Below are 202,087 nucleotides of genomic sequence, written 5' to 3'. Positions count from 1 at the left end.
TTCAGAACGTCGCAAGACAGTTCGGTCCCTATCTGTGATGGGCGTTAGAAAATTGAGTGGACATGACCTTAGTACGAGAGGACCGGGTCGTACGTACCGCTGGTGTATCTGTTGTGCCGCCAGGTGCAATGCAGAGTAGCTATGTACGGATAGGATAAACGCTGAAAGCATCTAAGCGTGAAACCAACCACAAGATGAGTTTTCTTTTAAGGGTCGTCAAAGACTATGACGTTGATAGGCTACAGGTATAAAGGCAGTAATGCCAAAGCCGAGTAGTACTAATTGCCCGTAAGCTTTATTTTTTTATTTTAATTTACAATCTTGTAAACGGTATTACAACTTTCCCTTTATGTTAATTTATTAAGCGGTTAGCCGGTAACGTTAGTTATTAGCTTATTGCCATCTTTTTATGGTGGTTTTGCCGAGGGTGTTCACCTCTTCCCATACCGAACAGAGAAGTTAAGCCCCTCATGGCCGATGGTACTACACAACAATGTGGGAGAGTAGGTAGCTGCCATATTTATTTAAGCCCCCCGATTTATCGGGGGGCTTTTTTTGTTTAAAAAATTTTGACAATAAAGTTTTGAATCAGTTTTTATAGCTAAATTGAAGTTTTTTCCTAAATCATAAATAATGAATAAATTCTTTAAGATGTGCACGAAAAAAATATATTTAGGCTTTCTCATACTTCCTTTTTTGATAATAAATTCATTAGGTTCTCCTTTGGAAGCTTATACTTCCTTTATAAGAGAAGATACGACAACCATTGAAGGACGTTGGGATATTACTATTAATATGGATGGGAAAAAATTGCCTTCATGGTTAGAGGTTCATCGTTCGGGACTTCGTACACTCGTTGGTGAATTCGTAGGAACAGGGGGAAGTGCACGTCCTATTTCAAAAATAAATTTTAGCAATGGCAACTTTAGTTTTTCTATTCCGCCGCAATGGGAAAGGGAAGATAATGACCTTATTGTAAAAGGAATACTTAGGGGTGATAGTCTTTCGGGCAATATGACATTTAGTAATGGAAAAACGTATAACTATGTTGCTTATAGAGCCCCGACGTTAAGACGCAAATCAGCACCAGTTTGGGGCAAGCCAATTACTCTTTTTAACGGCAAAAATCTTAATGGCTGGCACGCTTTAGGAAATAACCAATGGATAGTTGATTCAGGTCTTTTGAGAAGCCCTCACTCAGGTGCAAATCTTGTAACTGATAATACTTTTACTGATTTTAAATTACATATTGAATTTCGATATCCCAAGGAAAGTAATAGCGGTGTATATCTTAGGGGGCGTTATGAAGTTCAGATTGAAGATACCGGAGGCCAGGAGCCGGTAAAAAATGAGTTGGGTTCAATTTATGGATTTCTTGCTCCTACTGAACTCGTTGCAAAAGGTGCAGGGCAATGGCAATCTTATGATGTAACCTTGGTTGGCAGAATGGTAACAGTTGTTGCTAACGGTATTACAATTATTTGTAATCGCGAAATTCCTGGTATTACCGGCGGCGCAATTAACAGTAATGAAGGTGAGCCGGGGCCTTTAGTCATACAGGGGGATCATGGCCCAATTGATTACAGAAATATTATATTAACTCCAGCGAAGTAATTACTAGTGATTTAGAAAATTAAATTTTAGATTAGTAGAAGTTTTTTATCTAGTGATGTGAAGGGTAAATGATGACATCATTTACATACATGGGAAGATTTTTTTTAGCGATATCCAGAGCACTTACTTCGTGTTGATTGAAAATTTTCAGATCATCACAATTTTCGCAGTTGAGAACCACAGCAGTTTTCTTAAAATCAATTTTACCATTTACTCCTGGTTTTACCATAAATGCCAGCTCTGAGGCATTGCCGTAAATATTAAAATCCATTTCATTAAGCCTTAACAGTTCTTTTAAATCCATTCCGGGGTAAATGCCATTTCGAAATTGCCATTCATTATTTCCGGTAACAGAATTTTTGTTCTCGGCTCCTGCAGTAGGAAGAGAATGAGGTACTAGAATGTACAAAAGGTCCTTAAGGTTTTTTTCATCCCCCCAAACAAAAACAACCTGATATCTTGTACCACTAAATAATACTGAACATTTTTTTAACTCTTTCTCAGAAAAATAATACATGTCCTTTTTTATATTTTGTTCTCCAAAAAAGCTCGCCAGCAGTTCATTGGAGTCAAACTGCAGAAGATCCTCTGCATACTTTACCGTTGTTGGAATTTTCCTTTCTATTAACCTAAACTGATATCGGAGCGTTCCGCTGTCTGCTGTTTGTGTTGACTGAATCGAAATGTTTCCCTTTTGGAATAAAATTGACGTGTCTTTTGATACATCTTTTTCCGTGTCGTAAAAGAAACCTGATTTTATTAAAAAACGCCGGCCATTTAAAAATTCAGTTAAAGAGGATGTTGTTAAATTGAAATATTTTAATTCATCACTTAATTGAATATTCATTATCCTTTTTGGACCATTGTATGCTTTATTCTTTTTAATTCTTATACTGTAATTCGCTTCAAGTATTTCATGCTCTGATTTACTGCTTATCAGCTCATAGCCATTTTTATTCATGAAATGATCGATATTTTTTATAGGTAGAGAAGCTACTTTAACAAGGTCATCTACTGTAAATGACTGGCCAAATATTGCTGAAGCAAAATTTTGAAGAATAAGAATAAGTAAAAGTCTCTTCATGAGTTATCTTGTTGGTAATCGAATTCGGTAGCGGTTTTAAATGGAATTTGGGGAAATATAAAGCTGAAGATAAATCAGTTATTAAAATAAGAGGCCTAAAATAACCGATTTTTTCAGAAATTCAAAATAACCCGATAATGTATTATTACTTACTTCTCGCGCGGGCAGCAGAAAGGGCTTGAGATTTTAAAACTATTACACTTGTATGGCACAGAAAATCGCCATCCACCACTGCAGGCAAGGTTGCCAAAAGTTAAACCACATTGCGGCTTCGTTTAAACTCTACCGTTATACTTCTATTTTAGATGCGTAATCAATAGGGCGAATATTTTATTACTTGCTATTTGCCATAAATTAGAAACAACCATAGACCTACATTAGCAACAAATTCACTGGGATTTTCAAACAAAATATATTTTGTATGGTGAGCGGGCGCTGAAGGCCTATTTTCAAATACCCTATACCGTTAGTTTATTTTCCTGGTTTTGACGGACGCACTTCTATTTTGCTGGGAAGTGTGCGTGGATGCATATTTAAAAGGTCAGTAACTAACTTTCCAATATCTTCAGGTTGAATCTTCCATGCATCAGCATCATTGGGTACATGATTGTTAAAATGAGTTGCAACTGAACCGGGCATAATGGTTGTTACTTTAATATCGTATTTCCGGAGGTCGAGCATAATAGCTTGTGAAAAACCGACCAGCCCAAATTTACTGGCATTGTAAGCGGCGCCGTTTTCAAAGAAGTTAGTACCGGCAAGACTGGCAATAGTTATTATATATCCTTTGGAATTTTTTAATGCATCCATACTTGCTTTTACGCTGTTAAAAACTCCAGTAAGATTAGTGTCAATAGTGTTTTTCCAATCTTCTTCCGATAAAGTATCAATAGGCGCAAAATGCCCAACCCCTGCATTAGCTACTAAAACATCAAGTTGCCCAAAATGATTAATGATCTCTTTAACTGTTTTTATTTCATCATCAAGAGAACTAACATTTGATGCTAATCCTAATATCATTGACGGATCCTTACTTAGTGACGTTGCCGCTTGTGTGGCTGCAGCTGCATCGCGGCTTGTAATCGCTACCCTCATGCCAATACTTAATAATTCTTTTGCTATGCCATAACCAATTCCTTTGCTTCCGCCTGTTACGTAGGCTACTTTATTACTGAGTGTATTCATAAAACGTTTATTTAAATTTTTTGAATTTATTTATGTATATGTCAATTCTAAAATAACACTTTAAATTATATTAAGTTCATTGCTAATTCCAGCTTCGACAACTTTTAAAGGTTTTAGTATTTGAATGTATCTTTCAAACACCTTAAGCAAACTTCAGATTTTCTTCATAATTAATTTTTATTTTCATCTTCAAATAAAATTTTCTTCCATGAAAAAAATCTCTATTATTTGTTTACTCTTTTTTATTGGAAAAACAAATTTATTTGCCCAATCTTCCGGCTATCGCCTTACCGATAGTTTTCACATTGCGGGCCCTGGCGGATGGGATTACATCGCCGTTAATAAAAATAAATTATATGTGTCGCACGGCACACTGGTAAACATTATCGACAAGAATAATGGTGATTCGCTTGGCGAGGTTCCTAATACAACAGGCGTACATGGCATTGCTTTCGATAATGAATTAAATAAAGGATATACCAGTAATGGCAGGCTGAACAATGTAACTGTATTTGATCTCAACACAAATAAAATATTAGCTCAAATTCCGACGGGTATAAATCCGGACGCAATTTTTTATGAAGATTATTCAAAAAAAATTATTACATGCAATGGAAGAAGTAATAGTCTTTCTATAATTGATCCCGTAACTGATAGGGTGGTAGATACTATTGCTTTGAGTGGCAAACCAGAAACCGCGGTTAGTGATGGAGCCGGAAAAGTATTTGTAAATATTGAAAATAGAAGTGCTATCAGCGAAATTGATATGAAGAGTTTAAAAGTAGAGAACACATGGTCCATCGCGCCTGGAAAATCTCCTTCTGGTTTATCGATTGATCGAAAAACAAAAAGATTGTTTGCAGGATGTGAAAACAAAATGCTAGTGGTGTTGAATGCAGAAAATGGCTCTGTGGTGAGCACCCCGGCAATTGGAGAGGGATGCGACGGTACTGCTTTTGATCCGGCATTAAATTATGTGTATTCGTCAAATGGAGAGGGAACACTTACAATAATTAAAGAAATTTCAAAAGATAAGTATGATGTTATAGAAAATGTACCGACAAAAAGAGGTGCAAGAACTTTAGCAGTTGATCCACTAACGCATATAGTCTATTTACCTACAGCAAACTTTAAACCTGCAGTAAGCGGAGAACGGCGGCCACCAATGGTTCCAGGCAGCTTCCAGGTTTTAGTGGTGAAAAAGAAATAAGATTTGGTTTAATTTTCAACCGCTTTACTTTTACATATTTGTTTTGTTGTAATTAGAATAGCCTAAGCTAGATTTTACTTAAATAATTTTACCGGCCAGGGCAGCCTGTTTAAAGTCAAATGATAATAATGTATCGGGACAGGATTGAACTGCATATTGAAAAAAGCAATTCCTTTCTTATCGGATCCCTCAAATCGAAATGTGCGATTAGTGCCTGAGTGATCTTTAATTGCTGAATCGGTTAGTAAATAAAATGCGCCACAATCTTTGCCCATTTTGTTGCTGCCTCCAATTAATGAATAAATAAATTTTTCGTCTTTTAATACCAGGTAAACTGCTATAACCTGCCCGTTACTTTCCGCAACGTAAGTTGCTGTTTGCTTTTTTTTTGAAGCAATATTACATGCATCTTTCAATCTTTTATAATCATCTAACCCAATTTCAGGATGTTCAGTTGCATAATATTTGCGATAGAAATCTATCACTTCATTTACATTGCGGTTTCTTAAAACTTCAACGTTATGTGCAGCAGCTTTTTTTAACATACGTACGGTAAGTCTTTTATATTCGCTATAAATCTTTTCGTATTTTTTGTTTAGATCCAATAAAAAATTATCTCTTTTTTTTAATTGGAGATCTTGTAATGTAACCTTGTAAGGGTTTATTATATTTTCTTTAAAATCTATATCAAGGTATTTGAAATGTTTAGGAATAGCATGTAAAAACAAGTTTACTATTTCGTCTGAAATATTACCAAAAATTCCTAAAGTCTTTGTAAAAAAAGGCTGGTATAAATAATGCACACCATACTTTTTATTCCAGGTTAAAGGCATTACTATTTCATAGTCATTTAGTATTAATGCATCCCAGTTTTTACTCATTGCATCAAGATAAAATGAATAAGCATAAATTAATCCGTTAGGCGCAGTATCAATACAGCGATCCCATTTTTGCTTATCAATATTTGCCTGCGGCAGATATGAGACTTTCAATTCAAATTTTTTTTAATGAGCCTTATAATTGAGGAAGATCGAAAAATTTATAAAACCTGAAATTTTGTATATCAATACTGAATGAAATATTTTTCCAAAAGCGTTTATCCGTAATAGTTGATTTAAAATAGTCAGCATATATTTTACTGTAAATAACAGGAACATAAATGTTGATTAAATTTTTTACGATCGATACCTGAAACCCTGCATCATAAATAAACTTACCGGAAGGAGCATTCGTTTTCCAGGCTTCGGCATACGTTCCTGCATCAAAAAATAGTTTCAAAGGAATTTTAAAAGGAAGAACTTGTAATGGATTAAATTTCTTAGGGAAATCAGTTTCAAAATTTGCCGCGGCGAGCCAGTCATCAGTTTTACCAATTTTATTTGCAAGTAAATCTGACCGAACTTTAAATCCTCCATCCCTTATCATTATTTGTTGAGAACGGAATCCCTGGAATTCATTTCTGCCTGCGAAATAATTGCTGTAAGTATAATCCTCATAACCATTGGCGCCCGTCATGTTTAAATGATACCTGTCAGTTTCAAATTCTTTAAGAATGGTTTTATCGCCGAGGTAAATAAATTTTCCTCCGAATAGTCTTACGTTCATTCCACCGCCTTTTGCATAATTGAAAAAATATTTTCCTTCAAAAGCAAGGCGAACAAAATCTTTTGCCTGTTCCGCCTGCAGCAATCCTGAATAAGGGTATAATACCCGGTTGTTTTCAATCTTCAATTGTAATTGATTAAGATAACGGTTAAGCTTAGGGTAAGAAATGACGTCCGTTTGGTTGATGGTATCTCTTGAAAATAATAAACCTGTTTCTTTAATAAAATATGTTTTCCATTGAATACTTTTTGTAATGTTGCTGGTTGCATTTTTGTTTTTGAAAATTATTTTTAATGAGGGGACAATTTTTGAAAATCCAAGATAGTTTTTTGTTCCTGTTGAATCGGTAAAATCATCCCCGGAAAATTTTGCAGCGCTTACTGATAGCTCTGCTTTTCTTATCAATCCATAACTTAAAAAGTTATAACCAACTTTCCCGATTCCTGTAAAAGTTTTGCTGCCAGTGGCATACATTGGCGCCACAATAAAATGAAATGTTGGTTCTGGCAAAGTGTAATTATGAACCAGCGCTCCAACCATAAATTTATCGTAATAATTAAATCCTGCCGCGGGAGAAAGAAATATATAGTTATGCTTGTCAGTTTCGTTAAAATTGAACAAAGCAGAGAGTTTCAAGTCTTTCTTTTCTGCAGGTTCAATATTTCCTTTTTGATGTAACATTAAAAAAATGGAATCAACGTTTTTTTTACTAACGTCTTCAACTACCTTTTTAAAATCTTGCGGTTGAGGATGTTTAAACTTCCACCTGTTATAATATTCGTGAAGGCAACTATCGAATAAACTTTCACCTACATAATCTTCCAAAACTTTCATCCATTTTCCGGTTTTATAATACGCGGTTAATCCGTAATTCAATTCTGAAAAATTTTCTGAAGTTGTTTCTATGGGCTGGTCTTTCTTATTGGTTATTTCTGTTCTGCACTCAAGGTCTGTTTCATCATCGGGCAATTTATTATTAATGAAATCCTGTTTATTTTTTTGAATTCGATCATCACCGTATTTTATCTTTTTATAACGGTTATCAAAAAAAGTATTCATGCCTTCGTCCATCCATGGATGGTCTCTTTCATTGCTTGCCAATATCCCATAGTTCCAGTTATGTCCTACTTCATGTTCTATCGTAAGGTTAAGCGATTTTTCATCAGGCATGGGTGAAATACATGTAATCGTTGGATATTCCATTCCTCCATTAAAGCCCATTTTTGCTTCAACTGCGGATACGACGTTGTATGGATATTCGCCAAGCCATTTGCTTCGCGTTGTTACCGCATCTTTTATAAACCGGATACTATTTTTCCAGGTATTTTTTCCAGCAGGTGTGTAGTATGCATAAACATTAATAATTTTTCCTGAAGCTAACTTCAATGTATCATGATTTACGATAAAATTTTTATCAGCAAACCACGCAAAGTCGTGAACATTGTTCTGAATATAATTTATCGTTTTTGTTTCTTCTTTTTGCTTTGATGTGTAAACAGGATTTTCAATTACATGCTTAATCGGGGAATTCGATTTTGCAGGTAAATGATGATTACCTTTTTTAATTGGTGTTTTTGATTTTGTTTTCGATTGCGAATTTTTTTTCGCTTTGTTATTTTGGATTGAAATTTCTTTTACAACAGCAACTTTCTGTTTGGGTTTTGGCAGGTTCCATTCACTTTCACTTTCTCTTTCTTTTAAAAAATTTAGTTCATCTGCATTTTGTAATTCACCGGTTGCAGCCACTACATAGTCTTTTGGAATAGTAATCAGAACATCATAATTTCCAAACTCACTATAAAATTCGCCCTGGTCTAAATAAGGAATCGGGTGCCATCCTTTAGCATCATATACTGCCGGCTTGGGATACCATTGTGTTACCTGGTAGGTCTGTCCTACATATCCACCTCTCGAAAAGTTGAAAGGAATTTTTTCATGAAACGGTGTGGTAATTTTTATTGCTTGTGCTGGCGCAAGTGGCGTTGGTAAAATAAGTTTAGAAATATCAATATACTGCGGATGATCTTCAAGTTGTGCCGTTACGCCATCAACTTTAAAATCGAGCCTGTTAATGTATCCTCGTATTTCATTATCACTAAAATAAAAATCTGTTCTGCCCAACTGTAATAGTTGTTCACTAAATGCCGTGCGGTCGTTTTTATAAGCATCTGGCCAAAGATGAAACCATATAAAACGGAGAGTGTCCGGTGAATTATTGGTGTAGTTAATTGTTTCAAAGCCATCTAAAGTGTTGTCGACATCATTCAGTGAAACATCAATTTTATAATCTGTTTTTTGTTGAAAATAATTGCCAATAGCATCTTGCGTTTTTTTTAATGATTGACAATTTGCGGAAGCAAGAACTACAAAGATGAAAGAAAATATTATTAAGAATTTTTTCAAAACAGTTATTTCATCAAATATAAAAAATAAATGTACCTGTGATGTAATTAGCCAACTGACATTATTTTCCTTTTCCTAATAAAATTATTCTTATGGTATGAATTATTATTTTAAAATCGAGTGCCAGTGAAATATTTTCAATGTAAATAATATCGTACTTCATTCTTTCAATCATTTCTTCTATGTTTTCTGCATAGCCAAACTTTACCATTCCCCAACTTGTTAAACCAGGCTTCACTTTCAATAGTAATTTATATTCAGGATGTTTATCTGCAATGCAATCAATGTAATATTTCCTTTCCGGCCTGGGCCCAACCAAACTCATTTCACCCTTTAAAATATTACAGAATTGCGGGAGTTCGTCCAGCCTCCACCTGCGCATTATTTTCCCCCAGCTGGTAATTCTTTCATCATGCCTGCTACTGAGCATAGGCCCGTTTTTTTCTGCATTCGTTATCATAGAACGAAACTTGTAGATGGTAAACGGCCGGCCTTTATAGCCAATTCGCTCTTGTAGGAAAAAAATATCTCCTTTAGAAGATAACTTCGTTCTAACGGCAGCGTATAATATCAATGGTGAAAAAACGATAAGGCCAAAAACAGAAACCAATACATCGATTAGCCGTTTAATATTTTGCTGCCATACATCCATCAATCCTAAATGAATTTCAATTAATGGCGTGCCCATAACATTCGTAGTCCTTACAGCTCCGCTTAAAATATCCAGTTTATCCGGAACCATTTTTACATTTACTTCTTTCTCATTCAGCAGTTGTAAAATTTTCTCCAGGTTTACTTTCTCATTATTTTCAAGGGCAATAATTACTTCCTTTATATTATAGTCCTCTATAATTTTATGAGTAGTTTTCAATGATCCAAGCAATGGTGTATGAGCTTCTAACGCGGGGGAAATATTATTATCGAGAGCTACAAATCCACGAATTTGATAGCCCGTTTTTTCTGTGTTATCAATAACAGATTTATAAAGCTGCAATGCATTTTCATTGCTGCCAACAATAAGTGTATTGAACCATACCTGTTGCCTTTGTAATTGGCCATGGGCTTTGGATAGTAAAATTGATCTTAATAAATATGTTGTAAAAAACTGGATGGAAAGAACTATAAAAAACCCTTTGTAAAAAAGAGTGTTATCTATTTGTTTTTCATATAAAATAAAAAGAATAAGAAGAATTACACATCCTGTAAGAGTATTTACAAAAGTGTTTACCATTTCATTTATTCTTGATTTGTAATAGATATTCTTGTAAGCCCCGGATAAATGATAAAGCATAACCCACCCGCTTGCATAAAGGCCAAGCTCCAGAAAATATTTATAACTGAACCCAAAAGAACCGGCATAAAATTTTATGAAGAGGTAATAGATAATTATCCAGCAAACGGAAGCGGCAATAAAGTCGCCTAATGCATAATAAATTATCGGAAGTGGCTTCGCCAATTTTCTTTGGATTATTTAATTAAGCTGGTTGCGGTTTATCTTTTCAAGAATAAGATGCGCTACTTCCATAGCACGATAACCATCAATGTCGCTTACAACTACTTGTTTATTTTTTAAAATAGCGTCTACAAAACTTTGTAGTTCCATCTTAATAGCATTGTTTTCTTTTATGATGGGCGCTGCTATCGCAATTGTTTTTTTGCCGGTGTTGGTTTCTATATCAAAAGTGAAAACGTTTTTATCGGAAGGCGTTTTGTATTTTATAACTTCTGTCTTTTTATCAAGAAAATCGATGCTTATGTAAGAGTCTTTTTGAAAGAGGCGCATCTTTCTCATTTTTTTCATGCTTATTCTTGATGAAGTAAGATTGGCCACACATCCATTATCAAATTCAATGCGCACGTTTGCAATGTCGGGTGTATCGCTTAACACATTTACGCCATTAGCATAAACATTTTTTACGCTGCTTTTTACAATACTTAAAATAATATCAATATCATGAATCATTAAATCGAGTATCACACTTACATCCGTGCCTCGTGGATTGAACTGAGACAAACGATGTACCTCAATAAACATCGGATTAAGGTCATATTCTTTAAGCGCAAGAAACGCGGGATTATATCTTTCAACATGTCCCACCTGCAATTTTATATTAGCTTCTTTAGTAAGCTTTACTATTTCTTTTGCTTCAGCTATTGTATTGGTGAGTGGCTTTTCTACAAATACATGCCTGCTTTTTAAGATGGCCATTTTGCAAAGCTCATGGTGCATAGTTGTTGGAGCAACAATATCTGCAATGTCGCAAACGTCAATTAATGCGGCAGGTGTCTTAAATCTTTTTAAGCCGTATTGTTCCTTAACGGCTGAAGCATTTTCATCAGACGGATCATAGAACCCCACAACCTTTACAGTATCTATTTCCTTCCAGTTATTAAGATGAAATTTACCCAAATGTCCTACACCAAAAACACCAACTTTTAGCATAATGCACAATTTAATTGCGATAAAGGTAACAACTGAGAAATAATCGGAATAATAAAACTAAATTTTTACTTATCAATAATTGTAGTCTTCAAAAAGATTGCAGTTAGCGACAATATCAGGATGCATTTTTTAAAAATATTGAATGCGAAATATAATCTTGATTGGGACTGTAGAGGAAAAGACAACTACCATCTTTTATCTCATTAATAATAGGCTTGTAAACTTGCTTTGGTATTGCAGGGCAACCGAGGCTGCGGCCAATATATCCTTTACTTTCTATATATCTTTCGTTTACATAATCGGCACAATGCATTACGATGGCTCTTTTGTAGGCATTATCATTTATCCCTTTTTCTTCGCCTTCAAGATGTAGTGAATATCCGTGTTCACCATCATAGGTGTTTCCGGTAACATAGAAGCCAAGACTGCTTTTATTACTCCTTGGATTATTTGAAAATTGCTCTGCAAACTCAGCGCCGGAATTTCGGCCGTGTGCCACATAAGTATTGTATAAAACTTTATAGTTTTTAAGGTCAATAACAAATAATCTTTTTTTAGCCGAAGAAAGGCTGAAGTCAACAATTGAAATAATAGAATCATTATTTAGTTTACCCATAGCAAGAAGCGACTTAAAGCCCCTGATGGCATAATCAAACGCCTGCTTGCTCAGGCCCATTGTGTTTAATTGCAAACTATCATAAGCACTTACCTTGTTCGAGTTGGGTACTTCGCCATCATGCGTACTATAAGTCACCTTAGAAGCACCTATTGATACAGGAGACGTTAAATTTTTATGAGGTATTGTTTTTGCGAATACAAATGGTAAATGAATTAGAAAAATAAAAAATGAGGAAATGAAAACAGAGAATTTCTTTAATGACTTACTCATCAGTACTATTTATAATAATTTAAAAATCGATTTTTGAAAATGATGAACTAAAAATAGTTCACAGTTTTTCATATTATCAGTTAGCTAAAGGATAATGCTTTTAAAAAATTGGATTTTGTTTTTATAAGCGACTGTAAAAATACTACACAATGCTTATCTATCCTAATTCTTACAATAATTAATGGCCGTTTAGAACTCTATTTATAACTTTTTTAACACCGTATAAGTTGTATTAGGATATCTGTTATAACTTAATTTTTTCTTTTTTATTGCGTTAATCATCATCATTTAATACTGAACTTTTTTCTGCTCTTATATTTGTAAAAATATTTCTGATTACAAATAAGCCTTCCATATTAAGCAGCCCTGTAGAATATTTAAAAGGAGTGGGCCCGCTGAGAGCTGATCTTTTGAAAAAAGAAGCAGCCATTTTTACATTTAATGATTTGCTGGAATATTTTCCTTTTCGGCATATAGACAAAACGCAAATAACGAATGTTAATAGAATCACAACTGAAACTGAATATGTGCAGGTTGTTGGAAAAATTACTTCACTGGAAATTATTGGGGAAAAAAGAGGAAGGCGCCTTGTGGCAAGTCTACACGATGGAACCGGTGAACTTGAATTGGTTTGGTTCCAGGGCATCAACTGGCTCGAAAAATCTTTACACGTTGGACGCAGGTACAGGGTTTTTGGCAAGGCCGGATTTTTTATGAATACTCCGCAAATTTCTCACCCCGAGATGGAGGAAGTTACAGAAGGCGTCGTTGAAAAAAATTTATTTCTGGAGCCGGTCTATCCGGGTACTGAGAAATTAAAGGCAAGGAATCTTGGGGGCAGGCAGATAGCAAAACTAACGTACACGCTCCTGCAAATGCTTAGTGAAAAAGATGTTTCGGAAAACCTTCCCACATCTGTTCTGTCAACGTACCATTTAATTGGCCGGTACCAGGCTTTTAGGCAAATACATTTTCCCGTAAATAAGCAGGAGTATCTTGATGCATTAAAACGTTTGAAATTTGAAGAATTGTTTATTTCTCAACTTCGTCTAGGCTTCATCCGTTATAAAAGACATTCATTTTCCAAAGGGTTGGTGTTTAATAAGGTAGGTGACTGTTTTAATGAGTTTTACAATAATAACCTTCCTTTCGAGTTAACCGGGGCTCAAAAGCGGGTGCTTAAAGAAATAAGAAAGGATATGGGCAGCGGAAAGCAGATGAATCGCCTTTTACAGGGCGATGTAGGGAGCGGTAAAACAATAGTGGCTCTCATGAGTATGCTCATCGCGGCTGATAACGGATATCAAAGTTGTTTCATGGCGCCCACCGAAATTCTTGCCCGCCAACATTACGAAAGTTTGAGTTCACTTCTCCGGAATATTCCTGTGACGGTGCGAATACTCACTGGTTCTTCATCAGCAAAAGAAAAAAAAGAAATACTGCAGGCAACTGCCAATGGCGAAATAACGATATTAACAGGAACTCATGCGCTTATTGAAGATAATGTGTTATTCCGGAGTTTAGGTCTTGCCATTGTCGATGAGCAACATAGGTTTGGGGTAGCACAACGGGCAAAACTTTGGAAAAAGAACGAAATAAGTCCACATGTATTGGTAATGACAGCAACTCCTATTCCTCGTACACTTGCATTAACTGCCTATGGAGATCTTGATTATAGTATAATGGATGAATTGCCTCCGGGAAGAAAACCGGTAACGACTGTTCACAGGATGGAATATGCAAGACCACAGGTGATGGATTTTATTAAAAGCGAAATAAAGCTGGGAAGGCAGGCATACATTATTTATCCGTTGATTGAAGAATCAGCAAAGCTCGATTTTGAAAATTTAATGAAAGGCTATGAAGAAGTGAAGGCATTTTTTCCTGAGCCCGGGTTTTACATAAGTATGGTGCATGGCCGCCAGAAATCGGTTCAGAAGCAGGCGAACATGGAACGGTTTATAAAAGGTGATACTCAAATAATGGTTTCCACAACAGTAATTGAAGTAGGCGTGAACGTGCCTAACGCAAGCGTGATGCTGATAGAAAGTGCGGAAAAATTTGGGCTTCCACAATTGCACCAGTTAAGGGGTAGAGTAGGGCGTGGAAGTGAAAAAAGTTATTGTATTTTACTTACAAAAGTGAGGCTTTCCGCCGATGCCAAAGAGCGCCTGAAAATTATGTGCTCCACCAACAATGGATTCAAAATTGCTGAAAAAGATCTTGAAATTCGTGGGCCGGGAGACATTGAGGGAACAAGGCAAAGTGGCATTCTCAATTTTAAGCTTGCCAATATTATTGAAGACAAAAAAATGCTTGAAGCGGCCCGGTATTCGGCGCAAAAAATTATTGATGAAGATCCCAATCTTTCTATGGCCGGTAATGAATGTTTAAAAAATTTTTTGTTGCTTTACAAAGGGAAAACTGTGTGGAGTAAAATTTCCTGAACATTCCGTAAACCCGTATTGTTAATTGCATATTAAATAATAAATGAAAGCTTTTTTTTAAAACTTCTATTGCGTTTGTTTCGTAAATTTAGTTTTTAATATTTCCAATTCATTCCTGATTTCCTTGATAAACTTTATTATACCTTTTCAGTCATAAATCAAATATTTGCCTTGAGAATATTTAAGTTTCCTCAAATCTTTATTATAGCTATAATAACAACTTTTGCTGTTGGTCAAAATGCATTTTCTCAAATCGAATTTATCGAGAATAAGGGCCAATGGAACAGCCAGGTAAAATTTATGAGCCATGCTGGCAGCGGTGAATTTTATTTACAACAAAATGGATATACTGTTGCCCAAAATAATCCGGACGATGTTTTGAACTTAAAAGAAAGGAGGCACAAGGAGGCTATGGGATCTACCATAAAACAGGGGGAAGGAACTAAGATTCGTTCTTACGCTTACAATGTTCAGTTTTTAAATTCAAAAAATGCTGAAATAATCCCTGATAAACCGATACCATCAGTTAACAATTATTTTATAGGAAATGATAAAAGCAAATGGGCTTCCAATTGCAGAATTTACCAGGGTATAACTTATAAGAATGTTTATCGGGGTATTGATGTTCGCTATTATTCAGATGCAGCAAGCAATTTAAAATACGATTTTATTATACATCCCGGTGCTGATATTAATAACATAGCGATGAAGTATACCGGCGCAAATAAAATCTCTGTAAAAAATAAACAACTCGTAGTATCCACTTCACTTGGCGATAATAAAGAACTCTCGCCATATACTTACCAGGTTGTTGATAACAGCAGGCAGGAATTGGATTGCAGGTATGTAGTAGATAAGGATATTGTGAAGTTTAAAGTGAAAAATTATGATCCGTCTAAAATTCTTATAATCGATCCTACGGAAATATTTTTTAGTTATTCTGGAAGTACTGCTGATAACTGGGGATTTACTGCAACCTACGGACCTGATGGAAGTTTTTATGGAGGCGGAATTGCTTTTGATAAAGGGTTTCCAGCTTCAACAGGGGCTTATGATAACACGTTTAATGGCGACTTTGATATTGCCATTATTAAACTTAGCCCGAATGGGAAAAATAGAATTTATGCAACTTATATAGGTGGTGGCGATGCAGACCAGCCCCATAGCCTCATAGTTGATCCGCAGGGAAATTTAGTTATTGCTGGAAGATCGAAGTCATCGGATTATCCTACAACTACGGGTGTTTATGGCCCTGGGGGGGGATGGGATATTGTTGTTACCAAATTAAATGCAGCAGGCAATGCGCTAATTGGATCAATGAGAATTGGAGGACAGGGAGATGATGGCGTAAATATTAAAGATGAAACAGGTAATAGCGGAGGTTCATCCTTAAAACGAAATTATGGCGATGATGCCCGCAGTGAAGTGCTGCTGGATGGGGCTAATAACATATATTTAGCATCCTGTACCCAATCAACAAAACCAAATACTCCAACAAACTGGTTTAAAACCACCGCCGGTGCATTTCAAACTCAACCTGGTGCTAATTACAAGCAGGATGGTGTTGTTTTAAAACTTAATCCCGATTGTAATAATGTTCTCTTCAGCACTTTTTTAGGAGGAGACCAGGACGATGCGGCATATGTGTTAGTTCTTGACCCTGCCAATAACATATATGTGGCGGGCGGAACGGCAAGCGCTGATCTGCCCGGTGTTTCATCTTCCGGAGTAATAAGCTCCGCGAATGCAGGTGGCGTTTGCGATGGTTTTGTTGTTGAGCTTAATAACTCGGGAACTGCTGCTTTGCGAGGGACTTATTTAGGAACTACCGGCGCTGACCAGGTTTACGGAATTGAAACGGATAAATTCGGCAATATTTATGTTACAGGCACCACCACTGGTTCCTGGCCAATAGTAAAACCTGTTGGCTCGGCTACTTTCTTTTCAAATGCCAATGCAAAGCAATTTATTTCCAAATTAAAACCGGATTTAAGCAACTACATTTATTCCACTGTATTTGGGTCCACCGGTCCACCAAATTTGCCAAATATTTCTCCTACTGCATTCCTCGTTGACCGTTGCGAAAACGTATATGTATCAGGATGGGGAGGTAAATCAAATACCGGCTTTGGAGAAGGAAATACCCGGGGAATGCCAACGACCCCTGACGCCATAAAACCGCAAACAGATGCATCAGGCAGCGACTTTTATTTCTTTGTGTTGAAAAAAGATGCGGCCTCCCAGTTGTATGGTACTTTCTTCGGACAGGAAGACCCGCCGGAAGGTGTAAATAACCCGTTAACCTTTGGTGACCATGTTGATGGTGGTACCAGCAGGTTTGACAGGAATGGCGTTATTTATGAAGCGTTGTGCGCTAATTGCTTTCGCACTGTTTCTTTCAATGGCTCATTTGGCGTTTGGTCCAGCAGAAACCTTGCAACTGCGGGAGGAGAATGTAATCTGGGTATGCTTAAGATTGAAATGAATTTTGCAGGTGTTCAGGCTGGAGTACGGGCATCAATAGACGGCGTTGCTAATGATACAACCGGGTGTGTGCCGCTAAAGGTAGATTTTACTGATACCTTAAAGAAAGGCAAACTTTATTATTGGAATTTTGGAGATGGTTCGGGAGACACAACAACTGCTCCCGATAATTCGCATGTTTATAATGCAACTGGAAATTACCTCGTAAGGCTTATTGCCGTAGATAGCACTACCTGTAATATTTTTGATACCGCCTATACGCACATTAAAGCGGGAGATAATAAATTGCTTTTAGATTTTATCCCAAACAAACTGCCGCCTTGCACTAACCTGAGTTACAGTTTTACGAATACTTCTATACCTACCAGGGGTGCGTTTAACCCCAATACTTTCACCTGGGATTTTGGCGATAATACTCCGCCGGTAACTGCAAGTAAAACACCACCGGTAGTGCATACTTACGCAGGCCCCGGAACGTATATAGTTAAACTTTCAATTAATGATTCAACTTTTTGTAACTCCCCTGCAGACACGGTAAAAACAGTACGGCTTTCCCCGCAGGTGCAGGCTTTGTTTCAAACACCAGCTCGTGGATGTGTGCCTTATACCGCGGCTTTTACTAATAATTCGCTCGGCGGTCTTTCATTTATATGGGATTTTGGGGATGGTAGTGCTCCTTCCACAGCAGATAATCCATCTCACCTGTATGATAGAGTTGGGACTTATGTAGTTAAATTAAAAGCATTCGACTCAACATCATGTAATAAAGTGGATTCCGCCAGCTTTACAATAACAGTGAGCCCGATACCGGTGGCTTCCTTTACTTATAGTCCAAACCCGCCTTTGGAAAATACTTATACAAACTTTACAAATGAATCAACTGGCGCTACAAAATATATCTGGAATTTTGGAGATGGAGATACTTCGGCGCAGGTTAATCCGACTCATATTTTCCCTGAAACTGCTACTTATAAAGTGTGCCTGAATGCAGCTAATGACGCAGGTTGCAGCGACGATACCTGTATTGATGTTCGCTCGTTGATAAGACCACTGGTGGATGTGCCTTCGGCATTTACGCCGGGTAGGTTTGGTATCAATGGAAGAATAAGTGTTGCAGGATTTGGCATTGCTGCAATGCACTGGATTATTTATAATAGGTGGGGGCAAAAAGTTTTTGAAAGTAATAATATAAAAAGTTCGTGGGATGGAACATTTAAAGGTAAAATTCAGCCCTTGGACGTTTATGCCTATACGTTAGATGTGACTTTTTCGGATGGAACGAAGTATAGAAAAACCGGGGATATTACTTTATTAAGATAATATTACTTTTTATGAAGAATTCCTTTAAAATATTAATTGTTATATCTCTTAGCTGCATTGTATATGACGGAACAGTTGCGCAGGATCTCCATTTTTCACAATTCTTCAATAATCCCTTACTTACTAACCCGGCAAATACTGGTTTTATACCCGATGCAGATTACCGTTTAGGCGCATCCTACAGAAATCAATATTCCAATATTATGGCACAGCCATATAAAACCATGAGTATTTTTGGTGATGCCCAGGTTTTTAGAAATAAAATTGAAACAGGATGGCTTGGGTTAGGCGGAGTAATTTTGAGAGATGTTGCGGGTACAGGAAGCCTCACATCCACAAAGGTATATGCATCCATTGCCTACCATCAGGAGCTTGGGCTTAGTAGCTTACTCACTGCCGGCTTTAATGTGGGCTGGGCAAATAAGCGAATCGATCAAAGTAAGCTTACTTATCCCGACCAGTTTGATGGAAAATTTTTTGATGGAACTCAACCGACTTCTGTTGTGCTGGCAAATAATAATATTAATTACTTCGATTTGCAGGTGGGCATGAACTATGCTTATTTCCCTACAGAAGATATTTATATCAATGCCGGTTATTCAATTCACCATGTTAATCAGCCCAAAGAAACGTTCTTTGAAGACAATGGTGACAATCAAATTTCAATGCGGCATATTGCGTTCCTCAATGGATTGTTTAAAGTAGCCGATCAGGTAATTATTAATCCAAATATATATTATACCACTCAGGCTAAAGCACGTGAATTGGTTTTCGGGATGAATGCTGCATATAATTTATCGGAACATGGCGAAAAACAAATTATTGGTGGATTATATTACCGTTATGGAGATGCAGTTATTCCCATGGTAGGTCTTGAAGTAAATAATATCCGGTTCACTTTTAGTTACGATGTTACTGCTTCTTCTCTAAAAAATTTCAATCACTCATTTGGCGCAAGTGAATTTAATTTACTTAAAAAAGGTTTTTATAACGAATTCAATGGTGATAGAAAGCAGGCGTTGTGCCCCGTCTTCTGATTTTATATTTCTTTTTTTTATAAAAATGTTTACATCCTGTTTCTGCTAATGGTTACCAACAATTCAAAGTTGTTTTTAAAACAATAATCTACGCTTATAAAATATGATGTTATTTTGTAAAGCTTAAATATTTTCAAAGTGTATTTAAGATGTTTCTATCTTATAATGTTTTAATTAATAAAATCTTTTATGGGTAAAAAAATTGCCATCATCGGAGGTGGAAATTTAGGATCAGCAATAGCTGAGGGATTATTAAAAAGTAAATTCTGCAAAGCATCTGAAGTAACGATTACGAAAAGGAAGGTGCTAACGTTACAAAAATTAAAAGATAAAGGTGTGAAAATTACCACCGACAATGCCGAAGCAGTTAGTAATAGCGACCTCGTAATACTTGCTGTAAAGCCTTACCAGGTAAGTGATGTATTAAATAGTTTCAAAAAAGAATTAACAGCAAAACACATTTTGGTTTCAGTAGTTACCGGTGTACTCATTACAGAGATTGGTGAAATTGTAAACATCAAAATTCCCATTTTTAGGGCAATGCCTAATACGGCAATTGCCATCCAGGAAAGTATGACTTGCCTCAGTTTTACAAATGCTGCTCCTGCGCAAATCAATTATGTAAAAAATTTATTTTCAACACTGGGCAAAGTTGCAATGATCGACGAAAAATTAATGGAAGCGGCAACTGTATTAGGCGCCTGCGGAACGGCTTATGCCATGCGTTACATCAGGGCAAATATACAGGGCGGCATCGAAATTGGTTTTGACGCCGCCACTGCAAGTCTTATTGCAGCACAAACTGTAAAAGGAGCTGCTGAATTATTATTACAAAAGGGCTCACACCCGGAAGAAGAAATAGATAAAGTTACTACTCCTAAAGGCTGCACCATTGCAGGTTTAAATGAAATGGAACACCAGGGTTTTAGCTCATCATTGATTAAAGGAATCGCGGTTAGTTATAATAAAATTGCAAAAGACTAATTGAGGTTTTAAATCATTTTTAAATATAAACGAAACCATCTCTTTTAATACCCATTCCGAAGATAGTGGTGGCTGTATTTTTTGATTTGTTTTCTTCTTTTATTTTCTGCAATTCTTTCTGTAATTGTTCCCTGTTTTTATCTGTCTCTATTTTCACTTTATTCATTTCTTCTTTTAATTTTTTCATATCCACATCTTTAAATTTTTGCATAGACTCACGAAATTCTTTACTGTTTAATTGCTTCTTTAGTTGTTCCATGCTTTTCTCAATGTCCTTCTTCATTTTATTATAGTCTATTTTTTTCATGGAACTATCAATGTTTTTATTAACGCTGTTCCAGTCAATACTCTTTAAAGAAGCATCTATTTCTTTCTGCATTTTTTCAAAATCAATTTTCTTTAAAGACTGCTGAACTTCCAATTGTATTTTTTGCATGTCTACTTGTTTCAACGCCTGCTGTACTTCATTCATTATTTTGGTAAAATCAATTGATGCTATTGCCTTATTGGCTTCTTCTAATGCTTTTTGAACATCAACATTTATGTTCAATTGTGTGCCGGGAATTGTATCGTTTAAAAGAACTGCCTTGTTATTATTTTCTGAACCATAAGGGTTGCGAAATGACATAGCTGTAAAAATTATTGCAACAATTAGTAATGTTCCAATAAAGGGAAATGCTGATTGAATAATAGTTTTCATGATTTTAATTTTTAATTACGAACAATCTCGTACTCAAATATACGATTGATTTCGTATTTTGTTACAATTTGTAAATCTTTTTTTAAAATTTCTATAAAAAAATACTTGGGTGGTTGTGGGTAATGTTTTATAGCGAAATTTATATAATTGAAAATAAGGCGTTTAAATTTATAAATTTTATTATAGAAACAATTTCAAGGTCGTAATATTTGGTATGGCCAATTGTAGGTTAAATAAAAAATTATGAAAAAAATTATTGTGGTTCTTTTCGTAGCACTTTCGTTTCATGCGTTTGCACAACAAGATGAAGAAAGAAAAGACGAAACAAAAGGTGGCTTTAAAAAAGAAAAATTATTTACCGGTGGAAGTGCTACCGCGGGCTTTTCAAGTTATTCGACTATTTTAGGAATAACTCCTCAGTTCGGCTATAGTTTAACCAATTGGGCTGATGCAGGCATCACCTTTAATCTTAATTACACTTCGCAAAGAGATTATCAGGATTATGGAGATAAACTCAGGCAAACGGTATATGGACCCGGCGCTTTTGTAAGATTGTTTCCTGTAAATTTTTTATTTGCCTCAGCCCAATATGAATATAACATGATTCATTTAAAGTACATTCCTGCAACTAACGGTAGCTATTTACCGGCAAAAAATAATGTAAGCGCCAGCAGTCTTTTATTAGGTGCAGGTTATGCCGGCGGAAGATATAGAGGTAGTAATACTTATTACTTCCTCTCTGTTTCATGGGATGTGTTGGGCGACAAAAATTCACCATATATTGATGGGCTTGGAAGAAGCAATCCAATCATTCGTGCCGGTTACAATATTGGATTGTTCGAGGGTAGAAGAAGATAGATGGCGAATTGGTTAATAAGCAAGCTTTTTAATTGACTTGCAATTTGCAGATCGATGCATCATCTTATTAATGTAACGCTTCCTTTTTGAAAGATAATTTTGCCCTGGTAATCCAAGCCTTCAACTATCCACACGAAAACATCGGTATCCTGCGGTTTCCCTTTAAAGGTTCCATCCCATCCTTTGTTCTGAATAGAAGTTGAAAATATTAATTGGCCACCCCGGTTATATACTTTAAAATATTTCAGAGATTTCATGCCAATAGGAATTGGCCTGAAAACGTCGTTTACTCCGTCGCCGTTAGGAGTAAACGCATTTGGTACATATAATCCCGGGTCTACTTTATAAACTGTTACATTAATTGTGTCAGTGCCCGTGCAACCTGCTGCACTTTGCACCTTTAAAACATATTGCTGGCTTTCTGATAGTAAGGCGACCGGGTTGGCAATACCGGGGTTATTTAAACCCGTTGAAGGACTCCAGGTAAAAGTTTCTGCACCGGTACCATTTAGCTGCAGTGGCTGGTTCACGACAATATTTGTATCCCTTGGGCCCGCATCTGCTACAATTTTTTCAACCAAAACAAGAACACTATCAAATGAAGACTTGGGACACCCTAACACATCTGTTACCGCCACAATATATCTTATGGATTGGGAAGGAGTGGCCACCGGATCAGCAACATTTGGATTACTTAAAAATGTGGATGGAGACCATAGGTAAGAAGTGCCACCTGAAGCATGTAATTGAATACTTGCAGGAAAACAAATCGTGGTATCTACGCCCGCATTTGCATTGGGATATGGCACAACACGTATGAACACATCATCCGCTGCATTACATTTGCCTATGCTAGCCACCACATGAAAAGTAGTGTTTATTGATGGTGCTGCCGTTGGATTTTTTACTGTATTGTTGTTTAATGATACAGCGGGAGTCCATACATAATGCAATCCGTCACTCACGGGATTTAATCTTATTGAATCCGTTTGGCAAATAGTAGAATCGTTGCCCGCATTTAAAGTTACATTGTCAATAACATTTACCACAACAGATTTGGTAGCAAAACATCCTGCCGTTTCAGTTAAGGTTGCCGAATAAGTCGTAGTTGTTTTGGGGCTTACTAACGGGTTAAAACTATTCTCATTATTTATATTATAATTGGGAGTCCAAACAATACTGCCCGTACCGGTAGCAGTTAGTTGCAACGTATCTATTGAGCATATTAATGTATCATTGGTGACATCAAACGCGGGCTTATCTATTATCGCGATTGTGTCAGCGATGGTTTTAATACATCCCTTACTGTTCGAAACAGTTAATTGCACGGGATAATTACCTGTGGCGGAATAAGTGTAAGCCGGATTTTTTATTATAGATGTATCATTAGTCGCAGCAGGGTTGCCAAAATTCCAGCGCCATGCACTTACTGCCCCGTATCTTGACTTGGTAGTATCGTTAAACTGAATAGCAGTATTAACGCATCGGCCGGTCGACGTAAACCCCGGAAAAAACCCGGGATATACTGATCGTATTTGTGTAGCAGAATCCGAACACTGCTGGCCCCGGTTGATCACTAACTTATAAACATAAGCCCCCGTATCGCTATATACGTGTGTTGGAGTTTTAAGGGTTGATGTATCGGAAACTCCACTTGCCGGGTCTCCAAACTCCCAATAAAATGTTTGGTTTTGAGAAGAATTATTATCATTTGAAAAATCCACAGAAAATCCATCGCAACTTACTGGTTTGGGGTCCAGTTCAACTCCTGCAAAATCACAATTGGTAACGTTAACAATGAAATCTTTTCTATGCTCACTTACAAAAACTCCGTTTCTATAAGATCTAGCGGCAACGCATACCACATATTCTCCAACACCAGGTGCAATGCCGCTAATAATACCAGTTTGAGGATCGATGACGGCTTTGTCACCTAAAGGATCCTGGGAAGTGTAGCCATTAATATAGTTCACTGAACCATAAGCAGGGGCCGCAGGGTTTACATTTCTTGAATCTGTGATTGCACCACTGTTATAAGCCGGAGCAAAAGCATACACCAAAGAATCTCCATCTTTATCAGAAGCATTATACTGCAATGTAAAATGCTTTTTCTGGCAGATCGCATCTATACTGGTGGCAAACTGCGGAGAGCTATCATGTACCGGGGGAATAGAACAACTATAGGTTGAACCGGTTCCACCGCCTGAACCTGAATCATTAAATACATTTTCCAAAGGATGTACGCGGCAACAGGTTTGATAAGCTCCCGCATATCCTTTTACATTATCCGGCAAAGTAACTTGCAGTGTATAAATTGCAACATCATACTGAAGTACCGGTGGGTTGGAAATGCAGGGAGGAAATGGATTAACCGGCACAAGACTTTCGCTGGCTTTCACTACATCAAAATAGTTATGTCCGCTTCCAGGATCAATAATTTCAGAACCATTGTCATTATTATAGATGCCTATCCAAACATCAGCAGGCATTTGCGCACAATTTGTACAATTCTCGTCTCGGAATAATTTTAGGGTGATAGTATATTTACTGGTATTGGGAGCTGAACCCTGGCCCACATACTCATAAGTCATTTCGCCACCTACAATATGCGAAGCCATGCATGGAAATACCATGAAAAAAATTATGCATATGAGTAGGATTTTTTTCATTTAAAACTGACGTAATTTATGATATTAAATTACACAAAAAAGTCTCACCGTCTTAATTAAAGCAATTTTAGTAAATCTACGCGATGCCGGATACTATAACTGCTTCAAAGACCCGAGTAAAAAAGTATTGGCAGCTTTTCTTTCTTCCCACATGCCCATGTGTCCTGAATTGCGGAATAATTTAATGTATGCAATAGCAGGCAAATAACATTGTTCCATGGAGGCTTTGAGGGGAACGGAATTATCATTTTTACCAATAAGAAAAAGAACAGGCTTTTTAAATGACTGTAAAACGTGGGTACGATCAGGCCTCTTCATCATCGCTCTATAATATTGAATAAGCGCTTCAGAGGAAAAGTATTTAGAACTGGCGACCAGGTTTTCGATAAGCTCCGGTGAATTCTTTTTTGTTTTTTCTGAAAATAAATTAGGAGTGGTGGTTCTTAAAAATGAGGCTGCCCCGTTGTTGGTAATGAATTCTATACCTTTTTTTCTTATTTCTTTTTTTGCATCATCATCTGCATAAGCAGTTGAATGGAAAAGACCCAATGCATTTAAGCATCCGGGATATTTGTCAGCGAAGGCAAGCGCAACGTATCCGCCCATGCTATGCCCGATTAATGTAAACTGGTTTTCGTTTGTACTAACCAATTCCGCATCAGCAATCGCTTTTACCACTTCAGCACAATCCTCAATAGATATCTCTCCATCCGGCATTTCGGATGCACCGCTGCCGGGAAGATCAGGAACAATTACAAAAAATTTTTCTTTTAATTTTTTAAACTGGTATTTCCATATATTGCCATCTTCAGCAAAACCATGCAATAGCATTACCGGTTTTCCATTGCCTGCAGTGTTATAAAATATTTTTTTATTCTGAAAAATTATATGCTTCATGAATAACTTTTTCCTCTCGAAATATATAAAATACTTCTAAAGATTAAAATAGCGATCACCGGTATTAAAGACGGATTTAAATGTTGGGATAAAAAAAACCAACAGCCAAAAAGCACCAGGTTGAATATTGCATAGATCATGAAATATTTTGTGCCGGGCCTTTTTTTAGAATGAATATAAAATGCTGCTATAATATTTGTGGGCCATGCCCAAAGCAAATTAAAATTGTCCTTACACATGAGATGGTCGGTGCCAAACCACATAAAAATTAATAATATTCCAAGCAGGCCGGTAATAAAGAACATAAAGCCATCGAATGCTATCAATACTCTTTTTATAAATGTATTTTTAGAAAAACTCAGCAAAACAATCAATACAAAAATGCATGAGAATATAAAAAGCGGGTGGATGAAATAATTTACGGTAACGGGCGGAATATTTAATTCAAGTATGGGTTGCTTTTGCTTAACCAATGGCCTGGAATCGATTGTGGTACTATCAAAAGTTTCGAGAAGATAATCTGGTAAAAACATTACCTCACGTGGTTTCATTACTGCATCGGTGGGCTTTCCCAATAAAATATCAATACCCAGCTTGCTCCATTGTTTATCATTTTTATCGAGATATTTATAGATAAGATCGCGAAAAGTTTTTTTCGTATGCAGCACATTCTTGAAATGAAGAGAAGTATCCGCAGATTTTTCGATAAGATCCCGCAGCCTTGTTGTGCAGTTGTCAAATGTGAAATCGTATTTGTAAGTTCTGTTAGCAGGAAGCATATTGGCCTGGAGCAGCAATACCACATTATATTTTTCAGCACAGGTTAAATTCAAAACCTGTTCAGTTATATCTCTTTTTTCCTCGCGGTACTCTTCTATAAAAGATTCAAAGTCATCAGTAGATAAATAGAAGGAAAGCTTGCCTCGAATAAATTTTGTATAAAACCCGGGCTCATCAAAATTGAAAGTGCCGTAATTATATACTATATCATTATGACTAACGCTGTCGGTTACCCGAACGGCACTGTGTCCGAATGTGGAATATAATTCTTCTCCGGGTGCGCATGTTAAAATGCTTATGCGCAAATGGCACGAATCGTCCTGCGAAAAGGTGTTTGAAGAAAAGAAAAGTGAAAGAACAATAAGGACTAACGCAATTCTAAATTTGATAATTGTCATTAAATTTTGTTATAGGACTTAGATATAATTGACGTGTTGAACTCCTTCTCCGCGACAGCTGAAGAGGCCTACCGGCTATAATTTGGAGCTTCCCTGGTTATTTCAATATCGTGAGCATGACTTTCTCTCATGCCTGCATTGGTAATTTTTATAAATGTTGCTTTTTGAAGAGAACCAATATCCTTCGCGCCACAATAACCCATGCCTGCACGAAGGCCCCCGGTAAACTGGTGAACCACTTCACTTAAGAAACCTTTATATGCAACCCGGCCTTCAATGCCTTCAGGAACAAATTTTTTAGCCTGCTCATCTCCATTTTGAAAATACCGGTCGCTGCTGCCTTGTGCCATGGCACCCAAAGAACCCATGCCCCTGTATTGTTTAAATTTTCTTCCTTCATAAATAATTGTTTCGCCCGGGCTTTCTTCGGTTCCGGCAAAAACACCGCCCATCATTACACAATCTGCGCCTGCTGCAATGGCTTTTACCATATCACCTGTATACCTGATTCCGCCATCAGCTATTATGCCGGTTTCCTTATTTTTTAAAGCAGCAGAAACTTCCATTAAAGCAGTTATTTGGGGTACACCTGCTCCCGCTACTATACGTGTTGTGCAAATTGAACCTGGTCCTATACCCACTTTAACGGCATCTGCTCCCGCTTCGGCTAATGCTTTTGCCCCGTTGCCGGTTGCGATATTGCCGGCAATGACTTCAATATTTTTAAAATCTTTCTTTATTTTTTTCAGGGCATCTATAACTCCCTTAGTATGACCGTGTGCACTATCGAGGCATATAACGTCTACGCCTACCTGCTGTAAGGCATACACTCTGTCGCCTATATCTTTTGTAATTCCCACACCAGCTCCCACCAGTAACCTGCCGAAAGAATCTTTAGTAGCGTGCGGATGATTATGCACCTGCAAAATATCCCTGTAGGTGATAAGCCCTTTTAAAATTCCTGCCTTGTTTACGACGGGAAGTTTTTCAATTTTATACTTCCTTAAAATGGATTGCGCTTTTTTCAGATCAGTTCCTTCTGGTGCTATGATAAGATTTTCTTTGGTCATTAATTCGCTCACCTTGCGACTGAAATTATCTTCAAATCTTAAGTCGCGGTTAGTTAATATTCCCACCAGTTTTCCTGTATTATCAACAATAGGAATACCACCTATTTTATTTTCTTTCATGAGTTTTAGTGCGTCAGCAATAGTTGCGTCTATGCTCAGCGTAATTGGATCTAAAATTAAACCACTCTCACTTCGTTTCACTTTTCTCACCTGCGCAGCCTGGTTTTCGATGCTCATGTTTTTATGCAAAATACCTAATCCCCCTTCGCGGGCGAGCGCTATTGCAAGTGATGCTTCTGTAACAGTATCCATCGCGGCACTAAGCATCGGAATATTTAAAGAGAGTGTTTTTGTAAGATGTGTTTTAGTAATAACATCCCGCGGTAATACATCGCTGTAAGCAGGCATAAGCAGCACATCATCGAATGTTAGTCCTTCACCGAAAAATTTTTTGGAAGCAGCCGAAGCGTTATTTATTGTAGCCATGTGCAAAGATAAGGAAACACCCCTAACCCCTAAAGGGGAACAAAAAAATATTTTTATCCAAAGTTTTTAAAACCCTTTTTATGGATTCAGGGGGTTATTTTATAAATTTTTCCAGGCAGTGAAATAACAACTCCCTGCATTTCCAGCATTAGCAATGCAGCAGCAACAGCACTACTCGAAAGTTTACTCTTTAGGAAAAGCTCGTCAATATGAATTTGTTCCTGTTGATTTAAAATATTTACCACCGTCTTTTCATCCGGGGTAAGCTCAATAAATAGCTCTCTTTGTTTCTTCACAGAAATTTCTTTTTTCTTTTTCCAACCCATATTCTCGAGAATATCATTACCACAGGTAATTAAAGCGGCTTTATTATTTTTAATCAGGAAATTGCAGCCTTCGCTTTTACTGTCATTGATTCTTCCGGGAAAAGCGAATACATCTTTATTATAACCGTTACCTAATTCTGCAGTTATAAGTGAGCCACCTTTAACACCGGTTTCAACAACAATGATTGCATCGCTTATTCCTGCCACAATCCTGTTCCTGGAGGGAAAATTCTGGCGGTCGGGTTTAGTAAAACTTCTAAACTCAGTAAGTAACCCACCATTAGAAATCATTTGTTTTGCAAGACCGGAATTTTGAGAAGGATAAATTCTATCGAGCCCATGTGCGAGCACACCAATTGTTTTCAGGTTATTTTTAATTGATGCCTTATGTGCAATGCTGTCTATTCCAAATGCGAGACCGCTAATAACCATTACCTCTTCGCCTGCAAGATCTTCAATGAGTTTTTCACAAATTGTTTTGCCGTATTCGTTATTATTTCTTGTACCAACAACGGCAATAATTTTTGGGGAATTCAGATCTGCATTTCCTTTAAAATATAACATGGCGGGACTATCGTAGCAATTCAATAATCGTTTAGGATAATTTTTATCTGTAATGAAGAGGGGAGTAATTTTATATTTTTTTATGAAATCAATTTCCCGCTCAGCCTTTGAAAAGTCATTGAATGCCTTGATAGAATTCGCCCGTACTGTTCCGATACCTTCCAGAATTTCCAGGTTTTTTTTCCTGGCTGAAAAAATAGCTTCCGCATTACCGAAGTGATTGATTAGCGCCTTAGCGTGTATATCACCAATGTTGGGTACGAGCGTAAGCGCTATTTGATATTTAAGTTCTGCTGACAAATAAATAGATATGTCAACAATAATAAAAAAAATTATTCAACTGAAACAATACTCAATTCTGTTCGCCTGTTCAAAGCCCGTCCTTCTTCGGTTTTATTATCTGCCACAGGATTTGTTTCTCCCAATCCGCGGAAACTTAATCTTGCACTATTTACGCCTTTGCCTAAAAGATAATTTACAACTGCTACGGCACGGCCTTTTGAAAGTGAAAGATTATCCGAAGGTTTACCAACATTATCGGTATACCCGCTGATGACAATTTTTATTTTTGGATTTTCATTCATCAGCCGTACAACATTATCCAGCTCCGTAATTGATTCTGGTTTTAACTCTGTTCTTTTTGTATCGAAAAAAACATTTTTTAAAATGATGCTTGCGTTTGCTTCAATTGGCTGCAGCGGAATATCGGCCAGGAATGTAGAATCAGGCGCCGTTGAACTTATATTATAATTTTCAGAATAAAATAAATAGCCCTTACGTTGAACGTTAAACGCATAATCTTTTCCTACAGGTAACGTTACCAAATAATTTCCATCTTCATCAGTTTGTAACTTACTTATTAATTGTCGAGTATTTATATCCGTTAGTTCAACTGAAGATGGCAAACCTTGTTTTGTTTTTTTATCATAAACCTGGCCCTTAACCCATAATGTTTTAAGCGGGCGAATGTCCTGACGCAATTGAAAAGTATAAATATCAAGGCCGCCTTTCGTATCGCTGCGGTCGCTGGAATAATAAGCGGTTTTACCATCAGATGCAACAACTAAAGAGCCTTCATCGTCAATAGTATTAACCGGGTAGCCTAAGTTCTCCGGCTTACTCCATTTTCCATTGGGCAATTTTCTTGTAACAAAGATGTCGGGCTTTTCGCTGTAGCATTCGTGCCCGTTGGAGTTAAAATACAAAGTCTGGTTGTCTGCATGAATAAAAGGAGTGCTTTCATCTCCTGCCGTATTTATATCCGGACCAAGATTGAGCGGCTCTCCCCATTTTCCATTTTCATCGCGATGGCAGACCCAGATATCTTTGCCACCAAAACCTCCGGGAACATTACTGCTGAAATAAAGATCTCTTTTATCAGGAGAAAGCGATGGGGTTGATTCCCAAAATTCTGAATTTACATTAGGCCCAAGGTTTTGAGGTTCGCTCCATCCGGTTTTGGTTAAATAAGAAATATACAGGTCGCAACTGCCAAGGCCTTCAGGAAAATTGCAACCGGTAAAAATTAACCATTTGCCGTCCTGCGAAATATTTTGCGCTCCTTCGTTGAACGTTGTGGAATTGATATTTCCCGGTAATGGATAAGCTTTTCCCCACACGCCTTTATCGTTTAAATCGCTTTCATAAAAATCCTCATTGCCGTTAATTCTTTCAGTAAAAATGAGCTTCTTTCCATCAATGGTAAGGGAAGGAAAATATTCGAGGTTAGTGGTATTAATGCTGTCACCCAGATTCTTTGGGTTAAACACATAATTTTTTCCGGGATGCGTGTTAGCATAATCAATAGCAAACTGGTATGTTCCCTTCCTGAATTCACCTGCTTTCCGGCTTCTGTCATTAATAGTTGTATCTAAAAGAAATTTATTCACTGCATTCAGCGCATCATTAAAACGACCCGTGCCCGCTAATGAGATGGAATAAGGAAGCAGGTAATTGTAAGTATAAACTGAGTCTAATGAAAATGCTTTTTCAAACTGATTTACAGATTCGGTATAGTTTTTCATGTTTGCGTTTATGCCTGCCAGTGAGAGGTAAGCATCAACGAATTTCGGTTCAATCTTTATTGCTTCATTAATCATTTTTATGGCCGTAGGATAATCATCATTTTGGGCTTTATTTAAAGCTAATGAGTAAATAGTATTGGCGTTATGATCAACTTTTTCAGGGTCATACCATTGGGCACTCACAACGCACGAAGTGAAGAGTAGGATAAACGATATAATTATGATATACGAAGTACTTTGTTTGAAGCACGATGTGATTGAAAATTTATTTATCAAAATCCTTTTTTTATTATTCAGCATTAATAAAATTAATAAGAATTCTATTGGAATTATGTAATATCCTGTTAACAAAATATAAGCGTGATGTCTTTTCCAACATCGTACATCTTACATCCCACATCGTACGTTGTTATCAAGGTACATTGATGTATTTATGAATTTGCAATGAAAGTTCCCACTTGGGATTTTCTTTGATGTAATCAATAATTAAAGGAGTTACAATTGCGGCTTTATCCCATTCAGGCTGAAGATAAAGTTTGCAACCGGGAGATACCAAACCCGCATATTTTGCCGCCCAGGCAAAATCAGATTTATTAAATATGATAATCTTCAACTCATTTGCCTTCTTTAAAATAGCGGGTAACGGGGGCTTAAACTTTTTTGGCGAAAGGCAGATCCAATCCCATGTGCCACTAAGCGGGTGTGAACCGGATGTTTCAATATTCGTTAAAAACCCTTCGCGGTGCAATAATTTTGTAAGATTATTCAGTTGGTACATGGTTGGTTCGCCACCTGTAATTACCGCTAATCTGCCGGCATTTTTTTTTGCGTCTTTTACAATTTGTTCAATGCTTTGTTCAGGATATAAATTTTTATCCCAGCTTTCCTTCACATCGCACCAAACACAACCCACATCACAGCCTGCAAGCCTTATGAAATAAGCGGCTTTTCCCTGGTGAAAGCCTTCGCCTTGTAAGGTATAAAAGGATTCCATTACAGGAAGAGAAGTTGTTGTATCTAAAATTTTATCAGTAATCATTTAAATATTTAATTAAACAAAGAGCGGTTAAACAATTAATGCTTTTGTTTACAGGCGTTATAAGTATTCATCAGCAATGCCGCAATAGTCATTAGCCCAACACCGCCCGGCACCGGTGAAATATAACTGCATTTAGGCGCTACGTTTTCAAAATCTACATCTCCCGTTAACGCATACCCGCTTTTTTTTGTTTCATCTTTTATGCGGTTAATTCCAACATCTATAACCACCGCATCTTCTTTTACCATATCCGCTGTTACAAATTTTGGCTTTCCAATAGCTGCAATAACTATATCGGCCTGCAGGCATATTTCTTTCAGATTTTTTGTTCGTGAATGGCAAAGGGTAACGGTTGAATTGCCATATGCAGTATTCCTGCTTAATAAAATACTTATAGGAGTACCTACAATATTGCTTCTTCCAATAACCACAACGTATCTACCTGTAGTTTCAATTTTATAATGTTGAAGCAATAGAATAATTCCGTAAGGAGTTGCTGAAATAAATGTGGGTAGCTCCAACACCATTTTACCTACGTTAATCGGGTGAAAGCCATCCACATCTTTTTCGGATGAAATTGTATTGATAACTTTTTCTTCAGAAATACTTTTTGGTAATGGAAGCTGCACCAAAATTCCGTCTATATCATCATTATCGTTTAATTCCCGGATGCTGTGTAGAAGATCTTGTTCCGGGATAGAATCATCGAATCGTAATAATGTAGAAGTAATACCAACCTCATTGCAGCTTTTTACTTTGGATGCTACATAAGTTTCACTTGCCGGATTATTACCAATAAGAATAGCGGCAAGGTGCGGTATCTTTTTCCCGGAAATTTTTAATTCTGAGATTTTATTTTTCAGCATCTCTTTAATAGCAATTGCTGCCAGTTTTCCATCTAATATTTGCATGGCGCAAAATTAACTACATGTGTTTACTTAATATTATTTTTTGTGCGGGCAAACAGATTTTAATTTTAATTATTATATTTATTACCAGATACCAAAACTTTACTGTGAGAAAACTTTACCTACTCTTTTCGATCATCGTATTCAATTCCAGCCTTAGTGGTCAATCTCTTAGAACACCTGTAGCCGCATCTTATATAGGTTTGGGTGCCTACAGTACTCACCATGTCGATGGATTTTCGCTTACAGCAAACCAGGCCGCTCTTGCACAAATAAAAAATCCTGTTACCGGTGTTTACGGAGAAAATAGATTTTTATTGAATGCCACCAATATGTATTCAGCAGTGTTTGCGGTGCCAACTACCCAGGGAAATTTTGGGATTCAAATTGACTATTTTGGATTTAAAGACTATAATGAATCACAAATTGGCCTTGCGTATGCAAGAAGCCTCGGCAATAAACTTGATTTAGGAATAAAATTTAATTATTATTCTTTTAGGATACCCGCTTACCACGGATCTTCTGCAGTAAATTTTGAAATAGGAGCCATTGCTCATCTTGCTGATAAATTAAATGCCGGTATACATTTTTATAATCCTGTGGGAGGAAACTTATCAAAAACAAGTAATGAAAAATTAAGTTCCATTTATACGTTTGGTATAGGGTACGAGCCATCGGAAAGTTTTTTGGTAAGTGCTGAAATTGTGAAGCCGGAAGATTTGCGGGTAAGTATAAATGCAGGCGTGCAGTATAATTTCCAAAAACAATTTTTTGTGAGAGTTGGAGTAAATTCTGCGAATGAATCTCCCTATGCAGGTGCAGGTATAAGTTGGAAGGATATCAGGCTTGATGTGAGTGCAAGTTATCATCCTCAGCTTGGGTTGAGTCCCGGTTTAATGCTACTGGTAAATTTCAAATCAAAAGAAATTGAAAAGAAGTAATTGCATACAGCGCTTATTACCTGTAATAAGCTATTTGGTATTATCTCTTGCACCGGCACGCAGCTATGCGCAAATAAACCCGCCCGACCCAACGGAGCCACCTCCGTTTGTGGAACAACAGTTAGAAAATCTTACAGAAGTGAATGATGATGAAACAACGGAAGATGATGCTTATATGCAGGAATTAGTCCAATTTATTAAGGATCCTGTTAATTTAAATTATGCAGATGACGGGCAATTAAAAGAACTTAAAATACTATCACCTATCCAAATAAGTAATTTATTATTGTATAGAAAGTTGCTTGGAAATTTTTTAAGTATTTATGAACTTCAGGCTGTTCCAGGCTGGGATGTTGATTTAATCAGACGCATCAGGCCGTATGTTGCTATTAACAGTAAAGCCGATGTCTTTAATAGCATTGGTAGCCGTTTGCAGAAAGGCAGAAATACTTTTTTGATGAGGGCTATACGGGTATTGGAAAAATCCAGGGGATATTTACTGGATAATTCTACGGCAACTAATTTTTATCTAGGTAGCCCACAACGCCTTTTAGTTCGGTATAAATATTCTTTTAAAAATCTTTTGCAATATGGCGTTACGGCAGAGAAAGATGCAGGCGAACAATTTTTTAAAGGTGGGCAGAAGGCTGGGTTCGATTATTATTCCGCCCATTTTTTTATTAGAAACCTTGGAATAATAAAGTCACTCGCGCTCGGGGATTTCACAGTGAATCTTGGCCAGGGACTCACACAATGGGGCGGGTTAGCTTTTAAAAAAGGGGCTGATGTATTAAATATTAAACGCCAGTCCGATGTTTTGAGGCCTTATAATTCTGCAGGTGAAATAAATTTTAACCGGGGTATAGGTATTACCCTGCAGAAGAACAATTGGGAAGGCACTGGTTTTGCAAGTTATCGTAAAGTAGATGCCAATTTTATTCAGGACACTTTGAATTTTGAAGATTTCGTTTCTTCATTACAAACTTCAGGATATCATCGAACCGCCAGCGAAGTTTCTGATAAGAATTCGCAGGGTCAACTAACCCTCGGTGGAAACCTCGCTTACTCCACCGATCGCTTACATATAGGAGCAAATGCGGTTCACTATAATTTTGAGCATACTATTTTAAAACCACCTTATTTATATAATGCCTATGCATTGTCAGGTAAAACCGCGGGCAACTATAGCCTGGATTATAGTTATACGTATAAGAACATGCATTTTTTTGGCGAAGCCGCTACCGATGAAGGGATGGATAAGGCTTTTATCAATGGCATATTGATGAGCGTTGATCCGCATGTTGATATGAGTTTATTATATCGAAAGATTTCCCGGGGATACCAATCACTTTATACGAATGCCTTTACAGAAAGCACCTATCCTACCAATGAAAGTGGTTTCTATGCAGGTATTTCAATGGCTCCGGTATCGTATCTTCGAATCAATGCTTATGCAGATTTCTATCATTTTCCGTGGCTTAAATTCAGGGAGGATGCACCTTCTTCGGGAAGCGACTACCTTATTCAGTTGACCTATACCCCTAATAAGCAGGTGGAAATTGGTACAAGATACCGTTCCGAAAAAAAGGCAATAAATTATAACCCGGGTGGTGCCGTATTAAACCCTGTAATCGCAAAACCAAAGCGGGATGTAAGAACACAATTTTCTTATAAGTTAAATGCTGCATTTACTTTCAGGTCACGTGTTGAAGTATCATGGTTTGATAAAAAGGCTAAAGACGCAGAAAGTGGTTTTCTTGTTTATACCGACGTGTTATATAAGCCGGCATTCAAAAGGTTTTCCGGCAATATAAGGATACAATATTTTAAAACGGATGGATATAACAGCCGTTTGTACGCTTATGAAAGTGATGTCCTGTACGGTTATTCTATCCCGGTTTTTTATGATAAAGGCTACCGTTATTACCTGAATTTTAATTATGATTTGGGAAAAAAGCTAACGGTATGGGGAAGATTTGCACAGACCATTTACCCGGGCAAAACTGAGATCGGCACCGGGCTCGATCTTATTAAAGGAAACGCAAAATCCGAAATTACTTTACAGGCAATCTGGACTTTCTGAGTAGGCTATACTTCTTTAGTTCCCGCGTTGCGATATGCCCCCATTATTAATTTTAAACAAATCTCTTGTTTTTGGCAGCCGCGGCTTGCCGTATTTATTAAATAATTAAATGTTTGAGGGTTACCCACATACGCTTTCTTGAAGCTTTTGAAATATTCAAATTTCTTTCCGTTTATTAGTAGACAAATCCTTGCTTTCTTCCCATCTCGTTCATGAATGAACTGTCTCGTCCTAAAAAAACTATACACTAAAACAACAGTGTATGGAACAATTGGAAGGATTGCCTCAAGAAGGCCGTTATCATGCTAAAGGCAATTATGATCGTCGCTTTATCGTAGAAGTGACTAAGGAAATTGAAGAGGGCTTGCCGTTTCAGGCAGCATGTACAAAGTATAATTTAAACAAGCAGAGTGTAAGGCGGTGGTTAACAGATCCTGGCTTTAGGCATGTTAAGACGAAGCGCAGGAATTTTTCGGTGCAGGATAAACGCAGTATAGTCAGGGCTATCAAGTCAGAGGGCTTAAACTACAAGGAAGCGGCCATCGCCTATCAGATAAGCGTTAAAGCCATTCAGAACTGGGAAAAGGAGTTTGCCGCAGAAAATGCTGAACTTGGTAGTTGCAATCAGGAAACCTTGAATAAAAAAAAGACAGAACAACCAGCTAGTATGAACAGTGAGCAAGTGCAGCAGTTACGGCAGCAACTGGCAGAAGCGCAGTTAAAAATAGCTGCCCTCAATACCCTCATCGATGTAGCGGAGCAACAACTTAAAATTGATATCAGAAAAAAGCATGGAGCCAGGCAGTCTGGAAAATGAAGCATGACTTTCCTAAGGTAGGTCTGGAAAGATTATGTAGACTGTTTGGCAAGAGCCGGGGAGCTATTTATGACCATCAACGGCGGCGTTCGAAAGAGCGCCTGGAAGACGATATTATTTTACAGCATGTACATCAGATCAGGCAAACATTGCCTCGACTAGGAACCCGTAAATTACATTTTAAGCTGGAGCCTCTTTTGAAAGACCATGGTATTGAGATTGGCAGGGATTATCTATTTGCATTGCTGAGTGATCATAAGCTATTGATTCGTTGGCGTAAAAGGAAGGTAATTACAACCAACTCGCGTCATTGGTTGCGCAAATACACTAACCTGACCGGGGAATTAGTAGTAAATGGTCCGGAGCAGTTATGGGTCAGTGATATTACCTATATCCGTTTGGTCAACCAGTGGGGCTATTTATCGCTGATTACCGATGCTTATTCACATAAGATAATGGGGATTTTGTTTTCGCCCGGATTTATCGGCACAAGGCTGTGTAGATGCGTTGCAAATGGCATTAAGGAGTCGTCATTATCCTGGTAGTTCGCTGATCCATCATTCTGACAGGGGCACGCAATATTGCTGTAGCGCCTATGTAGAAATATTGGTAAACCATGCCATTGGTATCAGTATGACGCACAATGGAGATCCGAGAGAAAACGCCGTGGCAGAACGGGTCAATGGGATTATTAAGGAGGAATTTAGTCTCTATGAGAGTCGATTTGGCTGGGGGGCCACCTTTGAACGGATTAAATCCAGTATCCGTGCTTATAATGAAGAACGTCCTCACGATAGTTGTGACGCTTGACACCTGAGCAGGCGCACCAGCGGCAAGGAGTGTTGAAAAAGTGGTGGAAAACCTATCCCAGCAAAAGAAGTATTAAACCATCAGAGAGTAGTAAAAAAGAGGCGGGAACAGCTCCCCTCACAGAGCAAGTGACCGACTCTTTTTTACGGTAAAACTTATGAAGACTTTATCTTTTGAAAAATCGACTGTACAGGACTTTTAGGATTAATAGTAAGGCTTGTATAGTTAACTTAGGATTTATTAACTCACCTGTATAGCTATTTCAGGACGAGACAGTAGGTTTTTATTGTTACAAACGGGAGCAGGCCGAACTGGAATTAGAGTTTGCTTGTATCGACGCCCAGGTAGGTTGATAATTTCGAAAGCTCTTTAATGGCCAAACTAATTTACGGGAGGGTGGCGATCTTAAGTACCAATTCGTACTCTTCTTTCGTTCCCGCAATTCCCAGCAGCCAGATATTAGACATTTTTAATAGTCGATAATTTCTGTACCGTTCAAAAGCTTATTTAACCACAAAAAAAATTTTAGTAGAAGCAGCGGAATATATTTAATACCTGTCCTGATTTTATATAAATGTGAAATTTTCATTAATTAACATTTTTTTGATTCTTTTTATAAGAAACATATATTTGTGAATTCATAAAACTAAAAACACACATGAGAAAATTTCTAATGTTATTTGCTTTGCTTATGCTCAGCGGGGTATTGGCATTTGCCCAAACCCATACCGTATCTGGTAGTGTAAAGGACGATTCAGGAGCTCCTGTTCCTTTTGCAACAGTTACCGAAACAGGTACCCGGAATGCTACTACTGCAGACGCGAACGGTAATTTTACCATTAAAATGAGAGGTAGTGGTTCGTTAACTTTTACGGCGACCGGTTTTAATGGAGCCAAAGCAACACCCACAGGAGATGTTGCCAGTGTTACTTTGAAAAGAAACAGTACAGAATTAAGTACTGTGACTATTACAGGTTACGGTATTAGGCGTCAACCCAAATCCTTAGGTACGTCGGTCGCAAAAATCGATAATAAAGAACTTACCCAGGGGAAAGTAACCAACATTGCAACCGGGCTTTCTGGAAAGGTTTCCGGGCTGTTGATTTCTAATGTAAACAGTAGTGTTAACCAGGATACAAGAATTACCTTGAGAGGTAACAGGTCTATTCTTGGAAATAACCAGGCCCTTATTGTAATTGATAATGTCGTAATGGCCAGAGACCAAGGAGGTACCATTCTGGCTCAATTGAACCCAAATGATATTGATAATATTTCAATATTAAAAGGGGGTAGTGCTTCAGCTATTTATGGTTCCGATGGTTCAAACGGTGTTATTATTGTTACCACGAAGAAGGGAACGAGCGGAAAACCACAGATTACTTACAGTAATACAACAGAGATACAGGAAATCGCTTTTTTGCCCAAACTCCAAAATTCATTTGGACAGTTCGGCGGCGAGTATGATCCTGCTCAATACCCTGGAATTGAATATTTTCCCGAGAATCCTTTTGTTCCCTATGTACCCTACGAAAATCAAAATTATGGACCGAGGTATAATGGCGCCCCTATCACAATTGGGGCACCTGTGAGATTCTATAATGCTGATGGCACTTATTTTGATTCTTTAAAACACGGTACCTACTCTGCGGTACCGGGTGCTAAATTGGGATTTTTCAATAAGGGCATAACTGAACAAAATGAGTTGTCTATCTCAGGCGGAGATGACAAGAGTAAATTTTTCCTGAGTGTACAGGATGTTGACATTGCAGGGACTATCCCTAAAGATAAAAATCACCGGGACGCGTTTAGATTAAACGGATCGAGGGATTTTGGCAGGTTAACTATCAATTATGCGGCTGACTATACAGTTCAGCACTCAAACACAACACCTGGCGCATTTGGTGTTAATGGGGGCGGGGGAACATTCGGGGGCTCTTATTTCCAAAACAGAGCTGTTTACTGGACTATACTTAATACACCTGCCAGTATAGATTTAAGAGATTACAGGAACTGGCAAACAGATCCATTCGCTAATCCAAACGGTTATTTCAATGCTTACTACGGCAACCCATGGTGGCAAATCGATGAGTCCAGGTTTGACAGCAAAAGAAATACTTTAATTGGAAATTTAAATTTAAACTTTAAAGTTACCGATTGGTTTAACCTTTCAGCTACGGCAGCAATTACCCGTTTTGACCTTACTCAGAAATTTACAAGCAAAGCATTCAAATTTGCTGACTGGGCTAAAGCTGATGTATATGGCTCTGGAAGAAGCACAACAGATATGCCTTCTGCAGATTATGATGCCTTTGAGTATAATCAACAGTTATCTGGCCAGGTGCTGGCTAATTTCAATAAAGATTTTAAAGATTTTTCAACAAAACTAACTTTGGGTGCAACAACATTTGATAATACACAACGGGATATAAACCTTTCAGCAGTTCAACTAGGCATACCAGATTTTTTTAATATTTCCAATGTGGTAGGTACACCCGGCTATTACGAGAATTTGCAACAAGTTAGAAAGAATGGAGCATTTGCAGACCTGCTTTTAGGTTATCATGATTATCTATTTGTGCATGGGTCGTTCCGTAATGACTGGGATTCAAGATTAGCTCCTAAACTAAGAAGTTATAGTTACCCTGCGGGTGATATTTCCTTTGTGTTCACCGATGCAATACCAGGGTTAAAAAATAATAACTTTTTAAGTTATGGAAAATTAAGAGCAGCAATTGGCAAAACAGGTAACGTTAGTGTCGGTCCTTATAGTTTGGACAATGTATTTAATAGCGCTCCTAATTTTCCTTACGGAGGTACGTCTGGGTTTACTGTATCAAACGCACTTAATAACGCTTTATTAAAACCTGAATTTACTACCGAAAAGGAGATAGGCTTAGAACTCGGTTTTTTAAAAAACAGGGCAACATTAACTGCTGCGGTTTACCAAACTAATACCAACAATCAAACATTACCGGTACAGGTAAGCGCTGCAACGGGCTTTACCTCTGCTTTGCTAAATAGCGGGGAGATGCAGAATAAGGGTGTTGAGGTTGACCTTAATCTTACCCCAGTTAATACTACAGCAGGGCTTAGATGGGATATAGGCGCAAACTTCTCCTACAACGAAAATAAAATTATCTCCCTTTATCCCGGCATTGACAACTTTCCTTTACCTGGATTTGCGAACGAGTACGTAGTAAAAGGAGCCGCATTTCCCCAAATAAAAGTAACTGACTGGAAAAGAGATCCTCAGGGACGAATTATCGTAGATAAAAACTCTGGCTTTCCAACGGTTAATGACTCTTTATCCACTTTTGGAACATCAAATCCGCCTTACAGCCTGGGCGTGCATACCAGCATAAGCTATAAAGGATTAACCTTATCTGTTTTAGCTGAAGGCAGATTTGGCGCCGTAATTTATAATAGCATTGGAAATGCGTTAGATTTTACCGGGGTTTCATGGTATTCCACTCAAAGCGGCCGCCAGCCGTTTGTGGTTCCTAATTCATCTTACAATGATGGTACGGGTAAATATGTACAAAATACCGATGTCGTAACTAGGAATGGGAACAATGATTTTTGGGCGAGCTTATGGAATAATACAGGAAGCACTTATATCAATAGTGCAGACTTCTGGAAAATACGCGAAGTATCTCTTTCCTATGTAGTTCCCAAAAAGATATTGGGCAATAACTCATTTATAAAGCAACTTTCTATAGCCCTTGTTGGACGTAATCTATTTACGTTTAAGGCTAAGGAAAATGTTTGGACCGATCCTGAATTTGCCAATACTACCGGAAATGCTATTGGTACAACTGATATTAATCAGAATCCGCCGAGCCGTATTTTTGGCGCCAATGTTAATATCACATTTTAAATAAAACAGTTAATTGAAAATTAATAAAATGAAAAAAATATTTTTAATACTTACACTCGTTTCTTTAATAGCAGGAGTTGGTTGCAAGAAGGGATATCTTGATGTAAATACTAATCCTAACCAGTCTACTTCAGCGGACCCGAGCCTGGTATTACCGGCGGCACTCGCAGTTACGGTGGCAAATTATTATCCCGGTAATACAAACGTAAGTGAATGGATGGGGTATTGGGCTGTTAGCGGAAGTTATGCCATTAACGCCAGTGACGCCGGTACTACCTATAAAATGACCACTGATTTTGGTGATGGAACATGGCAATCTATCTATGATAACCTGGAAGATTATCAATATATTCAGGATAAAGCAAATGCAACCAGCCAACCATTCTTAGAAGGTGTTGCAAGAATTATGAAAGCGTTTAATTATCAGCACTTAGTTGATTTATGGAGTGATGTTCCTTATGCCGATGCCTTGAAAGGCGGCGCTTCTTTAAGACCAGCATATTCCAAAGGACCAGATATTTATGATAGCTTATTTATAGAAATTCAAAAAGGAATAGACTTGATTAAGTCTGCCGGTATAACAGTTTCATCAAACTCAGACATCATGTTTGGCGGCGACAAAAATTTGTGGTTACAATTTGCTAACACCGTTCGTTTGAATATGCTATTAAGAATGTCTGAAATGGCTACTAAACCGGCTTTTTTTCAACCGAATGTTGATTTAACTAAAAATGAAAGTGCTGGATTTTTAACCACTGACGCTTTGGTAAATCCCGGTTATGTAAATTCAACCGGTAAGGGAAATCCCTTCTGGCAACGTTTTTGGAACCTTACAGGCGGACAGGTATCAAGTTTTGGCGACTTCTGGGCTCCTAATATTTTTGCCGTTAATTATTATCAAAATAATAAAGATCCAAGATTGGGCAGAGAGTTTACACGGGTTGTTTCTGGCCCTAATAAAGGTAAATTTATTGGTAATTTGATGGGAGCTACCAGTGGTAATCCTTCCAACGGCAACTATTCATTTTTTGGTCCCGGTATCCTGAGAGGTTACAATATATTAAAAGACGTAAATGGAGTTGATTCATTTGTTGTAAACCCATCAACGGGTTCAACGGCGCCTGCTGTTATGATGCTTGCGGCCGAAAGTTATTTTTTACAGGCTGAAGCTGTAGTATTAGGTTACATTCCCGGAGATGACCAGGCGCTTTATAAACAAGGAATTATTGAATCCTTCCGTTACCTGGGTGTTCCTGATTATGCAAACGCCTTTGCTGATTATTATACCCAGGGCGCCGGCAACCCAAAAATTGATTACAGCACGGCAACATCTGTTTTAGCTAAACAAACAATTATAATTGGGCAAAAATGGGCTGCTTTAAATGGTATTAATAGTTTGGAATCATACAACGATTATAGGAAATTCGATTACTTGCATACAGGTACATGGCCTTATCCGGGTCCATTAGGCAATATCCCTCTTACAGCGTCGCCTTATTACGACGTTGACAAAATTCCTATCCGTTGGAAATATCCAACGAGTGAATATTCGAGAAATCCTGATAATGTATCAGCTGAAGGGACCATCGATCACCAAAGCACCAAAATATGGTGGATGAAATAGTGATATAAAAATTTTAAATTTAAAAAGACTAAGATGAAAATAAAATTAAATAAATGGATAGGCTTAATAACCGGAATGTTTCTATTCTTTATCGGCCTTAATTCCTGCGTTAAAAATCGTAACGCTGAAGGGACAGATTTTTCGCATCTCCAAGATCATGTATTAATATTAAATGGTGGAATCTCAGGATTTTCTGCCTCAAACGTTGCGTTTAGTAGCGACACGGCAACTCTCAAAATTACGGTTTATCTCGCTTCTGTTAATTTACCAACCAGTCCTTTAACCGTAACTATAGGAATTGATAATTCGCAGATTGCCACATATAATACTGCAAATGGTAAGAATTTCGTGGCAATACCTGATTCCGCATTTAGCTTTGCAACTACTACTTTAACCATTCCTGCTGGACAACAATATGCTACCACTACTATTAGTTTTTATAAAGCTAAAATTGATGGCGGTTTAAGCTATTTAATTCCCGTTGCGATCAAAGATGCTTCAGGTAAATCCTTATCGTCTAATGAAAACACACAACTTTTCAATATTATTGGGAATCCGTTAGCGGGCACTTACAGTGACGTTGGGTACTTCTATCATCCATCTTCGCCAAGGCCATTGGGACCAACCACAAAAAAACTTACAGCTATATCTGCAACAGTTCTTCAGGTAGATTTAGGTGACCTTGGAGGTTCGGGCTATATAGCATATTTGACGGTAGATCCTGCTACTAATAAAGTAACAGAGTTTGATCCTCCGGGCTACTATAATGCGACTGATGATTTTATAAAGGAATTAAAGTCGTTAGCCGATGCAACCCCTCCGGGTTATACTGCCGCCTGGTCCGGATCTGTAAAATGTAACAATACTTATGATCCTGCCACTAAGACATTTTATCTCCGTTATGGATATATAGGAGGAAGTGGTTATAGAGTTACAGAAGAAATACTGGTAAGACAATAGATTTTATTTTTTATAAAGAAAAAGGGGCCGCTTTGCAGGCCCTTTTTCTTTATACATTTAATAATATGTTTTTCTGTTACCTTAATAAAATAATTTAACTATTTTCATTTTAATATTTCAATGAGTTACTTTTGAAAAAATTAGGCAAATGGAATTACCAAAAGATCAACCCAACCAACTTAACATAGAAATTTCTGAAGAAGTTTCGGAAGGGGTATATGCAAATCTTGCAATTATCACCCACAGCCATGCAGAGTTTGTTGTGGACTTTGTGAATGTTATGCCGGGTACGCCAAAAAGCAAAGTGAAAAGCAGGATTATATTAACTCCCACACATGCAAAGCGTTTTATGAAGGCAATAATCGATAATGTAAAAAAATTCGAATCGGTTAATGGTCCTATCCAGGATATTGAAGCAGTGGAATTGCCTTTAAATTTTGGCGGTCCAACTGCGCAAGCGTAATTATTTTCGGCAGAGAAGATTTATAGTAAGCCCTCATCGGCAAAACTAAAATATCCCTCATCGCTTACTATAAGATGATCTATAACCTGTATATCAAGGTATTTGGCAGCTTCTTTAATTTTATGAGTCAAATCTTCGTCCTGTCGGCTCGGTTTTAAACTGCCCGACGGATGATTATGGCATAGTACAATTGATGTAGCCCCTGTTTCAAAAGCTTTTTTAAAAATAATCCTCGGGTCTACCACGGTGCTTGTCATTCCACCCTGGCTGATTATTTCAAAGTGATTAATTTTATTTGCCTTGTTCATAAATACCACGGCAAAAATTTCATAACTATAATCTTTAAATTTCGTTCGTAAAAATTCAGCAAGTTCGTTACTGGAGCGTACTAATGTTTTATTAAAAAATGAACTTGCCTGCCGCCTGCGCCCCAGTTCCAGCGCTGCACTAAGTGTGATGGCCTTAGCCTCACCAATTCCTTTTATAGTCATTAGTTCTTTAAGGGAAACTTTACCTAGTTCATTTAAATTATTTTTGCCCAATGCAAATATTTCTTTGGCAAGTTCTACTGCACTTTTATTTTTACTTCCTGTGCTTATTAAAATGGCTAAAAGTTCAGAGTCGCTTAAGGTCTCTCTGCCCTTGGCCAGCAATTTCTCCCTCGGACGGTCATCAATCGCCCAGTTTTTTATAGAAGTGGAAGACTTGTTAGAACTTTCCATAATTTTGAGTTTATTGCAAGCAATATTAATTATAAATTCGCCACACCAAATATTTGCGCTAATCAATTTTATTTAAGATGGACTCTAATGTAAAAATTTTTTCGGGTACGGGTTCCCAATACCTGGCAAAACAAATTTCTATCAAGTTTGGAGAGCCTCTTGGTAAAATCAACATTCAAAAATTCAGTGATGGAGAAATTGGGGTAGAATTCCAGGAAAGTATAAGAGGCCAGTTTGTTTTTTTAGTGCAAAGTACGTTTTCGCCCACTGATAATCTTATGGAATTACTATTAATGATTGACGCTGCAAAACGGGCCTCAGCTTATAAAGTAATTGCTGTAATTCCCTATTACGGATATGCACGACAGGATAGAAAGGATAAGCCCAGGGTTGCTATTGGCTCCAAGTTGGTGGCCAACATGCTTACAGCTGCAGGCGCAGACAGGGTAATAACTATGGACCTTCATGCTCCGCAAATCCAAGGCTATTTTGATATTCCGGTTGATCATCTCGACTCCTCCGCAATTTTTATTCCTTATATTGAAGACCTTAATCTTGAAAATCTCACTTTTGCTGCACCCGATGTTGGAAGTGCAAATCGCATTCGTGAAATAGCGAGCTATTTTGAAGCTGATATGGTTATATGTGACAAACATCGTAAAAGAGCCAACGAAATAGCCAGCATGGTGGTAATAGGAGACGTAACCGACAGGGATATAATTTTGATAGATGATATTTGTGACACAGGGGGAACACTTGCAAAGGCTGCCGGCTTGCTGAAAGAAAAAGGTGCAAGAAGCGTAAGGGCTTTTTGTACGCACCCGGTTTTAAGCGGCAATGCATATGCAAACATTGAGAATAGTGTTTTGGAAGAATTAGTAGTATGCGACACTATTCCTGTAAGCCAAAAGATCGATAAATTAAAAGTCGTGTCTGTTGCAGAATTATTTGCAATTGCTATTCGTAATGCTTTTGAAAATAAAAGTATAAACAGCCTCTTCCTGAGAAGTAAGATGCTTAAAAAGAATAAAGTGAATGTATTATAATATCGCATTATAAATGCGCATTACAGTAATTCATTACTCAGGTAATTTTCCATTCTTCATTCCCGATATATTTCTTACCTTCGCGCCTCAAAAAAAATTATAATGAAAACAATTACAATCGAAGGACAAATCAGGACCGAATTTGGCAAAGCAGCCACCCGCCAACTTCGCTCTGAGGAAAAAGTGCCAGGTGTAATTTACGGAGGTGCAAAAGAAATTAATTTTTCTGCTCCGGCAACTGCTTTTAAAAGCATTGTTTACACACCGGATTTTATGCTGGCAGAAGTTAAAGTGGATGGTGCATCTTATAAATGCGTATTAAAAGATATGCAATTCGATAAGGTAAGCGACCAGCTTATTCATGTGGATTTTTTGGAATTAGTGGGAAACAAAAAAGTTACCGTTTCTATTCCTATTAAATTTACAGGCGTGCCTGTCGGTGTAAAAGAAGGCGGCAAACTTGCAGTAAAAATGAAGGCCTTAAAAGTAAAAACTATCCCTGAACATTTGCTGGAACATATTGATGTAGATCTTACTGAGCTTAAATTAAATGAAAATATCCGTGTTCAGGATGTGAAAGCAAAAAATATGGAAATCTTAAATTCGCCCCGGATTCCTATCGCTTCTGTTGCAATGACACGCCAGTTGAAACAAGAAGAGGCTGGTGAAAAAGCGCCTGCTACAACTGTTGCGAAAGCTGCACCTGACGCTAAGGCAGAAGCAGCCCCTGCAAAAAAATAATCAAAATTTTATATTTGTAATGCCCTCCTTAAACCGGGGGCATTTTTTTTAACGAAATCAAACCTATATTCAAAAAAGGTACTGTAAACTTTGTGTACATTTGCCAACTAATTTTTAATTATGGGAATGGATAGAAATACGGTGATAGGATTTGTTTTACTGGCTCTTTTATTCTTTGGATACTTTTATTATTCGAGTCAGGGTAAACTAGCGTTGGAAAAGCAACAACAGCATATAAAGGATTCTCTTGATAAGCTAAAACCTAAAATTGATACATCATTAAATACAGGGAAAATTACAAACGGAGCGTTAAAGCCAGATTCCAGTGCCGCAAACATCAAACAAGATACTTCAGGTAAAGAAGAGTTTTTTACCCTCGAAAATAAAGTTCTTAAAATTACATTTACCAACAAGGGAGGACAACCTAAAAAAGTAGAACTTAAAAATTTTAAAACATTTGATAAAAAGGCATTGATATTACAGGATGGCAGTTTTAATAATATTTCTTATACTATAAATACCGGTAATAATCAAACCGCACAAACTTCTGACTTGCTATTTACGCCATCAGCACCCAAAACAGACAGCAATGGAAACACGATAATTAGTTACAGCCTTGAAACAAAAAGCGGACAAACCATAGAGCATCAATATATTTTGCAGCCTGATGATTATATGGTTGGATGGAATATAAAGCTAAACGGTGCGGACAAATTAATAACACAAAATGCACTTAACCTTACCTGGCAAACAAAAGCCGATAAACAAGAAAAAGATATTGAATGGGAAACACAGCAATCACATATTTCTTTCGTGGAAGGAGGTGATTATGATTTTGAACACTTGGTTGAGGGGAAAGATGACGATAAAAAATTTATAAAACCTCTTGATTGGGTAGCTTTGAATCAGCAATTTTTCGCATCATCCATTCTTGCTAAGAACAAATTTTCAAGCGGCGAAATAAAATGGCAATCACCTAAAGATACAAGCCTTCATATTATTGGTGAGGCTACCGCAAATCTTAAATTGGATGTACCTTCCGGTAATGAGGCGGTAATTCCATTACAACTTTTTTATGGACCGAGCGATTATAAAATATTAAAATCCTATGGCAATCAAATGTATAATATGGTTCCATTGGGCAGTGGCATATTTGCTTTTGTAAAATATGTGAATCGTGGATTTATTATGCCGGTTTTTAATTTTCTTTCAGGAAAAATTGCAAGCTTCGGCCTTATTATAGCTCTTCTTACGATTGTTATCAGGTTACTCATTTCTCCACTTACCTATCAAAGCTATTTAAGTGGCGCAAAAATGAAACTTCTTAAACCCGAAATTGATGCGTTGAAAGCAAAATATGGGGACGATAAACAAGGATTTGGAATGGAACAAATGAAACTCTTTCGCAGCGCCGGGGTTAATCCTTTAGGCGGGTGTATTCCTGCAATACTACAAATCCCGATATTTTTTGCCCTTTATAATTTCTTTAATTCCAATATTACTTTACGGGGCCAAAGTTTCTGGTGGGCGAAAGATCTATCTTCTTACGATTCCATCTATAATTTGCCTTTTTCCATACCATTTTATGGAAATCACGTAAGCCTGTTTACGATTTTTGCAGTGGTAACGAGCCTTCTTATATCTCTTTATGGCATGAGCAACATGCAGGACAACAGTAATCCTGTAATGAAGTATATGCCGTTTATTTTTCCTGTTATCTTATTGGGAGTTTTTAACAGGCTTCCGTCATCGCTTACGTGGTATTATACAGTTTCCAATGCAATTACCTTACTTATACAGTTCGTAATTCAGAAATACATAATTGACCATGAAAAAGTTCTTGCTAAACTGCAGGAAAACAAAAAGAAACCTGTAACACAAAATAAGTGGCAGGAGAAGATAACCGCCATGCAGGAAACTAATAAAAAGTTACAGACCATGCAGCAGAAAAAAAATACAAATAAGAAAAAGTAGGTTCCTTTTACGGCTGCAACCATTCCCATGGTAATAGAGTCTTTATGGGTGAATACTTAACTTTAATGAGTACACGAAACAATTAATGAAACTTACTTTTACGATATTATTATTCGCAGGAATTTTTACAGTCCTAAATTCTAATGCTCAGAAAAATTTGACAGAGGGTAGCCTGGTATATAATATTTCGGTGGAAACCGGAAGTACGCAACCCAAGATGGCAGACATGCTGGATGGAGCGACTACCACCGTATATTTAAAAGGCAATGAAAGCCGCACTGAGATGGTAAGCGGCCTGGGAAGTGAAGCCACTATATTCAATGCAACCACTGGTAATGGAGTTATTTTGAAGGATTACAGTTCTCAAAAATTAATGATAACGTTAACCCCCGACGAGTGGGAGACGAATAATAAAAAATACGAGGGAATAACTTTCGAAAATACCGGTGAAAACACCGTTATAGCTGGATTTAATTGTAAAAAAGCAATTGCAAAATTAAGGGATGGATCCACCTTTACCGTCTATTATACTACTGACATAAATGTTGCAAATAAAAGCTACGATTACCAATTCAAAACCTTGCCTGGATTAGCCGTACAGTACGAAATGCAGACGGGGAAAATGAAGTTTAAATTTACCTTGGCAAAAATAAATTACAGCCTGGTTCCTGCATCCAAATTCGAAATTCCAAAATCGGGTTACAGAGTTTTAACTTATGGCGAAACAAAAAAATAGCCTGAACAGTTAAAGGGATATGATGGAAGTTTCCCTATATTTTATTAAAATAAAAAAGCCTGCGAATGCAGGCCTCATAATAATTTTAAGTGATAGGTTATTTTCTTGACCTGATAATAAGTTTGTAACCATCCTTTTGAGTGTATTCAGGTATTATCACTTTTTGTTTGTATGGTAATATATAGATTGTATTTCCCTTTTTATAAGAAACAAAAGCATCTGAAATATAACTATTGCCTATTTGTTGCTTATTCAAGAAAAAACTTCCTTTATAAACAATACCAGATTTAAGGTTGAAGGCAATCGAATTCTTTAAGGTACCTGTCGTAGCAATATTAAGGCGGGTTTTATTTTTCTTCACAAAACCGCCCCTGTCTGCAAAAGTGAGGGCATAGACCCCGCAGATCAAAAATATTACAAGTGCTATTTTGGAATATTTATTCATTTTAATAATAATTAGTGCAATTTTAACAAACTTACAAAAAATTTATGAGAACGTAAAGCCTTTCATCACATTTATTAACTAAACGTCGAAAAGGGATGAATAGTGTGCTGGGAATTTAAAAAAAATCTGTAAATTGGATTAAGATCATTTATATGAAAGAGAATCCATACCGGCAAAATAGAGAAGAAATGAAAGAACTGCTTTTGCAGTATAATAATTTTAAAAACGGTAGAAAGTTCAGTTTCATAGAAGAAGAGTCTTTTGAACGGATAATTGATTACTTCGATGAAAATGATGATCTTATTTCCGCAGTAGAAGCCGTTAATTATGCGGTGGAACAATTTCCTTACTCATCAGCTCTTCATATTAAAAAGGCGGATTTACTCATTGCCACTCATCGTTACAGGGAAGCGCTTTTCCTGCTGGATAAAGCAGAACTCCTGGATAGTAATGACATTAATCTTTACATACTCAAAACCGATGCGCATCTTGCGCTGGATAACCAGGAAAAAGCTGCGGCTTTACTGGAAAAGGCCATACACGTTTTCCAGGGCGAAGAAAAAGCAGAATTACTGTTTGAGCTCGCTGATGTTTACGATGACTACGAAGAATTTGATAAAGTTTTCAATTGCCTGAAACTAATCCTGGAACAGGACCCAACGAATGAAGAGGCGCTTTATAAAATTTGTTTTTGGACGGATTATACAGGCAGAAATGAGGAAAGTATAAAATTGCATCAAAAAATTATTGATGAATTTCCTTATACACAATTGGCATGGTTTAATCTTGGCGCTGCTTTCCAGGGATTAAAATTATATGAAAAATCGATTGATGCTTATCAATATGCAATTGCAATAGATGAGAAATTTGATTATGCGTATCGCAACATGGGCGATGCCTACCTGAGACTACATAAATATAAAGAAGCGATTGAGGTGTTGCAAAAGGTACTTGAACTTTCAATGCCCGAAGAAGTTATTTATGAAGCGTTGGGCCACTGTTATGAGAAATTAAAGAATTATGCCCAGGCAAGGTTTAATTACCGAAAGGCTTCTCATCTAAATTCCACTGATAGCCATTTGTATTTTAAAATTGCGGGTACGTATATGAGTGAGGGCTATTGGGATAGTGCCGTAAAAAATATAGAGAACGCAATGCGGATTAATAAATCACAACCTGATTATCATTTAGCATTGGCCAAGTGTTATGTTCAACTTGACAGGATTAAAGATGCGGTTATTCATTTTTCAAATTTTATTAAAGCCCGACCAAAAAATAATAACGGATGGAAAGAGCTGATCAAATGTTTGTACGAAGCTGAGTATTTTGAGGAAGCGCTTGAACAGGTGTACAATGCACAAAAAAATACCAATAATAAACCTCTTTACACGTTCTATAAATCTGCGATATTATTTGCGCTGGGAAAATCCAAAGAAGGATTACTGCAGCTTGAACTTGGGCTGCAAAAATCTCCCGGATTAATCAGACAGTTCATTCAATTAAATCCATCCCTTCTTCAGCATCAATCAATAGTTGAATTAATTGCCTTGTATAAAACTAAAAGCCCCAGAAAGAAGAAATAAGATATTATTCATCTTTTGAATAATTGGTTTTACAAAACTATCTTTGCGCTGCTTAAAAAATATTAAATATGAATTTTAATCTTTCCCAGATTCCTAACAGGGTTCCGAAGCCAAGACAATATGGTTTAACAATGGTAATGGACAAAGGTCTTAGCGTTGAGGAAGGAAAAAATTTTTTAAGTGCGGCCCATCCACATATTGATATTATTAAGCTGGGTTTTGGAACAGCTTTCGTGACCCCTAACCTAAGAGAGAAAATTGATTTGTATCAGTCTTTTGATATTCCTGTTTACTTTGGAGGTACTCTTTTTGAGGCCTTTTTAATAAGAAACCAGTTTAATGATTACATCAATCTTTGTAAAGAATTCAATATAAAATATATGGAAGTAAGCGATGGGTCCATCACTATTCCACATGCTGAAAAGTGCGGTTATATTGAAAAGCTTACCAAATACGGAACCGTATTAAGTGAAGTTGGAAGCAAAGATGCGGCGCATATAATACCTCCATATAAATGGATTGAACTGATGAAAGCTGAACTGGAAGCAGGCTCATCTTATGTAATAGCAGAAGCACGCGAGGCAGGAAATGTAGGAATCTATCGCGGCACGGGTGAAGTGAGAGAAGGTTTGGTGCAAGAAATACTTACGCAAATTCCACAACAAAAAATTATTTGGGAGGCTCCGCAAAAAGCGCAGCAGCTATATTTTCTGGAATTAATTGATTGCAATGTGAACCTTGGAAATATAGCGCCTACTGAAGTTATTCCATTGGAAGCTATGCGCATTGGATTGCGTGGCGATACTTTTCATTTATACCTTAATAAAGAAAAGGCGTAATGAAAATTTACGGATTGATAGGAAATCCTTTGAGTCATTCTTTTTCAAAAAAATATTTTACCGAAAAATTCAGCAGGGAAAATATAACCGGCTGCCAATATCAGAATTTTGAAATAAAGAATTTACAAAAAGAAATTCCTGCTCTAAAGAATAATCCACTTCTCTCGGGCTTAAACGTTACCATTCCATACAAATCTGATATCATAACGTTTTTAGATACAATCTCTGCAGAATGTAGCGAAATAAATGCCTGTAACTGCATTAAAATCCACAATGGAAAATGGAGCGGATTTAATACAGATGTAACCGGTTTTGAAAAATCATTTGTTCCTTATTTGCAGCCACATCACAAAAAAGCTTTAATACTTGGTACCGGCGGCTCTTCAAAAGCAGTTGCTTATGTTTTAAAAAAAAAAGGAATTGAGTTTTTATTTGTGAGCAGAAGAAATGATGTGTCATCAGGCGTTATTAATTATGAATCTATCTCTTCACTACTAATGCAGGAATATTCGATTATAATTAATACCACGCCAGTAGGAATGTTTCCTAACGTAGAGGAATGCCCGCCATTGCCTTATGAATATATTTCCGATAAACATTATTTTTTTGATTTAGTATACAACCCGCCCAAGACAGTATTTCTTTCAAAGGCTGAGGCAATGGGTGCAGTAATAAAAAATGGTTCGGATATGCTTTCTATACAAGCTGAAGAGAGCTGGAAGATCTGGAATAATTTAAAATAAAAGCAGCTTTTTCAATTCTTCAGGAACAGGCATTAACTTTTTTTCTTTATAATTAAAACAAACCACACCGGTTTTCGCATTGGCAATAAGTAACGGTGACCTATCTCTTACAGTTGATAATGAATAATAAAATTCAAAACCCACTTTAAAGATTTCACCTATAAATATTTTTACCTCAAGAATATCCTTATAAAAAGCTTCGCTTTTAAATTCGATAAAAAGCTCATTCATTATAAGTGAAGTCCCTGCGACATCCAGTTCTGTATATCCATGCAGATGAAGAAACTGCATACGGGCTTCATGAATGATGGCCACCAAAGAATCATTACCTACATGATTGCCGTAATTTATATCCGTTATCCTTACAGGAATTTTAAAAGATGCAATACATTTTGCTGGCAGTTCAATTTTTGTTCTTGCCATAAAAAATGATTATTCATTATTATCTGCAGCAGATGAAAGCTGAACGATATCGAGAAGATTGGTTGATGTAGGAGAGAGTGTGCTGCTCAACATAATTTGTTTCCACTTTTCAATCTTCTTATTCCAAATCGGCTTCGGCGGATACTCGTTATCGGTAGATTCAATTAACGTGGCCACTTTGGGAGAAATTTTTATAGGCTGACACTCTGGTCCGGCAATAGTGAGATACTTTTTGCCATGAACTGAAGAGTTTTCATAATTCAGCGCCAGCAAATTTTTATCCTTCGTAGAATTGATAATTTCTTTTAAAATTTTATTATTCAGATTTAATGAATCCTGGATTTGTTTCGATGATAAATTTTGCAATTGATTTGCACCATTTGAAGCAGTGTTTATATTTTTCTGCGACGTGTTAAAAAATATTGAAATTAAGAAAATAACGATAAGGGATGCCGCAGCCGTTATTCCATAAAAAATAAATTTAGATCTCTTTCTAAATCCTGTTAAGGAAACTGTTTTGGGTTCACTACTCTCCAATTCAGCAATTATATTTTGCCAAACTTCTACCGGAGGTTCAGCTTCATAATTGTATAATTTTTCTTTAAAGTTTTGCATAAAACATTTAAATATTTATGGTATCGTTACCTGCTTTATTAATCATTTTTTCAAGGGATTTTTTGAGTACACCTTTGGCCCTTGCCAACTGCGATTTACTGGTTCCTTCTGTTATTCCAAGCATACCCGCAATTTCTTTGTGAGAGTATCCTTCAATCACATGCATATTGAAAACCGTTTTATAGCCCGGAGACAATTCATTTACAAGAATAATTATGTCTTTTTCTGCTAATGTATCCAGTATATTCAAATCACTATCTTCTATCGTATTTTCCTGTACCTCTGTTACATTGTATAGCTTCACTTTTTTCCGGAAATGTTCAATGGAAGTATTTACGAATATTCTCCTCATCCATCCTTCAAATGAACCGTCGCCCCTGAACTTTAGTAAGTTTTTAAATACTTTTATAAATCCTTCCTGTAACAAATCGTTGGCATCATCAACATTTCCGGAGTATCGTAAACATACACCATACATTTTCGGAGAAAATTTTTTGTATAGAATTTCCTGCATCTGCCGGTTTCCATCAATACAGCCTTTTATTAAGTCTGTTTCAGAGGGTATATGGTTGCTTTGTTCGTTCAATTTTTTGGTTTAATCATAGCATAATTACACAACTGCCATCTCTTTCAACCAGGCAATTAGTTTTTCTGTCGCTTTTTTCCGATGGCTATAAATATTCTTCTCCTGTAAAGACATTTCAGCAAAAGTTTTTGTTGCCCCCTCAGGAATAAATACAGGATCATATCCAAATCCACCCGCTCCACGCGTTTTCGCAATAATAGAGCCCTTGCATTCGCCTTCAAATATATTGTGTTTTCCATTAACGGTTAAGCAAATAACAGTTCTGAAGCGGGCTTTGCGATTGGTAACTTCTTTTAGGTTATCAAGTAACTTGTTAATGTTGTCTTCAAACGATCTTTTATCGCCGGCGTATCTTGCGCTTTTTACGCCTGGTTCACCGTTCAGTGCTTCCACTTCAAGCCCCGTATCTTCTGCAAAACAACTCAGTCCTTTTAGCTTGTAAATAACTTCGGATTTTTCAATTGCATTTTCTTCCAAAGTGTCAAATGGTTCCGGAACATCAATATCAATACCGGCCTCAGAAAGGGATAAAATTTTAAAACTATCACCCAGCAAACTTCTTACTTCAATAACCTTATTTAAATTATTGGTAGCAAATATCAAGGTATTCATTTCTGTTTTTGGATATTAAAAATTTTCTGGAAACAATTCCATAATTGTTTTTTTAATTCTTTACTCTGTTGAATTTCTTCTAAAGGCGGGCTGATTAAATATACCTGTTCATGGAAATTTTGTACCTGAAAAAAAGGGATTGTAAAAGGAAGATCAAGTTCTTGAGCAGTTACTCCAAAAATCAAAACTTTTTTAGGGCTCAGCTGTTCTGTTAAATCTTGATAGGTAAAAGCATTGTTTTCACGAAAATTTAAAAAAGCAATATCGGCCATAGTTAAATGACAAGCACTTAATAAATCATTCAAAAATTTCATTTGATTATCTCCCAAAAATTTATTCTGATTATCTTTTCCTATAAAAATTATTTTCTTTTCATTGCCGCCCAAAAAAGTAATTTTCCATTCTTTTTTTAAAGGTTTAATGGTATTTTTTGGTTGTATTACTACCAGGTTATTTTTAAATATCGACGGATACATAAATCCTGGTAATTGAATATTATCTAGGCTCATAATTAGATTTACCTTTCTTTTTTTCGTTTCTTTGCAGCAAATTTAATGATATGATTGCATCTGCTGATTTTAATATTACGAGAGTGGAAAGGAGCAAATTACATTCGATGACATTGGAAAATATTCCCTTTGGAAAATATTTTTCTGATCACATGTTGGAAGTTGATTATGAAGATGGAGAATGGAAAACCGTGGAAATAAAACCTTATCAACCATTATTGCTTTCTCCGTCGCTGGCGGCTTTGCATTATGGACAGGCAATTTTTGAAGGAGTAAAGGCATATAAAAATACTGAAGGGAAGGTCAATATATTCAGGCCGTATGACAACTTTAAGCGCTTTAATATTTCTGCGGAAAGAATGGAAATGCCCAAGATTTCTGAAGAGATTTTTATGGAAGGTATGAAAGAACTTGTTAAGCTGGATGCTAATTGGATTCCGGATAAACCGGATCATTCTTTGTACATCAGGCCGCTTATGTTTAGCAGTGATGAAATGATAGGGGTGAAACCTTCTTCTAAATATAAATTCATGATAATATTAAGCCCAACGGGACCTTATTACAGTGCTCCCATGCGAATTTATGTTGAAGAAAAGTATGTGAGAGCTGTTGAAGGCGGAGTTGGTTTTGCAAAAAATGCAGGCAATTACGGAGCAGCCATGTACCCATCTGCAGAGGCTAAGCGGAAGGGGTATGACCAGGTATTGTGGATGGATGCATTTGAGCATAAATATGTGCAGGAATGCGGTACTATGAATATCTTTTTTATTATTGGCAACAACGCAATTACGCCTGATTTGAAATCGGGAACAATATTAGCCGGTGTAACCAGGGAAAGTCTAATAGAGCTTTTAAAGGAAAAAGGACTGAATGTAGAAGAAAGATCTTTAAGTATAGATGAAATTGTTTCCGCATTTAAAGAAGGGGTTCTGTCGGAAGTTTTTGGTACAGGAACAGCAGCTACAATTTCTATGATAAAAGAATTAAGGTATAAAGATTTTGTAATGAATTTTGATGTTGAAAAATGGGAGATTGCGCCGGCAATAAAAACGCGCATGAGTGATATAAAAGAAGGAAGAGCAGAAGACAAATATAACTGGTTGGTTACGCTATAATTTATTTTTTCCATATAAAAGAGATGGTAGGTTCTTCCAGGCTTCAAATAATTTTGGAATTTCACAAACCTAACCTTACCTTTGCCGTCCAAAAAAATTAAGGTAAAAAGTAATGCCTACAATACAACAATTAGTAAGAAAAGGAAGAACAATTATAAGAGCTAAAAGTAAGTCCAGGGCTCTCGATAGTTGTCCGCAACGCCGTGGGGTATGTACAAGAGTATATACTACAACTCCCAAAAAACCCAATTCGGCATTACGTAAGGTAGCTAAGGTAAGACTTACTAATAAGATTGAAGTGATCGCATATATTCCCGGAGAAGGACATAACCTGCAGGAGCACTCAATTGTTTTGATACGTGGTGGAAGGGTTAAAGATTTACCCGGTGTGCGTTACCACATTGTTAGAGGAAGCCTTGATACTGCGGGCGTGAAAGATCGTAAACAAAGTCGCTCTAAATACGGAACAAAAAGAGAAAAGGCAAAAAAATAATTCTTTAAAATATTTTATAAATAATACAAATGCGTAAAGCACAAGCAAAAAAATTACCTCTGGCACCAGATCCTAAATTCCAGGATAAATTGGTTACCCGTTTTGTGAATAATTTAATGTGGCAGGGTAAAAAAAGCGGCGCATATAATATTTTTTATGATGCTCTTGAAAAGGTTACAAAAATATCCGGTGAAGATGGATACGAAGTTTGGAAAAAAGCCTTAGCAAATGTAACGCCAGGCGTAGAAGTAAAAAGCCGCCGTATTGGAGGTGCTACTTTTCAAATTCCTGCAGAGGTTCGTCCGGACCGTAAAACTTCTCTTAGCATTAAGTGGCTTATTAAATACAGCCGCGACAGAAATGGTAGAAGTATGTCAGAGAAACTTGCCAATGAAATAGTTGCTGCGAGCAAAGGCGAAGGAGCTGCATTTAAAAAGAAAGAAGATACACATAGGATGGCCGATGCTAACAAAGCATTTGCTCATTTTAGAATTTAATTAAGGCAAAATAAACGAATGGTAAACCCTTTCTTATTTGGAAGGGTTTTTTTGTTAGTAGCTTTATAAATAACTCGATTACGTTGCTTATTGTAAGCATAATATTCGTAACTTTGCGCCTCCAAAAAGTTTTGTAAAATAATAACAATAAAAATTAAATAAAAGGCCATGGCCGACTTAAGATTTCAAAGAAACTTTGGTATTGCTGCTCATATTGATGCAGGCAAAACCACAACTACAGAGCGAATTCTGTATTATACCGGCGTTAACCATAAAATTGGGGAAGTACATGATGGTGCTGCTACTATGGACTGGATGGCACAGGAGCAGGAAAGAGGTATAACTATTACTTCTGCCGCAACTACTTGTTTCTGGAATTTTCCAACCGTACAGGGCGTAAAGACACCTGATACTAAATTATACAAATTCAACATTATTGATACACCGGGCCACGTGGATTTTACTGTGGAAGTAGAACGTTCATTGCGTGTTCTTGACGGGCTGCTTGCTTTGTTTTGTGCAGTAAGTGGTGTTGAACCACAAAGTGAAACGGTATGGCGCCAGGCTAACCGTTACAAAGTTCCCCGTATCGGGTTCGTAAATAAAATGGATCGTGCAGGTGCAGATTTTTTAAATGTTGTAAAACAGGTAAAAGAAATGCTGGGTGCTAAAGCTGTTCCTTTACAATTACCTATCGGGGCTGAAGATAGTTTTAAGGGCGTAGTTGATTTAATTACCATGAAAGGAATGGTTTGGGATGATGCTACCCAGGGCATGACATACAAAGAGGTGCCTATTCCCGAAGATATGGTAGAAGAGGTAAACGAGTGGAGACAACACCTGATTGAAGCAGTTGCAGATTATGATGAGAAACTATTGGAGAAATTCTTTGATGACCCCAATACTATTACTGAGGATGAAATTCATGAAGCAATTCGTAAGGCAACAATAGATATTTCGATAATTCCTATGATGTGTGGTTCTTCTTTTAAAAACAAAGGAGTTCAAACTGCATTGGACGCAATCGTAAGATATCTGCCAGGGCCAAAAGATATTGAAGCTGTTAAAGGAATAAACCCTGATACCGGTGAAGAAGTTGAACGTAAGCCCGATGCAAAAGAACCTTTTGCTGCATTAGCATTTAAGATTATGACAGATCCTTTTGTTGGTCGCCTCGCATTCTTCAGGGCATATTCTGGTCACCTTGATTCCGGTTCTTATGTTTTGAATACAAGAACAGGAAAGAACGAAAGGATTTCAAGAATAATGCAAATGCATGCCAATAAGCAAAACCCGGTAGATTTTATTGAGGCCGGCGATATTGGCGCAGCAGTTGGATTTAAAGATATTAAAACAGGAGATACTCTTTGTAATGAAGATCATCCAATCATATTGGAAGCGATGACCTTTCCTGAACCTGTTATCTCCGTAGCTGTGGAACCAAAAACCCAGGCAGACGTTGATAAAATGGGATTGGCAATTTCCAAACTCGTAGAAGAAGACCCTACTTTAAGAGTGAAAACCGATGAAGAAACGGGACAAACTATTTTAAGTGGAATGGGAGAACTTCACCTGGAAATTATTGTGGATAGGATGAAGCGTGAATTTAAGGTTGAAATAAACCAGGGTGCTCCCCAGGTTGCATATAAAGAAGCATTTAAACAAACTATTGAACACCGTGAAGTGCTTAAAAAGCAAACCGGTGGACGTGGTAAATTTGCGGATATTGTTTTTGAAATTGGCCCTGCTGATGAAGAATTTTTGAAAGAAGGAAAGGGCAATTTCCAGTTTGTGAATGGATTGTTTGGAGGTTCAATTCCAAAAGAATTTGTTCCGGCAATACAAAAGGGTTTTGAAACTGCTATGACCACTGGTGTTTTAGCAGGCTACCCAATGGAAAGTATGAAAGTGAGAGTTTTTGATGGTTCATTTCACCAGGTGGATTCTGACGCTATGTCTTTTGAGCTTTGTGCCAAACAAGGGTATCGTGAAGCTGGCCGCAAGGCAAAGCCTGTTCTACTTGAACCTATAATGAAAATTGAGGTGCTGACTCCTGATCAATATATGGGAGACGTAACGGGAGATCTTAACCGTCGTCGCGGTATGCTCGAAGGAATGGATAGCAAACACGGGGTACAGGTTATCAAAGCCAAAGTGCCGTTGAGTGAGATGTTTGGGTACGTAACTCAACTACGTTCATTATCAAGCGGACGCGCAACCTCAACAATGGAATTTAGCCACTACTCACCGGCGCCTAATAACATAGCGGAAGAAGTGATGGCGAAGCAGAAAGGAAAAGTGAAAATCGAAGAATAACTAAAGATCAAATCCCTCCGAACAGGGGGAAATAAGTTTATTAAAATAGACCTTGTTCTGAAAAGAGCGAGGTCTATTTTTTTAATAGCCTTCGCACATAACCAGGTGGTAAGTTGTACGAATTTGTATAAGGAGTTTAAAAAATGCAATGTTACCGGTGAAAACACCCTCCGCCAACCGGTGAAAACACCCTGAAAAAAACGAGGTTTTCACCATAGTTTATATTTTGAATTTATTCAATTTTTGTAAACGAAATAATTATCCATTCACAATTAAACCAAATAAATATTCTTGCTATAAAAATCAATTAATTAATCCGTTTATAATCCCTTCAACATACTTAGCAGGACAATATGTAAAATTTGGGTGGTTTTCAATTAGAGTTCAGAGTGCCCTTCGGGGCATTTTGAATTTAGGGAATGGTGGGTTGATTTAATTTAATTTCCCGATTTATTTTTGAAATCTCCGCGTTTCCACGCTTTTATAAACTCTGCCCACGCGAGCGGATTGAAAATATTTTGGGGGGGAAGTTGCCCTGCAGAATAATATTTTTGGGCATTTTGCTTTAGATAATAATTAGTGGCTTCACGGCCATCCCTGGGGTAAGCAGCCATTAATGCCCGCAGATTTCTTTCAGACAAATTCTGGCGTGCAATTTCCTGTTCGTCATCGGGAACCTTTGTATTTACAAAATCTCTTTCAAACTCTTCACGTGTTGGCCGTTTTTTGATAATAGTAGCCGGCAAGTACACCGTATCCTCTACCATCAACTGGATCATACTTTGTTGATTGCCCTCGAGGTTTTTCGGTATAGTTACTAGCTTAGGTTTATAGCCTACACTTGTAAATTCTATCACATCGCCTCTTAAAATAGGAATTGAAAAAACCCCTTGCTCACTGGAAATGGTTCCCTGGTTTCTCCCTTTTACCACAATACTTACAGAGGGCAGTGCTTTAAGACTATCGGCCGACATTACAACACCATATAATTGTACAACAGAATCTTTGTAAGTCTCAAACTGGGCTTTTGCCACCACAGGAACTAAAAACGAAAGAAATAAAAAGTATAGTAAAATTTTTTTCATGTATTTGTCTCCAATACTACGAATTTAATTACTGTTGGTTTGTTTAAAAAAAACAAAGTAAGGGTATCAATGTTTAAATTTGCAAATTGAGTTTCTTTTTAACAAAAAATTGAACCATGAATGAAAATGACATATTAAAAGCACTAAGAAAAGTACAAGAACCAGACCTGAAAAATGACCTGGTTTCTTTAAACATGGTTAATGATATTATAATAGATGGTAATAAGGTTTCATTCACTGTAGTTCTTACCACACCGGCCTGCCCCCTAAAAGATAAAATAAAAAATGATTGTATAAATGCTATAAAGCTGGTTAATAAAGACGCTGAAGTAACTATAGATTTTACCAGCAATACAACTTCTTTAAGAACAGATAAAAAAGATATTTTAAAGGGCGTTAAAAATATAATTGCAGTTGTAAGTGGAAAGGGTGGTGTTGGTAAAAGCACAGTTGCTTCCAATCTTGCGCTTGCTATTGCAGCCGGTGGCGCTAAAGTAGGATTGATGGATGCAGATATATATGGCCCAAGCGTTCATATCATGTTTGGTGTACGTGGTGAACGTCCCGTAATGCAGGATGTAAATGGAAAAGGGATGATAGTTCCTTTGGAACGTTATGGAATAAAATTAATGAGTATTGGTTTATTGGTTGATGAAAAACAAGCTGTCGTTTGGCGTGGCCCTATGGTGAGCAGTGCAATCAGGCAATTTGTTTCTGATGTGGATTGGGGCGATTTGGATTATTTAATTATAGATATGCCACCCGGAACGGGAGATATTCATCTAACTATTGTACAAACTGTTCCTGTCACCGGAGTAATTGTAGTTACTACTCCTCAACTGGTTGCGCTTGCAGATGCTAAAAAAGGGATTGCTATGTTTAGCCAGGCAGGCTTGAAAGTGCCTGTCATAGGTCTTGTGGAGAACATGAGTTATTTTACTCCAAAAGAATTGCCAGATGCTAAATATTATATTTTTGGGAAAGAAGGTGGTCAAAAATTGGCTAGTGAATTTGATATCCCTTTCCTTGGAGAAATTCCATTGGTACAATCTATCCGCGAAGGCGGCGATGTGGGAATCCCTGTAATGATGAGCGATGATGAAATTTCCAAAAATGCTTTTATAGAATTTAGTGATAATGCAATAAGGGGAATAGCGATGAGAAATGCACAATTGCCGGCAACCGAAGTAAGTGCAGTTTTTTAGTCGTTATTCTTATAGTAACTAATCACATCATCAAAATATCTTTCGCGTTTTTGTAAATTAAAATTTTTCATTTCAGGAGCCGCAATGCCATTTTCAATCGTTACGCTTTCGTTTGTTATTACTCTTGCTTCATCCCACAAACCTTCATTAATAAAAGATTGTAGCGTTCTTGCACCACCTTCAATCATTACACTTTGAATGTTCATTTCAAAAAGTGATTGCAGTATCTGACCTATAAAATTTTCCTTGTCAAGTTTTATATAAACTAAATTTTCCTCTGTTGAATTTTTAACCAAATTGTAAATGAAGGTCTTTACATCTGTATTAAATATCTTTAATGTGGAAGGCAATTTTAATTCTTTGTCAATAACAATTCTCACGGCATTTTTTCCCTTCCATAATCTTGTTGTTAATAAAGGATCATCAAGTAAAGCAGTATTAGTTCCAGCTAGAATTGCTGCTTCTTCACTTCTCCATTTATGCACGAGTCGGTTGGAATACTCATTACTAATTAAAATTCTTTTTTCTGCGTAGCCAATTTTTCCATTTGCAGTTTGCGCCCATTTTAAAATAATATATGGCCTGAATTTTAAATGAAAAGTAAAAAATCGTATATTAAGCTGAATACAATCTTTTTCTAAAACACCTGTAATAACCTCTGCGCCTGCGTTCTGTAATTTTTGTATTCCACTTCCTGCAACTTCTTTGTAAACATCTTTACATCCGATAACTACTTTCTTAATTTTATTTTTAATAATGAGGTCTGCACATGGTGGTGTTTTTCCGTAATGGGAACATGGTTCAAGAGAAACATATAATGTAGCTTTTTCAATTAAGAAGTTATTTTCTTCTTTTACGTTGTTGATGCAATTTACTTCTGCGTGTGGCCCTCCATATTTTTGATGATAGCCTTCGCCGATAATTTTATCTTCATAAACTAATACGGCGCCTACCATAGGATTGGGTGCAACATTGCCTATACTCAATTCTGCAAGTTGCAAACACCTGCTCATATATTGTTCATCTCTTGTCAAAATAATATTATTGCTTCACAAAATAATTAAGTTTGCTTTAATGACAACAGAACAATACCATAATGATTTTTTAAACCAATTAATTTCTATCTATGAAAGAAGAGAAGCAGCTAATATTACCGACTGGGTATTTGAAAATATAACTGGTTTGAAGAGACTGGAAAGAAGCCTAAAAAGAAATGTTGAATTGGAAATTGACTTAATAAAAGAATTAGAAAAATGCTTGCATGAACTTCTCAAATACAGGCCTGTGCAATATGTTTTAAATGAAGCATGGTTTTATAAAATGAAGTTTTATGTAAATGAAAATGTATTAATTCCAAGACCGGAAACTGAAGAATTAGTAGAATGGGTTGTGTTAGATGTACGAAGCACGATGTATGATGTGCGAGGTGAAGAATTCGGAATATTAGATGTGGGAACAGGAAGCGGATGCATTGCTGTATCCATTAAAAATGAGTTAGAAAATATTGAAGTAACTGCTATTGATGTAAGTGAAGAAGCCTTAAAGGTTGCAAAAAAGAATGCGGACACATTGCAGCCAAAGATTAATTTTCTTCAAGTTGATTTTTTAAATGAGAGTTTATGGAACCGGCTTGGTGTTTATGATATAATAGTTAGTAACCCGCCTTACATTCATCAAAAGGAAAAAGAAAAATTATCGAAAAATGTAACTGCATTTGAGCCGCACCTGGCCTTGTTTGTTGACGATAATGATCCTTTTATTTTTTATAAGAAGATGGCAAAATTTGCACAATCAAATTTAAAACCTAAGGGAAAAGTTTTTGTGGAAATTCACGAAGATTATTCGGAAGAAGTAGATAAGATTTTTCTGGCTGCTAATTTTAAAACGGAGATCAGAAAAGATATGTATGGAAAAAATAGAATGCTGAAAGCCACCCGATCAATAAGTTAATTCCAATTACTTTGCACTGCTTACAGATGCAGACGTGGTGGCGCCAAGCTTTTTAGCTACCTGCATTACTCTTACAATATCGCCCCAGCTTACAAGAGAATCAGCATTAATTACTACTGCCGGCTTTATACTATCGCCAACGCGTAGTTGCTTTTTTAAAGAAGACTCAAGCGAATCAAAAATAATTTTTTGTTGCCCTAAATAAATATCCCGGTTTTTATTAATACTCACAATTACACTCTGCTTGGCTTTCGTTTCACTGGTGGCCCTGGGGTTATTCATCTTAATAACATTAGGGTTTGCCAATGTAGAAATGATAAGAAAGAAGAACATTAGGATGAATAATATATCATTTAACGGGCCGGTATCCAGCTCGGTATCTTCATTTTTGTATCGCTTTCTTATACTCACTATTCAATTATTAATTTATAATTAGGAATTGCTTTACCGAGTTGGTTCCTGTAAAATATCTGTGAACTCTGCAGTGGCAATTTCCATTTTATTTTCGATGCGGGTAATTTGCGTTGCAAGATAACTGTGACCTATATACGCTAATATACCGATGATTAAACCTGTTGCAGAAGTGATCATTTTAATGTAAATACCATCAGCAATTGTATTAGGAGTATATTCTGTACTTGCAGCAATTCCCTTAAACAAAGCAAGCATCCCGATAATAGTCCCAAGAAAACCAAATAAAGGAGCAATACGGGCAACGATAGAAATTATTGAAAGATTTTTTTCAAGTTTATACAATTCAAGAGCGCCTACATTTTCCATACTTTTTTCAATAGCATCCATTGGTTTACCGATGCGCTGTATTCCCTTATCTATCACCTGTGCAACAGGGTTATCATTGTTTTTTGAAAAGCTTCTTGCTGCCGCCACATTCCCGGTAACAATGTGATCACGGATAATGCGCATGAAATTATCGTCAATTTTGGAGGCTTTCTTAATAGCAATGAATCTTTCAAAAAAGAAATAAACTGCTGCAATAAATAAAATTGCCAGCGGAATCATTATTACTCCACCGCTTACGAGTATGTCCCATAGGCTTTGAGTTTTTGGAGCAGTATGTGCAACAGTACTTGTGTCAATTTGCAGGAAAAATAAATCCATTTAATTATGTTTGATGACAAATGTAAAGAGTAATTCTATAAATGAGAGGTTGCATTAATTTGTAATATAAACTTTAACTTAAATGTTAAAAAGCTATATAAAAATTTAATACCATATCCAATAACGTACATGCCTATCCTCTAATTGTAAAGGTTGGGCATCAATTTTTTTCTTCCCAAATCATACATAAATGTACAATGGTTTCCGCTGCTTTTGCCATGTCCCTTACACCAATCCATTCAACTTTCGAATGAATACATTGCATGCCGGTAAAAATATTTGGGCAAGGTAATCCCATAAAACTAAGCCGGCTGCCATCAGTTCCCCCACGTATGTTTTCAGTTTTGACATCAAGTCCTGCACGGGTTATAGCTTCTGCGGCATATGCAGCTACCTGCGGGTTTTCATCAAGCACTAGTTTCATGTTCCGGTACTGTTCGGTAATTACAAAATCTATGGAAGCTCCCCGGTAATGGCTTACAACTTCTTCCGCAATACTCTTTAATCTCTCTTCGTGTTTTATTAAAGCGTCATTATCAAAGTCTCTTACAATAAATTCGATCGTTGCTTTTTCAGCATTACCTTCCATGCGTACCGGATGAACAAAGCCTTCCTTTTTTTCCGTTGCTTCAGGTGCCCATTCAGTGGTTGGCAATGCATGTAAAATTTCACCGGCTACTTTTATTGCATTCACCAGCTTATTTTTTGCATAACCCGGATGTGCAATAACTCCATTAATAATTATTGTTGCGCCATCTGCGCTAAAGGTTTCATCTTCGAGGCTTCCTGCTTCTCCGCCGTCAAGTGTGTAACCAAAATCGGCTCCTAATTTTTCCATGTCAAGTTTAGAAGTTCCTTTACCTACCTCTTCATCAGGAGTAAATAAAATTTTTATAGTTCCGTGTTTTATGGAAGGATTTTGCATAATAAAATCTGCAGCCTGTATTATAGCAGCAACGCCACTTTTATCGTCGGCACCTAATAATGTTTTTCCACTCGCTGTAATAATATCTTCGTTTATATGCTTGTATAAATAAGGATGCGTAACCGCAGATAATACCTGTGATGTATCATCCGGTAAAATAATTTCTTCGCCGTTATAATTTCTATGCAGAATCGGTTTTACGCCAGTTCCACTGCAATCGGGTGCCGTATCCACATGACTGCAAAAACAAATAACCGGAATATTTTCCTTATCTGAATTAGCAGGAATAGTCGCATACACATATCCATATTCATCCATTGAAGCATCTGTAATTCCTAATTCAATTAATTCTTTTACCAATAAAATGCTTAAGTCTTTTTGTTTTTCTGTTGAGGGATGGCTGTTGCTTTGCGGATCGCTTTGTGTATCAATTTGTACATACCGCATAAAGCGTTCTGCAATTTCATTTTTATTAATTTCTATTTCCATCATTTTTATTTCTTAAAATTTGATTCGTAATTTGTTATCGCAAAGGAACAAAGAAACGGTCTTATAAATTTCATTCAATTCTAAAATTCCGGGTTCAGATTAATTTCTCCAACACATAATATACAATCGGGCAAAAAGTGGAATTCTTTAAAGTAATTGCAGGTCGTTTCAACAATACATCTTCATCAGTATAAGGAAAACGATGGCAATCAGATGGGCGGTTTTCATAAATGGTACAATAATTATCCTGTCCAAGAAAAGGGCACGGAGATTTTTTTGTTACATAATCGCCGTCCTGGTCGAGGTATAAATAAGTCTCTATAAAATCACCTTCTTTCATTTTTAAATGCTTTGCAATTCTTTTTATGTCCGGGGTTTTAAACCGGGGAGAATAATTTCTACAGCAATTAGCACATTGCAGGCAATCGATTTTTTCAAAAGCTTCGTCATGTAGTGCTGGCAATACTTTAAGCGCTTTATTTTTATCCACTCTTTTTAAAAAATCTTTATATTTTTTTTGATTTTGAGCCGATTTCTTTTCCCAATTATGCAATAAATCGTCTTTCATTTTGTAAATATACAATTCCACATCCCTTATTATTTCAATACCATTTTTCTCCCTTTTGCAACGTAACTTTGCGCCTTCATTTTATACACATAAAAAAGAGATGTGTTTGAGGAAACATTTCAATGAAAAATAAAAGAAAATATGAATCTTTTCGAAAGGCAATCTGCAGAATTCACAGCCCGTCACATTGGGCCAAATGATGCTGAAACAACCGCGATGTTGCATCAAATCGGAGTTAATTCAATTGAAGAACTAATAGATAAAACAATTCCTACCGGCATAAGATTGCAGGAGGAATTAAAAGTGCCGCATTCTGTAAGTGAGTTTGAATACCTTAATGATTTAAAACAAATCGCCAGGCAAAACAAAGTTTATAAGTCTTACATAGGCCAGGGATATTACGATACAATTGTGCCGAATGTTATTCTGAGAAATCTTTTTGAAAATCCCGGGTGGTACACCCAGTACACACCTTACCAGGCGGAAATTGCACAAGGCAGACTGGAAAGTCTGTTAAATTTTCAGACTTTAATAAGCGATCTCACGTCGTTGCCTATAGCCAATGCCAGTTTGCTTGATGAAGGAACAGCGGCTGCTGAAGCAATGGCTATGCTTTTCAATCATAAAAATAAAGACCACGACCATGTGACTGCCCCAAAATTTTTTATTGATGAAAAAATATTTACCCAGACTAAAGAAGTATTAATTACAAGGGCGAAACCAATTAGCATTGAGATAGTTTTTGGAGATTATAGTACAACTGATTTGGATGAATCTTTTTTTGGTGCGATAGTTCAATATCCAAATAGTGATGGAAGTATTGAAGATTACAGGAATTTTATTGAGAAGGTACATGCAATAAATGCACAGGTAATAATGGCCACCGATTTAATGGCTCTTACTTTATTAACACCCCCGGGAGAACTGGGCGCGGATGTAGCCATAGGATCTTCTCAAAGATTTGGTGTGCCGATGGGTTTTGGCGGTCCTCATGCTGCATTTTTTGCAACCAAAGATGAATTTAAAAGAAATATTCCGGGCAGAATTATTGGTGTAAGTGTAGACGCACAGGGTAACCGTTGCCTGCGTATGGCTTTACAAACAAGGGAACAGCATATACGCCGCGAAAAAGCAACTTCCAATATTTGTACTGCACAGGCATTGCTGGCTAATATGGCTGCGATGTATGCGGTATATCATGGCGCTGAAGGACTAACGGACATCGCTAAGCGAATTTCGCTGCTTACGAAAACACTTGCGACTGAACTGCAGGATGAAGGTTTTGAATTGAAAAATGAAAATTATTTTGATACGATTACTTTCAAAATCAATGATGTTGAAAAAATAAAAGATATTTCTCAAAAACATCAAATGAATTTTCATTATCCGGCTGAAGGCCTTGTTACAATTTCACTTGATGAAACTACTACCAGGAATGATGTGCTGGACATTATTAATGTTTTTACCTCATCAATAGGGAATGATACTTCCCAGGCAACCTTTGATAATGAAAGTGCTTTAGATAACATCCCAACTTCGCTTACAAGAACTTCAGAGTTTTTATTGCATCCCGTTTTTAACACGTACCATAGTGAAACTGAAATGATGCGGTACTTAAAAATGCTGGAGAATAAAGATTTGTCTCTTACACATTCCATGATTGCTTTAGGTTCCTGCACTATGAAGCTAAATGCGGCCACCGAATTAATTCCTGTGAGCTGGCCGGAGTTTGGCAAAATACATCCTTTTGCTCCGGAAAACCAAACTAACGGTTACGCCTACATTACAAGCGAACTTGAAAAATTGTTAAGTACCATAACGGGGTTTGCGGCGTGCAGCCTTCAGCCTAATAGTGGCGCACAGGGAGAGTTTGCCGGATTGCTTACCATAAAAAGTTATCACGAAAGCAGGAATGATCTTCATCGCAGTGTGATATTAATTCCCATTTCTGCACATGGAACCAATCCTGCATCAGCAGTAATGGCCGGTTGCAAAGTGGTAGTTACAAAATGTGACGACGAAGGAAATATTGATATGGATGATTTAAAAATCCAGGCTGAAAAATATAAAGATTCGCTTGCAGGTTTAATGGTTACTTATCCCTCAACTCATGGTGTGTTTGAAGAAACGATAAAGGAAATATGCAAATTAATTCATGATAACGGTGGACTCGTGTATATGGATGGCGCTAACATGAATGCGCAGGTTGGCCTAACATCACCAGGAAATATTGGTGCCGATGTTTGCCATCTTAATCTTCATAAGACTTTTGCAATACCCCATGGCGGCGGCGGCCCGGGCATGGGCCCGATTTGTGTAAATAAAAAGCTTGCTCCATTCTTACCGGGAAAAAATAATGGAGCCGGTTCAGTAAGTGCAGCACGTTATGGTTCAGCAAGTATTTTATTAATCAGTTATGCCTATATAAAATTGCTTGGACAAACAGGCCTTCGTAAAGCAACAGAATATGCCATTCTGAATGCCAATTATATGAAGGCAAGATTGAAAAAATATTACAAGATTTTATATACTGGAAAAGGTGGAACCTGTGCACATGAATTTATAGTCGATTTACGTCCTTTCAAAAATTCGGTTGGTATTGAAGCGGAAGATGTAGCTAAAAGGCTTATGGATTATGGGTTTCACGCACCTACATTAAGTTTTCCTGTTGCAGGAACCATAATGATTGAACCAACTGAAAGTGAAAGTAAGGCAGAACTGGACAGGTTTTGTGATGCATTGATTAACATTTATGAAGAGATAAAAGAAATTGAAAATGGCCATGGAGATAAGAAAGATAATGTTTTAAAAAATGCGCCACACACCTTGGCTGTTATCACTGCAGATGAATGGAAACATTCGTATAGCCGTAGCAAGGCTGCTTTTCCAATCGAATATTTAAAACAAAATAAATTTTGGCCAAGCGTAAGCAGGGTAAATAATACTTATGGCGATAGAAATTTAATTTGTACCTGCGAGCCTGTGGAAAGTTATGTAGAAACTGCAGTTTAATTCACAAGCTATAATTTTTAAAAAGTTCCAGGCATGGGACTTTTTTTTTAATTGCTGTTTTACTCTCAATTGCTTTTATGTATGATGTAATAATAATCGGTGGTGGTGCAGCAGGATTAGTGGCTGCAAAGCTTTTGAGCGAGAGCGGTAAAAAGATTTTATTGCTTGAAGCCAAGGAAAAGCTGGGTGGTCGAATACATTGCATTAAAAATTTTTCTTTCCCCGTTGAAGGTGGCGCAGAATTTATTCATGGAAATTTAAAAACAACCGTTTCCCTTTTAAAAGAAGCTGGTTTAAAAAAGGAAAAGATTAAAGGAAATTTTTGCCGCGTAACTAACGGCAAATGGAACACAGAAGATGAACCTATCGAAAATTGGGATTTGTTAGTGAAAAAACTGAAAGAATGTAAACAAGATATAAGTGTTGACAGTTTTTTGAACAAATTTCTCAAAGCAAAAAAGTACGATACAGTTAAAAGACAATTCCGAAAATATATTGAAGGCTATGATGCAGCCGATCCAAAGTATGCAAATGTTCTTGCCGTAAGAGATGAAATGGAAGACGAGGATGAAAGCCAATACAGGCCTGTGCCTGGTTATTATGCATTAATTAATTTTTTGAAAGAAACCTGTTTAAAATGTAATGGAATAATTAAAACAGGCGAACCAGTTAAAGAAATAAAGAACAATAAAAATGTTGAAGTAATTACATCCGCAGGAAAATATTTGTGTAAACAAATAATTATTACTGTTCCGTTAGGCGTATTGCAAAGCAAAAAAAATAACAAAAGCTTTATTGAATTTCCTTCTTCCATAAAAAAATATATAGCTGCTGCAAAGAAAATTGGAAATGGTGGCGTTATTAAATTTTTATTAGAATTTGATAAGGCATTTTGGTTGGAAGAAAAGTTTTTAAGAGAACGCAAAATACCTCCGCCATCTTACATTTTTAGTGATGCAGTTATTCCAACCTGGTGGACGCAATATCCGCACCAAAAGCCGTTACTTACGGGTTGGATTGCAGGACCAGCCTCGATAAGAATGAAAAACTATTCAGAAAGAAAATTTACAAACCTTCTATTAACTTCTTTATCATCAATTTTTTCAATACCCATTATGGAACTGGAAGGCCGTTTAAAAAAAATTAAAATAATGAATTGGATTAAAGAGCCCCATATTTTAGGTGGGTATTCTTATTCAACTTTACAAACTGAAAGGACGCGTGATATTTTATTAACTCCTTTTGAGGATAAATTCTATTTTGCAGGTGAATTTCTTATAAAGAATTCTTCGTCAACTGTAGATGATGCTTTACAAAGCGGAATACTATCAGCAGAAAAAATAATTAATTTGAAATAAAGAACTCTTATAGTATTTCTCTTAACAAAAAATTATTTGTTGTTCTGTTAGCAGCGATAAATTTTTAAACCTGAGCAACACATTAGCAACCGTAGCAACATCTTTCTGGCAATAAACTGCAATACGTTCCAAATTTTTTTCTTCCCAAAAAACTTCACCCACTTTGCTTCCGTCAATATCATCTTTTGGTGAAGGAACTCCAAGAGTAGCTGCAAGCAATTTCAAAGAAGTATAATGTTTATAATCTCCAAAGCGCCACAAATGCAGCGTATCAAGCACAGGCGTATCCCACGGCTTCATATTTTGAAAGTCAATGTACGAAGGTATTGTTATGTTGTTCACCAACATTCTCCTACATAAGAAGGGAATATCAAATTCTTTAATGTTGTGCCCCGTAAAAATCCATTTTGAATTTTTGGAATGTAATTGCTCCAGCATTTTGGTAAAGCTTCCCAAAACTTCTTTTTCATTTTCTGAATAAAAAGATTTTAACCTCAATTGCAATTCATTATTTTCTTTTTTAAAATATCCTGTACTAATGCAAACAACTTTTGCAAATTCTGCGAGTATGGCTGCACGCTTTGGGTAATATTCCTCTGCAGTTGTTTCAGGCGGAAGACTTCTGAAAATTTTTTCAGTCCATAATTCTTTCCATTCATCATCTAATAAATGAAAGTGTTGAACGCCTGAAACTGTTTCAATATCTATTAGAAATAAATTTTCAATAGCAATCTGTTGCATAAAAAATAAATTAAATCGTCCTGAATATACAAAAAAAGCCCGTGGATAAAACGGGCAAAATAAAAACAGATATATATGGAGCTAAAATGTAAATCCTGCAAATATGGTAAAGGCCTGGCTTTTCCATTTTTGTTGATTATCTATATCATTCAGATTAGTTAAACCCATTTCATAACGGGCACCTAGATTTATAAAAGGAATTTGTAACCACAATCCGTCAACTGCAGACCAATGGCTCTAATAAGTTAAAAAATCTGGTTTTTAATTGTTATGAAAATTCATCTGATATTAATGAATATATGAAGGGACAATTGTCAAGATTTTTTTAAAGTACATTTACAGCGCCAATTTCAAAAAATTTCTATATGATTAAATCGGTTGCCATAATAGGGGCAGGCACTATGGGGAATGGGATCACTCATGTATTTGCACAAAATAATTTTAATGTAAATCTTATAGACGTATCCCAACAACAACTTGACAAAGCGCTTGAATTGATTGATGAAAATTGCAATAGGCAAATTTCAAAAGGTTCTTTATCACAAGAACAAAAGCAGCATACGTTAAAAAACATTACAATATTCACTTCTCTTACAGCAGGCGTTCAGGATGCAGATTTGGTAATAGAAGCTGCAACTGAAAATATTGACTTGAAATTAAAAATTTTTAAGCAACTTGATGAAGCAGCAACTTCAAATTGCATTCTTGCAACTAATACTTCTTCCATTTCAATTACAAAAATTGCGTCTGTTACGAAACGCCCCGAACGAGTAATTGGTATGCATTTTATGAATCCCGTTCCCGTTATGAAATTGATAGAAATTATAAATGGGTATAGCACAGGTAAAAACGTTACAAAAGAAATTATAGAACTAAGTAAACAATTGGGGAAGATTCCCTGTGAGGTTAATGATTACCCTGGGTTTATTGCAAACAGAATTTTAATGCCAATGATTAATGAGGCAATTTATAGTTTGTATGAAGGCGTTGCCGGCGTTGAAGAAATTGATACAGTAATTAAACTTGGAATGGCGCACCCAATGGGGCCTTTGCAGCTTGCAGACTTTATTGGCCTTGATGTTTGTCACTCAATTTTAGAAGTTCTTTATAAAGGTTTCGGAAATCCAAAATATGCTCCATGCCCTTTACTAGCGAATATGGTAAACGCAAATTATTTGGGAATTAAAAGCGGCGAAGGATTTTACAAGTACACTAAAGGAAGCAAAGATTTGGTGGTTAGTGAAAGATTTAAATAAAAATTATTCAATTTTTTGAATTTCTATATGCAGAATATTTTCCAGTGCATATAGTGTTTCAGTTAATCTATCTTTCGGAATTCCTGCTTCTATTTTGCAAAATAATTGGTTTTCATTTTTATAAACCGTGCAATTATATTGTTTTAAAATTCGCATTACCTCATTCATTTCAGTATAATTAAATTGTAAATTATAATTAACCTCAATTGATTTTTTTACAACTTCTGTGCATTGCAAAACCAGCGATGTCACAGTTTTGTATGCGTTAATGAGTCCCGGTACTCCAAGTAATGTTCCTCCAAAATACCGAACAACTATCACCAAAATGTTACAAAGATTTTTTGAATCTAACTGTGATAAAATTTGTTTGCCTGCAGTGCCTGACGGTTCTCTATCATCGCTAACTCTAAAATTATTTCCATCGTAACCTATCCTGTAAGCGAAGCAATGATGCACAGCTTTTGGGTGTTCTTTTTTCAGCGCCTGCAAATGTGTTTTAAACTCGTCTTTATTTTTTATTGGATAAGCAAACGCCAGGAACTTACTTCCCCTATCCTTATATTCAGCAAAACCTTCTTTGTTTATTGTAAAATAGAAATCCATTTGAAAATTTAATTGGAAAAGCGGAAGCTAACTTATTTCTTTAAATACTGAAAAATAAATGCATACTTATCCTTTTTTTTTTGATTCATTATCTTTATTCAATATTGATAAAAATATGTTTGAAAATACTTTGGCATTTGCGCAGCAGCTGGATAAAGAAGATCCGTTAAACAGGTTTAGAGAGAAATTTTATATCCCTTTTATTAGCGGGAAAGAGAGTATTTACTTTACCGGCAACTCGCTAGGCTTGCAGCCAAAAACAGCCCAGGATTATATTTTAGACGATTTGGAAGATTGGGCAAATTATGGCGTGGAAGGCCATTTTCACGGGAGAAATCCATGGACTAAATATCATGAAATGTTTCCTCCCAAACTTGCCCCGATATTAGGAGCGTTGGAAGAAGAGATTGTTGTTATGAACCAGCTCACTATCAATTTGCATTTGTTATTAATAACATTTTACAGGCCAACAAAAGATCGGTATAAAATTATTTGTGAAGCAAAAGCATTTCCTTCCGATCAATATGCATTGCAATCACAAGCGCTTATAGCAGGTTTGGATCCCGAGAAAGTTATTATTGAAGTGACGCCTCGCGATGGCGAGCAATCCATAAGAAACGAAGATATAATTGCAACAATTAAAGAACATGGCAATGAAGTTGCCATTGTTATAATTGGTGGCGTTAATTATTACACAGGCCAGGTGTTTGATATGAACGCTATAACTGCCGCTGCTCGTGGTGCAGGCGCTTTCTGCGGGTTTGACCTCGCACATGCGGTGGGAAATATTGAATTAAAACTGCATGATTGGAATGTAGATTTTGCATGCTGGTGTTCTTATAAATATTTAAACTCCGGGCCGGGCGCTGTTGCAGGTGCGTTTATCCATCAACGTCATATTGCGGATAAATCTTTAGTCCGGCTCCGGGGCTGGTGGGGAACCAATAAACAAACCAGGTTTAAAATGGAAAAGGAATTTGATGCTATCCCGACTGCTGAGGGATGGATGGTGAGTAATTCACCGATACTTAATATGAGCTGCCATAAGGCTTCGCTGGATATTTTTGACGAGGCCGGCTACAAAAATATTATTGCAAAAATGAAAAAATTAGGCGCTTACCTTTTTTTTATTTTGGATGATATAAATGCCTCCTCCGAGAAAAAGGTGATTGAAATAATTACTCCCCGAAATGAAAATGAACATGGTTGCCAGGTGTCGATGTTCATGCTGGAAAAGGGGAAAGAAATTTTTGAATTGCTTAAAAATAACAGTGTAATTGTTGACTGGCGGGAGCCCAATGTAATTCGGCTGGCACCGGTTCCTCTCTATAATACTTTTGAAGATATTTATCGGTTCGGTGAAATAATAAAAAGCATTATTGTGTAATATTATTTTACAGCGCATCTTGTACATTGCATTAATGGATGCCGAACAAATGAAATAACATTTGAAATGAAAAAAGATGATCAGAATAAAATTATAAAATGACTTTACAATTTTTGATTGAGCAGATTAAACAAAAAAAATCATATTTGTGTGTAGGGCTTGATACAAGTATCGAAAAAATTCCTAAACACCTTCAATCTAATCCAGCTGCGGTTTTTGAGTTTAACAAGCAAATTATTGATGCGACTAAAGATTTATGCGTAGCTTATAAAATCAATACGGCCTTTTATGAATCTAACGGAATAAAAGGATGGGAAGCGATGGAGAAAACAGTAAATTATATTCCTTCAACACATTTTCGAATTGCGGATGCCAAACGGGGAGATATTGGCAACACTTCTTCTCAATATGCCAAGGCTTTTTTTGATGTCTTAAATTTTGATGCGATAACAGTTGCACCTTACATGGGCTTCGACAGCGTTCAACCTTTTCTTGAATATGAGAATAAATTCACCATAGTTTTAGGGCTTACCAGCAATAAAGGAAGTGAAGATTTTCAGCAGTTGAAAACAGGAGATAATTTTTTATATGAAACAGTTTTGAAAAAAGTAAGCGGATGGGGAACAAAAGAAAATCTCATGTTTGTTGTGGGTGCTACAAAGGCGACAGAGCTTGAATCAATAAGAAAAATTATTCCTGGTAATTTTTTATTAATACCTGGCGTCGGCGCCCAGGGTGGAAGTCTTGAGGACGTTTCAAAATATGGAATGAATAAAGATTGCGGGTTATTGGTGAATGCATCCCGGGCAATTATTTATGCCGGTACAGGAGAAAATTTTGCAGAAGAAGCCAGGATTATAGCGCAGCAATATCAAACAGAAATGATGAATTACCTTTGATTTTAATTATACGAATTTAAAACCGTGAATACACGGATTAATCAGTTAACTTATTAATTAAATGGCACAGGATCTATTTCAATCACCAGACTATTTTAATGTTGATGAATTGCTCACTGATGAACATAAGTTAATCCGGGAATCTGTAAGAAGTTATGTAAAAAAAGAAATCTCGCCCATCATTGAAGATTTTGCCCAACGGGCAGAATTTCCACAGCACGTGGTAAAACAAATGGGCGATCTTGGATGCTTTGGCCCAACAATACCGGTAGAATATGGCGGTGGCGGGCTGGATTATATTTCTTATGGATTGATGATGCAGGAACTCGAAAGAGGCGATAGCGGTATAAGATCAACTGCGAGTGTGCAAGGGTCGTTAGTAATGTTTCCTATTTATGCGTATGGCAGTGAAGAGCAAAGGAAGAAATATTTGCCAAAGCTTGCAAGCGGAGAATGGCTCGGCTGCTTCGGTCTTACGGAGCCCGATCATGGAAGTGATCCCGGCGGTATGTTGAGTAATTTTAAAGAGGTTGGTGACCATGTTATTTTGAATGGAAGTAAAATGTGGATCAGTAATGCGCCATTTGCCCAGGTTGCAGTTGTGTGGGCGAAAGATGAAGCGGGGGAAATTCGCGGATTAATTGTAGAGCGTGGAATGGAAGGCTTTACTACACCAACAACTCATGGTAAATGGAGCCTGCGTGCAAGCGCTACAGGCGAACTTGTTTTTGATAATGTAAAAGTTCCAAAAGAAAATATTTTACCAAATATAAAAGGATTGAAGGGCCCGTTGAGTTGCTTAACCAAAGCCAGGTATGGAATTGCATGGGGAACAGTTGGTGCAGCAATGGATTGTTATGATACCGCATTGGGTTATTCTAAAGAAAGGATTCAGTTTGATAGACCAATTGGCGGTTTCCAGTTACAGCAAAAGAAACTAGCGGAGATGATAACTGAAATTACCAAGGCGCAATTGATGAATTGGCGATTGGGTGTATTGATGAGTGAAGACAAAGCGACCCCGCCGCAGGTAAGCATGGCAAAAAGAAACGCATGTGAAATTGCGTCTAACATTGCCCGTGAGGCAAGGCAAATGCTGGGTGGCATGGGTATTACCGGCGAATATTCTATTATGCGCCACATGATGAATATTGAAAGTGTTATCACTTATGAAGGTACTCATGATGTGCACCTGCTGATAACAGGTATGGATATTACCGGATTGAACGCATTTAAATGATATTGGCTTCTATGGACAAATTGTTTTTAAAATCAAAAACTCTAATGAAACGCGATGAAACGCCAGATGTAAAACCTGTTAAAGGAGGCGAACAAATACCTGAAAAAAAAAGTAAGAAGGTGATTGCTCTTCCTGTCAAAATTTTCCTCATAGGTTTTATGGGCAGCGGTAAAACACACTGGGGAAAGATATGGGCAAAAAACGAATCATTAACCTTTTATGATCTGGATGGACGAATAAAAAAGGCTTTCAAAATGAGTATTACCGAAATTTTTGAAAAGAAAGGCGAAGAAAAATTCAGGGAATTAGAAAGGTATCATCTCCGGAAATTTGAAAGCAAAAAGAATTTTTTACTGGCATGTGGCGGAGGAACTCCATGTTTTTCTGATAATATGGATTGGATGAAATCGCAGGGCAAAGTTTTTTATTTAAAGGCAGAACCTGAGTTACTTTTGCAACAGGTAATGCACGAAACAGAGAAAAGACCTGTCATTAAAAAAGTAAATCCATCTGAATTGCTGTTTTTTATTCAGAAAAAATTAGAAGAACGAGAACCTTATTATTCACAGGCCGATGTCATTCTTAATGTTGATGAACTCAACGAAAATTCACTTTCACTTTTTCTTACGCCAACAAAATAATGCAACTGGTTTGTTTAAATTTTTAATTCTTTATAATAATGCATAGGGGTTATTTAAAAACTGCAACAATTATTGGTGCGCTTTCCGTAGCGCTTGGCGCATTTGCTGCTCATTCCTTAAAACAACATGTTTCGGATTACGCAGTAAGTATTTTTGAAACCGGTGTCCGCTACCAGTTTTATCATGTATTTGCATTATTAACAAGTGGTATTTTGTATAAAGAGTTTCCGAATAAATTTATTAAATGGTCTGGTAAATTATTCATTGCCGGAATTATTTTATTCTCTGCTTCATTATATGCGCTCACTTTTATTAAAGCTGCGGTGTTACCCGGTTACGATTGGGTAGGTGCTATAACCCCCTTTGGCGGACTGTGTTTTATTGCCGGCTGGCTTTGTTTATTTTTTGGAATAGCAAAAAAACCGAAATCCACTTTACAATAAAAGCTTTGAATTTAAAGCAATTCAACAATTAAAAGAATTCAACCATTTAACCATTTATCTATCTTTGTGAGCAAATGGCTAATAGTAAAAAAACAAAAAAAAGTAAGGCGGCTGATCCTAAAAAAATGGCCGCTGATATTGAGGCGAAAGTTGAGGTAAAAAAGTTGCTGAAAGATGAGCGGTCACATAAGATCGCCGGTACAATTCTTATATTAATATCAATATTACTTTTCCTTTCTTTTACTTCTTACTTGTTTACATGGCAGGAAGATCAATCTAAAGTTTTTAAAGGCGCAAAAATTTTGTTGCCAAGCCATGCAGAGTCCATGGCAAATTTATTGGGTACCGCAGGGGCTTATTTTTCCGATCTTTTTTTTAGGTCAGGTTTTGGCATAGCATCCTATTTATTTTGCACCTTCTTTTTTATTGTGGGTGTAAATTTATTTGCACCGAAAAAAATATTTTCTGTCAGCCGCAACATTCGATATGTAGTCGTAGGACTTTTGGTAATAAGCGTTACAGCTTCATTTTTGTTTAAAGGCCACCCGTTTCCATGGGGCGGTGCAGTAGGCGATATGGAAAATCAATGGTTGCAGCAAATGATTGGAAAAGTAGGTACAGCGGCATTATTGTTAGTGGCGGTGATGAGTTATACTATTTGGCGATTTAATCCATCATTTGATTTTATCAATAAAAAGTTAATTGCCGGAAGAAGTGAATCGGATGATAAAATCCTGGCGCCGGCTGATACATTTGGAGACGCCTCGTTGAAAACTTCAAATGATCATTTTGTTCCGTTAATGAATATTCCAATAAAAAATGATAACGGAATAAATCATGACCTCCAGATTATCGAAAAAAATGATGATGCGCCAATTATAAAAGAAGATGTCCGTAAGGAATTTTTTGTTCCGGAAGTTAGAGAAGAAAAAAGCAAAGCGCCGACTTTAAACAGTTCTCCTGAAAGTGGATTACAACTGGAAGTAAAATCATTCCCCGCTGAAATTGAAAAAGAGCCGGATATAATTTCGAAGCCAAAAATACAACAACAGCCTTATGATCCAATCCTTGACCTGAGAAATTATAAATTTCCCACGGTTGATTTGTTAGAGACACATGGAAGCGAAAAGATAATACAAGATGTAACTGAACTTGAAACCAATAAGAACCAGATCATCAATACGCTGAAAAATTATGATATAGAAATACAAAAAATTTATGCAACTGTTGGGCCTACCGTTACCTTGTACGAAATTGTTCCGGCCCCGGGCGTTCGTATTTCACGTATAAAAAACCTGGAAGATGATATCGCTCTAAGCCTTGCGGCTCTTGGCATTCGTATTATTGCACCCATACCCGGCAAAGGTACAATTGGTATAGAAGTACCCAATGTGAAAAAGACCGTTGTGAGCATGAGGACCTTATTAAATTCAGAAAAATTTCAGAACAATAATTTCTCATTGCCAATTGCCATTGGTAAAAAAATTGATAACGAAAATTTTATTGTTGACCTCACAACCATGCCGCATTTATTAATGGCAGGCGCAACAGGCCAGGGTAAATCAGTTGGGTTAAATGCAATTCTTGTTTCTCTTTTGTATAAAAAGCATCCTTCGCAACTAAAGCTTGTTTTAATTGATCCTAAAAAAGTAGAACTAAGTATTTATAAGAGTATTGAAAAGCATTTTCTTGCAAAGTTACCGGGCGAGGAAGATGCAATTATTACCGATACAAAAAAAGTTATTCATACCCTCAATGCTTTGTGTATTGAAATGGATAACCGTTATGATTTATTAAAGGAAGCCGGCACCAGGAACATTCGTGAATACAATGAGAAATTTGTTGCAAGAAAATTGAATCCGGAAAAGGGCCATCAATATTTGCCGTTTATAGTTTTGGTAATTGATGAATTTGCTGATCTTATAATGACTGCCGGTAAAGAAGTGGAGATGCCGATCGCCCGCCTGGCACAGCTTGCAAGGGCCGTAGGTATTCATTTGATCATTGCAACACAACGCCCCTCTGTTAATATTATAACCGGAACTATTAAAGCTAACTTCCCTGTGCGGATAGCCTTTAAGGTTAGCAGTAAAATCGATAGCCGCACCATTCTTGACATAGGCGGCGCTGAGCAATTAATAGGTAAAGGAGACATGCTGATAAGTTATAACGGCGAGCTTACACGCTTACAATGCGCATTTGTTGATACGCCTGAGGTTGATAAGGTGACTGACTTTATAGGTGATCAGCAGGGATATCCGCAGGCATTCTTGTTGCCGGAATATGTTGACGAGAAGGAATTTGAAAATAAAGAATTTGACGTGAATGACAGGGACGCGCTGTTTGAGGACGCTGCAAGGCTAATAGTTCAAAGCCAGAGTGGGAGCACTTCTTTATTGCAGCGCCGGATGAAATTAGGATATAATCGTGCGGGAAGGTTGATGGATCAGTTGGAAGCCGCCGGTGTTGTAGGCCCCAACCAGGGCAGCAAAGTGAGAGATGTGCTTATTAAGACAGATGCGGAACTACAGCAGTATCTTAACAGGGACTAGCTTATCTAACTATTTCGCTTAAACGCAATTATTCGGCTAAGCATTATTTTTTTATACTAACTTGATTATTTAAAAAATAACTGCACAAATTATATGGAAACCTTCTAACGTAAACACTGTATTTGTGGTCAATAACAGAAAATTGATCTTCCCGCAAGTCTACGAATACCCGTAAATTTTGTTTTACTATTGATTCTACATTTTTGTCAAAAGATTATCTTCGTTGCTATAATGTCAAAATATTTAATTGTTGGGCTTGGTAATACAGGAAGCCAGTATACCCATACAAGACACAACATTGGATTTGATGTGGTAGACGCTTTTGTATTAAAGCATAAAGGGCTTTTTAAGATGGGCAGGCTTGCAGAAGTATCGGAAATAAAATGGAAGGGAAAGACTTTTGTTTGTATAAAACCCACAACATTTATGAATTTAAGTGGTAAAGCCGTAAAATATTGGCTGGATAAAGAAAATATTGACGTAGAAAATTCGTTAACTATCGTGGATGACCTGGCACTCCCTTTAAATAAACTGCGATTACGCAAAAGTGGGAGCGATGCGGGTCATAACGGCCTTCGCGATATTCAAAATGTTTTAGGAACAGACGTGTATCCCAAGCTTCGTTTTGGAATTGGTAATAGCTTCCCGAAAGGGATGCAGGTTGAGTTTGTTCTTAGCCGGTGGTTACAGGAGGAAGTCCCGCTGGTAAGACTAAAAATTGAAAAATGTGTAGAAGTAATAGAAAATTTTGCCGCGATAGGAATTGATCGTACAATGAACACAATAAATAGTATTACATTTAATATTGAATCTGCCGGTTAGGCAAGTTCTTTTTTTAATTTGTTTTGTATATTTTCGCCAATTAACTTCTGGCACCCAAATAAAAAAGCTGCTTAAACATGAAAATTTTTTGTATAGGACGTAATTATGCAGACCACGCTAAGGAAATGGATAGTGAAATACCGGACGAACCCGTAATTTTCATGAAGCCTAAAAGTGCTCTAGTTCAAAATCATACTCCATTTTATTATCCTGAATTTACTAATGAGCTACATTATGAATGCGAACTGGTGGTGCGGATTAGTAAAAATGGTAAATATATACAGGAGAAACACGCTCCTAATTACTACAATGCTATCAGCGTAGGTATTGATTTTACGGCCCGTGATATTCAGAAGCAATTAAAAGAAAAAGGCCTGCCATGGGAGAAGTCAAAATCATTTGATAATTCCGCCGCGGTTGGAACTTTCACAGATTTAACCCCCGCTATAAATAAAAAGAATATCAATTTCTCATTTTCTAAAAATAAAGAAGTAGTTCAAAAAGGAAATTCCGGAAATATGATATTTTCCATCGATGCTATTGTTGCAAATATTTCCAATTATTTTTCTTTGAATATTGGCGACCTTATTTTCACCGGCACACCGGCTGGAGTTGGCGAATGCATGGTGGGTGATATTTTGGAAGGCTTTCTTGAGAATAATTCAGTTCTTAAGCTGGAAATAAAATAACGTTCTCCAATTCTTTTATTTCACTTTTTTAATTCAATTGGCTTGGTTAAGGGCATAGTATTTGAATAACCCTTTCAATGAATGTTTTGCATAAAACAATATATACCATTGGCCATTCTACAAGAACTTTAGAAAAGTTCCTCGCATTATTAGAAGCTTTTTCTATAAAAATGCTGGTAGATGTAAGAAGCTATCCCGGCTCAAAACGATATCCGCATTTTAATAAAGAACATCTTGCAAAAAAACTTTCACTTAATAATATTCTTTATACACATCTTGCCTCGTTGGGAGGCAGGAGAAAGAGTTTAGCTCATTCAAAAAATTCTGTATGGAAAAATGATGCTTTCAGAGGTTACGCGGATTATATGGAAACGGCTGAATTTAAAAATGGCATCTTGGAGCTAGAAGATATTGCCGGAAAATATAACACCGCATTTATGTGCTCAGAAGCCGTTTGGTGGAGATGTCACCGTTCAATGATTGCCGATTATGTAAAAGCAGAAGGTTGGAAAGTTCTACATATTATCAATAATAAAAAAGCAGAAGAACATCCATATACTGCACCCGCAAAAATTATAGAAGGAAAGCTATTTTATACAACGGAGCAGCAAGATCTATTTTAGATTTTATAAAAGAGTATAAAAAAAATTCCCTCCCGAAGAATCAGGAGGGATCTCTTTAACCCTTAAAACAACCAACATGAAAAAACTGTTGATTCTGTTTACAATTATATATACGTAAGAAAAGCGGTAATGGTTGTGTATAAATTATTACAATAAAGCAAGATCGAGTACCTGCTGCATTGTTTTTACATAATTTACTTTTAAGCCTTTAATAAAATTAGGATTTATTTCTTCCACATCTTTCTCATTTTGTACGCTCATGATTATTTCCTTCAAGCCCGCCCTTTTTGCTGCCAGCACTTTTTCTTTAATGCCGCCAACAGGCAATACTTGTCCCCGCAAGGTAATTTCACCGGTCATCGCAAGATAAGGTTTCACTTTACGTCCGGTAAATGAAGATGCGAGTGCAGTCATCATTGTAATTCCGGCACTTGGCCCATCTTTAGGAACTGCTCCTTCCGGTACATGAACGTGAACATTTTTTTTATTAAAGACATCAGGATTGATTCCATATTTTTTTGCGTTGGCCTGCAGGTACGTCATAGCTGTGCTTGCGCTTTCCTTCATTACATTACCGAGGTTGCCGGTAAGTTTCAATTCACCTTTACCATTGTCGCTGGTGGTGGTTTCAATAAATAAAATATCACCCCCCACATACGTCCAGGCAAGCCCAACAGCCACGCCGGGCATATTCGCCGTTTTATACATTTCATTATTATACCTGGACTTACCAAGTATTTTTTCAACATCTCCAATACTTATAGTGGGCTTGAGCTTCCCTTTTTCAGCATAGGTCCTGGCAAGATTACGCATAACGCTTGCCAGTTGCCTGTCGAGTTCACGCACTCCGCTTTCCCTTGTAAATTCTGATATAATTTTTTCTATTACAGTATCACTCATTTTAAAAGGAACATCTTTCAACCCATGTGCTTCTTTTTGCTTAGGTAGAAGATGGCGCTTGGCAATTTCAATTTTTTCTTCAATGGCATATCCATTAAGATCTATAATCTCAAGCCTGTCACGTAATGCAGGTTGAATGTTTTGAAGATTATTGGCAGTGGCAATAAATAATACCTTACTTAAATCATATTCCATCTCCAGGTAGTTATCGTAAAAATTATTGTTCTGCTCCGGATCAAGAACTTCAAGCAATGCGGAAGATGGATCACCGCGAAAGTCGGTGCCCACTTTATCTATTTCATCCAAAATCATAACAGGATTAGACGATTTTATTTTCCTGATAGATTGTAAAATTCTTCCAGGCATGGCGCCAATATAGGTTTTACGATGCCCACGTATTTCGCTTTCATCGTGGAGACCACCCAAGCTTACCCGTACATATTTACGGTTAATAGCGTTGGCTATGCTTTTTCCTAAGGAAGTTTTTCCAATTCCCGGAGGGCCTACAAAACATAGGATCGGGCTCTTCATGTCGCCTTTTAACTTCAATACGGCAAGATATTCAAGAATCCTTTGCTTAATTTTTTCCATTCCATAATGATCGTGATCCAGTATTTTTTTTGCCTTTTTAAAATCGTATTGATCTTTTGTATAATCTTCCCAAGGCAAATCAAGCATCAAATCAAGATGGTTATACACTACAGAATAATCAGGTGTTGAAGGATGCATTCTTTCCAATTTCTCCAAACCTTTATTAAACATTTCTTTCGCAGTTGCGGGCCATTTTTTCAATTCGGCTTTCTTCTGCATTTCTTTTACTTCCGCAAAATTATCGCCGCCAAGTTCTTCTTTTATGGCCTTTAATTGTTGCTGTAAAAAATAATCCTTCTGCTGTTTATCAAGTTCAGCACGTGTTTTATTGGTTACTTTATTTTTAAGTTCAGCATATTGTAATTCTGTTTGCAACAAGTTCATTAATATTTCTGCTCTTGCTTTAATATTATGAATCTCCAGCAATTTTTGCTTTTCGGCTATGGTGCTGTTTAGGTTACTACTTACAAAATGTATTAAGAATGATGGATTCTCTATATTCTTTAAGATAATAGAAGCTTCAGAAGGTAGGTTGGGAGAGAGTTGTATAATTTGACCGGCAAGTTCCTTAATTGAAGAAACCATGGCATCAAAATCATTATCGTTTTTCAATTCTTCCTCAGCAAGTACGGTAATTTTTGCTTTGAAATAAGGATCATCAGTTGTAATCTCATCAATCTTAAATCTTTTTTTACCCTGTATAATAACGGTTGTGCCACCATCGGGCATTTTTATAAGCTTGATAATTTTCGCTACGGTACCAATATCCACCAAATCACTTACGGTAGGTTCTTCTACGAGGCTGTCTTTTTGCGACACAACGCCTATCAATTTGTCAGCCTTGTAAGCGTCAGTTACCGCCTTTATACTTTTGTCTCTGCCCACTGTAATGGGTATAACAACGCCGGGAAAAAGTACGGTATTTCTTAAAGGAAGTAAGGGTAATTCCGCAGGAATTACCTGATCATCACCGCCTTCGCCTCCATCTTCATTCAGTGGGATAATGGGCATAAACTCCATTTCATCTTCAGAGCCACCCATAAAAAAGTTTCTATTCATATTATTTTTCTCTTGTCAATATGTCAATTGCTCCTCTTAATAAACGAAGTTTTCAACATAATTGTATATGGTTCAACATTAATGCCACGAAATTAAAATTTATAACAACAAAAAAAGACTCTCTTTTATGTTGATTATAATTAGCTATGTTCGGCTTTACGATATCCTTCCTGACTTTTCTATTTCGTGTATGTGCTAACAATTACCCTAAAACAAAATATTTACTTTTGCAGGATGGATATTAAATGGAGTGATGAAGAACTTTTTATTTTTAGGAAAATCAGTAAGGCCGCAGAGGAACTTAATATGCCGGCATTTGTTATTGGTGGTTTTGTAAGAGATAAAATATTGAACAGGCCCGATAAAGATCTGGATATAGTATGCGTTGGCGATGGAATAGAATTGGCGAAAAAAACAGCGCAACAGTTTCATCCAATACCTGCAGTAAATGTTTTCAAAACCTTTGGAACCGCCCAAATAAAAATTTATAAAAATTCTTTTCCCGCTTCGTTGAAAATTAATGGTGAAGATGACGCCTTCGACGTAGAATTTGTAGGGGCAAGAAAGGAAAGTTATAATTATAACAGCCGTAAACCAGAAGTTGAACAGGGCTCACTGGACGATGACAGAATGCGCAGGGATTTCACCATAAACACAATTGCTGTCAGCCTTAATAAAAATGATTTTGGAACATTGGTAGATCCATTAGAGGGAATTGCTGACATTCAAAAAAAAATTATCGAAACACCACTTCATCCTGATCAAACTTTTAGTGACGATCCTCTGAGGATGATGCGTGCAATTCGTTTCGCTACCCAGCTTAGTTTCAATATTACTCCTGCAACCTTTGAAGCGATAAAAAAGAATGCACATCGTATTACAATTGTAAGTGCCGAAAGAATAACAGATGAATTGAATAAAATCATTTTAACTGAAAAGCCGTCAATTGGTTTTGATTTGCTTTATAAAAGCGGACTGCTGCAAATTATTTTTCCTCAAATGGTTGCATTGGCGGGCGCTGAGTATATTGATGGGAAAGGACATAAAGACAATTTTTATCACACCTTGCAAGTGCTTGACAATATTGCACCTCATACAAATGATTTGTGGTTGCGATGGGCTGCTATCTTACACGATATTGCCAAGCCGGTAACAAAAAAATTTGAAGAAGGTCATGGCTGGACATTTCACGGGCATGAAGTGGTAGGTGGCAGGATGGTACCAAAAATATTTGCACAATTGAAATTGCCTCATAATGAAAAAATGAAATTTGTAAGAAAGATAGTGGAATTGCATTTGCGGCCTATCAGCCTTACAAAAGAGAATATAACAGACTCGGCTATACGAAGACTTATTTTTGATGCAGGAGATGATATAGAAGCATTAATGACTCTGTGCAAAGCGGATATTACTTCAAAGAACAAGCAAAAGGTTCAGCGTTTTTTATCAAATTTTGATATGGTGGAAAAACGGCTGAAAGAAGTCGAAGAATCTGATAACCTTCGTAACTGGCAGCCACCGATAACCGGCGAAATTATAATGAATGAGTTTGGGCTTCCGCCATCAAGGATGGTAGGAGAAATAAAAAATGCAGTTCGTGAAGCCGTATTGGATGGGTTAATACCTAACGAATTTAACGCCGCATTTGCATTTATGGAGCAAAAAGCAAAGGAACTTGGCATACAAAAAAAGATTAAAAATTAAAAGAATTATTGAAACCCGTTTTGAACGTTATTATTGATTACTAATTCTTAATTTCGTGATATGGCAGTCTTAAAGTTTAGAATTTATTGGGAAGATGATGACAGCGTTTATCGCGACATTGTGATTAAGCATGTTCAAACTTTTTTTGAACTGCACCAGGTTATTTTGAAATGTTTTGACTTTGATAACAAACATAGCGCAACGTTTTATCGAAGCAATGATAAATGGCAACGTGGAAAAGAAATTACGCTTGAAAAGTATGATAAGCAATACCAGGTTCAGCCTTTATTGATGAAAGATTGTACTGTTGGTTCAGAAATAAAAGATCCCAACCAGAAATTTATTTACGTGTACGACTTCCATAAAAACTGGACATTTATGGTTGAGCTTATTAATGTAAACAAAGGAGAGGATAATAAAATCAGTTATCCGTCATGCGTTAGAAGCGAAGGAATAGGGCCGAGCCAATATGGAACTAAAGGTCTCATTAACGAGAAACTTGCAGAGATAGAGGAGAAATATGATTTGAATAGCGCTGTTATGCCTGACGGTTTCGGCGAAGAAGGAGAGGCAGATACTGAAACAGAAGCTGATGAAGATGTTGAAGAAAATACTTCCGAAGAAATTTAAAAATTAATTGCCGGGTTCTATACAAACCTTTGCATTATATGAATCGCAAAACCTGCATTATAATATCAGGTCCTACCGCTGTTGGAAAAACAGACTTCGCTATTGAACTCGCACAAAAACATCAAACCCAAATTATTTCTGCGGATAGCCGGCAATGTTACAAGGAGCTAAATATTGGCGTAGCCAAACCTTCTGCTGAGCAACTTAACATCATACAACATTATTTCATTAGTTCTCATTCCATACAGGAAGATGTTAATGTAAAAGTATTTGAACAATATGCGCTAAATGCCGTCAAAAAAATATTTGAAACAAATGATGTTGCCGTTGTGGTAGGTGGCACCGGGCTTTACATTAAGGCTTTCTGCGAAGGCGTTGATGACATTCCAACAGTTAGTGAAAAAATCCGTAATGAAATTAAAGAAGCCTATAAAAAAAATGGAATTGAATGGCTTCAAAAAGAAATACAAAAGCACGATCCATTTTATTTTACTTCGGGAGAAATACAAAATCCTCAAAGAATGATGAGAGCGTTGGAAGTAAATTTATCGACAGGTAATTCTATTCTTGATTTTCATTCAGGAAAAAAAATTAAAAGAGATTTTGAAATAAAAAAAATCAATTTAGAACTTCCCAGGAATGAATTGTATGAAAGGATAAACAGGCGGGTAGATGATATGATGAATAACGGTTTATTAAAGGAAGCTGAGAATCTTTTTCTATACAGACATTTGAATGCTTTGCAAACAGTAGGCTACAAGGAATTATTTGATTTTATAGAAGGTAAAATTTCTTTGGACAAAGCCATTGATGATATTAAAAAAAATACCAGGCATTTTGCCAAGAGACAGGTTACTTGGTTTAAGAAGTTTAATGAGTGAGAATATTGGGATTTGAGGTTTCAATTTGAAACCTCAAAAGTAATAATCCTTTAATATCACAAATTGTGACCTCGAAAGGAAAGAACAATTGAAAGAAATAAAAGAAAGGTTGGGCGAACATGATGTGCAGCTCAACCAAATTTATGATGCAATGGAAAATTTGTTAGATGAGAAAGCGGCACAAAGAAAAGGGGATGCAAGAGAACGAACAGGATTTTAAGAAGTAGAAGATTTTTTAATAAAAGCCAAAGACCTTTCTATATTTTAAACCCGATCGTAGCTATAATATTTCCACCGGTGTTTTTTATTAACGCAGGCACATTTGGTTTGTCCTGTAACAAATACGGGTAGTTAATATCCTTGTTGATAGTATATACATAAGTAAGATCGATAAAAATTCCTTTGTTCCTGTAACCTAAGCCGCCACTCACTTTATAGAGGCTTGCCGTTTCATTTTTATAAGGATTGCCGTAATAAGCGCCTCCAAGCCTGAACATATAAGTATTATATTTTAATTCGCCACCTATTCTTGCATTGATGGCATTTTTATAAGTATTCTTAATTGCATCAGTGAGTGATGAATAATAATTTTTTGACGTAGCATCAGTTTTATCAGCGGCTTTAAAAGAAGCGCCTTTATAATTTGCATATTCAACATCAGCTGTAATAAATCCACGTTGATTTCTTACATCGGCTGCCTCACGAAAAACATAAGAGCCACTAACGATAACTTTAAGCGGCGCAACTAAATTATACTTTGTTTCAAGCAATTGACCGTTATTTAAATCCAGAGTGCTTTGGCTTTTTACTCCGGCGCCGCCATAACCTTCCAGGTCTGTTATTACTTCTGCAGAATATTTATCGGTGAGCTGGTAAATTGTTGGAGTGTGCACAGCAACACCAATTCTTACATCTTCCATTGGTTTATAAATAATTCCCAATTTTCCATTTATTCCAATCCCTTTCGTGTTCAATGTTTCATTTGATTCAAAATAATTAAAATTATTATTGGCATTCCCTGATGCATCACTTTCTTTATAATGAGAATTGCGATCGTAATTCAAAAAAGGGAAACTAAGTGTGCCTCCAAAGAAAAACTTTTCATTTAAGTCAAGTCCGACTCCCGCTGATATATCTGTAATTCCGCCGGAGGTATTAATGGTGTTTTCCTGTATTAAACCGAAGTTAGGATTTGCCTGGCTTCTATAACCGGAAACGGAACCATCCGAGGCATGCACTGTATCTATAAGATATGTATTGAATGCCTGGCTGGATCCAAACGGATAATCTGCGGCGGCAGAATTAGGATCAGTTACATTATTGTTGGCAAGTTCTTCCAAATATTTTTCAGAATAAGAACTTGTTGAGTTCTGCCCTTTATAATAAATATTCTTATTGAAGTCTGCAATCCTGTTTGCACCAATAGCAAACGTGAAACTTTTTATTGGCCGGTCCGGTGTGGGAGATGAAATTAAAAGACCGCTTGCCCCGAGGTTGAAATTATTATTGTTACTTTTTTCTGAATTGGCTTTATAGGTTGAATTGAAATTTTTTAAAGAATATCCGGGGGTTAAAACAAATTCATTTGTTTTATAAAAACCTAAGCCTGCAGGATTAATAAACAGGGACGAAAATTCTCCGCCTAATGAAGCGCCGGCCCCGCCAATAGCCTGGTTACGGGCTGTTCCATTTGTGGTTAGCCAGGAGTATCGAAGCGCATCCGCTGGTTCTTGCGCATAACTTTTAGTGACAGCAAACAATACGATTGCTATTAAATACATTGCTTTCATAGTACAATAATTGTAAAATGTTTAATAAAGATCTTGGAGCAAGAAACTGATTTCTTTTATAAATTAATTTATAAGATGGTTTTCGCCATTCTTACATCTTAATGCCTGAAAGTTCTTACAGGAGCGCTACCACTGCTACTTCCAGATGATGATGATGAATTATTTCCTGAAGAAGTACTCGGTTGAAAAGTTCTTGCAGGAGTATTGTTATTGTTATTATTATAATTATTGTCGTTATAATTGTTATTCGATCTTGAGTTATTCGACCTGGTGTTGTTATTCGATGGGGTAAAAATTCTTCTTACAAAATTTCCAACACCTGTTGTATTTGTTTGTGGTCTGAAAGATCTAACGGGCACAGAAGAACTGTTTGTGGTAGTGTTTGCAGGGTTAGTTCTATTATTATTTACGTTATAAGGACGAAGATTGAACTGCCTTGGCCCATTGCTGTAATTAGCTGGCGAAGTGCCGGACTTTGCACTATAATATAACGGCGGATAGTAACTATTATAATAAGGAGAATAATAATTGTTGTAGGGTGAGTAAAAGTTATTATAAGGTGAATAAAAATTACTGTAATAATTATTGTAAGGATAAAAAGTAACCCCTGTATAATTATATGGACTGTAATAAGAATTGTATGGATTATAAAACCCGGATCCATAAGAATCGTATGGGTAATAGCCAGAGCCTAAATAAAACGAAAGATTACTGCGAAACTGGGGATCATTTATTCCGCGTCTTATTGCAAGATCTTCAATATTACCTGAATTATTGTAAGCATAGCTGTCTTTCTCCTGCTGGTTGTCGGTAGTTACATATTCATTCTGCGGTGGCGCCGGTGAATAATAGACATCATCAGGCGTTTGCCCTATGCGATAGGCTGAAGTGCAACTGCTAAAGGCAGCTATTGCACCCAATATGAGTAAATATTTTGTTTTCATGGCTTTAAGTTTAAAAAAAAATTAAAAATGAAGTTTATTACTTTTGCGCCCAATGCTATGTAAATTTAAGCATTAATCAACTATTATATGGCGTTTAATTTTACAAACGGTTGTTAAAGAATAGCTAAGATGACTATGTTTTTTTATGGTTGAAAATTTATTTTTTCGAGACGAAAAATACCGGGTGCTTGGTTGATTTTTCAGATATATAAAAAAGGATAAAGGATTAAAAATGATTTGAAATTATGGGTAAAGAAATTACAAAAAGGGAAACCGATTATTCTCAGTGGTATAATGATATTATTTTAAAAGCCGGGCTGGCCGATTACAGCGCAGTAAGAGGTTGTATGGTTATAAAACCATACGGATTTGCGCTCTGGGAAAATATGCGTGACCAGTTGGATAAAATGTTTAAAGAAACAGGACATCAAAATGCATATTTTCCATTATTTATTCCAAAAAGTTTTTTGAGTAAAGAAGCGGCACATGTGGAAGGCTTTGCTAAAGAATGCGCTGTTGTTACTCATTATCGTTTAATGAATGATCCTGATGGCGGAGGAATTGTTGTAGATCCTGACGCAAAACTGGAAGAAGAATTAATTGTGAGGCCCACTTCAGAAACGATTATATGGAATACTTATAAAACATGGATCCAGTCTTACAGGGATTTACCAATATTGGTAAACCAATGGGCCAACGTTGTAAGGTGGGAAATGCGTACCCGGCTTTTCTTGCGTACAACAGAATTTTTATGGCAGGAAGGTCATACTGCCCACGCCACCTCACAGGAAGCTATAGACGAAACAAAGTTAATTCTTGATGTGTATGCAACATTTGCCGAAGAATGGATGAGTTTGCCTGTGGTTAAAGGGGTTAAAAGTATAAGTGAGCGTTTTGCGGGCGCAGTAGATACTTATTGTATAGAAGCGCTGATGCAGGATGGAAAGGCATTGCAGTCGGGCACTTCGCACTATCTTGGACAAAATTTTGCTAAAGCTTTTGATGTACAATTTACCGATAAAGAAAATAAGCTTGATTATGTTTGGGCAAGCAGTTGGGGAGTAAGTACAAGACTGATAGGTGCTTTAGTGATGGCCCACAGCGATGATGACGGGCTGGTGTTGCCGCCAAAAATAGCACCGATACAAGTTGTAATTGTACCCATTTATAAGGGAGATGAGCAAAAGAAAATGATCGATGAAAAAGTAAAAATGTTCATGGAAGATTTTAAAGCACTGGGAGTAAAAGTGAAATATGATGATAACGACAACAACCGCCCAGGCTGGAAATTTGCAGAATATGAATTAAAGGGAGTTCCTGTACGGATCGCTATTGGGGCCAGGGATATACAAAATAATGTAGTAGAAGTTGCCCGCCGCGATACAAAAGAGAAAACTTCGGTTTCGATAGATGGGCTTGCCAATACAGTTGCTGTTTTACTGAACGACATTCAGCAAAATATTTATACTAAGGCAAAAAATTTCCGCGACGAACATATAGCCAAAGCCGACACATGGGATGAGTTTGAAAAACTTCTCGATAGTAAAGGAGGTTTTATTTCTGCACATTGGGATGGCACTGCGGAAACGGAAGAAAAAATAAAAGAACTAACGAAGGCGACTATACGCTGTATTCCTTTGAATAATCTACAGGAAGAAGGAAAGTGCATTTTAACCGGCAAGCCAAGTAAAGAAAGAGTTTTATTTGCGAGAGCATATTAAAAAAATAACTTTAAAAATCTTTTTATTCCAAAATCAAAACTAACAACATGGAAAATTTTGATTTATTGAATAACGACTTGCAGGTAACGCCACAAGGGCAAAGCTATTTAACTGAATCTGCGAAGTGGGGGAAGTTTTTGGCGATCATTGGATTTGTTTTTTGCGGATTTATGGTTGTACTGGCTTTTTTAATACCAGCACTCATGTCACAATTAACTCAAAACAGTTCTTCGGCAGGAGTGACTTTTAGCTTTACTCCTGTTATTAGAACAGCGATGACAGTATTATATTTAATGCTGGCATTTCTCTTCTTTTTTCCTTGCTTTTACCTGTATAAATTTTCTGCAAAAATGCAGCTTGCAACAAAAAATATCAGCCAGGACAACTTTGATGAATCGCTAATGAATTTAAAATCGATGTTTAAATTTTTCGGCATCTTCACAATTATAATTCTTTCAATTTATGCATTAACAATTGTGATAGGTATTATAGGCGCTGCAACACATTAACGCTTTAAAGTTATTTTGAAGCTAAATAATTATAATCGGCAAGCAGCTTTTCTAAAAAATCAATTGCGTACATATCAGTTTGAATTTTTAAAACTTCCTGCACTTTAATGGAAACCCTTGCACACGTTTCTGTGTTGTGATTTTTATAAAACATGTTAATCACATTTTTAATAGTATTAATATCACGATCAGAAAGTTTTAAAACTTCCGGAAATTTTACCACATAATTGGACTGCTGAATTTCCATAAAAACAGTATCCTCAACCGTGAAAACAGATTTAGTGTTTACAACAACCGTATTGGCCGCCAGGTCTCCAAGCCTTTGATTTTTTTTTGAAATAGCAATAATAATTACCACGATGATTCCAAAGAAGCCGGTGATCATTATGTAAACAATAAGGCTACCTCTTGTAAGAATAGTGTAGCCAAAAAAGAAAGGCCACTCATACGCTTTGAACATCCACCTTACCAAATATTGGCTTAGCTCGGGCTCCCCGCCATTGAGGCTTATTACCCTTATGTTCATTAATTTTTTTCCTATCGTTTGCCCATGCAGCATCACTTCCGTGACAAGCGAATACAAAAGCATAGGAACAGAAATGGTGAGTATATCAACGCCCATGTGGCTTTTTAGTACATTTTCACTCACTTCATCAAAGCCTCCATAATACAGAAACTTCATGCCGACAAAAAAGAGTATCAATAAAGTAAAATCTATGAGGTATGCAAAAAGCCTTTTATGAAATTCGGCTATTTCAAATTCCAGGTCGATATTAAAAGGAGTAGCTATTTGTATAACGCTCATAAGGCAAATTATTATATTAAAGAGAAATTGCCTTTTTTTATTTTTTGTTTGGTTAAATTATTTCTATTTGTTTCAACGATATTTATATGTTTACGTTTTAATTTTATAAAATGCGTGAGGCGAGGTTTATAAAAAAAAATGTTGATAAGTGGAATCAATATCAGCACGAAGAAACACAAGACCCGGATGAAATGGCGGACAGGTTTGTAACCTTGCTCGATGACCTGTCTTACGCAAAAACTTTCTACCCGCAAAGCAAAGTAACGCGGTGGATTAACGGTATTGCAGCCGGTATTTATCAAAGTATTTACCAGAATAGAAAACATAAATATTCAAGAATATTATTATTCTGGAAATATGAGTTGCCGTTGTTGTTCCGCCGCTATCATAAAATTTTTCTATTTACGCTGATATTATTTGTGTTGTTTGTAGCTATTGGCGTTATATCTTCCACTACAGATCCCAATTATGCTGAAAATTATTTTAATCATAACGTGCAGGCGGGTTATTATGAGGAAACCATTTCACGCATTCAAAAAGGAGATCCTTTCGGTGTTTATAAAAGTGAGAATCCTTTTTCCATGTTCGTTTATATTGCTTACAATAATATAAAGGTGGCTTTTTATAGTGTTGTCTTTGGAGTTTTATTTGGAATCGGGACTATTTTTTTTATGTGGAATAATGGACTTATGCTAGGTTGTTTTCAATACATTTTTTTTTCGCAGGGCCTGGGCTGGCAATCAGTGATGGTTATCTGGATACATGGCACTATTGAAATATCATCAATTGTAATTGCAAGCTGCGCCGGCCTTATACTGGGTTTTGGATGGCTGTTCCCGGGCACGTATACACGAAGACAATCATTTCTAAAATCGGTGAAGGATGCCATGAAAATATGCGTAAGCCTGGTTCCTTTTTTTATTGTGGCTGCATTTTTCGAAAGCTATGTTACCCATCTTATGAGTAATACCTTTCAAAAAGATTCTCACGATATAGGGCTTCCTGTTCCCGTAAGTATTATTATCCTGGCCGGTTCATTCTTTTTAATACTATGGTATTTTGTGTTGTATCCGATACGGTTACATAATAATGGTGTTGTTTTGGAAGATGGAAAAATTATAAAGAATGGAATAACCTATGAATTGTAAGCGTATAAAATTTTGTTGGATTTTTGTTCTGTTGTTTTTTTTCAATAGCCGGTGCTTTGCCCAAAACAATAATGAGGATACGGCGGATACTTCTGGCGCCGTTATAGCCATCGATTCTGTTAATAATGATTCTGAAGATATTGGCGATACCGTTATTACAAAAACTATTTTTGACAATTCTAAAGATTCTATATTAAAATGGAAACGGAATCCGGAATTTGGTTACATGTCCTTCCTTGATAGTTTGCTTAAGAAGAAAAAAACTGGCCTCAGGGCAGATACAATAAGTATCGACAACAATACGGGCGGCAAAAAATATAAAACAATCTCAATTCCTTCTTCTAGGTCAAATGGTTTTTTGAATAGCTTTCCTGTAAAGATTTTTTTCTGGCTTATTGCCATATTCTTTATCGCATTTATTTTATATAAATTGTTTTTTAAAGGAGGCTTGTTTACAAAGGGAAATATAAAACATGGCGATGAGCCCGTTGCGGAAGAACCTGAAAAGCTGAATGAATATTCAACTTACAATGAGCTTATACATGAGGCTGAATCAAAAAGCGATTATAATCTTGCCATAAGATATTTGTATTTGCAGTCGCTGAAAAAACTTTCCGACAGGGAATTAATTCTTTTTTCTCCTGATAAAACAAACAAGTTTTATGTGCAGGAACTGAGCGGACATACCACTCAATTTGACTTTGCATCGTTAACGCTTAATTATGAATATGTGTGGTATGGGAAATTTGCGATTAACCGCGACCGTTATCAGCAATTAAAACAGGAATTTATTTTGTTTAATAAAAAAATATAACCTTACCTGGAAAAGATTATACTATATCTTTTATTGTCTGTTTCACTTGCGGAATTAGCTGGTAGCTGCAAACAGTCAGGTCGTGTGTTGCCGCCGCTAAGTGAAAGTTTTCGCAAATCAGATAAGCAGCCATTTGGAGGATACATTGCCTATAAAGAATTTAGAAATCTTTTTAAAGACCGGTATGTAGAAACGGTAACGGAACCATTTGACCAGGAATGGAACGTAATCAAAGACTATTCTAACAATAAAAAATATTCACTCTATTTTCTCATCACTAAAAACCTTGTGCTTAATTATTCCGAAGTAAATGCTTTTATGGATTATGTAAAAGCCGGAAATGATCTTTTTATTTCTGCCGATTATATAGATACAAGGCTGCTCGAAAATATCAACTGTAATAATGAGAGGATGGCTGAAATAGTTGATGAAACAAAAGGTTTAATGCGTCAAACAAAGGTGAGCATGTTCTTTGATAATAATTTTAAAGCACCTGCTTATGGATATTACTACTACCCGTTTTTGAATTCGCTCTCGTCCTTCGATACGGCCTTTGTAAGGGTTTTGGGTGTAAACGAAAATAACGACCCTAATTATATAATTTTATTTTCAGGTAAGGGACGTATTTATTTGCATGTTGCCCCAAGGGTTTTTAGTAATTATTTTTTATTATCAGGCGATAATTATCAATATATCGAAAATGTAATTTCTTTTCTGCGCAGCGATCCTAAAAATATCTATTGGGATGAGTATTACAAAAATGCAAGCCCTAACCGCAGAAAAAGTAATAACGGAAAAGATGACAATAACTTCTCATCGCTTAGTGTTATAAGGCAGCATCCGCCTTTACTTTGGGCGTTTTGGCTTGCAATTATTGGGCTTTTGCTTTTTATTTTATTTAATGTAAAAAGAAAGCAAAGAATTATCGATGTAATAAAACCAAATGTAAATACAACCGTTAATTTTACAGAGACAGTAGGACGTCTTTACCTGCAGAAAAAAAATAACAATCACATTGCTGAAAAGATGATTACCTATTTTTATGAGCACATCCGCAATAAATACTTTATAAATACTTCAACAATTAATGATGAATTTATAAACTCCCTTGCTGGAAAAAGTGGTGTGCCTATTGAAACAATGAAGCGATTATTTGCATTAATTAGACGGATACACAGCGGCGAAAATATTGATGACGCAACATTAATACAACTGAATAACGAAATTGAAAACTTTTATAAAAACCAGAGCTAATGGAAGAGAATTTTTTTGAACCGAGAATTGATTTGAGTGCATTGAGTGCAGCCGTTGCAGACATTCGGAATGAAATTAGTAAAGTTATTGTTGGCCAGCATGAAATGGTAAATATGCTGATGATTGGACTGCTATGCGATGGACATATTTTAATTGAAGGAGTACCGGGTGTTGCCAAAACACTAACTGCAAAGCTGATGGCAAAAATTATCAATGCAGAATTTTCCCGTATTCAATTTACTCCTGACCTGATGCCAAGTGATGTTTTGGGTACTTCAGTTTTTAATCCTAAAGAAGCAGATTTCCAATTTAAAAGAGGCGCTATATTCAGTAATATAATTCTTATAGATGAAATAAACCGTGCGCCAGCAAAAACACAGGCTGCATTGTTTGAAGTAATGGAAGAAAGACAAATAACTATTGATGGAACTACTCACATAATGGACTTTCCCTTTCTTGTTTTAGCGACGCAAAATCCTATAGAACAAGAGGGAACTTACCGACTTCCGGAAGCGCAGCTTGATAGATTTTTGTTTAAGATAAATGTAAACTATCCAACTCTTGAAGAAGAAATAAATATTCTTCTCAATCAGCAAACACTTACGCAAAACGCATTGTTGCAGGATGTAAATAAAATATTGTCAACGAGGCAAATTGCAGAATACCGGAATCTAATTAACCAGGTAATGATTGATCCAAAGCTGGTAGAGTTTATTGCGAAAATCGTTAATGAAACAAGAAACAATCCATCGTTATTTTTAGGCGCATCGCCAAGAGCATCGCTGGCTATTTTAAAAGCATCCAAAGCAAATGCTGCAATTAAGGGACGAGACTTTGTAAACCCTGAAGATATATTGGAAATGGCTGCTCCCGTTATGCGCCACAGAATAATTCTAACACCAGAAAAAGAGATGGAAGGAATTACGCCCGATGAACTTGTAAAAAATATTATTACAAGTATTGAAGTGCCGCGATAAAAAATAAAAAATGGATTTTATAAAAAGATACTTTGGCGACTTATTTCTCACTGCACGTTTTTACGGCGGGTTGCTTGTATGTATTTTTTTATTTGTTGCATCATTTTATATTTATTGGTTTGATGTAATAGCGTCAGTTGTTTTTTTTGCGTTTATAATTCTTTGCATGGCGGATTATGTTTTTTTATTTTTTACTGACAGAGTTCCATTTGCAAGAAGAATTAGCGCAGGCAGATTGAGTAACGGCGATGAAAATAAAATTGAATTAATTATAAAAAATGAATTTTCTTTTCCTGTTCACGTTAACGTAAATGATGAATTACCGGAACAATTCCAGGAGCGAAAATGGAAAAGACAATTAGACCTGAAAGAAAAGCAACAAAAAAAAATTCAATATTATTTACGTCCTCATCAAAGAGGTGAATATCATTTTGGCAACATTCATTTGTTTGTTACCTCACCATTGGGATTTGTCAGCCACCGGTTTACTTCCCAGGCCGCCGAAACCATAAATGTATATCCTGCTTTTATGCAATTATATAAATATGAGCTTTTGTCAAACGCAATAATCCAAAATGAAGGCGGAAGCAGGCGAATGCGTAAGATTGGCCAGAGCATGGAGTTTGAGCAAATTAAAGAATACGTAACTGGCGATGATATTCGCACGCTCAACTGGAAAGCTTCAGCACGCAAAGGTGGTTTAATGGTTAATAATTTTATGGATGAAAGATCGCAGCAAGTGTATTGTGTTATTGATAAAGGGCGACTGATGAAAATGCCTTTCGAGGGTTTAACATTGCTGGATTATGCAATTAATAGTTGTTTGGTGTTAAGCAATATCTGTCTTAAAAAACAGGATAGAGTGGGGGTAATTACTTTTTCAAATACTATAGGAAACATATTGGCGGCTGATAGAAAACCCGTGCAAAAAAAAAATATTCTGCAGTTATTATACAATCAAACTACCGGTTTCCTGGAAAGTGATTTTGAAATGTTATACATGCAAATCAGGAATCGGATTAAAAACCGTAGCCTGCTTATATTGTTTACCAATTTTGAATCGTTGTCCGGTCTAAATAGGCAGATTGAATATCTAAGGTCTTTGGCGAGTCATCATTTACTGCTCGTAGTTTTTTTTGAAAATACTGAGTTAAACAAACTTACGGGCTCACACGCTACCAATGTGGAAGACGTATATATTAAAACAATTGCAGAAAAATTTGCTTTTGAAAAACGTCTTATCGCAAAAGAGCTGATGAAATTTGGGATTTTATCTTTGCTTTCTTCACCGCAGAAACTAACGGTAAATACTATTAATAAATATTTGGAACTAAAAACCCGCCAGGCTATATAATTTTTTTTGATGAATAAAAATACTTTCGAAGAAGGACGAGTGCTTCTTACTAATAAACCATTAGGATGGACATCTTTTGATGTGGTGCGGAAAATCCGTAACACTATTAAAATAAAAAAAGTTGGTCATGCTGGAACGCTCGATCCGCTGGCCACCGGGCTTTTAATTGTATGTACCGGAAAATTTACCAAAAAGATTAATGACTATATGGCGCAGGAAAAAGAATATACCGGCACTTTTACCTTAGGATCTGTAACGCCAACATTCGACCTGGAAAGTGAACCCGAAAACTTTCAGCCGATTGATGGAATCACTAACGAGGCCATATTTGAAATATCGAAAAAATTTACGGGCGAAATAGTGCAGTTACCGCCGATACATTCTGCCATAAAGCAAAAAGGAAAGCCTGTTTATTTATTGGCAAGAAAAGGCGTCGATGTAATTATGGAACCAAGAAAAATTACCATACATAGTTTTGAAATTATCGATATCAGTTTGCCGTTAATTTCGTTTAAAGTAGTATGTACCACGGGCACGTATATACGAAGTTTGGCAAACGACTTTGGCGCTGCTCTCGGATGCGGAGCGTATCTTAGTAGTTTATGCCGTACGCGCATTGGTGAATACAAGCTTGAAGACGCAATAAGTATTGAGGACTTTGTTGCTTCCGTAAAAAAAAGTTGAGCACCGGCATGCTTCTTTTTTCAATATTAATTATCGCCAACATTAATAATAAATTTGTCGTGCTATTCAAACTTTTATAGAACAAACCTCTTGGGTTTAAAAGGTATCAGCAAAAATTCAACTTCTCCGATTTGAGTCAGCATTCTGTTTTAGATATTAACAATTATTTCGACTAACAGAGACATTGTCCCTTAAAATAAATCTTTCATATTTGCAGCGAAAGTTAATTTTAACTGGTCATTGCGTATATGTTTGAAAAATTTATTTGTGTTTTATTTATTGCTTCATTTGCCTTTGGGAGGGCAGACTCACAAAATTGTACAACCATTGGTCAAAACCCATCTACAGCATTTCCGGTATGTGGTACCGATACTTTCAGCCAGAGTACAGTGCCTTATTGTGGAGGCAGACTGCTGCCAGGACAATGTAAGAGTGATGGTATCGGGGATTTGAATCCTTTCTGGTATAAGTTTACATGTTTTAGTGCCGGTACATTAGGATTTCTTATCACACCAAATGATCTTAACGACGATTATGATTGGGAGTTATTCGACATAACGGGCCATAATCCTAACGATATTTATACAGATGCTTCATTAATTGTGGGATGTAACTGGTCAGGGAATGTTGGCCTTACCGGTGCATCTTCCGCGGGACGATCTCTTTACAATTGTGCGGGCCCTACTTATCCAACATTTAGCAGCAGGCCTGCCTTACAGCTTCATCATAATTATCTATTATTAATAAGTCATTTTACAACTTTTACCCCATCTCAAAATGGATATAAATTATCATTTGGAGGAGGAACGGCAAGCATAACAGATACTATTACACCTGATATGGTAAGTGCTTCAGCGTCGTGCGATGCAACGCAAATAATTATTAAGCTAAATAAAAAAATGCTTTGCAATAGTTTGGATGCAAACGGTAGCGATTTTGCCATTTCTCCCGCTGGTTCATCCATTGCATCGGCAATTGCAAATGGTTGTAGTAGCGGCTTTGATATGGATACTGTTGTGTTAAATATGAGTAGCCCTTTAGCGCCTGGCAATTATACTATTACTTTAAAAAATGGAACTGATGCCAATACATTATTAGATGTATGTGGTCGAAATATTCCGCCAGGAAAAAATATTCCGCTGGTTATTCCCGTTTTACAACCGACGCCGATGGATAGTTTAACAAAAATTGGTTGCGCTCCGCAATCATTGAAATTAGTATTTAAGAAAAATATTAAATGCAATTCTATTGCTGCGGATGGGAGCGATTTTATTATTACGGGGCCTTCACCGGTTTCTGTAATAAGTGCGCAGGGAAATTGTATTAATGGAGTTACTAATCAAATAAACGTTGTTTTATCCGGTGCAATTCAAACACAGGGAAATTACCAGGTTAGCCTCGTTAAGGGAAATGATGGAAATACTATTATAGATGAATGCGGACAGGAAACACCGGCAGGATCAACTTTGAGTTTTTCAACAAAAGATACGGTGTCTGCTGACTTTTCTTATACCATATTTCAAAGTTGTACTTTAGATTCTGTCGCTTTCTTACACGATGGTAGAAATGGCGTAAACCAGTGGCAGTGGACTTTTGATTATTCCGCAAATAGCAATTTAAAAAATCCCGTTGCTTATTTCACAACGTTTGGTATGAAGGAAATTGTATTGTCTGTTTCCAATGGCGTGTGCAGCGACACAGCCACAAAAACCATAAATCTTGATAACACGTTAAAAAGCGCTTTCGAAACAAACAATCTTTTGTGCCCTGAAGACACTGCAACTTTTATAAATAAAAGCTTAGGAAATATTACCAATTATTATTGGGATTTTGGAGACGGAAATACAAGTTCCTTCAAAGATCCCGGGCCACATCGCTATCCGATTTTAAGTGCAGAAAAGATATACACGGTTAAACTTATCATCAAGAACGCTGCAGGTTGTTATGACACTGCTTATAATAATATAAGGGTATTAAAGAGTTGCTATATAGCTGTTCCAAATGCATTTACGCCTAACGGTGATAACTTAAACGATTTTCTTTACCCGGTAAATGCTTATAAGGCAGATGACCTTGAATTCAGTGTTTATAATCGTATAGGTCAAAGAGTATTTCATACCACTGACTGGACTAAAAAATGGGATGGAACTATAAATGGAAATCCACAAGATGCCGGCGTTTATGTGTGGATGTTAAAATACACCAATCACGATACAGGCAAAAAAGTATTTCAAAAGGGCTCAACAGTATTGATAAGATAATAAAGAGCTTACTCCTCTTTATAACTAGTAGGCATAAGTTTTAAAATCTTTCCCTTGTTTTTAAGATTTATGAGAATTACCAGTTTTCCATCCTTGCCCTCGATACTTACTGATGCATCATTGCTTTCACCGCTTCTTTCAACAAGGCTGGTATTAAATGTTGTCTTACCAATTTTAAAAGGTGTTTTCCAATCACATACTTTTTCAGTTATGGCTCCCTCCATCGTATCGTTGTCATCCTCGTTATGCATTAGGGTAATATGACTTTGTGTTACTCTAACTACCACTTTTCCTTCTTCACTGCGGGCTACTTTCCCGGTCTCGTCCATAAATTCGGCTTTGCCGGAAAAGTAGGTTACAGTGTTGTTGCATTGTGCGAAAGTATAAGCACCCGGCAGTGATAATGCGAAAATTAAGATTGCTTTTTTCATTTTAATTTGGATGTAACAGACGAATTAAATTAGTTGCTTATCAGATTTTTGGGATATAAAACCCAATTACATTGGCAGAAAGATCTGTCATGTTACTTATTTCTTTTGCCTGGTTTTCATCTATTTTCTTTTGGTTGGCATTTGAAATACCAAAAAGGAATAAAAATGGAATTGCTACACCTACGATAAGTACCTGGAAAGAATAAATGCTGCGTTTAGCAAATTCAAAAACTGAATTTTCGTTGCTATCGGTAATCGTTTTCATTTTTTTAATTTTTAATTGTTAATGGTTAATTACATAACAAAGATATAGTTAAAACTATGTTCTATGCAATGCATAGTACATTGAATGGCATAATACCGTGTTCAATGGTAGAAATTCATGTATAAATGGCTATCGAAAATTGGTCAGCAGAAGCTGAATAATGAATGGAATAGTTTGTAAAGGCCAATAGGTAAAAGGAATAAAAAAGTGCTGTAGCAAGCAGCACTTGTAAAACTGGTTTTTCGTAATCAGGACTAACGATTTCTATTTAATTGAGATTGTGTTTCACCTGTCAAGCAGGCTCAACGCAATTGAACTAAAGCGATTTTTTAAAATAGTTAGAAATAGTTAGTGAAATCAAGGGTAAACGTCAATCTCCAGGGACGAAATTTGAAGTGCTATCGTAGATTATAAATATTGATTATTTATTTGTTAAAAATATTAACAGAACGGGACTTTGCAAAATTTCAAATAAGAAAGTTCTAACAAGTTTTGCACTCACTTAATATTTACCACTATTTGTACGAGATAAAAATCTAAATCTATAAACTTAGATTCCATTTAGAGATGAAACTAAAACGGATAGTCAATTCCTATTGTGGCATTAAAATTTTGATACCTCCATTCACGATCGCTAAGCGACGTTCCGAAAAGATGTTTAAGTGTAACATTAGGAATTTGCCAGCCATCGTTCTCTGGCACATCAGGTCGTTTGAACCGTAAGCCCACATCAAATCTTATGAGGAAATATGTAAAATCAAATCGGAAACCTACGCCTGAAGCCACTCCCAATTGTTTATACAAATTTTTAAATTTAAATTGAGTAGGGTCATTAGTACCATCAGGCGTGGTATTTTTAAAATTCCAGATATTGCCGATATCAGTGAAGAGTGCCATTTTAAAAAAGATTGCATTGGAAAAGAGAGGTGCCACATTAAAACGATATTCCGCATTTCCTTCTAACTGAATATCCCCGGTTCGATCATTAAACAAACTATTGGAATAGGCGGCCAGTGGCTGGCCACCAACACCAATACCTCTTACGGGCCACGCACGCATACTGTTAGGGCCGCCGCCAAAGTATTGTTTAAAAAAAGGTAATGTAGTATCACTTTTTGAAAGTGGAATGCCAACGCCTGCAAAAGCACCAAAAACAATTGCTGATCTGGGGTGATTGATAGTGTAGGTATATTTAATATCTGTTTTTATAAATTCTTTCAAATATTGGTTAAAAAAATTTCCGTTTTGCGGAGTTTTCTTGCGCTGCTTTAGTAAACCCCAAATCAATCCTGATTCTTCAAGATTCGCTTTCAAATTACCGACAAGCTTTGGATTTTTTGGATTGATGTACGTTGAAGAATAACTCAGGCTCTGGCCCATAACCAATGCAGTATTAAAAGAGTATCGCAAAAATGGATACAACTTTAAAGTGCTGTCAAAGCTTTCTGACCTGTTATAAATTCTTCGGTAATCGAAATTAAAAGGCTTATAACTCCAGATGTGATTTTCTTTATTGGTCCAATTATATCCCAGGCCGATATTAAATATTTGTTGGTCAAAAAAATCAATTCTGTTAATTAATGAAAGATTGGTGTTTATAAACGTCTGCTTGGTGAGTAATTTTTTCCTGTTCAGTTTTTTAAACGGAGTGACAAATTTTGGAAACAAAATATTATTGGTATAACCTATCTCTGTAGAGTTTATGAGTGTGCCGTTGCTATTTCGATGAGCAGTATTAAATTCTACTCCGGCCCTTACTGCATTAGTCATGCGTGCTGCCTGTTCCCAGAGATTGCGGTTAGTTAACGAAAGGTTCCCGGCTACGCCAAGCAGGTTTCCCGAATTAGATGTTGAAATAGTTGTAGTTGTATTGGCTGAATAGCTCAGTTCAATATTCCCTTCAAATGCATATTTTTTTATAGGGTTAAGTTTAATAACAATGTCCAGCAGGTTGGTATCTTTCTTCTCTAAAATATCAATGGTTGGACTTTCCCATGCGCCCAATTTATAAAAACCATTAATTGTTTTGAGATAATTATCCTGGCTAAATACATCTCCTTTTTTCAAGTAAAGATGAGTCCCTGGTATATAAAATTTGTATAATCTTTGATGATATCTTGTAATATAATTTGTGGAAATATGCTCCTGTAAACTGCTGTCAGTATATTGTTCGCCGGGAACATAGTCTGGCAAAACATAAATATTATCGATATAATATTTTTGCAGTTTCGAGCTGTCTGGTAAATTATTTAATTGAAAACCCAGCCTTATGGTTGGCTTGTCTCTTTTTTGACTTGCTTCTTCCAGTAAACGCAATTGTTCAAAAGGGTCTTCTGCAACCGATGTAAGGGCTTCAATTGAAGTATCGCCGGTTACCCTTATTTCATCCGCGGTAAATTTATAATACCCATTGTTTCGGTACAGATCAACAAGCCTTCCCGTTTCAAACTGTATAGCGCTTTTCGTAACAGGCGTATTTTTTTGTAAAAGGGATTCCTTTTTCGTGGACAAAGCAAGCTTTTCCAATTCAGGGTTTGAAAAAAGATAAGCGAGCGTATCTACGAGTGTACGGATACCGGCAATAACACTATAATTGATAATAACACGTTTTTGGCCATTTCTATGTATTACAGTGTCATAAGTGTAAGAAACTTTCGGGTTATAATAGCCGAGATTTACCATTGCAGTTTTCATGTTGTTTGCTGATCGAATAACAGCACTAGTGTCAAAAGCAGGAGGTTTGGTAATTTTATGAAAAATAAAAAACGCATCCGTTACCTTAACTTTTGCGCTATCATCAAGTTGAGTATTCAACTTGGAATTAACGGTTACTTTATCATCTTTGCTTAAGTCGGGTGCGGTAAGCGTTATATTATTTTTAAAAATGAAAGGGCTATTTTTTTGATATTTACGAACAGATGTAAAACCTGAATATTTTTTGGAGGTGGTACAACCAGAGAAAAATATAAGCGCTATAGCAAGAAAGAAAAGAGGAAATATTTTAATACGGATTATTCCATTCATATAAAAGCCATGTTGAGCAAAAAGATTGTCAAATATATTCAAAGTTTAAGCCATAAAAAATTCAGGGACGAAGAGAATGCGTTTATTGCAGAGGGGCCGAAAGTGGTTGCAGAGTTTTTATCCGGGCGAAATTTGAACTGTAAAATATTATGTGCATATGGCGATTGGCTTGCCGCCAATAAAAATTTATTGAATAACATATTGCCGGGAAACATTTATGAAATTGATGAAATGTCCCTGCAAAAAATATCGCTTTTAAAAACCCCAAATAGGGTGGTGGCTGTTTTTGAAAAAAAACTCACTAAAAAACTTCCCAGGCTTGAAAATAAATTATCATTAATGCTCGATGATATACAGGATCCCGGAAATCTTGGAACCATCATTCGTATTGCAGATTGGTTTGGTATAGAAAATATTATTTGTAGCGAAAATTGTGTTGATTGTTATAATCCGAAAGTGGTGCAATCAACTATGGGCAGCCTTGTTCGTGTAGATGTATGGTATACATCGTTATTGTCATTTATTGATGAGCATAAAAATATTAGCGTTTATGCCGCAGCGTTATCCGGTATTTCTTTAAATGATTGCAAGAAAATAAAGGCAGGAATTATTCTGATCGGTAATGAATCTACAGGAATAAAAGAAGAACTATTGAATAAGGCGACACAAAAAATAACTATTCCAAAATACGGACATGCCGAATCGTTAAACGCTGCTGTGGCAACGGGAATAATTTTAGCGCAGGTAAAATTATAAGATAATTCCTCTCCTACGGAGAAGGGGTGGGGTAAGGTTATCTAAACTCGATTGCTTTCACCGGCTGTATCTTTCTTACCAGCAATGAAGGAATAATAAGCATTATAAAACAAATAGCTAACGTTGCACCGTCAACGGCTGCAACCTGCCACCATACTACATCTGCATGTGCCACTTTCATATAGTAAGCGTCTTCATCAAGTTTAATGAAACCAGTTGCTTCCTGCAGGTAACATATTCCTAAACCCAATATAGTTCCGGCAATAATGCCTGTAAAAGCGATAATGGACGTATTGTATAAAAATATTTTTTGAATCGTAATATTAGGAGCTCCCAATGCTTTTAGTATTCCCGTCATTTTTGTTCTTTCTAAAACAAGAATAATAAGGCAGGTGATTAAATTAACAACAGCAACTACCATCATTATACCCAGCAAAATACTTTTTATTCTTCCCTGCAAATTGAGCCAGTCAAAAATATTGGGATAAATCTCCTGTATGGTTTTACTGTACCATTTCCCGGGCAAAGCATCAGAATCAAATAAATAATTGTTTACCGAATCTGTTTGCTTATAGTCTTTTAAAAAGATCTCGTATCCGCCAATTTCAGTGGAATCCCAGTCGTTAAGCTTTTGAATTAATTTGAGATCTCCGAGGCAAAAATTTTGGTCATATTCATCTATTCCTGTTTTAAATATCCCTGCAATTTTTAATTTTCGTGCACGCTGGCTTCCATCACGTTGTATAAAAAGAATAATCACGCTGTCATTTACATTTACTTCAAGCTGGTTGGCGGTATATGCTGAAATGTCAATGTCTTTACTATAACCACTATCATTAAACGAGAGCCATTTTCCTTGTTCTAAAAAAAAATTGATCCTGCTGAAATGAAAACTGCTGTCAATCCCTTTCATCAACACGCTTTCAATATTATCCTTATATCGAATAACAGACGATTTTGTTGCATAACGTTCTACACTTTTTACCTGTGGTAAATGGTTCAGGAAATTTTCGAGTGTATCATTTTTCTCAATCGGGTATTCTTCTGCAATGTTTGCCTGTGCCATTACATTTTGCTGTACCCTGATGTGTCCCCAAAAACTGAACACTTTATTGCTTATCACATTTTGGAAACCATTAACAAAGCTTAATGCAACTATCATAACCGCAACACTTATCATGGTAGCGGTAATTGCCAAACCAATGATGAATCGTGAAAAAGTTTTTTGCCTGTTAAAAGCTATACGCTTTGCAATAAATGAAGAAACATTCAAACGCCTTAAATTTGGTATCTTGTAAAACTAATTTTTTTTAAAACATTTTAATGAAATCAATAAAGATTGCTTCCTTTCTTTTAATAAATTTTATTTTTTTATTTTTTACGGCACATACAATTGCCTTGGCCCCGGATAGTATTTATGTGAATAATATTCGCACAGTAAGGTTATACAATTATGGGGATCAGCTTAGCATGCCCGTGATAAAATTAAACAGCGGTGACCAGCTGGAACTTCATTTTGATGATTTGGATGCTGATGTAAAATATTATTATTATACTTACCAGCTTTGTAATAATGATTGGACGCCTGTTGATATTAACCAGTTTGATTACATAAAAGGTTTTACCCAACTGCGGATATCCGCTTACCGTTTTTCTTCAATCGCTCTTACCAGGTACACGCATTACCAAGCGGTAATTCCCGACAGGAGCGGATATCCTACACGTTCAGGAAATTATATTTTAAAAGTGTATTTGAATGGAGACACATCGCAAATTGCCTTTACAAAAAGATTAATGGTAGTAGACAATAGAGCATCTATTTTGGCAAGAGTTATTCAACCATTTACTCCTGATCTTTTTCAAACGCATCAAAGAATTCAGTTTACAGTTGATATAAAAGGTATTGATGCATTTAATGCAGGGCAACAGGTAAAAGTTGTAATTCTTAAAAATTTTCGTTGGGATGATGCCCTGAAGAACTTTCCGCCAACTTTTATCCGGGGAACTACTTTGGAATACAATTCAGAAAACATTGGCATTTTTCCCGGTGGTAAAGAATGGCGTTGGCTGGATATTACCGATTTTCATTTGCAAAGTGAAAGAGTGCAAAACGCAGATTATAATAAGGGCTCAACAGAAATATACCTGAAACCCGATGGACCTTTAAATGGTCAACGATATATATATTACCGTGACTATAACGGAATGTTTGTATCATCATCTGTACGGGGTTATAATCCTTTATGGGAAACAGATTATGCTACGGTTCATTTTTATTTCGTTCCTACTAGCGGTGTAGCATACCCTGACAAAAATATTTATCTTTTCGGCCAGTTAACCAATTACAATTTTGCCGACAGCCTGAAAATGGTTTTTAATCCAGACAAAAATGTTTATGAAACGCATCTTTTGTTAAAACAGGGGTATTATGATTATACCTACGAAGCTGTTGATAAAAATAATCCCGGGATACGCAATGAATTAGATGGCAATTATTACGAAACAGAAAACCTTTATACAATTTTAGTTTATTATAAATCATTTACGGATCGTTCGGATCAACTAATAGGATTTGCAACGTTTGATTCCAGGACAGATAAACCGGGGCTGAGTTTCTAAATAATCACTTAGTTAAATCTTTACCCTAATAATTAATTCTCAATTCATTCAATTCGCATAATTAGTCTGATTTGTTCTTATATTTGCAGCCGGCAAGTCTTATACGGCCAGCTCCTACAGAACTCCCCCAGGATCGGAAGATAGCAAGGGTATGTGGTTGAGCGGTGCGATGTAAGTAACTTGCCGATTTTTTTTACAATCAATTTACCTGTGTTTCCAGGAATTTATAACTCCACAGTTTTAACTCAATTTTTAACTTCGCAAAAATTCTTTAATAAAGAAATATCTTCGCAGAATTATTTAAATAATTAAAAAAGTAATTAATCATGAAATTTTTTATCGATACAGCAAATCTTGATGAGATAAAGGAAGCCAACGATTTGGGTATTTTAGATGGTGTCACTACCAATCCATCATTAATGGCAAAAGTAGGAATTAAAGGAAAAGACGCAGTGATGAACCACTACAAAACAATTTGTGAAATGGTTGATGGAGATATTAGTGCCGAAGTTGTTACAACAGAATTTAAGACAATAATTGAAGAAGGAAAAAAACTTGCGGCGATTCATAAAAATATTGTGGTAAAAGTACCCATGATACCGGATGGCGTTAAAGCAATAAAATGGTTTACTGATAATGGAATACGCACGAATTGTACTTTAATTTTTAGTGCAGGCCAGGCAATGCTTGCAGCAAAAGCTGGTGCAGCTTACGTTTCACCGTTCATAGGGAGAATTGATGATAGCGGCTGGGACGGCCTGGAACTTATCCAACAGATTTCCCACATTTTCCAGGTGCAGGGTTTCGAATCAGAAATTCTTGCGGCATCTATTCGTAGTTCTCTTCATATTATTAAATGTGCCGAAGCAGGTGCTGACGTTTGTACTTGCCCGTTAGAATCAATTATTGGTTTAACAAAACATCCTTTAACTGATATTGGACTTGCAAAATTTGTTGCGGACGCAAAGAAATTTGCATAACTCATAAATATAAAAAGGCCCTCCTAATGGAAATTAGCAGGGCCTTCTTATTTGTGTTTTCAAGGGATTAACTTTTTTTGCGTGAACGCCTTGAATTGGTTCGTGACTCGTTCAACAATTCATCCAGCGTTTTTAATTTTTCAGCATCGGGTTTTTTCTTGACAAACATTATAAACTCTTTATGAATTAACGGGTTTGATTTAAGAAAAACCTTTATAAAAACGTTTTCATGTTTGAAATCAGGATCAATCCAAAGGCTGTTACCATAAAATTTCCCCATTGAAGAACTAAAGCTTATGTCTGCAGTGTCGAGCGGAACAAATTGGCCGCTGGATAATTTACCATCAATATTTATATAATTATAAGTTCCTTTCTTTAAACTGTCTGTGTATAGATCAACATAAATGCTATCTATTTTTTGCCCCTTCACTTCAATAGAAAATAATAATAGAAAAAATAATATTGTCTTCAATAATAACGTTTTCAAAAAGACAGCATTATTCATTTGAAAGGTTGCATTTGTTTTGAGATTTATAGATTGCTTCACAATGATCGAAAAGTATGTTAATAAATTCACGCAATAATTTAGTCATAACACCAGTCCTTTTTTAAAAATTTATTTGTTATTTAATATTTTTCATTACATCTTTGCTGTGCAAATGAAAATTAAAAATACATATAATAGCTGGTGGCAATCAATCTCCTGATTGTGCCGCATAGCTTTATTTGTATATTAAATAAATATTACGCCCCGGCACTAAGCCGGGGTTTTTTTATGTTATGAAGAAAATAGAATTATCTACTACGTACAAGAAATTATTGGCAGATGTATATACGCCTGTTGGAATATACCTGCGCCTTCGCGACCGTTTCCGGGATACGGTTTTATTGGAAAGCACCGATTTTCATGTAGGGGAAAACAGTTTTTCCATTATTGGAATCAATGCAATTGCGGGCATTGAAATAAGCAACTACCAGGAAATTGAATTTAAGTTACCATCACAGAATATTCAAAAAATTAAAATTACAAACGATACAAAAGTTGCAGATGAGCTATGGAAATTTATGCAATATTTTGCTATCGGTGAGCTAGTATCACTCCCTGTAAGTAAGGCTCAGGGATTATTTGGCTATATAACTTTTGATGCTATACAATTTTTTGAAGAAATAAAATTTAAGGCGTTAAGAGAGAGTGAGCATCCTCAAATTCCACTCGTTCGTTATCGTTTATACCAGTACGTTATAGTTATCAATCATTTTAAAGATGAACTTTTTATTTGTGAAAATCATATAAAAGGAATTGAGAGTGAAATTGATATTGTGGAGAGTCTTATTAAAAGTAAAGATGTTCCTGCTTACCCTTTTGCGGTTGTGCAAAAAGAAACATCTTCTTTAAGTGATGAAGAATATATGAACATGGTTAAGAAAGGAATTGCCAGTTGTGCAAGAGGAGATGTTTTCCAGGTGGTACTAAGCCGTAAATTCCGGCAAAAATTTTCGGGAGATGAATTTAATGTGTACCGGGCATTGAGAAATATTAACCCCAGCCCTTATCTTTTTTATTTTGATTATGGTGATTATCGATTGTTCGGAAGTAGCCCCGAAAGCCAGCTAATCGTTCAAAATAATATAGCTGTCGTACACCCTATCGCTGGTACTTTTAAGAGGACAGGGAATGATGCTGTTGACGAAGACCTTGCTGAAAAATTGGCGAAAGACGAAAAGGAAAATGCCGAGCACGTAATGCTGGTCGATCTTGCCCGTAACGATTTGAGCCGTTTATGTAATGAAGTAAAGGTTACCCGTTTTTGCGAGGTTCAATATTTTTCACATGTTATTCATTTGGTAAGTGAGGTTAAGGGTAAAGTCCCTGAAAACAGTAATCCGTTTGATTTATTGGGAGTTACTTTTCCCGCCGGTACATTAAGCGGTGCACCAAAATATAAAGCCATGCAGCTTATTGATGAATTTGAAAAAGATGCAAGAGGATATTACGGAGGTTGTATTGGTTTCGTTGGATTTAACGGAAGCATTAACCATGCTATTATGATACGTACCTTTTTAAGTAAACAAAATAATCTTATTTACAGGGCAGGAGCCGGCATTGTTGCTGCGTCTAACCCTACGAGTGAGTTGCAGGAAGTTACCAATAAATTAAACGCACTTACATTAGCAATTAAATCTGCAGAAAAAATATAGAGAATGAAAATTTTGATTTTTGATAATTATGATTCTTTCACCTACAACCTTGTTCATGTTGTTGAAAAAGTAATTAATGATAAGGTTGAAGTATATCGTAACGATAAAATACCACTTGAAAAAGTAAAGGAGTATGATAAAATAATTTTATCGCCGGGCCCCGGAATCCCGGTTGAATCCGGACTTTTGCTGCCACTTATAAAAGAATATGCTTCTTCTAAATCCATACTAGGAGTATGTCTCGGCCAGCAAGCAATTGGTGAAGCCTTTGGTGGAAGCCTCGTAAATTTAACAACGGTATATCACGGTGTGGCCACAAAAATTAAAGTGAATGCTGAAAGAACGAAATCCGAAAATGATATATTTAATTCGTTAGATAATGAACTGGAAGTTGGCCGCTATCATTCATGGATTGTAAGTAAAGAAAATTTTCCTGCTGCTCTTGAAATAACTGCGGAGGATGAAAATGGATATATAATGGCTTTGCGACATAAAACTTTTGATGTGCAGGGCGTACAATTTCATCCGGAAAGCGTGTTAACGCCCATGGGTGAATTGATGATGCGTAACTGGTTAAAATAGTAGTATGAAAGAGATTCTTAAATATTTATTTGAGCATAAAACTTTATCAAGGGATAAAGCAAAGGAAATACTCGTGAATATTTCCAAAGGAATATATTCTGATGCTGAAATTGCATCGTTTACAACGGTGTACCTTATGCGCAGTATCACCATTCCTGAATTACTTGGTTTTCGGGATGCACTGATTGAATTGTGCGTTCCAGTTGACTTAAAAGCCTTTAGTGTATTGGATATTGTTGGTACAGGCGGTGATGGAAAAAATACCTTTAATATATCTACGCTGAGTTGTTTTATTGTTGCCGGTACGGGTCAAAAAATTGCAAAGCATGGTAATTACGGCGCTTCTTCTATAAGCGGTGCAAGTAATGTAATGGAAGCCCATGGTTATAAATTTTCATCTGATAGTAAAAAATTATTGAATGAAGTTGACAAGGCAAATATTTGTTTTATGCATGCGCCCTTATTTCATCCTGCTTTAAAAGTGGTTGGCCCGGTAAGAAAAAATCTTGGTGTGCGCACTTTTTTTAATATGCTTGGCCCAATGGTAAATCCTGCTTTGCCCGAAGTGCAGGTTATCGGTGTCTACAACCTTGAAATGGCGCGCATTTATTCCTATTTGCTTCAGCAATCAAATGCTAAATTTACAATCGTTCACAGCCTCGATGGTTACGACGAAATTTCATTAACCGGCGATACAAAAATCATAACCAATGACGGTGAAAAAATTTGTACGGCAGAATCATTAGGAAAGAGAATGGTGAGCGCTGAAGATATTTATGGCGGTAATTCAACAGAGGAAGCTGCTAAAATATTTTTGAAGATTTTGAAAGGAGAGGGTAGCTGGGCGCAAAATGCAGTTGTAATTGCAAATGCTGCAATAGCCTTATCTTCAACGGGAAATTTCCAGGATTATGAACATTGTTATGAGTTGGCGGTTGAGAGTCTTGAAAGTGGAAAAGCATATCAATCTTTTGTAAAATTAATAAGCCTTCAGTAGATGAATATTTTGGACACTATAATTGCAAAAAAGAAAATAGAAGTTGCGGAAAGAAAGAGAAACAAGAGTATTTCCGAGTTGGAAAATGGCCGGTTCTTTAGAAATGAAACGCTGTCTTTTAAAGAGTATTTATTAAGAGAAGATAAAACAGGAATCATTGCAGAATATAAAAGAAAATCCCCGTCAAAAGGAATTATAAATGACAGGACTTCTGTTACAGAAGTAACAACGGCATATGCAAAATATGGCGCCAGCGCAATTTCGGTTCTTACTGATGAAGAATTTTTTGGTGGTTCTTTAAATGATTTGTTAGAATCAACAATTAATGAGGTTCCATTATTGAGAAAAGATTTTATTATTGATGAATACCAATTGATAGAATCAAAATCTTATGGGGCTGCAGTAATATTATTGATAGCGGCATGTCTAACAAAAGATGAAGTAAAGACTTTGGCTTCTTTGGCAAAAAATATTGGTTTGAATGTTTTACTTGAAATTCACAATGAGCAGGAACTTGCCCATATTTGCAATGATGTAGATGTTGTTGGAGTTAATAACCGTGATCTTAAAAGTTTTACTGTAGATATTAACCGCTCGATAGAATTAAGTAACCAAATACCTGCTGGTAAAGTAAAAATTTCAGAAAGTGGTATTGATAATGCCGAATCAATAAAGCTTTTAAAAGAACATGGTTTTAATGGATTTTTAATTGGAGAAAGATTTATGAAAGAAGAAGATCCCGGAGCCGCATTTCAATATTTTGCCCATGAGTTGGGTTCAGTGAATAAAATGGGAGTATAAGAGTATTACATAAATCAAAAAAACTAATTCGTGTAATTCGTGAAAATCGAAAAATTGGTGTGACAAAAATTAGAGTAACAAAAATTTAAAAATGAAATTAAAAGTTTGTGGGATCACGCAATTGGAACAGTTGAAACAATTGGATGAAATTGGTGTAAACTATGCAGGGCTTATATTTTATAAACAGTCTGCAAGGTGTGTAATTAATAAATTAAACGCGGAGGATGTTCGGCCCCTGGAACTTGCATTGAAGAAAATTGGGGTATTTGTAAATGCCGACGAAGAATATATCATGAATCAGGTGGAAGATTTTGCACTGGATATCGTTCAACTACACGGAGATGAAACACCGGGATTTTGTAAAACTATAAGCGATCGTATTACTGTTATAAAAGCTTTTAGAATCACGCAATCCAATGAGCAAAATATTGACTGGATGATAAAACCGTATGAAGAATATTGTGATTATTACCTGTTTGATACCAACCGTAAAAATGCCTATGGAGGAACAGGCGAAAAATTTGATTGGAAAATTTTGCAGCAAAATAAAATTAATAAGCCGTTTTTTTTAAGCGGTGGTATCACCCTAAATGATGTTGAGAAACTGAAAGCATTTGACCATCCTTTTTTTTATTGTGTTGATGTAAACAGCAGAATGGAGATTTCCGAAGGTGTAAAAGATATGCAGGCAGTAAAAACTATGGCTGAGGAATTATTAGAAAAAAATAGTTGATTAAGATAAAATGAAAACAAAAGAAATTTTTGAAGTTGATAAGAATGGCTACTACGGAGAGTTTGGAGGCGCATACATTCCGGAAATGTTACATAATAATGTTCAGCATCTGAAAGACAATTATTTGAAAATTATTAAGGAAGAAAAATTCAAAAAGGAATTTACTTCGCTGTTAAAAGATTATGTAGGAAGGCCCACGCCACTTTACTTAGCGGCAAGGCTGAGTGAAAAATATCATACTAACATTTACTTAAAGCGTGAAGATCTTTGCCACACCGGTGCTCATAAAATCAATAATACAATTGGGCAAATTTTATTGGCAGAGCGACTTGGAAAGAAAAGAATTATTGCAGAAACGGGAGCCGGACAGCATGGTGTTGCCACTGCAACAGTGTGCGCTTTAAAAGGACTTGAGTGTATTGTTTATATGGGCGAAAAAGATATTGCACGGCAGGCACCTAATGTTGCAAGAATGAAGATGCTTGGCGCTAAAGTTATTCCTGCAGTGAGTGGAAGCAAAACGCTGAAAGATGCGACCAATGAGGCTATACGCGATTGGATCAATAATCCCGATGATACACATTATATAATTGGCAGCGTCGTTGGGCCGCATCCATATCCTGATATGGTCGCTCGCTTTCAAAGCATAATAAGTAAAGAAATTAAAAAGCAACTGAAGGAAAAAACAGGCAACCAATTACCTGGTTATATGATCGCTTGTGTAGGCGGAGGAAGCAACGCGGCGGGAGCTTTTTATCATTTTTTAAATCATAAGTCAGTTCAGCTAATTGCAGTGGAAGCTGCAGGCGAAGGTATTAATAGCGGTATGAGTGCTGCGACAACCCAATTGGGGACCAATGGAATTTTACACGGAAGTAAAAGCCTCGTGATGCAAACACAGGATGGGCAGGTTATAGAACCACACAGCATTTCAGCAGGGCTGGATTACCCTGGCATTGGCCCGATGCATGCCCACTTATTCGAAAGTAAGCGAGCAACATTTATGAGTGCAACTGATGAAGAAGCGCTGGAATCGGCATTTGAACTGGCAAAGCTGGAAGGGATTATTCCTGCATTGGAATCTGCACATGCATTATATGTTTTGAATAAAATAAAATTTAAAATAGATGATGTAGTAATTGTAAATCTTAGCGGGAGAGGAGACAAGGATATGGATACATATATGAAGCATATTACTACGCAATAACTTTTGGCAAGTTTTAAATTTTCCAAAAGTTAGAATATCAAAATCAATAGCATTTTTTGAATGATGAACAGGATAAAAAAATTATTTTCTGATAAGAAAAAAAATATTGTAAGTATATATTTTACTGCAGGCTTTCCTGAATTGAATGATACGAACACAATTCTTAATGTTTTGCAAAAACATGGAGCTGACCTTATTGAAATTGGAATGCCATACAGCGATCCCTTGGCTGATGGGCCTGTTATTCAGCATAGCAGTATGAAGGCTTTGCAGAATGGAATGTCGATTAAACTATTATTTGACCAACTCAATAAGTATTCTAATTCCCCTTCAGGAGTTAAGGCCCCATTAATTTTAATGGGATATCTCAACCCGGTTTTACAGTACGGTATAGAAAAATTTTGCAGCGATGCACATAAAGCCGGAATTGATGGAATAATTTTACCGGACCTTCCATTGCATGAATATGAAATCGAATACAAAAATATTTTTGAAAAATATAAGCTCGATTTTATTTTTTTAATTACGCCCGAAACAAGCGAAAAAAGAATACGAAAGATTGATGCGTTGAGCAAAGGATTTATATATGCAGTTTCATCTTCTTCGATCACTGGTTCTGATAAAGATATGAGCGCTCAGGAAGAATATTTTCAAAGGCTTAGAGACATGAAGCTTAACAATCCAATTTTGATTGGTTTTGGTATTAAAGACAATAAAACATTTTTACAAGCCTGCAAACATGCTGCAGGAGCCATTATTGGCACGGCCTACATTAAAGCAATTGAAAATTCAAATGATATTGAAGCCGATACCGAAAAATTTCTTAACTCAATTTTAGGCGCAACTATTGCGTCATAGACTCGTATTCACTTAAAAAAAATTAAATTTGTTATCCAATAAAAAATCATGAAAAAAATATTTATACTTCTTCTTGTTATTCCTATTTTTAGTTTTTCACAAATAAAAAAGAAAACTGAGCCACATATACAAAATGGTTTCGTAATTACAGGCGATGTTACAGGTTTTCCTAATGGTACAGCTGTATCTTTTTTAAATGACGAAACCGGGCAACCAGAGCAACAGACAACAATTGAGAATGCAAAATTTGTTATCAAGGGACAAATGCCTCAACCATCTTTTAAAGTTTTAGTTTTTGGTAATCAGCCACCTGCGGTGCCCTTATTTTTAGATAATAGTAATATAAAAATATCAGGCGATAAAAACACAATCGATAAGCTTTCTATTACGGGCTCTCCGTCTCATGAACAATACAAAGAATATGTAAATGCTATTCAGCCTTATTTAAAAATATTTGGCGATGATGCAGTATACGATTCCAATGCAACTAACGCGGTTGAAAAAATAAGCAGTGATTTTGTGAAAAAACATCCTGCCTCTTATGTTGCGCCCCTTGCAATTATTCGCTTAATCCAGGCTACACAAAATGGTTTAAAAGCGGAGGAACTTTATAAGTTAATGGCCGGCCCTGTCCAGGCAAGCCAACTGGGTCAATATGTTAATCAGCAAATACAGGAATCAAAAATAAATGCAATAGGCTCCGTTGTAAAAGATTTTTCGCAGAACGATACTTCAGGCAAAGCAGTAAATTTTTCTTCTTTTAGAGGTAAGTATGTTTTGCTCGATTTTTGGGCAAGCTGGTGCAGGCCTTGCCGCATGGAGAATCCAAATGTGGTGGCAGCCTACAATAAATTTCATGATAAGAATTTTACTATCCTCAGCGTATCGCTCGACCAGGCCAAACCAGCATGGCTAAACGCAATTCAGATGGATGGCCTTACCTGGAATCATGTAAGTGATTTGAAAGGATGGAACAATGAAGTAGCCGGCCTTTTTCAAATACGCAGCATACCTCAAAATCTTTTGATTGATCCGCAAGGAAAAATAATTGCAAAGAACTTAAGAGGACCTTTGCTGGAAAATAAACTCGATCAGATTTTCAAATAACCATCAACGAAAGAATTGCAAACTGTCTTTACATCGTACGCCATGCTCACATTAGCTGTCTTTTATACAACTGCACCGCATTTTCCAAACCAAAATATAATGCATCGCAAATAAGTGCATGGCCAATAGAAACTTCGAGTAGCCCCGGAATATTTTCAGCAAAATATTTTAAATTGTTTAAATCTAAATCATGACCGGCATTAATTCCTAAGCCGAGCTCATTTGCTTTTTTAGCAGCTTCTACATATGGGCTAATCGCCTGTTGCTTATTACCCATAGCATATTCCTTTGCATAACCTTCGGTATATAGTTCAATCCTGTCTGTGCCTGTTTCCTTTGCTCCAATTAGCATATTTATATCAGGATCAACAAAAATAGAAACCCTGATTCCCGCTTTGTGAAACACAGAAATTATATTGATCAAATAGTCTTTGTTCTTTATAGTGTCCCAGCCGTGGTCAGAAGTAAGTTGTCCTTCTGCGTCAGGAACGAGTGTTACCTGTTCTGGTTTATTCGCAAGAACCAAGTCAACGAATTTTTGTTCTTTAGGATTGCCTTCAATATTAAATTCCGTTGTTATAATTTTTTTTAGTTCAAATACATCAGCATAACGGATGTGCCTTTCATCAGGACGTGGATGCACCGTTATTCCTTCTGCTCCAAAATTCTGGATATCAATAGCAGCTTTAATTACATTGGGATTGTTGCCCCCGCGGGAATTGCGAAGAGTAGCAATTTTATTTATATTGACGGAGAGCTTAGCCATATCATTTGAAAATTGTCACCTTTTTTTTACAAAGAATACAAAGTTATGTATGAATTTTGAAGTGCAATGAAAGACCTCACAGGTTTTTAAAATCTGTGAGGTCTGCTTTAATATAATAATTTAATGCAATGATCCACTTTAATGCTGTTATAAAAAAATTTGCTGCGCAGGGTGAAAAAACCGGCTGGTCTTATATTGAAATTCCAGAAGAGATCGCTTCAAAAATTAAGCCCGGTTATAAAAAGTCTTTCAGGGTAAAGGGATCATTGGATAATTACGCAATTGAACGCACAAGCCTGTTACCAATGGGTGGCGGTAGTTTTATTATTCCTATAAATGCTACTATTCGTAGAGCTTTGGGCAAAAGAAAGGGAGCTATTGTTAAAGTAAGCTTTACTGAAGATCCAAGAGAAGTTGAGATAAAAAAAACATTTTTGGTGTGTCTTGCTGATGAGCCTGAAGCATTGGAATTTTTTAATTCTTTACCCGGAAGCCATCGTAATTATTTTAGTAAATGGATCGAAAGTGCGAAAACGGAGCAAACCAAAGCCGGCCGAATAGCCAGGGCCGTTACAGCACTATCACGCAAACTTGGCTACCCTGAAATGATGCGAATGGCGAAAGAAGAAAAGTTGAGGTAAATAAATATTATGGTTATTCATTCTTCTTTTTCAACAATAAAACTTATATTAGGTAAAGCTATTACTATCTCTTTCGCCTGCTGCTTCCTCTCCTTTATTAATTTTTAAACAACCTGTAACATGAAAAAATTTTCATTTCTTTTGATGGCGTTGGTGTTGGTAATTTCCTGTAATGAATCAAAAAAGGGAATCCCTAAAAACGCCGACTGGCTGGCAGACAATTTATCCGGCAAAGTAGAACAAACAACTGACTCCACCTTTAAAACAGACAGCACCGGGAAAATCGGCGAGCTTGATTCCTGCTGCGTTACTTCAACAAAATATGATGACAAAGGTTATGCATCGGGCTACACATCTGTTAACAAAGCTGGTACCAGTAAGGACGAGGGTACCTTTACCCATGATGAAAACGGTTTATTTACTGGTCAAAAATTTACTAAAAACGGTAAGCAAATGTCGTCACTTATCGTAAAGAATAAGGATGGCAAATACTCCGGTGCCACCAGTTTTGATTCGGCAAATAAGATGGATTTTTATTACACAGATATTACCGCAAATGATTACGATCGCGTCACTGCATTTAAGCAATATAAACCAGACAGCACGTTAAAATCAAGCATGTCATTTAATTACAACAATCAATTTCTTAAAGATCAAAGTGCAAAAGATAGTGTGGGCAAAGAAATATCTTCTTTTGCTCAAACGTACGATGAAAAGAATAACGTGATTGAATCAATTTATAAAGAAATTAAAATGGATTCTGCAACAAAAAAAGATTCAACTATCACCACTATTACAAAATACCGTTATGATAAGTTAGATGAAAAAGGTAACTGGACACAACGAACTGAAATGGATAAAGATGGTAAGCCCGTGAAAGTTGTTAAGCGAACCATCACGTATTACAAAGAATGATACAAGTTCTTTTCTTTTTATAAAGCATGATGGATGAATTCGATTCATTTATCATGCTTTTGTATTTTTACACCTTAATGCATTTCCCGGAATCAAATTCTTTTTATTCAATTTAGTTTTTAAATGCCGCAACATGTTTTAGAAAGAAGGCTTGGCCTTGGCCAGGCTACTGCCATAAATATGACTGATATGGTTGGTATCGGTCCATTCATTACAATGCCAATGGTTATTGGTATGATGAATGGCCCGTATTTTTTATATGCATGGGTTGCCGGGGCCCTTCTTTCAATTGTTGATGCTATGATATGGAGTGAGCTGGGTGCGGCATTTCCTAAAGCGGGAGGTTCCTATAATTTTTTAAAAGAAGCATACGGAAAAAATGGCGCGGGCAAAATGATGAGTTTTTTATTCGTGTGGCAAACAATGATTCAGGCACCGTTAGTTATTGCTTCTGCTGCGATCGGGTTTGCGAAATATTTTTCTTATCTCGTACCACTTACTTCCATCACAGAAAAAATTGTAAGTGGTAGCGTGGTAGTTTTAATAATCATTTTATTATATAGAAAGATTGAATCGATTGGCAAAATAAGCATGTTTCTTTGGAGTGGTGTTATCATCACCATGTTCTGGATTATTGGCGGCGGCATTGCACATGGAAATTTTTTAACGCCTATAAAAAATATTAATACAGGCATACATTTGGATTACGCTTTTGTTACTGCAATAGGTTTTGCAAGTGTAAAATCTGTTTATAGTTACCTCGGTTATTATAACGTTTGTCATTTGGGTAGCGAAATAAAAAACCCTTCTAAAAATATTCCACGCAGTATGTTTATATCCATAGCGGGTATTGCTTTTTTGTATTTAATGATGAATATAAGTGTAGTAAGTGTTATTCCCTGGCAGCATGCAAAAGACAGCAAATTTGTTGTGAGTGAGTTTATACAAATACTCGCGGGCAATGGCGCTGCTAAAGTTGCAACCTGTTTAATTTTGTGGGTTGCATTTGCATCAGTTTTTTCTGCAACGCTGGGCTACAGCCGTATTCCGTATGCTGCAGCCGCTGATGGAGAATTCTTCGAGATTTTTAGTAAGCTTCATTCAACAAAAAATTTTCCCTATGTCTCTTTATTGTTTATGGGAGGCCTAGCATTTGTGTTCAGCCAGGTTTTTGTATCCGATTTAAGTAAAGTTATCAGCGCTATATTAGCCATGCGCATTATGATTCAATTCATAGGACAGGCGATTGGTTTGTTATTATTGAGAAGTAAAAAAAACGAAATTGAATTTCCCTATAAGATGCCTTTATTTCCTGTGCCTGTAATTCTTGCAATTGCTATGTGGATTTTTATTTTAATTTCCACAGGGAGTAAACTAATGAATTGGGGATTATTCATAATCGGTTTAGGAACGATTGTTTATTTTATAAAAGCAAAGATTAAGGCAGAGTGGCCTTTTAAAAATAATTAATTACCTACATTTTATTTCTCAAACTCACAATCTCTCTTTGCATCTCTTCTATTCTTTCGAGCAAATAATTGATTGTTTCAATTCCTTCGATATTTATATCAAGGTCATAATGAAGCCGCACAAATTTTTCGAGCTTATGTATTTCATCCGGGTGAATATAGGTTGAGCTTTGAACTGATGTAACACTTATCAATCCTGAGTTTTCCAACGAGCTGATAAATGAATACTCAATATTATGATGTATGCAAAAATCATTGGCGGGTATTAATTCTTCCTGCTCCATTTCAAAATTTTTAAGTTTTATAATTTCGATAGTTCAGTAAATAATTGCTTTTGTTTTTCGGTTAAGTTAGTCGGGATTTTTATATTCCACGTCAGGTATAAATCTCCATGCTCTCCTTCTTTTTTATAAACAGGGAATCCCTTTCCTTTCAACCTTACTTTTGTTCCATTCTGCGTACCGGCATTTACTTTTAGCTTAATTTTTCCATCCATTGTATCAACGGTTTTTTCTCCGCCAAGTAAAGCTGTATATAAATCAATATCTTCTGTTTTATATAAATCATTACCATCACGCTTAAACGAAGTATTATTGCTAATAACAAATGTTATGAGTAAATCTCCGTTAGGTCCGCCGTTAGCGCCTGGACTACCGTAACCTTTCAATCGTATAACCTGGCCGTTCTCAACGCCGGCAGGTATAGTTATTCTAACATTCTTGCCATTGATGGTAAGAGTTTGCTGATGAGTTTTAGATGCATCGGTTAAGGACAAATGCAGTTCGGCACTATAATCCTGCCCCCGATATTTTGCCTGGCTTCTTTTCCTTCCTCCGGAACCACCAAATAACGATTCAAAAAAATCGGAAAATGCGGAATCATCATCAGATGAATAAGTATAGCCACCCCCAAAGTTCTCCCCGCCAAAGCCTCCTCCGCCGAAACCTCGCGAGCCCTGTTGTTGCTTTGCTTTTTCAAACTGGTCAGCATGTTTCCAATCCTGCCCATACTGGTCATATTTCTTTCTTTTTTCAGGATCACTCAATACTTCATTAGCTTCATTTATCTGCTGAAATTTCTTATGAGCTTCTTTGTCGTTGGGGTTCAGGTCGGGATGAAGCTTTCGGGCTAGTTTGCGATAGGCTTTCTTTATATCATCTGCTGACGCATTTTTAGCTACTCCAAGTGTTTTATAATAATCAACAAAATCCATTATATTAGTTTAGCTTTTAAATTTAATCCTCAATAAAATTAAGCGTTATTAAAATAACATTGTAAGCAAAACAAATGTAAAATTAAAAAACCCGGTACGAATGTATATGATGTTACTGCTGAATTTGGTAACCGGTTTATCGTTTTACCCAATCCTGTATATAGCGATTGGGAAACTACTTTATACAATTATAACTACTTATTGAATGCTTCTCAAAAAGATTCTGTAATAAAAGCATCATTACATGCTTATTAATTTTTCAATGCTTTTCTAAATCTGAAATCCATTCATTGGCTTTGCTGAGTTCATCCATTTTAAAACCTTTCGTGGGGCAGGGAATAAATATTCCAAAAGTATCAGTGAATTTTTTTATGGAATCTTTTTCAGTAACTATCGCAAGCTTTCTCCATTTGGAAAAATATCTTAAGCCGAGCAATCCATCTTGTATCCATGCGCCCACAGTATAATTTTTTAATGATGTATTTAAAACGAGCATGTAATTGATTTTTCCGAAAGTTGTAGCAACATTTTCTACAAAAGGATTTATCACTTTATAATAATCATCTTTTGTAACAAATCCTGTTGCACGAAAGGCAGTGACGTATGGAGGCATTCCGGGGATGACTTCAATCATAAAATTATTTTAAAATTTAAAAATTTTCTGTCCCTCTTTCCAAAGTTACTCATAAGAAAATGAACACGCACGAAGTATAAGTAGAAAATTTTCCCCTTCTGTTAATGACATTCAGCTGAATACATTGCATTCATACAACAAAACCGCATGGCACAGTTTTAGTTTTAATAATAGAAACAAAAAATAATTATTATGAATACTAATGAAAAATTAACCGAAGTTTTAAATGATCTTATCCGTATAAACAATGACAGAACTACCGGGTATGTAAATGCATCCGACGAGGCAAAAATAATTGATGTAGATCTGCAGGCGACGTTCAATAAAATGGCCGACCAGAGCAGGAAATTCGCCGCACAACTAACGAACGAAGTTAGCAGGTTGGGCGGGGAAGCTGCAACTGGCACCACTAACAGCGGTAAGATTCACAGGGCATGGATGGATGTGAAAGCCACATTTTCAGGTAAAGACAGGCATGCAATTCTCTCATCATGCGAATTTGGTGAAGATGCGGCACAAAAAGCCTACAAAGCTGCATTAGCATCGGATGCGGAAATAAGTGCTGAAACAAGACAGTTGATAACGGATCAACAGTCTTCTTTAAAAACGTCTCATGATCTTATAAAAAAATACAGAGACGTTCAGGAAGCAGTAAATTCTTAGATTAAAGACTAAAGATTAAATGTGAAACCCGGCTTAAAAACCGGGTTTTTTACTATGAGAATTTTTTTTATTAATCAGTTTAAAGCATTGTACAAAACTTCAATTGTATGCAAAGCTTTTCTTCCTGTTCCATCTTTTATCTGGTGGCGACAACTTGTTCCGGGCGCAGCAATAATTGTTTCATTTGATTGACTACGTACTGCAGGTAATAAAACCAACTCACCAATTTTCATTGATAAATCGTAATGTTCTTTTTCATAACCAAATGAACCGGCCATTCCGCAACATCCCGAAGGAATAACTTCAACAGAATAATTTTCAGGAAAGGACAACATCTTTACAGAAGTAGTTAAAGAGGATAATGCTTTTTGCTGGCAATGCCCGTGCAATTTTACCAGGCGTTTTTCTTTAGTAAATAAATTAGAATTTATATTTCCATTGTCAATTTCTTTCGCAATAAATTCATCAATTAAAAAAACATTTTTGGCGAGTTCTTTAGCGGCATTATAATTTGCATCATCAGCCAGGTCAATGTATTCATCTCTGAAAGTAAGTATAGCACTGGGTTCTATGCCTATTAACGGCGTTTCTTCGTTTATGAGTTTGCTTAATAACGTTATGTTCTTATTGGCAATAACTTTAGCGTCTCTTATTAATCCTTTGGAAAGCCATGCCCGTCCGCTTTCTTCATGTTTTGGTATGGTAACTTCATATCCTAATCTTTCCAGTAGTAAAATTGCTTTAACGCCAATTTCTGTATCGTTGTAGTTGGTAAATTCATCGCAAAATAAATAGATTTTTTTGCGGGGAGATTGATTAGTTGCTAAAGTATTTTTCTTCCTTTTTCGGAACCATTTCTCTAAGCTTATTTTATGAATCGTAGGCATGGAACGTTTTTCGGCAAAGCCGGCTAATCGTTTTATAAGTTTGCCGGTAGCGGCATTGCTAACCATAAAATTATATATGCCGGGAACCATAGCACCCAATTTTGCAGACTTATTAAAATTGGCAATAAGCTTCGAACGGAATGGAACGCCGTTGGCATCATAATATTGCTGAAGAAATTCTGCTTTCAATTTAGCTACATCCACATTTGAAGGACATTCTGATTTGCAACCTTTGCAACTCAAACATAAATCCATTACGTCGTAAATTTCTTTATGATCAAAACGATTTAATTTTTCTGAATTAGTAAGAAATTCACGTAAGATATTAGCCCGTGCACGTGTAGTATCTTTCTCGTTTTTTGTAGCCATATAAGATGGGCACATAGTTCCACCGGACAAATGAGTTTTACGGCAGTCGCCGGAACCGTTACATTGTTCTGCATGTTGTAATACATCCTGGTTGTAATACCTGAATATAGTTTTAAAGGCAGGTGTTTTTTGCCCGGGCTTATATCGCAACATCGTATTCATAGGAGGCGTATCAACAATCTTGTTAGGATTGAAGATATTGTTTGGATCCCATGCATGCTTAATTGTTTTGAATAGCTCGTAATTTTTTTCACCCACCATCTGTTTAATGAATTCTCCGCGCAATCTTCCATCGCCATGTTCGCCACTTAAAGAGCCTTTATATTTTTTTACCAATTCTGCAACTTCTTCTGCAATAATCCTGAACAGGTGATTTCCTTCAACTGTTTTTAAATTGATTATCGGACGAAGATGTATTTCCCCGGAACCGGCATGCGCATAATGCACTGAATGCAAATTATATTTCTCTAATATTTTATGAAAATCATTTATGTAAGAGGGGAGATCATTAACATCAACAGCAGTATCTTCAATAACAGGAACTCCTTTTTCATCCCCGGGCATATTACCCAATAAACCAAGGCCGGCTTTTCTCAGCATCCATATTTTTTTTGTATCCTCACCAAACAGCAATGGGAAGTGATATCCCAACCCTGCTTCTCGCATTTCAATTTCGCATTCAGTCGCTAAACTGATAATACCGTCACGCGTAGACGCAGTTAATTCTATTACAAGAATTGCTGCAGGATCGCCTTTTACGAAAAAGCGGTTTTTGCTTTGTTCAATATTGTCTTTGGTGCATTCTAAAATGTAATGGTCAATCAGTTCGCTCGCCAGGGGCTTGTATTTTAAAGCAATGAGGTTTGCCCGCAAAGATTCATCAATAGAATTAAAATGAACACATAATAAACCTGTTTCCTTTGGTGGTAATGGAACGACATTTAATTTTATTTCAGTTATAAAAGCTAATGTTCCTTCTGAGCCTGCAATAATTTTACAAAAATTAAAATCCGTTCCGCCGACTGTAAAAGGGGCCGAATCTAATAATATATCAATTGCATAACCTGTATTTCTTCTCTCAACAGTTTTTTTTGGAAACTCTTTTCGTATCTCCAGCTGGTTGTCGTAATTACTCAATAAACTTCTTACAGTTTTATAAATATTTGCTTCCAGGTTATTGCCTTCGCATTTATTGTGGAACTCATCAAGGTTCAATGCTTTAAATGTTGTTTCAGTTCCGTCGCTAAGTAATGCATCCACTTCCAATAGATGCTCTCGTGTGCTTCTGTACACAATTGAATTGGATCCGCAGGAATTATTTCCTACCATGCCTCCCATCATAGCGCGGTTGGCTGTGGAAGTTTCGGGGCCGAAAAATAAACCATAAGGTTTTAAAAACATATTTAATTCATCACGTATAACGCCCGGTTGTACACGCACCCAATGTTCTTCTTTATTTAATTCAATTATTTGCGTGAAATTTTTAGATACATCCACAACAATTCCATTTCCAACAACCTGCCCCGCAAGCGACGTTCCTGCAGTTCTCGGAATTAAAGATGTATGATTTGCTGCAGCAAAAGCAATTAATTTTTTGAGATCATTTTTAGATTTTGGAATGGCAACAGCCAAAGGCATTTCTTCATAAGCAGAGGCATCAGTTGCATATAATATCCTCATAGTATCATCCAAATAAAGTTCGCCTTCTAATTGCGCAGATAATTCATCAAACCTTTCTTTCATAGCTTAAAATTCTTTAAAGATTGTAAAGCTATAACGTTTTAAAATAGGTCGACTTGATTTTATGCAAAAATTAATTCAGCTATTCTTTAATCCCGCTCAACAAAATACATTTCTATCATTCCCTTATTTTTAGCAGCTCTTTTACCTCGAAATTTACAGTGGAAAGTGTCTTTTACAAGGTCGTACGTACTCTGCGAAATATTTATTTTATTTGCCTCGCTGTTCTGTTCCATACGTGATGCCGTATTTACGGTATCGCCCCAAATATCAAATGCGAATTTCTTATCGCCTACCACGCCGGCAACCAGCGGCCCGGTATGTATGCCAATACGAATATCAAAATAACTATTTTCATTTGCATCCTGCCGAAATGAGTAAATGAAATCAACTATTTCAATCGCAGCTTTTACAACGTTAACCGGGCTGTGATCTTTTTTATCCGGTAAACCGCTAACGCACAAATATGCATCACCGATAGTTTTTATTTTCTCAATATTATATTTTGAAATTATTTCGTCAAATTTTTTGAAGCATGTATCTATTATTGCAACCAATTCTTCAGGTGAAAGCTTTTCACTTTTGCTGGTGAAATTTTCGAAATCGGTGAACATTACCGTTGCCACTTCATAGCTGCGTGGTTTTGTGTTTCCGGTTTGTTTTAATTCATTCGCAATATCTTCCGGCAAAATATTTAATAATAAATCATCAGACTTTTTCTTTTCAATTCTCAATTCATTTGTTCTTTCTTCCACTTTATGTTCAAGTTCACTATAGAATAAAGCGTTTTCAATTGATATAGCCATTTGCCCTGCTAATAATTTTAATAAACCCACACGCTTTTCAGTAAAAGCTCCTGATGTTAAGTCGTTGGCAAGATAAATAACCGCCTGAATTTTACCCATGTTCAATAACGGAATGCAAAGAATTGATTTGCATTCATGAGTTTTTATAAAAGAATCATTACCAAAAAGCGGGCTCTTACAGGCATCATCAAGTATAACTGTTTCCTGCGTCATGTACACATAATTTAAAACAGATTCTGCAAGCAAATCGCTTTTTGACACAGGGACAGATTGTAATATTTTTATTTCTTCATTGCCTGCTTTTATTTCCGCTTCAATATATCTTTCCCCCTTTTTTTCCATGATAAGAAAACCTGTTTGCGCTCCTGCATTTTCTAAAATAATCTGCATCATCTTTTTCAAAAGCTTCGGCAAAATTATTTCACCTGATAAAACTGATGATGCTTTCAAAACGGATTCAAGGTCCATATTTCCATTTCCTTCTCTCGCGGGTTGTGATAAATCAATTTGCCATTCCGCACCGCCACCACCCCTGAGTTGGGAATACTGTTTTTCCATCTGCGTCAGTTTTGCATCTGCACCCCAGCGCTTGTAGACGCGGTAAGCATTTTGCAAATAAAAATTTGCGAGCAATTCCTGTTTTGTATTGACGAAAAAACGGCCTGCTCGTTCCCAGCAATATGCAAGGTCATTGGTCATACCGTTTTCTGTTCCAAATTTTAGCGCCTTGTCATACAATACTTTTGCGGTTTCATTATCGCCACTTAAATAATTAAATTCAGCCTCGAGTAAAAATATTTTATGACTATAATTTTGCGGGCAAAATTTTTCATACTTTTTTAATAAGTGAATATCCTTTGTAATCTGCGCCAACACTTCTCTTTTTAAAGGCGCACTTAAGGTGATATCTGAAATGAGGAGTGAACGGTAATAGTAAAATAACGGATACAATGCAGTGCCCTTTACACTCTCTTGGAAACGTTCCGCTAAATCAAGATATTTTTTTGCATTGGCATTAAGATTAAATACTAAAGCGAGGTATAATTTCTGCAGGTATAGATTTTGAAAATAAATTTCATTGCTTTTAGTTACATCAATAATATCCATTTCAGCCTCATCAAATATATTCCCGGTAAGTACATCGGGTTTTTCTGTTTCCTGGATGAGGTTAGCTATAGATTGGCGAAATACACGTAATCTTTTTAAAGTGAGATCCTGTTTAAATTTCTCAATTTTCAAATCCAGCATTTCAGCTTTTTTTGAAAGTTCATGCAAAGGATAACCCATCATAAATAACTGGTAAACCGTATTGTGAGCCGCGTAAGACGCATACTCGTTATCGCCTGATTCCAGGGCACTTTTAAAAGATTTATCAAGATCGTTAATGGTTTCTATAAATGGTTTTTTCCAATGATTTAAAAAGATATTGCTGGTAACCATAATGGAACCGAACAATTCTTCTGCATTAATTTTTTTAGCAAGGTGCAAGGCAATTTCACCGAAGGCGATTCCTTTTTCAACTTCGTTTAAATAAACGCTTAAGATATAACCATAGGCTGCGAAACTGAATGGCGATTTTCTTGATAAACCATACTTAACAGTAAGGCTTACCATTTTAAAAACCAACAAAGGAACGAGGCTGGGAACTGCAAAAAATGAAGCCGAAGAAATATCTGATAGAATTCTCATCGCAGCATTTTTTTCCGCATCTTTCATTTCAGGCAGGCTGTTGAAATAATCCATTGTTTTATTGCGGAGCAAAAATTTGGTTTGTAGAAGATCTTTCATAACCTGCAGCCTGCCCGGCTTTAGTGGTAAGTCAATTCCAAACTTTTTTAAGATAGTAAGTCCAAGTTCTACTGCATCTAAAGGCTTGTTCTGCGCAATCAGTTTTTTAATATTTATTTCGTAACCTTTGGCAGAATCTATAAGAGATTTGCTGTTTTTGAATATGGCATTTACCAGCTGATCAACCTTGTCATATTGGCCCGATAAGTAAGCGGCATCTGCAGCATTAGTGGTAATTTGAAACAAGAGATCATATTGTGTTTCCCAATCTTTTTCATCTAATACATTTAAACCTTTTTCAAAGTATTGCAATGCCTGCGGGTATGCTGTAGATGCAATCGCTTTATGGCCTGCAGTAAGATTCAGATTGGCGAGATAAAGTTTTTGTTTTTTTTCGGAGATTTTTTCGGCGCCAAGATTCCATTGGTTTACCAGCTCAAATAATTTTTCTTCAAACTCTGCCTCATTAAAATGTGCCGATAATCTTTGTCCGTTTAAAAGATGTAGTGCCGCTTTTTCTCCATCAGGTATTAATGAATATATAGTTTGTTGTATTCTGTCATGTGCAAACTTATATTCGGTCGATGATGGAATGATGAGACCTTCCGTTACGGAGAGTTTCAATAAACTTTCTACATTTTTTTCGCTTATTTGTTTTATTACAGAAAGGTTTCGTTTACTAAACCTGTTTCCTATACTGGAAGCAATTTTTAATAGATCAAGTGTATTATCGGGCAACTTTAAAATAAAAGAAGTCATCAACTCTACTACGTTTCCCGACACATTCATTTGTAAAATAAGATCGGTATTCCATTGCCAGCGCATCACTTCAAAATCGAAATGAAGAAAACCTTCATCATATATTGATTTTAAAAATTGTCTTACATAAAAAGCATTTCCTTTTGTTTTGTTATAAATAATATCAGCCAGGAAAGATATATTTTCCTGCCTGGTAGATAAAGCATCTGAAATAAGTTTAAACACATCATCATACGAAAGATCCTGCAGGTCAATTTCATCAAAAGCAACGTGATCTTCTTTAAGTTCTGATAATTTTTTTGTGAGCACATGCTTTTCATCTACTTCGTTTTTCCTATATCCGCCAGCCAGCATTACATATTCAATATCCCGGTTTTCGGCAATAATTTTAAAGAGGTTTAATGAAGAAGCATCGGCCCATTGAAGGTCATCAACAAATATTACTAATGGAGAATCTTTATCTGCAATAGCTTTAATAAATCTGGTGAATTCATAGTTAAACCGGTTTTGTGCTTCAAGACCTTTTAATTCAGGAACGTCGGTTTGTCTGCCAATCAGCGTTTCAATGCCGGGCATAAACTGCGTTAATAATTTTCCGGAATTTCCCAGTGCATCGGTTATTCTTTTTTTCCATTTGGCCTGGAAAATATTATCGCCGGCCATAATTAACTGCGCCATTTCATTAAACGCCTGCACAAAAGTAGAGTAGGGTGTATCAGAACTGATCTGGTCAAATTTTCCTTTAATAAAAATGCCATTTTTCTGCGATACAGAATTTTTTAGAATTTCAACCAAGGCAGATTTCCCGCTTCCTGAATATCCCGAAACTAAAAGCGTTTGTTTGTGACCGTTAGTACAGTTTTCAAATAGTTCATTTAAAAAAGTTATCTCTTTTTCCCTTCCATATAATTTTTCCGAAAAATATAATTTTCCTGAAAAGTCAAAATTTGCGATTGGAAAGTTTTCTATCTTGCCGGTTTCCAGCAATTGTTCTAAACATTTTTCGAGATCATATTTTACGCCAAATGCAGACTGGTAACGATCCTCAGCGTTTTTTGCCAGCAGCTTCATTATTATATCAGAAATAACTTTTGGCAACTCTTTATTAAGAACATAAGGTTCAACCGGTGTTTTAGCTATATGCGAATAAATCAATTCCAGCCCGTCGGAGCTTTCAAAAGGCAATTCGCCGGTAAAAAGCCTGTAAAGAATTATTCCCAATGAATAGAGATCTGCTCTTATATCAATCGAACGATTGATGCGGCCCGTTTGTTCAGGCGCTATGTATCTTAAAACGTCAATTTCCTTTTCGTGAAAAGAATCTATTTCTTCATTGATAATATTTCCCTCTGTGGCTAATCCAAAATCAATGAAAAAAACCTTATTAGTAGCCTGCTCGATTAAAATATTACCCGGGTGAATGCGCCTGTGAAATATTTTTTCTTGGTGTAAAGCCGTTAAAGCAGATGTAATATCTGTAGCTAATGCGCATTGCCCGGTAAAATTTAAATTTGAGGAATTCAAAATCTTGCCCAGGTCCTGGCCTTCAATGTATTCTAAAATAATCGCCAAATGATCATCCTGGGTTTCTTTTTTAAAAGCTTTTCTAATACAGTTGCATTTAGCGTTATAGCAAATTTCAAATTCATTTTCGAGCTGGGCTAATGTTTCTTTTGATGGAAATTCTTCTTTTAAAACTTTTATGCATGAAGGCTTGTTAAGACCGTTGGTGCCCGTCTTAATTATTAACGTGTCAAAACCATAATGAATAACATTTGAATGATCTATATTTTTTATCATTACAGCATTGTTTGGAAAGTGATGATTTTTTACAATTTATGTTTCTCCAGAGGTAGGGTTCTTAATTTTCCCTTTATTTTTTATAGGTACGTTAGTTTTAATTGAAGTTAAACCAACTTTATTAAATATTTCTCATATAAGTGTAAGTACTGTTTAAAATATATTTTTATTTGTAACTTGGAGTTCTCCTGTAAAAACACCCTCAGCATTTAATAATTTATAATGATAAGCCAGAACCCCTTAACGCTGCTTACACCAGTAAGACAGGATTGCATTGAAAAGCTTAATGAAATTCTTGAAAGATTTAAAGTAGGGCTCAACGTGGGGCTTAATGAAAGATTTAATAAGCTAGGGACATTGCACTATGCAAGATGGTTTATTCTTCGTGAAGATTCTTTTAGAGATAAAACTGCATTTCCGCTCCCCGAAAGACTGGTTTTTTCATCAAATTTTGATGGAGGTGAGGATGAGCACATAAATGGATTGGTAACTATTTTTCCTGAATATTTTGATGAGTTATACGAGTGCTGTGAAGGTTATCCAGAACCAGGAATGAGAAATACTGAGACCCGCAAAAGTTATCTTTCAAAGTGGAAAGTAAATACAACAGCCTTTTATGTGGGTGCCCCGGGGCGAAGTTTACAGCAGATTAAGCAGGAAGATACGTTACAGAAATACTTATGGAATATCATCAATAAAAATAACTGGGATGGCAAATCGGCCCTGGAGATCCAAAAGTTTCTTCGCGAAAAAGTGAATGCTGATCCGGAGTTGGCGTGGTCAAAGGAAAGTGTAAATACACCTTCCACCAACTGGCCCGGAATGATATTGATGGTGTTAATAATGATAATTTTATTGCCCATAATCATCCCCTGGATTTTAATACTGTATTTCTTTTATGAACGGAGAGATACTAACTGTACGGCTACACGAAGCCAGTTAAACGATGACCTCGTGCGCAGGCTTGAGGCCGATGAAGACCTGTTTAATCAAAACCAGTTTACACAGGTGTTGGTAATGAAGCCAGGAAAAGTGAGACTAATTACTGTTCATGCCCTTATGTTATTTGCCAGAACTTTAATAAAGAATTTTTTTGTAAAAGGGAAGCTCATGGGAATTCCGACGATTCATTTTGCGCGATGGGTTTTAATTGATAATGATAAACACATGATGTTCTTCAGCAATTTCGATGGAAGCTGGAACCAATACCTCTGCGATTTTATTGATAAGTCAGGCTGGGGACTAACAGGAATTTTCAGTAACACTGTAAACTTTCCAGAGACACGATTTTTATTTACCGGTGGCGCTTATGATGAAGAGCATTTCTTAGCCTGGAGCCGCGGTACGCAAATTCTCACACAGGTTTGGTATAGCGCTTACCATCATCTTTCTATAAAAAATATCGTCAACAATACTTTAATAAGAAATGAATTATGGAAAAATCTTACTGAAGAACAGGCGCAATTATTTCTTAAAAGAATTTAAAATAAAAATTGAATGCAAGAACTTGAACTTTCAGAAATCCAGGGTTTCCTTGTAAGAGATTATAAAGAAATGCCGGTTTCAAAATATTTTCTACTGCAAATTGGCGACGCCAGCAAGGCAAAGAGATTTATAGAAAATATTTCGAAAAAAATTACAACAGTTGTTGATAAAGATGAAGAATCATTTATAAATATTGGATTTACAGGTATAGGATTAAGTGCATTGGGATTGCACGAAAATAACCTTCGGGCTTTTACCCGCGAATTTCGCGAGGGAATGGTAACGCCTCACCGTCAAAGGCTTTTGGGCGATCACGATAGTAACGATCCATCGAATTGGGATTGGGGTGGTACTAAAAATGAAGGAATACATTTGATGCTCATGGTTTTTAATTCAACGCAGGAGAACATAAACACTCAAACGCAACAACTCCGCAAGGAATTTGTGGAATATGGCCTCAAAGAAGTTTTTCTTTTAAATGGTGAAACATTTCCGGAAGGACGTGAGCATTTTGGTTTCAGAGAGAGTATTTCGCAACCGGCAATTATCGGCAGCGGAGTAACCGGAATTCAAAATGATAATATTCAACCGGGTGAATTTTTAATGGGTTATAAAAATGAATACAACGTTTACCCTGATTCGCCTTCTCTTATAAATGAGCAGGGAAATATAAATATGCTTCCTGATGATCCGATTGAAAAAGGAAAAAAAGACCTGGGCCGTAATGGAACTTATTTTGTGCTGCGCCAACTTAAAGAAGATGTAAACGGCTTTTGGAGTTTTTTAAATGAAAAAAGTAAAAATGAAGATGGCTCATTTAACCACGAAGAAAGTACTAAACTGGCGGCGAAAATGATGGGGCGTTGGCCCGGCGGAGCTCCTTTAGTAAAATTTCCCGATAAAGACCCCGGCATCCTCACCGATGATAATGACTTTGTTTACACTGATACCGATAGACTGGGCTTAAAATGCCCGTTCGGTTCTCACGTTCGGCGAACCAACCCCAGGGATAATTTTGAAGAAACCGGGCCTGCTGAATCATTGCAGCTTACAAAGAAACATCGTATTATGCGAAGAGTTCGTTCTTATGGAGAAAAATATACAGCCTCTGCCACCCAACATACACCCGTAGACGAAGTTGGAATTTTGTTTGGTTGTTTTAATGCGGATATTAACCGCCAGTTTGAATTTATTCAATACAGTTGGGCCAATTATCCAAAGTTTAAACAATTGTATGCTGACCCTGATCCATTCATAGGTGTGAAGGAAAATCCCGAACCGGGAGTGGTACAACAATTCACCATTCCTACCGAAGCACATAATAAATATATTGATGGTTTGAAAAGCTTTGTAACCGTCAAAGGCGGCGCCTATTTCTTTTTTCCGTCAAGAACGGTAGTGGAATATTTAAGTACTATTTAGGATCCAAATTTGATTTTTTTTGACCTAAAATGTAGAATAAATAATATCAGGACTAAACCTGATTTTTTTCATTTTTCTTAAATTCTTACAAATAAGCCAACCACCATTTTTCTCTGTGATTCGTTTTATAATTATCGTACCATTTACACAAAGGGAACAAGGCAATTACCGCGGACATCCAAATCACATACACTATAAATAGGCTGTACCCGTCATTGGCTGCCAAAAAATAAAATGGTAAACCGCCGCCTACGTGTATTCCTTCCTGAAATGAGTGACCCTTTGCAATAAAGAAAACAGCAGAAATCAAATGAATCAAATACAAATGAATTACATAATAAAAGAATGCCACTCTTCCATAAATACGCACCGTACGGGTAAAGGGATTTTGTATTCTTTCAAATAACGATAAAAGTAAGAAGGCAGGCCCGATGGTCATGCACATATACAATAATGATGGCGGGTATTTATGTACATTAATAAATGAAAGTATGGTAAATAAAGCATTTTTTTGTGTGCTCCATGCTTCAGGATTTCCATAAACGTTTATGAAGCGAACTGCAATAAATAGCAGGATCAAACCAATACCAATTCTGTTTAAGATTTTTCTCCGCTGTTGAACTGAATATTTTGGTGAAAAAAATAAACCAGTACAATAACCCAGCATCATGAGGCCTGTCCATGGAAGAAAAGGATACAAGATAAGCAGAACATGATTTTGCGTTATTGGATAAAATGCGAAAAATCCATGATGCAAAAGATCCCACCAAAACCCTGCCTTAAAACCAGGTGTTGATTCGGGTATGTCCAAAAGGTTGTGTCCAAAAACAATTGCTAATCCTATAATTAAAATAAAATTGAAAGGCAATCTTATCAGCAAACCTAATAATACCATACTGATGCCGATGGCCCAGATAACCTGGAAAATAATGAGGTTATAACTTGGGTTATAGGTCCAGGCAAATGAAATGAATACTACCTCCACAAAAATCAGCCATAGTCCCCGTTTTATTAAAAAAGACTGAAGTACCCTTTTGGTTTTTCGCAGGCTCTGTAAATAGATGGAAGTACCCGAAAGAAATACAAAAATGGGTGCGCAAAAATGAGTGATCCATCTTGTGAAAAAAAGAAATGGAGTGGTAGTGGCAAGGTTAAGCGGATCGTCAGATACGTGAAAATAGTCCCTTACATGGTCCAGGGCCATAATGACCATAACTAATCCGCGAAGTATATCGATAGATTCAATTCTGGCTTTATTTGTGATTAGAGCCTTTTGCATGCAAGCATTGGTTAAATTAAACAACTATTATTAGGGTACTTCAACTTCTGCGGCCATTCTTTGTTAAGTTAAAAATGCATCAGCTATTGCTTTGGTATCTAAATAAACACGAACGCATATAATTTTACCATCTTTTAGAGTAAAAGACTGCACCCAGTCTGTTGAATATGTTTTGCCCGTTGCTACAACATCAACTTCATCATCCCCAAATACTACAACTGTATCTTCATTGGTGCAAATTTTTTCCGGTACAAATTTTTTAATGGATAATGTTGTAGCCTGGATGGCAAACATTTTAGTTACTTCTTCAATACCTTTAAAACTTCCTGAAAACGGAATGAAAGGTGCGCCCGGCCTTTCCCAAATAATGTCTTTATCGAAACATGATAATACAGCGCTCATATTTCCGGCTGCATAATTCTTATACATATCCTCAATAATTTGCTGATTACTTGCCTTATCCATGCTGGTTTATATTTGTGCCGTTAAAAAAATCAGAATTTGCAGATGGTTCTACATCTTTTATTTTATTATGCTTGTGCCTGAAGGCATACATTTCTTCATAAATCTTTTTTCTTACCCTGTTGAAATTGCCTAATGGCTGGTGCTCCGGAAGCGCATGCCATGAATTAAAAGAGAGGTTATCTCCAAAATCATTTTGTTCAGGTGTATCAAAAACCTGGGTTGGTATTCGAATAGTCGCCACCTTGACTAATGGGGAATCCCAAACTACGGTTGGATCTTCAATCGGCATTTTTTCCGGATCTGTTTGAAACTGTATGAAGAACCCGTAAGTAACTTCATATTTCGATAACGTGGCCACCATGTTTGCCCGTAAAAAATCTTTATTTTTTGAATCGGTGTAAACGAGTTTATTTTCTTCAGATGGGATTACCGCATACTTTACCGCTTTTGTTTTATCTCCAAAGCGGTAAGGCACTGTACTGAAGTAAGAAATACTGAAGGGATGATCGCATTTTATTTTAGCCTTTGTCGCTCTCACTAAAATTGGTACACTTCGTATAACCGAAAATAGTTTTGGAAAAAAAGTTCCTGGTTTATAAGGAACAGTAACTACCTTGAGTATTCGAAAAAAGTGGTTTACTTTTTTTGATACAAAATTTTGCGTGTTCATTAAAATAAAATCATGATTGCCGCCGTCACGTTTCGATTCAACAATTTTTTTACCCGGCACATTCATTATCTTAATAGCAAAGCCTCTTATATCTTTCTTCCAGTCAGGTAATGGTTTGGTATCGCCATTGGAAAACCTGATCCATGCAGGAAAGCAGGTCGCTTCTTTAAATATTCCTACTCTTAATTCGTCGGGTAAATTTTTATCAACAATAAATTCTGCTTTCACGCATCCATTCATTTTCGGATGAATTTGCCGGAGCTGCTTTTGGTTATTTTTGTTATATAAGCGAAGCATTTGTTTTTGTAAAAGCTCCACTATTTTTCCCGCAATTTGCTCTTCGTTTTTTTCAGGGTATTCCTGCCCGGGAAGTAAAGTTTTATTTTTTGCCTGTGTTGATTTCATTGAATTTTCAATTTATTAATTGCAGGCATCCTCATAGGCATCGCGGTCCAAAAATATTTTAAAAGATAGGTACATTCTTCATTAAAAAAAAATTAAGCTCGTTTCAATTTTTTATTAATGAAAGAATAACTCCACCTATATTTTTATCATTCTATAAACTAATTTATAAATGGCTGGAGTATTGCGTTTTAATTATCGGAAATTACTAAATTTTGTTATCTTCATACAATCTCGTAGATCCTTTGTAATAACCGTTTTGCGGCCTTTCATAAATTATACCTGTATTATTTTATGAATAAGAATTTATCAGAACAAAGTGATTGGGATGAACTACTTGACTTTATTACCGACCGGCAGCTAACGCCGATTTTAGGCAAAGAAATGTATAAGTTTAAGCAGGATGATTTGCTTATCCCTGTTGACGAATATCTATCCCAACAAATGCTAGGACAATATCATATTAGCGACCAGCAAGAGTTAACTCTTACGCAGGCGGTCAATTACCTGGTGAATGAAAAAAAAGTAAAGACGATGGATATCATTCGCAAATTAAAATTAATGCTCAGGGAAATTAATTTTGAATTTCCTTTATTGACTCAATTCTTAAGTATAACGGATCTTAATTATTACGTGAACACCGCGGTTTATAATAACGTGCTGGAAAATAATTTAAGTGCTATAAGAAAGCAAGCGGCTACATCTATTAACTTTTCCATCAACGAACCATTTTCTGATGCCGACGATCTTGATAAACTAAAGGCTCCTTTTGTGTTTAATGTTTTTGGTTCATTGCTTAATACTGTTGACCCTGCGTTGAGCGAAGAAGATATGCTGGAATATACGGGACACTTTAAAGAGAGAATAAAAAATTCAGCTAATATTATAAATGCATTAAAAAATAAAAACCTGTTGTTTCTTGGGTGCGCCTTTCCTGATTGGATGGTGCGTTTCATTCTTCGTCTCTTGTCCAATGAACCCATGCACGACTGGGGCAGCAAACGAACAATTATTGTAGTAAATGATATGTCGGATGTAAAGAAAAAGCAATATGAATTTTTGAAGAACTATGATGTGGTAACATATGAAGGCAATACCAAAGATTTTGTTGAAGAACTTACCACTCGGTGGAAACAAAAAAATCCAGCGTCAGTAAAAAACAAAATGGTTTTTTTAAGCTACACAGTAAAAGATAAAGAAGCGGTAGAAAATCTTAAAAAAGCAATTGAAGGAATTAGTAATGTTACCTGCTGGTACGATAACCGTGAAATTGTTCCCGGTGATGATTTTAAAACAGAGATTGCAAAAAATATAAAATCTGCCGATCTGTTTATCCCACTTATTTCTGCAAATAGTTTATTGCATAAAGATGGTTATGTACAACTTGAATGGTTTACGGCCGACAATGTAAATACTTTCCGGAAGATAGATGGCAACACCAGTAAATACCTGATGCCTGTTGTGATTGATGATACCAATCCTTATGATAACAATGTTCCAAAATACTTTTCTGAATTAAGTATAGGCAAAGTTCCTGCAGGCAATCCGGGGCAGGAATTTATTAATCAAATAAGAGAAACGCTCAATTTATCATAACTGAAAACTATGCCATCAACAACTATTGAGCCTTTACAAAAACCGGGTGCTTCTTTGTTTATAGGATTACAATCTTATAGCGAAGCGCAATCCGATATTTTTTATGGGAGGGATGAAGAGATTGATCGCCTGACTAATCTTGTAAAAGCAAATACGCTTACCATAGTTTTTGGAAAATCGGGTACCGGTAAAACATCTTTATTAAATGCCGGTGTATTCCCGCGCCTGCGTAAAAATTATTGTCTTCCTTTTCGTATACGCCTTGAGTTTAGTGAGGATAGCCCCGATTTGGTAACTCAAATAAAAAATATTTTAAAATCAGAGATTGATAAGTATGGTTTTAAGGTAGAGTCGTATCCAAAGGATGAAACATTATGGGAATATTTCCATAGGGAACAATTATGGAAAAGTATTACGCCCATTTTAATTTTCGATCAGTTTGAAGAGATCTTTACCCTTGCAAAAAGAAGTGCCCGTTTTGCAGGTAAAGAATTAAATAACTTTTGGGAAGAACTCGCCGATCTTATCGAAAATTCTATTCCTGAAAAATTAAAAGAAAAATTTCTTAACGAAAAAGAACAAATTGATTACAGATACAGCAATCAAAAAATAAAAATTCTCTTTTCTTTCAGGGAAGAATTTCTTCCTGAATTTGAAAACATCACGTCAAAAATTCCATCCATAAAATATTCCAGGTTTAGGTTAATGCCAATGAATGGCAACCAGGCCTACGATGTAATTACCAAAACATGGCGGGAAAATATTGATGCTGTGGAGGCAAATAAAATTGTTGGATTTTTTATCAATGAAAAAGATAAGAATAGAAGTTATGATGTGATGGAAATTGAACCATCACTTTTGAGCCAGGTATGTTCGTATATAGATAAAGAAAGAATCATCGAAGGCAGCAATAAAATATCATCAGAATTTTTAAATAAATATCCCAAAGAAATTATTCTTCGATCTATTTATGATGAAGTTTTAGCCGAAGCAAATAAAGCAGTAAATGATAATGCGTCAAACCCGGTTAATGAATTTGCAGAAGATAAATTAATTACTGATGAAGGCTATCGAACGAGGTACGGAATAAATGAAATTGATAATAGCCTGTTGCCTGGAATTGAAGTATTGAAAAGAAAATACTTTTTGCGGGATGATGGTACTACGATTGAGCTTTCGCATGACGTACTAACTCCATTAATAAAAGATGATAGGGAGAAAAGAAGAAAAGAAATTGCCCTGGCAGCAGCGAGAGCCAGAGCAAAAAAAAGGGCAGTAAAAATAATTACTGCGTCGCTTATTTTTTCGATTGTAATTGCGGGAGTTATATGGTTTTTCACTACAAAAAAAGCACGCAGGGATAAAGCAGAAGCAGAGAAGGAAACTATACTCATCAAACAGGACATCACAAGAGATTCTATAAAATTAGATAGCGTTAAACAACGGATCAGTTTGTTGAGCACCGATAAAAATGACACCAGCAAAGTATCCGCGTTATTAAAACAAAATATTCTGCTAGACAGTACCATCAGCAACCTGGATCAGAAAATGAAATCGCTGGCGGCAGAACTAACTACTAATAAAAATTCTTTCGACTCTATTAATAATGTGTTGCACCAGCACTTTACTGATTTAGAAAAATTACGAAGCGATAAACATAATGATAGTATAGCTGCTGAAAACAGGTATGTGGAGTTAAATACGAAATTTACACAGCTGAATACAACTAACGCCCAGTTAACAACTAATTATAACTCTGTAAAAAATGATTTGGATAATTCAAAAAGCGATTATAATACTTTAAGAAATAAGTATGATAAATTAAACAGCGATTATGATCTTTTAAATAGAAATTATAATGAATTAAAATCAAGTAAAGCCGCTCCAGTTCAGAATGACCAGCCTTCTGTACCCGTGGATAATAATAAACTGCAATTGAATTTATATTCCTCAAAAAATGAGACCATTCCTAATAATTTAGTTATATATCTAATTCCTGACGTATCTGCCAATAAGAAGATAATAAGGGATTCAAAAGTTTATGATAATCATTTTGATTTTGCCAATCTTAATAAAGCTCAGGGTGTGAAAAAGGCAATATATGGTAACGATGGCTATTCGTTCCCGGATGTGGCACCAGGCGATTACTTTATAAAAATTTGTGCCAATTACGGGCCGTATAAAACGGTAACGAAAAAGGCGGCTGGTAACGAAACAACACCTAAGATGGATTACTCAGAAATTGTAAGATAATAGTAGTTCTTAAAAATTATAGGTCTGGCCATTTCAAATGACGTGATACCTGGTTTACCTGGTTCTAACGGTTAAATCTATTCGAAGATTAATTACTTACTAAAATTTTTCGAAATGCTCAGGTTTAATTGCATAAGAAGCTTTCCAGCCTATTTGATACAGCAATTGGCGGTTGGCCGAATTACTCATGTCGGTTATACTTTTTACATCCGCCGCGGTAAATATTCTTGTAAAACCTAATTCATTCAAATCGTTCTCTGTAATCCTGAAGTTATAACGCAGGTAAGAAATAATGGGCTTGCCTGCGAGGTAATCGTCATCCATTTTTTCTATCTCCATATCCATATAATCGGCTGTGGGCGAGTTGGAGAGCCACTGCATCATCAGGCGGTTTTGCCAGCTTGCATCCTGCATTAGCATGTCAGGAATATTAGCTGCCCAGCTAAGCATCGTGGAATCATCAATTTCTTTTGCATATTTTTTAAATACACTGTAGCCTGTACCAACAGAAACAAAAAGGAGTTTATCTTCGGCCATTTCCCAGCGAAACGGAAATCCTTTAAGTGTCGCAATCATCAGTAAAGTTAAAGATGGATTGTTAGCCATGCTCAAACCTCCATCAATAAACGCAGCTTGCTGGTCCTTCATCACTTCAATCATTTGCGGTGCGAAATACGTAGGCGCTGCAGAGCTTGCCCGCACTGCCATCCAGAGAGGAATGTCTTTATTTTTTCCAAGATCAGAATCAAAAAACTTTCCTTTTGGATGATTAATTAACGGCCAGATACTGTTAGTATCGGCTCTTTTAGCTACAATACATAAGCCCGTTTTTAATTCTTTGCTTCCCATGGTCAAATCGCCATAAGCAAATTTTAAACCATCCTCCATCGCTTTATAGCTATAATTTGCTTTTAGCCATTTCATAGTTTCCATTGGGTTCCACCAGTTCCTTTTCTCGCCAAAAATTTTACCACCCAAATCCATGTAGAGTTTTGTGATTTCGTCTACGGTTTTGCCGATGGCAAGCGAAGCTGCAATGATAGAACCTGTAGAAGTGCCGCCAATTAAATCGAAATAATCGCATAGACGAAAATCTGGCTGATCAGGAAATTTTGCTTTAAGAATATCTTCCAGTTTTTTCAGATAGCCTAACGTAAGCGCACCGCGGATGCCACCGCCATCCAATGATAAAATTTTTTTCTGGCCCGGTTTATTGAACCGATCGAGCAATTCAGACATACGAAATTCGATTTTAATGATTGTTTAAATAATCAGCCGTTTCCGTGAGTGTTTTAAAAAAGGCAGCACCGTTTTCCTGTATCATTTTCCCGGTTTGTTCCAAAGACTTAAGCTGGTGTTCAGAAAAAACATAACCTTCATCTTCAGTAAGGTAGGAAAAAATTGTTTTTCCGGGACGTTTATTACTATCATCTACCACTTCGGCAATTGAATAAATACCCGTCATTTTTGGTGTAATTACATACAGGCAAAAATCACATTCAGCCCTTTGTTTTATTTCTTCTTCCATCATCTCGGTCGTCCAATGTTCGGCGCAAGGTTTAAAATAATCAATCTTTAAGTTTTTTATCAATGTATCTCTCCATGTTGATCCGTTACAGGTTCCTCCAAGAAATACTTTTTTCATTTAGAAAAAATTTACTGTAAGGTAAAATTTAAAAGAGAGATGGCAAACAGGTCCTAAAAAGCTCACAATTTATAAGACGTCTGTAAAATCGAAAACTCATGATTTTAAATACCCGGTTTAATATTTCTTTCTTGGGTTTAGTGACGTATGAAATATAGAAACGATGCGAACAGTTCTTTTTCTCTTATTTATTCTGTAAATAATCAGGAAAGGAAATACAGGTACAGGAGTTTCTTTATAGTATCTGTAACGGGTGGGGTGTCGATCAGGTGATTGCTCTATTTTATGTATGCGGGCAATTATTTCTTTCACAAAACGGTCGCCTAGTCCCTGTTGTCTTTCTTCGTACCAACCCCAGGCCTGTGTAATTTCTTTCTGTGCTCTTGACGATAATGTGCTGGTGAAAGAAGTACTATTTGCCATACTTTTTTATGCGAAGTTTATCTATACTTTGCTGCAGTTGTGGAACTGTAAAGCCCTTATCAACGCCGTTTTCCAAAGCCTGGAAGCGGTGGTCAAGCTCGCTGACAAATTGTTTATCTTTCCACCATTCGCTGGTTTGTTCTATTTCGTCTTCCAGCAAATTATAAATAGCGTTCAACTTTTTTTCGTCTGCTACGCGGATGTAATCAAATAATTTATGGCGAATATTTAAAGCGGTATTGCTCATATTTCAAATTTACAAAAAACCGGGGAATATGAGGGTGTTTGGGATTTACAATTTAGTACATATAGATTTCATGCAGGGTTTTTAAAGCTGGGAGGAAATGTTGTAAAAACCTTAATGGAACGAAAAATAATCAATCTGCAGATCTTTTATCAATGTATCTCTCCATGTTGATCCATTACAGGTTCCTCCAAGAAATACTTTTTTCATTTAGAAGAAATTTACTGTAAGGTAAAATTTAAAAGAGAGATGGCAAACAAATCAGCATTGCAATTGAATGATTTCTATTTCACTTTATACAACTCCTCACCAAAGCCCATTGTGCATATAAATAAGTAACCATTATTAAAAGGCCGGACATAGGGATTGGTTGGTAAAATTTATTAAAAGCCAGAATGCTGTCGGAGAGAATAAATGAAACAGCTCCTGTTAAAAGATAGATGGAAGCTGATTTAGGCCAATAAAAACTCAGCAGGTAAGCCGTGTACAACATGCTGCTGATTACTACCGCATAAATAATTACAGGAATGGTTAAGCCGCCTAAATGTGGAATTAAAACCAGCAACATGGCACTCAGGTAAATGGCTATTACAATGAGGCCGGGTTTTTTTAATTCAAATTTTCCGTTAGCCTGTTTTAATTCTTTTGCGAATAAAATGATATAGAAAATGTGTGCAGCTAAAAAAGCAACCAACCCCAGTATAAAATAAATGGCATCTTTAAAAACAAATAACAGGAGCGTATCGCCTATCCATGAAAACACCAATGCAGTAAGCAGGATAATTTTATTTTTAAAGTTTGTTGAAATAAAAACAGCAGTTATCAAAGGTAACAGCAGTAATGGTTTTAAATAAAACACAAGTGTTGCTGCATTAAAAAGAATGCAGCCTAAATACAAAAGTGATAGCAGAATGAAAATGCGTACCAGCGCTTTTGCGGAAATCATTTAATGATTATTGTTGTGCAAACAAACGGTTTTTTTAATCAGGGTAAAAATTAAATATAATTTGTATACTCAAGGTTTCAGTCGTACATGATTTTAATCATGTGAATTATTGGCAACAATCATGTTTTCTTTTTTTTGCATCAAATACTTTCACAAAAAACTGCCGTATGGAAAAAACTGCAAGGTTTTTAATTTCTCCTTCGCTTTTATTTTGGAAAATTCTTCAAACATTGTTCTGGTTTGTCGGTGTTGATCTTTTATTAATTATGTTATTTTATCCACCCCTTGGTATTACTTTGTTTTGGAATATTTTGATTCCTTTGGCCCCGGCATTATTTGTATTATGCACAGGAATTTGGAGAAATATCTGTCCCCTGGCCACTACTTCAATGTTGCCCGATAAGTTTGGCATTTCGCAAAAGAGAAAAATAACTTCTGCTCAACAACAAACGTTAAACTTGTTGGGCGTTATCGGTCTTCTTTTATTAATACCCTTACGGCATGTGATATTTAATGTCAGCGGGCAGACTACGGCACTTTTTATAATTTCTCTTAGTGTAATTGCTTTTAGCTCCGGGTTTATTTTTGAAAGCAGAAGTGCCTGGTGCTCGGGCCTGTGCCCTGTTCATCCTGTAGAAAAATTTTATGGTTCCAGGGCTGCCTTTTCATTGCCGAATGCTCAATGCAATACCTGTGTAAAATGTTCTGTTCCCTGTCCGGACTCAACAAAAAATCTTACGCCCGCAGCATTAAAATCAACTAAATCCAAAGTTACTGAAATGCTACTCGTAGGCGCCTTTCCGGGATATATATGGGGATGGTTTCATGTGCCCGATTATTCAGCAGCTTTCCCCTTGCATCATTATTATATCGTGTATGCGTACCCGGTATCAGGAGGTATTATCACGTTGTTGTTATATATTCTTTTAAAAAGCCGTTTTCATAATAATAGAAAGCTAATTATGAATTTATTTGCAGCTTCAGCAGTGTCTTGTTATTATTGGTTCAGGCTACCGCAATTATTCGGATTTAGCAGTTTGGAAACTAATGGAGTTCTGGTAAATCTAATTGGATATTTACCTGCATGGAGTATGAATATTTTGAACCTGGCCACTACTTCTTTGTTTGTCTGGTGGATGGTGATCGCCAATAAAAAATACAGGAGCTGGTCCATCAGGCCTGCCTATGAAACATAACCGACTTTACCCAAAATATTTCTCATTCCATATCATTCAAAATCACTTTAATAATCTCATCCGTATCTCCGTCAAAATGGTGGCCACCGGGCAGCACTTCATGCGTATATCTCTTTAAAGAAATTTTATTTAATGCAAGATGCCCGTCATCACTGGCGCTGATGATTACAATTTTATCATCAACCAGCTTATTGATTTCCGTTACTACATCCATCTCTCTTTTTGAATTGCCACCAAAAATATCAGACCAGTGAATTTCAAAGTCTGTGCTGCCTGAAGAGGCCATAAGAAAAGAAGCTAAGATTTTATCATGAAATTCTTTTGGGAGTCTGTTTAAAATAAATGGCAACACATCAGCCCCGAAAGAATAGCCAATTATAACAACCTGTTGATTTTTTCTTCCTGTCAATTTATTAGCTAAATAATTATTTACGTCCGTTGCTGTTTGTTCAGGAGTTTTTTTATCCCAGAAATATGATTTTGAATTTAAAGCGATAACATCAAATCCTTTTTTATTAATGCCTTGGCACAAAGAATTAGAAAATTTATTAAAACCGCCATCGCCGGATAAATAAAAAATAAGCGGCTTGTCCTGTGAAGATGTTGCCCATTCTTTCACAGGAAGATCCTGTGCAACAGCCACAGAAATGTGTAAAATTGGTGTTGATAAGAGAGCCAGTAAAATAATTTTTTTCATAGATACAGATCAGGGTTGCATAATTTTATTTAAAGCTGCAGGTAATTGCAGCAAGTCATAATCGGTTTCATACACAAGGAATTTATCTTCCCAGATAGTTGCATATTTTTCTTTAAAATCACGCAGCCCGTGGTAATGTTTAAAACGCTTTAATTTTTCACCGGCAAACTTTATAAGCTGCTCCGCAGGGCTGTTGGGTTCAGTAATTCCGGTCATGGGTACCATTCCAAGATTGATGTATTGCAGTTTATTTTCTTTAGCATATTCAATCATTTTAATAATGAGAGCATCCATGCATCCGCCGGGTGCGTCACTGGTTTTCCTGATGAGATCATACGTACATTCATCCGGCGAATAATCCGGAATAATATTTAAAAAGGCTACAATTTTTCCTTCTGCGTCAGCAACAGTAATTACGTCCTGTTGCATGATTTCTTTAACATCAAACATGCCTTGCGAAAAAACCTGTTCTTCTTTATCAAAAGCTTCCAGCCATTCATCAGATATCTCTTTAAGCTGCATCACCAAATCGTTTTGAAGCGGCGCTTTATAAACAGAAGTTGTATATCCTTTTTTTTGCAGACTGTTCAATGCATTGCGTAATGATTTTTTGTCTTTACCTTCCAGTTTAAAATTTTCTGCATCTAATATTGCTTCCTGTCCAATAATCATTTTTTGTTTTCTTAATTGATTAAACCATACCATGCTGTTTTCGTCTACGCGATAAAAGGCCGTTTTTAATCCCATGCGGTTGCATTGTTTATAAAATTCCTGCAACACCTCCATTTTATTTTCTTCAGCACATACAGGCTCTTCCAATACAATGGCAAAGCCATTTGCAATGCGATACGATACAAAAGCATCATGCAACTCTGAAAAGAAAAAAAGTTTATCCCGGTATATTTTAAAATAATCTACCGAAGAGTTTCCATATTGTGCAAGCAAAAACTTTGCTCGTTCCCGGCCTGACTCATTTGAGATCTCTATTTTTAAAAAAGGTTTAATCAAAGTAAATAAAAGAAAGCCCCAGCTTAGAAAACCAAGAATATGAATGAGCCATATAAATTCATGGCCAAACAGTGTGCGGGGATGTAAGTCATTATCGCCTCCCAGGAAGAAAATCTGCATGGTGTTCAGTAGTGCCTGCTTCCATGTAAAGTCAATACCAAAATGTTTAACATCTATAAAGTAAAACCCTACATATCCAAAAATTAATACGGATAAAAACATAATAGCAACAGAAAGTAACCCAAGCCTGATCCATTTGATGCTGCTGCGGATCTTGTACTGACTGCGGCTTAATAATAGTAAAATAATAATGACCGCTGCAAAGGTAGCTTCTTCATAATCCAATGCTTTTGTAAGATTACCGATTAAAGAAAGGATGGCAAGCAGTAATGCCAGCCGCCATGCATTTTTTAATCCCTTAAACATAAATGCTGAAGTGATTAATAGAGCGAGCCCTACAAATAGAACGAGAATGTTTGATGCGTTTATTGCTTCCAGGGGCAGAAGTTCTTTAATTAATTTTAAACGGATATGTAAGGGCGGTGTAACAACAGAAATAATATTTATCAGCCCCAACAAAAAAATTAATAATGCAGGAACAATCCTGATAAATAAATTTCTTCCTCTCCAGGCAAATGCTAATATTCCAAAAATCATGGGCAGCCAGAATTCAAATAACCGGTATAACACAGTTATTGATAAAGCCTGTATGGTTGAGTAACCATACATTTCTAATATATAAACTATAGAAATTTCCACAGCGCCCAATCCACGCAAGAAAGGTGAGCTTACCATTAATATAACGGAGACCATATACGCAATTGCGGCAACAGAAAATGATGCCGGCAATCCCAATGCAAGCATTGCAATTAGCAGATGAAACATTCCGCTTAACTCAACACCGGTTGAAAATAAAATAGCCCCGCCATATTTTTTATTATTGACATTAGCTGCAAAAAGCTCATCTATAACGGGGGCTAATTTTGGAAATTTATTTTCTATAAGCCGGTATAATTTTCCTTTGTCTTTAAGTGATCTTGCAATAAAAATAATACCAGTTAAAATACAAACAACCAGTATCAATCCAATCCATGCACTTGCTAAATGTTTATTGGCTGATAGTGCAAATAGAATTACAACAGGAAAACCAACGAGAAAAACGGTAAACAATCCTGCAAATGCATATAAACCACTGGCCTGGTGAATCTGGGTTTTATTAAATGCTCTTTTTCTTAATTGTGATGGCGTATAAGCTAATGCACTCACGCCACCCGCGGGTAAAAAAATACTTAAGAAATTTCTTTTTAAAAAAAGCTCAATGGCATCTATCCATTTTAAAGGAAGGTTGATGGAAGCAAAGCTGCTTACATACATTCCGCTTTGGAGCAATATGTATAAAAGTGTAACTAATAAACCGGTCGTTAACCAGCGTCCATCCGCATTTTCAATGTTGGGAATAATTTGCAGTAATTCTTTTCTTTCACTTCTGAAAAAGATAAATGCCAGCAGTATCATGAATGCTGCAACAATTTCTCTCCAATATAATTTGGCAGAAAAAGATTGAATTTTTTTGTATAAACTCGGCGAGAACAGGTACTTTTTGTGCAAAGATAAAGAAACAAAAATTTGAGAGAGTAACAGCCGTGAAAGGAGTTTTAATTATCTCAAACTAAAATCATTGGTGAATGAGTAATTTTATGGATAAAAAAGAATTGTATTATTTAATTAATGTTTAAAAAAGAATTTATGGAAGAAAGCAAAAAGCCAGTAACAGAACTTCATGCTGAAATTACCGAATGGAAAAGTAATGTAGAATTGGTAAGAACAGAAATTTCAACTTTTCAAAAACAGTTGAATGAGATTGTTATAAAAAACAACCATGAAGAAGTTTTGAAAGAAGCAGAGCATTTTCAAAATCAGTTTATAAGACAACTTGAAGTATCTGACGAATTATTTCATGAACTTAAAGCAGCGGACCATAAACTTGCCGAAGCTGCTGATACCGGAACGGATAGCGGAACTGTTTTCGCAGAGCCTAATTCAAGCTTACGAGATAATGTGGGAACTTATAATAAATTGTTCCTGGACTTAAAAAATGAATTTCATTTGTTTTTAGAGAAGTGGATGTAGGTAAATAGCTATCGGTCGTTGAATTCAATTATTATTTTTTAAGGGAAGCACTGTAAAACTTGCCGTAGCAACTCCTGCGTAGCCTGAGGCGGAAGTGCCTTGCACTATAACAAAATATTTCCCGGGTATATCAGAGGTGTAAAATGAAAGGTTATTTTTTCCAGCCATTGTTTTAAAGCCAGGCGACCAATATAACACATTCCGGTAATCGGGCTTACGGCTTAGTAGCTGCTGGTCAGTTTTATATTGCGGCGAATAGAATTCTCTTTGCAACTGCAAGCCATCATATTCCACCACTAAAGAATTTGGATCAAGCTGGTAACTATCAAGATCGCCATTGTATGTGTTATAACTTACGATGCCGTCAAAATGTTGGTTGCCCCTGAAGAACTTTGCTGCGATAATATCAACCTTTTGAATTTTTAATGGGTCAATATCAATTATCTTGTTCACGTTAAAAACAGGAACGCCGTCAATTAAAACCAATGGGTCATCGTTGAAATAGCTCAAATAAGGTTCATTAAAAACTTCGTATCGGAAATTTCTATCCTTCTTTTTTACATGAACTTCTTTTACATATTCTCTCATTACTTCTTCCATTGTCGGAAATCTCGTGTATGCGTCCAGGTAATATTGTTTGTAAGGTTTGCCAAAGAATAAAGTTGTATCAAAAGATACGGGTAACCTGAAATTATTTTCCTGTTCCGGTTGATAAATATTTGGAGCCTGTGCCCCAATGCTTCGCAATAAAATGGCGCCGGATAATGCCGGGGTTAAATTAACCGGCGATATGCGCCGGTCATTGTATTGTTCAGAATAAGGATTGTCAATAAATATCCTGTAATTACTGTCTGCAGCACTTGTTTGAGCAATCAGTTCTCTGCTGCCATAGAATTTTTCAACATTAAATTGTAATGATCCGTTTGCCGCTGAGGTTGTATTTGAAAATTTAAAATTTTTACCCGGCACAGAGAGATAAACGGCAATGCCGGTAACCGGTAGACCGCTAATTTTGGCCGATATTTTTCCTGTAATAATATGCCCTTCATATTCAGGTAAAAAAGTAAAAGCAGGCTTGGTGTTTTTAAGAACATCTTCCCATTTAAATCGGCGCCAACCCTGCGTTAACATAAGATTGTCGGTTGCCTTATCCACTTCCGCTCCTGAATTTTTAAAATAAAAACCGGGAGATTCAATTATGCCTTGCAAATCCGAAGTAAGCCAGAGGTAATTTAATAAATTCGTTTGCTCCTCAGGCTGCAAAGAATCTGTAAGATAAACCGACACCGACAAATCTGCGTCTGTCGTGTTATCGTTAGTTTCAGCTGTAGTTACATTTATATCAACTTTATTTCTCGGTTGATAATGCTCTTGAACATCATCCAGCTTTATTTGCAATGCTCTCCCGGGCTTTTTAAAATAAAGCCTTTCGCATACGGGTTGTTTGTCTTCATTAAAAAGGGTCAATTGAGAAACGCCGTCATCAAGTTCGGATTTATCGATTATAATCACCGCACTGCCATTCGTAACCGATATTACTTTCGCCAGCTTAATTGAATGCCTTGTTTGAGCAAATAAGTAAACGTTAAGTTCCTTTTCAATGGTGCAACCTATTTTTATCGAAAGGGCTTTCCCCTCATCTTTTACATGCATCGTCCATCCGCTGCTATAAATTTCGGGTAGGGCGTTTATAAGAGTTGTATCCTGCAACCTGACTATTGCGTGATATTTAATTCCTTTCAAAGGAATAAATGAAAAAGTTCCCATTCCAAATTGCTCTGTGCTGAATTTTACAACTGTATCATTTTTTTCTGATACAATAAATCCTGTTGCCTGCATACCTTTCCCAAACGCATCGGTAATTTTATACGCAATTGTATTATTTAAATTATATACTAAATTGCCTCCTTCCGGGAAAAATTGAACATCATCCGCAGCAGCATTGTCAGTGGCTATAATTTCCGGACCCTTATTAGGATTAATAATACTTATTGATTCTTCAAAATAAAATTGCGGGTCAAAATTCTTCATCCAGCTGGTGTAAGCTCTTAAAATATAAGTAGCCGTTCTTAGCGAAGAAGGGACTTGGAAAGAACCATTACCTTTTCCTGAATCAATATCAATTTTGGCTTGAAGCACGGGCTTCTTGTCTGCATTAATAACTTCTACATAACAAATTTTGCTTAGTGTAGAAGGTTCGTTGAAAAGTGCATTGGTAATATATGCTTTGAACCAGATAACTTCTCCTGTGGCGTAAACGCTTTTATCTGTATGCAGAAATACTTTTTCCTGGTAATTGTTGGCGTTATATCTATCAAATTGGTCTTGTATAGCCCGGAGTGTATTTTGAGAAAATGTACTGATGCAGCAGCTGCATAATACCGGTATAAGCAACAACCGCCTTAAAGGTTTGGTGTAAATTATTATAGAGGCCTTATTATCGTTCGACATGATTTACCAGTATAGAGGTTTCTGATTTGTGCCACCACGAACCCTGCAATCGACACATTCGCGTCTTGCGATCATAAGGCACGAGGATCCGCAAAAATAGTAGGGATAATAAGCCGTATCAGGGTAATTCCATACAAAAAATCGCGGATCCGGTAATGCAAAATGACCGATTGACTTAACCCCACATTCCAGGTTGGTGTCAACAAAGTGCCAGTTGCTGACTTCATTTTTAGTAATGAATAATCTTTTTTGTGTGACAGACGAAGCAGAGAAGAATCCTATTACAACTTCGCCGGGATTCTTTACAGAATGGATATTTCCTGTAAGTTGGGTTGGCTGTGCATCGAATATTGAACCGAGGTTTTCTGTATTCTTTTTTAATATGCTGAAGTATTGATAGGCGTCTTCAGTTAGGGCATACTGTTTTACGAGTATGCTATACCGTAAGCTTATCTTTTGTGAGTTCTGCGGAACGATTGTTACAGGTGCATCACTTATAACATCCTGGCTTAGGGCAACGCTGGAACCCAATAAGATGTCCGTTGAATTAACTGTGCGCCAGCAATCAAAGGTTTGGTTAGGCGTATTGTCTACATAATACAAGTTACCATGGTCCTGGCTAAGTTCTGCGTTTAACGGCGCTTCATATTGGTATGTTTCCGTAAAATCCCACCGATAGTATTTTGTAGCATTCGATGGGTCATGCGTATCTAAATAAATCATTACATCATTTTGTTGTTGCCATGTAACACTGTCTATCGGGGGTGCCTGTTTTACTGCTACATAATCCGACGAATATTGTTTACCATTAAATGTGGTGATGTTGAGACGATACCTGGATGAGGGGTTCAGTACTATTGGGGCGGACCGGTAAAAACCGCCAGGCAATTCACTGAAATGATGAATATCTCCGTTTTCGCCCTCTACCGATAATGTGGCACCCGTTTCAGGCGAGGAAGCAAAAGTTGAATCGGTTAACTTAACTGTTCTGCTTAAAGCAAAAATGCTTGGTGAGTCAGCACTGTTAATCAATGTGCCATCTATTACAAGAAATCTATGATCGACACTTATGGCTGGCGGACTATATGGTTTTCTGCAGCTTAAATAAACGCCGGTGCAAATTATAGAGAGAATAATGAAATATCGTAGTTGTTTCATGTCTAAAATCTGAAATTATAGGATATAAAAGGTATGGCTGTTCCGAATATGGATAACTGGTATCCTTTCACTGCGCCATTTTCTGAAACGAAAAACGCAGAATAAACATTTTTTCTTGCAGTAAGATTATATATTCCAAACGACCATGAGTTGTGAAAGGTTTGTTTTAGTTTATGATTACCATCAAGATTTACTGAGACATCCGTTCTGAAATAATCGGGTATCCTATAGGCGTTCCTGTCCGAATACACGAGCCGCTGTGCACCGTTGGAATAAAAAACGGCAATGGGCAATGTAATAGGCCTCCCGGTACTATACACCAAATTAACGGACACGCTTAAACGATGTGAAAATTTATAATTACTAATAAAATTTACATTGTTTGGCTTATCGTAACTGGTAGGGTAGTACGCTCCTTTATTAATAGTTTCGCCTGCAAGTGAATCAGCAGATTTAATGAGCGTACGGGAATAGGTATAACTCAACCACCCGTTTAATTTGCCGCTGAGTTTTTTAATCAGGAATTCTGCGCCGTAGGCTTTGCCCCTGGAATTAATAATGTCTGTTTCTATGTGACGATTAAGCAGCACAGAAGCGCCGCTTTTATAATCAATCATATTATTCAAGTCTTTGTAATAGAACTCAAGAGATGTTTCAATATTATTTGAATTAAAATTTTTATAGAAGCCAATAGAATATTGTTGCCCCGTTTCAGGCTTAATATAAGTATCGCTTAATTTCCATATATCAGTTGGAGAAATAGTAATGGTATTGGAAAGCTGGTGTATATATTGCCGAAGGGTATTGTATCCTATTTTTACAGAAGCATCGCCCCCCAAAACATAGCGTAGCGAAATGCGGTATTCCGGGCCCTGGTAGGTTTTAATAAATTTCCCCGGACCGTTAGAAACCGTATCTGTGATAGTGGCAGTTTCTTTTGGCAATCCTGCAACATAGTTATAAGTATTATGCGGGCCCAGGTAATTAAACATCGAGTATCGTAAACCCGCATTTAATGAAAGATTGGATGAAACAGTATATTCATAGCCTGCATAAGCAGCATTTTCAAGGCCTTGCTCCGGTTGCAACACGTCTTTTTTTACCAAAGATTGATTGCCGCGGGGAAGAAAACTGCCGGGATGCAGTTTATAATAAATCGAACTTACTCCGAAATTAAAAAACTGTTTATTGTTGATCCTGTAGTTAAAATCTGCCCTGAAATTAGTTTGGTTAATGTCGTAAGCCAGCTGATAACTGTTTACGGAATTAGAATTGCTGCTGACATTATATTGATAATGATCCAAACCTGCTGAAATTAATCCATAGAATTTATTATTAAAAATATGCTTCCACTTTATGATCGCATTTGCATTTCCGTATTTATAAGTAGTGTCCAGGTCAAACCTGAAATTATCGTTGCTCAGATAACCGGTGAGGTATAGATTATTCTTTGAATTAATAGTATGACTGATATGAATATTCGCATCATAAAATGAAGCCCTGCTGTTATTGTAAGCGGAGTTAGGAATAGCCTTTAAAATCCAGTTGGAATATGTAGTTCTTGCACCCAGTATGAAAGAAGTTTTATTTTTTTTAAGCGGGCCTTCAAGTGTAACCCTGCTCGTTAGTAACCCTATGCCGCCCGAGCCGCTGATTTTTTTATCGTTACCGTCTTTGATATCAACATCCAGAACGGATGAGAGCCGTCCTCCATATTTTACCGGAATCACGCTCTTATACAATTCAACTCCTTTTACAACATCAGGGTTAAACGCGGAAAAAAATCCTAATAAATGCGATGGATTATAAACCGTGGCGCCATCAAATAAAATAAGATTTTGATCGGCCGATCCGCCACGAACATTAAAGCCGGTACTGGCTTCACCAACAGAAGTTACTCCCGGCAAAGTGAGCACTACCCTTAAAATATCGGCTTCGCCAAAAACCACCGGCACGTCTTTTATAGTACTCACTGAAAGCCGGTCGATACCCATTTGTGTACTCCTGATATTAGATCTTTTTTCTGCAGTAACTATTACATTTTTGAGCCTTGGTATTTCGTCTTTCATATCAATGTTCAGTTTCCCGTCGTTATAAACTATCAGGTGGCGCAATGCATCTTTCATTCCAAGGCTGTTAACTTCCAGGGTGTGTATTCCTGTCTTAATGGTAACAGAGTAATAGCCAAACTGGTCCGTTACTATCCCCGTAAATACGCTGTCTATATACAAAGATGCGCCGGGTAAAGCTTCGCCGTTTTTTATATCTTTTACAAAACCCGTTAGTATGGCATTACCTTTTTTCGAAGAAACTTTGGTGCCAATTTCAAATAATCTATTTTCAGTAAAAGCAGTTCTTGTTTTTTCTTTTTTCAGAACTTCCATTTGTAAAGCTTCGCTTTCAACTGGCAAGGTATCTTTGGCGGGATTAAAAAAATTTGCGCCAAGAGTGGTTTGCAAGCTTTTATTTTTGGTAATAAATACATGATTCAATTCATCGATTGGATATCGAAAGTCTGTATTATAAAATATTTTTTTTAACGCTCCAGGTAAAGTTTCATTAGTTAATTGCAGGTTGATGGTTAATGAATCGAGAGCCGCTTCATCATAATAAAAATGATAGTTGGTAGTTGACTCGGCTTGCTTAACAAAGACAGGAAATTTAACGTTATAAAATTGGCCGGTAATGCGGTTGCTTTGCGCATGGGAAACAAAACCAAACGATAAGCAGCATAAGCAAACAATACTATAACGTTTAATAAAACCCATGCTATTTGTTTAGTGTTGAATAATATTCAGCGGTGGCAACTAATTCGCTTTCGATATTTTTTTTAAACCTGAATTTTTTTTTCCTGATAAAACTTTTCACAAGATCTTTCTTATTATTAAATGCAGTAATGGCGGCATTTTTATTATCAACAGCATATAAACTATTTCCGGTGCGTACGTACAACTCATCCTGTTCCACAAACGAGGCAGGGTCTTCCGCCTTAATACCATTTTTAATGCGCTTAATGCGTTTTACCAACACGGATGCTTTACCATTAAACATCACGTCGTAAAAGGTATTGGTGACGTTCCCATCTATTCCTTCATAAGAAAAAATATTTTCAAACCTGTGTCCGTCAAACATGAAATATTTTATTTTTTCATTGAGTAGTTTTATCGGTTCCGCGCTGTTATAGCGGTTAATAACAACATCCTGCCCTACCAGGTCATACAACAAGGGAATGTTTTCATACAGAGTGCCATCATAAAATATAGCACTGTTTTGCATCTGATCTGTTTCGAAAAAAAGATGCCCTTTTATAGTTACCGGGTACTCAATAAATTCTTTGCCGGTATATAAATGTGCATCTTCTTTTATTTGATCCTGGAAAAGTTTTTTGGCGTTACTGTAAGAATCAGCCAGGTTTGCTGTTGCTGCATTTTGTGCAACCGTATTTTTAAATGGAACGATAATGGCAAGGAATAGAAATGCAGGTACAAATCGGCGCATTAGCAATGGTATTGATAACGAATATAATTTTTTTTGCCACTAATTGCAAAATTTTTTTGGCGCAGGGTCAGCGGCGTTTTCAAAGATTTAAATGATTATAAATGTGACGCAGCTACCAGATTTCGAAGCTCCATATCGGATAGAAATATTGCTCAGTATTATAAGTAAACCAACATTATTTTCGTGTATCATTTTCCGTTATATTAGGTACCTGGTACACTGGATATGGGAGATGTTCCCAACTCCGAAGCTGGAATGGCAGAGAAAAGAATAAGAACCTGGTAAATTATAAAAAGGCAATCGATGAGCAGTTTGGTGGATATGATGATATTAACAAAGTGCCGTGGTGCTTATAATAACCTGCGAAATCACAATCGAATCAATATCAATTTTAAATGTATTTTGAGAAACTAAACATAAATGGAGGAGTCGTTGCTCCTCCATTTAATAATATTTCCTTACTTCTAATTCTATTATTATGCGTCTAATGTATATGATTTTTCCGCTGACAGCCTTCGTTTCATGCAGTGTATCTAAAAATGGAGTTAACGAGAATACCGGTGCTACCAAAGATTTAATTGCCAACAATCTAGTTGTTGTTCGCGGCAGAGCATCAGAGAAAGATAACCTTCCGCAAAATTCGATAGCCTCTCTTAAAGAAGCCATTAAGCAAAAATGTACAGGCTCCGAATTTGACGTAAGAATGACTACGAATGATTCTTTAAACATCAATCCTCGTCCCAAATTCAATAACCTCGAAATTGCAAAAACAAACTATACTAATGTAGAAGCGTTGAGACTTTCCACTGGCGAAGAAGACTCACCCACAGGTGCCGGTTGGAACCTGGTTTGGAGTGATGAATTTAATTATAATGGATTACCCGATAGCAGCAAGTGGAGCTATGAAACAGGAGGCAATGGCTGGGGAAATAATGAGCTGGAATATTATACTGAGAAAGATACATCCAATGCAATCGTAAAAGAGGGACATTTAATGATTATCGCCAGGAAGCAGCACAAAGAAAACAGGAAATATACTTCTGCAAGATTAGTTACAAAAAATAAAGCCGATTTTAAATATGGCCGTATAGAAGTAAGGGCTAAAGTGCCTGCTGCAGCCGGCACATGGCCTGCAATATGGATGCTCGGAAGCAATATTGAAGAAGTAGGCTGGCCAGCCTGTGGTGAGATTGATATAATGGAGCACAGGGGAATAGAATTAAATAAAATTTTTGGAACACTGCATTATCCCGGACACTTCGGCGGCAATGGCAATGGAAAAACGATTAATATCCCGACCGCTACCACACAATTTCATAAGTACGTTTTGGAATGGTCTGCATCCGAAATAAACATTTTCGTTGACAACCAATTGTATCAAACTGTCAAAAACGACAGTACGATTCCATTCAATCATAAATTTTTTATTCTCCTGAACCTGGCTATTGGAGGCAATTTCGGTGGAAAAGTAGATCCATCATTTTCCACTGATGCAATGGTAGTTGATTATGTAAGGGTCTTTCAAAAATAATTGGCAAGATTAATCAGGCTCAATTAAAATATAATTCATATTTTTTCTTATAATCAAATGATACGGACTTGTAATTTTTTATAGGGCCCTTTTTACGTTATTTACTAAAAAATAGAAGCATGAAATCCTTTTTTTCAAGAAGATCAACACGGTATTGCTTATTCATATTTTCTTCAATAATTATGTTTGGTTCTGCTAAGACACAAACAATTTCATTACCTCATGAATGGAAATTTAAATTAGGAGATAATATGGATTGGGCCAGCGCATCATTTAACGATGCCGGCTGGGGTAATAAGCAAACCGGTACCAGTTGGTCCGCAACAGGCATGAAAGACAATGTGTACGCCTGGTATAGGATTAAAATAATTATTCCTTCCGGCATGAAAAGCGCAGAAAAAGGAAAAGGGATAAAACTAAATCTTGGTAAGATTGATGATGTGGATCAAACATTTTTTAATGGCAAAATGATTGGGCAAACAGGTTCTTTACCGCCTCATTATGAAACCAAATGGGATGCTGAACGGGTTTATACGGTTCCGGAAAAAGACATCCTCTGGGATAAGGAGAATGTAATTGCCGTGAGGGTTTTTAGTTTGGATGTTGGTGGAGTTGGTATGTACCAGGGGCCTTATGATTTTGGCCCGATTCAATGGTCGGATTTTATCTCAATGCAACACACTATTTCTGCAACGGATCATAATGGATTTATAACAACAATAAAGTTTACCAACCAGAGCAATTACGATTTTAAAGGATCTGTGAAATATTGGATAGATGATAAAAATAATAAAGAAGTTTACTCACAAACTATGCGGGTAGAAGTGAAGCCTGTAGAGGGTTCTGAGACTGAGGTATCTTTCACAAATTATCAGCCTGTAAATGAAGATATTTTTAGGGTAGGTTACGAGGTTACAGAAAACAACACTACCGCAACTGTAAAAAATGAACAGGTTTATTTAGCCAATAAACAAATTGATATCAGCGTTATTGGTGAACCAAAACCTGTTGTGCGAAATGAAATCCAGGATGCGTTTACTCCCGTTCGTTTTCAAAATCAAATATTACAAGGTTATATCGGTAAACGCTTTACACAGAACCTGGAAGAGCGTCTATTGAAAGTAGATGAGGATGGAATAATGAGTGGTTATTTGCAAAGGCCGGGCAGTCATCCATGGATCGGGGAACATGCAGGTAAATATTTGGAAGCAGCCTGTAACGTGTGGAAAGTAACGCACGACATGCGGCTAAAAAAGCAGATGGACCGGATGATGTATGAACTGGTTAACTCGCAATTGAAAGATGGTTATTTAGGCACCTATACGCCGGATAACTATTGGACCAGTTGGGATGTATGGTCGCATAAATATAACTTGTATGGTTTATTGGCGTATTATACCACGACCGGCTACCAGCCAGCACTTGAGGCATGCAAAAGAATGGGTGATCTGTTGTGTAAAACCTTCGGGAATAAACCCGGGCAACGTGATATTATTTTAGCAGGGGAACATGTAGGAATGGCTGCAACCAGTGTACTGGATCCAATGGTAGAACTGTATAGATATACCGGTGAAAAAAAGTACCTCGATTTTTGTTATTACATCCTCGATGCATGGGAGCAAAAAGATGGCCCTAAAATAATCAGTACATTATTATCAACTGGCAAAGTAAATAAGGTGGCTAACGGTAAAGCGTATGAGATGTTGTCGAACCTCGTCGGCCTGGCAAAACTATACCGTGTTACCGGGGATCCTAAATTATTAAAACCGGTTTCAATTGCCTGGCACGATATTGTAACCAACAGGTTGTACATCACCGGTACTACCAGTTCTTTTGAACATTTCCAGGAAGATGATGTATTACCTGCCGCTAATAAAGATAATATCGGCGAAGGATGTGTAACCGTTACATGGATACAATTAAATCAAAATCTACTGGACATAACCGGCCAGTTAAAGTATGAGGAACAAATTGAAAAATCAATTTATAACCAGTTATTCGGAGCAGAAAATCCTGAATCCGGGTGCGTAAGTTATTACACGGCGTTGATAGGTATAAAACCATTTTCCTGCGGCATATCCTGTTGCACATCGAGCGTTCCCCGGGGCATTGCATTAATACCTTATTTTACTTTTGGCAATGTAAAGAACGTTCCAACATTGATGTTGTATGGGCCTGCATCCTACAAAGAAAGTTATACAACTCCTGGTAATAAAAAGATAAACTTATCCCTTCAAATTGAAAGTGGTTTCCCTGATGATGGCAATGTAACTATAACCGTAAACACTTCTAAGCCCGCTTCTTTTCCTCTTGGGTTAAGAGTTCCATCATGGAGCAATTCCTTTGTCGCAGAAGTTGATGGCAAAGAATACAAAGGCACAGCCAATCAATATTTGGTTATAAAACGCTTTTGGAAAACTGGTGAAGAAATAAAGGTGTCTTTTAATATGCCTGTTCAAATATTAAGTGGTGGTAAAAGTTATCCGGGCCAGATAGCATTTCAAAGAGGGCCACAGGTGTTGGCATTTGATAATTCTTTAAATGTTGATTTACTTAAGAAATATCAATTTGATGCAAATCAAAACCTGGTTATTGAAAAGCCTGGAAGTGTAACGGGCACTGATTTATTACCCAAACAATGGATAGGAAACCAGGCTTACACCGCAACCATCATCAATAATAAAAATACAGTTAAACAACATTTAACCCTGGTTCCATTTGCAGACGGAAGCCAAACCGGCGGAGATGTAAAAGTATGGATGCCATTAAATGTAATTGACCAATCAAAAGAAAATAGTCGATAAGTAAAGTCCTTGGTGCCAGCAGCGTCAAAACAAACGTCGTTGTATAATCTGGAGTATCTGATTTTCTTAGAAAACCGGGTCAGTGAATTTCATTATTGGATCAATTCTTACCGTTAAACGCCCTCGATTTATGGTAATATTTGGTTACCCCGTTGACTATATTTGTTGTTCAAAATTTCTGGCGTTATAACCGTGCAGAATATTGCACGCCGGTATGCGCCTTATAAAATAGTTATCCTTTTGAAACAAAAAATTATCATCAACTGGAGCGGGGGTAAGGATTCCGCGTTATGCCTTTATAAAATTATGCAGTCGCAACAGTATGACGTACTGTGTTTACTTACCAGCATTAACGAAAAGTACCAGCGGATTTCAATGCATGGCGTACGGGTTGATTTGTTGAACGAACAGGCAGAAAGTATTGGATTGTCATTGATAAAAATGCAGGTGCCCGAAATGCCATCAATGGAAACCTACGAACGATTAATGGAGACTGTGTTAACAGGTTTACAACAAAAGGGTGCATCAGCAGCGGCCTTTGGTGATATTTTTTTAGATGATTTGCGAAAGTACAGGGAAGGCAGGTTAGTGTTGTTACGGCTAAAGCCGGTTTTCCCTTTATGGAAAATCCCAACCGGGCGCCTCGTGAGGGAGTTTATTGATTTGGGTTTTAAAACAATAATCACCTGTGTTAACGAAAAGTATCTTGACAAGAGTTTTGCAGGCCGGGTAATAGACAATGATTTTTTAAAAGATCTTCCTCCCGGCGTTGACCCCTGCGGGGAGAACGGCGAGTTTCACACATTTGTTTTTGACGGCCCTCTTTTTAAAAAGCCTATTCCATTTACTAAAGGAGAAATTGTGTATAAGAAATATGCAGCGCCCGGTACACAAAAAGATGATCGGGTTAATAATGTCAGCGATACAAATGCTTCAGCCAGCCCGTTCGATAATGGCTTTTGGTTTTGCGATTTATTATTAAAACAAGAGGTTCAGGAAGGATAGATAAGATATACTTTGTTTGCACCAAACTCCTGCTTGTATCAAATTCTTTCAAAACAATTTCATCTGTTTCGCTTTAGCATTTTGGGGCGGCTTTGCATCGCCAAAAACGGTTTTCCCGCCATACTTCCATGAATCATCACGTTCTTTTTGTATGAGCTTTTCAAAGTTTTCATTGCTATTATCTGCTATAAAATCTTTTTCCCTTTTTACAGCAATTTCAAGCAGTTTTTTTATTGCCTGTGCTTTATCAGTGTCACCGATTTTAGCTTTATGAACTGCCTGCTGTAACTGGCTGATGGTTTCATCATACACTTTTGTTGGCACCGGGAAAGGATGACCGTCCTTACCCCCATGCGCAAACGAAAATCTTGCCGGGTCTTTAAACCTGGAAGGAGTGCCATGTATCACTTCACTTACCAATGCAAGCGATTGAACGGTGCGTGGTCCAACACCCTTAAGGAGCAACAGCTCTTCAAAATCTTTTAGTTGTTTATCATATGCCATCCACAATATGGTACCTAACCTTTTTATATCCACATCTTTCAATGTCACTTCATGGTGTGCAGGCATTATAAGTTCCTGTACTTCGCGGATAATATGAAGAGGCTGTTCATGAGTAATGTTGAGCATGCTATTGCGGGTGGTGCTCGCTTCAGTAGCCGTGAGGTTTAGAATTTGCCCTTTGTTGATTCCATAAATGGCAGTATGTGGTTCTTCTACAAATGAAGTAAAATCATCGGAATGCCAGTGATAACGTCGGGCCGTTTTATCAGCTGCATGCATACCCTGTTGTACAACTGTCCATTGGCCTGTGTTGGTTACGATAAAGTTGTGCGTGTACAATTGAAAACCATCCTGTATGGCAGTATTATCTACTTTGGCACTCAGCTTACTGGAACGAACCAATTCATTCCCATTAAGGCCGGTGGCTTCAGCTATCTTTAATAGTTCTGCCGGAGTTTCTTTGGAAAACTTTCCCTTGCCGCCACAGATATAAATTCCAAGCTCTTTTGAATGTTTATTAATAGAACGTTTTAATGCGCCCATCAATGAAGTAGTAATGCCTGAAGAATGCCAATCCATTCCCATTACGGCGCCCAGGCTTTGAAACCAAAAAGGATCACTAAGCCTGCGAACCATTTCTGTTTGTCCGTAATCAGCAATGATGGCCTCTGTAATCGCCAGTCCTAACACCGACATACGCTCTGCCAGCCATTTGGGAACATAACCATAATGAAGCGGAAGGTCTGCAGAGCCTGATCTTTTCATTACATAAAATTACGGCTTAAGGAGGTTGTTATTCATGAGAATGATATATGATCTTGTTAAGTTTTCTGCCGGAGTCATGAGTGACCGGTATTTACATTCATTGTTTATCTAACAGGAAATTTTGAATTAAAATTGATTCTGTACGAAGCACCTTTTGTAGCACTCTCTCTTTTGAAAGTTAATTTGTCACTCTTCCTGCCTCAACACTTCAAGCGGTGGTTTGTTCAATATACCCCTGCTGTTTGCAAGCCCGGTAGCCACCGTTAGTACGCAAACGAGTAAAAATAAAATCAATGCCGGAAGCAATTGCGGGTGAAATGGTGTATCAAAAATATAATGTGCCAAAGCCCAGCTTGCACCAAGCGCCAGCAATATTCCGGTAAGTGCAGCCAATGAGCCGAGGAACCAATATTCCAATGCGGTAATGGCAAAAACCTGTTTACGGCTTGCCCCGAGCGTACGAAGCAAAACACTTTCTTTCATTCGCTGGTATTTGCTTATGAGTACAGATGCAATCAACACAACTATACCCGTTATAATGCTAAAGCCCGCCATGAAGCGAATCACGAACCCGATCTTACTCATCAGTGCATCCAGTATATGCAATACCAGCCCAAGATCAATGATAGAAACATTGGGATATTGTTTTACCATTGCCTGCTGAAATTGTGCGGATACTTCCTGCGATGGAACCCTCGAAAGCAACACATGAAACTGCGGAGCCGTTTCTAACAATCCCTTTGGAAACACCACCAGGAAATTAGTCCGGATGCCTTTCCAGTCTATCTGCCTGAAGCTGCCAACAACAGTCTGCATTTCGGTTCCCTGTACATTGAACAACAATGTATCGCCAATCTTTATCGCATTTCTTTTTGCATAATTCTGTTCTATTGAAATAGAGGGCAGCCTGCTGCTGTCGGCTTTACCTATCCATTTGCCTTCAGTAATTTTTTCTGAAGCAGTTAAAGAATCCCGGTAGGTAACACGATATTCCCTGTTGAAAAGATAACGGGAATATTTACTGGTAGAATCCTTTAATGATTCAGCGCCGGTAATGCTATTTACCCGTTCCAGCCGCATATTTACAATAGGTATCGTTTCCTTCACCGGCAAGCCATATTGCCTTGCAAGGCCGGTTACGCCCGTTACCTGTTTGGTTTGAATATCAAATAAAACAATATTAGGTTGATTGGCGCCTGCAGATAATTCTACCCTTTGTAAGAGTATTGATTGTATAAAAAATAACGTGCAGATAAGTGCTGTGCCCAACCCGATAGCAATGATAAGAATGGTTGTTTGGTTATTGGGGCGATATAGATTGGCCAGGCCTTGCCTCCATAAATAATTCCATGAAGAAGGAAAGAACCGCCTTACTGCCCACATCAGCGCACGGGCAATACTCGTAAGTATTAATAAGGATCCTGCAATACCTGCCGAAAAAGAAAGCGCTTGTTTCCAGTTATGCATCTGGACATACGTGAAAGCATATACGAAGATTACAATAAGAAGATAAACCAGCCATTTTAAAGGATCTCTTTCCCTGCGTTGTGGCTCATAAGAAACCCGGAGTGCATTCAACGGGGAGATTTTACGAATGGAAACCAATGGCAGTAACGCAAACAATACCGAAATAATAATTCCTAAAGCAATTCCCTGTAAAACAGCTATCCACGAAATAGCAGTAGTGATTTGAACCGGTAAAAAATCCTTTAAGACAAAAGGTAAAAACTGTTGAATCACCACTCCTAATGCAGCACCGGCAAGGGAACCAATGCAGCCAATGCCAACGATCTGTATCAAATAAATAAACATCGCCTGTGAAGCCCTTACACCGAGGCATCGCAATACGGCAATGGAGCTCACTTTTTCTTTTACATATAAATGCACCGCACTGGCCACACCCGTACAACCCAGCAGCAATGCTATAAAACCTACCAGTGATAAGAATCGGGTAAGGTCACTGAAGGCGCGGCCGGTATCTTCTTTCTGTCTTGCTACAGTTTCATAATTAAGATCGTTGGCTTCCAGCCTTTGCCGCATGCCATCCATCATTTTCTGAACATCTACGCCCGGGCTGTATTTGTAATAATAATGATAACTAATGCGGCTACCCTTCTGCGTTAGTCCTGTTTCATTAAGGTATTGAAGCGGTATATAAACAATAGGAGCAATGGATGAAGAGAATCCTGTTTGTCCCGGTGCATTTAGCAATTTACCCGCAATAGCAAAATTGAGGTCCCCCACTTTTATCGAGTCCCCCACCTTTGCATTGTATTGCAGCATGAGTGTTTCATCTACCAAAGCTTCCCGTTTATTTCGGAAAGAAATTCCCGCGGATATGGGTGCAGTCTCCAATGAACCATAATAAGGAAATGCGCCTTCAAGCGCACGAACCTGTACCAGCCTCGTCCCGTTATTTTTAGCAAATAAAACCATCGAGGCGAAATTGCGTTGCTCCGATCTTTGGTCGCCAAGAGAATCGAGTAAATGTGTAATCACCGGTGTAGCAGGCTGGTTGGATAAGATTTCAAGATCAGCTCCCAGCAGGGTGGCAGCCTGGTTGTTTACTTCATCATTCAAATTATTTCCCAGTGAATAAATGGCAACCAACGCAGCAATACCAAGGATAATGGAGGAGATAAAAAGAAACAACCGGGAGCGGCTTCTGCGGCTGTCACGCCAGGCCATTTGTGCAAGCCATGGTATATTAAAACTTGTCTTAAAATCCGTAAGCTCTTTTTCTTCAGAAGTTGATTGCTCCATTATTTTGTTTACAGTTTATAATTCGTCTAATGCTCACCGTTAGGCTGTTAAGATTGTCGGTTTATCAGATACTATTTTCCCTCCCTTTAAATGTATGATGCGTTGTGTTTTTGCGGCAAGGTCTCCATCGTGGGTTACCAACACCAATGTTGTGCCCGCTTCTTTATTAAGATCGAAAATAAGGCTCACAATTTTTTCACTGGTTTCCGCATCGAGGTTGCCCGTAGGTTCATCTGCAAATAAAATACCGGGCCTGTTACAAAAAGCCCTCGCAATAGATACCCGCTGCTGTTCGCCACCACTAAGCTGTGCCGGGTAATGGTGACTGCGATCTGCAATGCCTACTTTATCCAGTAATTCCATAGCTCGTGCCCGAACTTTCTTTTCGCCCCGTAATTCAAGGGGCACCATTACGTTTTCAATCGCCGTTAGTGTTGGCATCAATTGAAAATTCTGGAATATAAAACCAATGTATTTATTTCTTACGGCTGCAAGCTGGTCTTCATTTAGTTTTTCCAGGTGGTTATTTTGCAGCACAACTCTTCCTGATGAACAGCGGTCCAGCCCGGCACACAAACCTAACAAGGTTGTTTTACCACTTCCTGACGGGCCCACAATAGAAAGCGTTGCTCCTTTGGGAACGGAAAAGCTTACATTGTCAAGTACGGTTAATAACCGGTTACCACTTTTAAAAGTTTTACTTACCTGCTGCAGGGAGAGAATTGATTCCATAAGGTTTGGTTAACTTGCCGGTTGCCGTTGCAAATGGCATTATTTTTTTATGTATGAATATTTCAATATAAGAGCCAGGTATAAAATTACCTGAATTCTTATTTTTATTAAGAGCTATCTTAAAATTTATAAACTATTTAATGAATAAAATTTTCTTTATTAATCTTTTCTTATTGATAATTATCGCCGGTTGCAACAATAACAAAAGTGAAAAGGCTAATTCCGTAAAACAGGCTGATACGCCAAATGTTTCAAATGTTTCTTCGGCAAAGCTGAAAACAATTTTGTTCTTTGGTAATAGCCTCACTGCCGGTTACGGCCTCGATCCATCTGAAGCTTTTCCTTCTTTAATACAAAATAAGATTGATTCGCTGCACCTGTCCTACAAAGTAATAAACGCTGGAGTGAGCGGCGAAACTACCTCCGGTGGCATGGGTCGTATTGATTGGATCTTACGCCAGCCAATTGATGTGTTTGTGCTTGAGCTGGGTGGTAATGATGGTTTGCGGGGCATTCCATTAACCGTAACCAAAAAGAATTTGCAGGCAATTATTGATAAAGTAAAACAGAAATATCCATCAGTAAAGATTGTGCTTGCCGGTATGGAAATACCTCCCAATATGGGCCAGGACTACACGACGGAGTTTAGAAAAATATATCCCGCATTAGCCAAAGAGAACCACGTAAGTTTAATCCCGTTCTTATTAAAAGGAGTGGGTGGTGACCCGAAGCTAAACCAGGAAGATGGCATACATCCCAATAAAGATGGTGAAAAAATAGTTGCTGAAAATGTATGGGAAGCGTTGAAAGATATTTGCCGTTAGTATCGATAAATATGATCGTGGAATGTTAGTAAGGACACCGGACATGAAGAGGCATATTTTTGAAACGACGCTTTTTAGCCAACACTACTTTATAAAACTATAATTAACTTGCATTACCCATTAAATTAGTTGAATGCGTTTTATATTTTTTTTTATTTTGCTGTCGCAAACATTTGTTGCGTGTCATAAAGCCGATACTTCTGTTCCGGATGTTCCTCCCGTCGATTTCAGCGTTAATAATACCTGGCAATGCGAGGTTGGGGGAATAACATATAGTGGATCTATTGATACAAGTTTTTACAAAATAATTGGCGCTGGCATGCAGGATACCATATTATATCTTTCAGGTAGTTCGGCAAACGGAAAGGCCAACATTACCATGAAAATGTTTATTAACAGGACCAGCTTTCGTAGTGACACAATGCATATTACTTATGGAATTTCCTACTTCCGTTTCGATACGTCATCAAACAACTATTTGCAAACCTCATCCAACGCAACCGTTCTATTTTCAATCGAAGGATTTACAACTAAAAAGTTAAAGGGTTCATTTTCCGGTATTCTAAACGGCACAGACGGTAGTTATCAAAATATAACAAACGGTAAATTAAGTTTGGACGTCGACAAAGGAAATTCCACCCCAAAATTCCTCGGGCTTACTGTGGAAAATAAATTTATATATGGCCCAATCAGAACAGGTGTGATTAAAGCAAACACTTTAATCATCGATGGGGTGACATTTGATGGCGATTCAGTATATCAATTGCAAATTCGAACCGGAACCAGGATAAAAACCGGTGTCTATCATAGCCAAAAAGGTGACGTAGGTTTTCAATTGTGGCGACCTGATATTGTGACCCATTATGTTTCTGATTCTTTAGGTGACCTTGCAGTAACCATATTATCGGTAACGGGTGATATTGTAACAGGAACTTTTAAAGGTAATGCCTTAACAGAAGATGGGTCAGGTAATATAACACCTTTGTCAGGCTACTTTACATGCAGGGTTAAAGATTATTATAATATCGGTGTAGATTCTTTAAACCAATGGGGCTTTAGTATCGACAATCGCGGACAGTACCCTTATGAAACAATGGGAGGTAATATTTCAAATGCTAGTATTTTCAGGAATGGAGTAACTAATAGATTAATAATAAATGGTCATTCTGATTATGGAAGTTCCGTCTTCCACATTAGCCTTACCTCTTATAGTGGATTTTCGCCGGGAGCAGTATATAGCCCGAATGTATTTGTTGACAGTTGTTATTTTAGTAACCGCGATAAGTCTTATTTTGCCGGTATCAGCGGATTTTATATTAAAATAGATAGTATTAATTCTCAACGCATCGCGGCTGACTTTTATGGTAATATGACCGTATCGAATTTATTTTATGGATCCGGAACCAGCGAGGTCTGTCGAAAAGGATATTTTCAGGCAAATTTTTAAACATTTTAAGGCAACCTTTTCCCCTCACAACCACCTCTTCCTTTTAAACCAGAAATAAATAATAATGGTCACGATGGCCATAAAGATCATCACCATTGGGTAACCTAGCCTCCAGTTAAGTTCCGGCATAAACTTAAAATTCATTCCATATACCCCCACAATAAAAGTAAGCGGCATAAAGAAGACCGAGAATACCGTAAGTATCCTCATTACATCGTTCGTGCGCTTGGCAGATAAAGACATGTAAAGATTCATCAGATTATTTACGTCGTCCAGCACCTGGCTGTAAAGCGTCAGCATTTTCAGGTATTGATCCTGCATATCCTGTACAGCAGATTTATCACCTCTTTTGGGTTCGATGTGATTAATCGGCTCCTGCATCAGCATTAATACCTTGTGAGATACGGATGCCTCGTGCTTGATGATATATAGTTCCTGTGTAAGATCAGGGCTGGTTTTCTTAAGCATTACTTCCGACTCGTAAGAGTCCAGTTTTTCAGAAAGCCTGGAAACAGGATCATCAAAACTTTCAAGATCGTTCCATATAATTTTTACGAGAATATCAGTAACAGAATCACATTTCTTTTTATCGATATACTTCGTCCGTACCTCCGATAAAAACGGCGCTTCCGCTTTATGAATAGTGATGATAAATTTTTCAGTATAAAATATCGCAATCTTATTCGTTAGTTCCTGGATAGTGGCGATAGGTCTGTCCGGATCTTTTGAATAAAAACGAAGGATTAAAAAATGAACATCGTCCACCAGTTCATATTTAGGTAAATGTTCGGGCTGCATGCAATCTCTAACTGTGTGATTGTTGAGGTGGTACTGATCGCTCAGTTCCTGCATTTCAGCCTGTGATGGATTCAACACGTCGATCCATTTTATACCATCACATACTTCATATCCGTTAATAGCCATTGTTCAAAGTTAGGTTGCAAAACTACGGTTTTATTTTGCTGGGATGAGTTGCAGTTAATTACGATATTGATTTTACCGGAGAGCAGAATAGATTGATTAAATATATTCACTGCGAATGTGAATATAGAATATTGTGCGAAATGAAAGACGCATACACGAACCGGAAATAACAGACTATAACGGTTAAGGCTAGCCGGTTACCCGCCTGCATTTAATAACCCGGAATTCCATCTCCTGTAAAGGAAAAGGCCAATGGGTATGGGGAACCAGAAAGACAGGAGCCTGAACAGCAGCGTAACCATCACTGCCGTCGCCAACGGTATACCGAGGGTTACAAAAAAGAAACTCATGCTGCTTTCAAAAAGAATGAGAGCTCCGGGTAAAAAAGGCAGTATGGCTATAACCCTCGTGCACATTAAGCCAAGCAATATAACCAATGGGGATACAGCAAGCCCCACCCCAATAAATAATGCATACACAGTGAACGCATCTGACAGAAATACCAATAGCTGAAACAAAAATACTTTTACAACTATCCTCTTATTACCGTTAAGAAAGGTCAAAGAGTTCACTTCTTCTTTCTCGAGTCCCTGTTGCCGGATGTTTTGAATTACCCTTTCAAATCTCTTCTTCAAAAATCTTACTTTTTGAAGTTTTTCATAAATACCATTAATAAATTTTTTCCTTCCCGCCAGCGATATCAATGTTCCAAAAACAAGGTAAACGGCAATGCCTGCCCAAAGTGTTATCCTGAAAGCGTGCGGCACTTTGTAACAGGTATAGCAGGTGGCTAATAATATTATTATTATAACTTCCATAGCAGCATAAAAAATCAGCAGTTCTGCCAATATCACTGAAAGGATCTGACTTACTCTTATGTTGAGCCTGCTCAGGAAATTAAAAAAATAAGTATTGCCACTGATTCCGGCACTCGGCACCGTTTGATTAAAGAACAATGAAATTATAGATGCCTTGACTAACTGCCACAGGCCCGGCTTAAACTGCAACCGGTGGGCGTCCAATAAAAAACGATAAATGAATGCGGTAAAAAAATAAGTAGCAAACTGCGAGAGGAGCGCCACCGCCAGCCAGTAAACCTTCACCTTATCAAGCAGTTTCACTCCTGTTTCAATTTCGGAGAAATAATAAACTACAAAAACGAAAATAAGGGCAGATAAAATAATAAACACCAACCGTGATCGTGGGATCAATCTTTCTTTATTATCAGAAATTATGTCTTTATTATTTTTAATAGTGTTGGCCAAAGTACTGTATGCCCTTCAAACAAAGTGAACTATTTAATAAGTAACATTTGCTGGTTTAAAGATAGCCGTTTGTTTTAAAAGTTAATAGCGCGAAAGCCGTTTAAAATTAACCTGGCGTTGCCTGCTTTCTGCTTATCATTTATATTTTGTATAAAAGAGTTATCATTTGGTTTATTCATCTAAAATAGCATAATTGTTGTGGCCTTTAAGTATGAAGCTAATATAATATGTAGGTAATATTTAATGTCAACAGGTCAACGATTCATTATTAAATGAATCTTTTAACCTGAATTTTTAAATTTTAAAACATACTTATATGGAACTAATTGCAAAACCTGTTTTTGCAAAGCTGGAAGCAGAGAGGGATATGTTTTTGGAGCTCAGGAAACAGGTAAACCAAACTGTAACAACTTTAGAAAAGAAACGCCGGTGGCTGATTACGTTGAAAGCCATTGTATTTCCCTCGTTATACCTCGCCACGTATATTGCTGCTTTGCTATATGGAAGTAACGTATATATTTTATACACTTGTTATGCGCTGCTTGCTTTTTTACTGGAGATTAATTTCCTCAATCTTACCCATGATGCAGTACATAATACCCTGTTCAGTCGAAAATGGATCAACTCCCTATACGCGTATTTTTTAGACATCATCGGGGCCAACAGTTATATCTTTAAAATACGCCACATCCGGCTGCATCATAACTACCCGAATGTAATGGGCTGGGATAGTGATTTTGAGCAAAGCCCCATGGCCCGTGTATTTCCGCATGGCGAATATTCAAAAATGCACCGCTATCAATATATCTATCTGCCGCTGCTGTACCCGCTGTATTTATTTAACTGGCTTTTTATACGCGACTTTAAAGATTTTTTTAAAAAAAATACAATAGTCTGGAAGATAAATACTATCCCCACTATCGAGTATGGTAAGCTCTTCTTTTTTAAAGCGCTCTTTGTTTTTAATTTTATCATCCTGCCAAAAATGGTTCTTCATGTAACGTGGGGAGAAATAATTACTGCCTTTTTAATTATGATGTTTACCGCAAGCAGTACGTCCCTTATATTTTTACTTTCACCTCATGCCACACCGGAGAGTGAATTTCCCTTGCCGGATAATAAAGGGCAGTTGCCGGATACCTGGTTCAGGCACCAGCTCGCAACTACCAACGATGTTGAAAATGATAACTGGTTTACCAGGTTTTTCCTGGGCTCGTTTAACTATCACATAGCGCACCATGTTTTCCCTTATGTAAACCATGTGTATTATCCTGAAGTAACGCAGCAAATCCAGGCCTTTGCAAAAAAGAACAATCTGCCTTACCGCAGCTTTCCCTTGTGGAGGTCGTTATACAATCACTTCCGGCTGCTGAAGGCCAATGCCGTTGCAGAGAATATTTTTGAAGAAACAATGTAAGGTGGGGGTTCTAAAGTTACCATCATTATATTGCGTGTATCCGTATCCGTAATACTGCCTTGGAAGGCGTTCGTCTTTGAAAAAAAACCTCATCCCCAACCTGTCTCCCAAAGAGAGGGGAACGGCTCCTAATAAATTTAAGTGTGATAAATACCAGGCAGCTACCTCAGCGCTACCTGCCTTTGGTTAAAAACGGGAACACCGCGAATTTATTGCGTATATTATTCGATCTTTAAAAACGAACTATAATCGAACGATCATCGAACGGATAGCGAAAGGAAAACGAATTCCACAGGGCACAGGTATAGGGAAGGTGGGGCGAAGGCAGGGAGCGGGGTGGCATGATGCATTCCTTACTCATCTTGCCAGTAACTTTTGATAGTTTTTATGAAGGACGCTGCATGTTGCGAAGCGATAAAGAGGCAGTGGATTAATAAAAATTACCGGTAAAATATAAAAGCCACCCTAATGCCCGCAAACGGCATTTTTTTTATTTCTGTTGTGCGCAAATATGTTTTTTAATATATTTAATTCTCTAATTAAAACCACCGCGGGCTTATGCCCGAAAAATACCCGCAACTCTTATGGTGTATGTGGCAGGGCCACTCCGCCAGGGATATGGCGGAGGTAACCGGCCTTACGGAGAACACTGTGAAATTTTACCTCAGGGATATTTATAGGCGCATTGGCTCTCGCGGTAAAAGCGCCCTCGAAAGCTTTATGAAGAGGGAGGGGTTGTTGTGAAGGATGAAGAATAAATGTATATATTTGAAACTCTGATTGCAGAACTAACGGTAGAGTATAGAGCCACCCCTTATTTAAACTGGAAGATTTTTAATTGTAAATTGTTGGATAACATTTATGCACAAACGAAGTTGTATAATTGTTTGTGCTATTCGGCTTATTGGACGTTTATGATTGAGGAATTGCGGGTGAGACACCCGCCAGGAAGGTGGAGTATAAACATGTGAATATTTAAGAATTATCGGTAACTATATTGAAACCTTACACTGCTATGAATATTCTTGAAATACAACTTCAAAACTGTTTTGGAATCGGTAAACTTGACCACAAGTTCGAGTTTGGACAGCTAGCAACTAATTCATTTCTAATTTATGCTCCAAACGGGACTATGAAAACTTCTTTTGCCAAGACCTTAGACCTTATTGCAAAGAACGATACTAAATCAATGCCGTGTGACAAAGTATATAACAACAGGGCAACATCACACAACATTAGTGCTGATGGAAATTCGATTGATATTGCATCAATTTTGGTTGTTAATGCAGAGGACAATAATTATGATTCCTCTAATAAGATAAGCTCATTTATTGCAAGCAAAGAACTAAAGAAAAAATATGATGACATATATTCAGAGTTAGAAACACAAAAAAGTGAATATATAAAGAAGCTAAAGCAAATATCGCAAAGTACAGACTGCGAAACAGAATTTATCAATACTTATAGTCAATCTCCAAAAGATACATTTTATGAATTGTTGCTAACAACTTCAAAAATATTATCACCAAAGCCGGCTACATATAATTTTCGATATAATGACATTTTTGATAAAAAAGGCAACGTCAAAAAGTTTCTAGACAAAAACCAAAAACTTTTATCAGATTACGTCACTAAATATGATGAACTTCTTAAAAAATCAAAATTTTTCAAAAGTTCAGCAAACTCATTTGGAACATACCAAGCAAATGAATTACTAAAGTCTACTGAAGACAATTCATATTTTGACGCAGGTCACAAATTTACACTTAGCGATAATGCTGAAATTAAATCAACAGGAGAGTTAAAGCAGCTACTTCAAAAGGAGATAACATCTATTGTGAACGATGAAAAATTGAAAAAATCGTTCGACCAAGTCGATAAAGCAATTGGAGCAAATGCTGAAATGAGGTCTTTTAAGAGTGCTGTTGAAAAGGATAACCTTTTACTGGTGGAGCTTGATAAATATGACGATTTTAGAAAAAAAGTTTGGCTAAATTATATTTCAGCTCTTTCCAAAGAAACAAATGAACTTTCCAAGTTTTACGGAAGCAAAAAAATAGAATTAGAAAAGATAATCATTGAGGCAAAAAAGGAGTTCGTAATTTGGGAGGAAATTATCAAGACCTTCAATGAAAGATTTTATGTTCCTTTTGAAATTAAATTAGTGAATCAGGAAGACGTCGTTTTGAAAGAGGAAACAGCAAATCTTGAATTTGATTACAAAGACCCGAATGACACGCCTGTTCGAAAAGATAAAAACTCTCTACTTTCAGTTTTGAGCAAAGGAGAACAAAGAGCTTTTTATATTCTCCACCTCCTTTTCGAAGTTGAGTCACGTGTGCAACTGAATCAAAAGACTCTTTTAATTCTTGATGACATTGCCGATTCCTTTGATTATAAAAACAAGTATGCCATAATTGAGTATATTAAAGAATTACACCAAAGTACTGTATTTAAGTTATTAATACTTACACACAATTTTGATTTTTACAGAACAGTTGCGAAAAGGCTACGGCTAGACCGAGACAGACGTTGTATTCTAATGACCTTAAGGAATGACGCAAGAGAAATTTCATTAGTCCAGGGAGGTTATTTAAACGACATTTTTAGTCATTTCAAAAACAACTTAGCCAAGCCTAAAATATTTGTTAGTATTATTCCACTGGTAAGAAACTTAATTGAATACATTGAAGGTCAATCAAGTCAAAAATATGTGGAACTTACTTCATGTCTTCACCTGAAAACCGATACAAACAGACTTAAATGTAGTGACATATTATCACTAATACATAGCAGCTTTCCTACAACAGCTAATCGAAGTATTACATTCGGCGCAAAGCCAATTAAAGACTTCACATTTGAAACGGCTGATGCGATTGAACAAGAGAGTTCACTTGATGAAATACTTTTGGAGAATAAAATAGCTTTGTCTATTGCAATTAGGCTTAAAGCGGAGGAATACATGCTAAGCAAAATTCCCAATTCATCGACTTTAGTTATTACAGCAAACCAAACTTCCGAGTTATTAACTCACTTTAAGGCAATTAATAGCGACAAAAATATCCTAACCGTATTAGAGCGAGTGAATCTAATGACACCAGAGAATATTCATGTCAACGCTTTTATGTTTGAGCCACTGATTGATATCTCAATATTTCATCTAGTTCAATTGTATAAAAAAGTGAAACTGCTGACATAAAAGCTAAGGTAATGCTGGCGCAGGTCTGGTAGCTAAGGCCTTGCTTGGCACACGAAACAATAAAGCTTCAGTTTCATGTGCCACGAACATGGGGATAGTTATAGATTTAATATTCATAAATACTTAGTTGCAACCTCAAGGATAGCGAAACTAACGGTTATGAGCACACTAAGTGAAACGGGGTTGTATTTGCGAAAGTTTTAATACTTTCGATTATTTTTAAAATGGATTAATAATAATTAATTTTTTAAAGAAATATAGGCTAGTTGAAGAGGTAGAAAACTTTCGTATTTTTTGAAGTTAGCGGTCAGGGTATGAAACACTCTAAAAACTTGAAGGCTATTTAATTTTACCTACTTTAGTTATTAATTTTTAGTACAATGTTCAATTTAACAGTAAATAATTACAGAAGTTTTCAAAAACAAAACTTCAACTTTTCTAAAATCAATATTTTAATTGGCGAAAACAGCGGAGGAAAAAGTTCTCTGCTAAAATTACTTTTGGCATTAAAGCAAACTATTGACTCTCCAACTGAAGTTAATTTAAAACTTACTGGGGATTTTACAGATTTAGGGAATTATGAGGAAGTGGTTTACTATAGAAAAAAAAACAAGAAGATAGGAATAGGTTTTGCAAGTGGTGAAAAATATTTTGACTATTTCTTGAATTTTCTCAATCTCATAGAAAAAGAAAGTACGAAGACTAGAATTACAGAAATAAAAAACATTCTAAACGCTTATAAGGACTCCGTTACTAATATTGCTTTTGAATTTTCTTCCAAGCTTAATGATCATAGTACAATAAAGACTGTTTTTATAAATGACTCGTTGGGTACGTTAGAAATAATTCAAAGAAAGGGAAAGGATGATGATAATGTTCGTCAATTAGTTTGTGACTTAAAATTTAGCTTTAAAAATCAAGTTGGTTTAATTGAAAACTGTACTTCATTCAAAGAAGCTTTTTTTACACTAGTCGATTCTGAATTCAGAGTTAAATGTCAAGAACAATTTGGTGCAAATTCTGACTATGTATTTTATTCAATAGCCTTTCTATTAGTTTTTCAAAATTATATACAAGGACAAATTGAAAAAATCAGGTTTGTTAACCCGATAGGAACATCGCCAAAAAGATTTTATTTTCAAGAAGATAAAAAAGCAACCTACAAACTTATTGATATTGAAAAATTCATCAATGTATTAAGTGATAAAACTTTAACAGAAAAACAATATAAAGAGAGAGTAGATTTACTTAATAAAACTATTAAAGAGTTCGGCATTGCTGACGAAGTCAGTATTATTAAAGATAAACAACTACCTGTACTAGCCTTAAATGTAAAGACAAAAGATTTTTGGTCTAACATCACCGATGTAGGGTATGGAGTATCGTTGCAAATTCCCATTTTGTTTCAAGCCTTGTTATCTGAACACTATACAAAAGAAGGGCAAACTATTCTTATTGAACAGCCAGAAGTTCACTTACACCCATCTTTGCAAGCCAAATTTATTGAGACTTTGTTAAGCCTGGGGTCAAAAAATACATACTTTATTGAAACCCATAGTGAGCATATAATAAGGAAACTTCAAGTTTTAGTAAAATTGAAAAAATTTGGCCTAAAGCCAGAAGATATTACAATACACTATTTTAAGAGGGAACCACTAAAGTTTAAAATTACAGAACATAAAATATTATCTGATGGAAAGTTAGAACCCATATTTCCTAAAGGTTTTTTTGACACATCTTACTCTCTTGTAAAACAGTTATTATAATGATAGTATTACCTAATATTGATATATTGGAACTCTGTTTCAATTTTAAAAATATTTCAGCCCATAAAAAAGTATTCGACATCGTTTATAATGGTACTAATGAAATTTGTTTTTCAAAAAAATATATTGCTTTTTTGGAACAGTCAATTTCAGATACGGCTTTATTTGAAGCCCTAATTACCGAATTATCTGATACTGGTAGATTAAGAATAGAAACGACTACTGAAAAAAATAATTTGAGAGAAGAGTTTATTGAAATAGCAACAAAAAGTAACATTTCTGTACTGATTCCGGTAGTCTATGATGATGTAACTAATTTGCAAAGAAAAATTCCCGCCTTACTAATTGTCAACAAAGGCGCACCAGTAAACATGCACTGGATTAAGTTGGAACTCCTGTCCAATCACAAGTGCAATGTATCTTACCAGCAATTTAATTCTAATGCTGAAATTGAAACACTTTTTTCGAATTTGTTTGCAATACCAAAAATTATCACTGATGTTTATGTATTTAATAGGCAGCAAGAAACTCGTTTTTTGTCCAATGTGAGTGGACTGGCTATTAATTATTACACCTTCTTATATAGGGGTAGTAAAATGAACGAACATGAATTACTTCCGCCAAAAAGAGATTTAAAGAAAATTTTAGGAAATAGATTAAAACTTTTTTATACAGGAAACGCTCGTCTAATTCATGAAAGAAAAATAATTTTTGATGAACTTTTAATAACAATTGACAATTCTTTTGAAAATGTTGTCATAAATGAACCAACTTGGGAAATAAATGTTTCGTATGATCGACAGAAAGCAACAAAGTGGAAATCCAAGTGTGCCAATTTTAGGGAAGTTCGGGGTAACTAAAAGCCCATGCTGCCATAGGAATGTTTCAATAAAAAAAGTCCTTATCTTGCCGCCGTTGTTGGTCTTGTGACCAAAAACACCGCTGTACTTAGTTTCCGCCTCCCCCCATGCTGGCTTGAGTATATTCAAATAAACAAATCCTCTTATCTGGCCATCTTATACAAAGTTTAAATAATTAGGGACTGCTATCCCCAGCTTTCCTTAGCATCCTTCAAACAAAAACACAACTGCTGTAGGTCGCTTTAGGGAGGTTCATGTGCCACAAACCAGGGAGAAGGGCGCAACTTTTAACTTATTGGCACAAAACAGTAATTTTAAACTGCGAGACCAAACCGAAAAAGACATATGGAAGTTTCCCCACTGTTGACACAACTGAAACAGGTATATAAAGTGCCTGATAGAGATTGCGCCAGGCTTATTCAATTATTTGAACCATTAGAGGTAAAAAAAAACGAACACCTTTTTCAATCCGGACAGGTGGCGAGGCATGTTTATTTTATAGAGAAGGGTTGCCTGCGGCAATACTATATTAATAATAACGGTGAAGAGCGTACTATTTATTTTAAGATGGAAGACGGGTGGTGCAGCGAATTGGTAAGTTTCCTGGATAATAAGCCCACAGAATTAAACCTGCAGGCCCTTGAAGATAGTAAACTCCAGATCATCAATCAGAAGAACTGGATATATGCCATAAGCCAGGTTAAATCTTTTACTTTAGGTTTTATAAGGGCACAGCAGGATACGAATTTTATGTTGAAGAAAAGGCTAGCGGAGGCTACTGTTGAAACTCCCGAAGAAAAATATTTGCGGTTTATAAAAGAAGAATCGCCCTTATTGCAACGGATACCGCTCTATCATATTGCAGCCTATTTGTCTATGACGCCTGAGACATTAAGTCGTATCAGAAAAAAAATTGCCGGCAAATAGCTTCTTATCTCAAATCAAGGACTTTGCAGTTTCAACAAGGTAGCTTAGCATCATAAAAAATTTTTATTATGAAAAGAGAAACAATTAAAGCAGGCCAGGTTACTATCGAATTTCTGCTGGAAGCCTCAGACACCAATGGTTCTACAGCCATGTTTGAATTTACAGTACCAGCCGGCGCAAAAGTGCCCATACCGCATTATCATGAGCATTTTGATGAAACTATTTATGGATTAGCAGGCGATATGACTTTTATAGTAGATGGCAAACCTATTGACATTGCGCCGGGTGAAACGTGCTTTATTCCGCGTGGTGCTGTTCACGGGTTCAACAATTTTAAGCAGGAAGATGCCAAAGGACTGGCAGTAATTACCCCGGCATTGATCGGCCCTATCTTCTTTAAAGAAGTGGCTGAAATAGTAAATGCAGGCGGCCCTCCTGATATCGGAAAATTAAAACTGGTAATGGCTAAGCATGGGCTTATTCCTGTAATGCCCCAACTAGAAAATGCATAAACATTGCAGCGGTAACAACCCCCATGCTGGCCTTAGGATGTTTCAATAAGAAAATACTTTTATCGTGGCCATCTCGTACAAGGTTTAAATAATTAGGGATATACTTTGAATATATTTATAGCAGTCCCGGGAATTATTATAGCAAGCAATACGGGCTCATTGAAATTGAATTTTTGTTATAGATTTAATTTTTGTAAGTCCTTAGTTACACTTGTCCCCCGCTGTTCGCGCAAGTATCTTTCCCGCTTCTTCGACTATTAAAAAGTAACGCTGGCGCAGGTTTGGTAGCTGAGCAAAGTGCGCTGGCCATACCTGTGCCATAAAAATAAAACTGCAAACCTTGAAGCAATAACACATATTATCGGGTTAAGCTTGTCCCATTTGGAAGTATAGCAGCAAGCCCATAGTTAATCTGAGGTTCTGACGTAAGAAAATAAGAACTACAGATAATAGGCCAGGACCCAAAAGGTATAATATATGTGGGTATTTCTATATATAAAAAAGGTCCCCGTTTTAATCGGAGACCCTGAGCAATTTATTTCTACAAAAAATGTTATTGAACGGTATTAGCGTCTTCACCTATTATTTCAGTTTGATATACTCCATTATCGAGATGCCTTATGGCATATGCCGTTTGATCCGCACCGTGTTTAACAGCAGTGATATCATAAACGGTAGGGTATTTTGACTTTATTTTGGAAACAACGTCCGCTGGTACATAACTTTCCAACATAGGAAGAGAAGCATAGCCGGGTTGTCCCTGCACATTTTGGCTATTAGTAATCATGCCGGAAGAAGTATTCTGTGAATTTGTATTTGCAGATGAATTCATTTGAGTGCTGTCATTCCTAGAGCTATTCATATTGCTTTGGCTCACGGGGCTGTTATTTACGCTACCGGTACTATCAGTTTTCATAGTTGCAGTGCTGTTGTTTTGCATACTGTTATTTACGCTACCGGTACTATCAGTTTTCATCGTGTGCATAGTTGCGGTGCTGTCGTTTTGCACGCTGTTATTTACGCTACCGGTACTATCGGTTTTCATCGTGTTCATAGCTGCCGTGCTGTCGTTTTGTATACTGTTGTTTACGCTACCGGTACTATCAGTTGCCATGATATTATTGTTAGTCGTTGAATTATTAGTAACCGGAGTTGTATCCCGCATTGCCGGTGTTTTATTCGTGGTATCATTTTGAGCATACCCTGAAAAAAGGCTTCCTAATAAGAATAAGGATAAAATTAAGTGTTTCATAAAATAAAATTTGGTTAACAATTTAATATGCTATTAAAATCAATTGTTATGCCACAACGGTATTATATTTTATGAGCCGGGGGAATGGTTACAGTAAGCTACCGCAAAAAAATGCAAAGGATAACAAGCTTTTGTATATGGTTTGCAAGTCGTTACCATACTCTTTTTTTAAAAGAAATTGAAGTTGTTAAATTCATGTATTTATTGTTTTCCCAGGTAGAATATTTATTGTTTTTGAATATCCCCATTTGGATACCTTCCTTCCGGTACTTCTTCTCAAACCGGGATAAATTCTACACTTTAGTATTTACCAGGCACAATGTGGGAAAACTTGATAAACGTTAAAATCGTTGGAGAAGAAGCATCCCTCTAATTTCCATCTCTCCTCATCTTAAATTTTTTTAAGGACGAATACAATACTCGTCTTGCCCGTTTCGTTTTAAGATTCGATATCCGTTAATGATTTGATATCCGTTAATGAAAACCTGCAAACACCTCGGTAGCGAATAAGAAAAACCAAACCGATCTATGGGACTTAAAAACCTGGCAATACTTCTTTCTTTCCCAATGCTTACAGTGTCTTTTTTGCCAGGTCAGAATGTCTTTAATAATAAAAACAAAACAACTATCAGTGGTTTCTCTAATAACCCCATGAGCATAATTGGTGACTGGGTTGATGCAGGATTAGCTGTTACTGATACCACCAAATTTTATACATCGGCTACTAATTCATTACCGCCTGCCGTAACGCTTGATATGCCCGTGCCCGGCGACCAGGGAAAGCAATCTTCCTGCGGTACATGGGCGGCTGTTTACGGGGCAGGTAGTTATTACATGCACCGTATAACAGGTAAGCCTTATAGTGACAGTGAAAATTTAAGCCCCGCTTTCATATATAACCAGCTGCCTAAGAGCAAATCTGGTGTTACCGCCCTTATTGACAATTTCAAATTATTTAAGACCAAAGGAGCTTGTCCATTAAACTGCATGCCTTATAATGCAAATGATTATTTAACTCAGCCCGACAGTACACAATGCCGCTACGCCGGGAACTATAAAATAAAAGATTGGAAATGGATAGATCCTCATAATCTAATATTATTGAAACGAGCAATATTCGAAAAAAAGCCGGTTATTTTTTCTATCACAACAGATGAAGGATTCGACAAAATAACTCCTCCTTTCATCTGGAAAGACAGATGTGGGCCTTTGGAACAATTACATTCAATGGTAATCTGCGGATATGATGATACCAGGAATTCTTTTTTGGTTATGAATTCATGGGGCACTTCCTGGGGAGACAAAGGTTTTATCTGGATCGATTATCAATTCTTTTTAAAGAATGCTTCAATGGAAGGATACATATTGATTTAGGTTATGAGCTTAATGGGCTCGTCCGTAATAATAGAAAGTGTTACCCTCAAAAGTCTGCCTCTGCGATATATTTTAAAAAAAATACGAGCGAACAATTTATAAAGACAATAAAAGAACATCCCGGCGAAAGCCGCAGAGAATGCCTGCCGGTAAGCAGGGATGTTAAAAACATTTAAAGAAGCAGGGGAGCAAAATAGCAGAAACCATTCATACCAATTTTGGATACAGGATAATCAACCAAAAATAATTTATACGGAAGCATTTGTTGGGCAAAAACCGGAATACATTCATACAACCTGTAATGCAGGCATTGTAGAAAAAGCAGAGGAATATATTATAGGAGTGCCAGAGATTATTATTAGGGCAAACCATGCGGACTTATTAAGATTGAATTTTTGTTTATAGATTTAATATTCATGAATACTTAGTTGCAAACTCAAGAATAGCGTAACTAACGGTTACGAGCACACTAAGTGCAACTGGGGGTTGTATTTGCAAAAGTTTTAAAACTTTCGTTTAATTTTAATGTATTAATAATTGATTTTTTAAAAAAATATACGCGAGTTGGAGGGGTAGAAACTTTGTATATTTTAAAGTTAGCGGCCAGGCAATGATGACCACGATTTCTAACAAGCTAAAATAACAGAATGCTAAATACAACTTTCAAACCTTTTCCTGTTTTAACAACGAAAAGGCTTACGCTTAGACAATTGGTAACTGATGACGAACAAGCAATTTTCACGCTACGTTCTGATACTGAAATAAATAAATTTCTTGACAGAAAAATAGCTGGTACTCTTGATGACGCAAGGCAATTTATAAATGCTGTTAATGATAATATTGATAAAAATGTCTCTATATATTGGGCAATAACTTATAGTGGCGAAAGCGACTTGGTTGGCACAATTTGTCTTTTCGGCTTTTCAGATGAAATTGAGCAATGTGAGATCGGTTATGAACTTTTGACAAACTTTCAAAGACAAGGAATAATGCAGGAGGCTGCAGACAAAGTTATTGATTACGCATTCAATACAATTGGAGTCCAAAAAATTGAGGCTTTCTTTCATAAAGATAATCAGCGTTCCATAAAATTATTGGAGGGATTCTCTTTCAGGAATTCGAATGTACCTGATAAGACAGATCCTGATGTGATATGCTATTATTTAAATAATCCAAATGATAAGGGTAAATAAAAATTAAATATAATAGAAAAGTGTTCGTGAGACGAACCCGGGCATGGGATGATTTTGGGAAGGCATAAGTACGCTTGGGTAAGTAAAGCGCAAAAATGTAACTGCAGTATTTCAACACATCAATTATGAAGCTTCAGAAAGAGCCATCTGCCGGCACAAGAACGCCCGGCAAAGCCCAGGCTGTAAACTTTGAGCTATTGCACGGGCGTTGTAGTCATTAAACCGGTTTGCCAGAAACCTTGTTATTTTTTAAAACTGCAAGCAAATGTTTGGCAGCTTCTTCGGAGGAGGCCGGATTTTGTCCGGTAATCAATAACCCATCCTGCAATACATACGAGGCCCAATCTTCTTTTTTTGAATAAATACCACCCTTGCCTTTCAATTCGTCTTCCAGTAAAAAGGGCACTACATTGGTTAGTTGAACAGCTTCTTCTTCTGTATTGGTAAACCCTGTTACCTTTTTACCTTTTACAAGGGGCACTCCATTTTCATCTTTTACATTCAGTAAAGCTGAAGGTGCGTGACAAACAGCGGCCACAGGTTTATTATTTTTCCAGAAGGTTTCAATCAACCGGATTGAGTCTGCATCAGTGGCAAGATCCCACAATGGGCCATGTCCGCCGGGATAAAATACAGCATCATAATCTCCTGCTGAAATTTCTGATAGCTTTTTTGTGTTTGCCAATAATTGTTGCAATTCTTTATCCTTTTCAAAACGCCGGGTGGCATCCGTCTGGCTGGCGGGTTCAGCGCTTTTTGGATCGATAGGTGGTTGCCCGCCTTTGGGTGAAGCTATTGTAATAGTTGCGCCTGCATCCTTAAATGTATAATAAGGAGCCGCAAACTCTTCTATCCAAAAACCGGTTTTGTGCCCGGTATTCCCTAATTCGCTATGCGATGTTAAAACCATTAATATTTTCATTGTTTATTTTTATGCACAGGTAAAAGTTTTCATTTAGTTTCCCCCGTGTCTTTGTGTGAATGATAATTTAGACAATTAAAGCAGGCACATAAATCGTACCCATTTTAAAATTGTTACTATTGGAATAGTAACATCACTAATTTTAAACTATTGCCTTGATTGGGTAGCACACGAAACAATAAAAGCTTCAGTTTCGTGTCTCATGACACCTGGACATAGGCATCCTCGTTAATCTACAACACTCAACATAACGCCCAGGCATAAAGGAAAACGGTAAAGCACAAAAGTTTTATTGCGGCCACTTATCTACTTTGTTTTTTACAGGCTTTATGCTGCGGAGGTAAGCGTAAATGGCTTTGAGGTCACCATCAGTAAGGTTACACAAAATAGTCCATGGCATGATGGTGTTATACCTGCCCGGCGCATAAGCATATGTTTTCGGATCGCGGTAGCTTTTAAACTTAGCAAGAAACATTTCCTGTGACCAGGCCCCGATGCCTGTAGCGCTGTCAGGTGTTATGTTCGCTGAATTTACCGTAAAGTTATCACGTTTAAAAAGTGAACCCCCAGCGAGATACATATCATTTTTAAAATCCAATATTTTTCGATCGACCTGTGTATGGCATCCGTTGCAATGGCCTGCACTTACGAGATAAGCGCCCGTTTTTATTTTATCATTTGCAGCAGGCAAGGGTATTTTATCTGCTGTATGGTTGGCCACCATAAATGATGACAAGGGGCTTCATAGATCAGGCAACTTATTTGCTGCATTTTATTGCAGTGTAAAAAGTTTTGTAGTGGCAGTTAAAAAGAAAAGATATACAAAAAAGTCCGGCCTGTGTAAATTATTTTTGTTGGGGCGCAGAATTTAAATTATTCAAGGTTCATGTCTCACAAATCGGAATAGAAAAATGTTTCGTGAAATCCGAACCGAAGGTGGCTTGTAAAGCAATAAATAATAAAACAGAACAAAGAAAACTGAAAAGAAAATGACTGAACATTCTTTTGGAGATTTTTTTATTACAACTGACAAAACTAAAATGGACGTGGTGGCTATTCACGACTTTCTATCAAAGCATTCAGGATGGAGCGACAATATTCCTTTTGAAAGGGTAAAACTTTCTATTGAAAACTCACTAAACTTCGGACTATTTCATAAGGGCAAACAAATCGGGTTTGCAAGAGTGATCTCTGATTTTTCAACTATTGCCTATTTAGGTGACATTTATGTTTTAGACAATTATCGCGGGCAAGGGCTTTCAAAAAAACTAATGGCAGCCGTAATGGGTCATCCTGACTTACAAGGATTACGACGTTGGATTTTGCTTACTTCAACAGCAGATTGGCTGTATGAAAAGTATGGCTTTATTAAATTGCCAAAACCAGAATTGTATATGGAGCTTTTTGATCCGAATGTTTATAAAACAAGCAAAGAAACAACTGAAAAAATAGATTGAAAAAGGATACCATCTGCATAGTCAATCACGTCTTTTGATTTGACGCGATTTTCTTGATTTTTTTTGTTTTCTTTTTTGGAGTTTTATTGCAAATTCCTTCGGGAAAGCAAATACACAAAACAATATTACATAAAGAACGATTGCTGCCGGAATAGAAATGAAACAAACAATAAAAGCAACAAGTGTATAGATGATGCTATAGCCGTACGTTAGTTTGATGAAATGAAAAAGCTCCCTGTTACCGCCTATAAGAAATTTATTGTATGAATAAGCACAGAGCCAATACGAGGCCACTGCAATCATAAAATAATTGAAGCCAAAAATGGCTACGGCAAATTTGCCATCCGTTTTTAAAAATTCGGCAAGCAGTGCAGTTGGGAAGGGAGTGAATGTAATCATTAGTAATACGAAACCATTCACCCAGGGAAGTTTGCTATCGGTTTTTGTTATGTAGGTAAATACGTGATGATGATTTATCCAACAGATGAGGATGGTTAGAAAGCCAATTAAAAATGCAAGAAATGGTTCCCAATGATGAAGGCAAAATTGAAGTAAACTTTCTCCAACCTGAACATGCAGCATCTGTATCAATTCCAACACTAAAAGAGTAATGGCAATTGCAAACACTGCATCGCTGAATGCTTCCAGCCTGGCTGTCTCATTCAGCCTGGTTTCTTCTTGCCCATTTGCATTGCTCATGTTTTCTGATGCTTTGTTGCGCTGTAGCTAACGTCAGGACTTCCGGTATGTTGGAATTATGCTGTTCAGCCCTAAGGTGAGCTCATTGAAAAACCATTGATGAAGATATAAACAAAAGCGGAACATTGAAAGTCTGAAAGATTGTTACTGATAGCCCACAAAGTAGGGTTTTGCAGGCTTTTGTCTTTGATTGTTATTTAAATTTAGATTATTTAATTCCATATTTCATTCATTTCTGTCAACACAATTGGTTCGCCATCAGTAACAACAATAGTATGTTCATGTTGTGCCATAAAACCGCCGTTATTGCCAACCATCGTCCAGCCGTCATTTAGAGTATTAGCATAGGTTGACGTTGTTGAGATAAATGTTTCAATGGCCACTACAGAATTCTTCTTAAATCTTGTTTGGTTAAATCTATCTCTGTAATTAGCTATTTCACCAGGTTCTTCATGAAGGCTTCTTCCTATTCCGTGGCCGGTTAAATTTTTAATAACTCTATAACCTCTTTTTTTAGCCTCAGCTTCAATTAAGAACCCAATGTCAGCAATGCGAACCCCACCTTTTATATTATATATTGCTTTATATAAAATTTGTTTTGATGCCTCAATCAATTTTTGGTGCTGGTGTACATCCGGTCCCAGGACAAATGAGCCTCCGTTGTCCGACCAAAAGCCATTTAATTCTGCTGACACGTCGATATTAATTAAATCACCTTCGTTAAGTATTCTTTTGTGAGATGGTATACCATGACAAAATTCATTATTAACACTTATGCAGGTATACCCGGGAAAACCGTACGTTAAATTAGGTGCTGATGTAGCTCCCATGTCGTTAAGGATTTGTGCGCCATAGTTGTCTAATTCCTTTGTGGTCATGCCCGGCCTGGCAAACTTCCTCATTTCTTTTAAAGTGAGCGCAACAGCTTCGCTTGCTTTTGTCATTCCCATTAATTCTGACTCTTTTGTAATTGACATATTGCTCTTTTATTTAGTAAAGTATTTTTTGTCTTATAACCCGGGCTCATCACTAGCGTACAGGTAGGGAATTTTAATATTCGCCCGCAGGGAAGCGCAGCCTGGCCTTTGATAAAGTTAAATAATAAGAATTAAAGCCTCATCTTATTAGTGTAACCCGAACCGCAGTACAACAGATTTACCCCTGCCGATTGCTCCAATGGTTGTATGATCATCGTAACCTGGTTTGTTCGGGTAATCCGAAAATTATCGCTCATTCCAGGTATTACTTGATAGTTTTTTTGATAAAAGGCGAATAGTATTTATGAGTAACCAGGAAGAGATATTCGTTATGAAAGGATATTCATCGTTTGTATATAATGGCATCTATATTTTTCATCCAGGCTAACGGTATGGGCTGAACGATATTAATTTTCAGCACGGCAGGCTTTATCGTGAGTCAGAAAATGCTATATCGACAATTCCATCTGTTTACGCGGTTTATCAATACTTGTCGTATCCGGCCGCTTAGATTGTCGCGTTTTCAGTACAATAGCACGATAATTATTGCCGAGATTTGTATCTTAAGAAAACGGATGGTGAAGAAATTTTTTAAACCTACCTGCGGGTAAGCAGGGCATAAATAACATGAGAAAAATAATTGTCTTATCTATGATTACTTTGGATGGCGTGATGCAGGCACCCGGCGGCCCTAAGGAAGATACATCAGGCGGTTTTAAATATGGCGGCTGGACTGAACCTTATGGTGACGAAGTTTATGGTAAGGTGGTGCAGGAAGAACTGCAACCAGCAGATTATCTTTTGGGCAAAAAAACATTTGAGATTTGGGCCGGTTACTGGCCAGAACATGGAGACTTTTGGCCAGGTATTAATGCAGGCACAAAATATGTGTTCTCCAAAAATCTGAAAAAATCGGACCCGTTAGTTACGGGGTGGAAAAACTCGGTAGTAATAAAGAGCGTGTCTGACATCAAAAAACTTAAAAGTCTGCCAGCCGGCAAACAAAGTTCAAAAAGCGCTGACATCCAGGTTTGGGGTAGCAGCAAGCTCATTCAGTTGCTGCTTAAGAATGACCTTGTAGACGAACTCAGGCTGAAGATTCACCCCTTGACTTTGGGCAAGGGAAAAAAGCTTTTTGCGAATGGAACCATTCCGGCAGCATTTACATTAACAGAGAGTATTGTTACACCGGGTGGTGTTATTATTGCCAGTTACAAGCGGGCCGGCAAAGTTAAGACGGGTACTATTGAAGTTTAAACCTGAAAGCGCCAGGGGCAATACTAGCGGCGTTCTAAAGCGCCTACCTAAAGATTTACTCACAATAAAGCGGGATACAGGGGCAATAACTTCCTGGCGGAAAGTACGAACTCTAAAGTGAGCCTCCTATGTACGTGATTCCCAATTTACACGTAGATTATTAAATAGTTCGGGACTGCTGTCCCATACCGCAGCCGGTCTATTCTGATAGTCTTTTTATGTTGTAGCGGAAAACCAGCTATTGCATAACCGTAGCCCATTTCTCAGAAATACTTTTTTATTATGCCTATAGGTATTAAGCAGGTACTTTGATAAGCGGTTTGGAGTTTCGCGAACGTTTATATATTTTCATATTAATGAAATTGCCGGCTATTATAATATTGTTATCTATTTTATTTTATACCGCTGAACTGGTAAAAATACCGTTAGCAATTGGCAGTAGGCATAACGATAAAACAATGTGTTGTAAGGTAAAAATGAAATGCCATAAAAAAAACAACAATAAACCGGTTACCACCTGCGACGGAAGTAATTGCCTCAATTGCCCGTTAGGCAATTTTTTTACATGTCATTCTATAAGTAATACCAGTGTCCCTGTAGCTCAACATAACAGGGAATTTGTTTCCTTAAAAGCAAACGTATTGCCAGGTGTTGGCAAGGAAGTATGGCGGCCCCCGGTTGTTGCTTAACCGGTAAGAGAAACAATATTCATTCACTCAAAAAATACATCATGAAAAAGATATGGTTGTTGGCCATTGCAGGTAGTTTATCGCTTGCATCAATGGCTGCGCCTTCTGGGCATGGCAAACAAAAGAGCTGTAAAAATTGCACTCAAAAAGTTTGCACTCCTGCGTGTTCGGATAAAGCAGGCTGCGCTAAGTTGGGTTGCAAATAAGTTAAATAGTATTTAGATACCAGGCCCCCTTAATTGGGGGCTTTTTAGGAATATCAAGGCCCGCTGCACAAATCAGTTTGCCGGAGCCAGACGGGGTGCCTTTCACCCGAAGCGCAAAAAAAAAGCTAGCAGAAAAAGCAGCCGACTTTGGTATTGATATCGTGTGGCACTCCATTACATTAAATACATGTGTGCATGAAGTCGCTCCTTAACCCCAGGCTTGAGTAACGGAATTTAAATATACGGCTTATATCACCAAAAATTTATGCAACTAGTTATATTCATTTTTTTTTCACTCGGGTTTTAATTGTTGAGGACTAACGGCCAGGGGTAGGAGTAGATGATTTTAAAATGAAGCCAATAAATAAGGCAACGTCCTTAAAAAAGGACGTTGCTGATAAAATAAATCTTATAAAATCTTCATCTTTATCCTGTTATTTATTCAACACTAAAATGCGTTGGCTTGAGCCTGCAGTAGTTTGGAGTCGGCAGCTATACGTGCCCCCCGGCAATCCTAAAGACTGAAGTGTTATTTGTTTCATCATTCCTTCCCGCATGTTCCCTGAAAAGAGTTGCTTAACCAATCTGCCATTCAGATCATACAACTGCAAATTCACCATTCCGCTTTGCGCTACTTTAAATTGTATCGTTACCTGGCTGGTAAACGGGTTGGGGAAAACTGTGAAAGTTCCTTCCTCCTTTATTCTTTTTTGTTCATCGCCGTTAACTGCACTGATGTTTTTTGTTGCAGGTGGTTGCTGTGCGCATGAACCAAGGCACGCACCCTTTTTGATCAGCTCAGGCGCTGCCTGTCTTGCGACACATATATCATTTCCTTTGTAGCAAAGAAGTATTTTCCATTCTTTGCGGTTATCGTTGCCGCACAAGAAATTCGGCAATGCTTCATACAATTTTTTAGCAATTGCGTAAGGATCACAACCAAAATAATTCGTTAGGATAGAAATGGTCATCTTCCGATCAGGCTGATATGCCATTAGCGCTTTGTAACCGGGAGCAATACCATTATGCATAACAAAGGAATCAGTAGCGCTTATTTTCTTATTGGTCCATAGTCCATAGCCGAGAAAATCGCCCCCATCGTCAGGTGTTGGAGAAATTGATTTCAACATAGTATCCAGGATGTCCTGGCTGGTAGCTCTTCCGCCAAAAAGTGAATTGCCCCATTCTGCCATGTCTGCGGCATTAGTAACAATTCCGCCGCCACTAAAAGCAAGAGATACAATGGCAGTAGAAGGGAAGCGGCTGATATTTGTGTAAGCATCGGGAAATGTTGGCTGACCGGTTAATTGAAAAATAGGATTGAACGGACTAAGATTATCATGAGGAGCTACCAATACACCATGACCATCCTGCGGCTCTCTTCCTCCCAAATACATTGAGGAGAGACCCAGCGGAGTAAAAAATCGTTCCCTGTAATACTGCTCAATTGGCTTGTGAGTCACCGTTTCAATAATAGCCCCCAGCATAATGTAATTGGTACTGCTATACCTGCGTTCTGCACCGGGCGTATTAATCTGGTGACAAAAACTGATGGTTTCAAATGCAGTCCATACATGGGTGGGCTGAAATGCGACAGCGACCTGCAACATGTATTCATCTGTATAGTCTGAATAACCACTTTCATGTGCCAGCAACTGGCGAATCGTCACATTCGGGTTAAGCCCCGGGTTGATTAGCTGCATGGGGATAAAGTTACTAACGGGGTCATCGAGCCTAAAGAATCCTTCTTTTGCCAATTCAAGCACCAGTGGTGCAGTAAATGTTTTTGTAACACTATACATACGGGAAAGCATACCCGTAGTAAAAAGAGTACCACCGGGCAACAGGTTGTTTTGTTCATCGACGTTGCGGGCCGCATAACCCGTTGCGCCTTGCCACAGGGCAAGGCCATCTGCTTTTATAGCTACAGACATTCCACCAACAAATGGGTTGGCGGGGTTATTCTGAAAACTATCAATTATATGTTGCAATCTTAATTGCACAGCAGGAGAAAACCCCTGGGCAAGAATTGCAGAAGTAACGATCAATTGTGAAATGACCAGCAAACACAAATGCTGCAGCCATTTTGATGTAATGATTTTCATGATAAATAATTTAAAATGTAATAAAACGTAGCTATGCCTGACAGTTATTTGATCTTAATAGGGACAGCAATGAATATTTCTTTCCTGTGGCAGGGAATTATAAAACATCCCCCTATATTTTAATTGAGGAATGGGAGATAAAAACCCTGTGAAATTATAATGGAAACTAACCCTCTAAAATGACAAGAATCATTAAACTAACTGATAACAATCATTGAAAAAGGTGAGAAGAGATTTTTCAGGACCTGGTGAGCAAGCTAAACAATAAGCATATTTATATTACATAAAATATTCGTTGTAGAACGTTTGATGTTGGGAACTATTAAGAAGATTACAATTTAAAGCCGTCTTATTAAATCTGGCAGGACGAAACGTTATTCCTCACGGCTCGAAATTGCTTTTTATCATCTTACTTTCTGATCATAATCATTCCCAAAATGTTGTCTTCTCGATAATTTTATGCTATGTAATTAAAGGTGTATGAAAACTATGAAATTTATTGGCAGTGATGCCCGGCAAAAGGAATTTGCGCTCGCTGTAAGAAAAAATGTTAACGATTATTTCAGGGACAATGGAATTTCCATAAAGGGCAATGCAAGGCTGGTAATACAGACAATTGTAATGCTATCACTTTATATTATTCCTTTTGTATTACTGTTTGTAGTGCCGATGAATGCGTGGTTAGCCCTACTGATGGTGGCTTTAATTGGTGCAGGTATGGCCGGGATTGGAATGTGCGTAATGCATGACGCAGTTCACGGATCTTATTCGCAAAAAGAATGGGTTAACAAACTCCTGGGTGGAACTATGTATCTATTAGGGAGTAATGTATTCAACTGGAAAATACAACATAATTTCCTGCACCATGCCTATACCAATGTTGAAGGATACGACCAGGATATAGCTTCAAAAGGCCCGATCCGCTTGTCTCAGTATGCACCCCTCAAAAAGATCCACCGGTATCAATACATTCATGCTTTCTTTTTCTATGGATTGATGACTATTTCTAAATTAATCAATGATTTTACGCAACTGCTGGAATTTAACAAGGTGGGCATTACCAGTAAATACAATGTTAATCCTGTTGCTGAATACCTTAAAATGGTAATTGTAAAAATCCTTTATTTATTTGTTTTCATTGGACTTCCTGTTCTATTTACGCCTTTCAGCTGGTTGCAGGTTTTGCTTGGCTTTTTTGTGATGCATTGGGTGGCCGGGTGTATTTTAAGTACCGTTTTCCAGATGGCACACGTAGTGGAAGGTGCGGAGCAGATGTTGCCAAATGCAGAAGGCATTATTGACAGGGAATGGGCGGTTCACGAATTACGTACTACCTCAGATTTTGCAAGAAACAATGCTTTCCTTGAGTATTATGTTGGAGGATTGAATTTCCAGATTGAACATCATTTATTTCCAAATATCAGCCACATCCATTACAGAAAGATTGCTCCCATAGTTGAAAAAACGGCAAAAGAATTCGGCTTTATTTATAATTTAAAACCGTCTTTCCTGAATGCATTTTATTCACACATTCACCGGCTGAAAGAATTAGGACAGCCTATTAACGAAGTACTCCGTGAGAAGATGAATGCGACCAATAAACCATTACACATTACATAGAAGCCGGCACATTAAAAAGCAATGCGATCTTTTTATGTTTGGAGTGTATGGCAAAGCGGCATCTATAAAAAATCACATAAAGAACCTGCAAACTTTGTAATGGCGAAGTAGCATCTTATATTAGTATTGACAATTATTGAAAGCCTGGAAACCTGTAGCCAACCCGAAAAGAAAAATAAACTGCCATAATATTGCTTATTCAATATTCCAGGTCGATTTTTGCACCCGGCAATAACACGTAAAGGATTAATTTAACTACAACAACAATAACAATGAACGACAGTTTGCAATTCAACAGTGGTTACTCTGAAGTGAATGGCCTTACTATGTATTATGAAATATATGGATCCGGGAAGCCGCTGGTGCTCATTCACGGAGGCGGTTCAACCATACAAACCACCTTTGGCAATATAATACCGGAACTTGCAAAGCATCGCCAGGTTATCGCCATGGAATTGCAGGCTCACGGGCGTACCAATGATCGCCCTGCCTATCTTTCTTTCGAACAGGATGCAGACGATGTGGCCAAACTCTGCAAAAACCTGCACATAGCAAAAGCAGATTTTTTGGGGTTTAGTAACGGTGGACAAACCACTATAGAGATCGCCCTTCGTTACCCGGCCTTAATCAATAAAATAATTATTGCATCGGCATTTTATAAACTAAGTGCAGTGGTTCCTCAATTCTGGGATGGATTTAACCATGCTACGCTGTACCATATGCCGCAGGTTTTAAGAGAAGCCTATTTACAGGTTACTAATAATGATGAAGCGGGACTTCTGAACATGTTCAACAGGGATGTGCAAAGGATGAAGACATTTAGGGGCTGGAGTGACGACCAAATAAAATCCATTAAAGCGCCTGCTTTGATTATTAATGGCACCAAAGACGTGGGCAGTGTTGAACATGCAGTGGAAATGTATCGTACTATTTCAAATAGTGAACTAGCCATTTTCCCGGGCGGCCATGGAACTTATTTAGGTTCCATAGAATCTTTAGAAGAAGGGAAAATGCCAGCGTTCAATGCAATTAATTTGATTGAAGAGTTCCTGGATAAATAGAAAAGAATAACCAGTCGAAATTATTGAGCTTTTTGGCGGTTGCCAACACTGGAAGCGGGAAATATGAAAGGGCCACGCCTATAACTTTATATTTAAAAGTTTAATCCGTTTTCACCAACTTCAAAATCGAATCGGCCTTTTGTAATAAGAACAGAGTCACCGATTTTCCCGTCAAATAGCCCGGATAGCTTAAGATACCTGTAATCCGGGGATGCTAAGTTTTCACTTATTGAAACAAAATATAAACTGGCAATTCCCGAAATACTTTTTGACGAACTTTCCCTCAGAATGACCGGTATCGAATTTGCGAACCTGTGCCCATTGAAAGTCAGGAAATCGTTCTTGGTAAATGTAGCAGGAACCGGCAACAGGAAAGAAATGTTATCATAAGCTGCAGACCTGTTCGGCAAATCGTTGGGATATAGCGGCCATGTGAATTTCAATGTATCAATTGAATTGCCGGTAGAATCTTTCTGCAACAAAGGATAATACAGACCTATATTCCTGAATGGACTTCCATTTATATAACTTGTTGCAATATTATAACCCCGGGAGGTAAACCTGCTTAACCCCTTGTCATCAGGATCAGCATAAAAATTCCAGGAATGGCATGTGGTTAAAAAAAACAACGGTATAAACGAAAGATGGAGGCGATTAAAATATTTCATTTTATAATTTTTTATAAAAAAGGTTATATCCAAAAGTGAGCTGTACAGGCGCTGTTTGATCGTAAGATAAAACATAACGGTCACCGGGCCCTGCCGAAGAAGGGCTTTGTAAGCGAAGCATAATAAACATATCCTGTTTTCTTTTATGAAAATTATACACACCTGCAATGGCAGCATACACACCCGAAAAATCTTTGGCCACATCGGGGTTCAGCACTTCATAATTTACTTTATCATAGTTCCGGTAGCTAATGGCGAAGTATTCATCACAAATGCCCAGGGAAAGATTTAGTGTTAGCTGGTTATTCTTTTTATTGGTATAAAGTCTTATCGCTCCACCAATACCCATGGAAAAGGCTGAGGGCCTTACCTTTTCTGTTAACACCACGTGTTCGGGCAATTGAGCATTTGCGGTGTATGCGTCTGCGTGAGTGAGCCGGTTAAATCCAATTTCGTTAGTCGCCTCAATAAAAAAGCCCGAATGCTTAAAGAGCTTCCAACGAAAAGTGACAGGAGCTGCATAAAAAGTTTTTTTATTATTAAGGTCTTTAGATATTCCTGCAGACACGGCAAAAAACGGTTGGGCATTTATGGAAGGAGCAAAGAATATAAGCAAAATGAAAATGCCGGTAACAAGTAATTTCATAAGCAGCAAAAAATAGTTTTGGATGAAAATCAAATTTATTGATGTTTAATTCCAAAAACGAACCGGTCAGTGAAAACTTTTTAACATACCGGTTGATAACAGCGGACGATTCAATAAAAAAGTCGGGTACAGGTAATTCATTGAGGGCCGTTTACCTATAATCCTGTGAAATATCAATGATATAACAGTGAGCATTACCCGATACATGGAAAAAAGCCCTGGTGAAATACTCAAACGGATTGTATATCTTAGACTTTCAAAATTGCCTGGTATGAACAGAAAACTGCTTTTATGGAGCATAGTAGTTGCTCTCGGAGGATTTTTATTTGGTTTTGATACGGCCGTAATTTCCGGGGCCGAACAGGATATAAAAAGGATTTGGCAATTAAGTGATGTACTACATGGAATAGCCATAGCCATCGCTCTTTACGGCACTGTAATAGGCGCACTCTTTGGCGGAATTCCCGCTACTAAATTTGGTAGAAAGAAAACCCTCCTCTGGATCGGGATATTTTATTTAATCTCTGCATTTGGCTCTGCGCTTGCTCCGGGAGTTTATATTTTTATGGTCTTCCGCGTTTTAGGGGGATTGGCAATTGGCGCCTCTTCCGTGGTAGCACCAATGTATATCACGGAAATTGCCCCGGCTAAAAACAGGGGAAAATTAGTTGCTACCTTCCAGTTCAATATTGTTTTTGGAATTTTAGTAGCCTATCTTTCGAATTATCTTTTACAAGGGGTTGGAGGCGATGAAAGCTGGCGTTTGATGTTAGGCGTTGTAGCTATTCCCGCTTTAATATATTGTATTCTTGTTTTCTTCGTTCCTGAGAGCCCACGGTGGTTAATGGTACACAGGGGCGACTATGATACTGCCCGCAAAACTTTGGAAATAAGTGACCCCGAGGGTGTAGATGAGGCGATTCTTGCGCTGCACAAACAAATTGAAGAAGAACAGCAGAAGGAGAGTCTATCAGCGTTTTTATCCAAGAGATTTAGCGTTCCCATTTTCCTGGCAATCCTTATTGCATTCTTTAACCAGCTGTCAGGCATAAACGCAGTTATTTATTTCGCGCCAAGGGTATTTGAACTTGCGGGAATTGGCAAGCAGGCAGCCTTTCTCCAAAGCGCCGGCATCGGCCTGGTAAACCTGGTTTTTACCATGGCAGGCTTATATCTTATTGACAGGATTGGCAGGAAGAAACTGATGTTAATAGGTTCTGTTGGATACATTATTTCATTAGCCTCCGTTGCGTATGCATTTTATTCAGGGCATGCAGGTGGTATGGTGGTTCCTCTATTGCTTTTTGTATTTATAGCTTCTCATGCAATCGGGCAAGGCGCGGTTATCTGGGTATTTATTTCGGAGATATTTCCCAATAGCGTTCGGGCATATGGGCAGTCGCTTGGTTGCACCACGCATTGGGTTTTGGCATCAATAATAACAACAATTTTTCCAATAATGGCAGCAAGATTTGGTGCGGCACCCATCTTCCTGTTCTTTGCGTTGATGATGGTGTTACAATTATTATGGGTAATTTTTAAAATGCCCGAAACCAAAGGTGTACCGTTGGAAGAGCTGGAAGCGAAACTTATGAAAGCAAAAAATCCATCGCATATGCCAGCAGTTTAATTAAAGATGTGCGCAATTAAATAATTTGTTTTTCCACCGTTTCAAATATAAAATTCTGATGAAGCGAATCAGTTTAATTTTTCTTACAGCATTTATAAATATCCTGTTTGCATCTACCGGTAGAGCACAAGATGTTTATCATGAAATGTACAGGCCTCAAATCCATTTTTCACCCAAAGAAAAATGGGTAAACGACCCGAATGGGATGGTGTATTACAAAGGCGTTTATCATTTATTTTTTCAATATTATCCTGATAGCACCGTGTGGGGACCCATGCATTGGGGGCATGCAACCAGTACAGATTTAATACATTGGAAGCAGCAACCTATTGCATTATATCCCGATAGCCTGGGGTATATTTTTTCAGGAAGCGCAGTGGTAGATAAAAGCAATACTTCGGGTTTGGGGCAAAACGGGCATGCTCCGCTAATAGCCATCTTTACAAGTCATGATCCAATTGGAGAAAAAGCGCATAGAAATA

The 202,087-nt window shown here is 36.9% G+C and carries 172 protein-coding genes, 2 rRNA genes and 1 other RNA gene (2 of these 175 cut by a window edge); 101 read left to right on the top strand and 74 right to left on the bottom strand.

Annotated elements, in window-relative coordinates:
* From FW778_RS04905 to FW778_RS04895, 3 genes are all read left to right on the top strand, one after another.
* Positions 1–302 (top strand): 23S ribosomal RNA (locus FW778_RS04905); it begins 2,582 nt to the left of the window's first position.
* Between the two features lie 106 nt (positions 303–408).
* A 5S ribosomal RNA gene (gene rrf / locus FW778_RS04900) occupies positions 409–520 on the top strand.
* A gap of 113 nt (positions 521–633) precedes the next feature.
* Positions 634–1,614, top strand: coding sequence for a 3-keto-disaccharide hydrolase (locus FW778_RS04895; protein WP_235906025.1), 981 nt, complete (start codon positions 634–636; stop codon positions 1,612–1,614).
* Positions 1,615–1,663: 49 nt separating this feature from the next.
* On the opposite strand, the gene FW778_RS04890 is transcribed toward FW778_RS04895, so the two are convergent.
* Positions 1,664–2,698, bottom strand: a complete 1,035-nt coding sequence (locus FW778_RS04890) for a hypothetical protein (protein WP_150413492.1) — start codon at positions 2,696–2,698, stop codon at positions 1,664–1,666.
* Between the two features lie 471 nt (positions 2,699–3,169).
* A complete protein-coding gene (locus tag FW778_RS04885; protein ID WP_150413491.1) occupies positions 3,170–3,883 on the bottom strand; it encodes an SDR family oxidoreductase in 714 nt (237 codons plus the stop codon).
* A 208-nt stretch (positions 3,884–4,091) separates the two neighbouring features.
* On the opposite strand from FW778_RS04885, the gene FW778_RS04880 reads away from it, so the two are divergent.
* Positions 4,092–5,093 (top strand): YncE family protein, encoded by a 1,002-nt coding sequence (locus FW778_RS04880; protein ID WP_150413490.1) that lies wholly within the window; start codon positions 4,092–4,094, stop codon positions 5,091–5,093.
* Positions 5,094–5,167: 74 nt separating this feature from the next.
* Here the strand turns inward: FW778_RS04880 and FW778_RS04875 are convergent, their stop codons facing one another.
* From FW778_RS04875 to FW778_RS04855, 5 genes are all read right to left on the bottom strand, one after another.
* Positions 5,168–6,085: a hypothetical protein gene (locus FW778_RS04875; protein ID WP_150413489.1), complete on the bottom strand. Its 918-nt coding sequence runs from the start codon at positions 6,083–6,085 to the stop codon at positions 5,168–5,170.
* A 22-nt stretch (positions 6,086–6,107) separates the two neighbouring features.
* Positions 6,108–9,101, bottom strand: coding sequence for a M1 family metallopeptidase (locus FW778_RS04870; protein WP_150413488.1), 2,994 nt, complete (start codon positions 9,099–9,101; stop codon positions 6,108–6,110).
* A gap of 61 nt (positions 9,102–9,162) precedes the next feature.
* Positions 9,163–10,557 carry a sugar transferase gene (locus FW778_RS04865; protein WP_202552074.1) on the bottom strand — a complete coding sequence of 465 codons (1,395 nt, stop codon included), beginning with the start codon at positions 10,555–10,557 and terminating at the stop codon, positions 9,163–9,165.
* Between the two features lie 15 nt (positions 10,558–10,572).
* The gene (locus tag FW778_RS04860; RefSeq protein WP_150413486.1) at positions 10,573–11,544 is read right to left on the bottom strand and encodes a Gfo/Idh/MocA family protein; all 972 of its coding nucleotides are present in this window, start codon (positions 11,542–11,544) and stop codon (positions 10,573–10,575) included.
* A gap of 115 nt (positions 11,545–11,659) precedes the next feature.
* Positions 11,660–12,433, bottom strand: coding sequence for a murein L,D-transpeptidase catalytic domain family protein (locus tag FW778_RS04855; protein ID WP_150413485.1), 774 nt, complete (start codon positions 12,431–12,433; stop codon positions 11,660–11,662).
* Between the two features lie 314 nt (positions 12,434–12,747).
* Here FW778_RS04855 and recG point away from each other — a divergent pair, with 314 nt between their 5' ends.
* The 4 genes from recG to proC all read left to right on the top strand — a co-directional run bounded on the left by recG (position 12,748) and on the right by proC (position 20,705).
* On the top strand, positions 12,748–14,880 hold the full coding sequence (recG, locus tag FW778_RS04850; protein WP_317132376.1) for an ATP-dependent DNA helicase RecG: 2,133 nt from the start codon (positions 12,748–12,750) through the stop codon (positions 14,878–14,880).
* Positions 14,881–15,051: 171 nt separating this feature from the next.
* Positions 15,052–18,684: a DUF7948 domain-containing protein gene (locus tag FW778_RS04845; protein ID WP_235906023.1), complete on the top strand. Its 3,633-nt coding sequence runs from the start codon at positions 15,052–15,054 to the stop codon at positions 18,682–18,684.
* An 11-nt stretch (positions 18,685–18,695) separates the two neighbouring features.
* Positions 18,696–19,721, top strand: coding sequence for a PorP/SprF family type IX secretion system membrane protein (locus FW778_RS04840; protein WP_150413483.1), 1,026 nt, complete (start codon positions 18,696–18,698; stop codon positions 19,719–19,721).
* Between the two features lie 189 nt (positions 19,722–19,910).
* On the top strand, positions 19,911–20,705 hold the full coding sequence (proC, locus tag FW778_RS04835; RefSeq protein ID WP_150413482.1) for a pyrroline-5-carboxylate reductase: 795 nt from the start codon (positions 19,911–19,913) through the stop codon (positions 20,703–20,705).
* A 19-nt stretch (positions 20,706–20,724) separates the two neighbouring features.
* On the opposite strand, the gene FW778_RS04830 is transcribed toward proC, so the two are convergent.
* Entirely contained in the window at positions 20,725–21,405 is a 681-nt protein-coding gene (locus tag FW778_RS04830) for a valine--tRNA ligase (RefSeq protein WP_150413481.1), read from the bottom strand.
* A gap of 243 nt (positions 21,406–21,648) precedes the next feature.
* On the opposite strand from FW778_RS04830, the gene FW778_RS04825 reads away from it, so the two are divergent.
* A complete protein-coding gene (locus FW778_RS04825) occupies positions 21,649–22,263 on the top strand; it encodes a hypothetical protein (RefSeq protein ID WP_150413480.1) in 615 nt (204 codons plus the stop codon).
* Between the two features lie 59 nt (positions 22,264–22,322).
* Here the strand turns inward: FW778_RS04825 and FW778_RS04820 are convergent, their stop codons facing one another.
* The 8 genes from FW778_RS04820 to FW778_RS04785 all read right to left on the bottom strand — a co-directional run bounded on the left by FW778_RS04820 (position 22,323) and on the right by FW778_RS04785 (position 33,427).
* Entirely contained in the window at positions 22,323–24,932 is a 2,610-nt protein-coding gene (locus FW778_RS04820; protein WP_150413479.1) for a PKD domain-containing protein, read from the bottom strand.
* Between the two features lie 93 nt (positions 24,933–25,025).
* Positions 25,026–25,829 (bottom strand): alpha/beta fold hydrolase, encoded by an 804-nt coding sequence (locus tag FW778_RS04815; protein ID WP_150413477.1) that lies wholly within the window; start codon positions 25,827–25,829, stop codon positions 25,026–25,028.
* Positions 25,826–27,007 (bottom strand): Lnb N-terminal periplasmic domain-containing protein, encoded by a 1,182-nt coding sequence (locus tag FW778_RS04810; RefSeq protein ID WP_150413476.1) that lies wholly within the window; start codon positions 27,005–27,007, stop codon positions 25,826–25,828. The genes FW778_RS04815 and FW778_RS04810 overlap by 4 nt, the downstream gene beginning before the upstream one ends.
* A gap of 68 nt (positions 27,008–27,075) precedes the next feature.
* On the bottom strand, positions 27,076–28,563 hold the full coding sequence (gene guaB / locus FW778_RS04805) for an IMP dehydrogenase (protein ID WP_150413474.1): 1,488 nt from the start codon (positions 28,561–28,563) through the stop codon (positions 27,076–27,078).
* Positions 28,564–28,649: 86 nt separating this feature from the next.
* Positions 28,650–29,753, bottom strand: coding sequence for a DNA-processing protein DprA (dprA, locus tag FW778_RS04800; protein ID WP_150413472.1), 1,104 nt, complete (start codon positions 29,751–29,753; stop codon positions 28,650–28,652).
* A gap of 32 nt (positions 29,754–29,785) precedes the next feature.
* A complete protein-coding gene (locus FW778_RS04795; protein WP_235906022.1) occupies positions 29,786–31,753 on the bottom strand; it encodes an OmpA family protein in 1,968 nt (655 codons plus the stop codon).
* Positions 31,754–31,889: 136 nt separating this feature from the next.
* A complete protein-coding gene (locus FW778_RS04790) occupies positions 31,890–32,516 on the bottom strand; it encodes a 7-carboxy-7-deazaguanine synthase QueE (protein ID WP_235906021.1) in 627 nt (208 codons plus the stop codon).
* 35 nt (positions 32,517–32,551) lie between these two features.
* Positions 32,552–33,427 (bottom strand): bifunctional 5,10-methylenetetrahydrofolate dehydrogenase/5,10-methenyltetrahydrofolate cyclohydrolase, encoded by an 876-nt coding sequence (locus tag FW778_RS04785; protein ID WP_150413468.1) that lies wholly within the window; start codon positions 33,425–33,427, stop codon positions 32,552–32,554.
* 104 nt (positions 33,428–33,531) lie between these two features.
* Here FW778_RS04785 and FW778_RS04780 point away from each other — a divergent pair, with 104 nt between their 5' ends.
* The 9 genes from FW778_RS04780 (at position 33,532) to FW778_RS04740 (ending at position 44,999) form a co-directional block, all read left to right on the top strand.
* On the top strand, positions 33,532–34,365 hold the full coding sequence (locus FW778_RS04780; protein ID WP_150413467.1) for a PorV/PorQ family protein: 834 nt from the start codon (positions 33,532–33,534) through the stop codon (positions 34,363–34,365).
* Positions 34,352–36,448: a ComEA family DNA-binding protein gene (locus FW778_RS04775; protein ID WP_150413465.1), complete on the top strand. Its 2,097-nt coding sequence runs from the start codon at positions 34,352–34,354 to the stop codon at positions 36,446–36,448. Before FW778_RS04780 ends, FW778_RS04775 begins: the two co-directional genes overlap by 14 nt.
* Positions 36,449–36,710: 262 nt before the next feature.
* Positions 36,711–37,265 carry a transposase gene (locus FW778_RS04770; RefSeq protein ID WP_150413463.1) on the top strand — a complete coding sequence of 185 codons (555 nt, stop codon included), beginning with the start codon at positions 36,711–36,713 and terminating at the stop codon, positions 37,263–37,265.
* A gap of 149 nt (positions 37,266–37,414) precedes the next feature.
* Positions 37,415–37,810: a hypothetical protein gene (locus FW778_RS04765; protein WP_150413461.1), complete on the top strand. Its 396-nt coding sequence runs from the start codon at positions 37,415–37,417 to the stop codon at positions 37,808–37,810.
* Entirely contained in the window at positions 37,779–38,075 is a 297-nt protein-coding gene (locus FW778_RS23685; protein ID WP_150413459.1) for an integrase core domain-containing protein, read from the top strand. Before FW778_RS04765 ends, FW778_RS23685 begins: the two co-directional genes overlap by 32 nt.
* Positions 38,076–38,733: 658 nt before the next feature.
* On the top strand, positions 38,734–41,952 hold the full coding sequence (locus tag FW778_RS04755; RefSeq protein WP_150413458.1) for a SusC/RagA family TonB-linked outer membrane protein: 3,219 nt from the start codon (positions 38,734–38,736) through the stop codon (positions 41,950–41,952).
* Positions 41,953–41,980: 28 nt separating this feature from the next.
* Positions 41,981–43,576: a SusD/RagB family nutrient-binding outer membrane lipoprotein gene (locus FW778_RS04750; RefSeq protein WP_150413456.1), complete on the top strand. Its 1,596-nt coding sequence runs from the start codon at positions 41,981–41,983 to the stop codon at positions 43,574–43,576.
* Between the two features lie 33 nt (positions 43,577–43,609).
* Complete coding sequence (locus tag FW778_RS04745) at positions 43,610–44,536, top strand: DUF1735 domain-containing protein (RefSeq protein WP_150413454.1); 927 nt, start codon at positions 43,610–43,612, stop codon at positions 44,534–44,536.
* Between the two features lie 148 nt (positions 44,537–44,684).
* Positions 44,685–44,999 (top strand): DUF3467 domain-containing protein, encoded by a 315-nt coding sequence (locus tag FW778_RS04740; RefSeq protein WP_150413452.1) that lies wholly within the window; start codon positions 44,685–44,687, stop codon positions 44,997–44,999.
* Between the two features lie 20 nt (positions 45,000–45,019).
* Here the strand turns inward: FW778_RS04740 and radC are convergent, their stop codons facing one another.
* Positions 45,020–45,721, bottom strand: a complete 702-nt coding sequence (radC, locus tag FW778_RS04735; RefSeq protein WP_150413450.1) for a RadC family protein — start codon at positions 45,719–45,721, stop codon at positions 45,020–45,022.
* A 77-nt stretch (positions 45,722–45,798) separates the two neighbouring features.
* Between radC and FW778_RS04730 the strand changes: the two genes are divergently transcribed.
* From FW778_RS04730 to FW778_RS04715, 4 genes are all read left to right on the top strand, one after another.
* Positions 45,799–46,767 carry a ribose-phosphate pyrophosphokinase gene (locus FW778_RS04730; protein ID WP_150413447.1) on the top strand — a complete coding sequence of 323 codons (969 nt, stop codon included), beginning with the start codon at positions 45,799–45,801 and terminating at the stop codon, positions 46,765–46,767.
* Positions 46,768–46,869: 102 nt separating this feature from the next.
* On the top strand, positions 46,870–47,508 hold the full coding sequence (locus tag FW778_RS04725) for a 50S ribosomal protein L25 (protein ID WP_150413445.1): 639 nt from the start codon (positions 46,870–46,872) through the stop codon (positions 47,506–47,508).
* A gap of 126 nt (positions 47,509–47,634) precedes the next feature.
* Positions 47,635–49,482 carry a membrane protein insertase YidC gene (gene yidC / locus FW778_RS04720; RefSeq protein ID WP_235906020.1) on the top strand — a complete coding sequence of 616 codons (1,848 nt, stop codon included), beginning with the start codon at positions 47,635–47,637 and terminating at the stop codon, positions 49,480–49,482.
* Positions 49,483–49,567: 85 nt separating this feature from the next.
* On the top strand, positions 49,568–50,218 hold the full coding sequence (locus tag FW778_RS04715; RefSeq protein ID WP_150413441.1) for a DUF4412 domain-containing protein: 651 nt from the start codon (positions 49,568–49,570) through the stop codon (positions 50,216–50,218).
* A gap of 97 nt (positions 50,219–50,315) precedes the next feature.
* Here FW778_RS04715 and FW778_RS04710 read toward each other — a convergent pair whose 3' ends face one another.
* On the bottom strand, positions 50,316–50,663 hold the full coding sequence (locus FW778_RS04710) for a hypothetical protein (RefSeq protein WP_150413436.1): 348 nt from the start codon (positions 50,661–50,663) through the stop codon (positions 50,316–50,318).
* Positions 50,664–50,815: 152 nt separating this feature from the next.
* On the opposite strand from FW778_RS04710, the gene FW778_RS04705 reads away from it, so the two are divergent.
* The 3 genes from FW778_RS04705 to FW778_RS04695 all read left to right on the top strand — a co-directional run bounded on the left by FW778_RS04705 (position 50,816) and on the right by FW778_RS04695 (position 53,828).
* The gene (locus tag FW778_RS04705) at positions 50,816–52,246 is read left to right on the top strand and encodes a tetratricopeptide repeat protein (protein WP_150413434.1); all 1,431 of its coding nucleotides are present in this window, start codon (positions 50,816–50,818) and stop codon (positions 52,244–52,246) included.
* 68 nt (positions 52,247–52,314) lie between these two features.
* Positions 52,315–53,085, top strand: a complete 771-nt coding sequence (locus FW778_RS04700) for a phosphosulfolactate synthase (protein ID WP_150413432.1) — start codon at positions 52,315–52,317, stop codon at positions 53,083–53,085.
* Entirely contained in the window at positions 53,085–53,828 is a 744-nt protein-coding gene (locus tag FW778_RS04695) for a shikimate dehydrogenase family protein (RefSeq protein ID WP_150413430.1), read from the top strand. Before FW778_RS04700 ends, FW778_RS04695 begins: the two co-directional genes overlap by 1 nt.
* Here the strand turns inward: FW778_RS04695 and FW778_RS04690 are convergent.
* Genes FW778_RS04690 through FW778_RS04670 form a run of 5 tightly spaced genes read right to left on the bottom strand, consistent with a single transcriptional unit; the run spans position 53,820 to position 56,573 of the window.
* Positions 53,820–54,251 carry an acyl-CoA thioesterase gene (locus tag FW778_RS04690; protein WP_150413428.1) on the bottom strand — a complete coding sequence of 144 codons (432 nt, stop codon included), beginning with the start codon at positions 54,249–54,251 and terminating at the stop codon, positions 53,820–53,822. The genes FW778_RS04695 and FW778_RS04690 overlap by 9 nt on opposite strands.
* A 9-nt stretch (positions 54,252–54,260) precedes the next feature.
* Positions 54,261–54,866, bottom strand: coding sequence for a hypothetical protein (locus FW778_RS04685; protein WP_150413426.1), 606 nt, complete (start codon positions 54,864–54,866; stop codon positions 54,261–54,263).
* Between the two features lie 7 nt (positions 54,867–54,873).
* Positions 54,874–55,452, bottom strand: coding sequence for an RNA polymerase sigma factor (locus FW778_RS04680; RefSeq protein WP_235906019.1), 579 nt, complete (start codon positions 55,450–55,452; stop codon positions 54,874–54,876).
* A gap of 24 nt (positions 55,453–55,476) precedes the next feature.
* A complete protein-coding gene (gene rdgB, locus FW778_RS04675; RefSeq protein ID WP_150413424.1) occupies positions 55,477–56,064 on the bottom strand; it encodes an RdgB/HAM1 family non-canonical purine NTP pyrophosphatase in 588 nt (195 codons plus the stop codon).
* Complete coding sequence (locus FW778_RS04670) at positions 56,061–56,573, bottom strand: hypothetical protein (protein WP_202552073.1); 513 nt, start codon at positions 56,571–56,573, stop codon at positions 56,061–56,063. Before FW778_RS04670 ends, rdgB begins: the two co-directional genes overlap by 4 nt.
* Positions 56,574–56,623: 50 nt before the next feature.
* Between FW778_RS04670 and FW778_RS04665 the strand changes: the two genes are divergently transcribed.
* The 4 genes from FW778_RS04665 (at position 56,624) to fusA (ending at position 60,994) form a co-directional block, all read left to right on the top strand.
* A complete protein-coding gene (locus tag FW778_RS04665; RefSeq protein WP_150413421.1) occupies positions 56,624–57,688 on the top strand; it encodes a branched-chain amino acid aminotransferase in 1,065 nt (354 codons plus the stop codon).
* Between the two features lie 112 nt (positions 57,689–57,800).
* Positions 57,801–58,181: a 30S ribosomal protein S12 gene (gene rpsL, locus FW778_RS04660; protein ID WP_150413419.1), complete on the top strand. Its 381-nt coding sequence runs from the start codon at positions 57,801–57,803 to the stop codon at positions 58,179–58,181.
* A gap of 29 nt (positions 58,182–58,210) precedes the next feature.
* Positions 58,211–58,678: a 30S ribosomal protein S7 gene (gene rpsG, locus FW778_RS04655; protein WP_150413418.1), complete on the top strand. Its 468-nt coding sequence runs from the start codon at positions 58,211–58,213 to the stop codon at positions 58,676–58,678.
* Positions 58,679–58,846: 168 nt separating this feature from the next.
* Positions 58,847–60,994 carry an elongation factor G gene (gene fusA / locus FW778_RS04650; RefSeq protein ID WP_150413416.1) on the top strand — a complete coding sequence of 716 codons (2,148 nt, stop codon included), beginning with the start codon at positions 58,847–58,849 and terminating at the stop codon, positions 60,992–60,994.
* 437 nt (positions 60,995–61,431) lie between these two features.
* Here the strand turns inward: fusA and FW778_RS04645 are convergent, their stop codons facing one another.
* Entirely contained in the window at positions 61,432–62,079 is a 648-nt protein-coding gene (locus FW778_RS04645) for a carboxypeptidase-like regulatory domain-containing protein (protein WP_150413415.1), read from the bottom strand.
* A gap of 116 nt (positions 62,080–62,195) precedes the next feature.
* Here FW778_RS04645 and FW778_RS04640 point away from each other — a divergent pair, with 116 nt between their 5' ends.
* Positions 62,196–63,284, top strand: coding sequence for an Mrp/NBP35 family ATP-binding protein (locus FW778_RS04640; RefSeq protein WP_150413414.1), 1,089 nt, complete (start codon positions 62,196–62,198; stop codon positions 63,282–63,284).
* Here FW778_RS04640 and ribD read toward each other — a convergent pair.
* Complete coding sequence (gene ribD, locus FW778_RS04635) at positions 63,281–64,318, bottom strand: bifunctional diaminohydroxyphosphoribosylaminopyrimidine deaminase/5-amino-6-(5-phosphoribosylamino)uracil reductase RibD (RefSeq protein WP_235906018.1); 1,038 nt, start codon at positions 64,316–64,318, stop codon at positions 63,281–63,283. The genes FW778_RS04640 and ribD overlap by 4 nt on opposite strands.
* 40 nt (positions 64,319–64,358) lie before the next feature.
* Between ribD and prmC the strand changes: the two genes are divergently transcribed.
* The gene (gene prmC / locus FW778_RS04630; protein WP_150413413.1) at positions 64,359–65,234 is read left to right on the top strand and encodes a peptide chain release factor N(5)-glutamine methyltransferase; all 876 of its coding nucleotides are present in this window, start codon (positions 64,359–64,361) and stop codon (positions 65,232–65,234) included.
* Between the two features lie 6 nt (positions 65,235–65,240).
* Here the strand turns inward: prmC and FW778_RS04625 are convergent, their stop codons facing one another.
* From FW778_RS04625 to FW778_RS04610, 4 genes are all read right to left on the bottom strand, one after another.
* Positions 65,241–65,645 (bottom strand): ExbD/TolR family protein, encoded by a 405-nt coding sequence (locus tag FW778_RS04625; RefSeq protein WP_150413412.1) that lies wholly within the window; start codon positions 65,643–65,645, stop codon positions 65,241–65,243.
* Between the two features lie 33 nt (positions 65,646–65,678).
* Positions 65,679–66,353: a MotA/TolQ/ExbB proton channel family protein gene (locus FW778_RS04620; protein ID WP_150413411.1), complete on the bottom strand. Its 675-nt coding sequence runs from the start codon at positions 66,351–66,353 to the stop codon at positions 65,679–65,681.
* A 160-nt stretch (positions 66,354–66,513) separates the two neighbouring features.
* Positions 66,514–67,770 (bottom strand): peptidase T, encoded by a 1,257-nt coding sequence (pepT, locus tag FW778_RS04615; RefSeq protein ID WP_235906017.1) that lies wholly within the window; start codon positions 67,768–67,770, stop codon positions 66,514–66,516.
* Positions 67,771–67,861: 91 nt separating this feature from the next.
* Positions 67,862–68,335 (bottom strand): YkgJ family cysteine cluster protein, encoded by a 474-nt coding sequence (locus FW778_RS04610; protein WP_150413410.1) that lies wholly within the window; start codon positions 68,333–68,335, stop codon positions 67,862–67,864.
* A 141-nt stretch (positions 68,336–68,476) separates the two neighbouring features.
* Here FW778_RS04610 and gcvP point away from each other — a divergent pair, with 141 nt between their 5' ends.
* Complete coding sequence (gene gcvP, locus FW778_RS04605; protein WP_150413409.1) at positions 68,477–71,347, top strand: aminomethyl-transferring glycine dehydrogenase; 2,871 nt, start codon at positions 68,477–68,479, stop codon at positions 71,345–71,347.
* Positions 71,348–71,424: 77 nt separating this feature from the next.
* Positions 71,425–72,705, top strand: coding sequence for a flavin monoamine oxidase family protein (locus FW778_RS04600; RefSeq protein WP_150413408.1), 1,281 nt, complete (start codon positions 71,425–71,427; stop codon positions 72,703–72,705).
* A gap of 21 nt (positions 72,706–72,726) precedes the next feature.
* Here the strand turns inward: FW778_RS04600 and FW778_RS04595 are convergent, their stop codons facing one another.
* Positions 72,727–73,446, bottom strand: coding sequence for a ribonuclease H-like domain-containing protein (locus FW778_RS04595; RefSeq protein ID WP_150413407.1), 720 nt, complete (start codon positions 73,444–73,446; stop codon positions 72,727–72,729).
* 365 nt (positions 73,447–73,811) lie between these two features.
* Between FW778_RS04595 and FW778_RS04590 the strand changes: the two genes are divergently transcribed.
* On the top strand, positions 73,812–74,702 hold the full coding sequence (locus FW778_RS04590) for a 3-hydroxyacyl-CoA dehydrogenase family protein (RefSeq protein ID WP_150413406.1): 891 nt from the start codon (positions 73,812–73,814) through the stop codon (positions 74,700–74,702).
* Positions 74,703–74,705: 3 nt separating this feature from the next.
* Here the strand turns inward: FW778_RS04590 and FW778_RS04585 are convergent, their stop codons facing one another.
* Positions 74,706–75,305 carry an IMPACT family protein gene (locus FW778_RS04585; protein ID WP_150413405.1) on the bottom strand — a complete coding sequence of 200 codons (600 nt, stop codon included), beginning with the start codon at positions 75,303–75,305 and terminating at the stop codon, positions 74,706–74,708.
* A 58-nt stretch (positions 75,306–75,363) separates the two neighbouring features.
* On the opposite strand from FW778_RS04585, the gene kynU reads away from it, so the two are divergent.
* The 9 genes from kynU to FW778_RS04540 all read left to right on the top strand — a co-directional run bounded on the left by kynU (position 75,364) and on the right by FW778_RS04540 (position 84,601).
* Positions 75,364–76,692 (top strand): kynureninase, encoded by a 1,329-nt coding sequence (gene kynU / locus FW778_RS04580; protein ID WP_235906016.1) that lies wholly within the window; start codon positions 75,364–75,366, stop codon positions 76,690–76,692.
* A 98-nt stretch (positions 76,693–76,790) separates the two neighbouring features.
* Positions 76,791–77,591 (top strand): orotidine-5'-phosphate decarboxylase, encoded by an 801-nt coding sequence (gene pyrF, locus FW778_RS04575; RefSeq protein WP_150413404.1) that lies wholly within the window; start codon positions 76,791–76,793, stop codon positions 77,589–77,591.
* Between the two features lie 61 nt (positions 77,592–77,652).
* Complete coding sequence (locus FW778_RS04570; protein WP_150413403.1) at positions 77,653–78,831, top strand: acyl-CoA dehydrogenase family protein; 1,179 nt, start codon at positions 77,653–77,655, stop codon at positions 78,829–78,831.
* Positions 78,832–78,875: 44 nt separating this feature from the next.
* Complete coding sequence (locus tag FW778_RS04565; RefSeq protein ID WP_202552072.1) at positions 78,876–79,472, top strand: shikimate kinase; 597 nt, start codon at positions 78,876–78,878, stop codon at positions 79,470–79,472.
* Between the two features lie 38 nt (positions 79,473–79,510).
* Positions 79,511–79,915 (top strand): DUF423 domain-containing protein, encoded by a 405-nt coding sequence (locus FW778_RS04560; RefSeq protein ID WP_150413401.1) that lies wholly within the window; start codon positions 79,511–79,513, stop codon positions 79,913–79,915.
* A gap of 74 nt (positions 79,916–79,989) precedes the next feature.
* The gene (locus tag FW778_RS04555) at positions 79,990–82,467 is read left to right on the top strand and encodes a DNA translocase FtsK (protein ID WP_150413400.1); all 2,478 of its coding nucleotides are present in this window, start codon (positions 79,990–79,992) and stop codon (positions 82,465–82,467) included.
* Positions 82,468–82,698: 231 nt separating this feature from the next.
* Positions 82,699–83,289: an aminoacyl-tRNA hydrolase gene (pth, locus tag FW778_RS04550; RefSeq protein ID WP_150413399.1), complete on the top strand. Its 591-nt coding sequence runs from the start codon at positions 82,699–82,701 to the stop codon at positions 83,287–83,289.
* 77 nt (positions 83,290–83,366) lie between these two features.
* Positions 83,367–83,978 carry a fumarylacetoacetate hydrolase family protein gene (locus tag FW778_RS04545; protein WP_150413398.1) on the top strand — a complete coding sequence of 204 codons (612 nt, stop codon included), beginning with the start codon at positions 83,367–83,369 and terminating at the stop codon, positions 83,976–83,978.
* 77 nt (positions 83,979–84,055) lie between these two features.
* Positions 84,056–84,601: a DUF488 domain-containing protein gene (locus FW778_RS04540; RefSeq protein WP_150413397.1), complete on the top strand. Its 546-nt coding sequence runs from the start codon at positions 84,056–84,058 to the stop codon at positions 84,599–84,601.
* Between the two features lie 147 nt (positions 84,602–84,748).
* Here FW778_RS04540 and lon read toward each other — a convergent pair whose 3' ends face one another.
* A complete protein-coding gene (gene lon, locus FW778_RS04535) occupies positions 84,749–87,151 on the bottom strand; it encodes an endopeptidase La (protein WP_150413396.1) in 2,403 nt (800 codons plus the stop codon).
* A 234-nt stretch (positions 87,152–87,385) separates the two neighbouring features.
* On the opposite strand from lon, the gene FW778_RS04530 reads away from it, so the two are divergent.
* The 4 genes from FW778_RS04530 to FW778_RS23570 all read left to right on the top strand — a co-directional run bounded on the left by FW778_RS04530 (position 87,386) and on the right by FW778_RS23570 (position 90,586).
* Positions 87,386–88,855 (top strand): CCA tRNA nucleotidyltransferase, encoded by a 1,470-nt coding sequence (locus FW778_RS04530; RefSeq protein ID WP_150413395.1) that lies wholly within the window; start codon positions 87,386–87,388, stop codon positions 88,853–88,855.
* 60 nt (positions 88,856–88,915) lie between these two features.
* The gene (locus FW778_RS04525) at positions 88,916–89,485 is read left to right on the top strand and encodes an IS1096 element passenger TnpR family protein (protein WP_150413394.1); all 570 of its coding nucleotides are present in this window, start codon (positions 88,916–88,918) and stop codon (positions 89,483–89,485) included.
* 38 nt (positions 89,486–89,523) lie between these two features.
* Entirely contained in the window at positions 89,524–90,366 is an 843-nt protein-coding gene (miaA, locus tag FW778_RS04520) for a tRNA (adenosine(37)-N6)-dimethylallyltransferase MiaA (RefSeq protein ID WP_150413393.1), read from the top strand.
* An 88-nt stretch (positions 90,367–90,454) separates the two neighbouring features.
* Positions 90,455–90,586 (top strand): hypothetical protein, encoded by a 132-nt coding sequence (locus tag FW778_RS23570; protein WP_262714393.1) that lies wholly within the window; start codon positions 90,455–90,457, stop codon positions 90,584–90,586.
* A gap of 37 nt (positions 90,587–90,623) precedes the next feature.
* Here the strand turns inward: FW778_RS23570 and FW778_RS04510 are convergent, their stop codons facing one another.
* Positions 90,624–92,156, bottom strand: coding sequence for an OmpP1/FadL family transporter (locus tag FW778_RS04510; protein WP_150413392.1), 1,533 nt, complete (start codon positions 92,154–92,156; stop codon positions 90,624–90,626).
* Between the two features lie 98 nt (positions 92,157–92,254).
* Positions 92,255–93,100 carry a hypothetical protein gene (locus FW778_RS04505; RefSeq protein ID WP_150413391.1) on the bottom strand — a complete coding sequence of 282 codons (846 nt, stop codon included), beginning with the start codon at positions 93,098–93,100 and terminating at the stop codon, positions 92,255–92,257.
* A gap of 245 nt (positions 93,101–93,345) precedes the next feature.
* Here FW778_RS04505 and proS point away from each other — a divergent pair, with 245 nt between their 5' ends.
* Positions 93,346–94,821 carry a proline--tRNA ligase gene (gene proS, locus FW778_RS04500; RefSeq protein WP_150413390.1) on the top strand — a complete coding sequence of 492 codons (1,476 nt, stop codon included), beginning with the start codon at positions 93,346–93,348 and terminating at the stop codon, positions 94,819–94,821.
* 47 nt (positions 94,822–94,868) lie between these two features.
* Entirely contained in the window at positions 94,869–95,330 is a 462-nt protein-coding gene (locus FW778_RS04495) for a hypothetical protein (protein ID WP_150413389.1), read from the top strand.
* Positions 95,331–95,340: 10 nt separating this feature from the next.
* Here FW778_RS04495 and FW778_RS04490 read toward each other — a convergent pair whose 3' ends face one another.
* The gene (locus FW778_RS04490; protein WP_150413388.1) at positions 95,341–96,135 is read right to left on the bottom strand and encodes an RDD family protein; all 795 of its coding nucleotides are present in this window, start codon (positions 96,133–96,135) and stop codon (positions 95,341–95,343) included.
* A 110-nt stretch (positions 96,136–96,245) separates the two neighbouring features.
* On the opposite strand from FW778_RS04490, the gene FW778_RS04485 reads away from it, so the two are divergent.
* The 7 genes from FW778_RS04485 to FW778_RS04455 all read left to right on the top strand — a co-directional run bounded on the left by FW778_RS04485 (position 96,246) and on the right by FW778_RS04455 (position 104,627).
* A complete protein-coding gene (locus FW778_RS04485; protein ID WP_150413387.1) occupies positions 96,246–97,283 on the top strand; it encodes a stage II sporulation protein M in 1,038 nt (345 codons plus the stop codon).
* Positions 97,273–98,097, top strand: a complete 825-nt coding sequence (locus FW778_RS04480; RefSeq protein ID WP_150413386.1) for a DUF4129 domain-containing protein — start codon at positions 97,273–97,275, stop codon at positions 98,095–98,097. Before FW778_RS04485 ends, FW778_RS04480 begins: the two co-directional genes overlap by 11 nt.
* Before the next feature lie 33 nt (positions 98,098–98,130).
* Entirely contained in the window at positions 98,131–99,351 is a 1,221-nt protein-coding gene (locus FW778_RS04475) for a DUF4350 domain-containing protein (RefSeq protein WP_150413385.1), read from the top strand.
* Positions 99,351–100,328: an AAA family ATPase gene (locus tag FW778_RS04470; RefSeq protein WP_150413384.1), complete on the top strand. Its 978-nt coding sequence runs from the start codon at positions 99,351–99,353 to the stop codon at positions 100,326–100,328. Before FW778_RS04475 ends, FW778_RS04470 begins: the two co-directional genes overlap by 1 nt.
* Positions 100,329–100,338: 10 nt before the next feature.
* Entirely contained in the window at positions 100,339–101,682 is a 1,344-nt protein-coding gene (locus tag FW778_RS04465; RefSeq protein ID WP_150413383.1) for a DUF58 domain-containing protein, read from the top strand.
* A gap of 9 nt (positions 101,683–101,691) precedes the next feature.
* On the top strand, positions 101,692–102,366 hold the full coding sequence (gene truB / locus FW778_RS04460; RefSeq protein WP_150413382.1) for a tRNA pseudouridine(55) synthase TruB: 675 nt from the start codon (positions 101,692–101,694) through the stop codon (positions 102,364–102,366).
* Between the two features lie 248 nt (positions 102,367–102,614).
* Positions 102,615–104,627 carry a T9SS type B sorting domain-containing protein gene (locus tag FW778_RS04455; protein WP_150413381.1) on the top strand — a complete coding sequence of 671 codons (2,013 nt, stop codon included), beginning with the start codon at positions 102,615–102,617 and terminating at the stop codon, positions 104,625–104,627.
* An 8-nt stretch (positions 104,628–104,635) separates the two neighbouring features.
* Here the strand turns inward: FW778_RS04455 and FW778_RS04450 are convergent, their stop codons facing one another.
* From FW778_RS04450 to tamL, 3 genes are all read right to left on the bottom strand, one after another.
* Positions 104,636–105,058, bottom strand: coding sequence for a hypothetical protein (locus FW778_RS04450; RefSeq protein WP_150413380.1), 423 nt, complete (start codon positions 105,056–105,058; stop codon positions 104,636–104,638).
* A 40-nt stretch (positions 105,059–105,098) separates the two neighbouring features.
* Complete coding sequence (locus tag FW778_RS04445; RefSeq protein WP_150413379.1) at positions 105,099–105,323, bottom strand: hypothetical protein; 225 nt, start codon at positions 105,321–105,323, stop codon at positions 105,099–105,101.
* Between the two features lie 573 nt (positions 105,324–105,896).
* The gene (gene tamL, locus FW778_RS04440; RefSeq protein WP_150413378.1) at positions 105,897–108,347 is read right to left on the bottom strand and encodes a translocation and assembly module lipoprotein TamL; all 2,451 of its coding nucleotides are present in this window, start codon (positions 108,345–108,347) and stop codon (positions 105,897–105,899) included.
* Positions 108,348–108,356: 9 nt separating this feature from the next.
* Between tamL and FW778_RS04435 the strand changes: the two genes are divergently transcribed.
* Positions 108,357–109,103 carry a TrmH family RNA methyltransferase gene (locus tag FW778_RS04435; RefSeq protein ID WP_150413377.1) on the top strand — a complete coding sequence of 249 codons (747 nt, stop codon included), beginning with the start codon at positions 108,357–108,359 and terminating at the stop codon, positions 109,101–109,103.
* Between the two features lie 37 nt (positions 109,104–109,140).
* On the opposite strand, the gene FW778_RS04430 is transcribed toward FW778_RS04435, so the two are convergent.
* Positions 109,141–110,376 carry an ABC transporter permease gene (locus FW778_RS04430; protein WP_150413376.1) on the bottom strand — a complete coding sequence of 412 codons (1,236 nt, stop codon included), beginning with the start codon at positions 110,374–110,376 and terminating at the stop codon, positions 109,141–109,143.
* A 50-nt stretch (positions 110,377–110,426) separates the two neighbouring features.
* Here FW778_RS04430 and FW778_RS04425 point away from each other — a divergent pair, with 50 nt between their 5' ends.
* The 3 genes from FW778_RS04425 (at position 110,427) to fsa (ending at position 112,702) form a co-directional block, all read left to right on the top strand.
* Positions 110,427–111,722, top strand: coding sequence for a type IX secretion system plug protein (locus FW778_RS04425; RefSeq protein ID WP_150413375.1), 1,296 nt, complete (start codon positions 110,427–110,429; stop codon positions 111,720–111,722).
* 90 nt (positions 111,723–111,812) lie between these two features.
* Positions 111,813–111,911: signal recognition particle sRNA small type (ffs, locus tag FW778_RS04420), an RNA gene on the top strand.
* 137 nt (positions 111,912–112,048) lie between these two features.
* Positions 112,049–112,702: a fructose-6-phosphate aldolase gene (gene fsa / locus FW778_RS04415; protein WP_150413374.1), complete on the top strand. Its 654-nt coding sequence runs from the start codon at positions 112,049–112,051 to the stop codon at positions 112,700–112,702.
* A gap of 67 nt (positions 112,703–112,769) precedes the next feature.
* Here fsa and FW778_RS04410 read toward each other — a convergent pair whose 3' ends face one another.
* Positions 112,770–113,174, bottom strand: coding sequence for a hypothetical protein (locus tag FW778_RS04410; protein ID WP_150413373.1), 405 nt, complete (start codon positions 113,172–113,174; stop codon positions 112,770–112,772).
* A 308-nt stretch (positions 113,175–113,482) separates the two neighbouring features.
* Here FW778_RS04410 and FW778_RS04405 point away from each other — a divergent pair, with 308 nt between their 5' ends.
* The 8 genes from FW778_RS04405 to FW778_RS04370 all read left to right on the top strand — a co-directional run bounded on the left by FW778_RS04405 (position 113,483) and on the right by FW778_RS04370 (position 121,186).
* A complete protein-coding gene (locus FW778_RS04405) occupies positions 113,483–114,901 on the top strand; it encodes an anthranilate synthase component I family protein (RefSeq protein ID WP_150413372.1) in 1,419 nt (472 codons plus the stop codon).
* A gap of 3 nt (positions 114,902–114,904) precedes the next feature.
* Positions 114,905–115,483, top strand: a complete 579-nt coding sequence (locus tag FW778_RS04400) for an anthranilate synthase component II (protein WP_150413371.1) — start codon at positions 114,905–114,907, stop codon at positions 115,481–115,483.
* Between the two features lie 4 nt (positions 115,484–115,487).
* Positions 115,488–116,480, top strand: a complete 993-nt coding sequence (trpD, locus tag FW778_RS04395) for an anthranilate phosphoribosyltransferase (RefSeq protein WP_150413370.1) — start codon at positions 115,488–115,490, stop codon at positions 116,478–116,480.
* Positions 116,481–117,281 (top strand): indole-3-glycerol phosphate synthase TrpC, encoded by an 801-nt coding sequence (gene trpC / locus FW778_RS04390; RefSeq protein WP_150413369.1) that lies wholly within the window; start codon positions 116,481–116,483, stop codon positions 117,279–117,281.
* A 91-nt stretch (positions 117,282–117,372) separates the two neighbouring features.
* Entirely contained in the window at positions 117,373–118,014 is a 642-nt protein-coding gene (locus tag FW778_RS04385; RefSeq protein WP_150413368.1) for a phosphoribosylanthranilate isomerase, read from the top strand.
* Between the two features lie 10 nt (positions 118,015–118,024).
* Positions 118,025–119,221, top strand: a complete 1,197-nt coding sequence (gene trpB, locus FW778_RS04380; protein ID WP_150413367.1) for a tryptophan synthase subunit beta — start codon at positions 118,025–118,027, stop codon at positions 119,219–119,221.
* A 60-nt stretch (positions 119,222–119,281) separates the two neighbouring features.
* Entirely contained in the window at positions 119,282–120,079 is a 798-nt protein-coding gene (gene trpA / locus FW778_RS04375; RefSeq protein ID WP_317132370.1) for a tryptophan synthase subunit alpha, read from the top strand.
* 48 nt (positions 120,080–120,127) lie between these two features.
* Entirely contained in the window at positions 120,128–121,186 is a 1,059-nt protein-coding gene (locus FW778_RS04370; RefSeq protein ID WP_150413366.1) for a TlpA disulfide reductase family protein, read from the top strand.
* A 46-nt stretch (positions 121,187–121,232) separates the two neighbouring features.
* Here FW778_RS04370 and FW778_RS04365 read toward each other — a convergent pair whose 3' ends face one another.
* Positions 121,233–121,952 carry a pyridoxine 5'-phosphate synthase gene (locus FW778_RS04365; RefSeq protein ID WP_150413365.1) on the bottom strand — a complete coding sequence of 240 codons (720 nt, stop codon included), beginning with the start codon at positions 121,950–121,952 and terminating at the stop codon, positions 121,233–121,235.
* Between the two features lie 128 nt (positions 121,953–122,080).
* Here FW778_RS04365 and FW778_RS04360 point away from each other — a divergent pair, with 128 nt between their 5' ends.
* From FW778_RS04360 to FW778_RS04350, 3 genes are all read left to right on the top strand, one after another.
* Positions 122,081–122,593 (top strand): YdeI/OmpD-associated family protein, encoded by a 513-nt coding sequence (locus FW778_RS04360; RefSeq protein WP_150413364.1) that lies wholly within the window; start codon positions 122,081–122,083, stop codon positions 122,591–122,593.
* A gap of 120 nt (positions 122,594–122,713) precedes the next feature.
* Positions 122,714–123,508 carry a hypothetical protein gene (locus FW778_RS04355; RefSeq protein WP_150413363.1) on the top strand — a complete coding sequence of 265 codons (795 nt, stop codon included), beginning with the start codon at positions 122,714–122,716 and terminating at the stop codon, positions 123,506–123,508.
* Between the two features lie 123 nt (positions 123,509–123,631).
* On the top strand, positions 123,632–124,978 hold the full coding sequence (locus tag FW778_RS04350; RefSeq protein WP_150413362.1) for an APC family permease: 1,347 nt from the start codon (positions 123,632–123,634) through the stop codon (positions 124,976–124,978).
* A gap of 4 nt (positions 124,979–124,982) precedes the next feature.
* Here the strand turns inward: FW778_RS04350 and FW778_RS04345 are convergent, their stop codons facing one another.
* From FW778_RS04345 to FW778_RS04335, 3 genes are all read right to left on the bottom strand, one after another.
* Positions 124,983–125,261: a chaperone modulator CbpM gene (locus tag FW778_RS04345; protein ID WP_150413361.1), complete on the bottom strand. Its 279-nt coding sequence runs from the start codon at positions 125,259–125,261 to the stop codon at positions 124,983–124,985.
* Between the two features lie 17 nt (positions 125,262–125,278).
* Positions 125,279–126,190 (bottom strand): DnaJ C-terminal domain-containing protein, encoded by a 912-nt coding sequence (locus FW778_RS04340; RefSeq protein ID WP_150413360.1) that lies wholly within the window; start codon positions 126,188–126,190, stop codon positions 125,279–125,281.
* 259 nt (positions 126,191–126,449) lie between these two features.
* Positions 126,450–126,824, bottom strand: coding sequence for a SpoIIAA family protein (locus FW778_RS04335; protein WP_150413359.1), 375 nt, complete (start codon positions 126,822–126,824; stop codon positions 126,450–126,452).
* A gap of 192 nt (positions 126,825–127,016) precedes the next feature.
* Between FW778_RS04335 and FW778_RS04330 the strand changes: the two genes are divergently transcribed.
* Positions 127,017–127,487, top strand: a complete 471-nt coding sequence (locus FW778_RS04330; RefSeq protein WP_150413358.1) for a ferritin-like domain-containing protein — start codon at positions 127,017–127,019, stop codon at positions 127,485–127,487.
* A gap of 74 nt (positions 127,488–127,561) precedes the next feature.
* Here FW778_RS04330 and FW778_RS04325 read toward each other — a convergent pair whose 3' ends face one another.
* Positions 127,562–130,486 (bottom strand): FAD-binding and (Fe-S)-binding domain-containing protein, encoded by a 2,925-nt coding sequence (locus tag FW778_RS04325; protein WP_150413357.1) that lies wholly within the window; start codon positions 130,484–130,486, stop codon positions 127,562–127,564.
* 86 nt (positions 130,487–130,572) lie between these two features.
* Entirely contained in the window at positions 130,573–135,636 is a 5,064-nt protein-coding gene (locus FW778_RS04320) for an adenylate/guanylate cyclase domain-containing protein (RefSeq protein WP_150413356.1), read from the bottom strand.
* Positions 135,637–135,858: 222 nt separating this feature from the next.
* On the opposite strand from FW778_RS04320, the gene FW778_RS04315 reads away from it, so the two are divergent.
* Positions 135,859–137,121, top strand: coding sequence for a hypothetical protein (locus FW778_RS04315; RefSeq protein WP_150413355.1), 1,263 nt, complete (start codon positions 135,859–135,861; stop codon positions 137,119–137,121).
* 12 nt (positions 137,122–137,133) lie between these two features.
* On the top strand, positions 137,134–138,543 hold the full coding sequence (locus FW778_RS04310) for a Dyp-type peroxidase (RefSeq protein ID WP_150413354.1): 1,410 nt from the start codon (positions 137,134–137,136) through the stop codon (positions 138,541–138,543).
* 85 nt (positions 138,544–138,628) lie between these two features.
* Here FW778_RS04310 and FW778_RS04305 read toward each other — a convergent pair whose 3' ends face one another.
* The 3 genes from FW778_RS04305 to FW778_RS04295 all read right to left on the bottom strand — a co-directional run bounded on the left by FW778_RS04305 (position 138,629) and on the right by FW778_RS04295 (position 141,362).
* Positions 138,629–139,822, bottom strand: a complete 1,194-nt coding sequence (locus FW778_RS04305) for a DUF1624 domain-containing protein (protein ID WP_150413353.1) — start codon at positions 139,820–139,822, stop codon at positions 138,629–138,631.
* A 63-nt stretch (positions 139,823–139,885) separates the two neighbouring features.
* Positions 139,886–140,287 carry a nuclear transport factor 2 family protein gene (locus FW778_RS04300; protein ID WP_150413352.1) on the bottom strand — a complete coding sequence of 134 codons (402 nt, stop codon included), beginning with the start codon at positions 140,285–140,287 and terminating at the stop codon, positions 139,886–139,888.
* Positions 140,280–141,362 carry a catalase family protein gene (locus FW778_RS04295; RefSeq protein ID WP_150413351.1) on the bottom strand — a complete coding sequence of 361 codons (1,083 nt, stop codon included), beginning with the start codon at positions 141,360–141,362 and terminating at the stop codon, positions 140,280–140,282. Before FW778_RS04295 ends, FW778_RS04300 begins: the two co-directional genes overlap by 8 nt.
* 291 nt (positions 141,363–141,653) lie before the next feature.
* Between FW778_RS04295 and FW778_RS04290 the strand changes: the two genes are divergently transcribed.
* Both FW778_RS04290 and FW778_RS04285 read left to right on the top strand, forming a co-directional pair.
* Positions 141,654–142,955, top strand: coding sequence for a toll/interleukin-1 receptor domain-containing protein (locus FW778_RS04290; protein ID WP_150413350.1), 1,302 nt, complete (start codon positions 141,654–141,656; stop codon positions 142,953–142,955).
* A 9-nt stretch (positions 142,956–142,964) separates the two neighbouring features.
* Positions 142,965–145,208, top strand: coding sequence for an nSTAND1 domain-containing NTPase (locus tag FW778_RS04285; protein ID WP_150413349.1), 2,244 nt, complete (start codon positions 142,965–142,967; stop codon positions 145,206–145,208).
* Between the two features lie 99 nt (positions 145,209–145,307).
* On the opposite strand, the gene FW778_RS04280 is transcribed toward FW778_RS04285, so the two are convergent.
* From FW778_RS04280 to FW778_RS04260, 6 genes are all read right to left on the bottom strand, one after another.
* Positions 145,308–146,447 carry a patatin-like phospholipase family protein gene (locus FW778_RS04280; protein ID WP_150413348.1) on the bottom strand — a complete coding sequence of 380 codons (1,140 nt, stop codon included), beginning with the start codon at positions 146,445–146,447 and terminating at the stop codon, positions 145,308–145,310.
* 13 nt (positions 146,448–146,460) lie between these two features.
* Positions 146,461–146,853, bottom strand: coding sequence for a nucleoside 2-deoxyribosyltransferase domain-containing protein (locus tag FW778_RS04275; protein ID WP_150413347.1), 393 nt, complete (start codon positions 146,851–146,853; stop codon positions 146,461–146,463).
* Positions 146,854–146,970: 117 nt separating this feature from the next.
* On the bottom strand, positions 146,971–147,276 hold the full coding sequence (locus FW778_RS04270) for a type II toxin-antitoxin system RelE/ParE family toxin (protein WP_150413346.1): 306 nt from the start codon (positions 147,274–147,276) through the stop codon (positions 146,971–146,973).
* Positions 147,266–147,523, bottom strand: coding sequence for a hypothetical protein (locus FW778_RS04265; RefSeq protein WP_150413345.1), 258 nt, complete (start codon positions 147,521–147,523; stop codon positions 147,266–147,268). The genes FW778_RS04270 and FW778_RS04265 overlap by 11 nt, the downstream gene beginning before the upstream one ends.
* A 111-nt stretch (positions 147,524–147,634) precedes the next feature.
* Positions 147,635–147,730, bottom strand: a complete 96-nt coding sequence (locus FW778_RS23405) for a nucleoside 2-deoxyribosyltransferase domain-containing protein (protein WP_235906015.1) — start codon at positions 147,728–147,730, stop codon at positions 147,635–147,637.
* Between the two features lie 79 nt (positions 147,731–147,809).
* A complete protein-coding gene (locus FW778_RS04260; RefSeq protein ID WP_150413344.1) occupies positions 147,810–148,466 on the bottom strand; it encodes a lysoplasmalogenase in 657 nt (218 codons plus the stop codon).
* Between the two features lie 167 nt (positions 148,467–148,633).
* Between FW778_RS04260 and FW778_RS04255 the strand changes: the two genes are divergently transcribed.
* Entirely contained in the window at positions 148,634–149,662 is a 1,029-nt protein-coding gene (locus tag FW778_RS04255; RefSeq protein WP_150413343.1) for a ferredoxin, read from the top strand.
* A gap of 22 nt (positions 149,663–149,684) precedes the next feature.
* On the opposite strand, the gene FW778_RS04250 is transcribed toward FW778_RS04255, so the two are convergent.
* Entirely contained in the window at positions 149,685–150,359 is a 675-nt protein-coding gene (locus FW778_RS04250) for an AcvB/VirJ family lysyl-phosphatidylglycerol hydrolase (RefSeq protein WP_150413342.1), read from the bottom strand.
* 9 nt (positions 150,360–150,368) lie between these two features.
* Positions 150,369–152,882: a phosphatidylglycerol lysyltransferase domain-containing protein gene (locus tag FW778_RS04245; protein WP_150413341.1), complete on the bottom strand. Its 2,514-nt coding sequence runs from the start codon at positions 152,880–152,882 to the stop codon at positions 150,369–150,371.
* Positions 152,883–153,113: 231 nt separating this feature from the next.
* Between FW778_RS04245 and FW778_RS04240 the strand changes: the two genes are divergently transcribed.
* On the top strand, positions 153,114–153,497 hold the full coding sequence (locus tag FW778_RS04240; protein ID WP_150413340.1) for a hypothetical protein: 384 nt from the start codon (positions 153,114–153,116) through the stop codon (positions 153,495–153,497).
* Between the two features lie 24 nt (positions 153,498–153,521).
* On the opposite strand, the gene FW778_RS04235 is transcribed toward FW778_RS04240, so the two are convergent.
* The 4 genes from FW778_RS04235 to FW778_RS04220 are packed head-to-tail and all read right to left on the bottom strand — an operon-like array spanning position 153,522 to position 160,604.
* Entirely contained in the window at positions 153,522–155,948 is a 2,427-nt protein-coding gene (locus FW778_RS04235) for an alpha-2-macroglobulin family protein (RefSeq protein ID WP_150413339.1), read from the bottom strand.
* Positions 155,949–155,951: 3 nt separating this feature from the next.
* The gene (locus tag FW778_RS04230; RefSeq protein ID WP_150413338.1) at positions 155,952–157,106 is read right to left on the bottom strand and encodes a DUF4249 domain-containing protein; all 1,155 of its coding nucleotides are present in this window, start codon (positions 157,104–157,106) and stop codon (positions 155,952–155,954) included.
* 2 nt (positions 157,107–157,108) lie between these two features.
* Positions 157,109–159,874, bottom strand: a complete 2,766-nt coding sequence (locus FW778_RS04225; protein ID WP_150413337.1) for a TonB-dependent receptor — start codon at positions 159,872–159,874, stop codon at positions 157,109–157,111.
* A gap of 1 nt (position 159,875) precedes the next feature.
* A complete protein-coding gene (locus tag FW778_RS04220; RefSeq protein WP_150413336.1) occupies positions 159,876–160,604 on the bottom strand; it encodes a hypothetical protein in 729 nt (242 codons plus the stop codon).
* Positions 160,605–161,091: 487 nt separating this feature from the next.
* Between FW778_RS04220 and FW778_RS04215 the strand changes: the two genes are divergently transcribed.
* From FW778_RS04215 to FW778_RS04205, 3 genes are all read left to right on the top strand, one after another.
* A complete protein-coding gene (locus FW778_RS04215; RefSeq protein ID WP_235906014.1) occupies positions 161,092–162,135 on the top strand; it encodes a glycoside hydrolase family 16 protein in 1,044 nt (347 codons plus the stop codon).
* A 119-nt stretch (positions 162,136–162,254) separates the two neighbouring features.
* Positions 162,255–164,939, top strand: coding sequence for a beta-L-arabinofuranosidase domain-containing protein (locus tag FW778_RS04210; protein ID WP_150413334.1), 2,685 nt, complete (start codon positions 162,255–162,257; stop codon positions 164,937–164,939).
* Positions 164,940–165,179: 240 nt separating this feature from the next.
* Complete coding sequence (locus FW778_RS04205) at positions 165,180–165,944, top strand: Dph6-related ATP pyrophosphatase (protein WP_150413333.1); 765 nt, start codon at positions 165,180–165,182, stop codon at positions 165,942–165,944.
* A 48-nt stretch (positions 165,945–165,992) separates the two neighbouring features.
* Here FW778_RS04205 and FW778_RS04200 read toward each other — a convergent pair whose 3' ends face one another.
* The 3 genes from FW778_RS04200 to FW778_RS04190 all read right to left on the bottom strand — a co-directional run bounded on the left by FW778_RS04200 (position 165,993) and on the right by FW778_RS04190 (position 170,708).
* Positions 165,993–167,213: a DUF763 domain-containing protein gene (locus FW778_RS04200; protein WP_150413332.1), complete on the bottom strand. Its 1,221-nt coding sequence runs from the start codon at positions 167,211–167,213 to the stop codon at positions 165,993–165,995.
* A 186-nt stretch (positions 167,214–167,399) separates the two neighbouring features.
* Positions 167,400–169,976: an ABC transporter permease gene (locus tag FW778_RS04195; protein ID WP_202552071.1), complete on the bottom strand. Its 2,577-nt coding sequence runs from the start codon at positions 169,974–169,976 to the stop codon at positions 167,400–167,402.
* Positions 169,977–170,015: 39 nt separating this feature from the next.
* Positions 170,016–170,708 carry an ABC transporter ATP-binding protein gene (locus FW778_RS04190; protein WP_150413331.1) on the bottom strand — a complete coding sequence of 231 codons (693 nt, stop codon included), beginning with the start codon at positions 170,706–170,708 and terminating at the stop codon, positions 170,016–170,018.
* Positions 170,709–170,848: 140 nt separating this feature from the next.
* Here FW778_RS04190 and FW778_RS04185 point away from each other — a divergent pair, with 140 nt between their 5' ends.
* Together FW778_RS04185 and FW778_RS04180 are read left to right on the top strand one after the other, a co-directional pair.
* Entirely contained in the window at positions 170,849–171,532 is a 684-nt protein-coding gene (locus FW778_RS04185) for an arylesterase (RefSeq protein ID WP_150413330.1), read from the top strand.
* Positions 171,533–171,665: 133 nt separating this feature from the next.
* Positions 171,666–172,979: a hypothetical protein gene (locus FW778_RS04180; RefSeq protein ID WP_150413329.1), complete on the top strand. Its 1,314-nt coding sequence runs from the start codon at positions 171,666–171,668 to the stop codon at positions 172,977–172,979.
* 24 nt (positions 172,980–173,003) lie between these two features.
* Here FW778_RS04180 and FW778_RS04175 read toward each other — a convergent pair whose 3' ends face one another.
* Together FW778_RS04175 and FW778_RS04170 are read right to left on the bottom strand one after the other, a co-directional pair.
* Positions 173,004–173,903 carry a magnesium transporter CorA family protein gene (locus tag FW778_RS04175; protein ID WP_150413328.1) on the bottom strand — a complete coding sequence of 300 codons (900 nt, stop codon included), beginning with the start codon at positions 173,901–173,903 and terminating at the stop codon, positions 173,004–173,006.
* Positions 173,904–174,100: 197 nt separating this feature from the next.
* The gene (locus FW778_RS04170) at positions 174,101–175,168 is read right to left on the bottom strand and encodes a lysylphosphatidylglycerol synthase transmembrane domain-containing protein (RefSeq protein ID WP_150413327.1); all 1,068 of its coding nucleotides are present in this window, start codon (positions 175,166–175,168) and stop codon (positions 174,101–174,103) included.
* 316 nt (positions 175,169–175,484) lie between these two features.
* On the opposite strand from FW778_RS04170, the gene FW778_RS04165 reads away from it, so the two are divergent.
* The 7 genes from FW778_RS04165 (at position 175,485) to FW778_RS04135 (ending at position 183,849) form a co-directional block, all read left to right on the top strand.
* Complete coding sequence (locus FW778_RS04165) at positions 175,485–176,585, top strand: fatty acid desaturase family protein (RefSeq protein ID WP_150413326.1); 1,101 nt, start codon at positions 175,485–175,487, stop codon at positions 176,583–176,585.
* A gap of 558 nt (positions 176,586–177,143) precedes the next feature.
* Positions 177,144–177,329 (top strand): helix-turn-helix transcriptional regulator, encoded by a 186-nt coding sequence (locus FW778_RS23680; protein ID WP_150413325.1) that lies wholly within the window; start codon positions 177,144–177,146, stop codon positions 177,327–177,329.
* A 271-nt stretch (positions 177,330–177,600) separates the two neighbouring features.
* The gene (locus FW778_RS04155) at positions 177,601–179,784 is read left to right on the top strand and encodes an ATP-binding protein (protein WP_150413324.1); all 2,184 of its coding nucleotides are present in this window, start codon (positions 177,601–177,603) and stop codon (positions 179,782–179,784) included.
* A gap of 380 nt (positions 179,785–180,164) precedes the next feature.
* Positions 180,165–181,550 (top strand): DUF3696 domain-containing protein, encoded by a 1,386-nt coding sequence (locus FW778_RS04150; protein ID WP_150413323.1) that lies wholly within the window; start codon positions 180,165–180,167, stop codon positions 181,548–181,550.
* Entirely contained in the window at positions 181,550–182,410 is an 861-nt protein-coding gene (locus FW778_RS04145; RefSeq protein WP_150413322.1) for a hypothetical protein, read from the top strand. Before FW778_RS04150 ends, FW778_RS04145 begins: the two co-directional genes overlap by 1 nt.
* 345 nt (positions 182,411–182,755) lie before the next feature.
* The gene (locus FW778_RS04140) at positions 182,756–183,337 is read left to right on the top strand and encodes a Crp/Fnr family transcriptional regulator (RefSeq protein ID WP_150413321.1); all 582 of its coding nucleotides are present in this window, start codon (positions 182,756–182,758) and stop codon (positions 183,335–183,337) included.
* A 68-nt stretch (positions 183,338–183,405) separates the two neighbouring features.
* The gene (locus FW778_RS04135; protein ID WP_150413320.1) at positions 183,406–183,849 is read left to right on the top strand and encodes a cupin domain-containing protein; all 444 of its coding nucleotides are present in this window, start codon (positions 183,406–183,408) and stop codon (positions 183,847–183,849) included.
* Positions 183,850–184,402: 553 nt separating this feature from the next.
* Here FW778_RS04135 and FW778_RS04130 read toward each other — a convergent pair.
* Entirely contained in the window at positions 184,403–185,101 is a 699-nt protein-coding gene (locus FW778_RS04130; protein ID WP_150413319.1) for a hypothetical protein, read from the bottom strand.
* 528 nt (positions 185,102–185,629) lie between these two features.
* On the opposite strand from FW778_RS04130, the gene FW778_RS04125 reads away from it, so the two are divergent.
* The 3 genes from FW778_RS04125 to FW778_RS04115 all read left to right on the top strand — a co-directional run bounded on the left by FW778_RS04125 (position 185,630) and on the right by FW778_RS04115 (position 187,668).
* Positions 185,630–186,475 carry a C1 family peptidase gene (locus FW778_RS04125; RefSeq protein WP_150413318.1) on the top strand — a complete coding sequence of 282 codons (846 nt, stop codon included), beginning with the start codon at positions 185,630–185,632 and terminating at the stop codon, positions 186,473–186,475.
* 159 nt (positions 186,476–186,634) lie between these two features.
* Positions 186,635–186,880 carry a hypothetical protein gene (locus FW778_RS04120; RefSeq protein ID WP_150413317.1) on the top strand — a complete coding sequence of 82 codons (246 nt, stop codon included), beginning with the start codon at positions 186,635–186,637 and terminating at the stop codon, positions 186,878–186,880.
* A 242-nt stretch (positions 186,881–187,122) separates the two neighbouring features.
* Positions 187,123–187,668, top strand: coding sequence for a GNAT family N-acetyltransferase (locus FW778_RS04115; RefSeq protein ID WP_150413316.1), 546 nt, complete (start codon positions 187,123–187,125; stop codon positions 187,666–187,668).
* A gap of 217 nt (positions 187,669–187,885) precedes the next feature.
* Here FW778_RS04115 and FW778_RS04110 read toward each other — a convergent pair whose 3' ends face one another.
* Entirely contained in the window at positions 187,886–188,590 is a 705-nt protein-coding gene (locus tag FW778_RS04110) for a type 1 glutamine amidotransferase domain-containing protein (RefSeq protein WP_150413315.1), read from the bottom strand.
* A gap of 289 nt (positions 188,591–188,879) precedes the next feature.
* A complete protein-coding gene (locus tag FW778_RS04105) occupies positions 188,880–189,326 on the bottom strand; it encodes a c-type cytochrome (protein WP_150413314.1) in 447 nt (148 codons plus the stop codon).
* 253 nt (positions 189,327–189,579) lie between these two features.
* Here FW778_RS04105 and FW778_RS04100 point away from each other — a divergent pair, with 253 nt between their 5' ends.
* On the top strand, positions 189,580–190,047 hold the full coding sequence (locus FW778_RS04100) for a GNAT family N-acetyltransferase (protein WP_150413313.1): 468 nt from the start codon (positions 189,580–189,582) through the stop codon (positions 190,045–190,047).
* A gap of 21 nt (positions 190,048–190,068) precedes the next feature.
* Here the strand turns inward: FW778_RS04100 and FW778_RS04095 are convergent, their stop codons facing one another.
* Together FW778_RS04095 and map are read right to left on the bottom strand one after the other, a co-directional pair.
* Positions 190,069–190,746 (bottom strand): TMEM175 family protein, encoded by a 678-nt coding sequence (locus FW778_RS04095; RefSeq protein WP_150413312.1) that lies wholly within the window; start codon positions 190,744–190,746, stop codon positions 190,069–190,071.
* Between the two features lie 212 nt (positions 190,747–190,958).
* Positions 190,959–191,723 carry a type I methionyl aminopeptidase gene (gene map / locus FW778_RS04090; protein ID WP_150413311.1) on the bottom strand — a complete coding sequence of 255 codons (765 nt, stop codon included), beginning with the start codon at positions 191,721–191,723 and terminating at the stop codon, positions 190,959–190,961.
* Between the two features lie 627 nt (positions 191,724–192,350).
* Here map and FW778_RS04085 point away from each other — a divergent pair.
* The 3 genes from FW778_RS04085 (at position 192,351) to FW778_RS23015 (ending at position 193,875) form a co-directional block, all read left to right on the top strand.
* Complete coding sequence (locus FW778_RS04085; protein ID WP_150413310.1) at positions 192,351–192,980, top strand: dihydrofolate reductase family protein; 630 nt, start codon at positions 192,351–192,353, stop codon at positions 192,978–192,980.
* Between the two features lie 356 nt (positions 192,981–193,336).
* The gene (locus FW778_RS04080; RefSeq protein WP_150413309.1) at positions 193,337–193,669 is read left to right on the top strand and encodes a hypothetical protein; all 333 of its coding nucleotides are present in this window, start codon (positions 193,337–193,339) and stop codon (positions 193,667–193,669) included.
* A 41-nt stretch (positions 193,670–193,710) separates the two neighbouring features.
* Entirely contained in the window at positions 193,711–193,875 is a 165-nt protein-coding gene (locus FW778_RS23015; protein WP_202552069.1) for a hypothetical protein, read from the top strand.
* A 434-nt stretch (positions 193,876–194,309) separates the two neighbouring features.
* Here the strand turns inward: FW778_RS23015 and FW778_RS04070 are convergent, their stop codons facing one another.
* Positions 194,310–195,980, bottom strand: a complete 1,671-nt coding sequence (locus tag FW778_RS04070; RefSeq protein ID WP_150413308.1) for a serine hydrolase — start codon at positions 195,978–195,980, stop codon at positions 194,310–194,312.
* 480 nt (positions 195,981–196,460) lie between these two features.
* Between FW778_RS04070 and FW778_RS04065 the strand changes: the two genes are divergently transcribed.
* Positions 196,461–197,600: a fatty acid desaturase family protein gene (locus FW778_RS04065; RefSeq protein ID WP_150413307.1), complete on the top strand. Its 1,140-nt coding sequence runs from the start codon at positions 196,461–196,463 to the stop codon at positions 197,598–197,600.
* A 272-nt stretch (positions 197,601–197,872) separates the two neighbouring features.
* The gene (locus FW778_RS04060; protein ID WP_150413306.1) at positions 197,873–198,661 is read left to right on the top strand and encodes an alpha/beta fold hydrolase; all 789 of its coding nucleotides are present in this window, start codon (positions 197,873–197,875) and stop codon (positions 198,659–198,661) included.
* A 92-nt stretch (positions 198,662–198,753) separates the two neighbouring features.
* On the opposite strand, the gene FW778_RS04055 is transcribed toward FW778_RS04060, so the two are convergent.
* Positions 198,754–199,329, bottom strand: a complete 576-nt coding sequence (locus FW778_RS04055; RefSeq protein WP_150413305.1) for a hypothetical protein — start codon at positions 199,327–199,329, stop codon at positions 198,754–198,756.
* Between the two features lies 1 nt (position 199,330).
* Positions 199,331–199,975, bottom strand: a complete 645-nt coding sequence (locus FW778_RS04050; protein WP_150413304.1) for a hypothetical protein — start codon at positions 199,973–199,975, stop codon at positions 199,331–199,333.
* Between the two features lie 271 nt (positions 199,976–200,246).
* Between FW778_RS04050 and FW778_RS04045 the strand changes: the two genes are divergently transcribed.
* On the top strand, positions 200,247–201,605 hold the full coding sequence (locus FW778_RS04045; RefSeq protein ID WP_150413303.1) for a sugar porter family MFS transporter: 1,359 nt from the start codon (positions 200,247–200,249) through the stop codon (positions 201,603–201,605).
* A gap of 58 nt (positions 201,606–201,663) precedes the next feature.
* Positions 201,664–202,087: the 5' portion of a glycoside hydrolase family 32 protein gene (locus tag FW778_RS04040; RefSeq protein ID WP_150413302.1), read on the top strand. Its footprint extends 1,097 nt past the window's final position; the window shows 424 of its 1,521 coding nt (coding positions 1–424); its start codon is at positions 201,664–201,666; its stop codon lies off the right edge, out of view.

Origin of the sequence: Ginsengibacter hankyongi (assembly GCF_008710285.1) — a bacterium.
Lineage (GTDB): Bacteria > Bacteroidota > Bacteroidia > Chitinophagales > Chitinophagaceae > Ginsengibacter > Ginsengibacter hankyongi.
This window is presented reverse-complemented; position numbering and strand designations above follow the sequence as displayed.

Coding starts and splice junctions, on each gene's coding strand:
- FW778_RS04315 (WP_150413355.1), top strand. CDS start 135,859: ATGATAAGCCAGAACCCCTTAACGCTGCTTACACCAGTAAGACAGGAT.
- FW778_RS04095 (WP_150413312.1), bottom strand. CDS start 190,746: ATGAGCAATGCAAATGGGCAAGAAGAAACCAGGCTGAATGAGACAGCC.
- FW778_RS04745 (WP_150413454.1), top strand. CDS start 43,610: ATGAAAATAAAATTAAATAAATGGATAGGCTTAATAACCGGAATGTTT.
- FW778_RS04245 (WP_150413341.1), bottom strand. CDS start 152,882: ATGATACTGCTGGCATTTATCTTTTTCAGAAGTGAAAGAAAAGAATTA.
- FW778_RS04525 (WP_150413394.1), top strand. CDS start 88,916: ATGGCAGTCTTAAAGTTTAGAATTTATTGGGAAGATGATGACAGCGTT.
- FW778_RS04585 (WP_150413405.1), bottom strand. CDS start 75,305: ATGGATTTCTATTTTACAATAAACAAAGAAGGTTTTGCTGAATATAAG.
- FW778_RS04665 (WP_150413421.1), top strand. CDS start 56,624: ATGATTGCATCTGCTGATTTTAATATTACGAGAGTGGAAAGGAGCAAA.
- FW778_RS04325 (WP_150413357.1), bottom strand. CDS start 130,486: ATGAAAGAAAGGTTTGATGAATTATCTGCGCAATTAGAAGGCGAACTT.
- FW778_RS04770 (WP_150413463.1), top strand. CDS start 36,711: ATGGAACAATTGGAAGGATTGCCTCAAGAAGGCCGTTATCATGCTAAA.
- FW778_RS04705 (WP_150413434.1), top strand. CDS start 50,816: ATGAAAGAGAATCCATACCGGCAAAATAGAGAAGAAATGAAAGAACTG.
- FW778_RS04890 (WP_150413492.1), bottom strand. CDS start 2,698: ATGAAGAGACTTTTACTTATTCTTATTCTTCAAAATTTTGCTTCAGCA.
- trpC (WP_150413369.1), top strand. CDS start 116,481: ATGAATATTTTGGACACTATAATTGCAAAAAAGAAAATAGAAGTTGCG.
- FW778_RS04685 (WP_150413426.1), bottom strand. CDS start 54,866: ATGCAAAACTTTAAAGAAAAATTATACAATTATGAAGCTGAACCTCCG.
- FW778_RS04565 (WP_202552072.1), top strand. CDS start 78,876: ATGAAACGCGATGAAACGCCAGATGTAAAACCTGTTAAAGGAGGCGAA.
- FW778_RS04640 (WP_150413414.1), top strand. CDS start 62,196: ATGAATGAAAATGACATATTAAAAGCACTAAGAAAAGTACAAGAACCA.
- FW778_RS23405 (WP_235906015.1), bottom strand. CDS start 147,730: ATGAAAAAAGTATTTCTTGGAGGAACCTGTAATGGATCAACATGGAGA.
- FW778_RS04365 (WP_150413365.1), bottom strand. CDS start 121,952: ATGGCTAAGCTCTCCGTCAATATAAATAAAATTGCTACTCTTCGCAAT.
- FW778_RS04555 (WP_150413400.1), top strand. CDS start 79,990: ATGGCTAATAGTAAAAAAACAAAAAAAAGTAAGGCGGCTGATCCTAAA.
- FW778_RS04065 (WP_150413307.1), top strand. CDS start 196,461: ATGAAAACTATGAAATTTATTGGCAGTGATGCCCGGCAAAAGGAATTT.
- FW778_RS04275 (WP_150413347.1), bottom strand. CDS start 146,853: ATGAAAAAAGTATTTCTTGGAGGAACCTGTAACGGATCAACATGGAGA.
- FW778_RS04495 (WP_150413389.1), top strand. CDS start 94,869: ATGGAAAATTTTGATTTATTGAATAACGACTTGCAGGTAACGCCACAA.
- fusA (WP_150413416.1), top strand. CDS start 58,847: ATGGCCGACTTAAGATTTCAAAGAAACTTTGGTATTGCTGCTCATATT.
- FW778_RS04335 (WP_150413359.1), bottom strand. CDS start 126,824: ATGATTGAAGTCATCCCCGGAATGCCTCCATACGTCACTGCCTTTCGT.
- FW778_RS04240 (WP_150413340.1), top strand. CDS start 153,114: ATGGAAGAAAGCAAAAAGCCAGTAACAGAACTTCATGCTGAAATTACC.
- FW778_RS04130 (WP_150413319.1), bottom strand. CDS start 185,101: ATGAAACACTTAATTTTATCCTTATTCTTATTAGGAAGCCTTTTTTCA.
- FW778_RS04880 (WP_150413490.1), top strand. CDS start 4,092: ATGAAAAAAATCTCTATTATTTGTTTACTCTTTTTTATTGGAAAAACA.
- FW778_RS04425 (WP_150413375.1), top strand. CDS start 110,427: ATGAAATCAATAAAGATTGCTTCCTTTCTTTTAATAAATTTTATTTTT.
- FW778_RS04370 (WP_150413366.1), top strand. CDS start 120,128: ATGAAAAAAATATTTATACTTCTTCTTGTTATTCCTATTTTTAGTTTT.
- FW778_RS04290 (WP_150413350.1), top strand. CDS start 141,654: ATGAATAAGAATTTATCAGAACAAAGTGATTGGGATGAACTACTTGAC.
- trpD (WP_150413370.1), top strand. CDS start 115,488: ATGAAAGAGATTCTTAAATATTTATTTGAGCATAAAACTTTATCAAGG.
- pepT (WP_235906017.1), bottom strand. CDS start 67,770: ATGATGGAAATAGAAATTAATAAAAATGAAATTGCAGAACGCTTTATG.
- pth (WP_150413399.1), top strand. CDS start 82,699: ATGTCAAAATATTTAATTGTTGGGCTTGGTAATACAGGAAGCCAGTAT.
- FW778_RS04490 (WP_150413388.1), bottom strand. CDS start 96,135: ATGAGCGTTATACAAATAGCTACTCCTTTTAATATCGACCTGGAATTT.
- FW778_RS04305 (WP_150413353.1), bottom strand. CDS start 139,822: ATGCAAAAGGCTCTAATCACAAATAAAGCCAGAATTGAATCTATCGAT.
- truB (WP_150413382.1), top strand. CDS start 101,692: ATGAATAAAAATACTTTCGAAGAAGGACGAGTGCTTCTTACTAATAAA.
- FW778_RS04360 (WP_150413364.1), top strand. CDS start 122,081: ATGATCCACTTTAATGCTGTTATAAAAAAATTTGCTGCGCAGGGTGAA.
- FW778_RS04155 (WP_150413324.1), top strand. CDS start 177,601: ATGAATATTCTTGAAATACAACTTCAAAACTGTTTTGGAATCGGTAAA.
- FW778_RS04740 (WP_150413452.1), top strand. CDS start 44,685: ATGGAATTACCAAAAGATCAACCCAACCAACTTAACATAGAAATTTCT.
- FW778_RS04055 (WP_150413305.1), bottom strand. CDS start 199,329: ATGAAATATTTTAATCGCCTCCATCTTTCGTTTATACCGTTGTTTTTT.
- FW778_RS04355 (WP_150413363.1), top strand. CDS start 122,714: ATGAAAAAATTTTCATTTCTTTTGATGGCGTTGGTGTTGGTAATTTCC.
- FW778_RS04530 (WP_150413395.1), top strand. CDS start 87,386: ATGGATATTAAATGGAGTGATGAAGAACTTTTTATTTTTAGGAAAATC.
- FW778_RS04350 (WP_150413362.1), top strand. CDS start 123,632: ATGCCGCAACATGTTTTAGAAAGAAGGCTTGGCCTTGGCCAGGCTACT.
- FW778_RS04285 (WP_150413349.1), top strand. CDS start 142,965: ATGCCATCAACAACTATTGAGCCTTTACAAAAACCGGGTGCTTCTTTG.
- FW778_RS04045 (WP_150413303.1), top strand. CDS start 200,247: ATGAACAGAAAACTGCTTTTATGGAGCATAGTAGTTGCTCTCGGAGGA.
- FW778_RS04340 (WP_150413360.1), bottom strand. CDS start 126,190: ATGGATTTTGTTGATTATTATAAAACACTTGGAGTAGCTAAAAATGCG.
- FW778_RS04510 (WP_150413392.1), bottom strand. CDS start 92,156: ATGAAAGCAATGTATTTAATAGCAATCGTATTGTTTGCTGTCACTAAA.
- miaA (WP_150413393.1), top strand. CDS start 89,524: ATGAATCGCAAAACCTGCATTATAATATCAGGTCCTACCGCTGTTGGA.
- FW778_RS04730 (WP_150413447.1), top strand. CDS start 45,799: ATGGACTCTAATGTAAAAATTTTTTCGGGTACGGGTTCCCAATACCTG.
- FW778_RS04200 (WP_150413332.1), bottom strand. CDS start 167,213: ATGAAAAGATCAGGCTCTGCAGACCTTCCGCTTCATTATGGTTATGTT.
- FW778_RS04330 (WP_150413358.1), top strand. CDS start 127,017: ATGAATACTAATGAAAAATTAACCGAAGTTTTAAATGATCTTATCCGT.
- FW778_RS04175 (WP_150413328.1), bottom strand. CDS start 173,903: ATGGCTATTAACGGATATGAAGTATGTGATGGTATAAAATGGATCGAC.
- FW778_RS04345 (WP_150413361.1), bottom strand. CDS start 125,261: ATGGAGCAGGAAGAATTAATACCCGCCAATGATTTTTGCATACATCAT.
- FW778_RS04695 (WP_150413430.1), top strand. CDS start 53,085: ATGAAAATTTACGGATTGATAGGAAATCCTTTGAGTCATTCTTTTTCA.
- guaB (WP_150413474.1), bottom strand. CDS start 28,563: ATGGCTACAATAAATAACGCTTCGGCTGCTTCCAAAAAATTTTTCGGT.
- FW778_RS04235 (WP_150413339.1), bottom strand. CDS start 155,948: ATGTCGAACGATAATAAGGCCTCTATAATAATTTACACCAAACCTTTA.
- FW778_RS04115 (WP_150413316.1), top strand. CDS start 187,123: ATGCTAAATACAACTTTCAAACCTTTTCCTGTTTTAACAACGAAAAGG.
- FW778_RS23685 (WP_150413459.1), top strand. CDS start 37,779: ATGGCATTAAGGAGTCGTCATTATCCTGGTAGTTCGCTGATCCATCAT.
- FW778_RS04310 (WP_150413354.1), top strand. CDS start 137,134: ATGCAAGAACTTGAACTTTCAGAAATCCAGGGTTTCCTTGTAAGAGAT.
- FW778_RS04790 (WP_235906021.1), bottom strand. CDS start 32,516: ATGATTACTGATAAAATTTTAGATACAACAACTTCTCTTCCTGTAATG.
- FW778_RS04540 (WP_150413397.1), top strand. CDS start 84,056: ATGAATGTTTTGCATAAAACAATATATACCATTGGCCATTCTACAAGA.
- radC (WP_150413450.1), bottom strand. CDS start 45,721: ATGGAAAGTTCTAACAAGTCTTCCACTTCTATAAAAAACTGGGCGATT.
- FW778_RS04815 (WP_150413477.1), bottom strand. CDS start 25,829: ATGAAGCATATAATTTTTCAGAATAAAAAAATATTTTATAACACTGCA.
- FW778_RS23680 (WP_150413325.1), top strand. CDS start 177,144: ATGCCCGAAAAATACCCGCAACTCTTATGGTGTATGTGGCAGGGCCAC.
- FW778_RS04485 (WP_150413387.1), top strand. CDS start 96,246: ATGCGTGAGGCGAGGTTTATAAAAAAAAATGTTGATAAGTGGAATCAA.
- FW778_RS04135 (WP_150413320.1), top strand. CDS start 183,406: ATGAAAAGAGAAACAATTAAAGCAGGCCAGGTTACTATCGAATTTCTG.
- FW778_RS04385 (WP_150413368.1), top strand. CDS start 117,373: ATGAAATTAAAAGTTTGTGGGATCACGCAATTGGAACAGTTGAAACAA.
- FW778_RS04690 (WP_150413428.1), bottom strand. CDS start 54,251: ATGGCAAGAACAAAAATTGAACTGCCAGCAAAATGTATTGCATCTTTT.
- FW778_RS04220 (WP_150413336.1), bottom strand. CDS start 160,604: ATGCGCCGATTTGTACCTGCATTTCTATTCCTTGCCATTATCGTTCCA.
- FW778_RS04435 (WP_150413377.1), top strand. CDS start 108,357: ATGTTGAGCAAAAAGATTGTCAAATATATTCAAAGTTTAAGCCATAAA.
- FW778_RS04700 (WP_150413432.1), top strand. CDS start 52,315: ATGAATTTTAATCTTTCCCAGATTCCTAACAGGGTTCCGAAGCCAAGA.
- FW778_RS04620 (WP_150413411.1), bottom strand. CDS start 66,353: ATGGATTTATTTTTCCTGCAAATTGACACAAGTACTGTTGCACATACT.
- FW778_RS04085 (WP_150413310.1), top strand. CDS start 192,351: ATGAGAAAAATAATTGTCTTATCTATGATTACTTTGGATGGCGTGATG.
- FW778_RS04195 (WP_202552071.1), bottom strand. CDS start 169,976: ATGGAGCAATCAACTTCTGAAGAAAAAGAGCTTACGGATTTTAAGACA.
- FW778_RS04265 (WP_150413345.1), bottom strand. CDS start 147,523: ATGAGCAATACCGCTTTAAATATTCGCCATAAATTATTTGATTACATC.
- FW778_RS04810 (WP_150413476.1), bottom strand. CDS start 27,007: ATGACAATTATCAAATTTAGAATTGCGTTAGTCCTTATTGTTCTTTCA.
- FW778_RS04215 (WP_235906014.1), top strand. CDS start 161,092: ATGTATATGATTTTTCCGCTGACAGCCTTCGTTTCATGCAGTGTATCT.
- FW778_RS04570 (WP_150413403.1), top strand. CDS start 77,653: ATGGCACAGGATCTATTTCAATCACCAGACTATTTTAATGTTGATGAA.
- rpsG (WP_150413418.1), top strand. CDS start 58,211: ATGCGTAAAGCACAAGCAAAAAAATTACCTCTGGCACCAGATCCTAAA.
- kynU (WP_235906016.1), top strand. CDS start 75,364: ATGCATACTTATCCTTTTTTTTTTGATTCATTATCTTTATTCAATATT.
- FW778_RS04320 (WP_150413356.1), bottom strand. CDS start 135,636: ATGATAAAAAATATAGATCATTCAAATGTTATTCATTATGGTTTTGAC.
- FW778_RS04230 (WP_150413338.1), bottom strand. CDS start 157,106: ATGAAACAACTACGATATTTCATTATTCTCTCTATAATTTGCACCGGC.
- fsa (WP_150413374.1), top strand. CDS start 112,049: ATGAAATTTTTTATCGATACAGCAAATCTTGATGAGATAAAGGAAGCC.
- FW778_RS04255 (WP_150413343.1), top strand. CDS start 148,634: ATGGAAAAAACTGCAAGGTTTTTAATTTCTCCTTCGCTTTTATTTTGG.
- FW778_RS04080 (WP_150413309.1), top strand. CDS start 193,337: ATGAAATTGCCGGCTATTATAATATTGTTATCTATTTTATTTTATACC.
- tamL (WP_150413378.1), bottom strand. CDS start 108,347: ATGAATGGAATAATCCGTATTAAAATATTTCCTCTTTTCTTTCTTGCT.
- rpsL (WP_150413419.1), top strand. CDS start 57,801: ATGCCTACAATACAACAATTAGTAAGAAAAGGAAGAACAATTATAAGA.
- FW778_RS04860 (WP_150413486.1), bottom strand. CDS start 11,544: ATGCTAAAAGTTGGTGTTTTTGGTGTAGGACATTTGGGTAAATTTCAT.
- FW778_RS04100 (WP_150413313.1), top strand. CDS start 189,580: ATGACTGAACATTCTTTTGGAGATTTTTTTATTACAACTGACAAAACT.
- FW778_RS04830 (WP_150413481.1), bottom strand. CDS start 21,405: ATGAAAACTATTATTCAATCAGCATTTCCCTTTATTGGAACATTACTA.
- FW778_RS04190 (WP_150413331.1), bottom strand. CDS start 170,708: ATGGAATCAATTCTCTCCCTGCAGCAGGTAAGTAAAACTTTTAAAAGT.
- FW778_RS04645 (WP_150413415.1), bottom strand. CDS start 62,079: ATGAAAAAAATTTTACTATACTTTTTATTTCTTTCGTTTTTAGTTCCT.
- FW778_RS04165 (WP_150413326.1), top strand. CDS start 175,485: ATGGAACTAATTGCAAAACCTGTTTTTGCAAAGCTGGAAGCAGAGAGG.
- FW778_RS04120 (WP_150413317.1), top strand. CDS start 186,635: ATGTTAAAAACATTTAAAGAAGCAGGGGAGCAAAATAGCAGAAACCAT.
- FW778_RS04260 (WP_150413344.1), bottom strand. CDS start 148,466: ATGATTTCCGCAAAAGCGCTGGTACGCATTTTCATTCTGCTATCACTT.
- trpA (WP_317132370.1), top strand. CDS start 119,282: ATGATGAACAGGATAAAAAAATTATTTTCTGATAAGAAAAAAAATATT.
- map (WP_150413311.1), bottom strand. CDS start 191,723: ATGTCAATTACAAAAGAGTCAGAATTAATGGGAATGACAAAAGCAAGC.
- FW778_RS04505 (WP_150413391.1), bottom strand. CDS start 93,100: ATGAAAACAAAATATTTACTCATATTGGGTGCAATAGCTGCCTTTAGC.
- FW778_RS04060 (WP_150413306.1), top strand. CDS start 197,873: ATGAACGACAGTTTGCAATTCAACAGTGGTTACTCTGAAGTGAATGGC.
- FW778_RS04225 (WP_150413337.1), bottom strand. CDS start 159,874: ATGGGTTTTATTAAACGTTATAGTATTGTTTGCTTATGCTGCTTATCG.
- FW778_RS04715 (WP_150413441.1), top strand. CDS start 49,568: ATGAAACTTACTTTTACGATATTATTATTCGCAGGAATTTTTACAGTC.
- FW778_RS04180 (WP_150413329.1), top strand. CDS start 171,666: ATGCGTTTTATATTTTTTTTTATTTTGCTGTCGCAAACATTTGTTGCG.
- FW778_RS04465 (WP_150413383.1), top strand. CDS start 100,339: ATGGATTTTATAAAAAGATACTTTGGCGACTTATTTCTCACTGCACGT.
- FW778_RS04450 (WP_150413380.1), bottom strand. CDS start 105,058: ATGAAAAAAGCAATCTTAATTTTCGCATTATCACTGCCGGGTGCTTAT.
- FW778_RS04855 (WP_150413485.1), bottom strand. CDS start 12,433: ATGAGTAAGTCATTAAAGAAATTCTCTGTTTTCATTTCCTCATTTTTT.
- FW778_RS04710 (WP_150413436.1), bottom strand. CDS start 50,663: ATGAATAAATATTCCAAAATAGCACTTGTAATATTTTTGATCTGCGGG.
- proS (WP_150413390.1), top strand. CDS start 93,346: ATGGGTAAAGAAATTACAAAAAGGGAAACCGATTATTCTCAGTGGTAT.
- FW778_RS04125 (WP_150413318.1), top strand. CDS start 185,630: ATGGGACTTAAAAACCTGGCAATACTTCTTTCTTTCCCAATGCTTACA.
- FW778_RS04825 (WP_150413480.1), top strand. CDS start 21,649: ATGAAAAAAATTATTGTGGTTCTTTTCGTAGCACTTTCGTTTCATGCG.
- FW778_RS04725 (WP_150413445.1), top strand. CDS start 46,870: ATGAAAACAATTACAATCGAAGGACAAATCAGGACCGAATTTGGCAAA.
- FW778_RS04590 (WP_150413406.1), top strand. CDS start 73,812: ATGATTAAATCGGTTGCCATAATAGGGGCAGGCACTATGGGGAATGGG.
- FW778_RS04445 (WP_150413379.1), bottom strand. CDS start 105,323: ATGAAAACGATTACCGATAGCAACGAAAATTCAGTTTTTGAATTTGCT.
- FW778_RS04820 (WP_150413479.1), bottom strand. CDS start 24,932: ATGAAAAAAATCCTACTCATATGCATAATTTTTTTCATGGTATTTCCA.
- FW778_RS04470 (WP_150413384.1), top strand. CDS start 99,351: ATGGAAGAGAATTTTTTTGAACCGAGAATTGATTTGAGTGCATTGAGT.
- FW778_RS04670 (WP_202552073.1), bottom strand. CDS start 56,573: ATGAGCCTAGATAATATTCAATTACCAGGATTTATGTATCCGTCGATA.
- FW778_RS04140 (WP_150413321.1), top strand. CDS start 182,756: ATGGAAGTTTCCCCACTGTTGACACAACTGAAACAGGTATATAAAGTG.
- gcvP (WP_150413409.1), top strand. CDS start 68,477: ATGAATCTTTTCGAAAGGCAATCTGCAGAATTCACAGCCCGTCACATT.
- FW778_RS04145 (WP_150413322.1), top strand. CDS start 181,550: ATGATAGTATTACCTAATATTGATATATTGGAACTCTGTTTCAATTTT.
- FW778_RS04280 (WP_150413348.1), bottom strand. CDS start 146,447: ATGTCTGAATTGCTCGATCGGTTCAATAAACCGGGCCAGAAAAAAATT.
- pyrF (WP_150413404.1), top strand. CDS start 76,791: ATGACTTTACAATTTTTGATTGAGCAGATTAAACAAAAAAAATCATAT.
- FW778_RS04400 (WP_150413371.1), top strand. CDS start 114,905: ATGAAAATTTTGATTTTTGATAATTATGATTCTTTCACCTACAACCTT.
- FW778_RS04560 (WP_150413401.1), top strand. CDS start 79,511: ATGCATAGGGGTTATTTAAAAACTGCAACAATTATTGGTGCGCTTTCC.
- FW778_RS04885 (WP_150413491.1), bottom strand. CDS start 3,883: ATGAATACACTCAGTAATAAAGTAGCCTACGTAACAGGCGGAAGCAAA.
- FW778_RS04210 (WP_150413334.1), top strand. CDS start 162,255: ATGAAATCCTTTTTTTCAAGAAGATCAACACGGTATTGCTTATTCATA.
- yidC (WP_235906020.1), top strand. CDS start 47,635: ATGGATAGAAATACGGTGATAGGATTTGTTTTACTGGCTCTTTTATTC.
- FW778_RS04405 (WP_150413372.1), top strand. CDS start 113,483: ATGAAGAAAATAGAATTATCTACTACGTACAAGAAATTATTGGCAGAT.
- FW778_RS04840 (WP_150413483.1), top strand. CDS start 18,696: ATGAAGAATTCCTTTAAAATATTAATTGTTATATCTCTTAGCTGCATT.
- FW778_RS04110 (WP_150413315.1), bottom strand. CDS start 188,590: ATGAAAATATTAATGGTTTTAACATCGCATAGCGAATTAGGGAATACC.
- rdgB (WP_150413424.1), bottom strand. CDS start 56,064: ATGAATACCTTGATATTTGCTACCAATAATTTAAATAAGGTTATTGAA.
- FW778_RS04300 (WP_150413352.1), bottom strand. CDS start 140,287: ATGGATAAGGCAAGTAATCAGCAAATTATTGAGGATATGTATAAGAAT.
- lon (WP_150413396.1), bottom strand. CDS start 87,151: ATGAATAGAAACTTTTTTATGGGTGGCTCTGAAGATGAAATGGAGTTT.
- FW778_RS04545 (WP_150413398.1), top strand. CDS start 83,367: ATGAAAATTTTTTGTATAGGACGTAATTATGCAGACCACGCTAAGGAA.
- FW778_RS04270 (WP_150413346.1), bottom strand. CDS start 147,276: ATGGCAAATAGTACTTCTTTCACCAGCACATTATCGTCAAGAGCACAG.
- FW778_RS04895 (WP_235906025.1), top strand. CDS start 634: ATGAATAAATTCTTTAAGATGTGCACGAAAAAAATATATTTAGGCTTT.
- FW778_RS04480 (WP_150413386.1), top strand. CDS start 97,273: ATGAATTGTAAGCGTATAAAATTTTGTTGGATTTTTGTTCTGTTGTTT.
- FW778_RS04070 (WP_150413308.1), bottom strand. CDS start 195,980: ATGAAAATCATTACATCAAAATGGCTGCAGCATTTGTGTTTGCTGGTC.
- FW778_RS04750 (WP_150413456.1), top strand. CDS start 41,981: ATGAAAAAAATATTTTTAATACTTACACTCGTTTCTTTAATAGCAGGA.
- trpB (WP_150413367.1), top strand. CDS start 118,025: ATGAAAACAAAAGAAATTTTTGAAGTTGATAAGAATGGCTACTACGGA.
- FW778_RS04455 (WP_150413381.1), top strand. CDS start 102,615: ATGTTTGAAAAATTTATTTGTGTTTTATTTATTGCTTCATTTGCCTTT.
- FW778_RS04295 (WP_150413351.1), bottom strand. CDS start 141,362: ATGAAATCAACACAGGCAAAAAATAAAACTTTACTTCCCGGGCAGGAA.
- FW778_RS04600 (WP_150413408.1), top strand. CDS start 71,425: ATGTATGATGTAATAATAATCGGTGGTGGTGCAGCAGGATTAGTGGCT.
- FW778_RS04250 (WP_150413342.1), bottom strand. CDS start 150,359: ATGAAAAAAATTATTTTACTGGCTCTCTTATCAACACCAATTTTACAC.
- prmC (WP_150413413.1), top strand. CDS start 64,359: ATGACAACAGAACAATACCATAATGATTTTTTAAACCAATTAATTTCT.
- proC (WP_150413482.1), top strand. CDS start 19,911: ATGGGTAAAAAAATTGCCATCATCGGAGGTGGAAATTTAGGATCAGCA.
- FW778_RS04185 (WP_150413330.1), top strand. CDS start 170,849: ATGAATAAAATTTTCTTTATTAATCTTTTCTTATTGATAATTATCGCC.
- FW778_RS04050 (WP_150413304.1), bottom strand. CDS start 199,975: ATGAAATTACTTGTTACCGGCATTTTCATTTTGCTTATATTCTTTGCT.
- FW778_RS04595 (WP_150413407.1), bottom strand. CDS start 73,446: ATGCAACAGATTGCTATTGAAAATTTATTTCTAATAGATATTGAAACA.
- FW778_RS04610 (WP_150413410.1), bottom strand. CDS start 68,335: ATGAAAGACGATTTATTGCATAATTGGGAAAAGAAATCGGCTCAAAAT.
- FW778_RS04785 (WP_150413468.1), bottom strand. CDS start 33,427: ATGCAAATATTAGATGGAAAACTGGCAGCAATTGCTATTAAAGAGATG.
- FW778_RS04755 (WP_150413458.1), top strand. CDS start 38,734: ATGAGAAAATTTCTAATGTTATTTGCTTTGCTTATGCTCAGCGGGGTA.
- FW778_RS04150 (WP_150413323.1), top strand. CDS start 180,165: ATGTTCAATTTAACAGTAAATAATTACAGAAGTTTTCAAAAACAAAAC.
- FW778_RS23015 (WP_202552069.1), top strand. CDS start 193,711: ATGAAAAAGATATGGTTGTTGGCCATTGCAGGTAGTTTATCGCTTGCA.